Raw genomic sequence first — 230,686 nt, forward strand, 5'->3', positions numbered from 1 at the left:
ACCGTGGATATCGGGGGGTCCCCGGGCCTCCCGGCTTCGTGCTGCCCCCACGCCGCCCCGGCGGTGATCCGGGGCGCAACGCCGAGGGCCCGCCCCGGAACTGTTCCGGAACGGGCCCCGGGTCACGACCGCCCAGCGGCGGTGGGAGGGGTGTTAGCCCTCCAGGTCCTGGCTGCCCGCGGCCTTGCGCTTGCGGCTCAGGTAGATGGCGCCGCCACCGGCGCCGAGGGCGGCCACACCGGCGGCCACCAGGCCGGCGAGCGCGCCGCCGGTCACCGGCAGGGTCGGCTCGTTCTGGTCGTCGGCGGGCTCGGACGGCTTGTCCGTGGGCTCGGAGGGCTTGTCGCTCGGGGTCGGCTCCGGGTTCTCGGGCTCACTCGGCTCGGGGGACTCCGGCTCGCTGGGCTCGGGGGACTCCGGCGGGGTCTCGCCGCCGCCGGTCCAGGAGACCGAGGCCGAGGCGGAGACGGTGACGTCGCTGTCCTCGGCGGTGATCAGGGTCTGGGTCGGCTGGTAATCCTCCTCGCCCTTGAACAGGCGGCCCGACCGCACGGTGGCCGTGGTCTCCAGGGAGAAGGAGGCGGTGCCCTCCGCCGCGCCCTCCGGAACGGCCAGACCGACGGTGTCGCCGTTGTTGACCGTGGTGACGGGCTCGCCGCTCTCCAGGTTGATCAGCTCGACCTCGACGCCCTCGGGGGCCTCGACGCTGACCTCGATGCCGTCCTCGTCGCTGGTCTCGACGAGGAACTCACCGATCGTCTCGCCCGGGCTGCCGGTGGCCTCGCCCGGGGTGATGCTGAGCGTGGGTTCCGGCTCCTGCTCCAGCTCCACTGCCTCGTCCACGAGGTAGCGGTAGGTCGTGATCACCGCGCCACTGTCGACCCTGCCGCCGACCTGGGGGTTCGCGGTGACCCGGGACAGCTCCGTGCCGTTGCTGAAGTGCCAGATCGCGGCCTGCGTCGCGGTCAGGGCCTCGGCGTCGGTCAGCCCCCTGACCTGGGCCGCGTCGGCCAGGTCGGCCGCGCTGATGCTCGGGTAGCTGTTCTGGAGGATCCAGTGGACCTTGCCGGGTGAGGCGAAGTCGCCCTTGCCCGGGTAGTTGGCCCACTCGTCTTCGAGGTACCAGGCCTGGTCGACGATCTCGGTGCTGAAGTCGATGCAGTAGGTCGTGAGAACGCCGCCGTTCTCCAGGCGCAGGTCGAACAGACTGGCGCTGGTCGGCTCGGCGCCCTGCATGGTCACGATGTGACCGCTCTGCGCGGTGGCGGGGTACTGGGCGCGGACGGAGCCCTCGTAGGTCTCCACGGGGTCGGCGGAGGCCGGGGCGGCGAGCCCGAAGGCGAGGAGCGCGGTGGCGGATGCGGCGAGAGTCGCGCGCCCGACGGAATGGGGGAGGGACACGTACGTCACGTCTTTTCCTGTGGGGATGTCACGGTGCCAACCCAGCCGTTCGCCATGGCCGGTCGCCGTGCGGCGGTCGGTGGCGGTCGGCTGCTGGGGGTGGCCAGGTCAACAGCGATGTGCGGAGTGCGGAGTGCCACGGAAGGGGCGGGGGCCGCCCGGCCGAGAGGGCCTCTCCGGTGCGGTCGGTTGCGGGGACGGGCCCGGACCCGAGCCCGGGCCACAGCGGGAAGCTGTTAGCGCCCGTCCGATATTAGCGATATGTCCTGTCCCCTCCAACCCCGTGCTTCCGGGGTCGCGTGCCGCGTCCGAAGGAGGGGCGAGGGGCGTGCACAGAGAAGACGCCGAGTTCCCGTTCCGGGTTGTCCACAGGCGGGAACCGGATCTGGTGCGGGCTGTTCTCGCAGGTCTAACGTGGAAAGCGGGGGGTCCCCAGGGGCCCCGGCTTCGCGCTGCCCAGGACACGCCCGCCCCCTCCGGCCTCCGTTTTACCCCCTTCGGAAGCCCGTCGCGCGGCCAGCCGAGTCCCTTTCGGCGCAACATGAATTCCCGGGGAACACGTGGCTTTACCCAGGTCAGCCGGATGGCTGTCCGTCCCCGCGCAGCACGCGTCCCGGCCCTACGGACCCTGACGGCACGCGTCCCGGCGGCGCACGTCCCATCAACGGGCCCCGGTAGCACGCGCCCCGGCAGCGGGGCCCGGCCCACGCCCGCCCGATCCGCGCCCGCCCGACCCCGCGCCCGCCGGGGCCTGCTACGACGCGGCGGCCTGGGCGATGGTCTGGGCGTGCCCCCGGAGGTTCTGCCAGGCGATCCACCGGACCACGCGGCTGGCGATGCCCCGGGGCTTCAGGGCGTTGCGCCAGGCCCGGCGCAGGTGCAGCCTGGAGCGGTCTCCCAGTGGTTCGATGACGATGCGCAGTGTGCGACCGCTGTCGTCCTGCGTCCAGGTGACCTCGCAACCGGGGACGCTGTGCGTGATCGACTCCCTGACCGCCTCTTCCGTGAGACGGTTGGTCAGCTCCACGACACCGTCGCCGAGCTGCCGCGACGAGACGGAGGCCGGGTCCCACTCGCCCCGGCGCTCCGGGTCGCTGACCAGTTCCCACACCCGGTCGGCCGCCACGGGCACCTCAAGGTCGTAGTTCGTGTACTCCCACCCCTCGGGCGGCTGTTCGGCGGTGTCGTCGCCGTCCGCCGAGGACGGCTCCGGGCCCTGCGGTCTCTCCGCCAGCTCGCCGAGGTCGCGGCGGATCCTGTCGGTGTCCGCACCCAGCCGGTCCAGCACCCGTCGTACCCGGCCGCCCTCGTCGTCGATCAACGCCGCGAGCAGGGAGGCGTCGCCCCCGGCCGCCGGGATGTCGTACTCAAGCTCCTCCAGACGGGGAGTGGACCGAAGCCAACCCTTCGAATCCTCGACGGACGGAGCCGGTACGGGTACGTCGACCCCCAGCATGGCGAGGTCCTCGCGGAGGATCTCGTCGATCGCCGAGCGCGCTTCGGCCAGACCCACCCCGGAGTCCATGAGCAGACGGGCCCCCGGACCGCCGGCGACCAGCACACCCAACAGCAGGTGCTCGAAGTCGACTTCGGCGTGGCCCGCGCGGGCGGCCTCGTGGCTCGCGGCCCCGAAGGTCGCGATCCGGTCGAAGTGCCTGTTGATCAGGCCCTGCTTCGCCGACGGGTTCGTCATCGTTGTCCCCTCTTGGCTGCTTCGATGTGGCTCAACCGTTTTCCGTACTTCTTGTGGACGGCCTGACGGGTCACCCCGAGCGCGGCGGCGATGGAGCTCCATGACTCGCCCGACCGCAGCGCCTGTTCGACCTGCCGTAGCTCCAGAGAGTCGACCACCGCGCGCAGGGAGGCGACGGCGCGCAGCCCCTGCACGGGGGTCGATGTGTCCGAGGCGGTGGCCGCCAGCTGTACCGCATCCATGGTGTCAACCTAGGTTGCGCGACTGCGGTTGTCAACCTAGGTTGCGCACCCTCGTGTTGTCAACCCGGGTTGCGCGCGTGCCGGAGTGCGCCCACTCGGCGGGCTGACGCGGCGCCCCGGCCGTTCCCGGCCCTCCGGGGCAGGGCCGTCCGCCTTCCGGACAACGCGAAGGGCCCGCTTCCGTGGTCTCCCACGGAAACGGGCCCTCAGGCTCCACCGTCCTCGGACGGTGGGAGGGGTGTTAGCCCTCCAGGTCCTGGCTGCCAGCGGCCTTGCGCTTGCGGCTCAGGTAGATGGCGCCGCCACCGGCGCCGAGGGCGGCCACACCGGCGGCCACCAGGCCGGCGAGCGCGCCGCCGGTCACCGGCAGGGTCGGCTCGTTCTGGTCGTCGGCGGGCTCGGACGGCTTGTCCGTGGGCTCGGAGGGCTCGTCGCTCGGGGTCGGCTCCGGGTTCTCGGGCTCACTCGGCTCGGGGGACTCCGGCTCGCTGGGCTCGGGGGACTCCGGCGGGGTCTCGCCGCCGCCCACGGTCCAGTCGGCCGAGGCGGACGCGGACACGGTGGTCTGGCCGCCCTCGGCGGTGATCAGGGTCTGGGTCGGCTCCTCGGCCTCACCCTTGAACAGGCGGCCGGTCGCGACCGTCGCGCTGGCCTCCAGGGAGAAGCTGGCCTGGCCCGCCTCGGCGTCGGCCGGGACGGCGAAGCCGACGGTGTCACCGCTGCTGACCTCGGTGACGGCCTCGCCGGTCTCCAGGTCGACCAGCGTGACGCCCTCGGGGGCCTGGAGGTCCACCGGGATGGCGCTGGCGTTGGTCTCGATGAGGAACTCACCGACGGTCTCGCCGGCGGTGCCGGAGGCCGTGCCGGGGGTGATGCTCAGGGCCGGGGCGGGCTCGGCGGTCTGCGGCAGCTCCTCGGCGTTCTCGATCAGGTAGGTGTAGACCGCCCTGACAGCCTCGGAGTTGCCCTCGTCCTTGAGGTTCACGCCGTTGCTGAAGTGCCAGATCGCGGCCTGGGTGGCGCCCAGGGCGTCCCGCTGGCTCAGGCCCTCGACACCGGCCTCAGCGCCCAGCTCCTCGGCGCTCAGAGCCGGGTAGGCGTTCTGCAGGATCCAGTGGACCTTGGCGGGGGCGGCGAACTCGCCCTTGCCGGGGTAGTTGGCCCAGTCGTCCTCGCGGTACCAGGCACCGCCGCGGATGTTGGTCTCGAAGTCGATGCAGTAGGTCGTCAGGACCGTGCCGTCTTCGAGCTCGAGGTTGAAGAGGCTGGTGCCGATGGTGCCGCCGCTGGTCGCGACGTTGACGCCTTCCTGGGCGTTGCCGGTGTACTTCGCGCGGGCGGAGCCCTCGTAGGTCTCCACGGGGTCCGCGGCCGCGGGGGCTGCCAGGCCGAAGGCCAGGAACGCGGCTGCGGTGGCCGCCAGGCCGGTGCGGCCGACGGTGCGGGGGAGGGAGGAGATACTCAAATTGTGTCCCGGTGTGTTCTAGGGGTAACCGGATGGAAAAATGTCTGCCCAAAGGACGACGGGAACCGATGGGACGGACAGCGGTGGCCACGGCGCGACGGTCGCCGGGAAAAATCCGGTGCCGCCTGCTGCGTTCACCCGTTCCGGGGGGTCACCACGTCGGGGGTCGGATCGTGGCGCCGTGTGGGGTGGGCGCGATCTTCCGGTGGGGCTCGCCGTGACGCGGGAGCCGGTCGCGCTCGCCGTGGGGGCCAACGCTCGCCTGATACTAGCGATCCCCTTCGCTACTTCCAAGCTGGTTCACGGAAAATGTGACCGGATACGGCCAGGAAAAAATTCCTCGCAGGTAGATCCGCATTATGTCGAAAAGCTATGCAACGAAAGCGGGAGTTCCGCGTCCCCCAACGCGTTCAGTCGCGTCGTTTGCGTCCCACAACCAGGATGATCAGGCCGGATACCACCAGGGCCCCCGCGATGACCAACAGTCCGGACAGCCAGGTTCCGGTGACGGCCAGATCGTCCTCGGGGATTCGGTCCTCCGCTGTGGGAGATACCTCCTCGGCGGGAACCTCCTCCTCGACGGCCTCCTCCGGGGCGGGGGGCTCCTCCTCCGGCACGGGCTCCGGGCTCGCCGCGGCCACCGGCTCCTCGGTCTGCTCCGGATGCCACGTGAACGTCGCGATGGCCGAACTCGTCGCCGAACCCGCCTCCGCGGTCACCAGGGAGCGGGTGCGCACGCCGTCCCTGCCGGTGAACAGGCGCCCCTGCGGCAGCGGGAAGTCCCGGCCGTGCAGGTGCAGGGTCGCCACGCCAGCCGGAACCGACGGGTCCACGTCCAGGAAGACCCGCTCGCCGTCACCCGTCTGCGTGACCGGCTCCCCGTCCGCGTCGACCAGCCACGACGCCGGGGCCCCGCGCACCGACACCGACACCGGCTCCGCTCCGGAGCTGTGCACGGTCAACGGCCCCAGCGGCTCCTCGGGGGCGACCGCCTCCACGTGGGACGGCGACACCGCCAGGGACCGGGAGACGGTGTCGTCCGGCGCGGACGCGCTGCCCTCCACCAGGTGGTCGTACAGCGCCATGACGCCCGGGTCGTTGGCGTCGGGGTCCGGCCGCACCCCCTCCAGCACGTGCCACAGAGCGGCCTGGGTGCCCGCGATCGCCCGTGCCTCGTCCAACCGGGGCAGGTCGCTCCCCTCCAGCAGGGACACCAGACCGACCGTCGGATAGGAATGGGAGACGATCCAGTTCGCCCGGTCGGCGGGATCCGTTTCCTGCGGGGTTTCGGACCACTCCGGAACGTCCGACCACGCTGACTCCACGTAGGCCGCGTACGGGTGGACCTCCTCGTCCGCGGTCACCGTGTAGGCCCGGACCGAGGCGTGCTCGGCCACGCGCAGGCTGAACAGCGCCGTGTCGGCCTCCCGGCCGTCGGCGAGCACGAGCGGCGCGCCCTCGACGGGGTCGCGGTCCACGCGTGAGAAGTCGTCGGCGCCGGCCGCCGGGGCACCCAGCAGGGTGCCGATCAGGGCCGAGGCGGAAAGCAGCGCGGCGTACCGACGCAGGATGCCGGACATGCTCGTGCGCTCCCATGAGAAGGCGGCGGCCGCAGTCCGGGGCCACCGGCGAAATCGTCTTCCTGGGCCACTCAGACTAACGGTCCGGCACCCGGCGGCAGCGGACATTCCCCTGACAGCGTCCCAATCGTGTACTGGCCGTGATGTCCGGTGACCTGGCCGTGACTCCGCTGCCGGGCACCCCACCCCCGCACGCTCGGTAGGCTGAGCTGGAAGGTATGTCGTCTACGGAAGCGGGTTTGCGGCGATGGCCCACGCGGTACGTCCCAGCTCTGCCACGAACAGCGGTCCTGCGCCGGTGGCCTACGAGCAGGCACTGGCCAGGTACGAGCCCGTCCTCGGCCTGGAGACCCACATCGAGCTGGGCACCGCCTCCAAGATGTTCTGCTCCTGCCCCACCGCGTTCGGCGCCGACCCCAACACGCAGGTGTGCCCGGTCTGCCTGGCGCTGCCCGGCTCCCTGCCGGTCGTCAACGAGAAGGCGGTCGAGGGCGCCATCCGGCTGGGCCTGGCGCTGAACTGCTCCATCGCCCCCTGGGGCAGGTTCGCCCGGAAGAACTACTTCTATCCGGACATGCCGAAGAACTACCAGATCTCCCAGTACGACGAGCCGATCTGCGTCGACGGCCACCTCGACGTCACCGTCGACACCCCCGACGGCCCCCGCGTGTTCCGCGTGGACATCGAGCGGGTCCACATGGAGGAGGACACCGGCAAGACCTCCCACGTGGGCGGGGCCACCGGCCGCATCCACGGCGCCGACTACTCCATCGTCGACTACAACCGCGCGGGCATCCCGCTGCTGGAGATCGTCACCAAGCCCGTCACCGGCACCGGCGACCTGGCGCCCCTGGTCGCCCGCGCCTACGCCGCCGAGCTGCGCGACCTGGTCCGCTCCCTGGGCATCTCCGACGTGCGCATGGAGGAGGGCTCCATGCGCTGCGACGTCAACGTCTCCATCAACCCGCTCGGAGCCTCGGAGTGGGGCACCCGCAGCGAGACCAAGAACGTCAACTCGCTGCGTTCGGTCGAGCGGGCCGTGCGCTCGGAGATCGAGCGCCAGGCGGGCGTGCTCGACGCCGGGCAGAAGGTCGTGCAGGAGACCCGCCACTTCCAGGAGAACACCGGCCGCAGCATCTCCGGCCGCTCCAAGGAGGAGGCGCAGGACTACCGCTACTTCCCCGACCCCGACCTGGTGCCCGTCGCGCCCTCGGCGGAGTGGGTGGAGGAGCTGCGCGCCACCCTGCCGGAGCTGCCCGCCGCCAAGCGCGCCCGGATCCGCGCCGAGTGGGACCTCACCGACACCGAACTGCGCGACCTGGTCAACGCGGACGCCATCGACCTGGTCGCGGCGACCGTGGCCGAGGGCGCCCCGTCGGCCGAGGCCCGCAAGCTGTGGCTCAACGAGCTGTCACGCCGCGCCACCGAGCAGGAGGTGGAGCTGGCCGCCCTGCCCATCACCCCGGCGCAGGTCGCGCGCGTCATCGCCCTGGTCGCCGAGGGCACGCTCACCAACAAGCTCGCCCGCCAGGTGGTGGAGGGCGTGCTGGCCGGTGAGGGCGAGCCCGACGCGGTGGTCGAGGCCCGCGGCCTCAAGGTGGTCAGCGACGACGGCGCCCTCGGCGCGGCCGTGGACGAGGCCATCGCGGCCAACCCCGACGCGGCCGACAAGGTGCGCGGCGGCAAGGTCGCCGCGGCCGGCGCCCTGGTGGGCGCCGTGATGAAGGCGACCCGCGGTCAGGCCGACGCGGGACGCGCCCGCGAGCTCATCCTGGCCAAACTCGGCGCGAGCTGATCCGTCACGGCGGCCTCCGTGCGGCGCCGGGCCCCTGTGCCCGGCGCCCCCGGTCCGTCCCCCGTGGCGGACCCACCCCGCGGACGGCCGTTCCGGGGAGGCCGCGCCGTCCGCCACCCGGTTCGTCCCGTTCTGTCGGTGCCGGGTGGCACCCTGCATGGGCCGTGGGCCGCCGGGGGCGGGAGGAACCCGGAACCCGCTTCCGGGGACCGCGCCGCGCCCGAGAACCGGGGGCGGGCGCCCCGCGGAGCCGCGACGCGCCGGGGCGGACACCGGATGGGCGGGAGTCGGAGATCACTGTGGGTGATGGTTCCGTCGTCATCTCTCATCCGGTCCTCAATCGCTGTGTGACCTTGGTTGCGTAGGGTTGCGACGCACGGGGACGTGTACGGTCCCCCGGGCCGTTCCGTCACAGGGCCCGTCCCAGTCCCGCGAGATCCTGGGCGGCAGACGCGGTGCCGGGTGCTGTGCCGCGCCCGGACTCGAACGACGCGAGGTGGGTGCTCCATGTCCGAGGAGAGAGCGTGACCGCGGCAGGACGCCGCGTCGACCGTGACGTGCCCGCTGGGAGGTCGGTGATGGGAACCCGGGCGCGCCGCCTGTGGACCGTGGCCCTGGTGGCGCTGTTCCTGCTCTACCTGGTGGGGACCCTGGTCCCCTCGGCGCAGACCAGCGTGACCGCCGCGCTCGCCGAGTGGCCCACGTCCGTCGCGGCCGGGGCCGCGGGGCTGTCGCTGCTCTACGCCTCGCGCCGCTGGGCGGCCACCGGCGCCGACCGGGACGCCCACGCCGACGGCGCGGACGGGCCCTCCGCCCTGCGCCACCTCGGCTTCGCCGCGCTCGCCTGGTGCGCGGGTGGCGTCACTCACGGTCTGATCCGTCTGTTCAGCTCCGCCACGGCCCTGTCGCTCACTCTGGGTGACCTCTTCTCCCTCGCGGCCCTGCCACTCTTCGTGATCGGTTTCACCAAGTTCGCGCCGTGGCCGGGCGGCCTGCGGACCGCAGTGCGCCACGTCACCGACAGCTACGTGTGCGCCGCGGCGGTCTTCTCCGTGGTCTGGCTGCTGCTGTTCTCCCCGCTCTACCAGGAACTCGGGGAGGGCGCCGGGTTCCTCGGCTTCGCCCTGGTCTACCCGGTCGCCGACATCGTCGTGCTGTGCCTGCTGGTGCCGTTGGTCTTCATGTCGCCGCACAGCACGCGGCGCGCGGTGCTGGTGGCCATCGGTGCCCTCATCGTCATCGCCGGGGCGGACATCCTCGGCGCGCTCACCCGCCTGACCGGCCCGCCCGTCCTCGGCGGGGTCGAACACCCGGTCAGGTTCCTGGGCTTCGCCCTGCTGGGGGCCCTGCCGTGGCTCGTGGAGCACCGGCCCGGCACCGACCCGCGCCGGATCACCGGCCGGGGGCTCTACCGGTTCGCGCCCGAACTCGCCGCGATCGGCGCCGTGTTCGTGGCGGCCGTGGTGCTGACCGTGGCGGGGGTCCGCCTGGCCGGGGTGGCGCCGGTGCTGCCGCTGGCCGCGGGCACCGCCGTGGTGGTGCTCCTGGTGCGCATGGTGGGCATGCTGGAGGAGAACGCCACGCTCTCCCGGATGGTGCGCAACCGCGAGGTCCACTTCCACGAGCTGGCGCGCAACAGCGGCGACGTCATCCTCGTGCTGGACCGCGACGGCGGCGTGAACTACGTCAGCCCGGGCACGGCCGAGGCCTTCGGCTACCGGCTCGACGACGTGCTCGCCGCTCCCGTCACCGAGCTCATCCACCCCGAGGACCTGGGGCGCACCAAGGCCGTCACCGATCTGTTCGCCGAGCGCGGCGCGCAGGGGGTGCACATGCGGCTGCGGGTGCGGGCGGCCGACGGGACCTGGCGGCACACCGAGTCCACCATGTCCCTGTACGAGCAGCCCGGTGAGCCCGACCGGCTGCTGGTGACCACCCGCGACATCAGCGCGCAGGTGGCGCTCCAGGACGAGGTGGAGCACCTGACGTTCCACGACGGTGTGACCGGCCTGCCCAACCGCGCCTACCTGGAGGAGCGGGCCAGCGACGTCCTGGCGCACCGGGTGATCAACGAGGAGCCCGCGGGCGAGGTCGCGGTGATCTTCCTGGACCTGGACGGGTTCACGGCGGTCAACGACTCCGCCGGGCACGTGCGCGGCGACCACCTGCTCGGCCAGGCGGCCCGCAGGCTGCGCGGCGAGGTGGACTCCGACGCGACCCTGGCGCGCTGGGGCGGAGACGAGTTCGCGGTGCTGGTGGAGAACGTGTCCCGGGTCCAGCGGGTGGTGGACTTGGCCGAGCGCCTGGGGAGGGTGATCGCCTCGGAGCCGTTCCCGGTCGCCGACCGGGACATCATGTTGACCGCCAGCATCGGCGTGGCCTTCGCAGAGCCGGTCACCGACAGCGGCGAGCTGCTGCGCAACGCCGACGTGGCCATGACCCGCGCCAAGGAGCGCGGGGCGGGCCACGTGGAGGTCTACGCCGCGCACATGCACGACACGGTGGTCTCGCGTCTGGAACTCCAGATCCGCCTGCGCGAGGCGCTGGCCAAGGACGAGTTCTTCCTGGAGTACCAGCCCGTCGTGGACCTGGGCAGCTCCCAGGTGACCTCGGTGGAGGCGCTGGTGCGCTGGGACCGCGACGGCGAGACGGTCGGCCCCGAGGACTTCATCGGCGCGGCCGAGGAGTCGGGCCTGATCGTGCCGCTGGGCGAGCGGATCCTGCGCGAGGCCTGCGGGAAGGTCTCGGTGTGGCGGCTCTCGGACTGGGACATCGGCCTGTCGGTGAACCTGTCGGTCAAGCAGGTGCTGTCGCCGCGCTTCGTGGAGTCGGTGGCGGGGATCCTCGCCGAGTCGGGGCTTCCGGCCGAGGTGCTGACCCTGGAGGTCGACGAGGAGGTCCTGCTCGACGACGGCGGGGAGGCGGTGCAGCGCCTGGGCGAGCTGCGCGAGCTGGGCGTGCGGCTGGCCATCGACGACTACGGGATGGGTTACGCGTCCCTGGCGCACCTGCGCAGGCTGAGCGTGGACGCGATCAAGATCGACCCGTCGTTCGTGGCGGACCTGGGCCGCGACGACACGGTCACGCTGCTCACGCACACGATCATCCAGCTGGGTCGCGACCTGGGCGTGCAGGTGGTGGCCGAGGGCATCGAGCGCTCCGAGCAGCTGGAGCAGCTGCGCGCCATGGGCTGCGACCACGGCCAGGGGTTCCTGGTGGCCCGGCCCATGCCCGCGAGCGGTGTGGAGTCGCTCGTCGGCGGCGAGGCCGGGGTCAGCCTCTGACCGGACGGAACGCCGACCGCGGTCCCGCCCGCGACCGCCCTAAGCTCCCTGGAAGAGATCATGGCCGTGCGTGACTACGAGTTCCGGACCGAGCTGATCGGCCGCCCCTTCCGAGAGGGTCGGATCGAAGGCCGGGCCGAGGCGATCCTGGGTGTGCTGGACGCCCGGGGGATCGCGGTGTCGAACGAGGCGCGCGAGCGGGTCAACGCGTCCTCGGACCTCGACGAGCTGGACCGGTGGGTCCGCCGTGCGGCGAAGGTCGACAGTGCCGAGGACCTCTTCCTCTGAACGGGCGGACGACGGTGCGCTGACCGCGAGCCCCGTTCCGCTCCGTGGACTCCGCCCTCCGCCCGTGCGGTGTGCGTCACACGAAACCGGGGTGACTTGTCAGCATTCGCCCAGTTCGCAGGGGTTGTCGTGTCATCGAGGGGTGCCGCATGCTGACATTTCCGTCTCATTAATTGAGACAATATGTCGTTCTGGTTGACGGGCGCCCTCTCCGTCGGCCAATGTGGTCAGCATGCAGAGCAACTCCCTGATTCTCGTACTTGGTCGGCGCGCAGCCCGCTGAGTTTCCTCTGCTGCGCGCCACCCCTCAACCGCCGTCGGCGGTGGGGGTTTTTTTATTGCCAGGCCCAGAGTCAGACCCACCAGGCCAGAGCCCCCGTGCCGCTCTGACCCTCGCTGAAGGATCTTGAGATGACCGAGCAGATGACCGGCGCCCAATCGCTGATCAGGTCGCTGGAACAGGTCGGCGTTGACACTGTCTTCGGGATTCCCGGCGGCGCCATCCTCCCGGCCTACGACCCGCTCTACGACTCGGCCAAGGTGCGCCACATCCTCATGCGCCACGAGCAGGGGGCCGGTCACGCCGCCGAGGGCTACGCCTACGCCACCGGCCGCCCGGGGGTGTGCATGGCCACCAGCGGGCCCGGCGCCACCAACCTGGTCACCCCGCTCGCCGACGCGCACATGGACTCGGTCCCGATGGTCGCCATCACCGGCCAGGTCGCCTCCCCGATGATCGGCACCGACGCCTTCCAGGAAGCCGACATCTGCGGCATCACCATGCCGATCACCAAGCACAACTTCCTGGTCAAGGACGTGCGCGAGATCCCGCGGATCGTCGCCGAGGCCTTCCACATCGCCTCCAGCGGTCGCCCCGGCCCCGTCCTGGTCGACATCTCCAAGGACGCCCTGCAGAACTCCGCCGAGTTCGTCTGGCCCGAGCGCCTCGAACTGCCCGGCTACCGCCCGGTCACCAAGCCGCACGGCAAGCAGGTCCGCGAGGCCGCCCGCATGATCGCCGAGGCCCGGCGCCCGGTGTTCTACGTCGGCGGCGGCGTCCTGCGCGCCGGCGCCTCCGCCGAGCTGCGCGTCCTGGCCGAGCTCACCGGCGCCCCCGTCGTCTCCACCCTGATGGCCCGCGGCGTCTTCCCCGACAGCCACCCGCAGTCGGTGGGCATGCCCGGCATGCACGGCGACGTCGCCGCCGTCGGCGCCCTCCAGAAGGCCGACCTCATCGTCGCCCTGGGAGCGCGCTTCGACGACCGCGTCACTGGACGCCTGGACAGCTTCGCCCCCGACGCCAAGATCGTCCACGCCGACATCGACCCGGCCGAGATCTCCAAGAACCGCCACGCCGACGTGCCCATCGTCGGCGACTGCCGCGAGGTCCTCGCCGACCTGGTCGTGGCCGTGCGCGCCGACCAGGAGAAGGGCCGTCAGGGCGACTACGCGGCCTGGTGGCAGCAGCTCAACCGCCTGCGCAACACCTACCCCAAGGGTTACGAGGCGCCCGAGGACGGCAGCCTGTCCCCGCAGGCCGTCATCGAGCGCCTGGGCAAGATCGTCGGCCCGGAGGCCACCTACGTCGCGGGCGTGGGCCAGCACCAGATGTGGGCCGCCCAGTTCATCGACTACGAGCGCCCCGGCTCCTTCGTCAACTCCGGCGGCCTGGGCACCATGGGCTTCTCCGTCCCCGCCGCGCTCGGCGCCAAGGTCGGCGACCCCGACCGGACCGTGTGGTCGGTCGACGGCGACGGCTGCTTCCAGATGACCAACCAGGAACTGGCCACCTGCGCGATCGAGGGCATCCCGGTCAAGGTCGCCGTGGTCAACAACGGCAACCTGGGCATGGTCCGCCAGTGGCAGACCCTGTTCTACGAGGGCCGCTACTCCAACACCGACCTCCAGACCGCCCCGCGCGACGAGAAGGTCCGCATCCCCGACTTCGTCCGCCTCGCGGAGGCGTACGGTTGTGTCGGCCTGCGCTGCGAGCGAGCCGAGGACATCGACGCCACCATCGAGAAGGCCATGGCGATCGACGACGCCCCCGTCGTCGTGGACTTCACCGTCAACCACGACGCCATGGTCTGGCCGATGGTCGGCCCCGGCGTCAGCAACGACAACATCCAGTACGCGCGCGACATGGCGCCGAACTGGGAACACGAGGACTAAGAGGAACAGGCGGAACCACCATGAGCAGTCACACGCTTTCCGTTCTGGTGGAGGACACCCCGGGTATCCTCGCCCGCGCCTCCGCCCTCTTCTCCCGTCGAGGCTTCAACATCGACTCGCTCAGTGTGAGCAACACCGAGTACCCAGGACTGTCCCGGATGACAATCGTGGTCAACTGCGACCTCCACCCCTTGGAGCAGGTGACCAAACAGCTCAACAAGCTGGTCAACGTCGTCAAGATCGTGGAGATGGACACCACCGCGTCGGTCCGGCGCGAGCTCCTGCTCGTCAAGGTCAAGGCCGACGCGTCCAGCCGCACCCACGTGCTACAGACGGCCGAGCTGTTCCGCGCGCACGTCGTGGACGTCAGCCCGGACGTCGTCGTCATCGAGGCCACCGGCGACCCCGAGAAGCTCGATGCCCTGGTCAGGAACCTGGAGCCGTTCGGCATCCGGGAACTCGTCAAATCAGGGCTGGTCGCCCTGGGACGCGGACCCCGGTCGATCACCGACCGATCCCTCCGCACGGTCGAGCGCAGCGCATAGCGGTGTTTCCTGACTCGCTCCGCTCGCTGGTCCGGGTGCCTGGAGAACGGGAACCTTCGGCGCCTACGGCGTGTCGGCTCGTGCCCACCCGTCACCCGCCACCGCCCTCAACGGACGCCTACGGCTCGGTTTTCCCGCGAAAACACGCCTCCGCCGGCTCCAGAACCCCGTAGGCGCCCGAACCCCGACCCGGGGCCCGTGCACGGACGGACCCCACCGCGTCCCCCACGAAACTGAGAAACAAGGAGCAACCCCAAGTGGCAGCACAGATGTACTACGACGACGCCGCGGACCTCTCGCTCATCCAGAGCAAGAAGGTCGCCGTGATCGGCTACGGCAGCCAGGGCCACGCGCACGCGCTGTCGCTGCGCGACTCGGGCGTGGACGTGCGGATCGGCCTCGCCGAGGGGTCCAAGAGCCGGGCCAAGGCCGAGGAGGAGGGCCTGCGCGTCCTCACCCCCGCGGAGGCCACCCGCGAGGCCGACGTCATCATGATCCTGGTCCCCGACCACATCCACCGGGACCTGTACGCGGCCGAGATCGCGCCGAACCTGGAGGCGGGCAACGCCCTCTTCTTCGGCCACGGCTTCAGCATCCGCTACGGCCTCATCACCCCGCCCGAGGGCGTGGACGTGGCCATGGTCGCCCCCAAGGGCCCGGGCCACCTGGTCCGCCGCCAGTACGAGGCCGGGCGCGGCGTGCCCTGCCTGGTCGCGGTCGAGAAGGACGCCAGCGGGCAGGCCTGGGACCTGGCGCTGTCCTGGGCCAAGGGCATCGGCGGCACCAAGGCCGGCGTCATCAAGACCACGTTCACCGAGGAGACCGAGACCGACCTGTTCGGTGAGCAGGCCGTGCTCTGCGGCGGCACCGAGGAGCTGGTCAAGGCCGGTTTCGCCACCCTGGTCGAGGCGGGCTACCAGCCGGAGATCGCCTACTTCGAGTGCCTGCACGAGCTCAAGCTCATCGTGGACCTCATGTACGAGGGCGGCATCTCCAAGATGAACTGGTCGGTCTCGGACAACGCCGAGTACGGCGGCTACACCCGCGGCCCGCGCCTGATCACCGAGCAGACCCGCCAGGAGATGCGCAAGATCCTCGGCGAGATCCAGGACGGCTCCTACGCCAAGGAGCTGATGGAGGAGTTCGACGCCGGGCAGCCGACCTTCACCAAGCGCCGCGAGGCCGAGCAGAACGAGCAGATCGAGAAGGTGGGCGCGGAGCTGCGCCCGCTGATGAGCTGGCTCAAGGCCTAGTTCCTTTCGGCCTCCGCTTCGCTTCGGCCCGCCCGTCGCCCGCCATCGCCCGCGGGGGCGCTACGCGGCGGGGCGGGCTACCGCCCTCAACGGACGCGAAGCGCAGTACTTTCGTTGTTCGGGCGCCTGGAGAACGGGAACCTTCGGTGTCTTCGGTGAGACGGCTCGTTCCCCGCAGTCTCACCTCCGCCACCTCCGGAACCCCGTGGGCGCCCGAACAACCCCCTGAGCTGAGGCCCGTTCGAAGGACGTGCCACGGGGACGGGCGGCCCTTGGCCACCCGTCCCCGTCGGGCTTCCCTACCCCGCCGGTAGACTTTCGACCAGCCGTCACCCCGATCCGGGCAGCGCCCACCACCTGCGCGGTCGGGCCGCACCACCCGAAAAGGAACCGTTGTGCCCAAACCCGCCGTACTCGTAGCGGAAAAGCTCTCGCCCGCCGGAATCGCGCTGCTCGAGGAGGACTTCGAGGTACGCCACGTCGACGGCGCCGACCGGTCCCAGCTCCTGCCCGCCCTCGCCGACGTCGACGCCCTCATCGTGCGCAGCGCGACGCAGGTGGACGCCGAGGCGATCGCCGCCGCCTCCCGCCTGCAGGTGGTGGCCCGGGCCGGTGTCGGTCTGGACAACGTGGACGTGGAGGCCGCCACCAAGGCCGGCGTCCTGGTGGTCAACGCGCCCACCTCCAACATCGTCAGCGCCGCCGAGCAGGCCATCAACCTGCTGCTGGCCAGCGCGCGCAACACCGCACCGGCGCACAACGCCCTGGTCAACGGCGAGTGGAAGCGCTCCAAGTACACCGGCGTCGAGCTCTACGAGAAGACCGTCGGCATCGTCGGCCTCGGCCGCATCGGCGCCCTGGTCGCGCAGCGCCTGTCGGCCTTCGGCACCCAGGTCATCGCCTACGACCCCTTCGTGCAGCCCGCCCGCGCGGCCCAGATCGGCGTGGAGATGGCCACGCTCGACGAGCTGCTGGAGCGCTCGGACTTCATCACCATCCACCTGCCCAAGAACAAGGACACGCTGGGCCTGATCGGTGACGAGGCCCTGAGCAAGGTCAAGCCCACCGTGCGCGTCATCAACGCCGCGCGCGGCGGCATCCTGGACGAGGACGCGCTCTACCGGGCCCTGAAGGACGGCCGCGTGGCGGGCGCGGGCATCGACGTGTTCGCCAAGGAGCCGTGCACCGACAGCCCCCTCTTCGAGTTCGAGAACGTGGTCGTGGCCCCCCACCTGGGCGCCAGCACCGTCGAGGCCCAGGAGAAGGCGGGTACCCAGGTCGCCCGCTCGGTCAAGCTGGCCCTCTCCGGCGAGTTCGTCCCCGACGCCGTGAACGTGCAGGGCACCGGCGTGGCCGAGGACGTCAAGCCGGGCCTGCCGCTGACGGAGAAGCTCGGCCGCGTGTTCACCTCCCTCGCGGGCACCATCGCCAGCCGCATCGACGTCGAGGTGCGCGGCGAGATCGCCTCGCACGACGTCAAGGTGCTGGAGCTGGCCGCCCTCAAGGGCGTGTTCGCCGACGTGGTCGAGGACACCGTGACCTTCGTCAACGCCCCGCTGCTCGCCAAGGAGCGCGGCGTCGAGGTCAACCTCGTCACCAGCGACGACAACACCGACTGGCGCAACCTCATCACGGTCCGCGGCGTGCTCGCCGACGGCACCCGCGTGTCGGTCTCGGGCACCCTGACCGGTCCCCGCCAGGTCGAGAAGCTGGTGGAGATCAACAACTACACCATGGAGATCGGCCTGGCCGAGCACATGGTGTTCCTGTCCTACGAGGACCGCCCCGGCGTGGTCGGCACGGTCGGCGCCCTGCTGGGCGACGCCGGTGTCAACATCGCGGGCATGCAGGTCATCCGGGACCAGGAGGGCGGCAAGGCGCTGATCGCGCTCACCGTGGACTCCGCGGTGCCCGACGACACCCTCGCCTCGATCTCCGCCGAGATCGACGCCGAGGTCAGCCGCCAGGTCGACCTGGAGGACTAGGAAGTCCGGGGGTTCCTCCCGGGTGGTCGCGGCGGGGGCCGCACCGCGTTCGGCGCTCACGGGCGCCGCGCGCGGTGCGGCCCCTCGTGCTGTCCGGGGACCGCGCTGCGCGGTGAGTCCTGCGCCCTTCGCGGCTTTTCTTCATGTCCGTGTGGTTGTGGTGCAGGAGCGAGGCCCGACGCGTCCGGGCCCTGACCAGCGGAGACAACTCGGCGTCTCGTATGGTGAGAAACCCTGGCCATATAGTTGGACATCCGATATTCTGAGGTCCTAGGAGTCAGCGGCACCGGTTCCACAGCCGGAGGCCGCCGCCCGGCGCCGCGAGCGCCCCCACCGGGGCCCGTGCGGGCGTTCCACGGCGGTCGATCCCGCCCGGAGGGCTCCTCGTCCCCGTGGACACCGTCGCCCACGTTCCGCGCTCCGCCGCCGTTCGGCGCGATCCGCCCCGAACCCCGGTCCCGTAGTGCACCTCGCCGCAGAGCATTCCCTGGCCGAGCCGTTCCCGGCTCCGGTCACGCAACGCATCCGGAGGATCGCATGTACGACATGATCGAGTACCCGTCCGCGCCCGACTCCCAGGACGAGATCAACCGCGCCCTGCAGGACGCCCTCAACCGGCGGGCCTGAGGCCCGGCCGGGAAGACGGCCGCGCGAACCCCCGGCCGGAGGCGCCCGCACTCCGCCGGGGCGGTAGGGTTGTCTCATTCAGTGTTCATCCTGGTCTCACCATATGAGAAGCGGCCGGTGGGGCCGTGTCGAAGCAGAGGCAGTCCGTATGGCAGCGCGCACCGTGAAACTGGCGGTCATTCCCGGCGACGGGATCGGTCCCGAGGTCATCGCCGAAGGGCTCAAGGTGCTGGAGGTCGCGGCCTCCCAGCACGACCTCGCCGTGGAGACCACCGAGTACGAGCTGGGCGCCAGGCTCTGGCACCGCACCGGTGAGACCCTGCCCGACTCGGTCGAGACCGAGCTGGCCGGGCACGAGGCCATCTACCTCGGCGCCGTCGGCGACCCGTCGGTCCCCAGCGGCGTCCTGGAGCGCGGTCTGCTCCTGCGCCTGCGCTTCGACTTCGACCACTACGTCAACCTGCGCCCCGTCCGCCTCTACCCGGGGGTGGACAGCCCGCTCGCGGGCGTGGGCCCCGAGGACATCGACATGCTGGTGGTCCGCGAGGGCACCGAGGGCCCCTACGCGGGCGCCGGGGGCGTCCTGCGCAAGGGCACCCCGCACGAGATCGCCACCCAGGACAGCGTCAACACCCGCTTCGGGGTGGAGCGCGTCGTGCGCTACGCCTTCGACAAGGCCGCCGCCCGCCCCCGCCGCAAGCTCACCCTGGTCCACAAGGACAACGTCCTGACCTTCGCGGGTGAGCTGTGGCAGCGCGTGGTCCGGGAGGTCGGCGCCGAGTACCCGCAGGTCGCCGTGGACTACTGCCACGTCGACGCCGCGTCGATGTTCTTCGTCAACCAGCCCGCCCGCTTCGACGTGGTGGTCACCGACAACCTCTTCGGCGACATCATCACCGACATCGGCGCCGCCATCACCGGCGGCATCGGGCTGGCCGCCAGCGGCAACATCAACCCGGACAACACCTTCCCCAGCATGTTCGAGCCCGTCCACGGCTCCGCGCCCGACATCGCGGGCCAGGGCAAGGCCGACCCCACCGCGACGGTGCTCTCGGCCGCGACCATGCTGGAGCACCTCGGAGTGCCCGAGGCCGCCCGCCGGATCGAGGCCGCGGTCGCCACGGACCTCAAGACCCGCGCCCAGAACGGCGCGGTCCGCTCCACCTCCCAGATCGGCGACGACCTCGCCGCGCGAGTAGCCGAGCAGGGCTGACGCACACGCCGGAAGCCCTGCCCTCCCTCCCTGCGGCGCGGCTGACGGCACGATCCACCTCCACCGTCGACGGGCGCGCCCGGGTCACCGAGCGCGCCCTTCGCCGTGCCCGCGCGCGGCTCCGCTCCCCGAGCGGTGCCGCCCTCGCGTGCGTCACTCCTGCTCTGGCACCGGGTGCGCTCTTCAGACAGACTAGATTCCAGGCCGGCGATGCTGCCGGCCTGATGCACCCGAGAGGACCACCGACAACATGAACAACGACACCACCACAAGCGGGTTGACGTTCGACATCCAGCTCTCCGACAGGCGGAAGACCCCGCAGGAACGAGAGGCACTGCTGGAGAGTCCCGGGTTCGGCCAGGTGTTCACCGACCACATGGTGAGCATCCACTACACCGAGGGGAAGGGGTGGCACGACGCGAAGCTGGAGCCGTACGGTCCGCTGAGCCTGGACCCGGCCACCGCCGCCCTCCACTACGCCCAGGAGATCTTCGAGGGACTCAAGGCCTACCGGCACCCCGACGGCTCGCTCGCCTCCTTCCGCCCCGAGTCCAACGCGGCCCGCTTCAACCGCAGCGCGGCGCGCATGGCGATGCCCGAGCTCCCCGAGGAGCTCTTCCTCAGGTCGATCGAACTCCTCCTGGAGCACGACGGCGACTGGGTGCCGACCAGGGAGGGCTTCAGCCTGTACCTGCGCCCGTTCATGGTCGCCACGGACGTCGGCCTGGGCGTCAACCACCCGTCCCGCTCCTACGTCTACCTGCTGATCGCCTCGCCGGTCGGCTCCTACTTCTCGGGCGGCGTCCAGCCGGTGACGGTGTGGCTGTCCAGGGACTACACGCGCGCCGCTCCGGGCGGCACGGGCGCGGCCAAGTTCGCGGGCAACTACGCGGCGAGCTTCCTCGCCCAGGCGCAGGCGGTGGAGCAGGGCTGCGACCAGGTGGTCTGGCTCGACGCCCGCGAGCACCGCTGGGTCGAGGAGATGGGCGGCATGAACCTGTGGTTCGTGTTCGGCTCCGGTGAGAACGCGCGGCTGCGCACGCCCCCGCTGACCGGGACCCTGCTGCCGGGCATCACCCGCGAGTCGCTGCTGACCCTGGCCCCCGACCTCGGCATCCCGGCCGAGGAGGCGCCCATCTCCACCGACGAGTGGCGCGAGGCGGCCGAGTCCGGCGAGCTCACCGAGGTGTTCGCCTGCGGCACCGCGGCCGTCATCACCCCCGTCGGCCGGGTCAAGGGCGACGACGGCGAGTTCACCGTCGGAGACGGGACCCCGGGCCCGGTCACCATGCGTCTGCGCGAGGAGCTGGTGGGCATCCAGACGGGTCTGCGCGCCGACGAGCACGGCTGGATCACCCGGTTCTGACGCGCCCCCGGCGGGCCGTCCTCTCCCCGGGCGGCCCGCCCCGGCCCTCCTTCCCCGGTGGCGTCGGTCACCGCGCCGCGTCGGTCCGCACGTGCCGGGACGGGGCGCTCCCGGGCGGTCCACGCGGGACGACGGTGCTCGGGGAAGCCTGCGGCGGGGTGTCGGGTATGTCCGGTGTGAGAAACCAGCGTCTCGCATGGTGGGACAATCTGCCGGTGAGCACCGAGAACTCCGCCACCGTGTGGCACACTGACCTCATGCCGTCTCAGGTGCTCATTATCGTGAGGCGCGCTGGCTGACCATCGGACGCCGCCAGCGCGCTGACCTCTCGTGTCCACGAGGGGTCTTTTTTGTTGGCGGGGCCCGGTCGGCCACACCACAGCATCCACCTTCGGGAGTTCCACCCATGAGGGACGACAGTTTCCACGTCTTCGACACCACGCTGCGCGACGGGGCCCAGCGCGAGGGGATCAACCTGCGGGTCTCCGACAAGCTGGCCATCGCGAAGCTGCTGGACGACTTCGGGGTGGCGTTCATCGAGGGAGGGTGGCCGGGGGCCAACCCCAAGGACACCGAGTTCTTCCAGCGGGCTTCACGAGAGCTGACGCTGGAGCACGCGCAACTCACCGCGTTCGGCGCGACCCGCCGTGCCGGTGTGCGGGCCGCCGACGACCCACAGGTGGCCGCACTGCGCGACAGCGGCGCACCGGTCGTCACCCTTGTCGCCAAGAGTGACGACCGGCACGTCGAGCGCGCGCTGCGCACGACCCTCGACGAGAACCTCGCCATGATCGCCGACACGGTGTCCCACCTGCGCGAACACGGCCAACGCGTGTTCGTGGACTGCGAGCACTTCTTCGACGGATACCTCCACAACCCCGACCACGCGCTCGACGTGGTCCGCGCCGCCGCCGGTGCCGGCGCCGACGTCGTCGTCCTGTGCGACACCAACGGCGGCATGCTCCCCACCGACGTCACCCGCATCGTCACCGAGGTCCGCGAGGCCACCGGCGCACGCCTGGGCATCCACGCCCAGGACGACACCGGCTGCGCCGTCGCCAACACCCTCGCCGCCGTGGACGCGGGCGCCACCCACGTGCAGTGCACCGCCAACGGCTACGGCGAGCGGGTCGGCAACGCCAACCTCTTCTCCGTGGTCGGCGCGCTCACGCTCAAGCGCGGCCAGGAGGTCCTGCCCGAGGGCTGCCTGGCCGAGATGACCCGTGTGGCCACCGCCGTCGCCGAGATCGTCAACCTCACCCCCGACACGCACCAGCCCTACGTGGGGGTGTCGGCCTTCGCCCACAAGGCGGGGCTGCACGCCTCCGCGATCAAGGTCGACCCCGACCTGTACCAGCACACGGACCCCGCGCTGGTCGGCAACACCATGCGCATGCTCGTCTCCGACATGGCCGGGCGCGCCTCCATCGAACTCAAGGCCAAGGAACTGGGGCTGGACCTGTCCGGAGACCGCGCCCTGTCGGGGCGGGCCGTGGAGCGGGTCAAGGGGCTGGAGCTGTCGGGTTACAGCTTCGAGGCCGCCGACGCCTCCCTGGACCTGCTGCTGCGCGAGGAACTGGGGCAGCCGGTCCGCTACTTCGACACCGAGTCCTGGCGCGTCATCACCGAACGCCGCCCCCGGGCCGGTTCCAGCCCCCTGTCCAGCGACTACGAGAGCCTCACCGAGGCCACCGTCAAGCTGCGGGTCAAGGGCGAACGCGTGATCGCCACCGCGGAGGGCAACGGCCCCGTCAACGCCCTGGACCGGGCGCTGCGCAGCGCCATGGAGAGCGTGTACACCGCGCTGGCCGGGCTGGAGCTGACCGATTACAAGGTCCGCATCCTGGAGGGCAGCTCCGGCACCAACGCCATCACCCGCATCCTCGTCACCTTCAGCGACGGGGCGGGGGAGTGGACCACGGTGGGCGTGGGGCCCAACGTCGTCGACGCGTCCTGGGTCGCCCTCGAACAGGCCGTCACCTACGGGCTCCTCCGCCAGGGCTACCCGCAGGACTGACCGGCGGTACCCGGGAACCGGGGCCTCGCGGATGCCGGGGAGCGGACGAGGGGGCGGGGCGATCATCGCCCCGCCCCCTCGCGTCGGCCGCGGCCGCCCTTCACGACGGCCCGGACGTCGCTTTTCGTTTCCGAATAGATACACAGAGTCACCGATCGGGTGTGCGCGGTCGGCCCGAAAAGCACGGACGGCCTCCGGACGGGCCCCTCAGTCCTCGGAGTCGTTGTCGGGGTGGACCCAGCCGTTGGGCTCGCACCCCTGGAGGCCCAGGGTCTGCTGCTGCATCACCGGGGCCGGCTCCCCCTCGCCGGGGCAGTCCACGTGGCCGTGGCCCAGGGTGTGGCCCACCTCGTGGTTGATCAGGTAGATCCGGTAGGTCTCCAGGTCGTCCTCGAAGTGGGGGACGCCCGACACCCAGCGGTTCTGGTTGATGATCGCCCGGTTCCCGTTCGCGCAGGACACGTACCCGTCGGTGTTCAGCGGGGCGCACAGCCGGTCCACGGTGTCCGGGGCGGCCAGGAGCACGCGGACGTCGGCGTCGTCGCCGTCCACCCGCTGCATCGCGCGCTCGCCGTCGTCGCCCCAGCTGCGCGGGTCGCCCAGGATCTCCTCCACGGCGGCCGCGAAGTCCTCGGAGTCCCCGGGCAGCCCCTTCTCGACCTCCACGGCGAAGGTGGTCACCGGGCCGTCGCCCATGACGTCGCTCTCGCCCTCCAGCACGGAGAACTCGCCGTCGGCGCTCTCGACCTCCTCCTCGACGGAGCGGAGCAGCAGCGGGGTCTCCTCCTCCTCGGTCCGCTCGGCGGGGTCGGCGGAGGGCTCCGTTCCGGGCGCGGCGGCCCCGCCCGCCGAGTCCCGGCCCTCCGCGGAGGTGCTCCGGTCGCCGCCCTCCTCGGGAACCCCGTCGCCGACCGGTCCGGACGCGGAGGTCTCGGCGGGGTCGCCGAGGTCGGGCCCGTATCCGGGCACGCTCACCATGAGCACGGTGGATGCCCCGGAGACCAGGCACAGACCCAGCGCCAGACCCATCGGGTACCGGCGGCGCTTGCGGTGCCGGGCACGGGGGCGACCCCCGGGCGAAGCGGACGTGGGCACGGGAACCAGCCTCTCGACGGCGGACGACGGACCCAGCATGCCAGAGTCCGGCCCAAGGAAAGGCCAAGGCAGTGTCCGGGAAGAGCAGGTACGAGAGGGCTTGAACGTCCTGCGGTCCTTCGCGGCTTCCGTGTGCTTTGGTGCCGTCCGCGGCGCGGTCCGGATGTGTCCTTCGACTCCCCCCGGACGGGCCCCGTCCGCTTCCGGCCGCCCGCCGCGCCGATACCCTTCAACCGCAAGCGAGACAACAGGGCTGCTGGGAGGCATCAGGTGCGCATCGCGCGGTTCGCGTCCGGTGACGAGGTCGGATTCGGCCTGGTAGAGAAGGATTCCGACACCGGGGAGGAGTTCGTCGCCCGGCTGAGCGGCCACCCCCTCATCGGCGACATCCAGCTGACCGGCGAGCGGGCCAAGCTCTCCGACGTCCGGCTGCTGTCACCGGTGCTGCCGACCAAGGTGGTCTGCATCGGCAAGAACTACGCGGACCACGTCGCGGAGATGAAGGACGTCACGGGGGAGTCCACCGACGAGCCCGTCGTCTTCCTCAAGCCCTCCACCGCCGTGACCGGGCCCCGCGACCCGATCTTCCGCCCCGCCGTCTCCGAGCGGGTGGACTACGAGGGCGAGCTGGCCATCGTCATCTCCCGCCCCTGCCGCGAGGTGCCGCGCGAGCGCGCCAAGGACGTCATCTTCGGCTACACCGTCGCCAACGACGTCACCGCCCGCGACCTGCAGAAGAAGGACAAGCAGTGGACGCGGGCCAAGGGCTTCGACTCCTTCTGCCCCATCGGCCCCTGGATCACCACCGGGATGAGCATCGAGGAGGCACAGGACCTGGCCGTCACCACCACCGTGGACGGCCAGACGCGCCAGGACGGGCGCACGTCGCAGTTCATCCACGACATCCCGGACGTCATCGCCTACGTCACCTCCTTCATGACGCTGCTCCCCGGTGACGTGGTCCTCACCGGAACCCCCGCCGGGGTGGGCCCGGTCGAGGTCGGCCAGGAGGTCTCGGTCACGGTGGAGCGGTTGGGCACCATCACCAACCGCGTGGTGGCCCGCGACTGAGGGCCCGGCTCCGCGCGCCGGTCCCGCGCGGCCCAAGGGGTCGGCGGCGCCCGCGCCGCCGACCCGCGCACGAGTGGAAGGCAGTCCGTTGACCGTCCCCCGACGCCGCCGCACCGGTGCCCTCGTCCTCGCCGGCGCGCTCGCCCTCGTGCTGCTGGCCGCGGGGACCGCCTACTGGGCGGTCACGCGCACCGACGGCGGCGAGGACGGCACCGGCACACCGACAGGGGGACCCGTGAGCGAACCGCACCGCATCATGCTGGCGGGAGACTCGATGACCCAGGGCGCCAACGGCGACCGGACCTGGCGCTACCACCTGTGGAACCACCTCTCCCCGCACGTGGAGGAGCTGGACTTCGTCGGCCCCTACAGCGACCCCGCGAGCCGCGACATGATCCTGCCGGTCCCCACCACCGAGGACGAGGCGACGCCGAGCCCGGACGGCGACCCGGCCGAGGACTACCAGGAGGACGGCGACGGCGGGCCGACCCCCGGGGCGGGCCCCTCCGCCCCCGACGAGCGGCTCCCCGAGGACGGCACCGTCTGGCCGGGCGCGGACGGCGACCCGGACACCGCCGAGTACCGGGACCCCGACTTCGACCAGGACCACAACGCCCTGTGGGGCCGCACCCTGCGCGACGCCTCCTCCTCCATCCGGGAGGACGTCCGCGTCCACCGCCCGGACGTGCTGTGCGTCATGCTCGGCGTGAACGACCTGCTGTGGCCGGTCACGATGGAGGAGATGGAGTACCGGCTGCGCGGCTACGTCGAGGCGGCGCGCGAGGCCAACCCGCACCTGCGCGTCGTGCTCGCCGAGACCCCGCCCATCGCCCTGGCCGAGTCCGACGAGGGCTTCGCCCTGCGCGTGTACGCCTACAACGTCCTGATCCGAGAGGTCGCCGCCGACACGTCCACGGAGCGCTCGCCGGTGATCAGCCTGGACGTGGCGGGCGGCGAGGACTGGGACGCGGCCGCCGACACCTACGACGGCACCCACCCCAACGCGCGCGGGGAGGTCAAGATCGCCGCGGCCTTCGCCGACGCCCTCGCGGAGGGCTACGGGATCGGCCGCCCCTACCCGCGCCCGCTGCCCACCGCCTCCGCGGGGGAGTGAGGCGGGGGCGCCGCCCACAGCCCCGCCCCGGCCCGGCCCCGGCCGGGGGAGCGGCCCCGTGCGCGCGGCGGGGACCAGCGGGTTTCCCCGGGCCCCTGCCCGGCGCGGATACCCTGGGCGCGTGACTGAGACTTCGATTCGTACCCGCTTCGCCCCGTCCCCCACGGGCATGTTCCACGTCGGCGGCGCGCGCTCCGCGCTGTTCAACTGGGCGCTGGCACAGCAGCGGCCCGAGGGCCGCATGGTGCTGCGCGTCGAGGACACCGACGCCGCCCGCAACCGCCCGGAGTGGACCGAGGGCATCATCCGCGCGCTGGCCTGGCTCGGCATCGGCGAGGACGACCCGCACTTCGAGGGCCCCTACTTCCAGTCGGAGTACGCGGACAAGCACCGCGAGACCGCGCAGGAGCTGTACAAGAACGGCCGTGCCTACTACTGCGACTGCACCCGCGAGGAGGTGCAGGAGCGGCGCGACAACCCCAACCTGGGCTACGACGGCTTCTGCCGCGACCGGAACCTGGCGCCCGGCCCGGGCCGGGCCCTGCGCTTCCGCGTGCCCGAGGGCGGCCCCACCGTCGTGGACGACCGGATCCGCGGCCGTGTGGAGTTCGAGCACTCCGCCATCGAGGACTTCGTGATCGCCCGCGCCGACGGCTCGCCCCTGTTCGTGCTGGCCAACGTCGTCGACGACGTCGAGATGCGCATCACCCACGTCGTCCGCGGCGAGGAGCACCTGTCCAACACCCCCAAGCAGCAGCTCCTGTGGGAGGCGCTGGGGCTGACCCCGCCGGTGTGGGCGCACCTGCCGGTCATCGTCAACGAGCAGCGCAAGAAGCTCTCCAAGCGCCGCGACAAGGTCGCCCTGGAGTCCTACCAGGAGGAGGGCTACCTGCCGGAGGCGATGGTCAACTACCTCATGCTGCTGGGCTGGGCGCCGGGCGACGACCGCGAGATCATGCCCTGGTCGCAGATGCAGCCGCTGTTCCGGGTGGAGGACGTCAACAGCTCCAGCGCCTTCTTCGACGAGAAGAAGCTGCGCGCCTTCAACGGCGAGTACATCCGCGAGCTCTCCGCCGAGGAGTTCGTCGAGCGCTGCCAGCCGTGGCTGACCGGCGACGCGGCCCCGTGGGACCCGGCCGACTACGACCCGGCGGTCTTCGCCGCCGTCGCCCCGCTCGCGCAGAGCCGCGTGGCGGTGCTCAGCGAGATCGTGCCGAACGTGGACTTCCTCTTCCTGCGCGAGCCCGTGGAGGACGAGAAGAGCTGGGCCAAGGCCATGAAGCCGGGCGTGGGGCGGGAGATGCTCCAGGCCGCCCTGGCGCGCTTCGCCGACCCGGAGCTGCCGTGGGCCGCCGAGGACCTCAAGGCCGCCACCGAGGAGGTCGGCGCCTCGCTGGGCCTGAAGCTGGGCAAGGCGCAGGCCCCCGTGCGCGTCGCGGTCACCGGCCGCACCGTCGGCCTGCCGCTGTTCGAGTCGCTGGAACTGCTCGGCCGCGAGCGCGTCCAGGAGCGGCTGACCGCGGCCCTGGCGAAGCTGGACGCACAGGACGGCCCCGCCGGGTCCTGAGGCGGACGGGGGTGGTCGGAGCCACAGCCCGGCCGCCCCGATTCCGGTTCGCGACCACTCCGAATGTCCGCTAGAGTTGTCCACGTCGCCGAGGGGGACGGGAAAGCGAAAGCGGACCGGGTCCTCCCAGAGCACTGGGGTATGGTGTAATCGGCAGCACGACTGATTCTGGTTCAGTTAGTCTAGGTTCGAGTCCTGGTACCCCAGCGCAGGTCAGCGTTGAGTCGCTGATCGCGCGGGTCGCAGACCCGAAAGCGCGCCCCCGTCGTCTAGTGGCCTAGGACGCCGCCCTCTCAAGGCGGTAACGGCGGTTCGAATCCGCTCGGGGGTACACAGAGGGAGAAGCTCTCACCAGGTGGGGGCTTTCTTTCTGGCCGGTGCATGCCACCGGTGTCCGGTTGGGGCGGGTATCGTAGTAGAGGTCCGCCCGGACCAGTCCGGCCCCCGTCGTCTAGTGGCCTAGGACGCCGCCCTCTCAAGGCGGTAACGGCGGTTCGAATCCGCTCGGGGGTACCAGCAGGTGAGGCTCCATCCACCAGGATGGGGCCTTTCGTGTTCTCCGGCCCCGCGAGCCCTCCGGAGCCGCGCCGGCCCGTCCCGGGCCGCGGAAGGCGGGTCCGCGGTGCCGCGACGCCCCTGGGATACTGGGCGGGCGCGGTTCCCCGGCCCCCAACCCCTGTCGGAGCGTATGAAGAGCCACCCCCTCCCCCCAGCCGTCCGGACCGGACCGGCGCCCCCGGGCGCGCCGTGACCGGCCGTGAGCTCGGTCCGGGCAACCACCAGGACAAGGAGCTGCGCGAGGTCCTCAAGGACCTGTGCGAACAGGGGTGGGTGCTGAGGCAGGAGGGACACTGGGGGCGTCTGTACTGCGACTGCGGCTGCACCCGCATCCAGGTCCCCGGGACGCCGCGCAACTCCGGTCGGGCCGCGCGCCGCATCCGGCAGGAGGCGCGGCGCTGCCCGATGCCCCCGGACGACCCCCGGCGGGGCGCGGGCGGACCCCGCGAGTGAGGCCTGTCCGTCCGGTCGCGGGCGGTTCGGGTGAACCCCGGCCGTGGTGGGGTCCGGCCGTTCCGGGTATCCTCGTGTTGACGTTTGCCAACGGATGGGCGGCGCCCGGCGGGTTCGGGGAAGCCGCGGCCGTTGACCGCGGCCGGTAGACCGGCGCACACCGGAGGACGCTCCGGAGGAAGGCGAGGCCGATGGCCGAGTACGAGTTCGTCTTCGTCGTGGATGGGTTCGACCTGGACGACCACGACACCGTCCAGGCCCTCAGTGAGAGCTTCGACGCCCTCGTCTCCTCCTGGCACGGATCCCTCCGCCTGTCCGTGGCCGCGCTCGGTCCGGACGCGGTCACGGCGGCCAGGTCGCTGGTGGAGCGCGTCCACGTGACCGTGCCCGGCGTGCGGATCGTCCGCCTCGACCGGGAGCTGGTCGGGGTCTCCGACATCGCCGAGATCACCGGCCGGAGCAGGCAGAACGTCGACCAGTGGGTCCGTGGGCAGCGCCACGACGGTGTCCCCTTCCCCGCGCCCGAGGCGGCCGTGGGCCGCTCCCTGGTGTGGCTGTGGTCCGAGGTCAACGCGTGGCTGCGCGGGATCGGCCTGGACGACGGTCAGCTGCGACCCACGCGGACCGAGATGTCCGAGATCGACTGGCTGCTCCAGACCTCGCGCAAGGTCGAGCTCGCCCTGGTCCGCCACGCCAACAGCCCCGACGCGCGCCGGGTGGCCAAGCTGCTGGCCGCGCACGCCCGCACCACGCGCGAGTTCATCCACTACCTGGTGAAGAACCCGCGGGTGCGCGACGCCCGCGGCCGCTACACGGTGCTGGTCTGCTCGCCCCGGGACGAGGCGGTGGACGTCTTCCGCAGGCTGGAGGCGTTCGAGCACCCGGTCGTGCTCGCCACGGTGACCAACCGCATCCACGCCCTGGTCATGGTCGACGGGGAGGGCGAACGCGGTGACGCGACCGAGCTGGTGCCCGGGATGACCGTGCGCGACTGGCTGGGGATGATCGCCCTGTCGCCCGAGAGCGAGTTCACCGTGGCGTCGGAGGGCGCGTCCACCAAGACCGCGCCCATCACCGCGCGGTCGCCGATGGACCTCGTCGGCGCCTGAGCACGGGACCGGTCCCCGGCGGCGGGCCGCCGCGGAAGAGCCCCCCTCGCCCCCGCTCCCGGGCGGAGGACCGTCACCGGGCGCTTCACCCCGACACCCGCCCGGCGGACCGTCTCCCCGACGGCCCGACAGGCGGTGCCGCCCGGCTAGTGCGCGCCCTCGTAGCTGTGCAGGGACTCGCTGATCTTCTCCGCCGCCGACAGGACCGCCTGGGAGTGGATGCGGCCGGGGGAGCGGGTCAGGCGCTCTATGGGGCCCGACACCGACACGGCGGCGATCACGCGCCCGCCGGGACCCGACACCGGCGCGGACACCGACGCCACGCCCTGCTCGCGCTCGGCCACGCTCTGGGCCCAGCGGCGGCGGCGCACCTGGGCCAGGCTGGCCGCCGTGAACCGCGCCCCCAGCAGGGAGCGGCGGATCCGGTCGGAGTCCTCCCAGGCCAGCAGCACCTGGGCGGCCGAGCCGGCGTTCATGGGCAACTCGCTGCCGACCGGGACCGTGTCGCGCAGTCCGCTGCTGCGCTCGGAGGCGGCCACGCACACCCGCAGGTCGCCCTGGCGGCGGTAGAGCTGCGCGCTCTCCCCGGTCAGGTCGCGCAGCTGCACCAGGACGGGGGAGGCCACGGCCAGCAGCCGGTCCTCGCCGGTCGCTATCGACAGCTCACCCAGGCGCGGGCCCAGCACGAAGCGCCCCTGGCTGTCGCGGGTGACCATGCGGTGGCGCTCCAGCGCCACCGCCAGCCGGTGGGCCGTCGGCCGGGCCAGACCGGTGATCTGTACCAACTGGGCCAGGGACGCCGGTCCCGACTCCAGGGCGTCGAGGACGGACATGGTCTTGTCCAGGACACCGACGCCGCTGGATGAGCTAGAGTTGTCCATGGCTTGATATTGCCGTCTCGAAATATGGAATGCAAGTCAGGCCGCAGTCCGCGCAGGGCTCCACACGAGACGCGCCCGAGACGATTACGAGAGAGGCGATCGCCCATGGCACGCACGATGGCCGAGAAGGTCTGGGAGGAGCACGTCGTCCGACGTGCCGACGGCGAGCCGGACCTGCTCTACATCGACCTCCACCTCGTCCACGAGGTGACCAGCCCGCAGGCCTTCGAGGGTCTGCGCCTGGCGGGCCGGTCCGTGCGCCGCCCGGACCTGACCATCGCCACCGAGGACCACAACGTCCCCACCCAGGACCTGCTGGCCCCCATCGCCGACCCGGTCTCCCGCAAGCAGGTCGAGACGCTGCGCAAGAACTGCTCCGACTTCGGCGTGCGGCTGCACCCGATGGGCGACATCGAGCAGGGCGTGGTGCACGTGGTCGGCCCCCAGTTGGGCCTGACCCAGCCGGGCATGACCATCGTCTGCGGCGACAGCCACACCAGCACCCACGGCGCGTTCGGCGCCCTGGCGTTCGGTATCGGCACCAGCCAGGTCGAGCACGTCCTGGCCACCCAGACCCTGCCGATGGCACCCTTCAAGACGATGGCCGTCACCGTGAACGGCACGCTGCGTCCGGGGGTGTCCGCCAAGGACGTCATCCTCGCGGTCATCGCCAAGATCGGCACCGGCGGCGGCCAGGGCTACGTCATCGAGTACCGGGGCGAGGCCATCGAGGCCCTGTCCATGGAAGCCCGCATGACCGTGTGCAACATGTCCATCGAGGCGGGCGCCCGCGCCGGGATGATCGCCCCGGACCAGACCACGTTCGACTACATCCGCGGCCGGGCGCACGCGCCGCGGGACGAGGACTTCGACGCCGCGGTCGAGCACTGGAAGAGCCTGCGCACCGACGAGGGCGCGGTCTTCGACGCCGAGGTCGTGCTGGACGCCGACGAGCTCAGCCCGTTCGTCACCTGGGGCACCAACCCCGGCCAGGGCGTGCCGCTGGACGCCTCCGTGCCCGACCCCGCCTCGTTCGAGGACCCCTCCGCCCGCGCCGCCGCCGAGAAGGCCCTGGCCTACATGGACCTCGCGGCCGGAACGCCCATGCGCGAGGTGAGGGTGGACACCGTCTTCCTGGGCTCGTGCACCAACGGCCGCATCGAGGACCTGCGCTCCGCCGCCGAGATCATCCGCGGCCGCAGGGTGGCCGAGGGCGTGCGCATGCTCGTCGTCCCCGGCTCCATGCGGGTCAAGGAGCAGGCCAACGAGGAGGGCCTGGGCCGGGTCTTCGAGGAGGCCGGCGCCGAGTGGCGCGAGGCGGGCTGCTCGATGTGCCTGGGCATGAACCCCGACCAGCTCAAGCCCGGCGAGCGCAGCGCCTCCACCTCCAACCGCAACTTCGAGGGCCGCCAGGGCCGCGGCGGACGCACCCACCTGGTGTCGCCGCAGGTCGCCGCCGCCACCGCGGTGCGCGGCACCCTGTCCTCGCCCGCCGACCTGGCCGCCCTCTAGCGCGCCCCGTTAGGAGAGACCTCTCATGGAGAAGTTCGACGTCCACACCGGTCGGGCCGTGCCGCTGCGCGCGAGCAACGTCGACACCGACCAGATCATCCCGGCCGTCTACCTCAAGCGGGTCAGCCGGACCGGCTTCGAGGACGGCCTGTTCGCCGAGTGGCGCAAGTCCGACCCCGACTTCGTCCTCAACCGCCCCGAGTACCAGGGTGCGTCCGTGCTGGTGGCCGGGCCGGACTTCGGTACGGGCTCCTCGCGCGAGCACGCCGTGTGGGCGCTCCAGGACTACGGCTTCAAGACCGTGCTGTCCTCGCGCTTCGCCGACATCTTCCGCGGCAACTCGCTCAAGGGCGGCCTGCTGACGGTCCTGCTGGCCCAGGAGGTCATCGACCGCGTCTGGGCGGCCGTCGAGGCCGACCCCGCCACCGAGGTGACCGTGGACCTGGTCGAGCGCGAGGTGCGGGTTCCGGCCGCGGACGTGCGGGAGTCCTTCGAGCTGGACGACTACACCCGCTGGCGGCTCCTGGAGGGCCTGGACGACATCGCGCTGACCCTGCGCCACACGGACGAGATCGGGGAGTTCGAGGGCACCCGCAAGCCCTGGCTGCCGGTGACCCTCTAGACACTGATCGGCTTCTGGGCCGGGGATCCGTGGCCTGTGTGACGCAGGACACCCCCGGTCCAGAAATATTTTACCTTTACATGCTGTGAGCGCCTGCTTACGGGTCTTCCGTCCTTAAGCTCAGCGTGTCTCGTGCCCGGAATCCGGTTATACGTAGGCATTTGAGGCTCGCAGAAGGGGTCAAAAGGGACTGAAGTCAGGGGCGGCTCCGGTCTGGACCGGAGCCCCCCGGAAGCTGCCCCGCAGGTGGGGATGGCCCCGACACGCCCTGCCCGTAGGCGTTTGTATTTGTGTAAGGGCCTCTGCTTCCCCTAATTTCGTGCGAGCAAGGGGGAACCGGAGGAACCTTATGAACAAGCGTGACCTGATCGACGCGATCTCCGATCGGCTCGGAGACAAGAAGACCGCGACCGAAGCGGTCAACGCTGTGCTTGACACCATTCAGGCCACCGTGGCGTCGGGCGACAAGGTCGCCATCACCGGCTTCGGCGTTTTCGAGAAGTCCGAGCGCGCGGCCCGTACGGCCCGCAACCCCGCCACCGGCGCCACCATCAACGTCCCCGCGAGCTTCGTGCCGAAGTTCCGCGCTGGCGCTGACTTCAAGGCTCTGGTCAACGGCGACAAGAAGTAACCCGCCACCGCACGGCGACGGGTCCGTCCGCCCGGGTCCCCTTCGAGGGGGCCCGGGCGGAACGTGTTTGTGGCCCCGTGAGGCTCATGGGACGCAGGGGGAGCCGAGAGGGTGCCGGGGTTCATGTGGCTCAGGAGAAGCCCCAGGAGGGTGCTTGAGGGCCTTGTGGGGTTCATGGGGCGCACGCGCGGCGCACGAGGTCCCTGCGGCGCACGAGGGACGGGGAAGGCCGCACCGGGAAGGCCGCACCGGGGTCTCAGGAGGGCTCAGGGCGCGCTCTGCGGACTCAGGCCGCCTCCCACGAGCGCCCACAGCCCGCGCGTCCTGGGGCCCACGCCCAGCGCCACCGCGGCGCGCAGGTCCTCGAACGTGTCCACGTCGCGCCGCACCGACGCCACGTCCGGCACCACCAGCTCCCTGGCGCCCCCGGCCAGGTGGCGGGCCCGCGAGGGCCCCTCGAAGGCCGGGGTGAACGGGTGCCCGGGCGCGGCGGCGAGCAGCGTCGTGCCCACGCCGGGAGCGTCCGGCAGGAAGGAGCGGCCGTGCCCGGCCGCCGCGGCCAGGACCCGCTCCAACTCCTCGGGGCGCAGCGCGGGCAGGTCGGCGGACAGGGCGCACACCCCGAGCCCGGGCAGGCGCCGCCGCGCGACGGCGGCCCCGTGCTCCAGCGCCGGGTTCAGCCCCGTGCCGGGCTCGCCGCCCACCACCACCGCGCCCGACCGGGCCAGTTCGGCGCCCGCGCGCGCGTCCTCGGTCACCACGAACACCGCCGCCACCCCGGGGCAGGCCCGCGCCGCGGCCACCGTGTCGCAGGCGATGGCCAGCGCCAGGTCCTCGCGGCGCCCCTTCGCGGCCGGGGCCAGCCGCGTCTTGGCGCGGCCGAGGCGCTTCACCGGGACGACCAGGGACCAGCGCGCCCCGGGGCACGGCGCCCCGCCCTGTTCTCCACAGCCGGTCACGGTCCCTCCGGAACGTCGGTACGGCACGACAGTGACGAGGGTAGGCGTTCGGGGAGGAGCCGTCGGCTGCGCCGCCCGCGACGGGTCGCGTCCGCCGAACACGCCCTACACTGAATCGGTTGTGCTGTGCGGCCTCGACGGGCCCGGAGTGATGGAGTGAGGAGTCCCGTGGCCAAGCAACGAGAATCCCGGTGGGTGAAAGCGGTCGTCTCCCGGATCGTCCGGTTCGTCCTGTGGTTCGTGACCAAGCCGGACTGGAAGGGCACCGAGCACGTCCCGGACAAGGGCGGCGCGATCATCGCCCTCAACCACCTGTCCCTGGCGGACCCGCTCACGGTCGCCCACTTCCTCTACATCGGTGCCCGGCGCTGGCCGACCTTCACCATGAAGGAGGGGGTCATGCGCATCCCCGTGGTGAGCGCGGTGGCCAGGAGCACCGGCCAGATCCCGGTCAAGCGCGGCAGCACCGACGCCGTCAAGGCGCTCCACGAGGCCGAGCTGGCGCTCACCCGGGACGAGGCCTCGGTGATCTTCTACCCCGAGGGCACCTGCACCCGGGACCCGAACCTGTGGCCGATGGCCGCCAAGACCGGCGTGGCGCGCCTGGCCCTCACCACGGGCGTGCCCGTGGTCCCGGTGGCGCACTGGGGCGAACAGCACATCATGCCCTACGGCACCAAGAAGGTCAGGCTGTTCCCGCGCAAGCGCGTGGAGTTCCTGGCCGGACCGCCCGTGGACCTGTCCCGGTTCCGGGACCAGCCGCTGACCGGGACGGTCCTGCGGGAGGCCACCGAGGCGATCATGGCCGACATCACCGCCCTCCAGGCGCGGATCCGCGGAGAGGAGCCGCCCGCGGTCCCCTACGACCCCAGGAGGACGCGGGCCGCGGCCGCCGGTAGCGAGGAGCGGCCCTCCGTGGACGGCGGCACGCCCGCCGCGGCGGACAGCACGGCGCCGGCCGACGACCAGGCCGGGGCGAAGAGCGACAACAGCGGGAACAGCGCGGGGGCATGAGGGAGCCGATGGGTACCGACGACGTGAGGATCGCCGTTCTCGGCGCGGGGTCGTGGGGCACCGTGTTCGCGAACATCATCGCGGACGCGGCCGACCTGGCCGGGCAACGCCGCCCGGACGGCCCCGCCGCCGAGGTCGTCCTGTGGGGGCGGCGCTCCTCGGTGGTCGACGCGATCAACGAGACCTCGCAGAACCCCGACTACTTCCCCGGGATCGCCCTCAACCCGCGCCTGCGCGCCACCGCCGACGCCCCCAAGGCGCTGGCGGAGGCCGACGTGGTGGTGCTGGCGGTGCCGTCGCAGACGCTGCGGGCCAACCTCGTGGACTGGCGCCCCCACCTGCGCGAGGACGCGGTGGTCGTCAGCCTCATGAAGGGTGTGGAACTGGGCACCCGCATGCGGGTGAGCCAGATCATCGCCGAGGTCCTGGAGTACTCCGAGGAGCGCATCGCGGTCGTGTCGGGCCCCAACCTGGCACGCGAGATCGCCGAGCGCCAGCCCGCCACCGCGGTGGTCGCCTGCCCGCACGAGCCGACGGCCGTGCGGCTCCAGAGCCTGTTCAAGTCGGCCTACTTCCGCCCCTACACCAGCACCGACCTGGTCGGGGTGGAGATCGGCGGCGCGATGAAGAACGTGATCGGCCTGGCCGTCGGCGTGGCCGAGGGCATGGGCTTCGGGGACAACACCAAGGCGTCCCTCATCACCCGCGGCCTGGCCGAGACCACCCGCCTGGCCGTGGCCCTGGGCGCGGACGAGCACACCCTGTCCGGCCTGGCCGGAATGGGCGACCTGGTCGCGACATGCTCGTCGCCGCTGTCGCGAAACCGGACCTTCGGTGAGAAACTGGGCGCTGGCAAAACCCTCGAACAGGTCGTCGCGGAGACCAGGCAGACGGCCGAGGGGGTCAAGTCCTCCGAATCCGTCCTGGAACTCGGATGGGCCCACGGGGTCGACATGCCGATCACCGAGGCCGTCGTCAAGATGATGCACCACGACCTGAGCCCGGCCGAGGCGCTGGCCGCCTTCATGGCGCGCAGCGCCAAGCCCGAGCGCTACGGGGTCTGAGAGCGAGCACGATGTCACACACACCAGGGTCCGCGGCGGGAGCCGGGGCCGAGGGCGAGTACACGCGGGCGGTCTCCCTCCCGCAGGCGCCGGTTCCCGCCGAGCGCCCGATGCGCATGCCCGTCCACCGGGCCACCACCTACGCGTTCGACACCTCCCAGGAGTACGCGGACGTGCTGGCGGGCACCCGACAGGGCTACTCCTACGCGCGCATCGACAGTCCCACCGTGGACGCGTTCGCCGACGCGGTCGCGGCCCTGGAGGGCGCCGGGGTGCCGGGCCCGGTGCGCGGACAGGCCTTCTCCTCGGGCATGGGCGCGCTCAGCACGGTGTTCATGGCGCTGACCGAGGCCGGATCCCACGTGGTGGCCTCGCAGTCCATCTACGGCAACACCCACTCGCTGCTGGACCGACTGCTGCGCCGGTTCGGCGTGCGCACCGACTTCGTGGACATCACCGACCCCGACGCCGTGCGCGCCGCCGTGGGACCCGACACCCGGATGGTGTTCACCGAGACGCTGTCCAACCCCACCATGACCGTCTCCGACCTGCCCGAGCTGGCACGGATCTCCCACGAGTCCGGCGCCGTCCTGGTGGTGGACTCCACCTTCGCCTCCCCGGCCGTGTGCCGTCCCCTGGAGCACGGCGCCGACGTGGTCGTGCACTCGGCCACCAAGTACATCGGAGGCCACAGCGACACCACCGGCGGCGTGGCCGTGGCCTCCCCCGACCTGATCGCGCGCATCCGCTCCGCGCGCGTGGACCTGGGCCCCTGCCTGGCCCCCGACGAGGCCTACCTGCTGCACCGCGGGCTGGAGACGCTGCCGCTGCGGGTGCAGCGCCAGTGCGAGAGCGCGGCGGCCCTCGCCGCGGCACTGGAGGGTCACCCTCTGGTGGAGCGGGTCGACCACCCCTCGCTGGCCTCCCACCCCCAGTCGGCGCTCGCCGACAAGCTGTTCGACCAGGGCCGCTACGGCGCGGTCGTGACCGTGCACCCGCGCGGCGGACGCGAGGCCGGGATGGCCTTCGCCGACCGGCTGCGCGTGGCCACCATCGCCGCCTCGCTGGGCGGCACGCACACGCTCGCCGGACACGTCGCCTCCACGTCGCACCGCAGCATGAGCGAGCCGGAACTGGCCGCCGCGGGCATCTCACCGGGGGCGGTACGGTTCTCCGTCGGCCTGGAGGACCCCCGTGACCTCGTCGAGGACGCCCTGTCGGCCCTCGGCGGGGACAGCTGACACACCGCGGGGTTCCACCCGCTCCGGTTCCAACCAACGGCGAGATAGGGTCAGGCAGCATGTCGTCCGAACAGCGCAAGATTCGGGTGGCCGTCGTCTTCGGCGGGCGTAGCTCCGAACACGAGATCTCCTGCGTCACCGCGGGCAGCGTGCTGTCCGTCGTCGACCACGACCGCTACGAGATCGTGCCGGTCGGTATCACCCGCACGGGCAACTGGGTGCTGACCTCGGGCGACCCCGAGAGTCTGCGCATCGACGCGGGCACCAGCGCGCTGCCGTCGGTGTCCGAGGACGGCGTCGACCTCGCGCTGCCCTTCGACTCGGCGGGCCAGCTGATGGTCGTGGACCCGGTCAAGGGCCCCGAGCGCCTGGCCGGGGTGGACGTGGTGCTGCCGCTGCTGCACGGCCCCTTCGGCGAGGACGGCACCATCCAGGGGCTGTTCGAGATGATGGGCGTGCGCTACGCCGGGGCCGGGGTGTTCTCCAGCTCCGCCTCCATGGACAAGGTCTTCATGAAGGCCATGCTGCGCGGCAACGGCATCCCCACCAGCGACTTCGTGGCCATCACCGACCGCCAGTGGCGCACCGAGCGCAAGAGGGTGCTGGACGACGTGGCCGAGTTGGGCGCCACCGTGTTCGTCAAGCCCGCCCGCGCGGGCAGCAGCGTGGGCATCAGCAAGGTGGAGGACTCCTCCGACGCCGACGCGGTGGCCGCCGCGGTCGAGGCCGCCCGCGAGCACGACCCCAAGGTGCTGGTGGAGGCCCAGGTCGTGGGCCGCGAGGTGGAGTGCGGCGTGCTGGAGTCCGAGGACGGCGGCACGCCCGACGTGTCCGTCCCGGCCGAGGTGCACGTCGCCGACGGCTTCGACTTCTACGACTTCGAGGCCAAGTACCTGTCCACGAGCAGCCTGACCATCCCGGCCGAGCTCCCGGAGGAGGCCACGGCGCGCCTGCGCGCGCTGGCCGCCGAGGTGTTCGAGGCGATGGGGTGCGAGGGCCTGGCCCGCGTGGACTTCTTCTACACCGAGGACGGCGACATCCTCGTCAACGAGCTCAACACCATGCCCGGCTTCACCCCGGCATCGGCCTTCCCGCAGATGTGGGCCGCCACCGGCGTGGACTACGCGGCCCTGGTGGAGCGGATGATCTCCACGGCGCTGCGCCGCGCCCCCGGCCTGCGGTAGAGGGGCCCTCCGCGCGGGCGAAGGCCCGGGCCGGGATCTCCACAGGCGGGCGACCGGGCGGTTGCCCGCCTTCCGCGTTCGCGAGGATACTGGTACACGGGGGTGGGCCCGCCCGGGTAGACGGGCCCACGGAGGTCCCTTCGCGAGCCTACGCCCACCGCGACCGAGCCACCGGCCCTTCCCGCCAGCCTGTGGACGACCCCGGCTCCGGCTGGCGGAACGCTGATCGCCGCCGGTGGCGCCGGGAGGGTTCGGTTCCGGTCAGCCCTGACCGTGTCCGCCGGGGAGCGGTCCGTCCGGAGCGCCCGGCCCCGGCAGGGGTCCGGCGGGGTCCGGCCGGGTCGGCGCGGCGGGCACCAGCTCGCGGGTGAGGAGCACCGCGCCCGCGGTGGCGGCGGGGAAGACCACGACCGCCAGGAACGGGATCGCCAGCAGGAAGTACGTCGGCACCGCGTAGCCCAGCACCCGCGCCCGCCGCGTGCCCATGTACCGGCGCCGCTCGCGGATGGTCGTTAGCCCCCGCCGGTCGAACGCGCTCGCCAGCAGTTCGACCGCCAGCAGCCACCCGCCCAGCACGGCGGCCAGCACCGAACCGACCACCGGTCCCACCACCGGGATGAAACCGATCGCGAACACGAGCACCGTCACCAGCAGGGACACCGCCACGACCGCCAGCGACTGCCGGACGGCCCGCCACATCGACGCCATCAGCGGCTCGTCGAGCTCGCCGGGGTCGTTGCCCAGCTCCTTCTCGACCAGTTCGGTGACCTTGTCGTAGATCGGCCCGCCCAGGGTCAGCGTGACCGTCGTGAACGCGACCACCATCAGCAGGAGCGACCCGGCCAGGACCGCCACGGACACGGCGCCGCGCAGCAGTCCCTGCCACAGGGGGTCCCAGCCGTCGGCGAAGGGCGTCGCCCAGTCGGCCAGGTCGGTCAGATTCACCACCAGGAGCACGAACAACGCCAGGAACACCAGTGACGTGATCAGGGCGGGAAGGGCGCCGAGCAGGAACAGGCGCGGTTTACGCAACAGCAGGGTGAAGCCGCGCAGGAGGGCGCCGACGCCACCGAGGAACTCACGAACAGGATTGGCCACGGGGGAACCCTAGAGGAGACCGCTCCCGCTGTCAGATCCGGGGCTGAGGCTCTCAAGTCGAGTCATGCACGAGGAGGCCGTTGGCGAAGAGATTGTGTGTACCCGTGGTGATCGCATAGCGGCTTGACGTACGCCAAGCAGACCTCTTGCTCTGGACGTTGCTCTCAACCTGTTCCACCAACTGGGGTACAAGCTGTGGCCTGAACTGCCTCTCCCCAGTTGGCGGCAGCCAGCCGTTGTGGCCGCGATAGCGTCCCGGAAGCTTTCGTTGCATCACAGGAGGGACATAAGGAGCGACGAGCAGGAACAGGCATTCCGCGGCGGCACTGTTGAGACGGATCGTGAGGTATCCCCGACCGTCTCGCATGAGTGTCCCCGCGATGCCGAGTCTGCGTAGCCCCTTCAGGAGTACGCGGCAGTCATCCTCGTCGAAACCGCAGGTGGAAAGCGTTGCCCGATCCTCCTGCCCTTCTGTATGGCAGAGCGATCCGTCATCCATGTACCAGAACGCCAGAGCGAGCGGATCGAGGTAGTCAGCGATCCAGGGAGTGACCCTTTTCTTTCCACTTGCGGTCATTTCCCCGAAGCATTCCGCAACGCTCGGGTGGAAGGTTGAGCGTGCGGTGATAATGGTTGATCCGTAGCCGCTGGTCAACGTTCGTGTGGTGGTGCTGGCGAGATCTCCGAGAGCCCGAAGGGTCCATCGGACGTATTCCTCGTCGGCCTGCCGATGTCCCCACACGACGGACGCGCTCCCGGACCGGGCCTTGTGGAGGTGTCCGTCGCCGAGGAGTTTCCCCAGCAGTACGGAGCGTTGGCAGGGGGTCAGGTCGTGTTCGCTGCGCAGCAGTGTGACTCGCTGGCTGGGTGAGTACTCTCCAACCGGTGTGTAGGTGTCCGGACCTGGGGACCAGACGCGGTGCTCGGGACTGGATATCAGGGAGAAGAAGGAACTTCCGCGTCCCGCCCGCAACCGCCTTCCCGAGAGTTTTGTCCAGGAAGCTCCTGGTCCTGCGCAGTGCACTTCGGACACCTGGGTCGAGACGACGCGAATGCCACGGTCGGTGCCGAGTACTTCGTCACCATTTTCTACTTGGGCAAGGCGCTTTCTTGTGCCGTCCGCCATGGATATCCGTGTTTCGCTGTGTAAACCGCCGTGCTTCTCCGTCATGCCTCTCCTGGCGCTGTTGGCTCCTTGGGGAGAAGGTAGCGAATATGTGTTCGATGGGAGGCGGTTTCACGAGACTCAGTCCGCGCTGACGTCGCGGTACCAGCCCTCCCGCCGGGACAGCTCCTCGTGCGTGCCCTGCTGGATCACCCGGCCGTCGCGCACCACGTAGATCCGGTCCACGCGGTCCAGGCCCGTCATGTCGTGCGTGACCAACAGGGTGGAGTACCCCTCGGCCGCGGCCAGCAGGTCCTCCACCACCGCGTCGCGCGTGTCCGGGTCCAGGTGGGCGGTCGGCTCGTCCAGCACCAGCACCCGGGGCGCCGCCAGCAGGGCGCGGGCCAGCGCCAGCCGCTGCACCATCCCGCCGCTCAGGCCCAGGCCGTGCGTGCCCACCACCGTGTCCAGCCCCCGGGGAGTCGCCGCCACCTCGTCGGCCAGCCGCGCGCGCCGCAGCGCCTCCCACAGCTCGTCGTCCTCCGCGCCCGGCCGGGCCAGCCGCAGGTTCTCCCGCAGCGTCGAGGCGAACACGTGCGGGTCCTGCGGCACCCCCGACACCACCCCGCGCACCTCGTCGGCCGGGTAGGACGTGACGTCCTCCCCGCCGATCTCCACCAGGCCGCCGTCCGGGTCGCGGAACCGCAGCAGCACCGACGCCAGGGTGCTCTTGCCCGCGCCGCTGGGGCCGATCACCGCCACCGTCCACCCGGCGGGGATCTCCAGGTCCACCCCGTCCAGCGCCCACGGTTCCCCGGGGCCGTAGCGCACCCGCAGGTCCCGTACCCGCACCGTGGCGTCCCCGTCCGGGTCCAAGCCCGTGCGGGTGGGCGCGGCCACCGCGGGCGGGGTGTCCAGGACCCCGAACAGCCTGACGCCGCTCGCCCGGATCGCCCCCAGCCTGGCCGCCACGGCGGGCAACGGTGCCACGATCTCGAACGCCGCCAGCGTCACCAGCACCAGCACCGCCAGCGACACCGCGTCCAGTGTTCCGCCCGCCACGGCGGCCACACCCAGGAACAGCGCGCCCCACACGGTCAGCCCGGTGATCAGCGCGCTCGCCCCGGCGCCCAGCCCCAGGATCGCGGAGTCCCTGCGCGCCAGCCGGGTCAGCTCCTCGTCGGCCGCGTACACCCGGGCCACCTGCTGGTCCATGGCGCCGTAGGCGACCAGGTCGGGGGCCCCGTGCAGGGTGTCCACCAGGGCCGTCGACAGCTCCCCGCGCGCTCTGGCCTGGCGCCTGCCCGGTTCCCGGCCCAGCGCGGCCGCGGCCAGCGGCACCGCCAGCCCCGCCAACAGCAGACCCGCCGCCAGCAGCAGCCCGCCCGGGACGTACAGCGCGGTCAGGACCAGCACCGTGGCGCCGCCCGTCACCACCGAGACCAGCGGCGGCGTCAGGCCGCGCACCAGCAGGTCCAGGGTGGCCTCGGTGTCGTTGACCAGCCGGGACACCAGGTCGCCGGACCGGAAGCGGCCGAACGGCTCGGTCCTGGCGAGCCGCTCGTACACCCGCACCCTGACCTCGGCCAGCGTGCGGAACGCGGCGTCGTGGGTGACCAGCCGCTCCAGGTAGCGGGCCACCCCGCGGCCCACGCCCAGCGCGCGGGTGGCGACCACGGCCACGCCCAGAGCGGTGATGGGCGGGTGGTCGGCGGCGGTGGCCAGCATCCACGCGGCCACGCCCAGCAGGGCCACGGCCGCGCCGGTCGCGGCGGCGCCCAGCAGCACGCCGAGCGCGAAGCGGCCCCCGCGGGGCCGGGCCAGGGCCGTCATCCGCAGCAGCGGGTCGCGGCGGCGTTCGCGCTCGGGTACCCGGAGCGTGTCGGGGGCGGTGGTGTCGGAGCTCATCGCGACACGCTCCCTTCCTGGGTCGGCAGCGGCAGCGGCAGCGACGCGGTCCGCAGGGTGTCCCCGAGGACGCCGCGCGCCCAGCCGGTGTCGTGGGCGACGATGACGGCGGTCCGGCCCTCCAGGAGCCGGGCGACGGCCGTGCGCACCGCCGCGGCGCTCTCCGGGTCCAGGTGGGCGGTGGGCTCGTCCAGCAGGACGAGCGGGGCGTCCCGGCACAGCGCCCGCGCCAGTGCGATCCGCTGCCTCTGCCCGGCCGACAGGCGGGCGCCGCGCTCGCCGAGCCGGGTGTCGTAGCCGTCGGGGAGGGCGCGGACGAACGCGTCGGCCTCGGCCAGCCGGGCCGCCTCGCGGACCCGCTCCATGGAGGCGGCCGGTGCGCCCAGGCGGATGTTGTCGGCCACGGACACGTCGAACAGGTAGGGGTTCTGGGGGACCCAGGCGGTGCCGAGGCGCCAGTCGTCGGCGTCGATCCCGTCCAGGGGCTCCCACCGCCCGCCGGGCGCGCGCACGCTGACGCGCCCGCGGGTGGGATCGTTCAGCCGCAGCAGCAGCGACAGCAGGGTGGACTTGCCCGCCCCGCTGGGGCCGGTGAGCAGCAGGTGCTCCCCGGCCGCCACCTCCAGGTCCAGTCCGGACAGGGCGGGCACGTCCCGTCCGGGGTAGAGCAGTTCCACGTCCTCGAAGCGGATGTCGCCCCCGGCGGCGGGCGCGGGTCGGCCGGTCGCCGGGGGAGGGGCGCAGGAGCCGCCGGCCCCCGTCGCCGGGGCCTTCGCGGTGTCGCCGGAGGCGGCGGTCCCGATCCGCGCCGCTTCGCGTCCGCGCTCCAGCTCGGTGAACACCTGCTCGGCGGCGGACACGCCCTCCATGCTCGCGTGGAACCGGGCGCCCACCTCCCGCAGCGGCAGGTAGGCCTCCGGCGCCAGGATCAGCACCAGCAGCGCCGTCTGGTAGTCCATGTGGCCGCCCAGCAGGCGCAGGCCCACCTCCACCGCGACCAGCGCCACCGCCAGGGTGGACAGCAGCTCCAGCGCGAACGCCGACAGGAAGGCGATCCGCAGCGTTCCCATCGTCGCCCGCCGGTGGTCCTCGCCCACCCGGCGCAGGATCTCGGCCTGCGCCTTGGCCCGGCGGAACACGGCCAGGGTCGGCAGCCCCTCCACCACGTCCAGGAAGTGTCCGCCCAGTCGGCTCAGCAGCTTCCACTGCCGGTCGGTGCGCTGCTGGGTGTGCATGCCGATCAGCGCCATGAACACCGGGATCAGCGGCACCGTCACCAGGATGACGATCCCCGAGATCCAGTCGGCCCAGAACACCACCGCCAGCACGGCGAGCGGCACGATCGCGGCCAGGACCAGCTGGGGCAGGTAGCGGGCGAAGTAGTCGTCGAGCGCGTCAAGGCCCCGGGTGGCCAGGGTGACCAGCTCGCCCGCCTTGGGCGAGCCTCGCTCGCTGCCCGGTTCCGCGGCCCACACCCTGCCCGACCCGGTCACGTGCGCCACCAGGCGGCGGCGCAGCTGCGACTTGGTGCGCGCTGCGCTGTGCAGCGCGGAGGTCTCGGCCACGTAGGACAGCAGGGCCCGGACCACGGCGACGGCCGCGACCGCGCCGACCACCCAGCCCAGGGTGTCCAGCCCCTCGCCCCGCCAGGCGCCGGTGACGGCGCGGGCCAGCAGCCAGGCCTGGACCAGGATCAGGCCGGTGATGAGCACTCCGCTGGCCACGGAGACGGCCAGGTGCGCGCGTACCGCGCTTGCGGTGCGCACCAGGCGCGGGTCAAGGGGTTTCATGGGCGCGGGACCTCACGACGTCGTTCGGGTCGGGTGCACGGCTGGCCCGGAGTGGCTGGGGCCTTCACGGTGGCACGGTGGCGCCCCGGTCGGCCGGAGCGGGCGCGACGGCCCCAGTATCCACCCGGTGCGCCTCGCGGACCGGCCGACCCCGCGGGCCATCCCCCGCGGGCGGGGCGGCCGGAAGCCCCCCGGGCGGGTGTGCGCCCGGGAGGCTGCGCGGCGCGGTCAGGCGGCGGGTTCGGGGTTCCTGCCCCCGTGGTCGGTGCGGGTGACGGTCGCCCCCGTCACGGTCTCGCCGGTCACCCTCCTGCGGAACACCCAGTAGCTCCACCCCTGGTAGAGGAGCACGAGCGGCAGGAACACCACCGCCACCCACGACATCACGGTCAGCGTGTACTCGGCGGAGGAGGCGTTCGCGACGGTCAGGCTGAACGCGGGGTCGGTGGTGGAGGGCAGCACGTTCGGGAACAGCGCGGTGAACAGGGCGGCGAACGCGGTCAGGATGGTCACCGCCGTGCAGGCGAACGACCACCCCTCGCGGCGCCGCCAGGCCGCCGCGACCCCGCCGGCCAGGGCGGCGGCGGAGAGGGCGACGAGCGGCAGGGTCGCGGTCCCGTCGCCGTGGGCGAGCTGGGTCCAGGCCAGGAAGAGCGAGACCAGCGGGACCGCGGCGCACGCGGACCACAGGGCGGCCCGGCGCGCACGGGTCCGCACCGGCCCGTCGGTCTTCAGGGTCAGGAAGATCGCCCCGTGCAGGGTGAACAGCGACAGCGTGGTCAGCCCGCCGAGCAGGGCGTAGGGGTTGAGCAGGTCGGCCACCGAGGAGGTGACCACCTGGTCGGAGCCCATGGCCACGCCCCGGACGACGTTGGCGAAGACCACGCCCCACAGGAAGGCGGGCGCGGTGCTGCCCGCGAAGATCGCCCGGTCCCACCAGGCGCGCCACACAGAGCTGTCGCGCTTGCCCCGGTACTCGAACGCCACACCGCGCAGGATCAGCGCGACGAGGATGAGGAACACCGGTGCGTAGAACCCGCTGAGCAGGGAGGCGTACCAGGCGGGGAAGGCGGCGAAGGTCGCGCCGACCGCGGTGATCAGCCACACCTCGTTGGCGTCCCAGACCGGCCCGATCGCGTTGATGGCGACCCGGCGGTCGACGGAGTCGCGCCTGCCCATGAAGGGCATGAGCGTGCCCACCCCGAAGTCGAACCCCTCCAGGACGAAGTACCCGATCCACAGGACCGAGATGGCGATGAACCAGATGACGGCCAGTTCCATGGTCCTTGGCTCCTAGTAGCTGAAGTGCGGGATCTTGGACTCGTCCTCGTCGTCCTCCAGGTCGGGGACGAGGTGGGAGGGTCCGGCCTTGACGTACTTCAGGAGCAGGCCGACCTCGACGACGAAGAGCACCCCGTACACCGCGGTGAACCCGGCCAGGCTCGCCGCGACGGCCCCCAGGCTCACCCCGGGGGAGACGCTGGCCGCGGTGAGCAGCTCGCCGTGCACGGTCCAGGGCTGGCGGCCCATCTCGGTGAGCACCCAGCCGAAGATGTTGGCGGCCAGCGCCGCGGGCAGCGCGAGCATGGCCGCGTAGTAGAACCACTTGCTGGTCGGGGTGCGCTCCCTGCCCCAGGTGAGCAGGAGGCCGAGCGCGGCCACCGCCACCCCGAACATGCCCAGGCCCATCATCAGGCGGAAGGACCAGTACACGACGAACACGTTGGGGGTGTAGTCCCCGGGGCCGTAGTACTCGTCGTAGGCCTCCTCCAGGTTGTTCATCCCGTGCACCTCGCCGTCGAACTGACCGGTGGCGAGGAAGCTGAGCACGTTGGGGATGGTGATGTCGATGGGGTTGTAGCGCTCCTCGGTGTCGCCGACGGCCAGGGCGGAGAAGGCCGCGCCCTCCTCGGTCTCCCACAGGGCCTCGGCGGCGGCGAGCTTCATCGGCTCGTACTCGGCGGCGAGCTTGGCCTGGTGGTCGCCGGAGAAGACCACCAGGGCGCCGGCGACCAGGGTGAAGACCAGGCCGACCTTGAGCGTGCCGCGGAACAGGGCGAAGTCCTTCCGGGGCGGGACCACCCCGGGGGTGCCGGTGTCGTTGTGGTGGCTGTTGCGCCAGAGCTTGTAGGCGCTGACCGCCACGACGAACAGCCCGGCGGTGATGAAGGCGGCCGAGACGGTGTGCAGGTAGGTGGACCAGGCCTGGTCGTTGCTGAGCACGGCCCAGATGTCGGTGAGCTCGGCGCGCCCGTTCTCCTCGTTGACCGTGTAGCCCACGGGGTGCCGCATCCAGGCGTTGGCGGCGAGGATGAAGTACGCCGAGAGGTTGGTGCCGATGGCGACCGCCCAGATGCAGGCCAGGTGGACGCCCCGGGGCAGCCGGTGCCAGCCGAAGATCCACAGCCCGATGAAGGTGGACTCCAGGAAGAAGGCGAGCAGGGCCTCCATGGCCAGCGGGGCGCCGAAGACGTCGCCGACGAAGCGGGAGTACTCGCTCCAGTTCATGCCGAACTGGAACTCCTGCACGATGCCGGTGACCACGCCCATGGCGAAGTTGATGAGGAAGAGCTTGCCGAAGAACTGGGTGGCCTGTAGGTACTCGTGCCTGCCGGTGCGGTACCAGAGGGTCTGGAGCACGGCCACGATGAACGACAGACCGATGGTCAGGGGTACGAACAGGAAGTGGTAGATCGTGGTGACACCGAACTGCCACCTCGCGAGTTCAAGGGCTTCCATACCCGCCTCTCCAAGTACCGACCGCCGGTAGTACTACAGATCGTAGTTCTACAGCGCGTCGTAGATCCAGCGGGTCCCGCCGAAAACGGTGTTCCGTGCGTCTCCCCGGTGGGTGTGCGGGCTCTCCGGGGTGCGTCGGGGAAGGCCGCCGACGGGCCTCCACCGCTGTCACCTGCGGAAAAGCCGCCGGGGAGGGAGGGGAGCGGCCGCGCGGGGAGCCGCCGTGTGCGTTCGGACACACGAGGGCCAGGGCGCGGACGGCCCCGGGCGGAGACGGTCCCGGGCGGGGGCGGCCCGGAACACGCGACACCCCGGCGTGAAAGGGCGCCGGACACGGCGACGGCGGCCCACCCGCGGGCGGGCCGCCGTCGCCGTGTGCGCGAACGCGGGGTCAGTCGCCGGAGGCGCCGTCCCGGCGCTGGTCGATCATGCCCTCCATCAGGTCGATCTCCTTGAGCTGGGAGTCGGCCATCCCCTGGGCGAAGTTGGTGACCAGGTCCTCCTGACCCAGCTCCACCTCCGCCTCGGCCATCTCGACGCCGCCCTGGTGGTGGGCGACCATCAGCTCCAGGAAGAGGAGTTCGGCCTCCTCACCCGTGGCCTCCTCCAGGGAGACCATCTCCTCCGAGGAGGCCAGCCCCGGCATCGTGTCGGGGACCTCGCCGCCCTCGCCGCCGTGGTCGTGGCCCTCCATCCAGGCCATCGGCTCCTGCACGCCGCGCGCGTTGAGGTCCCAGGCCATCAGCCACCCCTGCATGATCCCGATCTGGGCCTGCTGGGTGCGGGCGATGTCGGTGGCCACCGTGCGCAGCTCGGGGTCCTCGGTCCTCTCCAGGATGAGCATCGACATGTCCACGGCCTGGGCGTGGTGCGCGCTCATGTCGCGCAGGAACCCGGCGTCGGCGCCGGTGTCCAGCGGGTAGGACGGGCGTCCCAGCAGGTAGCCCCCGCCCAGGGCCAGTACGACGAGGATCACAGCGATCCACGTCGGTACCGAGCGCCAGGAGGCCCGTGAGGGGGTCTCCTCGTCCGCCGCCCCGTCCTCCCACGGGGGTCCGTCGTCGTCCGGGACATCGCCGACGTGGTCGGCGGTCCCGGCCGCGGGACCGTTTTTCTGTTCCATAGGAACCATCCTGGTCGAATCGCCCAACTCTGGTGCCAAAGTAGAGGATAGGTAAGTCCCTAATGTCACCATCCATCCCAGGAGACCCAGTGGCCAAGAAGAAGACGGCGGAGGAGCGTCGCCGCCGCGCCGCCGAGCTGAAGGCGCAACGCCTCAAAGAGGAACGCCGCCGCAAAATCCTTACCACCACCGGTATCACGACCGCTGTGGTCCTGGTCGTGGGTCTGATCGGTTTCCTCGTCTTCATGGAGTTCCGCAGCCGCACGATCTCGGGGGTGGAGGAGTACGAGGTCGGCTCCTACGTCCACGTGGACACCGGACAGCGCGTCAACTACGAGCAGAACCCGCCCGTGGGCGGCGACCACTGGAACGCCTGGCAGAACTGCGGCGTCTACACCGAGCCGGTGACCCACGAGTTCGCGGTGCACTCCCTGGAGCACGGCGCGGTGTGGATCAACTACCGGCCCGACCTGCCCGAGGACCAGGTTCAGGCGCTGACCGACATGTACAGTTCCGGCGACTACCTGGTGATCAGCCCCTACGCGGGTGAGCTGGACGCGCCGATCGTCGCCTCCAGCTGGGGGCGCCAGATCACCGCCGAGAGCGCCGACGACGAGAACCTCCAGCGCTTCGTGCGGCTCTACGAGCGCGGCACCGACGTTCCCGAGCCGGGCGCCGCCTGCTCCGGTGGCGTGGCCGAGAACGCCGAGGAGGTCGACGCCATGCTCGGCAGCGGCGCCGGCGTGGACGCCGAGACCATGGAGGGCCCCGAGGGCGGAGACGCCGGAGCCGAGGAGGGCACTGAGGAGGGCGCCGGGGACGAGGCGTCCGACGCCCCCTCCGAGGCCGCCGGGGACGAGCCGTCCGCGGAGGAGTCGGCCGGGGCGGAGAACTGACGGGACTTTCCACCGTCACCGTGACCCCGTGACGACCGACGTGGGGCCGTCAGCGTCCGCTGGCGGCCCCACGCGCGTGTCGTCCACGGGTCACACAGGCTGTCCACAGACTGCAAGAGCCTCTGGTGGGCGCGAGCCGCGCGGGCTTAGCGTGGTAAAGGGGGAGGCCGCGCCTCCGCCCGCTTCGGCATGCTCGCCGAACCCCAGCACAGGGACGGCACCCGGTCACCGGAGTGCCCCCTCAGCGCGGGCGCGGTCTTCGCCAGCACGGGTGTGGTCCCCGTCAGTGCGGGCGCCGTGTCACAGCTCCCCCTCGGGAAGCGCGGGGACGTGTTCGACGATCAGGTCGCTGACCGTGGACAGCGCGGCGGCGGGGGCGCCGTGGGCGGCCGGGACCGACAGCTCCACGTAGGCCTCGTGGCCGATCGCCGTGTACATGGTGGGGGCGTCCTCCGGCTGCGGCAACCACGGGACACCGTTGACCTCCTGAAGGTAGGAGGTGCTGGTCAGCGTCACCGGGCGCTCCACCCCGCAGCGCAGTCCGATGGGCGGGTCGCCCCAGGCGGCCGTCAGCTCCGAGTCGGGCCGCACCTGTGCCCGCTCCGCTCCCAGCAGGGTGTCGGGGAGCGCCGCGACGAGGTCGGCGCAGATCCCGGCGGTCGCCGCGTCCGGCTCGGGCGGCTGCATCCGCACGGTCTGCGCGCCGCATCCCGTCGCCACCAGGGCCAGGGCCGCGACCACACCGGCGTACGCGAACCGACTCAGCACAGCAGACCCCGCTCCGGACGACGCGATGCGTCAGATGTTGACGATGGGACAGGTGAGAGTCCGGGCGATGCCGTCCAACCGCTGGATCCTGGCCACCACGAGGGTGCCCAGCGAATCGATGTCTTCGGCGCTGGCCTGGACGATGACATCGTAGGGCCCGGTCACGTCGTGGGCCTTCTCGACCCCCTCGATGCCCCGGATGCGCCCCGCCACCTCGGCTGCCTGACCGACCTCGGTCTGGATCAGGATGTATGCCTGCACCATGAGTACTCCTTCGTGTCGCCGGTCGGAGCGGCGAGCGGTTCACGGCCGAGCCAGGGTGCGGCCGATGACGGACGGATGACAAGCGTGGGTCCGGACCACCGCGCCGGAGCGTCACCGTACCCTGATCCCTGTGCGGAACACCATTGGGGGTCTTGGTGAGTTCGCTCTGATCGCACGCGTGACGAGCCAATTCCCCACCACGGACGATGTAATCCTCGGACCCGGGGACGACGCGGCCGTCGTCGCGTCCCCCGACGGCCGGACGGTCGCGACCACCGACCTGCTGGTCGAGGGCCGCCACTTCCGACGCGAGTGGTCCACCGCCCGTGACGTGGGGCACCGGGCCGTCGCGCAGAACTTCGCCGACGTCGCCGCCATGGGCGCCCGCCCCACCGGCCTGCTCATCGGCTTCGCCGCGCCCGCCGACCTCCCGGTGTCCTGGGCGGAGGAGTTCACCGCCGGGGTCCGCGACGAGTGCGCGGTCGCGGGCGGCGCCGTCGTGGGCGGGGACATGGTCGGCTCGGACACCCTCACCATCGCGGTCACCGCGCTCGGCGACCTCCAGGGACGGGCGCCGGTCCGCCGCGACGGCGCCCGCCCCGGCGACGTGGTCGCCTACACCGGCCACCTGGGGCTGTCGGCCGCGGGGCTCGCCCTGCTGGAGAAGGGGATCGACGGCCCGGCCGAGTGCCTGTCCGAGCACCGCAGGCCCAGCCCGCCCTACGCCCTCGGGGCGGAGGCGGCCCGGCTCGGTGCCACGGCCATGCTCGACGTCAGCGACGGCCTCGCCCAGGACCTCGGACACGTCTGCCGGGCCAGCGGGGTGCGCATCGACCTGGAGGGGGAGGCGCTGCGCCCCGAGCCCGCGCTCGTCGAGGCGGTCCGCGTCCTGGGAGCCGGAGCCGACACGGCCGAGCGGGCCGCGCGCGACCTGATGGTCGCCGGGGGAGAGGACCACGCCCTCGCCGCCGTGTTCCCGCCGCACACCGTTCTGCCCGCTCACTGGACCAGAGTGGGAACCGTTGCGCGAACAACAGGTGAAACCGCGGCGGAAAACACAATTCCGGTCACTGTCGACGGGCGGGTTCCACCTCGCGGAGGATGGGATCATTTCCGGCGCTGAGGCGCCCGATGGGATTTGTCCTGTTTAACTCTCGCGCTAGGCTTTGCCAACGCGGCCTTTCCGGGCGCGGCACCCGCCCCGTGGGACGCCGCGGCCCCAGGAGGTCCCCGGGAGCGACCGGCGGTCGGAGCAGGAAGCCACGGCTTCGCCGCTGTCCCCGCGCCGGACGGGGCGAACACGGCGGAGGGCGACGAGGGAGGGACCGGGAACCGGAGCTCTCGGTGGAGGGCGCTGGCAACGTCGAGGGGCGGTTTATGGGGCGGCATGGCTGGCGGAACGGCAACCGCCGGGGTGTGCACCGCAGCGAGCCGGAGGACGTCGGCGTGCTGCGGCGGCTCGGCGGCCTCATCGAGAGCACGGTCCCCAAACGCGTCGAACCCCCGCGGCTGCTCAACGTGCTCGTCGTCTCCGGCGTGATCCTCGGCCTGCTCCTGTTCGGGTACAGCACCACCCAGATCTACCTCCAGTTCGGCGGTACCCCCGGCGCGACCGAGGCCCCCGGAACCCAGGACGGGGTCCAGCCCACGCACGACGCCTCGCCCGGGACCGACACCGAGGAGCCCGCGGCCGAGGGCGGGGGAACGCAGGGGCCGCAGACCCAGGCGGGTTCGGAGCCGACCACGGTCGTCTACCGAATCACGGACTCCACGGCGGCCGGTTTCAGCGGCCACGTCACCGTCACCAACACCTCGCGGTCCAGCCTGGACGGCTGGGAGCTGGCCCTGGCCTTCGACTCCGCCGAGGTCACGCACGTCAACGGCGCGGACTGGGCGAGGATCGAGGACGGCATCCTGGCCCGCCGGCCCGCCGACCAGGGCAGCCTGGAGCCCGGCGACTCGGTGGCGCTCACCTTCGAGGCGACCGGCGTGCCGCAGAGCCCGATCCGCTGCTCCCTCAACGGGCACGTCTGCGAACTGTGAACCGGGGGCGCGGGACGTCTCCGGGTCCGCCGGGGCGGGCCCCGGCCGCCGAAAGGCCCCCTACAAAGGGCGAAGGCCTCCGACCGAGAGGGTCAGAGGCCTTCATGGAAGGTCCGGAGGGCTGGGAACCCTAGCGGGTCACCTTGCCGGCCTTGATGCACGAGGTGCAGGCGTTCACGCGCTTGGGCGTGCCGCCCACACGGGTGCGGACGGTCTGGATGTTGGGGTTCCAGCGGCGGCGGGTGCGACGGTGCGAGTGGGAAACACTGTTACCGAACCCTGGTCCCTTGCCGCAGACGTCGCAGACAGAAGCCACGGTAACTCCATTCAAGCGCTCGGGATCGCGCACGTCGCCGCACGCGAAGGTTCATCCGACCGGGAGAGGTCGGGCGGACTGGTCGGCGGTGACGCCAACCGTGGAAGGTTACACGAAGGACATGGCCAGGCGCGCGGCGCGGGCCGACGACCGGTGTCCGTACGCGTGATGGCGGGCCGCACCGTGGTCGAGAACGACCCGGGCGAGCGCCGGGAGCATCGAATACGCCACGCGGGCATGGCGGGAACGCGATGAACTTCCACGAGTATATCCCGGTTGGGAGGGGCGGGAACCGCGCGCGAGGAACCGCCGCCGGAATCCGGGGCGCCCGCCCTCCCGGGAGGTGCCCGCCCAGCATTGGGGCGCCCGCCGGAACCGGGGCGCCCGCCCTCCCGGGGGACGCCCTCCAGGACCGATGATCCCGCTGGAACCCGGGGACCCCCGGGCCGGAGGCACAGGCCGCCCCGAGCCCGAGGGCCGGCCGCGGCGGCGGGAAGGCGCGCGAGCGTCGCACCGGAGGACTACCGTGGCGGTGACCGGCGATCCGAGACGGGAAGCACACGTGAGCACCTGGGACGAACCGCTGAGCAGGGGGCCCCTCAGGGGCAAGACGGCCAAGGCCCTCGCCGAGAAGCTCGACCTGCACACCCTCGGCGACCTGCTGCGCTACTACCCGCGCCGGTACGACCGGCGCGGCGACCTGACCGACCTCGCGGCACTGCGCGAGGGCGAGGAGGTCACCGTGCAGGCCCGCGTCCTGGACGCCAAGCGGCGCACCGTGCCCGCGCGGCAGGGGCGGCGCCGCATGGACATGATGGAGGCCACCGTCACCGACGGCACCGGGCGCCTGCACCTGACCTTCTTCAACCGGGGCTCCTACCACCAGGGAGCCCTCGTGCCCGGACGCCTGGCGATGTTCTCCGGCCGGGTCTCCACCTTCAAGGGCCGCCGCCAGCTCGACCACCCCCAGTACGAACTCCTCGACGAGGACGGCCACGAGGGCGAGCGGGCCCGGGCCTACGCCGAGGAGCTGATCCCCGTCTACCCGGCGGTCAAGGGCCTGGACTCCACCACCATCGCCCGCACCGTCGACATCGTCCTCGCCGACGTGGACAGCCTGCCCGACCCGCTGCCCCCCGAACTGCGCGAACGGCGCGGACTCCTCGGCGTCGCCGACGCCCTGCGCCGCATCCACCGGCCCGCGGAGTGGTCCGACGTCGGCGCCGCCCGCCGCCGGTTGAAGTGGGACGAGGCCTTCGTCCTGCAACTCGCGCTCGCCCAGCGGCGCCACCGAGCGGAGGACCTGCCCGCCAAGCCCCGGCCCGGCGCGGTCGGCGGCCTCCTGGACGCCTTCGACGCCCAGCTGCCGTTCACGCTCACCGAGGGTCAGCGGGAGGTGGGCGAACGCCTCGCCGAGCGGCTCGACGCCGCCCACCCCATGCACTGCCTGCTCCAGGGCGACGTCGGCGCGGGCAAGACCCTGGTGGCGCTGCGGGCCATGCTCCGTGTCGTGGACTCCGGCGGCCAGGCCGTCATGCTCGCGCCCACCGAGGTCCTGGCCCAGCAGCACCACCGGTCCATCAGCGCCATGCTCGGCGCGCTCGGCCGCGCGGGGCAGATCGACGGCGCGGAGAACGCCACGCGGGTGGCGCTGCTCACCGGCTCCATGAACGCCGCCTCCCGCCGGGAGGCCCTGCTCGACGCGGCGTCCGGCGCCGCGGGGATCGTCGTGGGCACCCACGCCCTGCTCCAGGAGCACGTGTCCTTCGCCGACCTGGGGCTGGTGGTGGTCGACGAACAGCACCGGTTCGGCGTGGAGCAGCGCGACGCCCTGCGGGAGAAGGCCGTGGACGGGCGCCCCCACGTGCTGGTCATGACGGCCACGCCCATCCCGCGCACCGTCGCGATGACCGTCTACGGCGACCTCGACGTGGTCGCCCTCACCCAGCTGCCCACCGGCCGCGCGCCCGTGTCCACGCACGTGGTGCCCGCGAGCGAGAAGCCGCACTTCCTGGCCAGGGCCTGGGAGCGCATCCGGGAGGAGGCGGGCGGCGGGCACCAGGCCTTCGTGGTCTGCCCGCGGATCGGCGACGACGCCAAGGAGGAGGCGGAGGAGGAGGTCGGCGCGGGCGACGGCGAGGAGGCCGCGGGCGCCCGGCCGCCCCTGGCCGTGCTCGACGTGGCGGCGCGGCTGCGGGAGGGGCCGCTCTCCGAACTGCGCGTGGAGGTCCTGCACGGCCGGATGGCGCCCGACGACAAGGACGCGGTGATGCGCCGGTTCTCGGCCGGGGACACCGACGCCGTCGTCTCCACCACCGTCATCGAGGTGGGCGTGGACGTGCCCAACGCCACAGTGATGGTCATCATGGACGCGGACCGCTTCGGCGTCTCGCAGCTGCACCAGCTGCGCGGCCGGGTCGGCCGGGGTCAGTTGCCGGGGCTGTGCCTGCTGGTCACCGACACCGAGGAGGGCTCCCCGGCGCGTGAGCGGCTGGCCGCGGTGGCCGCGACCACCGACGGCTTCGAACTTTCCCGGGTGGACCTGGAGATGCGCCGCGAGGGCGACGTGCTGGGCGACTCGCAGTCCGGCGCCCGGTCCAGCCTGCGCATGCTCACCCTGCTCAAGGACGAGGAGCTCATCGGGGACGCGCGCGAGGAGGCGACGGCCTACGTGGCGGCCGATCCCGGACTGACCGGGCACCCGCCGCTGGCCCAGGCGCTGGAGACGCTGCTGCCCGAGGAGCGGGCGGAGTACCTGGACAAGGCCTGAACGGCCGGGGCGCCCGGTGGCGCGCCCGGTCGTCCACGGGCCGCGGCGTCGTCCACAGACCGTGGTTGGACCTGGTGCGGCCCGCGCGCCGGGGCCTAACGTGGAAAGCGGGGGGTCCCCGGGCCGCCAGCCTCGTGCTGCCCGCGTACCGGGGCGCCCGCGCACCCCGGCCGCTACCGTGGGGGCATGACCCGCATCATCGCCGGTACGGCCGGTGGACGGCGCATCTCCGTCCCCGAGGGCCGTAACACCCGCCCCACCAGCGACCGGGCCCGCGAGGCGCTGTTCTCCTCCGTCCAGTCCGACCTCGGCTCCCTCGACGGTGTCCGGGTGATGGACCTGTACGCGGGCTCGGGGGCCATCGGCCTGGAGGCGCTGTCCCGGGGCGCCGCGCACGCGCTGCTGGTGGAGGCCGACCGCCGGGCGGCCCAGGTGCTGCGGGGCAACATCCAGACGCTCGGGCTCCCCGGGGCGCGACTGGTCGCCGACCGCGTGGAGCGGGTGGTCGGCGCGGACAACACCGGCGACCCCTACGACCTCGTCGTCGCCGACCCGCCCTACGCCGTCACCGACGCCGAGGTCGCCGGGGTGCTGGCCGACCTGGTCGGCCGCGGCTGGCTGGCCGAGGACGCCGTGGTCGTCGTCGAACGCTCCAAGCGCGGTGCCGAACCCTCCTGGCCCGAGGGCCTGGAGCGCGACCGCAGCCGGGGGTACGGGGAGGCGGTCCTCTGGTACGCCCACCCGTCGCCCACCACCCTCACCTGACGCCTGCGGCGCGGTACTTCCGTGCCTGTCGCCCACCCCCCAAACCTCGTCCCAGGCCCCGGCGCGCCTCCCGGGCGACGGCGGGAAGCGGGGTTAGAACACGGCCAGGAGGAGGTCGCCGGTTCGGGAGGGGAAGCCCGCTTCGGCCGTCATGGCAGGTGGTGCGCCCAAAGCGCGCACACGTCCCGACCACGGACGGAGACGACCGCTAAACGGGTGTTGCCCGAATCCGCGCGGGGGCCAAGCCCTACCATCGCGGTACCCGAACGTCGTTCGTTGCTGAAAGGGGCGATCCACCGTGCGCCGTGTCGTCTGCCCGGGTTCCTTCGACCCGGTGACCTACGGTCATATCGACATCATCGGCCGGGCGGCCAAACAGTACGACGAGGTCGTCGCCGCCGTGCTCAACAACGTCAACAAGCGCGGCCTGTTCACGGTCCCGGAGAAGCTCGACATGCTCCGGGAGGGCACCGCCGGGTTCGACAACGTCCGGGTCAGCGAGTTCGACGGCCTCCTCGTCGACTTCTGCCGGGAGAACGGCATCGAGACCATCGTCCGCAGCCTGCGCTCGGTCAGCGACTTCGACTACGAGCTCCAGATCGCCCAGATGAACTACCAGCTCTCCGGCGTGGAGACCGTGTTCATGACGGCGAACCCGCAGTACTCCTTCCTGTCCTCCAGCCTCGTGCGCGAGATCGCCCAGCACCGCGGGGACGTCTCCAGCCTGGTCACTCCCTACGTCCAGGAGCGCCTGCGCGAGAAGTACGCGCAGAGGAGGTCCGAGGGCCTCTGATCCGGGCCCCGGGAGTTCGGCTCCGCCGCCCGTCCCGCCCACCGGGCCGGGGCTGATTTGGGCGGCAGGGTACATGCTGGGTACAATCTCGGTTTGACCATGGGTACCGTCGGTTCTCGGCGTGCCCCGACACCGGCCGCGCCCGTCGCACGCGATGCCTCCCGCGCGTGCCGGTGCTGCGCCCGCAATCCTCGTGAAAGCCCGATGACCCTGTCTCGCCTAGATCCTCGTGACCCGTTCGTGGTCGACACCCGCCAGCTGGGCCGCCAGCCGGGGTCGATGCGGACCGTCAACCGCATCGTCACCGTCCCCGAGGCGTTCGCCACGGCGATGGCGGCCGTGCCCGAGGGCAGCGAGGTCGAGTTGGACCTGCGCCTGGAGGCGGTGATGGAGGGAGTCCTCGTCACCGGCACCGTCCGCGGCCAGCTCACCGCGGAGTGCTCGCGCTGTCTGGACCCGATCTCGGACGGCGTCGAGGCCGGATTCCAGGAGCTGTACCGCTACTCCGCCGACGACGACGTGGTGGCGGGGGCGGACGAGGACGCGGACGACGAGGATGAGGACTACTATCTGGAGGGCGATCTCCTCGACCTCGGACCCGTGGTCCGAGACGCCGTCGTGCTCGCGCTCCCGCTCACACCGTTGTGCGGTCCGGACTGCCCCGGCCTGTGCTCCGAGTGCGGTGCCAAACTCGCCGAGGCCGGGCCCGACCACGGCCACGGCGACAACATCGACCCGCGCTGGGAGGCGCTCCGCGACATCGCGGACGACCCCGGCGAACGATGAGCTCGTGCACCGATCGCGGACGGCCGCCCCCGGGCGAGCCCCCGCCGACCGGGGCACACCTTCCCCGCCACAGTGCGCGGGGTGACCGAGAGAAGCGACCTCCCGCGACCGCGCGGGGGTGACCCAGGAGGATTGAAGTGGCCGTCCCGAAGCGGAAGATGTCGCGGAGCAACACCCGGACCCGCCGTTCCCAGTGGAAGGCGTCGCGCCCGGTGCTGGTCAACTGCCCGCGCTGCCGCGACCCCAAGCAGCCCCACATCGCGTGCCCGACCTGCGGCACCTACAACAACCGCCAGGTCACCAACCCGGCCTAGGCGCGCCGTGGATCACATCGTTGGTCCTGCGCACCGCAGCCGAACGCGTCCGGCGGATGACGGGTCCCGGGTCCTCGCACCCGGTTCCCCAGCCATCTCGGGGCGGATCCCGCACAGGGGTCCGCCCCGAAGTGCTGTCACCGGTCGACGGGCGGCCGGAGCGTCCGTGCCCGCGCACGTGCTGAGTCGCGTGCCCGTGCCCGTGCCGCTCCGCGTGCGCGGCGGGTGCCCGCGCCGGTGCGGGCGGTGTCCGCGCGGATTCGGCCCCCCGTCCTCGTACTCCTTGAGCGCCGCCGTACGCGGGTTTGTAGAGTGATCCCAAGGAACAAAGCGTGATACACGACGAGCACCGGCGCGCGGGAGCGTGCGCGCGCCGCACGGCGGTCCGGGCTCTCCCGGGTTCCCGAGTTCGTGGTGGTTGCCGGGGGAGCGGAGCCTCCCGCGACGGTCACCTCGTTTTCGAGCACCCTGACGGAGCCGCGGGGGCCGCACCCGACTCCAGCAGTCCGCGCGCCGCAGCCCGGCGCGTACGAACAGGGAAGTGAACGAGTGGCCAACCAACTCCCCGTCTCCGAAGCCAAGGCGTTCCACCAGGCCATCGGGGTCGAAGTCGATCCGAAGATCCTGCTCAGGGCGCTGACCCACCGCTCCTACGCCTACGAGAAGGGCGGCCTGCCCACCAACGAGCGCCTGGAGTTCCTCGGGGACTCCGTGCTCGGCCTGGTGGTCACCGACACCCTCTTCCGCAAGCACCCCGACCTGCCCGAGGGGCAGCTGGCCAAGCTGCGCGCCGCCGTGGTCAACATGCGCGCCCTGGCCGACGTCGCACGGGGGCTGGGCGTCGGCGCCTACATCCGGCTCGGCCGCGGTGAGGAGGGGACCGGGGGCCGCGACAAGTCCTCGATCCTCGCCGACACCCTGGAGGCCGTCATCGGCGCCGTCTACCTGGACCGCGGCCTGGACGTGGCCTCGGAGTTCGTGCACCGCCTCTTCGACCCGCTCATCGCCACCGCCTCCGGGCTGGGCGCGGGCCTGGACTGGAAGACCTCCCTTCAGGAGCTGACCGCGGCCGAGATGCTGGGCGTCCCCGAGTACCACGTGGACGAGAGCGGGCCCGACCACCAGAAGACCTTCCGCGCGACGGTCCGCGTCGCGGGGGAGAGCTACGGTCTGGGTGAGGGGCGCAGCAAGAAGGAGGCCGAGCAGCAGGCCGCCGAGTCCGCGTGGAAGGCCATCAAGGCCCGCTCCGAGGCCGCCGCCAGCGCGGCGGGCGGCGCGGGCGCGGCCGGTGCCGTCCCCGGCGACGGGCAGGGGTGAGGCGGCCGTGCCCGAACTCCCCGAGGTCGAGGTCGTCCGTCGAGGCCTGGCCGAACACGCCCTGGGCCGCACCGTCGGCGCCGTCGAGGTCCTGCACCCCCGCGCGGTGCGCCGCTACCTGCCCGGACCCGCCGACTTCGCCGCCCGCCTGTCGGGCCGCGTGCCCACCGCCGCGCGGCGCCGCGGCAAGTACCTGTGGCTCGTCCTGGACAGCGGCGAGATGCTCCTCACCCACCTGGGCATGAGCGGGCAGATGCTGGTCCAGCCCGAGGGCAAGCCCGACGAGAGGCACCTGCGGGTGCGCCTGCCCCTGTCGGACGGCACCGAGCTGCGCTTCGTCGACCAGCGCACCTTCGGCCACCTGATGGTGGACGTGCCCGGGGCGCGCGAGGACGTGCCCTCGTCGGTGGACCACATCGCCCTGGACCCGCTGGACCCCGACTTCGTCGCCGAGGACTTCGTGCGGGCGCTGCGGGCCCGGCGCACCGAGGTCAAGCGGGCTCTGCTGGACCAGTCGCTGATCAGCGGGGTGGGCAACATCTACGCCGACGAGGCGCTGTGGCGGTCCAGGCTGCACTGGGCGCGCTCCACGCGGGGGCTGTCCGACGCCGAGGCGGTGGAGCTGCTGGGTCACGTGGGCCAGGTGATGAACGAGGCCCTGGAAGTGGGCGGCACCACCTTCGACGGCCTCTACGTCAACGTCAACGGCGAGAGCGGCTACTTCGAGCGCGGGCTCAACGCCTACGGCCGCCGCGACCGCCCGTGCGGGCGGTGCGGCGCCCTGATCGTGCGCGAGGCGTTCATGAACCGCTCCTCCTACAGCTGTCCGACCTGCCAGAGGGCGCCCCGCGGCCGGAAATAAGGCCCCTTTGGCGTGTCGGCAAGCAAAGTATGTCTGCCAGGTAAGTAAGGAGTCCGTCCGTGGGGGACGAGGTCGAGGCCGTCCGGATGACCGCGTGGGTGCGCGGGCACGTGCAGGGCGTGGGTTTCCGCTGGTGGACGCGGTCCAAGGCGCTGGAACTGGGCCTGGTCGGGGCGGCGACTAACCTCCGGGACGGCCGCGTCGAGGTGGTCGCCGAGGGTTCCAGGAACGCGTGCGAGCGGCTTCTTGGCCATCTCCGGGGCGGTGCAACACCCGGTCGTGTGGACTCCGTGGTCGAACGTTGGTCCTCGTCTGGGGGGACGTTCACCGGATTCGACGAACGGTGAGTATGCTTGTGGGGTAACGCGATTCGAGCACACCGCGCGACCGCGGCGGTCCCCAGGGGCTCGCGGCAGGGTCTCGCGGGGTGTGAGGCGACCATCGTGCGGCCGGTCCGCGTGTTCCGGCCGGACCGGGGTAGCCGTGTTCGGATCGTGCGCTGCCACCTGCCCAGGATACCTGTCCGGGGCGTGGCCGTTACGGACTGTCGTAATCCAATCTTGACCAGCGGCGCGCACAGTGAGACTCTGGAAGACACATCGCGCAGATCTTCCACCCGGGCCGGACCACCATCGGTCGGCTTTCCACGGGACATCACGTGCGCGGATCATCACTGGTCACTCAGTGTGGAGGACCCACATCATGGCGAAGGCTCTGTTTGGCCACGTCGGCGTCTCCGACCCTCGGATAGTCTCGGAGGTGCGGCGGCTCCAGAACCGGGTACGCGACCTCGAGGACGAGATCAGCCGTCTCCAGGCACAGAACGACCAGCTCAGCATGGCCGTCACCGATGCCGCCTCCGGCGCGACCGACCGCGAGCCGGCGCTCGCCTGACCTGACGCCGTCGACGTTTCGGGCGCAGCCAGAGCTGCTCTTTCCGATGTGGTCGACCCACTGACGGGGACGCCGAACACACGAGTCAGGCGTCCCTGGCCGGGACCGTCGACGGGCCGGGTCCGCTGTCCTCAGTCCGCCTCGCCGCAGACTTTCCTTTCCCTTGCGGCTCTTTTTACCGTTGTACCCGGCGGGCCCTTCCACAACCCTCCGTGTCCGCCGGACATCCCCCTCCTTTCCCGCCCGGGCGCGGGTCCCAAGGCCGTCCGCTCGGGGACACCAGGCAGAACCCCACCCTCCGGTCACCGCTTCGTGGCACCCTTAGGTGGTCGCGCTGTGTATCAACGGTGACCGTCGTGGGAGGTGTGGGTGTACCTGAAGAATCTGACGCTGCGCGGCTTCAAGTCGTTCGCGTCGGCCACCACCTTGCGTTTCGAGCCCGGGATCACCTGTGTGGTCGGTCCCAACGGCTCTGGCAAGTCCAACGTGGTGGACGCCCTGTCCTGGGTGATGGGGGAGCAGGGGGCCAAGTCCCTGCGCGGCGGCAAGATGGAGGACGTCATCTTCGCGGGCACCTCCACCCGCCAGGCGCTGGGCCGCGCCGAGGTCAGCCTCACCATCGACAACACCGACGGTGCGCTGCCCATCGACTACACCGAGGTCACCATCCGGCGGACCATGTTCCGCAACGGCGGCTCGGAGTACGCCATCAACGGCGACACCTGCCGCCTCCTGGACATCCAGGACCTGCTCAGCGACTCCGGCATCGGCCGTGAGATGCACGTCATCGTCGGCCAGGGGCAGCTGGACACCGTCCTGCACGCCGGTCCCGAGGAGCGCCGCGCCCTCATCGAGGAGGCCGCGGGCATCCTCAAGCACCGCAAGCGCAAAGAGAAGGCGATCCGCAAGCTCAACGCGATGCAGGGCAACCTGGACCGGGTCACCGACCTCACCGCGGAGCTGCGCCGCCAGCTCAAGCCCCTGGGCCGCCAGGCGGAGCTGGCCCGCAGGGCCGCCGTCATCCAGGCCGACCTGCGCGACTCCCGCCTGCGCCTGCTCGCCGACGACATCGTCACGCTCACCGGTCAGCTGGCCAAGGAGGAGGCGGACGAGAAGGAGGTCCTCGCCCGTCGCGGGGCCGCCGAGGCCGCCCTCGCCCAGACCCAGGAGCGCGAGACCGAGCTGGAGGCGCAGGCCGCCGAGGCCGCGCCCGCCCTGGCCCGCGCCCTGGAGACCTACCACGCGCTGTCGCGCCTGACCGAGCGCCTGGACGCCGTGCGCGGCCTGGCCAACGAGCGCCACCGCAACCTGGCCTCCGTCTCCGACGAGCCCGTCCACCGCCGCGACCCCGAGGAACTGGAGATGGAGGCCGAGGAGGCCGCCGCCCAGGAGGAGGAGCTGCTCACCCGGCTGGAGGAGGCACGCGAGGCCCTGGAGGCCACCGTCACCGAGCGCTCCGCGGCCGAGGACGCCCTGCACCGCGAGGAGAAGCGGCTGGAGGCCGCCAACCGCGCTTCCGCCGAGCGCAGGGAGGGCCTCGTGCGGCTGTCCGCGCGGGTGGAGAGCCTGCGCGGCCGACTCGCCTCGAACGGGGACGAGATCACCCGGCTTGAGGAGTCCGCCCGCCAGGCCGCCGAACGCGCGGAGCGGGCCCAGGCCGAGTACGAGATGGCCGCCGAGGAGGCCGCCGGTCTCGACGAGGGCGACGCCGAGCTCGACGCCGCCCAGGAGGAGGCGGCCCGCCGCCTGTCCGAGGCCGACGCCGGGATCAACCGGCTGCGCGACGCCGAGCGCACCGCCGAAGGGGAGCGGGCCGCGCTCGCCGCGCGCAAGGAGGCCCTGGAGCTGGGGCTGGCGCACAAGGACGGCGCCGACACCCTCCTGGGCGCCGACCTGCCGGGGATGCTCGGCAGCCTCGCCGCCCTCGTCCAGGTCGAGTCCGGCCAGGAGACCGCCGTGGCCGCGGCCTTCGGCACGGCCGCCGGAGCGGTCGCGGTCAGCGACCCCGACACCGCCGTGGCCGCGCTCGACCTGCTCCGGTCCGAGGACGCGGGCCGCGCCGGGATCGTCATCGCCCAGGCCGTCCCCTCGGTGCCCCGGGGGGAGTGGCCCGCGCTGCCCTCCGGGGTCCGCTACGCCCTCGACGCCGTAGTCGCCCCCGAACACCTGGCCGGAGCGGTCACCGCCCTACTGGACCGCACCGCGCTGGCGGCCGACGCCCGCGCCGCCCGCGACCTGGTCCGCAAGGTCCCCGGCGTGCGCGCCGTCACCCCCGAGGGGGACGTGTTCTCCGCCGCGCTGGTGCACGGCGGTTCGGCCGCCGCGCCGAGCCTGCTGGAGGTCCAGGCGGCCGTGGACGAGGCGGCCGGGAGGCTGGAGACGGCCACCGAGGCCGCCGGGCGGATCGCCGCCGAACTGGAGGAGCGCAGGCGCGAGCGCGCCGACCTGGCCGCCGAGGTCGAGGAGCTGACCGCGCGCCGCCGCCAGGGCGACCGCAGGCGCAACGAGTCCGCGCAGCGGCTGGGCAAGCTGGGCGGGCAGGCCCGTTCCGCCGAGGCCGAGTCCGAGCGGTACGCGGCCGCCGCCGCCAAGGCCGCCGCCGCGCGCGGCGAGGAGGCCGCCAAGCTGGAGCGGCTGGAGGAGGAGCTGGCCGAGGCCGAGGAGGTGGCCGCCTCCATCGAGGAGGACGCGCCGGACCCCGAGACCCGCGACGAGCTCGCCGCCCAGGCCTCGCGGGCCCGCGCCACGGAGATGGAGCGCCGCCTGTCGGTGCGCACCGCCGAGGAGCGCGCCCGCTCGATCGAGGGCCGCGCCGAGCAGCTGCGCGCCCAGGCCTTCGAGGAGCGCCGCGCCATGGAGCGCGCCGCCGAGCGCCGTCGCACCCGCGCCGCGCAGGCCACCATCGCCGAGGCCGCCGCCGAGGGCGCCCGCCTGGCCCTGGAGCGGATCGCGGTGTCCCTGGCCGCGGCCGAGGCCGAGCGCACCGCCGCCGAGGCGGACAAGGAGGCGCGCGACGCCGAGCTGCGGACCGTGCGCGCCCGCGTCCGCGAGCTGTCCGTCGACCTGGAGAAGCTGACCAGCTCGGCGCACAGCGGCGAGGTGGCCCGGGCAGAGCGCCGCCTGCGCCTGGAGCAGCTGGAGGTCAGGGCGAGTGAGGAGATGGGCGTGGACGTGCCCACCCTCGTCGCCGAGTACGGGCCGAACGTGCCCGTGCCCCCTCCGGGCGACGCCGAGGAGGACGCGGTCCCGCTGCCGTACGTGCGCGAGGTGCAGGCCAAGCGGGCCAAGGCCGCCGAGCGCCAGCTCAACCAGCTGGGCAAGATCAACCCGCTCGCGCTGGAGGAGTTCGCGGCGCTGGAGGAGCGGCACGCCTTCCTCAACGCCCAGCTGGAGGACCTCAAGAAGACCCGCCGGGACCTGATGGACATCGTCCAGGAGGTCGACGCCCGGGTGCAGGAGGTGTTCTCCTCCGCCTACCTGGACGTGGAGCGGGAGTTCGCGGCGATCTTCGGGCGGCTCTTCCCCGGGGGCGAGGGGCGGCTGCTGCTCACCTCGCCCGAGGACATGCTGACCACCGGTGTGGAGGTGGAGGCCCGTCCGCCCGGCAAGAAGGTCAAGCGCCTGTCGCTGCTCTCCGGCGGCGAGCGCTCCCTGACCGCGGTGGCCTTCCTGGCCGCGATCTTCAAGGCCCGGCCGTCCCCGTTCTACGTGATGGACGAGGTCGAGGCGGCCCTGGACGACACCAACCTCCAGCGCCTGCTGGTGATCTTCGAGGAGCTGCGGGCCGCCTCGCAGCTGATCGTGATCACCCACCAGAAGCGCACCATGGAGGCGGCCGACGCGCTGTACGGCGTGACGATGCAGGGTGACGGCATCTCCCAGGTGATCAGCCAGAAGCTGGAGCGCCCCGCCTGACGCACGGCCGGGGCCGCCCTCCCGGAGGGGAGGGCGGCCCCGGCCGCGAACCCCGGCCCGCGGCCGGAGTCCGGCCCCGGCCGTCGGGGGTTTGGTTCGGGCGCCCGCGGGGTTCTGGAGGTGCTGGAGGTGAGGCTGCGAGGAACGAGCCGTCTCACCGGAAGCGCCGAAGGTTCCCGCTCTCCGGGCGCCCGAACACGGGGCGAAGCGAAGCGGAGCCCCAAAGGGGCACGGCTAGCCGCGGTCGATGGTGATGACCGGGGAGGTCCAGGTCTCCCAGTGGTCGGGGTTGTCCGGGTCGCCGAGCGCCTTGAGCGCGCGGGCCTCCAGGCGGTACCGGCCGTCCCGGACCGGGGTGATCCGGTCGTGGCGGTCCAGGACCGTGCCGTCCCACGCGTAGCTGAAGAACGACGTCCCGGTCGCGCTGCGGTTCACGTGGTCCACCGACACCCCGACGTTGCGGTCCGGGTGCACGGGGCGCCCGGTGCGCTCGTCGACGACGGTCATCTCCAGCAGCGTGACGTGGTGGTCGAAGTGCGCGATGACGTACGGGACGTCGGGCAGGCCGTCGGTCCACTCCAGGGTGTAGGTGGCGCCGTCGGGCTGGTTCTCGAACGTGCCGCCGCCCTCGCCCACGCACTCCAGGCCGGAGAACGCGCCGCACTCGGTGATCTTGGTCAGCCACGGCAGTTCGAGCACGTTGCCGCTGCCGTCGGTGATCGGGGTCATCGCCTCGATCTGCTGGTAGTCGCCGTTGTAGGCGGCGTAGGGGACGCGGTAGGTCTCGCCGCCGGTCTCGGCCACGGAGACGTAGCCGCCGTAGATCATCTGCGCGAAGTCCTGGGCGGGCGGGGTGAAGGTCACCTGCACCTCGGCCGTGCCGCCCGGGGCGACGGTCACCTCGTCCCGGTCGAAGGCCACCTGGGCGGAGGCGTCGTTGTAACCGGGGGTGAAGGTGTTGCCGTGGGTGCCCAGGGCGCTCTGGTGGTCCAGGGTGTAGGTGGCCTCCTCGTCACCGTCGTTGGCGATGGTGATCGTCTCGGTCACCTCGCCCTCGGTGGCGCCCAGGGACAGCTTGCCCGGGGTCACGGCGGTGGTGGCCAGCACGGCGCCGGGCACGTCCATCATGCCCGCGCCCTGTCGGTGGACGTTGTCGGTGTAGCCCGCGTCGGGGTCGCCCCACCAGGCCTTGGGGTCGGCGCTGTTCTGGAGGACGTCGCGCACCTCGTGCGCGCCGAGGTCGGGGCGGGCCTCCAGCAGCAGCGCGACGCCGCCCGCCACGTGCGGCGAGGACATCGAGGTGCCGCTGATGGTGGCGTAGCCGCCCTTGGCCATGGGGTAGGTGGAGTTGATCAGGCCGCCGGGCGCGCCGATGTCCGGCTTCAGGGCCAGGTCGGGGGACAGGCCGAAGGAGCTGAAGGAGCTGATCAGCCCGCCGGTCGGGTTGGGGATGGTGGTGCTCTCACCGGTCCAGGACAGGGTGACGGGCTCGTCGCCCTCCAGGAGTTCCAGCAGGTGGGCACCGGAGGTGTCGGAGATCCCGATGGAGAACGCGCCCTGGTCGACGATGCCGCTGCCCGCGAACATGCCGGGGACGTTGTTGTACATCACCACGCCGGTGGCGCCCGCGGACACGGCCGCGTCGTACTTCTCGGCGAAGGTGCACGCGCCGCGCACCATGAGGGCTGTTCTGCCCTCGGGGTCGGCCTCCAGCTCGTCGCCCAGGGACGGGCAGCCCCGTCCGACGTGGACGAGTTCGTCGGTCTCGCCCGAGGTGGGCGGCGGGGAGGCCTCGCCCATCTCCATGTAGGCCAGGGTCTCGCCGCTGGGGTTGGCGGTCGCCGACGCGGACCGGATGTGGGTGTTGTCGTAGGAGGCGACGCCGATCACGTCCTCGCCCAGGCCGGGGGCGCCAGCGGAGTACAGGCCGGTGTCGCCCTCGTTGCCGATGGAGGCGACCACGACCATGCCCTCGGCGACGAGGTTGTCGGAGGCGACCGCGGTGGGGTACTGCGGCCAGGAGTGCGCCGAGCCGATGCTCATGTTGAGCACGTCCATGTCGTCGGCCAGGGCCCGCTCCATGGCGGCGATCATGATGTCGGAGGTGGTGGAGCCCTCGCAGCCGAACACCTTGTAGGCGCCGAAGTCCACGCCGGGCGCCACACCGGTGACCTCGCCCCGGGCGCCGACGATCCCGGCCACGTGGGTGCCGTGGCCGTGGCAGTCCTGGGGGTCGTCGTCGGGGGCGGGCACGGTGGTGGGGTCGCCCGCGTTGAAGTCGTCGCCGACGAAGTCGTACCCGGTGACCACCCGGTCGTTCGGGAAGCCGCCGCCGCCCAGGTCGGGGTGGGTGTAGTCGACTCCGGTGTCCATGACGGCCACGCGCAGTCCCTCGCCGGTGAGGCCGAGTTCGTTCTGGGCGATGTCGGCCCCGGTCATCGGCAGCGCGGTGTCCAGGTCGGGGACGCCGGCGTCGCCCTCGGGGACCTCGTAGGTGACGACGGGGTAGATGGCGCTGACACCGGGGATCTCCCGTGCCGTGCCCACCTGTGCGTCGTCCATCTCCACGGAGAAGCCGTTCCAGAGGTCGCCGAACGAGTGCCGTTCGGTGTACTCCAGGCCCGTCTCCTCGGCCTCGGCGCGGAACGCCTCGTGCTCGTTCTCGACCTGTGCCGAGGAGGTGCCGGCGGTGGTCGGGGGGCTCTCCAGTTCGATGAACCACAGGCCGTCCGCCTGGTGGGTCAGTTCGCCGTTCTCGGCGGAGGGAGCGGGGTGCAGGGGGGCGAGCTCGGAGGCGTCGTCGGCGCTGGCCGGTGCGGCCGCGACCAGGCCCGCGACGAGTGTCAACCCGGCGAGCGACGCCAGGCGCGTGCGGTGGGGTACCACCTTGTCAACACATCCCTTCTCGGTGCGCGCCTCAGGACACCGGGGGAGCGGGAGTACCCCACTGGGTACGACTGTGGTGCTCAGGGGGATACGCCGCTTAATGTCCGTCATCGGTTAATCGGCGCGCATAGCAACGAGATCATTGCCGTGCGCCATGAAAGTGTCAATGCTCACCAAGGCTCAATCTGGACACACGGGGGCCTGAACCATCCCTCTGCTTTACAGACATAATCAAAACGGTCATTCTTCTCTTTTTTCGCGAAAGCAATAAAAGATGCGAAAGGGGATGGCCCGTCCCCGCGCGGCGACCTCCCGGCCTCCCCGCCGCGAAGGAGCGCGGCCCCGCCGGGGAAAGCGCAGGCCAGAGTAGCCGCCGGGGCGTCCGCGGGGGTGCGCGGCGGGCCGAGTAGGCTGGAGGTTCCGGGCCGCCCACGGGCGGCCCGACCGGTGTCGACGGAGCGAAGTCCGGTAGCGCGGCCACAACCGGCCGTCCAACCCGGCGCTGTCCCGCAACTGTGAGGCCCCCTCGGGGGACGAGCCAGGTCGCCTCCCCGACACCGACGTCCCCGTCCTCGTGGGAAGGACAGGCCGCCTCCGTCGGGACCGCGCAGCTCCTTCCCCCCGCCCGACAAGGAGCACCGTGCGGACCGCACGCCACCTTTCCCCCGTCCTTCTCGGCGCCGTGCTCGCCCTGACCGCCTGCGGTGCACAGGACGGCGGCGAGCCCGAGGCCGAGCCCGCCACCGAGGCCGCCTCCGTCCCCTGCGGGCCCCCGGAGCCCGACCCCGAGCGCCTGTCCGTGGGCGACGGCACCTTCCCCGTCACCGTCACCGACGCCACCGGCGAGGTCACCGTCGAGGAGGCCCCCGAGCGGATCGTCTCCCTGTCGGCCAGCCACACCGAGATGCTCTTCGCCATCGGCGCGGGCGACCGGGTCGAGGCCGCCGACGAGTACTCCGACTACCCGGAGGAGGCCCCCACCACCTCGCTGAGCGGCTTCGAGCCCAGCGTGGAGGCCATCACCGAGTACGACCCCGACCTGGTCCTGCTCGCCCGCAGCGCCGAGGCGACCGCCGACCAGCTGGAGGACGTCGGCGTCCCGTCGCTGGTCCTGGACGCCGCCCAGGACCTGGAGGGCACCTACGCCCAGATCCGCATGCTCGGCGACGTCACCGGCCACACCGAGGAGGCCGACGCCGAGGCCACCCGGGTCGAGGACGAGTTCAACGCGATCGTCGAGGGCGTGTGCGAGGAGACCGGCGACGCCGGCCTGTCCTTCTACCAGGAGCTCGACGAGACCTCCTACTCCGCCACCTCCGACACCTTCGTCGGCCAGATCTACGCGTCCTTCGGCCTGGTCAACATCGCCGACGCGGCCGACGCCGACGGGGCCGCGGGCGGCTACCCGCAGCTGTCCCAGGAGTACGTCGTGGAGCAGAACCCGGACCTGATCTTCCTGTCCTACGGGGACGAGTCGACGGTCGCCGACGTGGCCGGGCGCCCGGCCTTCGGCACCGTCGCCGCGGTGGAGAACGACGCCGTCTACCTGCTCGACGCCGACATCGCCTCCCGCTGGGGGCCGCGCGTGGTCGAGTTCGCCGAGCTGGTCGGCCGGGCCGTCACCGAGAACGCGGCGGACTGACGTGCGGGGCGGTGTCGGCCTCCCGCTGGGGTGGGTCGCGGGCGGGCTGGCCGTGCTGCTCGCGGCGGCCCTGCTCGGCGTCTCCGCCGGAGCGGCCTCCCTCTCCTCGGCCGACATCGCCCGGCACCTGCTCAGCCTCCTGCCGTTCGGTACGCGGTCCCCCCTCACCGAACGGGAGGCGGCCGTCCTGGTGGAGCTGCGCCTGCCGCGCGTGGTGATGGGCGCGCTCGTCGGCGCCCTCCTGGCCACCGCGGGCGGCGCCTACCAGGGCGTGTTCCGCAACCCGCTGGCCGACCCCTACCTCCTCGGCGCCGCCGCCGGGGCCGGGCTCGGCGCGACGACGGTCATCGTCTTCGGCGCGCAGTTCAGCGACTCCCCGCGCGCCCTGGTCCCGGTCGCCGCGTTCGCGGGCGCCCTGCTCGGCGTGGCCGCCGCCTACCTGCTCGGGTCCACCGCGGGCGGGGGCGGCACCGCCGCGCTCGTCCTGGCGGGCGTGGCCGTCTCCTCGTTCCTGTCCGCCGCCCAGACCCTCGTCCAGCAGATGGGCGTGGACGAACTCCAGCGCATCTTCGCCTGGCTGCTCGGCGGACTCGGCAGGGGCGGCTGGGACGACGTGCGGCTGGTCGCCCCGTACGCGGTGGTCGGGCTGGTCGTCCTGCTGGCCAGCGGCTACCTGCTGGACATGCTCGCCCTGGGCGACGACAAGGCGGTCAGCCTGGGACTGAACCCGGCCGCCGTGCGCATCGTGGTGATCAGCGCCGCGTCCCTGGCCACGGCCGCCGCGGTGTCGGTGAGCGGCCTGATCGGCTTCGTGGGGATCGTCGTCCCGCACGTCGTGCGCCGCCTGGTGGGCTCCAACTACCGGGCGATCCTGCCGGTCACCGTGCTCCTCGGCGGCGCCTTCCTGGTCCTGGTGGACATCGTCGCCCGGACCCTCATCGCCCCCGCGGAACTGCCCATCGGCGTGGTCACCGCCTTCCTCGGCGCGCCCTTCTTCGTGCTCATCCTGCGCACCACGCGCCACCGCGGCACCTGAGACCCCGCTGTCACCGGTGGTTCCGGGGTGTCCGGGAAGGGGAGGGGTCCACCGGTACTCGCTTCGTTCCCGGCGCGCCACCCGGCCGTGACGCGAACGCGTCGCACACTCTGGAACACTGGAAGGTGCTATGGACATCACCTTGCTCGTCGCCATCATCATCACCGTCGTGCTCCTGGCCGCCGGTGGGTTCTTCCTGGTCACGACCCGGCGCTCGGTCGAACCGGGCAAGGACGAGACCGAACCCGAACCCACCGGCGGCTCCGCCGGGGCCACCGCCGTGGAGGACCGGGAACGGGACTCGGGGACCGTCAGCACGCCCCCCGCCCAGGCGCCCCCGCCCGTGCGGGAGACCGTCGAACCCGCCCCGCCGGAGCTGGAGACCCCGCCGCCCTCGGCCGGGCGCATGGTCCGCCTGCGCGCGCGCCTGGCCCGCTCGCAGAACGCCTTCGGCAAGGGCCTGCTCAACCTCCTGTCCTCCGACTCCCTGGACGAGGACACCTGGGAGGAGATCGAGGACACCCTCATCACCGCCGACATCGGCGTGGCCTCCGCCGCGCAGATCGTGGAGAACCTGCGTACCCGCGTCAAGGTCCTGGGCACCCGCGGCACGGAGGAGGTGCGGGCGCTGCTGCGCGAGGAGCTGCTCGCCCAGATCACCACCGAGGCCGACCGCGCCGTGCACACCGGCCCGCACGGCGGACGCCCGGGCGTGGTCATGGTCGTCGGGGTCAACGGCACCGGCAAGACCACCACCACCGGCAAGCTGGCCCGCGTCCTGGTCGGCGACGGCCGCAGCGTCGTGCTCGGCGCCGCCGACACCTTCCGCGCCGCCGCCACCGAGCAGCTGGAGACCTGGGGCAGCCGCGTGGGCGCCCCGGTCGTGCGCAAGGAGGAGGGCGCCGACCCCGCCAGCGTGGCCTTCGACGCCGTGGCGCGGGGCGTCGAGGAGGGCGCCGACACCGTCATCATCGACACCGCCGGACGCCTGCACACCAAGACCGGGCTCATGGACGAGCTGGGCAAGGTCAAGCGGGTCGTGGAGAAGAAGTCCCAGGTGGACGAGGTCCTGCTCGTCCTGGACGCCACCACCGGGCAGAACGGCCTGCGCCAGGCCCGGGTGTTCGGCGAGGTCGTCAACGTCACCGGCATCGCCCTGACCAAGCTCGACGGCACCGCCAAGGGCGGCATCATCGTGCAGGTCCAGCGCGAACTGGGCGTGCCGGTCAAGCTCGTCGGGCTCGGCGAGGGCCCCGACGACCTGGCCCCCTTCGACCCCGAGGTCTTCGTGGACGCGATCCTGTCCACGGAGTGACGGGGGACCCGACGACGCACGGCCGGACATCCGCAAGGGTGTCCGGCCTTTTCGTACCCGGCCTCCCGGTGTCCGCGCCTCTCGCGACCGGCCCTCCGCCGACCGGAACACGGATGTGACGCACGACACGCGGCGGAAACTCCGGTGCAACACGGGGGCGCCGGTACCTGACCGCGCCCGCGCCGATCCCGTGAGATGTCACCTTTCGTGACCACGGAATCGCTCTCCGGTGGTGTGACGGGGGTCGCTCTGTGTCGGTGCACGTGCGTTCGCGCGGACTGCGGCTTCGGTTCATGACGCCTTAACACTGCCGTCTGTCCTTTTACCGGCGCGCAACACACCGGGTCCTGGCGAGAAACACCCCGGTCCGACAGTTGCCTGCGTGGTGTTCTGCATCGGGCCCGATGATGCGCTCGCTGACCGCCGCCCTCACAGACACAATCCCCCGTCCGTCCTATGGAGGCGACGCAATGATTGACTCCGGCAACACGGCGTGGCTGCTGATCAGCGCAGCCCTCGTGATGCTCATGACCCCGGGCCTGGCCTTCTTCTACGGAGGCATGTCACGGGCCAAGAGCGTCCTCAACATGATGCTGATGAGCTTCGCGAGCATCGCGGTCGTGAGCGTGCTCTGGGTCGTCATCGGCCACTCGCTCACCTACTCCGACGGGCCCGGGGCGCTCGACACCTTCATCGGCGGCCTGGACTACGTCGGCCTGTCCAACCTGATCGGTGAGATCGAGCCCGCGGCCGAGGACGGCACCGGCGGCTACCCGCTGCTGGTCGACGCCGGATTCCAGATGATGTTCGCGGTCATCACCGTGGCCCTCATCAGCGGTGCCATCGCCGACCGCGCCAAGTTCGGCGCCTGGCTGCTGTTCGTCCCGGTCTGGGCGCTCCTGGTCTACTTCCCCGTCGCCCACTGGGTCTGGGGCGAGGGCTGGATCGAGCAGCTGGAGATCGGCGGCTACACGGTCATCGACTTCGCGGGCGGCACCGCGGTGCACATCAACGCCGGCGCCGCCGCGCTGGCCCTGACCTTCGTCCTGGGCCGCCGCAAGGGCTTCGGCTCGGAGTCGATGCGCCCCCACAACCTGCCGTTCGTCCTGCTGGGCACCGCGCTCCTGTGGTTCGGCTGGTTCGGCTTCAACGCGGGCTCGGCCTACGCCGCCGACGGCACCGCCGCCCTGGCCCTGGTCAACACCCAGGTCGCCACCGCCGCCGCCACCGGCGCCTGGATGCTCGTCGAGCGCTTCCGCTACGGCAAGGTCAGCGCACTGGGCTTCGCCTCCGGCGCAGTCGCGGGCCTGGTCGCCATCACCCCGGCCGCCGCCAACGTCACGCCGCTCGGCGCCATCGCCGTCGGCCTGCTCTCCGGTGCGGTCTGCGCCTACGCCATCAGCTGGAAGTTCAAGTTCAAGTACGACGACGCGCTCGACGTGGTGGGCATCCACATGGTCGGCGGCATCGTCGGCTCCCTGGTCCTCGGCCTCGTCGCCGCGGGTGTGGCGGGCGGCTCCGACGGCCTGCTCTACGGCGGCGGCATCGGCCTGCTGGCCGTCCAGACCATCGCCGTGATCGGCGTCATGCTCTACTCCTTCGCCGTCACCTGGGTCATCGCCAAGGTCATCCACCTCGTCATCGGGTTCCGCATCCCCGAGGAGGTGGAGACCAACGGGCTCGACCACGAGCTGCACGCCGAGTCCGCCTACGCCTTCGACGAACTCGACGAGCTCGAGGACGCGACGGAAGCGGTCTCCCTGCCGACGCCTCCGGGCGGGGAGACGGCCTCGCCGAAGGCCAAGGCCTAGACCTCAGCGTCGAGGCCGCGGGCCTTGCGCCACTGACCCGGCGAGGTGTCCAGGGGCTGACGGAGAGAGATCTCCGTCAGCCCCGTTCGTGTGCTCAGCCACTTTTCATGGCATATATGGGCATTTCTGGCACCGTATTGGCTGTGGCCTGTGTATCCGTTCGGTACCCTCTGAGCGGTACGGCGGTAGAGCCCGGGCGCACGGCGCCCGACCGACGGCTCCGCCACGCGGGCGGCCCCGTTCCCGGCTCCCCCGAACAAGGGGCACGCGGCACAACCGGGAGCCGCGCATTCGCATCCCACACCAGGAACGGGTCGGGGACCGGCGCGTCCACCCCGCCGTCCACCCGGAAACCATGCTGATTCGTACAGTGCCCCACATGTCGGGGTCAGGAGGCAAGATGGCGCCGGTTAGTCACATCACGGGTCGCAGAGGCGGCCGCGTGGCCCTCGCCGCCGCGGGCGCGGTCGTCGCCCTCGGCTTGTCCGGCTGCTCCATCGACCTCAGCCACCTGCGCCCCGGGGGCGGCGGCGAGGAGGAGCCCAGCCCGGAGGCCGCCGAGCCGGTGGCCGCGGCGCCGCTGATGGAGCAGGCCCTGGCCGACCTGGCCGCCTACCCGGCGCTCACCGCCACCGGGCAGGTGGCCGAGAGCGTCGGCTCCGCCGACGTGCGCGACGCCTCGCTGACCGTCGCCGACAGCGGCACGGCCAGCGGCACCGTCCGCGCCAACGGCATCGAGGCCGAGCTGATCAGCGCGGACGGCAGGATGTTCCTGCGCGCAGCGGAGGACTTCTGGCTCGACCAGGGCGTCTTCAGCCCCGACTTCGACGACTTCGACGGGAACTGGGTGCGGGCCTCCTCGGCCCAGGCCGGGTTCAACCCGAGCGCCGCCCTGGCCCCGCCGGAGCTCTCCGCCATCCTGGGCGGCATCGAGCTGGACTCGGAGGAGGCCGTCGAGGAGAACCTGGACGGCACGCTCACCTACCGGATCGACCTGGCGGGCGAGCGCAACCAGGTCTGGATCAACGCCGAGACCAGCCAGATCCAGCGCATCGCCATCGAGGAGCTCGTCCCCGAGGAGGCCGAGACCGGACCCCAGGTCCGCCTTGACCTGGCCGAGGCCGAGACCGCCGCCGTCGAGGAGCTCTACGACGGCGTCACCACCGCCACCGAGGAGGAGCTGACCTCCTCCCGGGACGCCCGCATCGAGGTCGGTTGGGAGGGCAGCCCCTCCATGACGTGCGAGGACGGTCCCAACTGCACCTGGACCGGGACCGTGCGGGACGCGGGCGGCGACGGCAGCGGCGAGGTGGCAGTGAGCATGGACGTCACCTTCAGCAACGCCGACATCGGCGAGCAGAACTGCGAGGACAGCGGCACCCTGGAGGCGGGCGGCACGCTGGAGCTCTCGTGCAGCGCCGACTACAACATCGTCAGCTCCGTCCAGCAGACCTACCCCATCGACGGTGAGGCCCAGCTGTCCACGCGCGGCCTGACCGGCGGCCAGCAGGAGGAGATGCTGGCCGCCCTCGCCGAGCAGCGCGAGGCCACCCTGTCGGGCGGGGCCTCCCCCTCCGAGGAGGCGTCGGAGACGGCCGAGGAAGAGGGCGACTAGAGGTACCCGCGGGGCGCGGCTTCGAGCGCACGGCGGCCGAGGGCGGGGACGGTGTCCCCGCCCTCGGCCGTGTTCCGGCCCCGCCCGCCTCGTGATACTGCGAGGTGATCCCGGCCCGGTAGGCTGGGAGACCAACTCCGAGACGAAGGACTGGCCACACTCGTGTTCGAGACGCTTTCCGACCGGCTGACATCGGTCTTCTCCTCGCTGCGCGGTAAAGGGCGCCTGTCCGAGGAGGACATCAACGCGACCGCGCGGGAGATCCGTCTCGCGCTGCTGGAGGCGGACGTCGCGCTGCCGGTGGTCCGCGAGTTCATCGCGCGGATCAAGGAGCGCGCCCGGGGCGAGGAGGTCTCCAAGGCCCTCAACCCGGCTCAGCAGGTCATCAAGATCGTCAACGAGGAACTGGTCGGGATCCTCGGCGGCGAGACCCGGCAGATCCGCTTCGCCAAGAACCCGCCGACCGTGATCATGCTCGCGGGCCTCCAGGGCGCCGGTAAGACCACCCTGGCGGGCAAGCTCGCCCGGTGGCTGGCCGCCGACCGCAACACGCCGCTGCTGGTCGCCGCCGACCTCCAGCGCCCCAACGCCGTCACGCAGCTCCAGGTGGTCGGTGAGCGCGCCGGGACCCCCGTGTTCGCGCCCGAGCCCGGCAACGGCGTCGGCGACCCCGTCCAGGTCGCCCGCGAGTCCGTCGAGCACGCCCGCCGCAACAACCACAACGTGGTGATCATCGACACCGCCGGCCGTCTCGGCGTGGACAGCGAGATGATGCAGCAGGCCGCGGACATCCGCGACGCGGTCGACCCGGACGAGATCCTCTTCGTCGTCGACGCGATGATCGGCCAGGACGCGGTCAACACCGCGCAGGCCTTCCTCGACGGGGTCGGCTACGACGCGGTCGCGCTCACCAAGCTCGACGGCGACGCGCGCGGCGGCGCGGCCCTGTCCATCCGCCACATCACCGGCCGTCCCATCATGTTCGCGTCCACCGGCGAGAAGCTGGAGGACTTCGACCTCTTCCACCCGGACCGGATGGCCTCGCGCATCCTGGACATGGGTGACGTCCTCACCCTCATCGAACAGGCCCAGCGCACGTTCGACGAGGCCGAGGTCGAGAAGATGGCCTCGACCATGGCGTCGGACGAGGACTTCACGCTCGACGACTTCCTCCAGCAGATGCAGATGGTCCGCAAGCTCGGCCCGATCGGCAACCTGCTCGGCATGATGCCCGGCATGGGCCAGATGCGCGAGCAGATCGACAGCATCGACGACAAGGACCTGGACCGCATCCAGGCCGTCATCCAGTCGATGACCCCGGGCGAGCGCGCCAACCCCAAGATGATCAACGGCTCGCGCCGCCTGCGCATCGCCAACGGTTCGGGCACCCAGGTCAGCGATGTCAACGGCCTGGTCACCCGCTTCTTCGAGGCGCAGAAGATGATGCGCAAGATGAAGAGCGGCGGCGGCATGCCGGGTATGCCCGGGATGCCGGGCATGGGCGGCGCCAACCGCAAGAAGGCCAAGGCCCAGGCGAAGAAGGCCAAGAAGGGCAAGCAGCGCAGCGGCAACCCGATGAAGGCCCGCCAGCAGGAGGTCGACCGCGCGGCCGAGCGCCAGCGACGCCAGGAGGAGGGCGGCCAGCAGCCGCCGCAGCTGCCCCCGGGTCTGGGGGGCGGCGGCCAGCCCACGCTCCCGCCCGGCTTCGGCGGCCCCAACATGCCCGACCTGTCCAACTTCAAGCTGCCCAAGAAGTAGGCGCGGCCGGTACCGGCCCTCGCGCCCGTCGGCCGAGGGGCCGAGCGCTACCATGCGTGTGGCGCAGCCCACCGCACCGCGGACGCGGGCGGGCCTTGGCCCGCCCGCGTGCCCGTCTCCTCGGAGGCGGGCGGTTGGCGCCGCCCGGGAGACCGGGCGGGGCGGCCCGTCCACGTTCCGGGGACGGGCCGCCTCCGTGTCCGCCACCGATCCGTACGCGGGTGTCGCCGGTGTCGTGTCCGGGGAACACGTCCGCGTCTGGCACAATGAGTAGTCGACTAACGGTGCCGGGCCAGCCCTCTAACTAGCCCGCCACCCACGTCTGTCCCGTCGGGTGCCGCAACCCCACGTGGTTTCGCCGCCGGGCGCCTTACACCGTTAATCGGGAGAAGACCACTCCAGTGGCTGTCAAACTGAAGCTCAAGCGTATGGGCAAGATCCGTACGCCCCAGTACCGCATCATCGTCGCCGACGCCCGCACCAAGCGGGACGGCAAGGCGATCGAGGAGATCGGCAAGTACCACCCCAAGGAGCACCCGAGCCTCATCGAGGTCGACTCCGAGCGGGTCCAGTACTGGCTGTCCGTGGGCGCCCAGCCCTCCGACGCGGTCAAGGTCCTCCTGCGCAAGAGCGGTGACTGGCAGAAGTTCAAGGGCCTGCCCGCCCCGGCTCCGCTCCAGGTCGCCGAGGCCAAGGACCCCGAGGCCAAGGAAGCCGCCTTCCAGGCCGCTCTGAAGGAGCTCGTGCTCCCCGGTGCCGAGGGCAAGGGCAAGGGCCGCAAGTCCGAGAAGAAGGCGGACAAGGCGGACAAGCCCGCCGAGACCGCTGAGACCACCGAGACTGAGAAGTCCGAGGGCGAGGCCTGACGTGCTGGAAGAGGCGCTTGAGCACCTCGTGAAGGGGATCGTTGCGAACTCCGACGACGTCCAGGTGAGAGCCAAGAGGCTCCGCAAGGGCAAAGTCCTGGAGGTCCGGGTCCATCCCGACGACCTCGGCAAGGTGATCGGCCGCAACGGCCGCACCGCCAAGTCCCTGCGGACCGTCATCGGCGCCCTGGCCGGGGGCCGCTACGTCCGCGTGGACCTGCTGGACCTGCACGAAGTGCGCTGACGCGCCTCTCGGGGCGCCGACCGCCAGCGGTCGGCGCCCCGCACCCGTGCCCGGGACCCCGGGGCCCGTGCCCACCGCACGCGCCCGGTCCCGGGCACAGTTTTCTCACCCCCCGAGGGGCGGAAGGAAGAATCCCCATGCGACTCGTTGTCGGCCGGATCGGCCGCGCGCACGGAGTCCGCGGCGACGTCGCCGTGGACGTGCGCACGGACGACCCCGCGGCCCGGTTCGCCGACGGCTCCGTGCTGGACACCGACCCGGCCGGGGCCGGTCCTCTCACCGTCGTCTCCACGCGCCGCCACAGCGGCCGCCTGCTCGTGCGCTTCGAGGGCGTGGCCGACCGCGACGCCGCGGAGGGACTCCGCGGCACCGCCCTGCTCGTGGACTCCGAGGACATCCCGCCGCTGGACGACCCGGACGAGTTCCACGACCACGAACTCATCGGCCTGGCCGCGGTGACCACCGGCGCGGAGCCGGTCGGCACGGTCGCGGACGTGCTCCACCACGCGCAGGACCTCCTGGTGGTGACCACCCCGGACGGCGCGGAGGTGTTCGTGCCCTTCGTGGCGGCCCTGGTCCCCGAGGTGGACGTGGCCGGTGGCCGGATCGTCATCGACCCGCCGCCCGGCCTGCTCGACCTCGCCGACTGAAGGGGCGCGCCGTGCGCATCGACATCATCAGCATCTTCCCCGAGTACTTCGGCCCCCTGGACCTGTCCCTGATCGGCAGGGCCCGCGTGTCCGGGCTGCTCGACGTGCGCGTGCACGACCTGCGCTCCTGGACCCACGACCGCCACAACACCGTGGACGACACCCCCTACGGCGGCGGCCCCGGCATGGTGATGAAGCCCGAGCCGTGGGGCGAGGCGCTGGACGAGGTCGTGGGGGAGGGCCCCGCGCGGCTGATCCTGCCCACTCCCAGCGGCCGCCCCTTCCGGCAGGCCGACGCCGAGCGCCTGGCCAAGGAGGAGCGGCTGGTCTTCGGCTGCGGCCGCTACGAGGGCATCGACTCGCGGGTCGCGGCGGACGCCGCGGAGCGCATGCCCGTCGAGGAGGTCAGCATCGGCGACTACGTGCTCAACGGCGGCGAGTCCGCGACGCTGGTGATGGTCGAGGCGATCACCCGGCTGCTGCCGGGCGTCCTCGGCAACACCGAGTCCGCGGTGCAGGACTCCTTCGCCTCCGGCGGCATGGAGAACCTCGTGGAGGGGGCGGTCTACACCAAGCCCGCCACCTGGCGCGGCCGGGAGGTGCCGCCGGTGCTGCTGTCGGGCAACCACGGCGCCGTGGACCGCTGGCGCCGCGACCAGGCCCTGCGCAAGACCGCGCGCAACCGCCCCGACCTGGTGGAGACCCTGCCCGAGGAGGCGCTGGACCGGCGCGACCGGGAGGTCCTGGCCGAGGAGGCCGTTCGAGACGCCACCTGAGATGTGGCAAACTGGGTGGGTTCCCCTCGGTGACCGGCGGCATCCGCATGCCGGCGGTACGACGTCGGCCTCTGTGACGGTCACCCGGGCGGTTCGACAGTACAGACCCATTCGGGCCCTCGCCCGCGTACCCCCTCCCCCGCAGGGGAGCAGGACGCGGAGCGCTATCGATGAGGATTCGCGAGATGCACACCGCCATTCAGGAGCTGGAGAAGGCCCAGCTTCGTTCCGACGTCCCGGAGTTCCGTCCGGGTGACACCCTCAACGTCCACGTCCGTGTGACCGAGGGCAACCGTACCCGTGTCCAGGTCTTCAAGGGCGTCGTCATCCGCCGCCAGGGCTCGGGCAACCGCGAGACCTTCACCATCCGCAAGGTGAGCTACGGCGTGGGCGTGGAGCGCACCTTCCCGATCCACACCCCGGCCATCGAGAAGTACGAGGTCGCCGCCCGCGGCCGCGTGCGTCGCGCCAAGCTGTACTACCTGCGCGACCTGCGCGGCAAGGCCGCCCGCATCCGCGAGCGCCGCTAGTCCGCGACCGGGCGGCCCGGGGCTTCCTCCCGGCGTTTTTCCGTGTCGAATCTCTCCGCTCCCGCCAGGGAGGCAGGATAGGCTTCGGCTCGATGAGCAAAGACGAGAAGGACCTCGGCTCGGACGGGGTCCAGGACGAGGAATCCGCCCAGCCCGGTCCGGAGGAGCACGACTCCGCCACTGGCTCCCGAGCTCATGAGAGCTCGGGAGCCAGTGCTGTCTCCGGTACCGACGGCGAGGAGTCGGAGGAGGGGGCGGACGAAGAGATGGGCAAGTCCCAGAGCACCGAGAAGAAGGGGTCGTTCTGGAAGGAACTCCCCGTCCTGATCGTGATCGCCGTGGTCCTGGCGTTCGTGATCAGGACCTGGCTGGTGCAGGCCTTCTACATTCCCTCCACCTCGATGGAGAACACGCTCCTCGTCGGTGACCGGGTACTCGTCAACAAGGTCGTCTACGAGCTCCGCGACATCGAGCGCGGCGAGGTGGTCGTCTTCGACGGCAACGGGTCCTGGGACGATCCGAACACCGTGTCGGTCCCGGAGCCCACCAACCCGGTCTCGGCCGCGTTCACGTGGGTGCAGCAGCAGCTGGGCGCGGCGCCCACGGGCAAGGAGTACATCAAGCGGGTCATCGGCCTGCCCGGTGACACCGTGGAGTGCTGCGACGAGCAGAACCGCGTCCTGGTCAACGGGGTCCCCCTCGAAGAAGAGGCCTACCTGTACCCGGGCAGCGTGGCCACGCACACCGAGTTCGGCCCGATCGAGGTGCCTGAGGGACACCTGTGGCTGATGGGGGACCACCGGGCGATCTCCTCCGACTCGCGGCTCAACCAGAACAACCCCGGCGGCGGCGCGGTCCCGATCGACCACGTCGTGGGACGGGCCTTCGTGATCATCTGGCCGGTCGGGCAGATCGGCCCGCTCAGCGTCCCCGAGTCCTTCGAGGAGCTCAACGCCGCGGACGAGTGACGCACCGCGCGGGCGGTCCGGCGAGAAAATCCGCACGGCGGAGTACACGGGGCCCTTCCGTGACGCATGATGGAGGCTGGACGGTATCGGCGTCCCCCGACGCGCGGGGCCGCCGTCGACCGGGAACATCCCGGCCGTCGGCGGTGTCCGGGTGGGAGGGGACCGGCACACCACGACCGGAGAGTGCGACGAAAGCGAGCGCGTGGATGAGTTCTGAGGACCTGGAGAAGTACGAGGCCGAGATGGAGCTCCAGCTCTATCGCGAGTACCGCGACGTCGTCGGTCTGTTCAGCTACGTGGTGGAGACCGAGCGGCGGTTCTACCTCACCAACCACGTCGACCTCCAGCCGCGTTCGACCGAGAACGGGGAGATGTACTTCGAGGTCGTGATGGAGGACGCCTGGGTCTGGGACATGTACCGTCCGGCCAGGTTCGTCCGCAACGTCCGCGTGGTGACGTTCAAGGACGTCAACGTCGAGGAGATCACCAAGGCCGACCTGGAGATGCCGCCCGCCGAGGGGGGCGCGCAGAGCTGATCCGGACGCCGGGCGGCCGGGGAGACCCCCGGGTTCCGGCCCCCGGGTCCGGCCTCCCCCGGGACGGGCCCCCGGACGCCGCCGGGGTTTTCCACAGGAGGGAACAGGCCCTGGCGCCGTGAACGGCGATCACCGACCGTGGTTACGGGAGGTGGTCGACCTTGGACCGGTGGGCCGAGTACCGAAGGACGCTGGGCGGCCGTGGCGAGGACCTCGCCGTGGCCTTCCTCCGACGCGCCGGGATGCGGGTGGTCGCCCGCAACTGGCGCATCCCCGACGGGGAGATCGACATCGTGGCCCGGGACGGCCCCGTCCTGGTCGTCGCGGAGGTCAAGACCCGTACCTCCGTCCGGCACGGGCATCCGGTGGAGGCCATCACCCCCGACAAGCGGCGCCGCCTGCGCCGCCTCGGACACGCCTGGGCGGTCCGGCACCGGGTGCCCGCCCACCCCCTGCGCGTGGACGGCGTCTGCGTCCTGATCAGCGGCGGGCGCGTGTTCGTCTCCCATGAGCGGGGGATGGCATGATGACGCTCGCCCGCACCCGCTGCATCGCCCTGCTGGGCGTCCAGGGGCACATCGTCGAGGTGGAGGTGCACCTGGGCGGCGGCGACTTCGGGGTGACCCTGGTGGGACTGCCCGACGCCGCGCTCCGCGAGGCCAGGGACCGCATCCGCGCCGCCGTCGTCAACAGCGGCGAGGAGTGGCCCAGCGGCCAGATCGTCATCAGCCTGTCCCCGGCCAGCCTGCCCAAGTCCGGGAGCCTGTTCGACCTGGCCATCGCCGCCGCCGTCCTGGCCGCGGCGGGCTCGGTGCCGGTGGAGCGGCTGGAGGACAGCGTCCTCATCGCCGAACTGGGCCTGGACGGCCGGGCACGGCCGGTGCTGGGGGTCCTCCCGGCGGTCGTGTCGGCCGCCGAACAGGGCTACCGCAGGTTCGTCGTCGCGCGGGGGAACGCCGCCGAGGCCCGGCTGGTGCCCGGCGCCGAGGTGACGGCGGTGGACAGCCTGATGGACCTGTGCCAGTGGCTGCGCGGGGAGTACTTCCCCGAGGCGCACGAGGAGGAGGCCGTGCCCCGTCCCCGGGAGCCGCACGGCCAGGGGCCCGACCTGTCCGACGTCCTGGGCCAGCCGGTGGCCCGCCGCGCGGTCGAGATCGCCGCGGCCGGAGGCCACAACCTCATGATGCTGGGGCCTCCCGGCACCGGCAAGAGCCTGCTCGCCGAACGCCTGCCCACCGTGCTGCCCCCGCTCAGCCCCGCCGAGGCGCTGGAGGCCACCGCGATCCACTCCGTGGCGGGCATGCTGCCGCCCGGCGCGCCCCTGGTCACCGCGCCCCCCTTCGCGGCGCCGCACCACACCTCCACCCGGGCCTCGATCATCGGCGGCGGCAGCGGCTACCCCACGCCCGGCTGGGTGTCCAAGGCCCATCGCGGCGTGCTCTTCGTCGACGAGGCCCCGCAGTTCGGGCGCGGGGTGCTGGACTCCCTGCGCGAACCCCTGGAGCGCGGCGAGGTGGTCCTGGCCCGCGCCTCCTCGACGGTGACCTTCCCGGCCCGCTTCCAGCTGGTGATGGCCGCCAACCCCTGCCCCTGCGCCAAACCCGGCGCCCTGTGCACCTGCCCCGCCGGTGAGCGGCGCCGCTACTTCTCCCGCCTGTCCGGGCCCCTGCTGGACCGGATCGACCTCAAGGTGGAGCTGCAACCGGTGTCGAGGGCCGAGCTGCTCGCCGACCGCGTCTTCGCCGAGTCCTCCGAGGTGGTGGCCGCCCGGGTGGAGAAGGCCCGCGCCCGCGCCGCCGAGCGGCTGGCGCACACGCCCTGGACCACCAACGCGGCCATCCCCGGGGCGCGGCTGCGCAGGGAGTTCCCGGTGGAGTCCGCCGCGCTGCGGGTGCTGGGCAGAGCGATGGACCTCGGACAGATCAGCGCCCGGGGGGTGGACCGCGCCCTGCGGGTCGCCTGGACCCTGGCCGACCTCGCCGACCGGGACCGCCCCGGCGAGGAGGAGGCGGCCTACGCCTTCGCGCTCTGGGCGGGGCGCGCGTGGTGAGCACGGACACGACGGAGGGGAGCGGGGGAACGGTGCGGGACGTGGAGGACGAGGCGGACGCGCGGGCGCGGGCCTGCCTGACGGCGGTGGCCCCGCCGGGGGACCTGTGGCTGGGGGCGATGCTCGCAGAGCACGGCGCGGAACGGGTGTGGGCGCTGCTGGTGGCGGGGACGCACCCGCCGCCGGTGCCCGTCGGAGCCGGGGAGGACGGCCCGGGGCCGGAGGCGCAGACCCTGCTGGAACGCAGGTGGGCGCGGTGGGGCATCGCGGCACGGGCGGTGGACCCCGACGGACTGCTCGGCGACTCGGCGGCGTCCGGCATCCGCTTCGTGGCGCCGCGGGACCCCGAGTGGCCCGGCCGCCTCGACGAACTGGACCTGCCCGGCGGGCGGCGCTCGCACGGACTGTGGGTGCGCGGCGCGGGGGACCTGCGTCACCTGTGCCTGCGCTCGGTGGCCGTGGTGGGCGCGCGCTCGGCCACACCCTACGGGGAGCACGTGGCGGCGGAGATGGCCTACGAGCTGGCCGAGCGCGCGGTCGTGGTGGTCTCCGGCGGGGCCTACGGGATCGACGGGGCCGCGCACCGGGCGGCCCAGGCCCACGGCGGCACGGTCGTGGTGCTGGCCTGCGGGCTGGACGTGGACTACCCGCGCGGGCACGCGGGCCTGTTCGCCGACGTCGCCCGCACCGGGGTGCTGGTGAGCGAGCGGCCGGTGGGCGCCACCCCGCGCGCACCGGACTTCCTGGTCCGCAACCGGCTGATCGCCGCGCTCACCCCGGGCACGGTGGTGGTGGAGGCCGGACGGCGCAGCGGGGCGCTCAACACCGCCTCGCACGCCGCCGAGCTCAACCGGGTGCTGATGGCGGTCCCCGGCCCGGTCACCTCGGCGATGTCGGTGGGCTGCCACCTGCTGCTCCGCGACTGGAACGCGGGCTGCGTCACCTGCGCGGACGACGTCGTCGCCCAGGTGAGCGCGCTGGGGGAGCTGCCGCCGGAGTCCGGGCCGCTGCGGGTGTCGGCCGAGCTCGACCAGGACAGCGCCCGGGTCCTGGCGGCGGTGCCCCGGTCCGGCGCCGGTCCGGCGGTGATCGCCGTGGCCAGCGGGACCCGTCTGGAGAGGACCCTGCGCTCCCTGGGGATGCTGGCCGCGGCCGGGCTGGTGGAGCGCTGCCCCGCGGGCTGGCGGCTGCCGCAGTGAGCGGGCGGAGGCGGTCGGGGCCGGTGACCGGTTCACAGGGTTCTCCGCCGGGCCGGAGCGGTCAGTGGTCGGAGACCGCCGGACAACTGCCCGGTCGAGGTCGTGGGGCGCCGTGGACGGTCGCGGTCTGTCCGGTCCGGTGGGGCCGGGTTCCACTTCACGCCGTCGTGGACGGTTACGGCCCGCCCGGTCCGGCGCGGACGCGTCCCACGCGCCGCGTACGCTCCGTGGCCCGCTCCCGCCCGTCGGGCTCTCCGGCGCGCGGGGGCGAAGCCGGTACACGGGGCCCCGGCCGGGAGCGGCACGCGGACCGGCGTGCGGCGACGGTAACGCACCCCGCGGGACGGGTACGGTGACGCCATGACCAAACCCTACAGTGACGCCCTGGTGGCGGACGGGCCGCTGCTGTTCGTCTCCGGACAGACCCCCGAGGGGCCCGGGGGAGAGGTCGCCGGGGACGTCGGTGGGCAGACGCGCCAGATCTTCCGCAACCTGGAGGCCGTCCTGTCCCGCCACGGCGCGGACCTGGGCCACCTGGTCAAGCTCACCTATTACCTGCGCCACATCTCCGACCTGGAGGAGTTCCGTTCGGCCCTGGTCGAGTGCCTGCCTGACGGACACCTGCCCGCCGCTTCCCTGGTGGAGGTGAGCGGCCTGGTCGATCCCACCTACCTCGTGGAGGTCGAGGGGGTCGCCTGCCTGCCCTCCGGGAGGTAGGCGTGCTGGAGCGCTTCGCCGCGCACCTGTCGGGCGAGCTGGGGCGCTCGCCCCACACCGTGCGCGGTTACCTGGCCGACCTGCGCTCCCTCCTGGCCTACCTGGAGGAGCGGGGACGGGGCGTGCGGGACCTGGACGTGGACCTGGTGCGCGGGTGGCTGTCCCGTGCCCGCGACGCGGGCGCCGGCCGCGCCACCGTGGCCCGCCGCGTGGCCGCGGTCCGCGCGTTCACCCGGTTCCTGCACCGCGAGGGCGTGCTGGCGGCAGACCCCGGTCCGCGCCTGGCCAGCCCGGCGCAGCAGCGCTCCCTGCCCACGGTGCTCGACGAGCGCCAAGCCGCCGCGGCGCTCGTGGGGGAGACCGACGGGACCCCGACCGGCCTGCGCCGCCGCGCGGTGGTGGAGACGCTCTACGCCACCGGCGTGCGCGTCGCCGAGCTGTGTGCCTTGGACCTCGCCGACGTGGACCGCGAACGCGACACCGTGCGCGTCCTGGGCAAGGGGGCCAAGGAGCGCACGGTCCCCGTGGGCGGTCCGGCCCTGGACGCCCTCGACGCCTGGCTGAGCGGCGGCCGCCCGGAGATGGCGGGCGCAGCCAGCGGCTCCGCGCTGTTCCTGGGGGCGCGGGGCGGCCGCCTCGGCGTCCGCCAGGCCCGCGAGGACGTGCACGCCCACCTGCGCGCCTTCGGCGCGGACAGCGCGCCGCACGGTCTGCGGCACAGCGCGGCCACCCACCTGCTCAACGGCGGCGCCGACCTGCGCAGCGTGCAGGAGTTCCTGGGCCACGCCAGCCCGCGCAGCACGCAGATCTACACCCACGTGTCCGTGGAGCGCCTGCGCGACACCTACCGCCGGGCCCACCCCCGCGCCTGACCGCTCCCCGCGCCGCCTCGGGTTCGTCCCGGCGCGCCCGGTCGGCGTACCGTGCGCCCGCGTCCCCCCGCCGGGTGCGCGGCCGGAGCGGTGCAGAGACCCGTGTCCGGTCTGCGTACCGTGCGCCCGCGGCCCTCCCCGCGGTGGTGGTCGGGAGGGCGCGGACGCGACACCGCCCGCACGGGGCGGTCCGGCGCCCGGGAGCCGTCCGCTCCGCAGCCGGTGCGGCGTCGGCGGGGCCGTTCGCGCCCGTGCGGCGACGCGGGCGGCGGGACCGGCAGCAGACGGAACTCGCCCAGGCCGAGCAGGGAGAGCGGGTCGAGGTAGTCGTCGCCGCGGAGCAGGCCCCAGTGCAGGCAGGGCCGGTCCGGGCAGTGCGGCGGCGCGGCGGCGAGCGTGCCCAGGACGTCCCCGGCGGCGACCGGGTCGCCGCGGACCAGGTCGGACTCCACCGGCAGGTAGGTGGTGCGCAGGTCGCCGTGCGCCACGCTCACCAGCGGTGCGCCCGCCACCCGGCCCGCGAAGTGCACCCGCCCGGCCCCGGCCGCGCGGACCTCCCGGCCGGGTTCCGCGGCCAGGTCCACGCCCAGGTGCCCGGCCAGCCAGCGCTGTTCGGGCGGGTCGAAGGGGCGCAGCACCTCGACCGGCGGGTCCACCGGCCAGCGCCAGTCGGTCGCGGCAAGGTGGTACGGGGACAGGAGCGAGAGCGCCAGGGACAGGGTCAGGAGCAGCGAGGGGGCCATACCTCCAGGGTCCGGGCGCGGGGGCCGCGACGCCAGGGGGAGTCGGTGCCTGTGGACGACCCCGCCGCGGAAGGGGCGCGACGCGGCGCAGGTCCCGACGTATTCCCGATGGAGATAGAATCATCTGTGGCCCGTCGGGCCGATCACAATACGCACGTCCACGAGCCTCCTCAGCGAGGGGCCGCACCCGCGGTCCGTGCCGCCTCCGGGCGGTGCGGCGGTACGGCCGGGGCGTCAGGAACAACCGAGGGCGGGGTCCCTCCCCGCCACCTCAAGGAGGACCAGGTCATGGCCACAGTCGTGACGATCCGCCAGCTCCTGGAGAGCGGCGTCCACTTCGGGCACCAGACCCGTCGCTGGAACCCCAAGATGAAGCGCTTCATCTTCACCGAGCGCAACGGCATCTACATCATCGACCTCCAGAAGTCGCTGGCCTACATCGACCGCGCCTACGAGTTCGTCAAGCAGACGGTCGCCCACGGCGGCACCGTCCTGTTCGTCGGCACCAAGAAGCAGGCGCAGGAGGCCATCGACGAGCAGGCCCGCCGCGTCGGCATGCCCTACGTCAACCAGCGCTGGCTGGGCGGCATGCTCACCAACTTCTCCACCGTGCACAAGCGGCTCCAGCGTCTCAAGGAGCTGGAGGAGATCGACTTCGACGACGTCGCCGGCTCCTCGCTCACCAAGAAGGAACTCCTCAACCTTCGCCGTGAGAAGGAGAAGCTGGAGCGCACCCTCGGCGGTATCCGCGACATGTCCCGCGTGCCCAGCGCGGTCTGGATCGTGGACACCAAGAAGGAGCACATCGCGATCAGCGAGGCTCGCAAGCTGAACATCCCGGTGGTGGCCATCCTGGACACCAACTGCGACCCGGACGAGGTCGACTACCCGATCCCGGGTAACGACGACGCCATCCGCAGCGTCAGCCTGCTCACCCGCGTGGTCGCCGACGCCGTCGCCGACGGTCTCATGGCCCGCTCCGGCGCCTCCGAGGCCTCCGGCGAGCGCAAGTCCGCCGAGGAGCCCCTGGCCGAGTGGGAGCGCGAGCTCCTGGAGGGCAAGGCCGACTCGGCCGAGGCCCCCGCCGAGCAGGCTCCCGTCGAGGCCGCCGAGGCCGCCGCCGAGCAGGCTCCGGCCGAGACCGCCGCCGTCGCCCCGGCCGACGAGGTCGCCGCCGAGGCCCCGGCCGAGGCCACCTCCGAGGACTCCCCGGTCGACGCGCCCGCGAAGGCCCCCGACGCCGAGTAGTCCCGTGCCTCCGAGCACCGTCGCCGCCCCGCCGCTCCCGGCGGGGCGGCCGCTCGGTGCCCGGGACCGGATCAGCTCCACTTTCCGTACAGACTCTCCACTCCAAGGGAATCCGAGAACAGTCATGGCGAACTTCACCGCCGCGGACGTCAAGAAGCTGCGCGACATGACCGGCGCCGGCATGATGGCCTGCAAGAAGGCCCTGACCGAGGCCGACGGCGACTTCGACAAGGCCGTCGAGGCCCTGCGCGTCAAGGGTGCCAAGGACGTCGGCAAGCGCGCCGAGCGCACCGCCGCCCAGGGCATGGTCGTCCTCAAGCAGGAGTCCGAAGGCAAGGCCACCCTCGTCGAGATCAACTGCGAGACCGACTTCGTCGCCAAGAACGACCAGTTCATCGCGCTGGTCGACCAGGTCGCCGACTTCGTCGCCGCCCAGGACAGCGACGACCTCGCCACCGTCGCCGCCGCCGAGATCGAGCCGGGCAAGACCCTCCAGGCCTTCATCGAGGCCAAGAGCGCGGTCATCGGCGAGAAGCTGGAGTTCCGCCGCTTCGCCAAGTTCGAGGGCGCCTACGTCGCCAGCTACCTCCACAAGTCCGACCCGGACCTGCCCCCCACCATGGGCGTCCTGGTCGAGCTGGACAAGGCTGACGAGGAGGTCGGCAAGGACCTCGCCCAGCAGATCGCCGCGCTGGCCCCGCAGTACATCGGCCGGGACGACGTCCCCGCCGAGGTCGTGGAGAACGAGCGCCGCATCGCCGAGCAGACCACCCGCGAGGAGGGCAAGCCCGAGCAGGCGATCCCCAAGATCGTGGAGGGCCGCCTCAACGGTTACTTCAAGGACGTGACGCTGCTCGGCCAGCCGTTCGTCAAGGAGAACAAGAAGACGGTCCAGAAGGTCGTCGACGAGGCCGGCGTGAGCGTCAAGCGCTTCGTCCGCTTCAAGGTCGGCCAGGCCTGAGGGTTTTGAGATGATGGAGGTGCCGGGGAGACTGCTCCCCGGCACCTTCGGTGGATATGGGCGGGTGGCGGGGCGCGTGAGCCCGGCCGGCCGCAGCGAGGATCACTCGGGGGACCCTGTGCCGCTCGGGGACGACAAGGGAGGCCACAGGCTGTGAACGAAGCGACGAGCACCGAACCGGCTATGCACGGTTCCGGGTGGAAGCGCGTGATGCTCAAACTCTCCGGCGAGGCGTTCGCGGGCGGCGGCGGCCTGGGCATCGACCCCGAGGTCGTCCAGTACGTGGCCGAGTCCATCGCCGAGGCGGTCTCCGAGGGCATCCAGGTCGCCGTGGTCGTCGGCGGCGGCAACATGTTCCGCGGCGCCCAGCTCACCGAGGGCGGCATCGAGCGCGGACGCGCCGACTACATGGGCATGCTCGGCACCGTCATCAACTGCCTCGCCCTCCAGGACTTCCTGGAGCGGCTCGGTGTGGACACCCGCGTGCAGACCGCGATCCACATGAGCCAGGTCGCCGAGGCCTACATCCCCCGCCGCGCCGTTCGCCACCTGGAGAAGGGCCGCGTGGTCATCTTCGGCGCCGGTCTGGGCGCACCGTTCTTCTCGACCGACACCACCGCCGCCCAGCGCGCGCTGGAGATCGGCGCGCAGGCGGTCCTCAAGGGCACCCAGGTCGACGGGGTCTACGACTCCGACCCCCAGCGCAACCCCGACGCGGTCAAGTTCGACAAGCTCAACTACAACGAGGTCCTCACCCGCGGCCTCAAGGTCATGGACGCCACCGCGGTCAGCCTGTGCATGGACAACGGGCTGCCCATCGTCGTGTTCGACCTGATGAGCCAGGGCAACATCCTGCGCGCGGTACGCGGTGAGAAGATCGGCACCATCGTCGGGCCGACCCCGGTCTAGACAGCCTCCGCGACCACAGCAAGCCACGACACCAGGGAGCGCCCACATGATCGAAGAGACCCTCCTCGAGGCCGAGGAGAAGATGGAGAAGGCCGTGACCGTGGCGAAGGAGGACTTCGCCACGATCCGCACCGGACGCCCCACCCCGGCGACCTTCAACAAGATCACCGTCGACTACTACGGTGCCCGGACGCCGATCAACCAGCTGGCCTCCTTCTCGGTCCCCGAGCCGCGCATGGTGGTCATCTCGCCGTTCGACGTCAACTCGCGCACCGACATCATCAACGCCATCCGCAACAGCGACCTGGGCGTGAACCCCTCCGACGACGGCCAGGTCATCCGCGTGGTCTTCCCCGAGCTGTCCGAGGAGCGCCGCAAGGAGTACGTCAAGGTCGCGCGGACCAAGGCCGAGGACAGCAAGGTCTCGATCCGCAACGTCCGCCGCCGCGCCAAGGACACCTTCGAGAAGGCCGTCAAGTCCGGCGACATCGGCGAGGACGAGGCGCACCGCGCCCAGGCCGAGCTGGACGAGCTGTCTTCGAAGTACGTCGCGTCCGTCGACGAGCTGCTGAAGCACAAGGAATCGGAACTGCTCGAGGTTTAGCCGGTGACCCTTCCTTCCTCCAGCGACTCGGGAGGCGATGACCGCTCGCCCGAGCACAGACCCGGCGGCGGGCCGCAGGGCGGTCCCGATCCGGACGGGCAGCGCTTCGTGCTGCACAAACCGGGGGGTGAGCCGGTCCGGACGGGCCGCAACCTCCCGGTGGCCATCGCCAGCGGGTGCGCCCTGGGCGCCCTCGTGTTCTTCTCCATCTTCCCCCTCCCCCAGCTGTTCACGATCATCACCTCCCTGGGGGTGCTGATCGGCCTGCGCGAGGTCAACCGGGCGTTCGCGGGCAAGGGCATGGGCCTGGCACTGGCGCCGCTGGCCGTCGGCGGCGTGGCCATGCAGGTCGCCGCCTACTTCGGGGGAACCGACTGGCTGGTGGGCACGACCGCGCTGACCGCGATCGTCGCTCTGGTGTGGCGGTTGCGCGGAGGTACGGAAGGGTTCGTGGCCGACGTCGCGGCCAACCTGTTCACCCTGGTGTACCTGCCGTTCCTCTTCGGCACGTGGCTGCTGCTCATCTCCCATCCCGAGGACGGCCAGTACCGCCTGGTCACGTTCATCGTGGTGACGATCTCCAGCGACATCGGCGGGTACTTCGCCGGAATCCTGCTGGGTCGGCACAAGATGGCGCCGGTGATCAGCCCCAACAAGACCTGGGAGGGCTTCGGCGGATCGGTCGTGGGCTGCGCCGTGGCAGGCGCGCTGTGCGTGACGCTCATGCTGGACGGGCCGTGGTGGGTCGGTGTGGTCCTGGGCCTGGCCGTCGTGCTGGCCGCCACCGTCGGAGACCTCATCGAGTCGCTGTTCAAGCGCGACCTCGGGGTCAAGGACATGGGCAGGTTCATGCCCGGGCACGGCGGCCTCATGGACCGCCTGGACTCGCTGCTGATCGCCGGTCCCGTGACGTGGATGGTGCTGAGCCTGCTGCTGTAGGCGGGCGGCGGACGGGGCGGGTCCTCCCGGGGACCCGCCCCGTCGGCGTCCCCGCTCCTGGCACCCCGACCGGGCGGGTGGATACGCTCGTCGGGTGGAAGAACCGCTGATCGAACGAATGCGCGTGTACGGCGAGACGGTCTTCGCCGAGATGACGCGGCTGGCCGTGGAGACCGGATCGGTCAACCTGGGGCAGGGGTTCCCCGACACCGACGGTCCCCGCTCCCTGCTGGAGGCCGCCTCCGGGCACATCCTGGAGGGGGTGAACCAGTACCCGCCCGGGCCGGGCCGCCCCGAGCTGCGGCGGGCGGTGAGCCGCTACCGGGCCCGCCACTACGGCATCGAGCTGGACCCGGACACCGAGGTCTACGTGACCGTTGGCGCCACCGCCGGGATCGCGGCCGCGATGCTCGCCCTGGTGGAGCGCGGAGACGAGGTGATCGTCTTCGAGCCGATGTACGACTCCTACGCCGCCATGATCACGCTGGCGGGCGGGGTGCGCAGGCCGGTGACGCTGCGGCCGGACCCCGCGACCGGCCGGTTCACCTTCGACCCCGCCGAGCTGCGCGCGGCCGTGGGCCCCCGCACCCGGATGGTGCTGGTGAACACGCCGCACAACCCCACGGGGACCGTGTTCACCGCCGAGGAGCTGGAAGAGGTCGCGCGGGTGTGCCGCGAGCACGACCTGATCGCGTTCACCGACGAGGTGTACGAGTTCCTCACCTTCGACGGGCGGCCGCACGTGCCGCTGGCCACCCTGCCGGGCATGCGCGAGCGGACGCTGTCGGTGTCCTCGGTCGGCAAGATGTTCGCCGTGACCGGGTGGAAGACCGGCTGGGTGATGGGGCCCGAATCGCTGGTCACAGCGGTGCGCACGGTGAACCAGTTCCTCACCTTCTCCGCGAACGGCGCGCTCCAGCTGGCCACGGCCGAGGCCATCGACCGGGAGGAGGAGTGGGTCGCCGCCCAGCGCACCGCCCTCCAGGGCAAGCGCGACCGCCTGGTGGAGGGGCTGACCGGGGCCGGTTTCGAGGTGGACGCGTGCGAGGGCACCTACTTCGTCATGGCCGACATCCGCCCGCTCGGGTACACCGACGGGGTGGAGGTGGCCCGCGCGCTGCCCCGGGAGGCCGGGGTGGCGGCGGTGCCCGCCCAGGTGTTCTACGACCATCAGGAGGAGGGCGCGCACCTGCTCCGGTTCGCGTTCTGCAAGAGGGACGAGGTGCTGGACGAGGCGGTCGCCCGCCTCTCCGGCTGGCACGCGCGCGGGCGGTAGGAACCCGCCGCCGTGCGCACCGGCGGAGCGCACGGCGGCGTCCGTCAGGCCCGCGGGGCCCGGTGGGAGCGCGCGTCCATCACCTCGACCAGGCGTCGTTCGGCGTCGGGCCCCGCGGTGATCCGGGGTAGGCGCCACATCAGGGCGGCCCCGGCCACCCACCACACGAGCACCATCAGCCACTCGTTGGGCCAGCTCAGCGCCGCGGGCATGCCGGGCAGGTAGAGCAGGAGCAGTCCCACGGACAGCACCAGGGCCACCGTTCCGACGGGGACGCCCGCCGGGACGGTGAAGGGCCGCTCCATGGCGGGTTCGCGGCGGCGCAGCACGAGGAAGCTGACCACCACGGTGACGAAGCCGACCACGATGTTCAGGCCGCCGGCGTTGACCAGCCAGCCCAGCATCGGCTCGCCGAAGAACGGGGACACCAGGGAGAGCGCGCCGACGAACAGCACGGCGTTGGACGGGGTGCGAAAGCGCGGGTGCAGGCGGCCGAACCAGGCCGGGAGCATCCGCGAGGCGGCCATGGCGTAGATGAGGCGGCTGCCGCCGATGAGGAAGGCGTTCCAGCTGGTGAGCAGGCCCGCGACGCCGCCGAGGACGAGCAGGTTGCCCATGGCCGCGCTGTCCCACATGGCGGCGACGGCGTCGGCGGAGGCCAGTTCCGAGTCCGCCAGCCCGGCCGGGCCCAGGCCCGAGCCCGCCGTCAGCACGACCATCACGTACCAGGCGGTCGCACAGAACACCGACAGCACCAGCAGGGCGCCGACCATGAGGTACGGGAGTCTGATCTCGGAGGCCGACTGCGGGATGACGTCGAAGCCGACGAAGAGGAACGGGACCGCCACCAGGACCACGAACATGCCCGGGACGCCGCCGGTGAACAGCGGCCGCATGTTGTCCACGGACCCGCCGACGAACGCGCCGGTGACCATGGCGGCCCCGATGACCAGCAGGAACAGCACCGCGATGGTCTGGAAGACGCTCGCGGGCCTGATGCCGACGTAGTTGACGGCGGTCATCAGCACGGCCGCGGCCACGCCGACGGCGACCAAGCTGGCGTGGACGTCGTACCCGGCGACGGTCCACAGGCGGCCGACCGCCATGTCGGGGAAGAGGTAGACGAGGGTCTGGGGGACGGCCACGGCCTCGAAGGCGACGACGGAGACGTAGCCCAGGATCATGGCCCAGGAGGCGGTGAAGGCCCCCTTGGGGCCGATGGCGCGCATGGCGTAGTGGTGCTCCCCGCCCGCGTGCGGCATCGCGGCGACGAGTTCGGCGTAGGTGAGGCCGACGAAGGCCATGATGACTCCGCCGACCACGAAGGCCAGCGCCGCGCCCGCGCTGCCCGCCGCGCCGACGAAGTCGCCCACCAGCACGATCCAGCCGAAGCCGATCATCGCGCCGAAGCCGAGGGCGAGGACGTCACCCCTTCCCAGCACCCGGACGAAACTCTGGCTGTTGTCGGACACGTGGTCTCCCAACGGTCGTGCCTGTGGTGCAGGACACACAAGCACGCGGCGGCGACGAGGGGAAGGGCCCGTCGCGGGGGTTTTCGCTCCTGTTTCGCTTGCGCCACTCACACCGCTCGCGCCCCGGCGCGGCGCCCGGGCCCCGACCGCCGGTCGGTGCGGACGCCCCGCCCGCGGACGTCCCACCCGCGAACGCGCGGTCCAGCGGTCGGCCGCGGTGGGTGTTCCCGACGGCCGGTCAGGTGTTCGTCCGTGAGCCCGTTCCCTGCGGGGCCGAGGAGCTCACGGGTTCCACACCATGGTCCGCTGGTGCACGTGCTTCCCCCTGAAGCGCACGCCCGGCACCACCGGGGCCGGACCGTGGGGCTCGAACCCGGCCCGTGCGAAGAAGCGCACGGCGCCGGTGTTCTCCACGAGGGTCTGCAGGTGGCAGCCGCGGGATCCCCGCGCGCGCAGCCGCTCCTGCCACTCGCGCACCAGAGCGGCGCCCACGCCGGTGCCGCGTGCCCGGGACTCGACGTTGACGTGCAGGTGGGCGGGCCAGCGCGGATCCGAGAGCTCGCCCGCGGTGGGCCTGCGCCTGAGGGCGGACACCCCCGTGTCCAGCATGGCCCGGGCGAAGAAGGCCGCCGGTCCGCGACGCAGCGCGAGCCGGTGCTCCCGGATCGCGCGGTCCATGAGTTCGCTCTCCCCGGGCATCGCGGAGGGTTCGGGGCAGCCGGTCAGGTAGCCCGCCATCCGTCCGTCGACGAGGGCGACCAGCAGCGAGTCGGGCACGTGGTCCATGTAGGGGTCCAGATAGATCGCGGCCTCGGACGGAAGGTGCCCCCAGAGCTCCCCGGACGGCGACCCCTCGCCCGCACGGGCGAACAGCGCCCGCAGTTCGGCGCGGTCGTCCTCGCGGAAGGTCCGGATCTCGGTACTGGCCACGGCGCCGCCCCTTAACTGTGTATCAAATACAGTGTAGATAATACACAGTTCGGCGCCCGGGCCGACGGGCCCGGGCGCCGCAACGTGGGCCCTGCTAGGCCTCGGGCTCGAACCAGACCGCGCCGAGCGGGGGCAGGGCGACCTCCGCCGAGAACGGCTGCCCGTCCCAGGGCACGGGCTCGGCGTCCACGCGGGCGGGCGCCGGGTGGTCCGACCCGCCGAAGCGCGCCTCGTCGGTGTTGAGCACCGCCTTCCACCGGCCCCCGGAGGGCAGTCCCATCCGCCGCCCGGTACGGGGCACCGGCGAGAAGTTCACCGCGCAGGCGAGCACCGAGCCGTCGTCGCCGTGGCGCAGGTACGACAGCGTGTTCCCCTCGCGGTCACCGCCGTCCAGCCAGGTGAAGCCCGCCGGTTCGGTGTCCCGCGACCACAGCGCGGTCCGCGGCCGGTAGGCCTCGTTGAGCGCCCGCACCAGGCGCTGCACCCCCGCGTGGTGCTCGAACTGGAGCAGCCACCACGGCACGCCCTCCCGGTGCGACCACTCGTCGCCCTGGGCGATCTCCCCACCCATGAACAGCAGCTGCTTGCCCGGGTGGGACCACATGAACGCCAGGAGCGCGCGCAGGGTCGCCGACCGCTGCCACTCGTCGCCGGGCGGCTTGTTGAACAGCGACTGCTTGCCGTGCACCACCTCGTCGTGCGACAGCGGCAGCACGTAGTTCTCGCTGTAGGCGTAGACCATCGAGAACGTGACGTCGTCGTGGTGGTACTGGCGGTGGACCGGCTCCTTCTTGACGTACTCCAGGGTGTCGTGCATCCACCCCATGTTCCACTTGAACCCGAAGCCGAGCCCGCCGTGGTCCACGGGCGTGGTCACGCCCGTGTAGGCGGTGGACTCCTCCGCGATCATCGCCACGTGCGGGTTGCGCCGGTAGACGGTGGTGTTGAGCTCCTTGAGGAAGTCGATCGCCTCCAGGTTCTCCCTGCCGCCGAACACGTTCGGCTCCCAGGCCCCGGAGTCGCGCGAGTAGTCCAGGTAGATCATCGAGGCCACCGCGTCCACCCGCAGGCCGTCAACGTGGAACTCCTCCAACCAGTACAGGGCGTTGGCCACGAGGAAGTTGCGCACCTCGGTCCGCCCGTAGTTGAAGATCAGCGTCCCCCAGTCCGGGTGCTCGCCCCGGCGGGGGTCGGGGTGTTCGTACAGCGCGCTCCCGTCGAAGCGGGCCAGCGCCCACTCGTCCTTCGGGAAGTGCGCGGGCACCCAGTCCAGCAGCACGCCGACGCCCGCGCGGTGCAGGGCGTCCACCAGGTGGCGGAACTCGTCCGGCGTGCCGAACCGGGGCGTGGGCGCGTAGTACGAGGTCACCTGGTATCCCCAGGAGCCGTCGTAGGGGTGGCCCGCCACGGGCAGGAACTCCACGTGCGTGAACCCCATGTCGGTCACGTACGCGACGAGCTCCTCGGCCAGTTCGGCGTAGCCCAGTCCCGGCCGCCAGGAGCCCAGGTGCACCTCGTACACGCTCATCGGCGCCCGGTGCTGCTCCACGCCCTTGCGTTCGGCCATCCACTCCTGGTCGGACCACACGTGCGTGGAGGAGGTGACCACGGAGGCGGTCGCGGGCGGCATCTGCGTGCACCGCGCCATGGGGTCGGCCTTGTCGCGCCAGTGCCCGTCGGCGCCCAGGACCTGGAACTTGTACAGGCCGCCCTCGCCGATCCCGGGCACGAACAGCTCCCACACGCCGCTGGAGCCCAGGCTCCGCATCGGATGCCCGACGCCGCTCCAGTGGTTGAAGTCGCCGATCATCCGCACGCCCCTCGCGTCCGGCGCCCACACCGCGAACCGGGTCCCGGCCACCTCGCCCATCGCGGTGTCCTCGACCCGCACGTGCGCCCCGAGGGCGTTCCACAGCTCCTCGTGGCGGCCCTCGCCGATCAGGTGCAGGTCCAGCTCTCCCAGGGTCGGCGCGAACCGGTACGGGTCGGCGGCCACGTGCTCGGCGCCGTCCTCGTAGCGGGCGCTGATCCGGTAGTCGGGCACGGAGCCGAGCCTGCTCCGGGACACCTTCGCGGAGAACACGCCCCGGTGCAGGTGGTCCAGGCGCAGCCGCGAGCCGTCGGCCAGGACGGCGTGCACCTCCACCGCGCCCGGCCGCAGGGCCCGCACGACGGTGCCCCGGCCCTCGGCGTGCACGCCCAGCAGCGCGTGCGGGTCGTGGTGGTGGCCGTCCACCAGCCGGTCCAGGGCGGCGACCAGCTCGGGGTCGGGCCCCTTGCGCCGGGAAGCGGCCGGGGCCTTGGTCGCCGCGGCCTTCCCGTTCGCCGCGGCCTTCCCGTTCGCCGCGGCCTTCCCGTCGGCGGAGGTCCGGCCCTTCGAGGAGGCCGGGGCCCGCTTCGCGGCCGGGGCCCTCTCAGCCGTCTTCGCCTTCGCGGCCTTCTCGCCCGCCTTGGCCGCCCCGGCCCCTGCGGGCTTCACGGCGGCGGGTTCCACCACGGCCGCCGTCTCGGCGACCGACACCTCCTCCACGACCGGGATGCTCTCCACGGCCTTCTTCTTCGGGTTCTTCCCGTTCGTCGCAGTCTTGGCTGCGCTGGCACGCGGACGTTGTTCGCTGCGCGGCGAGGTCAATGCGGGCTCCGTGGTACTCGTGCGGACGGATCGGGGGGCGTGGTGGTCGAAGCGGCGGCCGCCCCGCTCGGGGGAGGCCGTGCTCTTCGGGTCTCCGCTTCGCTTCGCCCCGTGCTCGGGCGCCTCAAGGGCGAGAACCTTCGGCGCCTTCGGCGGGTTGGCTCGTTCCTCGCGAACCCGCCTCCGGCACCTCCAGAACCCCGCCGACGCCCGAGCCCCACCCCCAGGGGCCAAGCGAACTTTCACCGGACACCGCCTATCCGGGCACGGGAGGCGCGGCGGCGGTGGCGATGGACTCCAGCGGGACCCGCAGCCAGTTCGGCCGGTTCCGGGCCTCGTACAGCACCTCGTACACGGCCTTGTCGAACTCGAAGGCCCGCAGGACCGCCAGGTGCTTCTCCGGGTCGGCCCCGCCGCCGTCGGCGTAGCCCCGGCAGAAGGCCTCCCGGTTGTGCCGGGCCCAGGAGCGGGCCGCCCACTCCAGACCGGGGTCGCCCGGGTGCCCGATCAGCAGGTACCCGGCCGCGTAGTCGAAGGAGCGGAGCATCCCCGCCACGTCCCGCAGCGGGCTGGACAGGCGCTGGCGGTCGCGCACCGGCACGGTGGGCTCGCCCTCGAAGTCCAGCAGCACCCATCCGGACCCGGTCCGGATCGCCTGCCCCAGGTGGTAGTCGCCGTGGATGCGCTGTATCGGCAGCGGCTCGTCCACCTCGGAGAAGTCGGCGTAGGCCTCCATCACCCGGGGCGCGTGCTCGGCCAGTTCCGGCACCTCTGCGCTGGCCATCGCCAGGCGCTCGACCATGGCGTCGGCCATCTCGGCCGCGCCCGTCGGGGTGAGCACGTCCGTGGGCAGGGTCCGGGCCAGCGACCGGTGCACCTCGGCGGTGGTGCGGCCCAGCCGGGCCGCCTCGCCGGTGAACGCGGACTCGCGCCCGTCCCCCGACCCCTCCAGCAGGGCGCGCACGTTGGCGGTGGCGAGCACCCACCCGTCCGTGGCGTGCGGGATGTAGGTCTGGAGCATGGCCAGCGTCGTGGGCGTGGAGTGCCCGACCAGGTCGGCCTCGATCCAACCGCACGGCCGGGCCACGTACGGGGTTCCCGACAGGGCCATGTTCAGCTCCAGGTCCGGGTTGGGCCCGGGCCAGAGCCTGCGGAAGGTCTTGAGGATGTAGTCCTCGCCGAAGACCAGCGACGTGTTGGACTGCTCGCCGGTGAGCAGCCGCCCGGCCGAACCGGTGCGGATGCTGTCGCCCGGCAGGCTGCGGAAGCGCACCTTTCCGGAGGGCTCGGCCCCGGTGGGGGAGGCGAACCGCTCCAGGAGCATCCGGGTCAGCTCCTCGTCGTGGGCGGCGTCGTAGACCACCCTGGGTCTGCCGCCCGCCACCTGGCACACGCCGATGGCCACGCGCGCCAGGTCCGGCGGCAGGGAGCGCGGCGGCCGCGAGCCCAGCAGCACCTGGTAGCGGGAGCTGCGGCCCCGCTGCCCGGCCTGGAGGACCAGGACGCTCAGGTCCGGGCCGTCGGGGCCCGACGTCACCAGCGTGTGCCTGCTCTCGACCCGGATCTGGCGGATGGGGATCCCCTTGCCGGAGAACCAGCGCTGTCTCGGTAGCCAGACGGCCAGGAGTTCTTCGAGTTGGGACATGTCAGAGCGACCCGTTTCCCTTCTCGCCCCCACCCCGGCCCGTGCGCTCCGCGGCCGGGCCTGAGGGGCCCGAGGCGCGCACCGCGCTCCCGTGGGAGGGGGTGCGTGCGCCGTCGCCGAACGCGGGGGAGAACCCGGCCGGGATGCTGGACGTCGTGCTCACTGGGTGGTCCGGTGCGTGCGGCCGGGCCGCGGCCGCCGACACCGGCGAGGTCTCGAAGGTGGCGTGCACCCGGGCCCCGGCCTCGGGCAGTCCGTAGGACGGCATGCCGTCCCGGCTCGTGCCCGCGGACTCCCGGTCGGCGGTGGCGGGCAGCTGGAACCAGTAGAAGCCGTGCCCGGGCAGGGTGAGCAGGTAGGGCAGCTCCCCGATCTCGGGGAAGCGCACACCGCCCACGCACTCCACCGGGGCGACCCCGGCATAGCGCCCCAGGTCCAGCTCCACGGGCTGCGGGTACCGCGACAGGTTGTTGACGCAGAGCATCCGGTCGTCGCCGTGCTCGCGGATGAAGGCCAGCACGCTCGGGTTGGTGGCGTTGAGTTCGGTGAAGGCGCCGGTGCCGAACACGGGGTGGCGCTTGCGGATCTGGATCATGCGCCGCGTCCAGTGCAGCAGCGAGCCGGGGTTGTCGCGCTGGGACTCCACGTTGAGCGCCTGGTACCCGTAGACCGGGTCCATGATCAGCGGCAGGTACAGGCGGGCCGGGTCGCCCTTGGAGAACCCGGCGTTGCGGTCCGAGCTCCACTGCATGGGCGTGCGCACGGCGTCGCGGTCGCCCAGCCAGATGTTGTCGCCCATGCCGATCTCGTCGCCGTAGTACAGGACGGGCGAGCCCGGCAGGGACAGCAGCAGGGCCGTGAACAGCTCGATCTGGTTGCGGTCGTTGTCCAGCAGGGGCGCGAGCCGCCTGCGGATCCCCACGTTGGCGCGCATGCGGGGTTCCTTGGCGTACTCGGAGTACATGTAGTCGCGCTCCTCGTCGGTGACCATCTCCAGGGTCAGCTCGTCGTGGTTGCGCAGGAAGATCGCCCACTGGCAGTTGCGGGGGATCGGCGGCGTCTGGGCGAGGATCTCCGAGATCGGGAAGCGCTGCTCCTGCCGGACCGCCATGAACATGCGCGGCATCAGCGGGAAGTGGAAGTTCATGTGGCACTCGTCGCCGCCGGACTCGAAGTCGCCGAAGTAGTCGACGACGTCGGACGGCCACTGGTTGGCCTCGCTCAGCAGCACGCGGTCGGGGTAGAGCCGGTCCACCTCGGCGCGCACGCGCTTGAGGAACTCGTGCGTCTCCTTGAGGTTCTCGCAGTTGGTGCCCTCGCGCTCGTACAGGTAGGGCACGGCGTCCAGGCGGAACCCGTCGATGCCCAGGTCCAGCCAGTAGCGCAGGACCTCCAGGATCGCCTCCTGGACGGCCGGGTTCTCGAAGTTGAGGTCGGGCTGGTGGGAGAAGAACCGGTGCCAGTAGTACTGGCCGCGGACCTCGTCGTAGGTCCAGTTGGACGTCTCGGTGTCGACGAAGATGATGCGGGCCTCGTCGTAGCGGTCGTCGGTGTCCGACCACACGTAGAAGTCCCCGTAGGGCCCGTCCGGGTCCTCGCGGGAGGCCTTGAACCACGGGTGCTGGTCGCTGGTGTGGTTCATGACCAGGTCGGTGATGACCCGGATCCCGCGCCGGTGCGCCTCGTCCAGGAGTTCCACGAAGTCGGCGGTGCGGCCGAACTCCGGGAGGATCTTGAAGTAGTCGGAGATGTCGTAGCCGCCGTCGCGCAGGGGCGACTCGTACATCGGCAGCAGCCACACGCAGTCGATGCCCAGCCACTGGAGGTAGTCCAGCTTCTGCACCAGACCGGCGAGGTCGCCGGTGCCGTCGCCGTTGGAGTCGAAGAAGCCCCGGGCGAGCACCTCGTAGAAGACGGCGTGTTTGTACCAGTGGGGATCACTGGTGCCGCCGGAGGACATCAGCGGGCCGGTGGCGGCCCCGGTGGCCGGGGCGAGCGGACCGTGTTCGGCGTGACCGCGTCCGCCGGGGCCGGGCTCGTCTTTGCTCATCTAATGCTCCCCACCAAGAATGTTCGACGTCGGTTCAACAGGCGTTTCGGACACGGCGGGGCTCCGGCGGAGCAGCGGCTCCGCCGGGCCCCGTGCGCCGGTTCCGGGGCCGCTATCTGCCGCTGACGGTGAACACGTGCGCGGGACCGGCCGCGGGGTCGAGACGGACGTAGTTGTCCGCACCCCAGGTGTAGGAACGGCCGGTCAGCTCGTCGGTCACCCTGAGCTCCTCCTCCCTTGTGAGGCCGATGGACGGCAGATCCAGGTGCACCGTCGCCTCGCGTGCGTGGTGCGGGTCGAGGTTGACGACGGCGATCACGGCGTCGTCGGGGTCCTTGGGGCCGGTGCCGGGCCGGTGCTTGGAGAAGCAGACGATCTCGGGCCGGTCCACGTGGTGGAAGCGCAGGTTGCGCAGCTCCCGCAGGGCCGGGTGCTCCCGGCGCAGCCGGTTGAGCATCGTGAGGAGGCCGGCGAGGGTCTCGCCGGAGGCCTCGGCCGCGGCCCAGTCGCGGGGGCGGTACTGGTACTTCTCCGAGTCGAGGTACTCCTCGCTGCCCGGTCCGGCGGGGGTGTTCTCGCACAGCTCGAAGCCGGAGTAGACGCCCCAGGTGGGGGAGAGCAGGGCCGCCAGCACGGCGCGGACGGCGAACGCGGGCCGACCGCCGTGCTGGAGGTAGGCGTGCAGGATGTCCGGGGTGTTGGCGAAGAAGTTGGGCCGCAGGTAGTGGGCGCTCTCCCGGCTCAGCTCGGTGAGGTAGTCGGTCAGCTCGTCCTTGCCGTTGCGCCAGGTGAAGTAGGTGTAGGACTGGTGGAAGCCGACCTTGGCCAGGGTGCGCATCATGGCGGGGCGGGTGAAGGCCTCGGCGAGGAAGAGCACGTCGGGGTGCCTGTCGGCGACGTCGGCGAGCAGCTTCTGCCAGAACGCGACCGGCTTGGTGTGCGGGTTGTCGACGCGGAAGATCCGCACGCCGTGCGCGATCCAGTGCTCGACCACCCGCAGGACCTCCGCGTACAGGCCCTTGAAGTCGCGGTCGAAGTTGAGCGGGTAGATGTCCTGGTACTTCTTGGGCGGGTTCTCGGCGTAGGCGATGGAGCCGTCGGCACGGGCGGTGAACCACTCGGGGTGCTCGGTGACCCAGGGGTGGTCGGGGGAGCACTGCAGGGCCAGGTCCAGGGCGATCTCCATACCGTGCTCGCGGGCCTCGGCGACGAAGGCGTCGAAGTCGGCGAGGGTGCCCAGGTCGGGGTGGACCGCGTCGTGGCCGCCGTCGGCCGACCCGATGGCCCACACCGAACCGGGGTCGCCGGGACCGGCGACCAGGGCGTTGTTGGCGCCCTTGCGGTGGGTGGTGCCGACCGGGTGGATCGGCGGGAGGTAGACCACGTCGAAGCCCATGTCGGCGATGGCGGGCAGGCGCTTGGCCGCGGTGGCGAGGGTGCCCGAGAGCTCCTGGCCGGGCGCGGTGTCGACCTGGGCGCCCTCCGAGCGCGGGAAGAACTCGTACCAGGAGCCGAACAGCGCGCGCTCGCGGTGGACGACGACGCTGGTGCGCCTGGACCTGGTGACCAGCTCGCGCAGGGGCGCGCGCTCCATCTCGTCCAGGACCTCGGGGGTGAGCGCCGCCTCGAAGCGCTCCACCGGGGTCATCGAGGTGTCGCGCAGCGCCTTGGCGGCGGCGTTCAGGAAGGGGCGGCGCGGGACCCGTCGCCCGGCGCGGGCGAGCAGGCGGGCGCCCTCCTCCAGGACGAGTTCGGTGTCCTGGCCCAGCGGGAGCTTGACGCCCGCGACGTGGTGCCAGGTGGCGAAGGGGTCGGTCCACGACTCGACGGCGAAGGACCACGTCCCCTCCGTGGGGAGGCTGACGCAGGCCTCGTAGCGGTCGGTGCCGGGGGCGTGCTCGCGCATGGGGACGAGCTGTTCGCGGCGTCCCTCGGGGGAGTAGACGACGACGCCCGCGGCGAGGGAGTCGTGGCCCTCGCGGATCACCGTCGCTCCCACGGTGAAGCGTTCGCCCGGAACGGCTTTCACCGGTCCGAGGTCGTTCTCTGGAGAGATATCGAGGATGGGCAGGCGTCCGATCACTGGCTACACCGTAATTGTCGTGGTTCGGCGTTGCGGAACCGTGCTGTTTTTCGGCAGGCGGAAATAACCGGGAGTTAATCCAGGGCAAGACGGAGTTCACGGAACATCCGGAACAGAAACTGTCCGGATTAAGGCTTCGGTGCCCTCCGCTGTCTATCGTCTGCCCTCTTGTGGTGTTTGGCGGAGTGCCAGGGCCGGATAATTTCTGTGATCCTCATCACACTGGGTGCGTGTACTAAGAGCCGGTGTTTGTCGGGTTTCTGCTGAGTAAACCGCGCAAAGCGGTCATAAGGACGCAGCAGATTCAGGTGTCTCTGTGGTTGTTTTCCGATGCATTCTGCGGAAATGACGGAAAACTGATCGGTCATGTTGGACGGTGTGCTGCGGTGGGTAGGGATGACCGAATGCACGCGCGAGCTGTATGGCCGTATTCCGGACATCCGTGCGTGACCGAATAGTCGCCTAAGGAACTTTTGTCCCAGATTCGGGCACCCGTGGCCCGCGCGCTCTTCTCCGTGTCCGCGCCCCTCCCGGTGTCGGGTGCGTGACGCGCCTGTTTCATGGTGATTGACGAAATATGTTCGCTATGCGGTGCTTTGCTTGTCATTGAGGAAGTTTTTCGCTGACGCGCCCGTCAACCCGGTCCGCCCTTTACGTCCGCCCTGAGAGCGTGGTCGACGGAGTTGCCTGCCCGCGCGTCCCGCGGGCGGGGCGGCACACGGCCGTAGGGGGCGACGTGACGGATTCCAACCAGCGTCCGCCGCGCGGGCGGCGGCACGAGGCCCCGCGCCGGAACTGGCGCGGGGCCCTCTCCCGCGCGGTACCGGCCGCCGCGGGTCCGCGTGTCCGGCGGTGGGCCGAGGCCCTGCGCCGAAAGGTGTCGGAGCCGACCCCGGCGGGGGACCGCCGGGAGACGGTACAGCGCCTGGCCGGAACCAGCGCGGTCGCCGGGCTGCTCACGGCGGCGCTGGTCATGCCCTGGGTCGGCGGTCTCGGACTGGCGGCCAAGGACTCTGCCGCGGCCTTCATGGCCCTGCCCAGCGACCTGGCCGTGCCGCACCCCGCCGAGCGCGTGCTGCTGACCGACGTCGACGGGGAACCGATCGCCGAGGTCGCCGAGCGCGAGCGCGACGTGGTGCCGCTGGACGAGATCAGCCCCTGGGTGCCCGCCGCCCTCATGGCGATCGAGGACGACCGCTTCTACGAGCACGCCGGGCTGGACCTGCGCGGCACGCTGCGCGCCGCCGTCCGCACCGCACTGGGCAACACCCAGGGCGGGTCCACCATCACCCAGCAGTACGTGAAGAACCTCCTCATGGAACAGGCCGACACCGAGGAGGAGCTGGCGAGCGCCAACGCGCGCACCCTGACCCGCAAGGTGCTGGAGCTGCGCTACGCCATCGAGCTGGAGGAGAAGCTCACCAAGGACGAGATCATGGAGGGCTACCTCAACCTCGCCTACTTCGGCCAGAACGCGTACGGCATCGAGGTCGCCGCCGAGCGCTACTTCTCCGTCCCGGCCTCCGAGCTCGACCCCGCGCAGGCCGCCACGATCGTGGCGCTGGTGCGCGCGCCCTCGTACTACGACCCGCTCACCAACCCCGAGGCCTCCGTCGAGCGCCGCAACCTGGTGCTGGACCGGATGGTCGCCACCGGACACCTGGAGAGCGCGGAGGCGGAGGAGTACAAGAGCCGGGGCCTGGAGGTGGACGAGACCCCGCGCGCGGGCAGCTGCTTCAGCAGCGAGCAGCCCTTCTTCTGCGACTACGTCATGCGGTGGCTGGGCGGCTCCGACGCCCTCGCCGAGACCCAGGAGGAGCGCGACCGGATACTGGAGCGGGGCGGCATCACCGTGCGCACCACCCTGGACCTGGACATGCAGAAGGCCGCCGAGCAGGCGATCGAGCGCTACGTCCCCGCGGGCGACTCCCACAAGTTCGCCGCCGAGGTCCTCGTGGAGCCCGGTACCGGCCGAGTGCGGGTCATGGCCCAGAACATGCGCTACGGCTTCGACGACGAGCCGGGCACCACCTCGATCAACCTGTCCGTGGACCACGACGACGGCGGGTCGCTGGGCTACCAGGCGGGTTCGACGTTCAAGCCGTTCACCCTGGCCGCCGCCCTGGACGCCGGGCTCAAGTACGACACCAGCTTCTCCTCGCCCAAGTCCACGACGGTGAGCGGCCTGGAGAACTGCGAGGGCGGCAGGATGGCGCCCTGGGACGTGGGCAACGCCGGGGAGAGCGACGGCGGCGAGCACAACATGATCAGCGGGACGAAGGGGTCGGTGAACACCTACTTCGCCCAGCTCCAGGAACGCGTCGGCCTGTGCGAGACGGCGGAGATGGCCCAGAGCCTGGGCGTCCACCGCGCGGACGGCGAGGACCTGCAGGTGTGGAGCTCCTTCACCCTGGGCGACCAGGAGGTCTCCCCGCTCACCATGGCCAGCGCCTACGCCGTCTTCGCCTCCCGGGGCACCTACTGCGAGCCGGTCCCCGTGGCCTCGGTCCTCTTCGAGGGCGAGGAAGGCGAGGAGATCGAGATGGGCACCGAGTGCGAGGAGGGAGCGCTGGACACCGAGGTCGCCGACGGCGTCAACCACCTGCTCCAGCAGACCTTCGAGGGCGGTACCGCCAACGGCCTGGAGATCGGGCGCCCGGTGGCGGGCAAGACCGGCACCACCGACAGCGCGGCCTACGCGTGGTTCGCGGGCTACACCCCGAACCTGGCCGGGACCGTGGTTGTCGGCGACATCCGGGGCGGGGAGCAGCACACTCTCCAGGGCGTGACCATCGGGGACCGCTACTACGGCATCGTCTACGGGGCCACGCTGCCCGGTCCGATCTGGCAGGCCACCATGCGCGAGGCCGTGGCGGGCCTGCCGGAGGAGGAGTTCGCCCCCTCGCCGAAGGTCTACGGCAAGGCCTCGGACAAGCCGTCGGGCGGCGGTGGCGACAGCGACGACGGCGACACCGGTGGAGGCGGCGGTACCGGTGACGGCGGCGTCGCGGCCGGTGGCGGTGACGGCGGGGGCGACGGCGGCTCGACCGGCGGTGGCGGCACCGGTGACGGCGGTGAGGAGGCCACCGGCGGTGGCGGTGGGGGCTCGACCGGTGGTGGTGGCGGTACCGGTGGTGGCGAGGGCTCGAACGGCGGCGGAGGCGGCGGCACCGGTGGCGGAGGAGGTTCCACCGGCGGCGGTGGCGGCGGAACCGGCGGTGGCGGAGGTTCGACCGGCGGTGGTGGTGGCGGTACCGGCGGTGGAGGCGGGAACACCGGCGGCGGTGGCGGTGGAGACGGCGGCGGTGGAGGTGGCGGTACCGGTGGCGGCGAGTCCCCGGGCGGGGACGGCGGCGCGCCCTGGAACGGCACGCCCCCGCAGCCGCAGGTGCCCGAGGGCGGCGCCGGTCCCGGGGACTGAGATCCCGCCTTTCTGTAGCTTTCTGTTGGATTCGGCTCACGCGATCGCAGGGCGGTCGCTACGGTGTGTGCCATGACCAGCAAGAGCGTGAAGCGGGCGTTTCGGTACCGCTTCTATCCCACCGATGCGCAGGCGGCTGAGCTGTCGCGCACGTTCGGGTGCGTGCGCCTGGTCTACAACCGCGCTCTGGCCGAACGCACCACCGCCTGGCAGCAGCGCCGGGAGCGGGTGGGCTACTCCCAGACCTCGGCGATGCTCACCGCATGGAAGAGGACCGAGGAGCTGTCCTTCCTCACCGAGGTCTCCTGTGTTCCGCTCCAGCAGACGCTGCGCCATCTGCACACGGCGTTCGGCAACTTCTTCGACCGGCGTGCGCGGTATCCGCGGTTCAAGTCCAAGAAGACGTCCCGGGCCTCGGCGGAGTACACCGCGAGCGCGTTTCGCTACTGCGACGGCCGTCTGACATTGGCCAAGATGACCGAACCCCTGGACATCGTGTGGTCGCGGCCCCTGCCCGAAGGTGCCTGTCCTTCGACGGTGACGGTCTCGCGGGACGCGGCCGGGCGCTGGTTCGTCTCGCTGCTGTGCGAGGACACCATCACGTCGGTCCCGGCCGTCAACAACGCGGTCGGTGTCGACGCCGGAATCACCTCCGTGGTGACCTTGTCCACAGGGGAGAAGGTGGCCAACCCCCGCCACGAGCGACGCGATCGCGCCAGGCTGGCCAAGGCGCAGCGGGCGCTGGCCCGTAAGGCCAGGGGCAGTGCCAACCGGGACAAGGCGCGTCGCAGGGTGGCGCGGGTGTGCGCCCGTATCACCGACCGGCGTCGGGACTTCCTGCACAAGCTCTCCACTCGACTCGTCCGCGAGAACCAAGCGGTCGTGATCGAGGACCTGACGGTGCGCAACCTGGTCAAGAACCGGAGGCTGTCTCGGGCGATCTCGGATGCGGCCTGGCGTGAGCTGCGCACGATGCTGGAGTACAAGTGCGCCTGGTACGGGCGGGACCTGGTGGTCGTGGACCGGTGCTTCCCTTCCTCCAAGGCGTGTTCGACGCCCGGATGCGCCTACGTGCACATGTCGTTGCCGCTGAACGTCCGGATGTGGATGTGCCCCCGGTGTGGGGTAGCCCATGATCGGGATGTGAACGCGGCGCTCAATCTCGAAGCCGCCGGGCTGGCGGTTGTTGCCTGTGGAGCTGGTGTGAGACCTCAACGGGAGTCCTCCCGGACGGGGCGACCGGCGGTGAAACAGGAAGGCCACGGGGCGACCCGTGACGAGGCCCTGGCCTCGAACCACCGGTAGGTGGTTCCGCGATCTCTTGCCTTCAGGCAGGAGAGGAAGTCAAAATGGGTGAAACCGACAGGGGAGCGCGCGAGCGCTGAGAGTGCGGCACCAGGCCGCAGACCCTTACACACCTGATCTGGGTCATGCCAGCGAAGGAAGTCGTAGGAACCGTCACCGGTGGCGTGCTCCCGCGCACCGGGGACGTCCCGGCGCGCGCGGAACGCGTTCCGGCGCCGCTCTCGGCCGCACGGGCCCCTCGCATCCCCCGGCGAAGGGACACCGCATGAAGAGGAACACCACCACCCCCCAGGGCACCGGCTTCCGGCGCGACGTCCTCGGCCGGCTGCGGAGCTGGCGCACCGTCGACATCGTCGTGGCCGCCGTCATCGGCGTCGCGGTCGGCGTGGTCTTCTGGCTCTGGAACATCGTCTGGTCGGTCACGACCCCGCTGTTCGTCGGCTTCCCGCCCGCGCAGGCCGTCGTCTACGGCATGTGGCTGATCTCCGGCGTGCTGGGCGGCCTGATCATCCGCAAGCCCGGCGCGGCCCTGCTCACCGCCATCGCCGCCGCCTCGGTGTCGGCGCTCCTGGGCACCCAGTGGGGGATCATGGTCATCCTCGACGGCGCCCTCCAGGGCATCCTGCCCGAACTCGTCTTCCTCGCCTTCGGCTACCGCCGCTGGGGCATGGGCGTGGCCGTCCTCGCGGCGGCGGTCGCGGGCGTCTCCCCGGCCATCCGCGACAACCTCGCCTACAACGTGACCTGGCCGCTGTCCTACCAGATCACCTACGGCGTCATCGTGGTGGTCAGCGCCGCCCTCATCGCGGGCGTGGGCGCCCGCCTGCTCACCACCGCCCTGGCCCGCTCCGGGGCGCTGGCCCCCTTCCCGTCCGCGAGGGGCTGACCGTGGCCTCCGCGAACGGGCGCCGGACGGCGGCCGGGGGCCCCGGCGCGCGCGTGGAGCTCTCCGGCTGGGGCTGGCGGCACTCGGGCCGCGAGTCCCACGCGCTGCGCGGCGTGGATCTGGTGATCGAGCCGGGTGAGCGCGTGCTGCTGCTGGGCGCCTCCGGCGCGGGCAAGTCCACCCTGCTGCACTCGCTGGCCGGTCTGACCGGCGAGGACGCCGCCATCAGCGGCGACCACGAGGGCACCCTGCTCCTGGACGGCGAGCCCGCCGACCGGAGCCGGGGCTCGGTCGGCCTGGTCAGCCAGGACCCCGAGACGCAGCTGGTGATGGCGCGCGCGGGCGACGACGTCGCCTTCGGCCCGGAGAACCTGGGCGTGACCCCCGACCTCATCTGGCCCCGGGTCCACGAGGCACTGGAGGCCGTGGGCTTCCCGTACGGACCGCGCCATCCCACCGGCGCGCTGTCGGGCGGTGAGAAGCAGCGCCTGGTGATCGCCGGGGCCCTGGCGATGCGCCCCCGCCTGCTGCTGCTGGACGAGCCCACCGCCAACCTCGACCCGGCCGGGGCCGCGCTGGTGCGCGGCGTGCTGGCCCGCCTGCTCGCCGAGACCGAGGCGACCCTGGTGCTGGTCGAGCACCGGGTGGCCGACGTCGTGGACCTGGTGGACCGGGTCGTGGTCGTGGCGCCCGGCGGCGGGGTCGTCGCCGACGGGCCGCCGGGGACCGTGTTCGCCGAACACGGGCGCTCGCTGGCCGCGCAGGGCGTGTGGGTGCCCGGGCACGAGCCCGCGCCCGCCCTTGAGCCCGCGCCGGGCGGTGAGCCCCTGCTGGAGGCCGTGGGCGTCACGGCGCGCACCCCGAGCCAGCTCGGCGTGCGCGCGGCGCCGCGGCGCACGGTGTTCGAGGGGGTGGACGCCACCGTCCGGGCCGGAACCGCGACCGCACTGACCGGCCCCAACGGCGCGGGCAAGTCCACGCTGCTGACCCTGCTCGCCGGGCTGTCCAGGCCCCACCGGGGAGCGGTGCTGCCGCGCGGGCCGCTGGCCGGGGCCGACCCGCGCCCGCTCGTTCGCTGGCCCGCCCGCAGGCTGGCCCGGCACGTGGGCACGGTCTTCCAGCACGCCGAGGACCAGTTCGTCACCGCCACCGTGCGCGACGAGCTGCGCTTCGCCCCGCTGCGCGCCGGGATGGGCGAGGCCGAGACCGAGGCCTGGGTAGGCGAGCTGATGGAGCGCCTGCGCCTGTCGGCGCTGGCCGACGTGCACCCCTACACGCTCTCGGGCGGTGAGAAGCGGCGGCTGTCGGTGGCCACGGCGCTCAGCTCGGGCCCCGCGCACGCGCCCGACGCGCTCGTCCTGGACGAGCCCACCTTCGGCCAGGACACCCGGACCTGGACCGAACTCGTGGAGCTGCTCGCCACCCTGCGATCCGCGGGCCGCGCGGTGGTCATGGCCACCCACGACGACCTGTTGCTGCGGAGTCTGGCCGACGCGCGGGTGCGCGTGGCCGGGGGGCGCGCCGTACACGAGGCCGCCGCACCTGACGCGGGCGCCGGGGCGGAGCCGCCCGGGCCCGAGGGGCACGCGGCGGCGGGAAGGGGGAGCCGTGGCTGACCGGAGGCTTCCGAACACACCCGCGGACGGGGAACGTGTCCCGGGCGGAGACGCGCTCACCCTGGAGGCCCCCGCGGACGGCGGGGCGCGCTTCTGGCTGGTCGGGCTCAACCCGGCGGCCAAACTGCTCGCCGCCCTGCTGCTGGGCGTGGGCCTGGTCCCGGCCGTGGACGCCGTCACCGGCGGCGTGGTGCTGGCGGGCGTCCTGCTGCTCCTGCCGTTCAGCGGGATCGACCGGCGCACCCTGCTCGTGCTGGGCGGGCCCTTCCTGCTCATGGGGCTCTCCAGCGGGCTGGTCAACTACCTGTACGGGGAGCACGGCGCGGAGGGCGCGCTGGGCGCCGCGGTGCGCCTGCTGGCCATCGCCCTGCCCGGGCTGCTCGCCGCCGTGAGCAGCGACCCCACGGAGACCGCCGACGGCCTGGTGCAGCGGCTGCGGGTCCCCGAGCGGCCCGCCATGGGCGTGCTGGCGGCGCTGCGGCTCGTCCCGCTGCTCGCCGACCAGTGGCGCACGATCACGCTGGCGCGGAGGGCGCGCGGGCTGGAGGCCGGGCGCGACCCGGTCAGGGCGGTCGCGCTGTTCTTCGGCCGCCTGTTCGCCCTGCTGGTGCGCTCCATCCGCACCGGGACGCTGCTGGCCGCGGCGATGGACGCGCGCGCCTTCGGGACCGGGCCGCGCACCCGCGCCCGGGAGAGCCGCTGGCGGACCGCGGACACGCTGCTGCTGGCGGGGGCCGCCCTGCTCCTGGCGGCGGCCTACACCCTGTCCGCCCGGCTGGGCACCCTGGTGCTGCTCTTCTCCTGAACCGGGTGGTAAGCAGTTCGGAGACAGTGACGTCCGAGTAGTGAGGGGCAGCAGACCGTGGGCGAGTTCGTGCGTGTGGAGACCGATCCGGACCATCCGGCCGTGGCCGTGATCCGGCTGGACAGGCCGAAGGTGAACGCGCTCAACGCCGCGCTCACCGCGGAGATCGCCGAGGCCGCGACCCGGGTCGCCAAGGACCCGGACGTGCGCGCCGTGGTCGTCTACGGCGGCGAGCGGGTGTTCGTCGCGGGCGCCGACATCAAGGAGATGGCCGACCTCACCGCCGCGCAGATGCTGGGCTACGCGCGCGACCTCCAGAGCGCCCTGAACCTGGTGGCCCGCATCCCCAAGCCGGTCGTGGCGGCGGTCACCGGGTACGCGCTCGGCGGCGGCCTGGAACTGGCACTGGCCGCGGACTTCCGGGTGGCGGGAGCCGGGGCCAGGCTGGGCGTGCCCGAGATCCAGCTCGGCGTCATCCCCGGCGCGGGCGGGACCCAGCGCCTGCCCCGCCTGATCGGCTCCTCCAGGGCCAAGGAGATGATCTTCAGCGGTCGCCACGTGAAGGCGGACGAGGCCCGGGAGATCGGCCTGGTGGACCAGGTCGTCCCGGACGAGGAGGTCTACCGGGCCGCCGTGGCGCTGGTCGCCCGGTACGCCCAGGGTCCGGCCGTCGCGCTGGCCGCGGCCAAGGAGGCGGTGGACCGGGGCCTGGAGACGGACCTGGACACCGGTCTGGAGATCGAGCGCCTGCACTTCGCGGGCCTGTTCTCGACCGAGGACCAGAAGGACGGCATGCGCAGTTTCGTCGAGCAGGGCCCCGGCAAGGCCGCCTTCAAGGGGCGCTGACGGGGCGCTGAAGCGGCGCCGGAGGGACGCCGGACCGGGCTGGTCCGGGCCGACCGGGCGCCGGAACAGCAGGTCGGGGCGGCGGCACACGGTGCCGTGCCGTCCGCCCCGCCGCCGTTTCGGTGGATTCGAGAACTTTTCACCCCGCTCGTTGGATCGAACGGTGTCACGGGGGTTCGGCCGAACGTCCGGATCCGGCCAGTCCGGACGGGAGGGAGGGAACCGCCCACGCCAGTTTTCCGTCATACTCGTGAGGGTCGCCCCCGGACGGACGCGCCGCCTGAACCCCGGACGCCCGGCGGTGCGGAAGCGACCACACGGGCCCGAGACCGGGACGAACAAGCCAATGGTGACCCATCCCCCGGCCGCTAAGCTGGACGCGGTGGTATGTGGTCTTTTGAGGGGATGAATTCTCGATGGCAATGTCGGCAGGTTTCCCCATGGGTGAGGAGCTGCCGGAGCGCATCGGCCACTACGTCATCCGCCGCCGCATCGGGCAGGGCGGCATGGGCGTGGTGTACCAGGCCGAGGACCCCCGGACCGAGCAGTTCGTCGCGGTGAAGGTCCTCAAGCCGGAGGTCGCGGGCGACCACATCGCCCGGGCCCGCCTCGCCCGCGAGGTCGAGACCATGCGCCGCGTGCACAGCCCCAACGTGGCCGAGGTCATCGAAGCCGACACCCAGGCCGAGCTGCCGTGGGTGGTCACCGAGCACATCCCCGGCCCGACCCTGGACGCCACGGTCACCAACCACGGCCCGCTGCGCGGCCGCGCGCTCACCCGCTTCGTCACCGGCATGGCCCGCGCGATCCGGGACATCCACGCGGTGGACGTGATCCACCGCGACCTCAAGCCCGGCAACGTGATCATCTCCAACGGCGAGCCGATCGTCATCGACTTCGGCATCGCGCACGCGGTGGACGGCGCCAAGCTGACCCAGACCGGCACGTTCGTGGGCACGCCCAGCTACCTGTCCCCGGAGGTCATCGAGGGCACCGACCTGGGCCCGGCCACCGACATCCACGCCTGGGGCGGCACCGTCGCCTTCGCCTCCACCGGCCGCCCGCCCTACGGCGCGGGCACCTTCGAGGTCATCTTCTTCCGCATCCTCAACGGCGAGATCGACATGGACGGGATGCACGAGGCGCTGCGGCCGCTGGTCAACCGCGCAGTCTCCCGTGACATGCGCAGCCGCCCCACGGCGGAGGAACTGCTGGAGGAGGCCAGCCGCCTCAACCTCGACCTGCCCTGGACCGAGGACGCGGGGGGCCGTCCCAGCGGGCTCACCGGCAGCCACACCGTGTATCACCCGACCACGGCCGGGGGCACCGGCGAGGAGCCGGGCAGCGGCGGCCCGGGCGGCGCCGCCGCGGCGGGCGCGGCCGGTGCCGCGCTCGGCGGCGCGGCGGGCTACCTGGCCGGACGCGCGGCCCAGAACGACCAGGGCTGGGGCCCCTCGCACACCGGCGGCCCCGCCTCCAGCGCCTGGTCCCCGTCCGGGGACCCCGCGCGCCCGGCCTCCGCGGCGCACTCCGGCGGCCTGGTCGACGACCCCGTGTCCACCAACGACCTCTCGGGCGCGGCGAACGGCCGCCGCGCCGACGACCCGGAGTCCACCGACGACCTCTCCGGCGCGCGGCGCGGCTGGGACTACGAGGACGACGGGCTCCCGGGCACCGAGCGCATCGCCCCGCGCGACGCCGACGACCCCGACGACCCCCAGGGGACGATGCGGATCAGCCCGGTCCGCGACGAACCGGACGACGTGCTGGGCACGCGGCGCATCCAGCCCGACGAGTTCTCCCGCGAGGACCCGCAGGGCACGATGATGATGGACCCGGTGGACCGGGACGGATACGCCCGGCGCCCCGTCGACGAGCACGAGGACGAGGGCCACCAGGCGCCGCACACGCAGTTCTTCAACACCCCGCTGCACAAGGGCGACTTCGCCGACATCCTCACCCCGGTGGACGACGGCCGGGGCAGCAACCAGACGCAGGAGTTCGACGGGGACGAGTACGAGGAGCGGCGCGGCGGCCTGCTGGGCCGGTTCCGTCGCGGCGGCGGCGACCGGGTGAGCGACTACTTCCAGGACGACTCCGACGAGGAGGGCGAGGAGTACGAGGAGCGGTCGTGGCGGATGCACCCGCTGACGATCCTGCCCATGCTGGTCTCCGTGGCCGGTGTGTCCCTGCTCTTCCCCTGGTTCGGGCTGATCCTGGGCGTCGTGATCATCGCCGCGCTGGGCGCCCTGGACGTGGTCAAGGCCGAGCACGCCCGCCGCCTCCAGACGCGCGGCCCGCGCAGCTCCGACAACATGGTGGTGGCGCTCAGCTTCCCGTGGGCCTTCGGGCGCATGGCGCTGCGCACGCTCGGCTTCGGGCTGGTCTACCTGCTGGCGGGCATCCTGGTCGGCATGATCTACGCGCGGATCGCGGACGTGCCGGGTCAGGGCGCCAACTACACCGGCGCCTTCGCGATCTTCGTGATGCTCCTGCTCAGCTACGTCATGCCGAGCGGGCGCGAGGCGCGGCACCAGGCGGTGTGGCTGGTTCGCCGGGTCCACTACCGCAACCTGTACGTCTACGTCGGCGTGTGCATCGGCCTCGTGCTGCTGACCATGCTCATCCTGTCCTTCGGCCTGTCGGCGGCTCCGGACTGGGTGCCGATCGGCGGTCCCTCGGACTGGTTCGACGGACAGTGATCCCCGCCCGGCGGGCCGTACGGCTCACCGGGCACCGCGAAGGCCCCGGGCTCCGGCCCGGGGCCTTCGGCGTTCCCGCCGGGCGGGAGGACTCCGACCTGTTACCGGTGGTGTGACCGGTTCCGGCGGGATCGGCGGCGACTAGGGTGGGGAGCGGGAGGCGGGCACCCGCGACCGGTGTCCGGCGCAGGCGGTCCGACCGGGGTCGGAGCACCTGCGGCACAGCGGTGGTTAGGGTTGCCTCAGTCACACCGGGGGCCAGGGGTTGGCCTCCAAGCTACTAGCCAGTAACATCTGGGCTATGAGCACATCGCGGGACCTGTCTGAACGTGAAGGCGGCCCCGCCGTCGGATGACCGAACGGCATTCGGCATTGTTGGCAGTAGGGGGCGCGCCAGCGTCCGGCCGCCGCACGGCGGATCATGGAGTGCAGGGAGGTCGGCCACCGGCCATGAATATTGTCGTTTTGGTCAAGCAGGTCCCGGACACGGCGACCGAGCGGAAGCTCAACCCCGAGGACAACACGCTCGATCGCGCTGCGTCCGACGGTGTCATCAACGAGCTGTGCGAGTACGCCATCGAGGAGGCGCTCCAGCTCAGGGAGAAGCACGGCGGCGAGGTCACCGTCCTGACGATGGGACCGGACCAGGCCACGGACTCCATCCGCAAGGCCCTGTCGATGGGCGCGGACAAGGCCGTCTTCGTCAACGACGACGCCCTCCACGGCTCGGACTCGCTCCAGACCGCCTACGCCCTCGCGCAGGCCCTGGGCACCATGGAGTTCGACGTGGTCGTCCTGGGCTCGGAGTCCACCGACGCGCGCACCGGCGTGGTCGGGGCCGCGCTCGCCGAGTACCTCGGCCTGCCGCAGCTCACGTTCGCCCGCAAGGTCGACATCGACGGCAGCACCATCAGGATCCAGCGCCAGACCGACTACGGCTACGACCTCGTCGAGGCCCAGCTCCCGGCGGTCGTCTCCGTGGTCGAGAAGATCAACGAGCCGCGCTACCCGTCCTTCAAGCTCATCATGCAGGCGAAGAAGAAGCCGGTGGACAAGAAGTCCGCCGCCGACGCGGGCATCGACACGGCCAGGGTGGGCCTGGCCAACGCCACCACCGAGACCGTCGACTTCGACGCCGCGCCGCCGCGCGCCGCGGGCACGGTGGTCAAGGACGAGGGCGACGGCGCCGCGAAGATCGCCGAGTTCCTCGTCGAGAAGAAGTTCGTCTAGGTCGAACGAGAGACTCAGGGAAGGTTAGGGATATGGCTGAGGTCCTCGTCCTCGTCGACCACGTCGACGGACAGGTCAAGAAGGTCACCACCGAGCTGCTGACCGCCGCCCGCCGCATCGGCGAGCCCGCGGCCGTGTGGATCGGTGACGGCGCCGAGTCGGGCAGGGCTGTCCTGGCCGAGTACGGCGCCGAGAAGGTCTACGTGGCTTCGGCCGAGCTGAACGACCACGTCGTGGCCCCCAAGGCCGAGCTGCTCGCCAAGCTCGCCCAGGACAAGGGCGCCGCCGCCATCCTGGTCTCGGCCACCGCCGAGAACAAGGAGATCGCGGGCCGCGCCGCGGTCAAGCTGGGCTCGGGTGTGCTCACCGACGTCGTGGACGTCAACGCCGAGGTCGTCGCCGAGCACAGTATCTTCGGCGGCACCACCGTCACCCACGCCCGCGTGCGCACCGGCGTGCCGGTCGTCGCGGTCCGCCCGAACTCCGTCCCGGCCGAGGCCGCCTCCGGCGCCGCCGCCGAGGAGCAGGTGTCGGTGGAGGTCTCCGACGCGGCCAGGAAGGCCAAGGTCGTCGAGCGCGTCCACGAGGAGCAGGGCGAGCGCCCCGAGCTCACCGAGGCCGCCATCGTGGTCTCCGGCGGTCGCGGCGTGGGCTCCGAGGACTTCTCGGTCGTGGAGAACCTCGCCGACTCGCTGGGCGCGGCCGTGGGCGCCTCCCGCGCCGCCGTCGACTCCGGCTGGTACCCGAACCAGTTCCAGGTCGGCCAGACCGGTAAGACGGTCAGCCCGAACCTGTACGTGGCCCTGGGCATCTCCGGCGCGATCCAGCACCGCGCGGGCATGCAGACCGCCAAGAACATCGTGGCGATCAACAAGGACCCCGAGGCCCCGATCTTCGAGCTGGCCGACTTCGGCGTCGTGGGCGACCTGCACGCGGTCACCCCGCAGCTGACCGAGGAGATCAACAAGCGCAAGTAGTACCGCGCTTCGACGCACGAACGCCCGGCCAGGGACCTCCCCAGCCGGGCGTTCGCGCGTTCGGGCACCGTTTTCCGGGGCCACCGCCCGGGTAGGCGGGCCGCACGGCGGCGAACGGGGGAGGACATGGCGGCGGAGACCGCGGGGGTGCGCGCGGGACGGCGGGTGGTGCGGGTGAGCAGGCCCGGCAAACCGCTGTTCGGCGAGGGCGGGGCCACCAAGGAGGACCTGGCGCGGTACCACGCCCGGATCGCCCCCCTGATGCTGCCGCACGTGCGCGACCGGCCGGTGGCCCTGGCGCGCTTCCCCGACGGGATCGACGCGCAGGGGTTCTTCGTCAAGCACCCGTCGGTCCCGGACTGGGTGGCCACTGTGGAGACCAGCGGCGGCCGGATGATGCTGTGCCAGGACGCGGCCGCGCTGGTCTGGTGCGCCGACCAGGCGGCGATCACCCTGCACGCCTGGCAGTCCCGGCAGCCGAACCTGGGCCTGCCCGACCGGATGGTGATCGACCTCGACCCCGCCGGGGACGGCCCCGAGGCCTTCGCTGCCTGCCGCGCCGCGGCGCGGGACGTGCGGGAGGTGCTCGACGACCTCGGCCTGGCCGCCTACGTGATGACCAGCGGCTCCCGGGGGCTGCACGTGCGCTCGCCGCTGCGGCCCGAGGCCGACGACCAGGAGGTCCGCGTGCTGGCGGAGGCGGTCGCGGACCGGGTGGCGGCCCGGCGGCCGGACGAGCTGACCACCGAGGTTCGCAAGGCCGCGCGCGGGGACCGGTTGTTCGTGGACTACCTGCGCAACGGCCGCGAACAGCTCGCGGTGGTGCCGTACTCGGTGCGGGCCAGGTCGGACGCGCCGATCGCGGCGCCCCTGACCTGGGAGGACCTGGAGAAGGTGGAGACGGCCCGGGATCTCACGATCGACCTGGAGCGCGAGGAGTGCCCGTTCGCGGGGATGGGCAGGCACGCCCGCTCCCCGCGCAGGGCCCTGGAGCGGCTGGGCTGAGGCTCGCCGGGGGCGTCAGGAGTCCGGGGCGCCTTCGGGCTGGACACAGGGCGAGGAGGCGGAGAGTGCCAGGCTGCCGTCTCCCGCCACCTGCACGGTCATCCCGAAAGCGTCCTCCGCGTGTTCGACGGACAGGAACATGTCCTCGGGTCGCAGATCCTCGAACACCTGGTAACCGTTGGCACTCCAGTGCTCGTGGAGCAGTTCGAAGGTGGCTTCGTTGTCCTCGACGGGCAGACCCCGCACCCAGAACGTCTCGCTGACGGTGACCCGGTCCCTGGACCCGCCGTCCGTGGGGTCGTCGCAGGCGGCGACGATGGTTCCGCGCCGTTCCTCCAGTTCCGCCTCCTCCGGGAGCGCGGTCATCGTGTTGTCGATGTGCTCCCGGACCTTCTCCGCGGCCTCGTCCTCGGTCATAGTCGCCTCCGTTCCCGATTCCCCGGACTCACCGGGGCCACAGCCGGTCGCCACCAGGGCGAGGGCGATGACCCACGCCCACGGTCTGAATCTGATCACGTGCCGCTTCCTATCCCTTATTCCGCCTGCCCCGCGATGACCCTGCCCATGTGGAGCAAGGATTTCGTCCTGGGGTCGAAGTACTCCGAGTGAGCGGGGCCGAGCGGCCAGGAGCCTCCCACACTGCCGGGGTTGGACTCGAACACGTTCGCTCCGAATTCCGGATCGGTCGGGTCCATGCCGTGCGTGAGGCCCGTCAGGTTGGTGATGCCGTCATTCTCCGCCGTTGAGACGTGCACGTTCTCGGCGGGAAGATTCAGGTCGGTCACGTGGTCGGCGTTGGTTCCGGGGCTGCCCACGAGTATCACTTCGTCCGTGTCGAGTCCGGCGTCGCTCTGCGCGGTGTGCCCGACCACCGTGGAACCGTAACTGTGGCCTATGACGGTGTTGTGGGACGGTGGCCCCTGGTGGGTGGAGCGCAGTCCGTCCTGGAAACTGCTCAGCTCGCTGACCGCGTCCTCCGCCCGTCCTTCGAAGGCCGCTTCGGGAACGTTGGGGGCGTCGTACCCGATCCAGCTGATCACGGAGTGGCTGCCGTTCGGGTCCGCGTTCGACGCGGACTCCAGGAGGTTGTCTCCTCGGCCGACCTGGTCGTTGATGCTCTCCCAGGTCGTCGTGGTGCCCGGCACCAGGGTCGCCACGTTGTCGGCTGTGTCGGGGTTGCCGTTGGCCACGATCGCCCGTCCGTCGCCCTCGGTGTCCAGAGCCAGCAGGTACCTGTCAGCGCTTTCGTCCTCCAGGCTCTCCCGCAGCTCCTTCAGCTCCTGGAGCTGGTTGTCGAGCGTGTCGTCGTTCGCCATGGCCAACGCGATCGCGTCGGACCCGTTGCTGCCCCGGGCGGCCGCCTCCCCGATCTCCTCGTCCCGTTCGGCGATCTCCTCCTCGAACCGCTCGATCTCGTCGTCGAGATGGTCGCGGTTCAGTTGGTCGCGCACGGCCGCCGGGATGCCGTCGAGCTCGCGCAGCAGCTCGGGATGGTCCCGCACGGCCTGTTCCTGCTCCTCCTCGGTCATCGAGGTCCACCACAGGTTGACGACGGACGGATGCTCGTCACCGCTCAGCTCGTCCGGAACCATGCTGGGGACCGCGTCACCGAAGTAGGTCAACTGGCTGCCGGTCAGCAGAGACGACTCGATGAGGCGTTCCAGGGACTCCTGGCTCGGGCCGTTGCGCAGGTCCTTCTCGGTCTGCTCGGCCTGCTCCATCAGGGTTTCCCAGTGTCCGGAGTGCTCGGAGAGCAGTTCCTCGCGCAACGTCTCCAACTGGCCTTCGGTGATCCCCGCTCCCTCCCGGCCCAGGCTGCCGAGAATGGAACCATTGGCCTCCTCGTCGATGCGGACCTTGCCCTCCTCCCAGCGGGTCTCCAACTTGGCGCGCTCGGCACGGTAGGCCTCGATGTCGAGCCCCCACTGGCGCAGGACCGCCGCTCCGTAGGTCAGTGAGGCGGCGGCCTCCTGCCAGGAGGACAGTTCCCGGGAGGAGCTGGAGACGATGTTCCAGGCGACGAGGTCGGTGAACTCTCCGGCGGAGGACCGGAACTGGCTGTGGGTGCCCTCGGACTGGCCGAGCATGTTCTGGCGAACGGTGTCGAGCTGGTCGGCGCCCGACTCGATGGCGCCGACGTCGGCGTCGATGTCCTCGGGCAGGCCGAGGGACATGGAGGAGAGGTCGCTCACGGCAGGGGTCTCCGCGGTTGGTGGGGGCGGGGGACAGGGATCAGAAGTTGATCTGGATGTCGAGGGACTCCAGGCCCTCCTGGTACTCCTCGGCGTTCTCGTGGTCGGTGTCGGTGATGGCCAGGTCAGCGCCCTGCACGTTCTGCGCGAGGTTGATGCCGTTCTGGGCGACCCTCCGGATGTGCTCCATGGTGTCGAGGTCGTAGTCGTCCAGACCGCCCGCCACGTGCTCGGACACGGCTCCCGTCAGGCCTTCGACGGCGGCCTCGAAGTCGGTGCCGAGGAAGACCATCGCCTCGGCCAGGGCTTCGGCCTCCTGGGCCTCGGACATGGCGTCGACGGGGTTGACGCCGGTCGAACCGGACACGGGAACTCCAGAGGGTGAAAGAGGGGTATCGGAGAGGAAGGTTACAACAGGTGCGTAAGAGCCTCCCGGAGGGGGCGGTCGCCCTCCGCGGTGGCCCCTGTGCGTTCCCACCTGCGGTAACAGCGCTGAAGTGAACGAGAGGCCATTCGGACTCGTTTTTGTCCGCATGTGGTCAGGCCGTGCCGCGGGCGGGGACCGCGCGGTGCGCGGACGACGGCCCCGGATGGTGTGGCCCGCGGGTTTCGGGGGAAGGAATCCCAGCTCCGGACACCGACAGTCGACCGCGGGGGAGTCCCATGGAGGGCATCGGGGCCCAGATCGGCCTCGTACTGGTCCTGGTCGTGGTGAACGCCGTGTTCGCGGGCAGCGAGATCGCCCTGATCACGCTGCGGGAGGGGCAGATCAGGCGGCTGGAGGAGCGCGGCCCGGGCGGGCGCGCGGTGGCCCGGCTGGCCCGCGACCCCAACCGGTTCCTGGCCACCATCCAGATCGGCATCACCCTCGCGGGCTTCCTCGCCTCCGCCACCGCCGCCGTCTCCCTCGCCCGCCCGCTGGTCGAGCCGCTGGGCTTCCTCGGCTCCTACGCGGCCCCGGTGTCGGTCGTGCTGGTCACCGTCGTGCTCACCTTCGTCACCCTGGTCCTGGGCGAACTCGCCCCCAAGCGCATCGCCATGCAGCGCGCCGAGCCCTGGGCACTGCTCGTGGCCCGCCCGCTCAACGCGCTGGCCCTGCTCTCGCGCCCCGCGATCTGGCTGCTCAGCGCCTCAACCGACCTGGTCGTCCGGCTCGGCGGGGTCGACCCGCGAGGCGCCAGGGAGGAGGCCACCGAGGAGGAGCTGCGCGACATGATCGAGGCCCAGGGCCATATGACCCCCGAACAGCGCACCATCCTCTCCGGGGCCTTCGACATCACCGGGCGGACGCTGCGCCAGGTCCTGGTGCCGCGCCCCGACGTGGACACCGTCCCGGCCGACCTGCCCGCGCGCGAGGCGGCCCTGCTCCTGGCCGAGCACGGCCACTCGCGCGCCCCGGTGGTCGGCCGGGACGACGTGGACGACATCGTCGGCGTGGTGCACTGGTCCGACCTCCTGCGGGGCGAGGGCACGGCCCGGGAGCTGGCCCGCGAACCGCTGCTGCTGCCCGACTCGCTGACGGTCTCCGCCGCGCTGCACCGGCTCACCGTCGAACGCCAGCAACTGGCCGTCGTGATCGGTGAGAGCGGCGAGGTCAGCGGCATCGTCAGCCTGGAGGACCTGTTGGAGGAGGTCGTCGGCGAGATCTACGACGAGACCGACACCGACGAGCGCGCCCCCGCCCGGCTGGACGGCGGCGCCCTGCGCCTGCCCGGCGCCTACCCCGTCCACGAGCTGGAGGACCTCGGCGTCGTCCTCACCGACCGGCCCCGGGGCAGTTACGTGACCGTCGCCGGGATGGTCCTGGTCCTGCTCGGCCACATCCCCGAGGAGCCCGGGGAGAGCGTGGACCTGGGCGGCTGGACGGCCACGGTCACCGAGGCCGACGGCCGCGTCGTCAGCGAACTCCTGCTCACCCCCGCCCGCTGAGGGCGCCGGGCGACAAGGGCGGTCGCGGAGTCGCTGAACAGTTTGCCAAGAGGCGGCAAGTCCCGTTGCCCGGGCCCCGGACAGGGGTGACCGTGGCACCAGTGACGCCGAAGCAGGGGAGGGCCGATGCACGCGGACCGCAGGCCGGACGCCTACACGGGGTTGGACCGGATGCCCATCGGGGACCAGTGGCGGCACGGGTCGTCCGGGAGCGTCGTCCAGGACGTGGACCCCTACGACGACACGGTCCTGACCGAGATCCGGCTGGCCGACGAGGGCGACGTGGACCTGGCCTACCGCGAGGCCCAGCGGGCGTGGCCGGGCTGGGCAGCGACCCCCGCCGCCGAGCGCGCCGAGGTCTTCGTACGGGCACTGCGCGTCCTGGACGCGCGCCGCGAGGAGATCGTCGACTGGCTGGTCCACGAGGCCGGGGCGATCCGCGAGCGCGCCGAGTTCGAGTGGGGGCTGGTGCGCAGCGGCGTGGTCGAGGTGACCTCATACCCCACGCGGGTCCAGGGCCGGATCCTGCCCGGCGTCACCCCGGGCAAGGAGAACCGCGTCTACCGCGAACCCCTCGGCGTGGTCACGGTGATCAGCCCGTGGAACTTCCCGTTCCAGCTCTCCCACCGCTCCGTCGCGCCCGCCGTCGCCCTCGGCAACACCGTGGTCCTCAAACCCGCCGAGAACACCCCGGTCACGGGCGGACTGCTGCTCGCCCGGATCTACGAGGAGGCCGGGCTGCCGCCCGGGGTGCTCAACGTGGTCGTCGGCAGGGGCGGCGAGATCGGCGACGCCCTGGCCACCCACGAGCTCTCCCGGATGATCTCGTTCACCGGCTCCACCGAGGTCGGCCGCCACATCGCCCGGCAGACCCCGCTCAAGAGGCGCGCGCTCGAACTCGGCGGCAACGGGCCGCTGGTGGTGCTGGAGGACGCCGACCTCGACCTGGCCGCGGACGCCGCCGTGTTCGGCTCCTACTACCACCAGGGCCAGATCTGCATGGCCACGAACCGGGTCGTGGCCGACGCCGCCGTCCACGACGAGCTGGTCGAGCGGATGCTCGTGCGCGCCCGGGTGCTGCGGGTGGGCGACCCCGCCGACCCCGCCACCCAGATCGGCCCCATCATCGACGACGAGCAGTGCGCGGGCGTGCGGGACGTGGTGGAGCGCTCCGTCGAGCAGGGCGCACGGCTCCTTCTGTCCGGCGAACCGACCGGCCCGGCGGGCAGGGTCCTGCCGCCCCACCTGCTGCTGGCCGACAACGGCATGCCGAGCGCGGCCGAGGAGGTGTTCGGCCCGGTGGCCACGGTCATCCGCGCGGAGGGGGAGGAGGACGCGCTGCGCATCGCCAACGACACCGAGTACGGGCTGTCCAGCGCGGTGCACACCCGCGACGCCGAGCGGGGGGTGCGCTTCGCCCGCCGCCTGACGGCGGGCATGACGCACGTCAACGACTCCACGCTCAACGACGAGGCCAACACCGCCTTCGGCGGCGAGAACCACTCCGGGCTCGGCCGGTTCGGCGGAGAGTGGGCGATGGAGGAGTTCACCGCCGACCACTGGGTCAGCCTCCAGCACACGCGCCGCAGGATGCCGTTCGGCCCGGAGTGACCAGCGCGGCGGCCGGTCCTGTGCAGGAAGAGGTCCGCCGTGGTGCGCCCGCCGGGGATGATCTCGCTCTGAGCGGCGATGTCGACGGACCGCGGTGCCGCCAGGGGCGAGATCACCGAGGGTCGGGCCCCTCGCGTCACACCGGCAACGTTTGCGGCCTGTCTCTAGCGCCTGCGCAGGACCAGCAGCAAATTCCAGGTGACGACCTCGCGCAGCAGCGGCACCCGCACGACCGGCCCGGCCCATCCGGGCAGGTAGCGGGGGCGCACGTCCACCACGTCCACGTCGGTGCGCCCGCGCGTCCAGCGCAGCATCTCCCCGGCGTGCGCGGCGTACATGGTGCGGCCGAAGTCGTTCTTGGGCCGCCGGCCGTGGCGCCGCGCGAACCGCTCCGCCGCGTACGCGCCGCCGAGGTAGTGCCACGGCGAGGTCTCGTGCCCGCCCCACGGGGACAGCCACAGCGTGTACGACAGGTACACCAGCCCTCCCGGCCGGGTCACCCGCACCATCTCGTCGGCCATCCGGGTCCGGTCCGGTACGTGCTCCAGCACGTTGGAGGAGAAGCACACGTCCACCGAACCGCTGCGCAGCGGCAGGTCCAGGGCGCTGCCCTGGACGCCGTACGCGTCGGCGTCGCGCCCGTGCAGCGTCATCTCGTGGGCGTCGGCGTCCACGCACAGGCAGCGGGCCCCCGCCGACCTCAGCTCGTCGGCGAAGTAGCCCGGGCCGCCGCCCACGTCCACCACGAGCCTGCCCTCCAGGGGCGTGTAGGAGCGCAGCTGCGCGACGGTGTCGCGGGCGAGTGTGCCGTAGAAGAACGCCGGGTCGGTCTGCTCCCTGCGGAAGGCGGCGAACAGCCGCACCGACCGGCCCAGGGTGGCGCGGAAGGGGACGGTGCCCCCGCCCGCGGCGTTCGCGGTCACGTGCCCGCCTCCAGCACCACGAAGTGGCGCAGGTGGCGCCAGTGGTCGCCGCCCCAGTACTCGTCGGAGGCGGCGATCCGGCCGTTCGGGACCAGCTCGGCGATCCGCTCGGTGCGCAGGGTGTGCATCCGCATCGGCGCCGGGTAGCGCAGCAGCACCCGCTGGGCGAGCGCCACCAGCGGCCACGGCGCGTACCGGAACACCAGTCCCTTGAAGGTGCGCCGTTCGGACTCGGGCACGCCCAGCACCATGGCGCCGCCGGGGCGCAGCACCCGCGCGAACTCGCGCACGTAGCCCTCGGCCAGGGCGGGCGGCAGGTGCTGGAGGACCAGATCGGTGTAGACCAGGTCGAAGGAGTCGTCCCCGAACACCGACAGGTCCGGACGCTCGTTCAGCACGAACTCGATCCGCCCCCCGGAGCGGTCCAGGCGGCGGGCCTCCTCCAGCATCGGCGCGGAGATGTCCACCCCCACGACCTCGGGGAAGTGCGCGGCCAGGGCGTTGGACAGCCGTCCCGCGCCGCACCCGAAGTCCAGCACCCGGCCCCCCTCGGGGCGGACGCCCAGCTCCTCCAGGCGGGCGACGGACGGGTCGACGTCGGCCCGCCCGGAGGCGAGGAACTCGTCGTCGTCCCAGCCGCCGCCCCTCTTGCCGGGGTCCACGCACACCGCCCACAGGGGTTCGGCCGAACCCAGCCGAGTCCAGTCGCGGCGGACCTGTTCGAGCCCCACCCGCATCACCTCCACGGTGCTCGCGACCCCGCCGGAACACGGCACCTGAATCGTGTTCCTGTTCCGGGCATCCAGGCCGGGATGGCCTGCGACAAGGGTCGAGGGAAAAAGTGGAACGTGTTGTATTCTGGCACCCCTTCTCCGGATCGGCCAACTACGGCGGGAGAGATGCCGATGCCGCCTGTTCCCCCCACCGCGCGCGGGCACGACGGTCCGGGCGCCGAAGCAGCGCGGCCCGGCCCGGTCGGGGCACCCAGGGTACGCCGCCCCGTCCGGGAACCCCGCGGGAAGGGCCCCGGCCCGGACGGGACGCTCCGCGCCGCGTGGGCCGCCGCCCGCCGCCTGGCCCGCGACCGGCTGGTCCTGGTGGGACTGCTGGTGGTGCTGGGGGCAGTGGGACTGCGGGTCTATGTGCTGGGCGAGTCCTACTTCGTGGAGGACGACTACCTCTTCTTCGCCAACGCCCACGCCAGCGATCTGGGGCCGGACTACCTGCTCACCCTGCACAAGGGCCACCTGATGCCCGGGGCGCTGTTCCTGGTCTACCTCCAGACCGCCCTGTGGCCCTACGAGTGGTGGGTCAGCGCGGGCACCATGCTCGCCCTCCAGGCCGCCGCGCTGGTGGGGTTCCTGCGCCTGGTGTGGGAGCTGTTCGGCCGCCGCTGGGCGCTGCTGGTCCCGCTGACCGTGTACGCGCTGGCCCCGCTGACCGTGCCCGTGCTGGGCTGGTGGTCGGCGGCGCTCAACGCGGTCCCCCTCCAGCTGGCCCTGGTGCTCGCCGTGCTGTGGACCGTGCGCTACCTGCGCACGGACGACCACCGGCTGGCCTGGCGGGCGGGCGGCGCCGTCGTGTTCGGCATGCTGTTCACGGTCAAGGCGATGTTCCTGCCGCCGGTGCTGTTCGCCGTGGCCGTCGCCCACCTCTACCCCGGCGGACTCGTCGCCGGGGCCCGGCGGGCGTGGGCCCTGCACCGGCCGTTCTGGACGGCGATGGGTGCGCTGTTCGCCGCCTACGCGGCGTTCTACCTGGTGCGGATGCGCGCGGCCGGTGGCGGGGAGGGCGCGGGCGTGCCCCAGAGCGAGCCCGCCCTGACGATGCTGCGCGGGCTGCTCACCGAGGTGTTCCCGGTCGGCGCCCTGGGCGGACCCCTGGAGTGGGGCCCGGTCACCCCGACCGGCGGCCTGGTCGACGTGCCGGGCGTGACCGTGCTGGCCGCCTGGGCGGTCTTCGCCGTGATCGTGCTGGTCAGCCTGCGGATGCGGCGCGGGGCGTGGCGGGCCTGGGCGCTGCTGCTGGCCTACCTGGTGGTCGTGGACGTCATCCCGACGATCATCGCGCGCGGCCGGTTCCAGGACGTGGCCGCCGCCGACCCCCGGTACGTGGCGGACGCGGCTCTGGTGTTCGCCCTGTGCCTGGCCCTGGCCTACCTGCCCACCAGGGAGGAGCGGGCGCGCGCCCTGGTCGGCGGGGCCTCGGCGGCCCCGGCCGACGGGGAGCCCTACCGCGTGCGACCCCGGCGCGCCGCCCGGGTCGCGGCCGCGCTGGCGACGGCGGTGTACGCGGTGGCCGCCGGGTACTCCACCCACGCCTACGCCCAGACCCTGAGCGGCGACCGCCTCCAGTGGTACCTGGACACGGTGCGCACGGCGCTGGCGGACGTCCCGGAGGAGGGCGGCCTGTACGCGCGCCCGGTTCCCGAGGACGTGGTCCTGGAGTGGAACGGCCAGCGCCGCCTGAGCTCCTGGGTGCTGCCGCCGCTGGCGTCGGACGGCGTGGCCGAGCGGATGGCCGTGCCCGAGGAGGCCGCCACCGCGTACGTGTTCAACGACGCCGGGTTCCTGGTCCCGGCGCGGCCCTCCGACGACAGCGACATGTTCGCCCCCGGGCCCGCGGACGAGTGCCTGGAGCCCTGGGAGGGGCTGGTGTCCTGGCCGGTGGAGGCGCACGGCGGCGTCGCCCAGGTCGTCACGCTCGGCTACACGGCAGAGGAGGACGTCGGCGTGGTGGTGGCGCTGGGCGACGACTGGATCGAGGTCGAGCTGCCCGCCGCGGAGGAGAACGGCACCTGGTACGTGCCCGCGGGCGCACCCGGCGAGCAACTGTCGGTGTTCGTGCCCGAGGACCCCGAGGACCGGGGCGGGCTGTGCCTGAACTGGGTGTCGGTGGGCGGCATGGCGCCGACGGTGGAGGGCAACCCGTGGGCGCCCGAGGAGGACGACCGGGCTGGGAGCTAGGCGGAGGACCGCCCGCGGGAGAGGCGGTGGGACCAGCGGCGGCTGGGCTCCTCCACCCACCGGTGACTCGCGGCGGCCAGCAGCACGGTCCCGATCGTCACCGGCACCGCGTCCAGCCAGAACGACCCGGTGAAGATCTCCTGGCCGGTGAAGTCGCGCCAGAGGTAGAGCACCATGAACTGCCACAGGAACACGCCGTAGGAGATCCGCCCCAGGAACTGGCACACCCGGTGCCGCAGCAGCGAGTCCAGCCACCGGCCCCCGCGCCAGGCCCGCGCCTCCCGCAGCGGCAGGGGAGGCCCCGCCGGGCGCGGCGCCAGCGCGCACGGGGCGATCAGGAAGAACGCGAACCCGATCCCGGCCAGCGAGTCCACGGCCGAGGTCCAGATGTCGCCGGAGCCGATGAAGCGCCCGCCGGAGGCCTCGGTGGCCTTCAGGGCGAAGAAACCGCCCGCGACCAGCCAGCACACTCCGGGGGAGGAGCCCAGGGTCCGGCACAGGCGGCGCACCGGGCCGTCGGCGCCGGGTTCGCGCCAGGCCCACTCCGAGAGCACGGCCAATGCCATACCGGCGGCGAACAGGCCCGCGGCCCGGGGCAGCCAGGCGTGCATGTACTCGCGGGGCTCGGGATAGAACTGCGGGACCAGCGCGGCCAGACCCAGCAGCGCCATGACCCCCAGCCCCGCGAGCAGCCGCCGGCCTCGCGCGTCCACGCTCCGGCCGCCGCGCGCCCACAGGGCCAGGACCAGACCGAACAGCGGGAGCAGCAGGTAGAAGCTGACCTCCACCGAAAGGCTCCACATCTGGCCGAGGCCGTAGGGGCCGGTGCCCACCCACGGCGGGTCGGTGTTGAAGGGGAAGGTGAGGGTCAGGACCTCCCACCAGTACCGGAGCGAGCCGAGTTCGTCCCGGGAGTAGACGAGCAGCGCCGCCACGGCCACCAGCCAGTAGGCGGGCAGGACCCGCACGGCGCGGCGCCACAGGTAGGGGCGGGCGCGCGGCCCGCGCGTCCCGTCCAGGGCCGCGCGGGCCCAGGGCCGGTACAGCAGCACGCCCGAGAGCGCGAAGAACAGCGGCACGGCCACGTCGAAGGCGGACAGCAGGCCGCCCAGCACCCCCGGCGCCAGGGAGTCGCCGGTCTCGGTGGCCACGTGGAACACCAGGACCATCAGGGCGGCCAGGGCGCGGACGCCGTCGAGGGCCTCGTGGCGGCCGTCGACCTGCGGCAGCAGCAGCGAGGGGTCGGGGGTGCGCGCGTCGGCGGAGTGGGCACCGGCGGCGGAGTCCCCGGGCGCGGAGGAGGAGGTGGGCGCCATGGGCCTTCCAGGACGGGGAAAGGGCAGAACGTGTAGCACTAGAACGCGTTATAAAAATTTCGACACGCCCTGGTGACGTCGTTCGCTACTGGGCAGTACTCTACCCGGAACTGAACCTAGTTCCACTAGACCCAGTTCCAGATCTGGACTCTCATACGCCCAGGAGGGCACATGCGCCGTACCGTTGCGGTCGTTCTCGTCGCGTTTGGGGTCTTCTTCCTCGCCTTTGCCCCCATGATGCGCACGTGGCTGTCGAGTTCCCTGATGAAGACTCCTCTGGACTACTACAGTGAAACGGTCCTCGAGGCCGACGGGGCCACCTACTTCAACATCGAGGACGTCGAGCTCGTCGAGGACGCCACCCTGGAGGCGCGTTCGACCATCCGTGCGGACGTGGCCTCCAGCACCGACGAGACGGTGGTGTGGGACCAGTTCACCTGGGTCAGGGACGCCGAGACCGACTTCGGCATCACCTCCAGCAGCCGCCGCGCCGGGCACGACCGCGTCACCGGGGAGGCGGTCGACTGCTGCGACTCCATGGTCAACGACGAGTCCGTCGCCCAGAGCGGCCAGGCCTGGAAGTTCCCCTTCTTCACCGAGCAGCGCGACTACGACTTCTACGAGACCACCGCGCGGGAGGTCGTCCCCATGGAGTTCCAGGGGACCGAGGAGGTCGGGGGCGTCGAGGCCTACAAGTTCGTCCAGGAGGTCGAGGACGAGGTCATCGGCGAGCGCACCCTGCCCCGCTCGGTGGCCGGGATGGAGGGCGAGGGCGACGTCACCGGCGACGAGGTCTTCTCCATCACCCGCACCTACTGGATCGAGCCCGTCACCGGCTCCCCCCTCAAGATCGGCGAGGACCAGAACCGCGTCGTCGTCGTGGACGGCGAGGAGGTCCTGACGCTGTTCGACGCCGAACTCGTCTCCAACGACGAGTCCGTCCAGAACGCGGTCGCCAACTCCGAGCAGGGACGCACCGTGCTGCCCCTCCTCCAGACCACCCTGCCCGTCGTCTGCCTCGTCGCCGGTGTCGGGTTCATCGGCGTCGCGGTCGTCCTGTTCGTCACGGGCCGCCGTCGTGACCACCACCACTGACCCCCGCACCCGTCCCTCGCCGACGCTCCCGACCGGGCGCGTCGGCGTGCGGCCCGGCACCCCCCGGCCGCGGTGACGGAGAGGACGCGGGCCACGGGACCGGCGGCGGCCGGGGCTGCGCGCGGCGACGGGGGGACGCTCGGCGCGCTGGTCCGCGCGTGCCGCCCCCGGCAGTGGCTCAAGAACCTCCTCGTCCTGGCCGCGCCCGCCGCGGCCGGGGCCCTGACGCAGACCGGGGCGCTGCTGACCAGCGCCGCGGTGTTCGCCCTGTTCTGCGCGGCCGCCAGCGGCACCTACCTGCTCAACGACGTCCACGACGCCCGACGCGACCGCGCGCACCCGCGCAAGCGCCACCGCCCGGTGGCCTCCGGCGCGCTCCCCGTCCCCGTGGCCGTCGCGGTCGGGACCGCGCTCAGCGCCGCCGCGCCGCTGGTCTCCCTGGCGCTGGGCGATCCCGCGCTGTCCGCGCTGGTCGCCGGGTACGTGCTGCTCACGCTCGTCTACACCCGCTACCTGCGGGACCTGGTGGTGTGCGACCTGGTCGCGGTCGCGGCCTGCCACGTGCTGCGCGCGGTGGCGGGCGGGGTGGCCGTCGGCGTGCCGCTGACCTCGTGGTTCGTGATCGTGGTGTCGCTGGCCGCGCTGTTGGTGGTGGTCGGCAAGCGCGAGGCGGAACTGCGTGCGACCGGCGTGTCCGGCGCCGGGGCCGCCGCGCCCGGCGACGCCCCCGGGGAACCTGCCGCCGAGGCGGCCGCGGTCCGGCCCGTCCTGCGCGGCTACAGCACCGCCTACCTCTCCCAGACCCGCACCATGGCCTCGGGCGCCATGATCGTCACCTACTGCCTGTGGGCGCTGGAACCGGGCGACGGACCCAGGACGCTCTTCCACGCGCTGAGTATCGTGCCGTTCATCATGTTCGTCCTGCGCTACAACCTGCTCGTGGACCGGGGCGTGGGGGAGGAGCCCGAGGAGATCGCCCTGCGCGACCGGCCCCTCCAGCTCATCCTCTGCGGGCTCGCGGTCCTGGTCGCGGCGGGGATCCACCTGTGAACCGGCAGCCGGATCGGCCGACCCTCCTGCACGGGTGGGGGCGCACCGCGCCCACGGCCGCCCGCGTCGTGCGCCCCCGCACGCCCGCCCAGGTCGCCGAGGCGCTCGCCCGGGCGGGGGAGCGCGGGGCGCTGCCGCGCGGGCTCGGCCGCTCCTACGGCGACGCCGCCCAGGACGCCGGGGGCCTGGTGCTGGACTGCACCGGGCTCACCGGCCCCGTGCGCGTGGACGCCGAGCGCGGCGAGGTCACCGCCCCCGCGGGCACCAGCGTGGACGCCCTGCTCGCCCGCCTGCTGCCCCGCGGCCTCTTCGTCCCCGTCACCCCCGGGACCCGCCGCGTGACCCTGGGCGGGGCGGTCGCCGCCGACGTCCACGGCAAGAACCACCACACCGACTCCTCCCTGGGCGCGCACCTGCGCTCCCTCACCCTGGTCACCCCGGACGGGCTCACGCGCCGCCTGGGACCGGAACCCGGCGGCGACCCCGACCTGTTCTGGGCGACCGTCGGCGGCATGGGCCTGACCGGGGTGGTCACCGAGGCCACCCTGGGCGTGATCCCGGTCCGGACCGCGTACATGCGGGTGGACGCCGACCGGACGCCGGACCTGGAGGCCACCCTGGAGCTGATGGCGCGCCCCGGCCACCGGTACTCGGTGGCCTGGCTGGACCTGTTCGCCCGCGGGCGCGGCCTGGGCCGGGGCGTGGTCACCCGCGCCCACCACGCCGAGCCCGGCGACCTCCCGAGACCGCTGCGCCGCGACCCGCTGCGGTACCGGAGCACGAGCCTGCCCGTGCCGCCCCTGACCCCGCCGACGGCCACCCTGAACCGGTGGACCGTCGGCGCGTTCAACGCGCTCGAACACGGCCGCGCGCCCGGGAGGCGGCGCGGCCGGATCCAGGCGGTGGGCGGCTACTTCCACCCGCTGGACGCGCTCGACGGGTGGAACCGGCTGTACGGCAGGCACGGCGCCGTGCAGTACCAGTTCGTGGTGCCCTTCGGCGCGGAGGACGTCCTGGCGTGGATCGCCGGGGAGCTGTCGCGCAGGCGCGCGCCCTCCTTCCTGGCGGTCCTCAAGAGGATGGGGCGGCCCACGCCGGGACCGCTCTCCTTCCCCCGGCCGGGGTGGTCGCTGGCCGTGGACCTGCCCGCCGACCTGCCCGGACTCGGCCCCCTGCTGCACCGCTTCGACGAGCGCGTGGTCGGCGCGGGGGGCCGCCTGTACCTGGCCAAGGACAGCCGTGCCAGCCCCGAGGCCGTGCACGCCATGTACCCCGGTCTGCCCGCGTGGCGCCGGGTGCGCGAGCGGGCCGACCCGGACGGGGTCCTGGTCTCGGACCTGGCCCGCCGACTGCGGCTGTTGTGACAGCGCGGCCCCTCGGTGGCACGATGACGGCCGTCCAGGACCTCTTCTTCGAACGAGCCTCAGCGCGAGAGGGGTCGTTCGGGCGCCCACGGGGTTCTGGAGGTGGCGGAGGTGAGACTGCGAGGGACGAGCCGTCTCACCGGAGGCACCACTGCGCTCCTTCAACCCGATTCCCGTTCTCCGGGCGCTCGAACACAAGAAGGACCGCGCCGTAGGCGTCCGTTGAGGGTGGTGGCGGGCGACGGGGGGACGAAGCGAAGCGGAGGCCCAAAAGAAACACGAACTTCCGGAAAGGCAGGGACAGCCGTGCGCGACTCGGTGGGAGCGGTGCGGAGCGTGCTGCTGCTCGGCGGCCGCAGCGAGATCGGCCTGGCCATCGTCGAACGGCTGGTCCGCGAGGGCGCCCGCGAGGTGGTGCTGGCCGCCCGGGGCGGGGTGCCCTCCCCGCCGGGCGCACTCACCGCGCTCGGGGCGCGGACGCACTCGGTGGACTTCGACGCCGGTCTGCCCGACACCCACACCGGCACCGTCGCGGCCGCGGTGGAGCTGGTGGGCGATCTGGACGTGGTGGTGGACGCGTTCGGTGTGCTGGGTGAGCAGTCCGAGTACGAGGCCGACCCGGCCGCCGCCGCCCGCGCCGCCGCCGTCAACTACACCGGGCACGTGTCCGCCGACCTGGCCGTGGCCGCCCGTCTGCGCGAGCAGGGCCACGGGACGCTCGTGGTGCTCTCCTCCGTGGCGGGGGTGCGGGTGCGCAGGTTCAACTTCGTGTACGGGTCGGCGAAGGCGGGCCTGGACGGCTTCGCGCAGGGCCTGGCCGACTCCCTGCACGGGACCGGCGCGCGGGTGCTGGTGGTGCGGCCGGGCTACGTGCCGACGCGGATGTCGGCGCACGTGGCGCCCGCCCCCTTCCCGGCCACGCCGGGCCAGGTCGCGGACGCGGTGTCGGCCGGGCTGCGCTCGGGGGCCACCACGGTGTGGGCGCCGCGCGTGCTCCAGCCTCTCTTCGCGGGGATGCGGCTGCTCCCGCGCCCGCTGTGGCGCCGCCTGAATCGCTGAGGCCGGGCGGGTGCCGGGAGCGGACCGGCGGCGGGCCCCGCGCCGGTCGCCGCTCGGGGAGCGGGCGCGGCAAACTCGTTCTGCTTCCCTGAGGCGGCTGGCGGGGCGCTCGTGCCCCGCCACCGAGGCCGGGGACCAGCTGCCACACCGGCCACGCCTCCGGTCAGCGGGGCCCGTAGATCCGTAGGAACGCGCGGACTGTCGAGTACACGACCTCACGCCTCTCGACGCGGGCCCGCCTCCTCGGCGGTCAGCCGGTAGAACGCCAGCGGCACCAGGCAGCACAGCATCACCGCGGCGGGCACCAGCGTGCTGCCGACCAGCATGCCGCGCAGCGCCTCGTCGCTCTGCCGGACCGCCTCCCCGGCCCCGGACTCCACGTAGCCGCTCACCGCCAGGGCCAGTGACAGCAGCCCGGTTCCCACCGACTGCGCCATGGCCTCCCCGGCGGTCCACACGCCCGAGAGCACGCCGCCCTGCCGCCGCCCGGAGGCGTCGGCGGTGGCCAGGCAGTCGGCCAGCATCGACCACGGCAGCAGCGTCGTCCCGGACAGGCCCACGCCCACCAGCACGGAGGACAGCACGGCGCCGGGCAGGCCCCAGAGCGGGATGAGCAGCAGGCCCAGACCGCCCAGGGCGAACACCGCCGCCGCGTACCCGGCGGCGCGGCGCTTGTCCACCCGCAGGGACAACCGCCGCCACAGCGGGGCCGACGCGATCAGCGGCACCAGCACGCACACCATGAGCAGGCTCGTGTAGCCCGGCTCGCCCATGACGTTGGCCGTCACGTACGGCACGCCCGCGACCATGGTGCCGCCCGCCGTGGCCATCAGGAGGTTGGCGGGGAAGAGCACCCGGAAGTGCCGGTGGGCGAAGGCCACCCGCAGCTGGGCCGCCAGTCCCTCCGTGCGGTGCGCGAACACCGGGCGCGGCGCCCGGCGCGTGCCCACCACCGAGCCCAGCATCGACACCAGCACCACACAGCCCATGAGCAGGCCCATCAGCCGGTACCCGGCCACGGGGTCCGCGGGGATCGACTGGACGACCGGCGCCAGGGCCCCGCCCAGCATCAGGGCGAGCCCGACGAACGCGGTCCGCCACGTGTTGAACGTGGACCGCTCGTGGTAGTCGGAGGTGATCTCCCCGGGCATGGCCGTGTGCGGCACCTGGAACACCGACGAGGCCAGCGCGGCGGCCACGAACACGCCCGCCACGTACAGCGCGGCGGGGCCGCCCTCCAGCGGCGGCCCGGCGAACATCGCGGCGAACAGCACCGGCAGGGTCAGCGCCCCCGCCAGCATCCACGGGCGCCGCGGCCCCCACGGCGAACGCGTCCTATCCGACCAGATCCCGATATACGGACTGACCAGAAGGTCGACCACCTTGGGCAGGAGCACCACCGCCCCGGCCAGGGCGGGGCTCACCGCGAGCGTGTCGGTCAGGTAGATGAGGAGCAGCAGCCCGGGCACCGTGTTGAAGATCCCCGTGGCCACCGCGCCGCTGCCGTACCAGGCGTGCACGGAACGGGGCAGCGGAGCGCCCGGCCCGCCGACCGTGCCGCGGGCGGCGCCCTCCGGCGCGGCCGTCCCGGACGAGGCCCCTCCCACCGCGGCGCCCCCGGACGCCGCGGAGTCGGCCGCGGCGGTCACACGCGCCCGTCCGCGGAGGCCTCGGCGGCGGCCGCCGGAGCCTCCCGGGTCCGCGCGGCCGGGGAGGGCTCCGCGGTTTCCGGCGCCGCGGAGGGCCGTGCCGCCTCCGGGGCCTCCCGGCCCTCGGGAGCAGCGCCGCCCGTCCCGCCGCCCTCGCCGTACAGCTCCTCGTGCGCCACCGGGTCCACGTCGTGCGCCACGGGGCAGCCCGCCGGGAAGGTGCCGATCCGGTTGACGTCGTACCCCTCGGGGTAGCTGCGGATGTTCGGGTTGTCCTCCGCCCACAGCGGCACCTCGCGCGGCTTCATCCGGCGCACCACCAGGGCCCGCAGCCTCAGCGCCAGGTGCGCCGCCAGCCGCCACGCCCTGCTGGGCGGCTCGTAGCGGAAGGTCTCGATGAGCGACTCGTCCAGGATCGCCATGGAGAACTTCCGGGCCGGCCCGGACACGCGCCGCGGGTAGAAGGACACCATCAGGTCGAGGGTGGCGTCGGAGACGGCCCGGCCGCCCTCGGTGTAGGCGAAGTGCTCGCGCTCGTAGGAGTCGAGGAGCTCCCGGAACTGTGCGTAGCTCTCGGGGATGTCCTTGATCCCCATGTACCGGCCGAGCCTGCGGTAGTAGTGCGTGATCGCCGAGATCTCGTGCTCGCTCAGCCTGCGCCAGCCGTAGCCGTGGTCGTTGATCCAGCGCACCGGCATGACCACGAACGTGCTGAGCACGTAGCGGTAGTCGTCGTTGCTGATGTCGTAGGAGCGGTGCATCTGGTTCATCCGGCGCAGCGCGTCGCGGCCCCGACCGGGCTCGAACCCGTACCGCATCATGTTGTTGAGGATCAGCGCGGTGTCGTCGTAGCGCTTCTGGGTGCTGCCGGTGAACTCGTCGGTCCGGCCCAGGAGTCCGCCGATGCTGGGCACGGCGTAGGTGCGGTACAGGGCGATGCCCAGCGCCCGCCCCATGTCCCAGGGGAACTCCTGGGAGTTGAGGATCTGCATGATCCGTACGCAGTCGGCCTCGTGGTCCAGGTGGTGGATCTCGTCTCTGAGGTCGAAACGCTTCATCTGCGGTTTCCTTCGGGGAGAGGGGGTCGGTCGGGCAGGGGAGAGGGGATCGGGGCCGGGGGCCGCTACCTCTGCGCGTCCTCCTCGGAGGCCGGCGCGGACGCCTCCCCGGCGGGCCCCTCGGACGCCTCCCCGCCCGCGGGTGCGACCGCCTGGTCCGGCGCGGGCACGCGGGCGCCCGTGGCGGCGACCTCGCGGGTCACCATGCCGTGCGGGACCGGGCAGCCCTGGGGGAAGGTGCCGATCCGGGACGGTTCGTAGCCCCGGGGGTAACTGCGGATGTTGGGGCTCATCCTGGCCCAGCGCGGCTCCCGGCGCGGCGGCATCAGGCGCACCACCCGGGCTCGCAGCCTCAGCGCGCCCGCGCTCAGCCGCCGCCAGGCGGCCGAGGGCTCGGGGTAGTCGAAGGCCTGGATGAGCCGGTCGTCGAGCAGGGCCTTGGTGAAGGGGCGCACCAGGGGCCGCTGCCAGGCCGGGTAGAGGTCCACCATGAGCCCCAGGGTGGCGTCGGAGACGGCCCGGCCGCCCTCGGTGTAGGCGAAGTGCTCGCGCTCGTAGGAGTCGAAGAGTTCGAGGAACCCGGCGTAGTCCTCGGGGATGTCCTTGATCCCCATGTGCCTGCCGAGCTTGCGGTAGTAGTTGGTGTTGGCGGCGATCTCGTGGTCGCTCAGCCTGCGCCAGCCGTAGCCGTGGTCGTTGATCCAGCGCACCGGCATGACTACGAAGGTGCTCAGGACGTAGCGGTAGTCGTCGTTGCTGATGTCGTAGGAGCGGTGCATCTGGTTCATGCGGCGCAGCGCGTCGCGGCCGCGGCCCGGACCGAATCCGTGCTCCATGATGTCGTTGAGGATCAGCGCCGTGTCGTCGTAGCGGTGCTGCGTGCGCTCGGTGAACTCGCGCGTGTGCGCCAGCAGCTCGCCGACGCTGGGCACGGCGTAGGTGCGGTACAGGGCCAGGCCCAGGGCTTGTTCGATGTCCCATGGGAACTCGTGGCTGCCGAGGATGCGCACGATCTGCTCACAGTCGTCCTCGGCGTCCAGGGCATGGATCCGGTCGCGCCACTCGAACCGCTTCATTGGCAACTCCAGTCACCTTCGTGCGGGCCCGCTCGGACGGGGCCATGGTCTGCGGGTGTGGCACGCCCGCGGCGCTCCACGGGGCGCACTTTACCTGGAAGCCCCTTGTGTACACCGGCTCCGGGTCTCCGAGCGTGTCCGCAACCCGGCGGGGCGTCCGAAACCCCGGGTTCGTCCCCGGCTGACGACACGAGAGGGGCGGGGGACCGGCCCCCGCCCCTCTCCCGGAACGGACTCAGGCGGCCATCCGCTCGGCCACCCGGTTCACCAGCGTCACCAGCACCGCCTTGGCCGACTCGCGCTCACGCGCGTCGCACAGCACGACGGGGATCGCGGGGTCCAGGCTCAGCGCGGCGCGGACCTCCTCGGGCTCGTACCGGTGGGCGCCCTCGAAGCAGTTCACCGCCACCACGAACGGCACGCCGCGCCGCTCGAAGAAGTCCACAGCGGCGAAGCACGTCTCCAGGCGGCGGGTGTCGGCGATGACCACCGCGCCCAGCGCCCCCTCGGACAGCTCCTCCCACATGAACCAGAACCGCTCCTGGCCCGGCGTCCCGAACAGGTACAGCACCAGGTGTTCGTTGATGGTGATGCGGCCGAAGTCCAGCGCCACGGTCGTGGTCGTCTTGGCCTCCACGCCCGACAAGTCGTCGATCCCGTAGCTGGCCTCGGTCATCACCTCCTCGGTGCTCAGCGGAGCGATCTCGCTGACCGATCCGACCATCGTGGTCTTACCGGCCCCGAAACCCCCCGCCACGAGGATCTTGAGCGCCGCCGGAACGGGCGCCTGCGTGTCGTCAGAGTCGCTGGATGCCATCGAGAACCGCCTGGAGTACGTCCCGGCTGACCGGGCTCTTCGCTGTGTAGGGGGCGCGGGCCAAGGCGAGGCCGCGGTTGAGCAGGTCGCTGAGCAGGACCTTGACGACGGCCACCGGGATGTCCAGGTGCGCGGACACCTCGGCGACTGACAGGGGCCGCCGGCACAGCTCCAGGATGCGTATCTGCTCCGGCTCCAGCGCCATCTCGTCGACCTCGGCCCGCTTGGCCGCGATCACGACGCTGATCATGTCCAGCTGCACGGTGTCGGCGTGGTCGCGCCCCTGCGCGATCACGTACGGCCGTACCAGCGGCCCGGCGTCCTGCTGTCCGACCGCGGCGCCCTCGTCGTACCCGCCGACCGCGTCCCTCTGGGGCAGGCCGTGCGGATCCTCCTCGGGCGGCAACTCGTTGTGCGCTTGCATGGCGTCCCCTATCGCGTGGCTTCCCCGGAAGCGCCCTCGCGTCTGGGCGCGGCGTCCAGATAACGGCCCACCTGCTCAACCAGCACGTTCATCTCGTAGGCGATGAGGCCGACGTCGGCGCTCTCCTCGGCCAGGACCGCCAGGCACGCCCCCCGGCCGGCGCCGGTGACGAACAGGTACGCGCTCTCCATCTCCACGACGGTCTGGAGCACCTCGCCCCCGCCGAAGTGGCGGCCGGTGCCCCGGGCCAGGCTCTGGAACGCGGACGCCACCGCGGACAGGTGCTCGGCGTCCTCCTTGACCAGCTCACGGGAGCGGCCGATCAGCAGCCCGTCGGCGGAGAGCACGATCGCGTGGCGGGAGCCCACCGCGCGGTCGAGCAGCTCGTCCAGCAGCCAGTCGATGTCCTTCTTGCCCGCGCCGCTTCCACTGTCACGCTGGGCGCTTTCGGGAGTACTCGTCACGGTTACGCGTCCTTGTCGGTGTCGTTGGTCTGCTGCTTGCCTTCGCGCCGTCCGCGGTCCGTACCCTTCTGGAACGCGGACATGTTCCGGCGCAGGCGCGCCAGACGCTCCTGGCCGTCCTGGGCCCCGTTCGGGGAGGACGCGCCCACCGTCGCGGGGCCGCTCCGGGTGTCGGCCGCGGGGTCGGCGGCCAGCTGCGGAGCCAGGTTCTCCTGGGGCCGCCGCTTGGGCAGCGGCGGTCGTCCCCCGCCCGCCTCGACCATGGCGGGCGGTTCGGCGTCGGCGGAGGGTTCGGGGTCGGGGACCGCGCTGACGGACGGGGTCCGGGTGGGCAGCGGCGTCCGGGTGGGCAGCGCGGGGCGGTCGCCGTCCGCGTCGAGGAGGTCCGCGCCGCCAGCCGGGGCCTCAGCGGCCTCGGCGGTCCCGGAGCCCTCCCCCTCGCTCCCGGCGGGGTCCGCGGAGTCCTCGTCCTCCCGGGCGGGGGCCTCCTCCTTCGGTGCGGACACCGAGGTCAGCACGGGCTTGACGCGCCTGCCGGACGACAGCTCGCCGCCGGGCGTGCGGTCCAGGATCTCGCGCACGTCCCATACCTGCTCGCCGCTCTCGTCGGAGGGCAGCGGGGAGCGGTCGCCGGAGATCAGCTCGTGCGGCAGCAGGACGATGGCCTGCACGCCCCCGTACGGCGACGGGCGCAGGTGCACGCGGATGCCGTGGCGGTGGGCCAGGTGCGAGACCACGAACAGGCCGAGGCGCATCTTCTCGTTGAGGCGCATCACGTCGAACTCGGGCGGGCTGGACAGCAGCGCGTTCGCCGAGGCGAACTCGCTCTCGGTCATGCCCAGGCCCCGGTCCTCGATCTCGACCGTCACGCCGTTGGGCACGTCCTCGCTGCTCAGGCGCACGTGGGTGTGCGGCGGGGAGAACATCGCCGCGTTGTCGACCAGCTCGGCGACCAGGTGGATGACGTCGGCCACGGCCGGGCCGTTGAGGTGCACGCGGGCGATCCGCTCGCGCTTGACGCGGGTGTAGTCGCCCGACTCGGAGATGGCGCCGCGCAGCACGTCGATCAGCGGCATGGGGCGGTGCCAGGTGCGGCCCGGCGCCTCGCCGCCCAGGATGAGCAGGTTCTCGGCGTTGCGCCGGGAGCGGGTCGCCAGGTGGTCGAGCTTGAACAGCTGGGCCAGCTGCTCGGGGTCCTCCTGCTCGCGCTCCATCCGGTCCAGCAGGCGCAGCTGGCGGTGGACCAGCGTCTGGCTGCGGTGCGCGATGTTCAGGAACACGCGGTTGACGCCCTGGCGCAGCTCGGTCTGCTGCACCGCCGCGTTGACGGCCGCGCGCTGGGCGGTGTTGAACGCCCTGGCCACGTCGCCGAGTTCGTCGTCGCTGGCGGCCAGCGCGGGCAGGGCCGCCTCGGTGTCCACGCGCTCGCCCTCGTGCAGGCGGCGCATGAGGTCGGGCAGACGGTTCTCCGACAGGTCGTTGGAGTCGTCGCGCAGGCGCAGCAGGCGCTCGGTGAGCACGTTGGAGGAGCGGCGGGCCAGCACGAAGGCGAACCCGATGACGGCGGCGACGCCGAGGCTGCCCGCCACGGCGACGAACAGGGCCCGGTTGGCCTCGGCGCGGGTGACGTCCGCGGCGTACAGGGCCTCGTCGGCGCCGATCGCGGTGAGCTCGGACAGGACGTGGTCGTAGGCGTCGTCCCACGCGGCGTAGTCCACCGGCATGGACAGGTCCTGGACCTCGCTGGGCACCAGGGTCACCGGGTCGGTGACCGTCTCGGTGGTCACCTGGCGGTCGACGATCTCGTCCTGCATGCGCTGGAGGTCGGCGTACTCCTGGCTCGCCAGCAGGTTCTCCAGCCGGGCCTCCTGGCCCTCGCCCTCCAGGTAGTGGCCGTTGGCGGCGAGCATGCTCTCGTAGGAGCCGACCAGCTCCGTGAACCGGCGCTGGTCCTCCAGAGTCAGCTCGTCGGTGGCGAAGGCGCGGGCGATCTGGGCGTCGGACTGCGCGAACAGGTCGACCGTGCGGAACATGTAGGTCGCGGTGAAGCTCGGGTTGACCGCGCTGTTCCCGTCGCTGCCCGCGCGGGTCTGGCTGTCGAAGCTGTCGGCGCCGTGCAGGATCAGCTCGTTGTAGTAGTCCAGGACGTCGGTGCGGGAGGCCTCTCCCGCGTCCACCGCCGCGCGGATCGCGTCGATCTCGCCGTACTGCGCGTGCAGCATCTCGATGTGGTGGCCGCTCTCGCCGGGGGCGATGTCGGCGAAGCCGACGAGCTCGCCCACGATCGCGCCCAGGGAGTCGTCGGTGCTCTCGCGGGCCTCGGCCAGCTGGCCCTCGATCTCCGCGTCCCCCGGGTTCTCGATGCGGGCGATCGTCTGCGTCCGCTCCCGCATCACGTCCACGAGGCCGATCGCCGCCGGGGCGACCAGGTCGTCGGTGGCGCTGGCGCGGAGGCGCTGGACGACCGCGTCCCCGGCCAGGGCCACGGTCAGGGCCAGCCAGAGCACCACCAGGGCGGTGGTGGGAATCATGACCATTGCGCGGATGCGGGAGGTGATGCTCCGACCGCGTCGCTCGGGTACTGCCTGCACGGTTCTCCTGTCGATCCGCGTCCGGGGGTCTTGTGGGGGTGGGGGCCGCTGGGGGAGTCGGCGCGTCCCGGTCCGCCTGTGCGCGGTCCCGTGTCCTGCGGGCTGTGTCCGTGGGGGGTTCTCGACACGGGACGTACCGCAGGGTAACCACAAACGCGGCATTTCGGCGTGGGGGATCGTACCTCGCCGGTGAAACGCTGAAATATCCGGGTGGTGGGGGCAGTCTGCCATGGGAGACGAGAATGTCCACCTCTCGGGTGGGCGGTAGGGGTGTTTCCTCCTGTGAAGCCTTGTGACAATAGGGCAAAGGTCACATATGGCGGAGAGTATGGCAAGTCCTGCTCCGGGTGACCGGATCCGCCCTCCCCGGACCCGGCCGCCGCCGCGAATGTCCGCGTTCGACCCGCGCTCCGGCGTCGCGCGTACTAGCGTTGCGTGCCGAAGACGGGACACCGCGTGACGGGAGGATGCGCATGGGCCAGCCGCTGGGCGGGGGACCGCTCGCCGTGGAGGCCGCGGTCGCGGGGGTTCCGCTGCTGGTGGTCTGCGCGGCGGCGCTCTACCTGCGCCTGCAGTACCGCCGCTACGGCCGTCCGCACGGCTGGCCGGGCCTGTGCACCGCGGCCGCCCTGGCCACGGGCGTCGGCCTGGCGGCGTACGCGGTCTGGCCACTGCCCGCCTCCGCCGACGGCCTGTGCGCGGACCCCCTCGGCGGCGGCCGGTCCGGCCGGGAACTCCTGCCCGGGCCCGGGGAGTCCGGGGTCCTCGCCCTGTTCCTGGCGGTCGGGCTGCTGGCCCGGCACCGCTTCCGCCGAGGCGCCGCGCTCACCGTGCTGCTGGGCGCGGCCCTGGCCGCGGCCGTGGTCACCGTCCGCGCCACCGGACTCCTTGGCCTGTACCCGTGCGCCTACGCCGGTTCCCCGGCGGGGCTCGTGGCCTGGGGTGCGGCCGCGACCCTGCTCGGCTGGCTGCTCGCACGGTGGGCGCTCCCGCCCGGGTACGCCCGCGGCTGGCCCGCGGCCGTCGCGGACCGCGCCGTGCCCGGCCCGGTGCGCAGGCTCACCGGGGCTATGCTCGACCTGGGCCTGTGGTGGTTCGGCGCGGCCGCCCTCGCCCTCTGCGCGCAGGCGCTCGGCGCCTCGGGGCCGGGAACCGGGGCGCGCACGGCCGCCCTGCTGTGCCTGGGCGGGGCCCTGGCCCTGGTCCCCGCTCTGACGCGCCGCGACCGCGCCACCCCCGGCGCCGCCTCGGTGCGGTTGGCGCTGTGCGAACGCGGGTACCCGGCCCCGGCGGCCCGCCGGCGGGTCCTGGCGCGCACCTGCCTGCTCCAGGGCCCCGTCGTCGTCCTCGTGGCCCTGGACCTGCCCTGGTACGCGCTCGCGGTGGCCGCGGCGCACGCCGGCAGCGCCCTGGTCCGGCCCGACGGCGCGGGCGTGGCCGACCTGCTGTGCGGGGTGCGCGTGCGCACCCGCGCCACCCTGGACGGCGCCCTGCCCTCGCGCCTGGTCCGCTACTCCGCCCCGCGCGAGGAGTCCGTCAGCGCCAGGCCAGGTAGCCCAGCAGCAGCCCCGTGAACACCAGGATCGCGCCCAGGCCGCCGAACAGCACCCGCACGTAGTGCGACAGCCAGGGCGCGGACACGATCCGGGCCCGCTCGGGCGTGTCGGGGTCGTAGGCGACGGTCACGATCTCCCCGGCGCGGGAGGCCGTCCACCCGGTGTTCTCGTGCTCGGCGTGCACCTCGTGCCCGTCCTCGGTACGGAACTGCACGATCATCCGGGAGGCCGTGGAGGTCTCGTGGTAGCCGATCACGCGTGCCTTGGCGCGCATCCCGTGGCGGCGCAGCCGCAGTTCCAGGCGCGTGTCACGTGTGACCGCCCAGAGCATGACCACCCCGGCCAGGAGCGGGATCAGGGGGTAGAGGGTGGCCATCGCGCGGTACGTCCTCTCAGGTGTCCGTGGTGCTCGTACGGTCGGGGGAGGCGGCGGGGCCGACCAGGCCGCCGACCATGCGGGCCAGCGCCGTGTGGACCTCCTCGACGGGACGCCCGGGCTGGAGCGTGCGCCAGTCCAGTGCCACCGTCACCACCATGCCGAACAGGGCGGACCCGGCCAGGCCGGTGTCCAGGTCCGGTCGCAGCGACCCTTCCGAGGCCAGGTCGTCCAGCAGGCCGGTGATGACCCCGATCGCCTCGGTGCGGATCTGGAGGACCGTGGCGTACCAGGCCCGGTTGGTCCGCCAGGCCTCCGCCATGAGCAGGCGGGCCAGGGACTCGTGCTCGCCGATGAACTCCACCCCGGCGCGCAGCACGGCGGCGAGCGCCTCGCGGGGGGCGGCGCCGGCCCCGGGAGGGGGCACCGCGCCCTTGAGCGTGTCGGCCAGCCGGGTCACGCCCCACTCCATCAGCGCCGCGTACAGTTCGCCCTTGCCGCCGAAGTTGTAGTAGACGGTGCCCTTGGCCACCCCGGCGCGCTCGGCGATCTCGTCCACGGTCGTCGCGCCGTACCCCTGCTCGGAGATCAGCGTGACCGCGGCCTCGAACAGGCGCCGCCGGGTGGCCTCGCGGCGGCCGCTCACGGGGTGGTCGGACGTGCTCGCACTCATCCGTTCCATTCTCGCCCATACTCGTACAGGACGCGCCATGTCCGTCACCCCGGCCCGCGTCACAGCTTCAGCGCCGGGTGGAGCGCGCCCATCGTCCACACGCGCTTGCGTTCCACCGTCCACCAGGTGAGCAGCAAAGGCACCACCAGCCACAGCGCCATCACCCCGAACGCCGTCCGGACCAGGTCCGGGTCACCGCCGCCGATCATGTGGCGCAGCGCGGTCACGCCCCAGTGCAGCGGCAGGAACGGCCCCACGGCCTGGAAGAAGGCCGGGCTGGTCTCGATCGGGTACGTTCCGCCCGCCGAGGTCAGCTGGAGCACCAGCAGCGCCAGCGCCACCACCCGCCCCGCCGCGCCGAAGGCCACGTTCAGGTACTGCACCGTCGCGGCGAACGCGGCGGCGGTCAGCACCAGGAAGGCGATCAGCAGCGGCCAGTTCCCCGCCTCCAGGCCCAGCAGCAGGTGCAGGGCGGCCATCATGACCAGCACCTGGCCGACGCCGAGCAGGAGCGGGGCGACCCGCCCGGCCAGCGCCACCCGCCAGGAGGGGGCCGAGGAGGCCAGGGCCCGCGAGGACAGCGCGGGCAGCACCATGAACACCACCATCGCGCCCACCCACAGCGACAGCGGCACGAAGAACGGCGTGAACCCCGTCCCGTAGTCGGGCGCCTCGTTGGAGACGGCGCTGTCCAGCCGCACCGGACGGCTCATCGTCGAGGAGGCGTCGTCGCGCCCCTGCTCGGAGTAGGTGGGAACCTGGTCCGCGCCCTCGTCGAGCCCCCGGGCGAGCTCGTCGGAGCCCGAGGCCAGCTCCTCCAGGCCCGAGTGCAGCTCGTCGGCGCCGCCGCTGAGCTCGCCCAGCCCCTCGTCGAGGTCACCGGCGCCGTCGGCGGACTCCGCCAGCCCGTCGCGCAGCAGCGCGGACCCCTCGGCCAGCTCGGCCAGGCCCTCGTCCAGCTCGTCGGCCCGCTCCCGGGCGTCCTCCGCCTTCTCCACCATCGAGGGAAGGTCCTCCGAGAGCGCGGCGGCCTCCGCGCTCAGCGCGGCCGCGTCCTCGGCGGTCGCGGTGATCGCGTCGCGGTTGTCCTCGACGAACCCGGCCGCCGACTCAGCGGTGTCCACGGCCGCCTGGAGGTCGCACAGCAGGGTGTACAGGTCGGGGTCCTCGGTCTCCAGCCCGGGGTGTTCTCCCAGGTAGGACGCCAGACGCTCGTCCACCTCCTCCAGGGCCCCGGTGTCGACCTCCGGCAGCTCCTCCAGGGCCGCGGACAGGGCCGCGGTGACCTCGGCGGCGTTCCCGGCGTGCTCCTGGAGGGAGGGGATGTCCTCCTCCAGCCGGGGCAGCCACTCGTCGGCCAGTGCGTCGAGCTTGTCCACCTGGGCCGAGACCTCCTCGGAGGCGGTCGCGGCTCCGTCGGCCAGATCCTGCGAACCGGAGTACAGCTGGTCGAGGCCGCCGCTGAGCTCCCCGGCGCCCGTGTGCGCCTCGCCCACGCCCCCGGACAGTTCCGAGGACCCCTCCTCGGCCTCGTCCGCGCCGCCGGACAGCTCGTCGGCCCCCTCGGCGGCCTCCTCGGTCCTGCCGTGGATCTCGTTGAACCCGAGGAAGATCTGGTCCAGGTAGCCGTTGATCGCCGACGCCGCGGCGGCCTCCTGGATCTCGCGGAACGCGCTTCCGGCCAGCTGGCGGACGATGAAGCTGTTGGAGTCGTTGTAGTGCGCCTCCAGGGTCGCCGGGGTGGGGGACTCCCGGTCGCGGGAGGGGGAGGTCAGGTCGGCGCTGAAGTCGGAGGGGATGGTCAGGGAGACGTAGTAGGTGCCGTCGGCGACACCGCGCGCGGCCTCCCGGGCGCTCACCGGGTGCCAGTCCAGGTCCCCCCGCTCCAGGAGGGTGTCGGTGAGCTCACCCCCGGCGTCGACCTCGCGGCCTCCGGCCTCGACCGGTTCGTCCTCGTTGACGAGGGCGACCGGCAGGCGCTCCATCCGGCCGAAGGGGTCCCAGAACGACCACAGGTACATCCCCGAGTAGAGCAGGGGGATGAGCAGGAGGGCGGCCAGCGCGGCGGCGGGCAGCGGCGAGCGCAGGAAGGAGCGCACGGTCAGCAGCCCGAGCCGGGGCACCGCCAGGGGGCGCGCGATCGGGCGCGAACGCCTACGCCGGGCCACGGTCCCCGCCCTCCTTCCGGCCGCCGCGCAGGATGTCCAGGCCGACGTGGCGGCGGTGCCGCCCGCGGAGCCCGGCGGCGCCCGGCCCCACGGCGGACGCGCCGCCCGCGGAGCCCGCGCCTGCGGTTGCGGAGGCGGACGGCTCCCCGGCGGCGGAGCCGGACGGGTCGCCCGCGTCCTGGCGCAGCGGGATCGGCCCCTGGGTGTCCGGCCCGGCCACCCCGGCCAGCTCGCCGGAGTCGGCGCAGGTGGCGACCACCGTCAGCCCGTCGTCCGCCAGCGCCTTGAGGGTGCGCCACAGGTCGGCCTGATGCCCGGGTTCCAGGCCGCCGTCGACGTCGTCGACGGCCAGCAGCCGGGGTTCGGCCAGCAGGGCCAGGGCCAGCCCGAGACGGCGCCGTTCGACCATGGACAGCTCCCGCACCAGTGACCGGCGGTCCAGCCCGCCCAGCCCCGCGGCCTCCATGGCCTCATCGGCCAGGCTCCGCGCGGCGGGGCGCATGCGCAGCAGCAGCCCCTCGGACAGGTGCTCGCGGACCCGGAGCCGCTCGTCCAGGGGGTTGACCTCGTCCATCAGCCCGAGCGAGCTGATCCGGCGGACCCGGCGCGCGTGCCGGGGCAGGGCGTGGCCGTCCACGTACAGCGTTCCCTCCGAGGGGCGCATCCGGCCGGTCAGGGTGAGCAGCAGGGCGCTGCGCCCGCCCCCGGAGTCGGCCCGGAAGACGGTGAGCGTGCCCGGCCGGGCCGTGAACCCCACGCCCGTGTACACGGGGCCCTCCCGGGTGGCGAGCCCGACGCCCTCGGCCTGTACACGAGCTCCGGTCGCCCGTCTCATCCCTCGGCCCCCTTCCGTTTTTGAACTGACCAGTCAGTGCAAAACTGCGGAAACCACCGTACAGCGCGCATACGCCTCCTCCGGGCACCGGGAGCTGTGGAGTGTCGCACAGCGCCGCCGCCCTCCCCCGTGCACCGCGCGCGACCGGGTAGTGGGATTGGATGGGAGGACGCGTACCACCGAACGAACGGGAGGATCGGGATGTCGGAGATCTCCGAGCGGGTCGCGAGGGTCCTGGACGACCCGGAGAACTGGCCCAGCGACCCCAAGGAGGCCGTCGCGCTCCAGCGCGGGCTCGCCGACCGGGTCCGCGTGGAGCCGTTGGACGTGGACGCGGTGCGGCTGGTGGCCGGGCTGGACGTCAGCTACGCCACGGACAACACGGCGCTCTCCGCGGCGGCCGTGGTCATGGACGTGCGGACCCTGGAGGTGGTCGAGTCCGTCGCCATCTCCTCGGAGCCGTCCTTCCCCTACATCTCGGGGCTGTTCGGGTTCCGCGAGTCCCCGCCGGTCCTGGAGGCGCTGGGGCAGCTCAAGGTGACCCCGGACGTGTACCTGTGCGACGGCTTCGGCCTGGCGCACCCCCGCCGCTTCGGGGTCGCCTGCCACCTGGGGGTGCTCCTGGACCTGCCGGTGGTGGGGTCGGCCAAGTCGGTGCTGTTCGGCAGGCACAGCGTGCCCGGTGAGGAACGGGGGTCGTGGACGCCCATGGTGGCCGGGCGCTCGGAGGTGGTCCCCGACTCCTTCGCGCTGGCCGACCAGGGCAAGGAGGTGATCGGACGCGTGCTGCGCACCCGCAGGGGGGTCAAGCCCGTCTACGTGTCCGTCGGCCACCGGGTGGACCTGGAGGGCGCGGCCGAGCTGGTGCTGCGGCTCTCGCCCAAGTACCGCGTGCCCGAGCCGGTCCGGCACGCCGACAAGCTCTGCGGCGAGCACCGCAAGGCGGTACTCGCCGCGAAGGAGGGCCGGACCGACTGACCCGGGCGGGGACACCGGACCCCTGGTTTCCCGCGCCCGGAGCCCCGGCCGAGCCCGCGAGGGCGCGGAAACACAGCCCTACCAGCTGGTGGGAACCGGGCGCCCCTCGTTGTACCCGGCGGCGCTCTGCACGCCCACCACGGCGCGCTCGTGGAACTCCGCCAGCGAGGAGGCGCCCGCGTAGGTCATCGAGCTGCGCACACCGGCGACGATCTGGTCGATCAGGTCCTCCACGCCGGGGCGCTCCGGGTCCAGGTACATCCGGCCCGTGGAGATGCCCTCCTCGAACAGCGCCTTGCGGGCCCGCTCGAACGGGGAGTCCTCGGCGGTGCGCAGCCGGACCGCGCGGGCCGACGCCATGCCGAAGCTCTCCTTGTACTGCCTGCCCTCGGCGTCGCGCATGACGTCGCCCGGCGACTCGTAGGTGCCCGCGAACCACGAGCCCACCATCACGTTGGACGCGCCCGCGGCCAGGGCGAGGGCCACGTCGCGCGGGTGGCGCACGCCGCCGTCCGCCCACACGTGCCCGCCCAGCTCGCGCGCCGCCTCGGCGCACTCCAGCACGGCGGAGAACTGGGGGCGGCCCACGGCGGTCATCATGCGGGTCGTGCACATCGCGCCCGGGCCCACACCGACCTTGACGATGTCGGCGCCCGCCTCGATCAGCTCGCGCGTGCCCTTGGCGGTGACGATGTTGCCCGCCACGATCGGCACCCGCGGCGACAGCGCGCGCACCTTGGAGACCGCGCTCAGCATCTTCTCCTGGTGGCCGTGCGCGGTGTCGATGACCAGGGTGTCCACCCCGGCCTCCAGCAGCTCGGCGGCCTTGCCCGCCACGTCGCCGTTGATGCCGACGGCCGCGGCCACGCGCAGGCGGTCGTCCGCGTCCACGGCGGGCGTGTACAGGGTGGAGCGCAGCGCGCCCGTGCGGGTCAGCACGCCCACCAGGGCGCCGTTCCCGTCCACGACCGGGGCCAGCCGGTGGCGGAAGTCGTGCAGCATCCCGAACGCCTCGCGCGGCTCGGTGCCCGCCGGGATGGTCATCAGCTCGGTGGACATCACGTCGCGCAGCTGAGCGAAGCGGTCCGTTCCGGCGCAGTCGGCCTCGGTGACCACGCCGACGGGCCTGCGCTCCCCGTCCACCACGATCACGGCGTTGTGCGCGCGCTTGGGCAGCAGGTTGAGCGCCTCGCCGACCGTGCTGGACGGGTTGAGCGTGATGGCGGTGTCGTACACCAGGTGCCGCTGCTTGGTCCAGGAGACGACGTCGGAGACCACGTCGAGGGGGATGTCCTGCGGGATGACCGCGACACCGCCGCGCCTGGCGACGGTCTCGGCCATCCTGCGCCCGGCGACCGCGGTCATGTTCGCCACGACCAGCGGGATCGTGGTGCCGGTGCCGTCCGGCGACGACAGGTCCACGCTGAGCCGGGAGCCCACGGAGCTCCGGTTGGGGACCATGAACACGTCGCTGTAGGTCAGGTCCTGCTGGGGTGCCTGGTCGTTGAGAAAACGCAATGCCTCTACCTCGGTCGAGACCGAAGGGGGTGGACCATCCGCCGCATGCCGCGCGCGGCCGCCTGTTGATCCCCCTCTTACCGGTCAAGTATGCCGTCACGAATTAGGTCGGTCGACCTCCGATCTGGCATGATGACCCGGATCCCCGCCGACACAGCCTTTCCCCGCCCCTGCCAGCGCTTCGTCGGGCGCCGGGGCCCGGATGGGCGTTCCTGGAGAGCCCGCATGCCGCGTTTCACTTTCGCGCAAGTCAAGGAAGAGACCTACAAGGCGAAGGACGCCTGGTGGACGGTCTTCCTGGTGGACCCCCTGGCCGGACGCCTCGTCGTCTGGACCGCGAACCGCACTAACATCACGCCCAACCAGCTGACGCTGGGGGCGGGGGTCTTCGGCCTGCTCTCCATGCTGTGCTTCGTCGCGCCGGTCCTCGTGCCGGGCGCCGAGAGCTGGAACTGGGCCTGGCTGCTGGCGGGCGGACTGCTCTTCCACCTCAGCTTCGTGCTGGACTGCATGGACGGCAAGATCGCCCGGCTCAAGGGCACCGGCACGGTCTTCGGCAGCTGGGTAGACTTCGTCTTCGACCGCATCCGCTTCTTCGGCTGCGTGATGGCGCTGCTGATCGGCCAGTGGCTGCTCACCGGCCATGAGGTCTACCTGATCGCGGCGCCGGTGGTGGTCTTCTTCGACCTGCTGCGCTACCTCAACGGCCCCCAGGTCGCCAAGACCCGCCGGACCATGAACCAGACCCTCGCCGAGCTGACCGGGGACACCGAACGGCTCGCCGCAGCCCAGCGCGAGGCCGACCCCGAGGACGAGGACATGGGGGAGACCCCGGCCCGCCCGGGCACCCCCGCCCCGACCGGCCTCTACCCGCGCGTGCGCGACCGGCTCCTGCGCCACCGGGTGCGCCCGCACCTGTTCAGCGGCATCGAGTTCGAGATGTTCCTGTGCGTGGTGGCCCCGGTGACCGCGCTGGTCTCCCTCTTCACCCCGCTCAACAGCCTGATCATCCCCGTCGCGGTGTTCTCCGTCCTGGCGCTGGCCTTCTTCGAGGTGGTCCTGGTGCTGCGGCTGTGGAAGGACACGAACAGGTTCGAGGCGCGCCGCCGCCAGCTGCTGGCCTCGGGCGCCGTCCCCGGCGCCCCCGCGGCCCCGCATCCGACCAGCGGGAGCTGAGCCGGCCCTCCCCGCCGCGGGAGGGAACGACACGGGAGGGGCGGGTCCGCGCCGAAGCGGACCCGCCCCTCCCGTGTACACCGCGCCCCTCGCGCGGAAGCCGGATCAGACTCCGGCCTTCTCCTTCTCGCGTCCGCCGCCGTCGCCGTTCTCGCCGCCGGTCCTCCCGGCGCCGTCTGCCTTCCCGGCGCCGCTCGGCGCGCGCAGCGCGGAGTCCTGGCGAAGGAACCACGTCAGCTGCGGTTCCACGGCCCAGCGCATGCCCGCGCGCACCCACGGGGTGCACAGCAGCAGGGTCACACCCAGGGCCACGAGGATCACGGCGGTCATCTCCATGACACCGGACAGGTGCCCGTACCAGGGCGCCGCCTGCAGGAGGACGATGATGACCGAGTGCCCCAGGTACACGTACAGGGTGTAGGAGCCGAGGGACGTGAACCAGGTGTGCTGCTTCGGGGTCAGCGCGAGCACGGCGAAGGTCATCACCAATGCGAGGACCATGAAGCCCACCCGCAGACCCAGGCTGGGCAGAATCGGGTCGATGTCCCGGTCGGTGAGGCTGCTGTTCCAGAAGAGCCAGGAGCGGCTCATGTGTTCGGAGATGGGCACGGCCAGTACCGCCGTCGCCCCCAGCACCAGCACGGACCCGATCCGCACCCACAGCCTGTCCAGGTACGCGAAGTGCTCACGCCGCAGGCAGAGACCGAGGACGAAGAACGGCAGGAAGCTCACGACGCGGCCCAGGGAGAGCGTACCGCCGAGACTGGCCGTGGCGCCGAACACCGAGATGGCCACGGCGATGAGCACGGGCCAGCGCAGCCGCTTCCATATGGGCACGCTCAGGCGCCACAGGAACAGGGCGACCAGGAACCACAGGGCGTAGGTCGGCTGGAGCACCGACATGGACTCGGGCAGGCCGCCGCGCTCCACGGCGTAGATGCTCTGGTGAATGGTCCAGAAGACCAGGTAAGGGACCAGCAGTGAAAGGACCAGCTTCTCCACGCGCTTCGACGAGGCGTCGAAGGAGCGCGAGAGGTAACCGCTGATCATGATGAACGCGGGCATGTGGAAGAAGTAGATCCAGTAGTACAGCGTGCTGGCTGGCCCGTAGTCGAGTGAGCCGATCGCGTGGCCGACGACGACCAGGGCGATCAGGACGAACTTGGCATTGTCCAGACGGGCGTCACGGCCTGGACCCGGGGCCGACGTGGTGGGGGCGACCGCGCCGTGCCCCGGTTCCTGACGCTGGGATGCCGGACTGGTCATGGATGAGGCCACGAGTGGACTCCGAGATCATCTGCTTCTGGGACGTGTGTGCTCTCTTCCGGCCGTGCACACGGCCCGCGGGCCGACCGTGGGGCCGGAACGCGGGTGGCGCGGTGCCGCGTGGGGCGCGAGGGGGACACCGTAAGGTCGGATGAATGAACATGTGCTGCGTTACCTTACTGTGATGTAGCAAAGTATGCCAGCGGTTCTCCGGAGATCGCTGGAAAGATGCCGGAGTCCTGCCTCGATTGAGGTGAGGGTGGGGCTCGTGAAACGTCTGTGACACGAGCGGTTCGGCCGGGGGTAGCTTTCCGTGTGCAGACACTAACCCATCCGCGCCACCGTCTTCTACAGAGGGTGACGGGCCGGGTCTGCTCCGGACCCGGCCCGCGGAGGTCACGCGGCTGACTGTGTGGCCGCGGCGGACGCGCCGCTAGGCTGCTCTCGTCAGACGGGCGGTTCCGACCCGGTCGATAATACGGAAGAAGGCGGTGGAAGCCGTGCCGCACGCGGTGGACCCCAACCGTGCCGCTCAGCACGGGAACGTGGTCATGCGACTCCTCGACGAGCTCTTCCCGCTCGTGGAGGGGTTCTACGTCGACCTGCACAAGAACCCCGAGCTCTCCCACGCCGAGCACCGCACCGCCAGCGGTGTCGCCGAGTGGCTCACCCGGACCGGTTACGAGGTCCACAAGGGCGTCGGGGGAACCGGCGTGGTCGGCATCCTGCGCAACGGACCGGGGCCCACGGTGATGCTGCGCGCCGACATGGACGCGCTCCCGCTGGAGGAGAGGACCGGGCTGCCCTACGCCAGCACCGCCCGCGCCGCCAACGACGAGGGCGCCGAGGTCCCCGTCATGCACGCCTGCGGGCACGACGCCCACACCGCGTGCCTGGTGGGCGCCGCCGACCTGCTCTCGGAGACCCGCGACGAGTGGGCCGGGACCGTGATGGTCGTCGCCCAGCCGGGCGAGGAGACCCTCGACGGGGCGCAGGCCATGCTGGAGGACGGGCTGTTCGACCGCTTCGGCCGCCCCGACGTCATCCTCGGCCAGCACCTGGGCCCGCAGCCCGCCGGACTGATCTCCCATCGCGCCGGGGTCATCCTCGGCGCCTCCAACTCCTACCGCGTGCGCGTGTACGGCGAGGGGGGCCACGCCTCCCAGCCGAACACGACCGTGGACCCGGTCCTCATCGCGGCGAGCATCGTCACCCGCCTCCAGGGCGTGGTCTCCCGCGAGGTCAGCCCGAGCGAGATGGCGGTGCTCACCGTCGGTAGGATCCAGGCGGGGACCAAGGCTAACATCATCCCCGACGAGGCCTACCTGGAGATCAACACCCGGGCCCTCAACGACAACGTGTCCGCCCAGCTCGAAGCGGCCATCGAGCGGATCGTGCGCGCCGAGGCCGCCGCCTCCGGAGCCGCCCGCGAGCCCGAGATCGAGCGCTTCCAGGGCGCGGGCGTCACCCGCAACGACCCCCAGAGCACCGCCGACGTGGCCGCCGCGCACCACGCCTACTTCGGCGACGAGTACGTCATCCACCTGCCCGACCCGTTCCCGGCGACCGAGGACTTCGGCTACTTCGGCCTGCCCGGTGACCCGCAGCCGATCCCGTACGTGTTCTGGTTCGTCGGCGCCACCCCCCACGACGTGTGGGAGGCCGCCCCCGGCGACACCCCGTACGAGAAGATGGGCAACGTCCCCAGCACCCACTCGCCGTTCTTCGCGCCCGCCCGGGAGCCCACCCTGCGCGCCGGGCTGGCCGCGATCACCGTGGCCGCGCTGTCCTACCTGGGCGACGACAGCCCGAAGGCGGCGGCCGGGGACGCGCCCAACGACGCCTACGACAGCGCCTACCTCGCCTCGTCCTGGCCCGCCCCGGACGAGGAGCGGGCGCAGTCCCCCTGGCCCGCGCCGGACGAGGACCGGGCCCAGACCGCCTGGCCCGCGCCGGACGAGGACAGGGCGCAGACCGCCTGGCCCGCCCCCGAGGAGGACCGGCCCCGGTCCCCGTGGCCCGCGCCGGACGAGGACCGGGCCAAGTCCACCCACGAGGCCGACATGGAGTCCGTGATGGAGGCCCAGGACGAGGAGCACCGCCAGGAGTGGCGCGACGGCAAGACCGAGGAGTCCACGCTGTCCGCGGACATGGCCGCGCTGCTGGAGGAGGACGACCGGCCGCGCCCGCCGTCCGGCCCCTCCTACGGGGGTCCGCCCCCGCCCCCCGACGACGACCGTCCCGGCTCCGAGTACCGCCTCTGACCACGGATGGGGGAACGCCGGCTGCGCCATCCCCGGGAGATCCCCCTTCTGGTCGTGTGCGTGGGGGTGACCCTGCTCGCCGTGGTGGGCGCGGTCAGTCGCGCCTACTCGGGTGAGCCCAACCAGCCGCTGCTCCTGCTGAGCATCCCCGCGCTCGTGTACTTCGTGCGCGGGCAGCAGTACGCGCGCCAGCGGGTCAACGGGGTGCGCATCACCGAGAAGCAGTTCCCCGAGGCGCACCGGATGGTCGCCGAGGCCGCCGCCGCGTTCCGCATGAAGCGGGTGCCCGAGGCCTACGTCGTGCTGGGCAACGGCGAGCTCAACGCGTTCGCCTCCGGGCACGGCTTCCGGCGCTACGTGGCCGTCACCAGCGACCTGTTCGAGGTGGGCGACCGCCTGGCCGACAACGACACGCTGCGGTTCGTGATCGGCCACGAGGTCGGCCACATCGCGGCGGGCCACACGTCGTTCTGGCGCCAGTTCGGGATCTCGGTGGCCAACGTGATCCCCGGCGTGGGCACCAGCCTGAGCCGCGCGCAGGAGTACACCGCGGACAACCACGCCCACGCGTTCTGCCCCGAGGGCATGCAGGGGCTGCGGGTGCTCGCCGCGGGCAAGTACCTGTACCCGGCCGTGGACTTCCACGACATCGCCGCCCGCGCCCGCACCGACACGGACTTCTTCGTGCTGCTGGTCAACCTCCTGTCCAGCCACCCCGTGAACACGTTCCGCTTCGCCGCCCTGGCCGACCGCACCAGGCCGGGAAGGGTCTTCTAGGGGCGGTCCGCCCTAGGGTCTGTTTTTTGAACCGGTCTCAGCTTGTGGGGGGTTGGTTCGGGCGCCCACGGGGTTCTGGAGGCGGCGGAGGTGAGACTGCGAGGAACGAGCCGTCTCACCGGAGGCGCCGAAGGTTCCCGTTCTCCGGGCGCCCGAACACGGACCGAAGCGGAGCGGAGGTCCAAAAAACACTGCCTAGCCCCGACCGGCCAGCCGTGCCGCCGCCTGCGCGGGCAGCGGCTCGTGCCGCGCGTACTCCCGGCTGAACACGCCCGTACCGTGCGAGATCGACCGCAGCTCCACCGCGTACCGGACGATCTCCAGCTCCGGCACCTCCGCGCGCACCACCGCCCGGCCGCCCCGCACCGACTCGGTCCCCACCACCCGGCCGCGCCGGGCCGACAGGTCGCTCAGCACCGCGCCCAGGTAGGTGTCGTCCACCTCCACGGACACCTCGTCCACCGGTTCGAGCACCGCCAGCCGCGCCGCGGCCGCCGCGTCCCTGAGCGCCAGCCGCCCCGCCTTCTGGAAGGCCATGTCCGAGGAGTCCACCGAGTGCGCCTTGCCGTCGTAGAGCGTCACCCGGATGTCCACCAGGGGGTACCCCGCCCCGGGGTCCGCTCCGTCCCCCGACCCCGCGCCGCCCCTCGCACCGGCCACCGTCCCGACGCCGTCCGCCATCTGCGCGCGCACGCCCTTCTCCACGGACAGGACGAACTGGCGGGGCACCACCCCGCCCACGATCTCGTCGACGAACTCCAGGCCCGCGCCCGACTCCAGCGGCTCCACGCGGATCCGGCAGACACCGAACTCCCCGTGCCCGCCGCTCTGCTTCACGTTCCTCCCGGTGCCCTGCGCCGGAACCGCGAAGGTCTCCCGCAGCGGCACGCGCACCTCCCCGGTTCGGACCCGCACCCCGTGGCGGTGCTCCAACCGGTCCAGCGCGGCGTCCAGGTGCGCCTCGCCCAGGCTCCACAGCACCATCTGGTGGGTCTCGGCGTTCACCTCCACCCGCAGGGACGGGTCCTCCGCCACCAGCCGGGCCACCGCGTGCGACAGCTTGTCCTCGTCCCCCGAGGACGCCGCGCTCACCGCCACCGGCAGCAGCGGACGCGGGAAGCGCCACGGCGCCACGCGCACCGGCCGCTCCGGCTCGGAGAGGGTGTCGCCGGTGCGGGCGTCGGGCAGCTTCGCCACCAGGCACAGGTCTCCGGCGACCGCCTGGCCCACCGGCCGGTTCTCGCGGCCCAGCGGCACGGACAGCGGTCCCGTGCGCTCGTCGTTGCCGGTCCGGTCCAGCTCATCATGGCCGGTCAGCCCGCACGGGACCCCGTGACCGTGCAGGTGGACCCGGGTGTCGGGGCGCAGGGTCCCCGAGAGGACGCGCACCAGGCTCACCCGGCCCACGTACGGGTCCACGGCGGTGCTCAGGACCTGCGCGACGAGAGGGCCGTCCGGATCGCAGGACAGCCCCGCCACCGGTCCGCCCTCCGGCGTGAAGGTCTCGGGAAACGGGCGCCGGGTCGGGTCCGGGCACGAGAGCGGCAGCTCGCGCAGCAGTTCGCGCACACCCACCCCGGTCGTGGTGCTGATCGCCAGGACGGGATGGAAGCCGCCCGCGGCGACCGCCTTCTGGAGGTCGTCGATGAGCAGGTCGGGGTCGAGTTCGCCGCCCTCCATGTAGCGCTCCATGAGGACCTCGTCCTCGCTCTCGGTGATGACCTCCTCGACGAGGGTCTCCCGGAGCGGTCCCGCCGCCTCGCGCAGCCAGTCCGGCACCGGACGCGCCGAGGGGGCCGACCCGGGTCCGCCCCCTCCGGAGCGGCCGGAACGCTTCGCGCGCTCGGCGCCGTCGGAACCGCCGGAGTAGTCGTAGTACCGCTCGGAGACCAGCCCCCACACGCCGACCACGCGGCGCTCGTCCCCCGTGCCCTCCACGGCCGGGACGTAGGCGGGGTGCACGCCCGGACCGAACGCCTCCCGGCACTGGGCGACCACCTCGTCGTAGTCCGCGCGCGGGTGGTCGATCCTGGTGACGGCCACCGCCCGGGGCATGCCGACGGCGGCGCACTCCTCCCACAGCACTCGGGTGCGGCCGTCCACGCCCTCCAGGGCGGACACGACGAACAGTGCGGCGTCGGCCCCGCGCAGTCCGGCGCGCATCGCGCCGATGAAGTCCGCGTACCCGGGGGTGTCCAGCAGGTTGACCTTGACGTCGCCGACCATGACCGGGTTGACGGTGAGGTCGATCGACCGCCCCTGCCGGATCTCGACCTCGTCGTGGTCGCTGACGGTCGTGCCCTCCTCGACGCTGCCGGGGCGACCGATCTCCCCGGCGGCGGCGAGCAGCGCCTCGACCAGGCTCGTCTTCCCGGCGCCGGACGGTCCGACCAGCGCGATGTTGCGGATGTCGCGGGGCCCGTCGGCCCTCGGTACGGCTCCGGCTGAGGCTCCGGTTCCGTTGACGTTGCGATCTGCCATCCCTGCTACCCAGCCCTTCGTGGTCCGAGCGGTGGCCGCACGGGAACGGGCGGCCCGTCCACACTGTGACCTGTGTCACTTCTACGGTCGCCCTTCTCGGGCCGCACGGCAAGAGGTGGTCAGGAGCGGGAGCAGCCGTGGGTGAGATACGGCATGTGCACTATGACTTGTTTCGGACCCCTACTATTGCCCCGTGCCATGGTCGGAGTCTCTCCCTCAGTTCAGCCTCGCCGGGACCGTTCTGACGGTCCTGCTGCTCCTCTTCGCGGCCCTCGGCGAACCCCTCCTCGGCAGGAGGGCGTTCACGTGGCTGTCCCGTAGGCGCGACGGCGACGCGCGCGCCCTCACACTCCTGCACGCCGTCACCATGGGCGTCCACGTGCTGTGGGGCCTGGTGGTCTTCGGGGTGCTGCTGCTCTCGCCGGACCTGGTCGCCGCGGACCTGGGCCTGCGCCTGCCCGACGAGTGGGGGCCGATCGCGGGCGGCGCAGTCGGCGGCCTGCTCGCCCTCACGGTGTTCTGGCTGCTGGTCAACGGGCTTCCGAAGGGGCCCGGGCGCTCCGGCCGTGGTCGCGGCCGCGGCGGGAGGTCGGCGCGCGGCAGGCGCGACCAGGGCGGGAGCGCCCGCGGACGGCGCTCCTCCGCGCCGCTCAGCCTTCCCGAACCCGAGCGCGACCGGGGGCTGCTCGCACCGCGCACCACCGCCGAACGGGCGATGGCCGCCGGAGTGGCCGTCACCGGGGGCGTGTTCGGGGAACTGCTCTACCGGGGCCTGTTCATCCTCCTGGTCGCCAGCATGGGCGTGCCGCTGTGGGTCGCCGCCGTGCTGTCGGTGCTGCTGTTCTCCGTCGCGCACCTCTACCAGGGCTGGTGGGGCCTGATCAGCGCCGGTGCGTCCGGCGCCCTCTTCACCGTCCTGTACCTGGGGACCGGAAGCGTCTGGGTGCCGGTCCTGGTCCACGTGGCGCTCAACCTGCGCTCCCTGGTCTTCCCGCCCGCCGACGTCCGCGAGGCGGGGGAGCGGGACCGGTACGAGGAGGAGGGGGACCCCGAGGCCTACGACGGGTACGACGAGTACGAGGACCACGGCCACGGGTACGAGGACGGACCCGCCACCGGGGAGCTGTTGTTGACCGCAGAGGAGGAGGACGGGGGCGCGGCCACGGCGGTGCCGCCGGGCACGGGGACTCCCGCCCACGGGACCCCGTCCCACGGAGCCGTGTCGGGCTACGGCGACACCCCTGGTCACGGTGGCCCCCCGGTCTACGGGGGCCTTCCGGACCAGGGAGGGAACCCCGGCCACAGCGGGCACTCTGCTTACGGGGACCTCCCGGCCCAGAGCAGGGACTTCGGCTCCAGCGACCCCTACAGCAACAGCGGTCCCCACAGCCACGGCGGCACCTCCCAGCAGGACCAGCAGGACCAGCAGGACCTGTACAGCGCTCTGTCCACCGCGGGACCCTCCTCCGGCTACGGCGACCGCTTCGGCGGTGGCGACCCGGTCGGCTACGGCGGCCACCGCCCGGACAGCCCGTTCCCCGACGCCCCGCTGTACCCCGGCGCCTCCCGCCCCGAACCCCTCCCCTCCCACCGGGCGCCGGGAGACCCCTCCCGCGACGACCTCCCGGGCGGTGACCGCCGCGGGGAGGACCCCGCGCAACGCCGCCTGTACCCCGACGAGTGGATCGACCGCCGTTACGGTGACGGAAACACCACACCGGGGTCCGACCCCGACCGCTGGAGCTGATCGGGCACGATAGTGGGGTGTCCGACGCCATTGACCACCCGCGCGCCCAACCCCGTGAACACCGCTACCGGCTGACCACCTCCGACGGGGTCGGTATCGACGCCGTGCTCCTGCGCGGCGCCGGGTCCCGCACCACCGCCGTGATCCTCGCCAACGGGTTCACCGGAACCCACCGCAACCCGAGCACGCGTGCCGTCGCCGAAGCGCTGCTCCCGTTCGGCGACGTGATGACCTTCGACTTCCGCGGTCACCACGGCTCCGGCGGGCTCAGCACCGTCGGCAACGCGGAGATCCACGACCTGGAGGCGGTCGCCGTCCGCATGCGCGAACTCGGCTACACCTCCCTCTCGACCGTGGGGTTCTCGATGGGCGCGGCCGTCGCGATCCGGCACGCCGCCATCTACGGCGGAATGGACGCGGTGGTCTCGGTCAGCGGTCCCAGCCGCTGGTACTACAGGGGGACGCGCGCCATGCGGCTGCTCCACCTGGGCATCGGCCGCAGAGCGGGGCGCCTGTTCCTGCGCGGCTTCCGCAAGGTCAGGGTCGTCGACAAGGAGTGGGACCCCGTACCCGCCGAACCCCGTGAGATCGCCGGGAAGGTCTCCCCGACGCCCCTGCTGGTCGTGCACGGCGACTCCGACGCCTACTTCCCCGTCTCCCACGCCACCGCCATCCACGACGCCGCCCGGGAGCCGCGCGACCTGTGGATCATCCCGGGGATGGGGCATGCCGAACGCGCCGTGACCCCCGAGCTGACCGCGCGCGTCCGCGACTGGCTCGCGGAGAAGGTCGGCGGCGGGAACGCCCGGACGGACGGCTGAGCAGGGCGGATCGGCACCGCGTCGACAGGTGTGCGCGTGTCGGCTACAAAGGACGGATGATCCGATCTCGTTCGTCCTCACCCGGGAACGGAACACCCTCGGAGGCGGCCCCGACCGGGGCGGCCGACGACAGCGGCACCACCGGCACCACCCCGCCCACCCTCCCCGGTCTGCGCGGACGGGGCTTCGCCCTGCTCATCGCGGCGACCGCGGTCGGCCTCTGCGGCTTCGCCGCCGTCCTGCCCCTGGTCCCCCTGTGGGCCACCCGGGGCGGCGCGGGCGAGTTCGGCGCCGGGAGCACCACCGCCGTCTTCATGCTCACCACCGTGCTCACCCAGCTCGCCATGCCCTGGCTGCTGGAGAGGGGCGGTTACCGCTGGGCGTTCCCGGTGGGCGCCCTGGTGATGGGACTGCCCACCCCGCTGTTCGCCCTCACCGCCGACCTGGGCCCGCTGGTGGCCGTCTCGGCGGTGCGCGGCGTCGGCTTCGGCATGGTCAGCGTCGCCGGAACCGTGCTCGCCGCCCGCCTGGTCCCGCACCACCAGGTCGGCCGGGCCACCGGCTACTACGGGCTGGCGGTCGGCCTGCCGCAGGTGCTCATCCTGCCCGGCGGCGTGGCGCTGGCCCTCAACATCGGCTTCGACACCGCGTTCTGGCTCACCGGTCTGTGCTCGGTCCTGGGCGGGGCCCTGGCCTGGGGCATCTGGTACGCCGACGGCGGCCGCAACCGGGCGGCGCTGCGGAGCACGGTCCGGACCGCCGCCCCCGGCCCGGACCCCGCCCCGGCCGGTGATCCCGCCGCGGACGCGTCCGCGGGCCGCCCGCTGCTGCGGGCACTGGCGGCGCCGCTGGTGCTCATGCTGCTGACCGCCTCGTCGGCCAGCGCGATCATCACCTTCCTGGCCATCCCCCTGGAGCGGGCGGCGTGGCTGGTGGGCGGCGCCCTGGCCGCCTACGCGCTCGCGGTGGTGGCGGGCCGGTGGACCGCCGGGATGCTGCACGACCGCCACCGGCGCACCCTCCTGCTGCTGCCGGGCATGGTCGGCGCGGTCGCGGGGATGGCCCTGGTCACCGCCGCGCTGTGGTCGGTCGGGGACGCGCCGGGCGCCGGGACGGCGCTGCTGGTGCTCCTGGGATCGGCCGTGTTCGGCCTCGGCTTCGGCGCGGTCCAGAACGAGACCGTCACCCTCATGCTGAACCGCGCCGGTCCGGCCGGGTACGGCCGGGCCAGCGCGGTGTGGAACATCGGCTACGACGCGGGTTCGGGAGCCGGGGCGGTGGTCCTGGGACTGCTGATCCAGCTGACCGGGTACGGGCCGGCGTTCGCGGTCACGGCCGTGGCGCTGCTGGCCTCGGTGCCGCTCGCCCTCGGCGGGCGCGTGGGGCGCGGGGGCCGCGCGCGCGGCTGAGCCCGCCGCTCCGGCGGGGCGCGTCCGGGGCGGCCCGCCCCGGACGGCTAGTACGACGAGATGTGCACGTGGTCGTAGTGGTTCTGGGTGTTGTCGCCCCGGTCCTCCATCCACTTCCACTGACGGGACGCGGAGTGCCAGATCTGCTGCTCCCAGATGATGTACTTGATGCCCAGCCGGTCGGCGTTGTCGATCCCGTACTGGGAGATCTGCGAGCCCAGGGACTGGTTGGCGGCCGAGGGCAGCGCGCCGCCCGCGCTCATCATGAAGTCGCAGGCCCGTCCCACGCCGTGGTCGTCGGCGCTGGAGCGCAGGCAGCCGACCGGGTAGGGGGCGCCGAAGTTCTGCACGATCTCGTCGCGGATGGCCGCCATGCGCGGCGTGGCCCCGTCCCAGCCCCAGCCCTGCGCGCTGGCCGGGATGCTTCCGTTGCCCGGGGTCTCGGGGATCTGCTCCGCCTCGTACTCCTCGATCTTGGCCTCGACCTCTTCGCGCTCCTCCTCCAGCGTCTCGACGAGCTCCTCGGCCTCGGCCAGCTCGGTCTGGAGCTCCTCGTTGACCAGGGCGGCCTCGTCCCGCGTCTGGATGAGGTCGTAGATCTGCTCGGACTGGCTCTGCCCGAGGTAGTTCAGCGTCGCGGCGTCGGCGAACATGCTCTCGGGGTCGCTGGAGAAGATCACCTGGAACGCCGGGTCGAGGCCGCCGCCGCTCTTGTACTGGGTGGAGGCGATGGTGGACACACCGCTCCGGGAGGCCTCCAGGCGCCCCTCGACCTCCTCCAGGTCATCCTCGGCCTTCTCCACTCGGTCCTTGATCTCGTTGAACTGGAGGAGCTCGCCGTCGTAGCTCTCCTCCAGCTCCTCGGCCCGCCGGTTCAGTTCGTCGATGTCCACGTCGTCGTTGTCCGGCTCCGCCAGCGCCGTTCCGGGCAGGGCGACCAGCAGGGCCGCCGCCAGGGCGGCGAGGGACAGGGCGGCGCGGCTGCCGCGCGCGGATGAGGGAGGAGTGGGTGTCATGTCTGCTCCGAGGATGGTCCGAGCGCATCCGGTTGGCCTGCGGTGTGTGAAGGGGGGAGCCGCGGCGACGGGAGATGCTCAGCAGACCATACGAGATCTTGGCGTTACATGCCTAGTGCGTTACTCACGTGACTTGGGAGACTGCGCGGGGATGTGTCCGAAGATACCCGCAGCCGGGGACCGGACCGACCCCCGGCCGACCGTTCCGGCTCCGGGCCCACCGGAGGCGGCGCCGGGAGCCGCTCAGCTCGCGCCGCCGAAGGCGCTGGGCAGCTGGACGCCCGCGGGCTCGGGGGGCTCGGCGGGCATGAACCAGTCCGAGCGGCGGATGTCGCGCAGGGCCTGTTTGCGCGTCTGCGGGGCCAGGCGCTCGATGTAGACCATGCCGTCGAGGTGGTCGGTCTCGTGCTGGAGGCAGCGGGCCATCAACCCCGTGCCCTCCACGGTGACCGGCTCGTTGCGCAGGTCCACCCCCGTGACGACGGCGCGCTCGGCCCGGGCGGCGGGGTACCACAGCCGGGGGACCGACAGGCAGCCCTCGTCGCCCTCCTGGACCTCCTCCGACAGCTCGGCGATCCTCGGGTTGATCACGTAGCCGATCCGGCCCTCGACGTTGTAGCTGAACACGCGCAGGCCCACGCCGATCTGGTTGGCGGCCAGGCCCGCCCGCCCGGGGGCCTCGACCGTCTCCAGGAGGTCGTCCACCAGCGCCCGGGTGTGCTTGTCGAAGCGGGTGACGGGTGTGGTGGGCGTGACGAGGACGGGGTCGCCGAAACGGACGATGGGGCGCATGGTCATGTGCCCCAGGGTAGTCGGGAGCGTGCTCCCGGCGGTACGGAAGCGGAGAATCCGGACCCCGCGGGCTGCTCCGGGCGGCTCAGGCCGCGGCCAGGCCCGGGCGCAGGGAGTCGTCCAGCACCATCTCGATGTAGTCCAGGGCGGCCCTGCGCCGGGCCAGAGCGCTCTCGTACAGGGAGGGCGCGCTGGTGTTGCGCCGCACGCGCAGGCACTCGTTGACGATGCGCTGCCACCGGTCGGGGAAGGCGTGCAGGGCGTAGGCGCCCGCGCCGGTCTTGGAGGTGATCTCCCCGGTCTTGAGGGTGAAGTGCAGGCGGCTGACGCTCAGCACGCTCCAGGAGGGCGCCAGGGAGCCCAGGGCGGCCAGGCCGCGCGGCGTGACCAGACGGCCCGCCTTCTCGCGCCAGCGGCGCCACTGCTCGTCCAGGGAGCCCAGCGACCAGGCGCGCAGGCTCTCGGGCTCGTCCCACACGTCCAGTTCGAGCGGGTGCGGGCCGCGCACGGTCACGCCGTGCTCGGCGAGGATGTGCCACGTGACGGGGTTGACGTCGGCGCTGGCCCGGTTGCGGAACCGGCCGCCGATCACCGAGGCGACCGGGCCGCAGGCCGCGGGGTCGCGGGTGAGGTCGTCCCAGGTGACGTGGATGCCGTTGAACTGGGGTCCGGTGGCTGCGGCGCGGGTGCGCGCGTGGACGCGTCGCAGCAGCTCCAGTTCGCGCCTGCCGGGCGTGTGGCCGGTGACGATCACGAAGTCGACGTCGCTGGCGTGCGGGCGGAAGTCGCCGAGGGCGACCGAACCGGTCAGGTAGAGGCCTTCGACCAGGCCGGGGGCCTCCTGGTCGGCGTGCGCGAGAAAGGTCTGGGCCAGCGTCTGCACCCGAGGGTGGACGGCCATGCTCACTCCAGTCTGGATGGTTCGGTGCGGATCTTGGGGCGCGCTCCGTCCGGAGGTGGGGAGTCCGGTCGGGCGGCGGCCCGGAGGGTTCCCGCGGCGTGCGCCGCCTGCGAGTACGCGCTCCATCGGTACCAAGTGTGAGCGGGCCGAGGGGGTCATGGCAAGTGATCGCGCCGGACCCGCATCCTGTCCCCCCACGTCAGGTGGTGTGCGGCTATGGGGGTTTGGGGGAGCGCGCACCCTTGACAACGAGCGGTGCGATGTGCAAGGGGGCCTCGCGCGCGTGCGGGGCGGTCCGGACCCGCCGGAGCGGGGCGCGGCGTCGTGGCGCGACGGCCGGGGCGCCGGGGCGGCCGGGCGGGGGCGGGCGCCGGCGGAAAACGGCGCGCTCCGAAGGCGGGGGAAAATCCGCGTCCCCTCAGGCAGGAAGGCCGCCGCACATTCCGCCGCACGTGCATCCGCACCTGACGAATGCATGAGAAAAGCTTTGCTGGGTATTTCTCTAGAGAGGTCGGGGCGAAAACGGTTATTCGTCCGCCGGGGAATGGGTGTGGTGTCCGCCATGCCCCGCCGGGGGCCGGTTCCGGGGCGGGAAGGGAGGAGCGGTTCGTCGGGGCAGGTGGGAGTGGTCTCCTCTCTCGGTTCCAAGGATAGCCCCCTTCGTCCTCCCGAACCCGTGAGTCCTACACCACTCTCCGCGGAAGTGGACACGCCCCGTTTTTTCGGCGATTGTTATGGTTCACGCAGACCCCCGGTGGTCATAACCACCACAGCCATTGTTCGCTTTTTTCCTCCGCGTAACACCGCACAACCCCCGTGAAACTGAGCCGCTTTACGCTCGGCGGGCAAGGGCAGTTCCCCCCGCAGATGTACCGAAGGAGACGCGCATGGTCCCGACGATGGTCCTCGTAGCCGACGACTCACGTGACACCCACCGCCGGGACGCCCTGTGGGGCCTGGCCGAAGCGGTGGCGAGCAGGGGAGAGGTGCCGGTGACTCCGGCCTTCGGCAACCCCGACGACGTCGCCGCCACCGTCCACTCCGTCCGGGGGCCCAAGGTGGTCGTCCCCGCCTTCGTCGCGGGCGGCGACGTCGCCAGCTCCCACCTGCTCACCCGGCTCGGCCTCGGCCGTACGAGCGACGCCTGCCAGACCCCGCCCCTGGGAGCGGTCCCGTCGATCGTGGCCGACCTGGCCGGGCGGCTGGCCGACTCCGGCTGGGGCTCGTCCGACGGCGTGGTCCTGGCCGCCGACGGCACCACCGGTACCGAGGAGCGCCAGGTCGTCATGGACGTGGCGCGCATGCTCAGCCGCCGCCTCGACTCCCCGGTCCAGGTGGGCTACCTGCGCACCTGGGCGCCCTCGGTGGTCGACGCCGTCGACCGGCTGCGCCGCCACGGCCAGGACAACGTCGCCGTCGCCGCGTGGAGACTCGTGGACGGACCCGACTTCGACCTGCTGCGCGGCCTGGACGTCACCGCGATCACCGAGCCCCTGTGGCCCTCCGAGCTGGTCGTGGACACCCTCCTCGCCCAGCACCGGGCGGTCAGGGGGCGCCTGGCCTGAGACCGCGGTTCCCGACGAGCCGACACCGGGGGTGACACCGTCCACCACGCGGGTGATCGGAGGGGTTCGGGGCGCCGCGGCGCCGTTACCGGGAGCGCGCGGATGGGTAGGGGGCAAACAGGCGGGAACTCCCCGCACCCACAAACACGGCATCCGTACCGCGCCGCCTCCCGTACGGCGCGGCAGCGACCGGACGCGACTCCTCCGGCGGCCCCCTTCTCCACCCGTCGGCGCGGAGGTTCCCCCGCGACCGGTCCGGGACCCGAACAGAGCCGACGCGCCGCGGACCGTGCGCTCCGCGGTTCCGCCGACCCGTGAGGGGCCCGCCCCGAACCGTCATCGACGCGAGCGAACCTAAGGTGGATGTATGAACGACGTCACAGCGCAGTTCGTCGATGACCGGCAGCGTCGGCGTCTGGAACGGCGCTTCGGCAGCCACGTCGGCGAATGGCTGACCGAACTCCCGGGGATCGTCTCCGGGCTCGCCTCCGAGTGGGGGCTGACCGTCGAGGGTCCGGCCCCCCACGGCCGGACCTCCGTCGTGGTCTGCGTCGTGCGCCCGGACGGCGACCGCGCGGTCCTCAAGCTCTCCCCGGACAGCGGCCTGGCCGCGTCCGAGGCACGGGTGCTGCGGATGTGGGAGACCTCCGGGCGCGTGCCCCGGGTGTGGGAGGTCGACAACGCCCGCGGGGCCATCCTCATGGAGTGGATCGACGGCGACACCGTCGTGGAGGGCGGGAGGGTGCCGCCGATGGAGACCGTCGGCGCGCTCGTCTCCCAGCTGCACTCCGTCGAGGTGCCCCGGCGCGAACTGCTCGAACTGCGCCCGCTGACCTCGCGGGTGCAGTTCATCTTCGACCTGTGGAACCGCGAGCGCGCCGAGGGGCCCGCCGCCGAGGTGGTGTCCGCGTCCGCCATGCACCAGGGCTTCTGCCGGGCCCGCGACCTGGCCAACGGCACGGTGGACGTCGTGCCCGTCCACGGCGACCTGCACCCGGGCAACGTCATCGACGGCGGCCGGCGCGGCCTGGTGGCCGTCGACCCGCGCGCCTGCCTGGGCGACGCCGCGGTCGACGCCGTGGACTGGGCCCTGTGGAAGGCCACCAGCCTGCCGGAGGTGGTGCAGCGCGTGGACGTGCTCTCCGGTGTCCTGGGCGTGGACGGCGACCGGATGATGGCGTGGGCGCGCGCGTTCGCACCCTGCCTGGCGGTGGCCAAGGCCAACCGCGGCCACGGCGGCACCGACGAGTTCGACATGCTCATCGAGCTCTCGGAGGGGGAGGCCTTCGTCCTGTAACCCGTGCCGGACGGCCCCTGCGGCCGACCGTCCCGGCACGCGCCGACGGGTTCAGCCCCCCGGCTGGGCCGAGCCGGCCCTCTCGAAGCGGTAGCCCCGGCCCGCCTCCGTGATCAGGTAACGCGGGCACGCCGGGTCGGGCTCCAGCTTGCGGCGCAACTGCGCCATGTACACCCGCAGGTAGTTGGTCTCGCTCTGGTAGGCCGGGCCCCACACGTCGTGCAGGAGCTGGCGCTGGCTGACCAGCTGGCCCGCGTGCCGGGCCAGGATCTCCAGGATGTGCCACTCCGTCGGGGTGAGCCGGACCTCCTCGCCCTCCCGCAGCACCCGCTTGGCGCCCAGGTCCACGGTGAAGGAGGGCGTGCGCACCACCGGGGCCTCGTCCACGCGCAACGACCGCCGCTCCGCCGCGCGCATGCGGGCGAGCAGCTCGTCCATCCCGAACGGCTTGGTGACGTAGTCGTCGGCGCCCGAGTCCAGGCAGCGCACCTTCTCCCCGGCCGAGTGCCGCGCCGACAGCACGATGATCGGTACCTGCGACCACCCGCGCAGCCGCTGTATGACCTCCATGCCCTCCATGTCGGGCAGCCCCAGGTCGAGCAGGACCACGTCGGGGTGGTTGTCCGCGGCCAGCCGCAGCGCGGACGCCCCGTCGGCCGCGGTGTCCACGTCGTGCCCGCGCGCCCGCAGGTTGATCCGCATGGCCCGGATGATCTGCATGTCGTCGTCAACGACCAGGACCCGCATCGGTCCCCTCCCCGTCTCCGGTGTCCGTCTCGCTCTTCTCCACAGCACGGAGCGTGAACACCATGGTCAGGCCGCCACCGGGCGTGTCCTCGGGGTCGAGCCTGCCGTGCATCGCCTCAACGAAACCACGCGCGACCGCCAGGCCCAGACCCACCCCCGTGCCCTGGGGGGCGTCGCCCAGGCGCTGGAAGGCCTCGAACATGCGCTGTTTGCCCTCGTCGGAGACCCCGGGTCCGCGGTCCACCACGCGCAGCTGGACACTGTCACCGTGCGCGCTCGCTGAGACCAGCACCGGCAGGCGCGGGTCCGGGTTGTACCGGACCGCGTTGGAGATCACGTTGGCCACCGCCCGCTCCAGCAGCCCGGCGTCGGCGCGGACGCGGGGCAGGCGGTCGGGCACGTCCACCACGACCGCCTCGTGCGGCAGGCCCAGCAGGGTGACGGGCACGACCTCCTCCAGACCCACCGCGCGGAGTTTGGGGCGCACGTTGTCGGTGTGCACCCGGCTCATGTCCAGCAGGTTGTCGATCAGCCGGTTGAGCCGGTCGGTGGACTCCTCCACCGTCTCCAGCAGGTCCTCGCGGTCCTCCTCGGTGAGGGTGATGTCGGTGGCGCGCAGGCTCGACAGGCTCGCCTTGATCGAGGTCAGCGGGGTGCGCAGGTCGTGCGAGACCGCGGCCAGCAGCGCCGTGCGGATGCGGTTGCCCGCCACCTGGCCGCGCGCCTCGGCCGCGTCCCACTCCAGCCTCTGGTGCTCCAGGGCGATGCCGATGTGCGCGGCGAAGGCCCGCAGCACGCCCCGGTCGGCGGCGGGCAGCACCCGGCCGCGCAGCGCCAGCGCCAGGTTGTCGGAGATCGAGACCAGGACGTCGGACTCCTCGGGGGACTCGCACGCCGGGGCGCCGACGCTGTGCGCCGCCCGCCAGCGCTCGTCGTCCAGCCGCTCCAACAGGGTCGCCGACCGCTGCCCGAAGGTCTCCCGGATCCGCCGCAGCAGGGCCTGGAGGGGCTCCTTGCCCGCCAGGACGCTGCTGGCCAGCAGCGTCACCGCGTCGGCCTCGGCCCGGGCGCGCGCGGCCTGCGCCGACCGGCGCGCCGCCATCTCCACCACGATCGCCACCAGTGCCCCCACCAGGGCGAACGCGGTCAGCGCCAGTATGTTGTCCAGCGACACCGGAGGGCGCCCGTGCAGCGGGGACAGCAGCACGGTGAGCAGCACCGCGCTCCACAGCGCCGACACCAGGGCGGGGCGCAGGCCGCCCACCGCCGCGGTGGCCACGGTGGCCAGCAGCAGGAGCATCGCGTCCGAGGCCGCGCCCACGTCCTCGAACAGGGGCAGCGCCATCACCAGCGACAGCAGGGTGGGCGCCAGTAGCGCCAATGACCAGCCGGTCACCCGGCGGTGCTCGCCCAGCCCCCGGCCGGGCGGCGGCAGCGGCCACCGGCCGCTGCCCACCCGCTCGTGGGTGACGATGTGCACGTCGATGTCCCCGGAGTCGCGCGCCACGATCGCCCCGACCCCGGGGCCGAACACGTACTGCCAGGTGCGGCGGCGCGAGGAGCCCAGCACGATCTGGGTGGCCTGCACGCCCCGCGCGAACTCCAGCAGCCCGGTAGGAACGTCGTTGCCGACCACCTGGTGGTAGGTGCCGCCCAGCTCCACGAGCAGTCTGCGCTGCCGCAGCAGGTCGTCGGTGGGCGCCTGCGCCATGCCGTTGGGCGGCACCACGTGCACCGCCAGCAGGTGGCTGGGCTGGGGGTGCCCGCCCCGCGAACGGTCGGCCACGCGGGCGGCCCGCCGGATCAGCGTCTCGCCCTCGGGGCCGCCGGTGAGCGCCACCACGACCCGCTCCCGTGCCTCCCAGGTCCGCCGGATCTCGTGCTCGCCGCGGTAGCGGGCCAGGCTCTCCTCCACCCGGTCCGCGGTCCACAGCAGCGCCAGCTCGCGCAGCGCCGCCAGGTTGCCCTCCCGGTAGTAGTCGGCCAGGGCCGCGTCCACGCTCTCGGCCGGGTGGATGTCGCCGCGCGCCATCCTGCGGCGCAGCTCCTGGGGGGTGACGTCCACGAGTTCGACCTCCGCGGCGCGGCGCACCACGTGGTCGGGGACGGTCTGCCGGGGGCGCACGCCGGTGATCTGGTGGACCACGTCGTTGAGGGACTCCAGGTGGTGGATGCCCACGGTGGACAGCACGTCGACGCCCGCCTCCAGCAGCTCCTCCACGTCCTGCCAGCGGGTGGGGTTGGGCGAGCCGGGCGGGTTGGCGCGGGCGAGGTCGTCGACCAGCGCCGTCCGCGGAGCACGCGCGATCACGGCCGCGGTGTCCACCGAACCGGACGGCAGCGGTGGAACCCGCTCCAGGCCCTCCAGGAGCGCGGAGGTCCGGGCCCGGCGGTGGGTGTGGGCGGCGGCGACCACGACGTCGGTGCCGCGCTCGGCCCGGCGGCGGGCCTCGGTCAGGGCGTTGTGCGTGGTGCCGACGCCGGGGGCCGATCCCAGGTAGATGCGGAGCTTTCCTCGTGCCACGGCATCCATTGTCGGGGCAGGGGAGGGCCGCCTCGGTCGGTTCGGGCCACGGGGCGGGCCGGTTGCGGCCTCGGGCATGACGCGGCGGCCCCGGTTGGCGATACTGGGGGTGACATCCCGACGCACCCGCCCGGGCGCCCCCCGCGGGCGGGGCGGTGCCCGGCCGCCGCGCGCGGCCGACGAGCATTGGTGAGGAGGCGCGGCGTCCGTCCGCCGGACGGGCCGACGCCGCGGAGCCGATGACCTATCCCCCCGACGACGGTTCGTTCCCCGGTCCCCCCGGCGGGGAGCCCTTCCCCGGACAGCCGGGACAGCCCCCTCCGGGACCGCGGCCCCGGCCGGGCCCTCCCGGGCAGCCGCAGCCGGATCCGGGGCCCACGGGGGGCTTCCCGGGGCCCACGGGGGGCTTCCCGGGGCCGCCGGGCGGTCGGCCGCCCCACGCGCCCGGCCACTCCCACGCCCCGCCCGCCCGGCCCGGGTACGGCGTACCCGGGGGCGCGCCGCCGCTGCCGCCGGTTCCCGGCCACCCGGGGCGGCCCGGTCCGCCCCGGCGCCCCCGCAGGGGCCTGATCGTCGGCGGCGCCGCCGCGGCGGTCCTGCTGGCGGTCTCCCTCGGCGTCGTGGTGTGGAACATCGCCGACGGCCGCCCCTACGCGGAACTGCCCGGCTGCGGACGCCTGCTGCCCGCCGAGCTGGTGGACTCCGTGCCCGGCACCGAGAGCCCCCGGGCCGAGGGCGAGTACACCGCCGTCGAGGAGGACGGACTGGAGTACCTGGACGAGGAGGGCCTCCTCGGCTACCTCAGCTGCAGCGTCGGGAACGTCGACGGCTACCCCGTACACGTCATCGTCTCCCTCTACGACTACGAGGACGGAGGGGAGACCGCCGAGAGGCTCCACGGGGACCTGGAGGACGAACTCCGGGACCGCGAGGCGGGACACCACGCGGAGGAGGCGGCGGTCCTGGACTGGCGTCCCGTGTCCGCGGGCGACACCGGGTACGCGGTCCTCGTCGAGGGCGACGAGCACAGCGACGCGGACGCCTACGGCGCGGTGTTCTTCGCCACCGTCAACGTGACGGTCTCGGTCTCCTACACCGTCGGCGGCGGCGACGGCGTCGGCGAGGCCGGGGCGCTGGACTTCCTCGCCGACTTCGCCGGACGGGTGGAGCGCCAGCTCTCCCGCGAGGGAGAACGGGCCTGACGCCCGCCCGGGGGCGGGCGACCGCCCCCGGGTCCCGGCCGCAGGGCGCCCTAGGGGGCGGGGATGAGCTTGCCCGGGTTCAGGATCCCCTTCGGGTCCAGCGCGGCCTTGACCGCGCGCAGCACCTCCCCGCCCAGGGGGCCGATCTCCGCGGCCATCCACGGCAGATGGTCGGTCCCCACCGCGTGGTGGTGGGTGATCGTCCCGCCGTTGGCGGCGATCGCCTCCGAGGCGGCCCGCTTGGCCCGTCCCCAGCGCTCCAGCGGCGCGGACCCGGCCGCCGTCACCACCGTGAAGTACAGCGAGGCGCCCGTGGGGTAGGTGTGCGACACGTGGCACATCACCACGGCGCCGCCCTCCCCGCCCTCCAGCGCCCCGGTGAGCGCGCCGGAGACCGCCGCGTACAGCGGGAGCAGGCCGCTCCACGGGGCGGCGGTCTCCAGGGTCTCGGCCAGCACCCCGGCCGACAGCAGGGAGTCGCGCAGGTAGGGCGCGGAGAACCTGTTGTCCCGCCAGTGCGCCACCGGCCCGGGGCCCAGCGGGGTGCCGCCCGCCCCGGCCATGGCCTCCCGCGCCGCGGCCGCGCGGACCTCCACCTCGGCGCCGGTGCCCTCGAAGCCCAGGACCGCCTGGCAGCCGGGCGCGGCCTCGCGCCCTCCCATCGCCGCTCCCACGAAGGTCTCCGCCTCGTCCAGGACCCGCGCCATGGTCGGCCGGATCCCGGACTGGGCCAGGGTCCGCAGCGCGTCCACGCCCGTCGCGAAGTCGGGGAAGGACCACGCCTCGTCCAGCACGCGCTCGGGGCGGCGGCGGATCCGCAGCCCCACCTCGGTGATCACGCCCAGCGTCCCCTCCGAACCCAGCAGCAGGCGGCCCAGGTCCGGCCCGGCCGCCGAGGCGGGTGGGCCGCCCGTGTCCAGGGTGCCGCGCGGGGTGGCCGCGCGCAGCGAGACCACCATGTCCTCGAAGCGGCCGTACCCGGAGGAGGCCTGCCCGCTGGAACGGGTGGCCGCGTACCCGCCGACGCTCGCGTACTCGTAGCTCTGCGGCAGGTGCCCGAGCGTGCACCCGTGCTCGGCCAGCAGCGCCTCGGCGCGCGGGGTGCGCACGCCCGCGCCCAGGACGGCGGTCATGGACTCGGTGTCCACCGACACCAGCCGGTCCAGGCGGCGCAGGTCCAGGCTGACCACGGCGCGCAGGCCGCCGCGCAGGGGCGCGACCCCGCCCACCACGCTGGTGCCGCCGCCGAAGGGCACCACGGCCACGCGCTCGGCCGAGCACACCTCCAGGACGCGTCGGACCTGGTCGTGGTCGGCGGGGTACAGGACGGCGTCCGGCGCGGGGTCGGCCCTGCCCGCGCGGCGCAGCAGCAGGTCGGGGGTGCTCTTGCCGCCGCTGTGGCGCAGCCGGGCGGCGTCCCCGTCGTCCAGGTGGTCGGGCCCGACCACACCGGCGAGCAGTCCGCGCGGCCGCTCGTCCAGCCGCGAGGGGGGCAGCTCCACCCGCTCCTCGGGGACGGGGGACAGGTCCGCCAGAGGGGCCCGCAGCACCTGGGAGACCAGGTCGCGCAGGCCGGGGTCCAGAGCGCGCGCCCGGGCGGGGTCGCCCCACGCGAACCAGCTCATCTCGGGTGCCGCCCCGGGGGAGATGTCGTCAGTCATGCTCTACAGTTTTACATATGGCGTCAATACGTAACGTTGAAGACCGCATCCTGGACGCGGCCCGCGCCTGCGTCGAGGCCTTCGGGGTGCGCCGCACCACCCTGACCGACGTGGCGCGCCGCGCCGGGGTGAGCCGCCCCACCGTGTACCGGCGCTGGCCCGACGCGACCGCGCTCGTGGCCGACCTGCTCACCCGGGAGCTGCGGCGCATCCTCGCGGACCAGGGGGAGGGTCCCGGCGGGCCCGCCGGGGAGGACGTGCGCGCCCGGCTGGTCCGGCATGCTGCCGGGGTCGCCCGCGCGCTGCTCGCCCACCCGCTCTTCGTCCGGATCGTGGACACCGAGCCCGAACTCCTGGCCACCTACACGTTCCAGCGGCTGGGCACCAGCCACCGCGCGGCCCTCGAACTGGTCGAGCCGGTCGTGGCCGAGGGCCAGCGCGACGGGTCGGTGCGCGCGGGAGACCCCGCGGTGCTGGCCCGCCTCGTGCTGGTCACGGTCCAGGGCACGGTCACCTCCCGCCGCCTGTTCGCCGACGTCACCGACGAGTCCGGCCTCGTCGACGAGCTCGCCGCCCTCCTGGACGGCTACCTCCGCCCGCCGAACCAGGAGAGCCCATGAACCCCGCCGTTCCCGCCTCCTCCTCCCTCAACGCCGCCCGGCGCGCGGCCGACCTCGCCGCGCTGGAGCACGACCCCCGGATCGACCTCCTCGTCGTCGGCGGGGGAGTGACGGGCGCCGGAGTCGCGCTCGACGCCGCCGCGCGCGGCCTGTCCACCGTCCTGGTCGAACGCCACGACCTGGCCTTCGGCACCAGCCGCTGGAGCTCCAAGCTGGTCCACGGCGGCCTGCGCTACCTGGCCAGGGGACAGGTCGCCATCGCCTACGAGAGCGCCCGCGAGCGCGACGTCCTCATGCGGGTCACCGCTCCCCACCTCGTGCGGCCCCTGCCCATGGTCGTCCCCGTCCACCGGGGGACCGGGCTCGCGCGCGCCCTGTTCGTCCGCGCCGGGGCGGGCGCCGGCGACCTGCTGCGGATCATGGCCGGGACCCCCGGCGGCGTGCTGCCCCGGCCCCGCGTGGTCGGCCCGCGCCAGACCCTGCGCCTGCTCCCGGGCGTCGCGCGGCGGGGGCTCCTCGGCGGCGTCGTGTCCTTCGACGGCCAGCTCGTGGACGACGCCCGCCTCGTGGTGGCCCTGGCCCGCACCGCCGCCCGCGAGGGCGCCCGGGTCCTCACCCGCTGCTCGGCCGAGAGCCTGGCCGCCGACGGCGCCGTCCTGCGCGACGGGGTGACGGGCCGGATCGTTCCCGTGCGCCCGCGCGCGATCGTCAACGCCACCGGGGTCCACGCCGACCGGCTCGACCCCCACGTGCGGCTGAGTCCCAGCCGGGGCAGCCACCTGGTGCTCGACGGCGCCGCCCTGGGCCGCCCCCGGGCCGCGCTCACCGTGCCGATCGACGGCAGCGCCAGCCGCTTCGTGTTCGCCCTGCCCCAGCCGGACGGACGGGTCCTGGCCGGGCTCACCGACGAGCCCCTGGACGGCCCCGTGCCGGACGTGCCCGAGGTGCCCGACAGCGACGTGGACTTCCTGCTGGGCCAGTTCAACCGGGCCCTGGAGACCCGACTGGAGCGCGCCGACGTCCTGAGCGCCTTCGCCGGGCTGCGCCCGCTGGTGCACGGGGTCGGGGAAAGCGCCGACCTGTCCCGCGAGCACGCCGTCACGGTCGCCCCGAACGGCACCGTCACCGTGGTCGGCGGCAAGCTCACCACCTACCGCGCCATGGCCGAGCAGGCCGTCGACACCGCCGTGCGCTCCCGCGGGCTGTCCGCGGGCCCCTGCCGGACCCGCGCGCTGCCCCTGGTCGGCGCCGCCCCGAGCGAGGAACTGGACGCCGTGGCCGCCCCGCGCCGCCTGGTGGCCAGGTACGGCACCGAGGCGGTCGCCGTGCTGGCCGAGGCCGACGCCGCACCGGAGCTGCTCACCCCCCTCGTCCGCGGCGTCACCGGGGCAGAACTCCGCTTCGGGGTGCGCCACGAGGGGGCCATGGACGCCGCTGACCTGCTGGACCGCCGCACTCGGGTCGGGCTCGTCCCCGCCGAGCGCTCCGCGGCCGAGGCCGCCGCGCAGGAGGCGCTCGGGGCCGTGGGCTGAACGGCGGGCCGGACCGGGGGGAGACGGGCCGGAGAACGCGCGGGATTTCGGGGACTCACCACACCCGCATCCCCTGTCCCACAGGGTTCTGATCGCGTAAGGTCGTAGCCGTTCCCGCCGCCCCTCCCCCGAAGGCGGTTCCAGAACGCTCCCGCAGCCGCCCCCTTCCCCCGGTTCGCCTGCCCACTGAACCGCCCCGCCGAAGGAGTCCTCCCATGCCCACGCTCGTCTCCGTGCCGGCTCTGGCCAAGGCCGAGGACACCGTCCTCACGGGTGTGCCCGACGAGTACCGGCACTACTTCAGCGGACGGCCGCCGGTCCCCTTCACCAAACGCCACTGGGAGTTCCCCGGGGAGCCCGCCAGCGTGCCGCTGGCCCGCGCCTTCCTGGACACCTGCGCGGCCGCCCGGGACAGCGACTACCGGTACGTCTTCTCGCTGCTGGGCACCGAGCTGGCCACCAACGCCATCCGGCACAGCCGCTCCGGCGAGGAGGGCCAGACCTTCGTGCTGCGGGTGACCCGGGCGCCCAACGGGCTCACGCTGGTCTGCCGGGACAACGGCAGGCCCACGCGCTCCGAGCCGGGAGAGGACCGCCCGCTGAGCGCCGGACCGCTGGAGGGCGACCGGCTCACCGCGGAGAACGGCCGGGGCCTGGCCCTGGTCGACAGCTTCGCCACCGCCTGGGGCGACAACGGCCACCCCAGCATTCGCAAGGTGTGGTTCCACCTGGCCTACGACCTCACCGGCAGCTCCTGGCCCGCGGCCTGAGCCCCCCGGGACGGGGGGAGAGGGGCGGGGGAGAGCCGGACGGGGCGTCCGCTCTTGCCACCCGGGCGCGGGCGTGTCAGCATACTGGCCAGTAGCCGCATGTGGCGCGGATCACGGGACGGCGCGATCCCCGGTCCGCACGGGCCCGCGGGCCCCGTGACACCGCACGCGGCGCCTCAGGCCGACCCCCTCACCTCCGCGGTCCGCGACGGCCGGCCACTCCCCCCGACCGCCCGATCGCGCCCCCCGCGCGGCCCGCCCCGAGGTGTCCGCCCATGGATTCCACCATCGCCACGATCGCGCTCCCGGCGGCACTCGCCGTCATCATGCTCGGCCTCGGCCTGAGCCTGACCGTCGGGGACTTCGTCCGTCTGACCAGGATGCCCGGCACGGTCGCGCTCGTCCTGGGCTGCCAGATCCTCGTCCTGCCCCTGGTCTGCCTCGCCCTCGTCCTGCTCTTCGACCCGCCGCCCGCCCTGGCGGTGGGCATGATGCTGCTCGCCGCCTCGCCCGGCGGCACCACCGCCAGCCTGTACAGCCACCTGTTCCGCGGCAACGTCGCGCTCAACATCTCCCTGACGGCGCTCAACTCCCTCACCGCCATGGTGACCCTGCCGCTGATCACCAACCTGGCCATCGCCCGCTTCATGGGCGACGGCGACACCCTCGGCCTCCAGGTCGGCAAGGTCCTCCAGGTGTTCGCGGTCATCCTGGTCCCCGTCGCGGTCGGCATGCTCGTCAGGGCGCGGGCGCAGTCCTTCGCCCGGCGCATGGAGAGACCGGTCAAGATCGCCTCCGTCGCGGTGCTGTTCGGCGTTATCGCCGTCGCGCTCTACCAGGAACTCGACAACATCGGCGACTACATCGTGTCCGTGGGGCTGATGGTGCTGCTGTTCAACATCGCCAGCCTCACCATCGGCTACTGGGCGCCGCGCGTCCTGGGCACCGGCCGCCCCGAGGCGATCGCCTCCTGCATGGAGATCGGCCTGCACAACACCACGCTGTCCCTGGCCATCGCGCTCAGCCCGGCCCTGCTCGGCAGCACCGAGATCGCCGTCCCGTCCGCGGTGTACGGCGTGCTGATGTTCTTCACCGCGGCCGCCACCGGCCTGCTGGTCACCCGCGGGGGAACCCGTGAGGAGGCCCCGGCGCCCGGCCGCTGACCCGCTCCCCGCCGGGTGCCGACCACAGGACCGGGCCGGGGCCGCTCACCTGCTGTCTAGGTAGGCGAGCACCGCGCGCACCCGGCGGTGCCCGCTGTCGGAGGGCGAGAGCCCCAGCTTCGCGAAGATGTTGCCGACGTGCTTGTGCACCGCGTTCTCGGTGACCACGATCCGCTCGGCGATCTCCCCGTTGTCGAGCCCCTCCGCCATCAGCGCCAGGACCTCGTTCTCGCGCCGGGTGAGCGACTCCAGGGGGTCGCGGACCCGGCGGGCCAGCAGCTGCTGCACCACCGCCGGGTCCATCACCGTGCCGCCCCCGGCCACCCGCCGCAGTGCGTCCACGAACTCGCTGACCCGGCCCACCCGGTCCTTGAGCAGGTAACCCACCCCGCCGCGGCCGTCGGCCAGCAGCTCCCCGGCGTAGTCCCTCTCCACGTACTGCGAGAGCACCAGCACCGGCAGCGCCTCGTGCCTGCGGCGGGCCCCGATCGCCGCGTGGATGCCCTCGTCGCGGAAGTTCGGCGGCAGCCGCACGTCCACGATGGCCAGGTCGGGCCGGTGGCGGTCCACGGCGTCGGCGAAGGCCGCCGCGTCCGCCGCCACCTCGGCCACCTCGAAGCCCCTGGTGGAGAGCAGCAGCTCCAGACCCGCCGACAGCAGCACGTTGTCCTCGGCGATCACGATCCGCACGGCATCTCCACGTCGATCACGGTCGGCCCGCCCGCCGGGCTGTCCACGCGTACCGTACCGTCCAGGGCGGCCACCCGGCGGCGCAGTCCCCGCACCCCGCTGCCGCGCTCCTCGTCCACCCCGCCCGAGCCGTCGTCGCGCACCGTCACCCGCAGCACGCCGCCCGCCCGCTCCAGGCGCACGGAGACCTCCCCGGCACCGCTGTGCTTGACCGCGTTGGTGACCGACTCGGTGACCACGAAGTAGGCCGCGGTCTCCACCGCCACCGGGAGCGCGCCCAGCTCGCCCACGTCCAGGCGGGTGGGGACGGTGGTGCGGGCGGCCAGCGCGGTCAGCGCCCCGGACAGGCCCCGGTCGGCCAGGATCGGCGGGTAGATGCCCTGGATCACCTCGCGCAGCTCGGCCATAGCCTCCTCGGCGCCCTCGTGGGCGTTCCGGAGCAGCGCGGCCACGGCCGGGTTCTCCACCGCCTCCCGCGCCACGCCCAGCTGCATCGCGATCGCCACCAGCCGCGCCTGGGTGCCGTCGTGCAGGTCGCGCTCGATCCGGCGCAGCTCCGCGCCGTGCGCGTCCACCACGTCGGCGCGCGTGCGGCTCAGCTCGTCCACCCTGGCCGCCAGCAGCTCCGCCTCCGTGGGGGCCAGCAGCGCCAGGGTCATGCGGGCGTGGGCCCGGGCCGCCGGGACGGCCGCGCCCAGGCCCAGCGCGCACCCGATCACCGCGTAGGCGACCCCGGTGACCAGCGCGGTGCCCCAGTCCAGCACGGGGAGCCACAGGAGCTGCAACGGCTCCCCTCGCGGGACCGCCCACCAGAACAGGTACTGCGGCGCGCTCAGCGGCATCGCGAGGGCCAGCAGCCCCACGAGCCCCAGCACGGTGCTGGCGGGCGCGAACGCGGGCAGCCACCGCAGGACGCGGCGGGTGGACGGACGCCCCCACAGCTCCCGGAAGCCGGACGCCTCACGCCCGCCCACGCGCGGGACCGGCACGCCCAGGAAGCGGGAGGCCCACCGCTGGTGCCAGGAGGCCCACCGGCCCAGGAGCCCCACCCAGCGCGGGAGCAGCACGAACCCCAGCCCCCCGAGAGGGATGGTCAGCGCCACGGCCAGGGTCAGCGGCAGCATCGCCAGCGTCACCAGTCCCGAACCCAGGACCACCAGCAGGTACGTGCTGGCCCTCAGCGCCCGCCTCCAGACCGCGCCCATGCCCGCCGTCCCTTCGTCTCGCCCGTCGACCAACGACAGTCTGGTCCATCGCGGACACCCCGGGCACTACAGCCAGCCACCCTCTCCGTCCTCGGCGACGTGGTGGGCGACCCGGCCGATGCGTTCGCGGTCTGGCACGAGGAGGTCGCCCGAGGGCGGGAGATCGCCGCCGCCTCCCCCTTGGACGCGATCGGCGGACCGGATCACGGGGACCCCGTCCAGCTGCGGACCATGCTGGTGAGGCTGATCGCTGAGTACGCGCGCCACAACGGCCACGCCGACCTGCTGCGCGAGCGCGTCGACGGATCCACCGGACACTGAGACCGTGGACGGGGGCACTCCCCGCCCGCCTCCGGAACGGAGCACCACCGGTGACCGCCGCGACCGAACCCGCGGCCCGCCCGCCCTCCATGGCGGTGCTGGTGTGGGCGGCGGCGCTGTGGCTGTTCCGCCGGCGCGACGCCTGACCCGGGGGAGGGCCGGGGCGCCGCCGCGCGCCCCGGTTCAGTCCCCCGGCCCCTCCTCGTCGTCCTCGTCACGGGTGAGGGCGTCCACGGCCACCGCCACGCTGATCACCAGGGCGGGGTCCCCGGCGATGTCGGCGCGGTGGGTGTTCACGTCCACCGCGTAGGTGTCCAGGACGCGGAACCACTTGCGGGACACGTGCGCGACGGTGCCGTGCTCGTCGCTGATCACGTACTCCTTGTCGAGGAAGTCCCCGGTCACCTCCCAGTCCGGCGCGCCCTCCACCTCCACCACGAGCTTGTCGCGCAGCGGGTTGACCAGGCGCTTGCGGACGGTGGCGGTGGTGCCGCCCTCCCGCTCGACCCTCATCTGGTCGCGCAGTCTGAACAGCTTCTTGCGGATGACGGCGAGGACGGTGCCGCCGGTGTCCTTGAGCTCGAAGGTCGTGCGCAGCCGCAGCGCCTTGCCGTCCACGAGGAAGACCTTCTCACCCGCCTCGTCGGTCACCCAGTAGTCGTCACCGATGTCGAAAACGCGTTCGCGTACCAGGAACTTCATGCTCCGAAGTTAGGGCACGCGCGCCCGCCGCACCAGAGGCCGTCCGCGCCTGTGGACAACGCCTTCCGGACGGCGCCGCACCGGGCGGGCACCGGCCGTCGGACCGCGCGGCGGGCCCCGCGCCGACACCGTCCACGGGAGGGACCGCACCCGCGAAAGTCCGCCCGCTCCGGCACAACACGCGCCGGAGCGGGTACCTATGGGCACATCCCGACCCGGAAAGGTCCCCATGACCTGGCACACCCGGCCCATGGCCGCGTTCGACACCGAGTCCACCGGCCTGGACACCGGCAACGACCGGATCGTCACCGCCGCCCTGTGGCGCATCGACCCCGCCGCACGCACCAAGGACGTCACCACCTGGCTCATCGACCCCGGGATCGAGATCCCCCGGGAGGCCACCGACATCCACCACATCACCACCGAGCACGCCCGTGAGCACGGCCGCCCCGCCGCCGAGGCGGTGCCCGAGATCGGCGCCGCCCTGGAGAAGGCCGCCGTGGACGGGCTGCCGGTGGTGGTCTACAACGCCCCCTACGACCTGGGCCTGCTCTCCGCCGAACTCCGGCGCCACGACGCAGGGGCGCGCTTCGACGGGATGCTGCGCGTCCTGGACCCGCTGGTGATCGACAAGCGCTTCGACACCTTCCGGCGCGGCTCGCGCAAGCTGGTCGACGTGTGCGCCCACCACGGCGTGCGCCTGGACGCCGACCAGGCGCACGGGGCCGCCGCGGACGCGCTCGCCGCCGCCCGGCTGGCCTGGAAGCTCGCCGCCGCCCACCCCGAACTGGCGGCCATGGACATCGACGACCTGCACGCCGCGCAGGCCGACTGGAAGGCCGAACAGGCCGCGAGCTTCCAGGAGTACCTGCGGCGCAGGGACCCCGAGGCGGTCGTGGACGGTTCCTGGCCGCTGCCCGGCCCCGCCTGACCGGGCGCCGCCCGCCGCACCGCGGCGGCCGGACGGCCACCGGCGGCCCGGACCGCGGACGGCACGAAAACGAGGGGCGGGGCGCCGGGAGCCCCCGGCGCCCCGCCCCTCACGGCGTCGCGCGTCCTGTCCGCCGTGCGCCCTGCCCGGGGCAGAACCCGGCGGACGCGATCGCAGGTGGCGGAAAACGAAGAACGCCGACCGTGGCGGTCGGCGTCGTTCCGGTCGGCCAGCCGGGAGATCCCGCTGGTCCGCTGTGATGTGCCCCCTGCAGGATTCGAACCTGCGCACCCGGCTCCGGAGGCCGATGCTCTATCCCCTGAGCTAAGGGGGCTGGCTTGCGTGAACAACTCTAGCAGGATCGCGCCGTCCTTCGTCCACCCGTCGCCGCCGCGCCCGGCCCGGCCCGGCGATGAACGCGTTCCGGTGGTGCCGTGTCGCCCGGCGGCGGTAGTGTCGCGCCCGTGAACGCCCTACCCACACGGGTTCTCGTCGTCGAGGACGACGACGTCATCCGCGAGCTCATCCGCCTCAACCTCGAACTGGAGGGGTTCGAGGTGTTCACCGCCGTGGACGGCCAGGACTGCCTCGACCGCGCCGCGCACATCGACCCGCACGTGGTCACCATGGACGTCATGATGCCCCGTGTGGACGGCTGGACGGCCGTCGAGCGCCTGCGCGCCGACGCCCGCACCCGCGACCGCCCCATCATCATGGTCACCGCGCGCACCCAGGAGACGGACCACCAGCGCGGCAGGCGCGTCGGTATGGACGCCTACCTCACCAAGCCCTTCGACCCCGACGTGCTCATCGACATCATCCGGAGCCTGGTCGACAGGGGCCCGGAGTGACCCCCGGACAACTGGAGGCCGCCGTCCGCACGGCCGCCGCGCGGGCCCTGGACCTGGCCCCGGACGCGATCCCCTTCGTGTGGCCCCGCAACGACCACGCGGACGGGGGCGCCGACGCCGCCACCGCCCTGCCGCCCCGCCTGGCGGGCGGCTCCGGAGGCCGGGAGCCCGACCGCCGGGGGGACCGCCGCGCCGAGGTCCGCGACCGCGTCGCCGCCGAGCTCTCGGCCATGCGCGACGAGGGCCTGGTGGACTTCGACCGCGTCACCGGCGACGGACGCGGCTTCCTCAACGTCACCTTCACCGGGCGCCAGCGCGACGCCCTGCTCACCGCGGCGGCCGACGGGCCCCGCTTCCTCACCGGCCGGGACTGGGACGGCGAAGGGGAGTGGCCGGCCTCCGCCCTGCACGAGGCCGGGCCGGTCGCCCAGGCCCGCAGGCTCGCCCGCACCGACGCCCGCGCCCGCATCGCCCTGGCCGTCGGCCCCCAGACCCCTCCGCCCGCCCCCGGCGGGGCCACCTGGCGCGACCCCTACCTCGACGGCGGGCACCGGGAACTGCTCACCCCCGCCGCGCGCGCCCTCGGCGCGGTCGGCGAGGACAGCGCGCGCGTCGCCTTCTGCCGCTCGGTGCCCGAACGCCCGCGCGGGACCGAGACCACCGGGCGCGACCTGCCGGTGCTGCCCTCCGCCGAGTACCCCGGGGCCTGGGCGCGCCTGACCGACGCCAACCCCGCCTTCCGGATGCGCTACGCCCACGCCCACGCGACCAGCCTCGTGCGCTGGACCGCCGAGGGCGCGCCGCCCCCCGCGGCCGACCCCGACCGCACCGCCGCCGTGCGCGGCCTCCTCTTCGACGGCCCCAGCGTCCTGGACACGGCCGCCCGCCGAGAGGAACCCCATATCCTGGTCCGATACCTGGAGGCGCTGACCAGTGCCTACGATGAGTGGCGGACGTGTTCCGCCGCGGTCCCCGAAGCCTCTGAGCGGACCGCCGCGGACCCGGCCCTGCCAGCGGCCGTCGCCGGGATCCTCGGCGCCGGACTCCTCCTGCTCGGGGTGTCAGCGCCCACAAGGCTGTAGACGCTCCGCGCCCCCCGGTGGGCCGTACCCGTCCCTGGTGTTCCGATCGGTTCGGTGGACAATGGGGGGTGCCGCCGACCCGCACAGCCGTACAGTCCCAGCCGAAAGCCGATCATGAGCCGCTACGCCCACCCCGCCGGTTCCCGCCACGCGGAGATCCTGCCGGAGGACAACCCGCCGCTGCCGCCCGAGGACCTCAACGCCCTCGACCCGCGCGTGTGGCCCGCCACCGCGCGCCGAGCGGACGGTGAACTCACCGTCGGCGGCGTCGGCGTGCGCGAACTCGCCGCCGCCCACGGCACACCGCTCTTCGTCATGGACGAGGAGGACTTCCGGGGCCGCGCCCGCGACTACCGCACCGCCTTCTCCGACGCCGACGTCTACTACGCGGGCAAGGCCCTGCTGACCAAGGCCGTCGCGCGCTGGGTCAACGAGGAGGGGCTCAAGCTCGACGTGTGCTCGGGCGGCGAACTCACCGTCGCCCTGGCCGCAGGGGTCCCCGCCGAGCGCATCGGCATGCACGGCAACAACAAGTCCGCCGCCGAGCTGCGCCGCGCCGTCGAGGCCGGGGTGGGCCGCGTCATCATCGACTCCCTCGACGAGATCGGGCGCCTCGGCGCGATCGCCGCCGAACTCGGAGCCCGGCCCAAGGTCCTCATCCGCGTCACCACCGGCGTGGAGGCGCACACCCACGAGTTCGTCGCCACCGCCCACGACGACCAGAAGTTCGGCTTCGCGATGAGCACCGGCGCCGCCGCCGAGGCCGTCCGCCGCGTCCTGGCCGACCGGCACCTGGAACTCGTCGGCCTGCACTCGCACATCGGCTCGCAGATCTTCGACACCTCCGGCTTCGAGGTCGCCGCCCGCCGCGTGACCCGGTTCCTCACCGGGGTCCACGAGGAGCTGGGCGTCACCCTGGCCGAGCTCGACCTCGGCGGCGGCCTGGGCATCGCCTACACCTCCGGCGACGACCCCCTGGACCCCAAGACCATCGCGGGGAGCCTCACCTCCATCGTGCGCCGCGAGTGCGAGGAGGCCGGACTGCCGGTGCCCCGCATCGCGGTCGAGCCCGGCCGCGCCATCGCGGGCCCGGCGGGGATCACCGTCTACGAGGTCGGTACCGTCAAGGACGTCGAGGGCATCCGCACCTACGTCAGCGTCGACGGCGGCATGAGCGACAACATCCGCACCGCCCTGTACGGCTCGGAGTACACCAGCCAGCTCGTCTCCCGCGAGAGCGACGCCGAACCCATGCTGTCCCGCCTGGTCGGCAAGCACTGCGAGAGCGGCGACATCATCGTCCACGACCTCTACCTGCCCGCCGACCTGCGCCCGGGCGACCTGGTGGCCGTCGCCGCCACCGGGGCCTACTGCTACTCCATGGCGAGCAACTACAACCACCTGCCCCGGCCGGCCATGGTCGCGGTCCGCGGCGGGAGCTCCCGCGTCATCGTGCGCAGGGAGAACGAGGAGGACCTCCTCCGCCTCGACGTCGGCTGAACGGTCCCGACGGCGGCCGGGGCCGCCCCGAGACGAGGATTCACGAGAGAAGTGGGAGTCACGCCCAAATGGCGATGAAGGTGGCGCTGCTCGGATGCGGCGTGGTGGGCTCGGAAGTCGTCCGCCTGGTCAACGAGCAGTCCGAGGAACTGGCCGCGCGGGTGGGCACGCCCATCGAGATCGGGGGCATCGCGGTGCGCCGCCTGGGCCGCGACCGCGGTGTCGACCCGGCGCTGCTGACCACCGACGCCACGGCCCTGGCCACGCGTCCCGACATCGACCTCGTGGTGGAGGTCATCGGCGGCATCGAACCGGCCCGCTCGCTGATCCTCGCCGCGATCAAGGCGGGCAAGTCCGTGGTCACGGCCAACAAGGCCCTGCTCGCCGAGGACGGCCAGACCCTGCACGCCGCCGCCCGCGACGCCGGGGTGGACCTGTACTACGAGGCCTCCGTGGCGGGCGCGATCCCGCTGCTGCGGCCCCTGCGCGACTCGCTCGCGGGGGACAGGGTCAACCGCGTGCTGGGCATCGTCAACGGCACCACCAACTACATCCTCGACCGGATGGACTCCCTGGGCGCCGGGTTCACCGAGTCCCTGGAGCAGGCGCAGGCCCTCGGGTACGCCGAGGCCGACCCCACCGCCGACGTGGAGGGCTTCGACGCGGCGGCCAAGGCCGCCATCCTGGCCCGGCTGGCCTTCCACACCCAGCGGGTGACCGCCGCCGACGTGCACCGCGAGGGCATCACCGGCGTGTCCGCGGGCGACATCGCCAGCGCCCGCGCGATGGGCTGCGTGGTCAAACTCCTGGCCATCTGCCAGCGCTCGCAGGACGGCGAGTCGGTGGGTGTGCGCGTCCACCCGGTGATGCTCCCGGTCGAGCACCCCCTGGCCAGTGTCAAGGAGGCCTACAACGCGGTGTTCGTGGAGGCCGAGTCCGCGGGCCGCCTGATGTTCTACGGGGCCGGGGCGGGGGGCACCCCCACCGCCAGCGCGGTCCTGGGCGACCTGGTCGCGGTGGCGCGCAACCGCCTCGCCGACACCTCGGTGGCCGAGGGCGGGCACGACACCGGGCTGCCGGTGCACGACATGGGCGAGACCATCACCAGCTACCACGTGGCGCTGGACGTGGCGGACCGCCCCGGCGTGCTGTCCAAGGTCGCGGAGATCTTCGCCGACCACGGCGTGTCCATCAAGAACGTGCGCCAGGAGGGCAGCGGGGACGACGCCCAGCTGGTGCTGGTGAGCCACCCCGCCCCCGACGCCGCGCTCAGCGCCACGGTCGAGGACCTGCGCGTCCACGACATGGTCCGCGAGGTGGCCAGCGTGATGCGCGTGGAGACCTTCGCCGACTGAGGGGACCGCGCACCGCGGACGGCCGCGACCCCGGGGCGGGCCGCACGGAACCCGTGCGGCCCGCCCTGCCGACCCCTGTGTCCGTATCATGAGACACCCGACCGCGATTCGAGATAGTGCGGGCGGGGTCATAGACTCGTAGCTGGTGGGGACGACGGACGCGCCGCCGGGCCGTCCGGGAGCCCCGCCGCTTCCACCGCGCGTCAAGCGAAGCCGCATCCACCCGAAAGGGACAAGTCGTGAGCATGGCACGGGCGTGGCGAGGCATCGTCGAGGAGTACCGCGACCGCCTCCCCGTCAACGAGAGCACCCCCGTTGTCACCCTCCAGGAGGGCGGCACGCCCCTGCTGCCCGCCACGCGCGTGTCCGAGCTCACGGGCTGCGAGGTCTTCCTCAAGGTCGAGGGGCTCAACCCCACCGGGTCCTTCAAGGACCGCGGCATGACCATGGCCATCACCAAGGCCGCCGAGGACGGCGCCAAGGCCGTCATCTGCGCCTCCACCGGCAACACCAGCGCCAGCGCCGCCGCCTACGCCATCCGCGCGGGCATGACCTGCGCCGTGCTGGTGCCCCAGGGCAAGATCGCCATGGGCAAGCTGGCCCAGGCCCTCGTCCACGGCGCCCGCCTGCTCCAGGTCGACGGCAACTTCGACGACTGCCTCGAACTGGCCCGCAAGCTCAGCGTGGACTACCCGGTCGCCCTGGTGAACTCGGTCAACCCCTACCGCCTCCAGGGGCAGAAGACCGCCGCCTTCGAGATCGTCGACGCCCTCGGCGACGCCCCCGACGTCCACTGCATCCCCGTGGGCAACGCGGGCAACATCACCGCCTACTGGATGGGCTACACCGAGTACTCCAGGGACGGGATCTCCACCCGCAACCCGCGCATGCTCGGCTTCCAGGCCAGCGGCTCCGCACCCATCGTCAACGGCGCGCCCGTCACCAGCCCGAGCACCATCGCCACCGCCATCCGCATCGGCAACCCCGCCTCCTGGAAGCTGGCCGAGCAGGCCCGCGACGAGTCCGGCGGCCTCATCGACAAGGTCACCGACCGCCAGATCATGGCCGCCTACAAGCTCCTCGCCGCCGAGGAGGGCGTGTTCGTGGAGCTGGCCTCCGCCGCCAGCGTCGCCGGCCTGCTCCAGTCCGTCCAGGCGGGGCTGGTCGAGCCCGGCAGCCGCGTGGTGTGCACCGTGACCGGCAACGGCCTCAAGGACCCCGACTGGGCGCTGGCCGGAGCCTCCTCCGCCACCACCGTCCCGGTCGACGCCCTCGCCGCGGCCCAGGCCCTCGACCTGGCCTGACCCGCCCGCTCCGCCCCCCGGCGCCCGGCCCCCGGCCGGGCCCGCGAGAGCGCGAGAACACCGAAGGAACCCACCGTGAGCCCATCACGTTCCACCCGGGTGTCCGTCCAGGCCCCCGCCACCAGCGCCAACCTGGGACCGGGCTTCGACGCCCTGGGCCTGGCACTGCGCCTGTACAACACGTTCGAGGCGTCCCTCCGAGAGGACGGCGAGCTGCGCGTGCGCGTCGAGGGGGAGGGCGCCGACGAGGTCCCCCTCGACGAGCGCCACCTCGTGGTGCGCGCCATGCGCGAGACCTTCGAGCGGGCCGGGGAACAACTGCCCGGACTCGACCTGACCTGCGTCAACGGAGTCCCGCACGCGCGCGGTCTGGGCTCCTCCTCCTCGGCGATCGTCGGCGGCGTGGCCGCCGCCAGCGCCCTGCTGGGGCGCACCGGCCCCGACGGCGGACCGGACCGCGACGGCGTCTACCAGATCGCCGCGGACATCGAGGGCCACCCCGACAACGTGGCCCCCTGCGTCTACGGCGGCTACACGGTCGCCTACCGCGACGGCGACCGCTGGGGCGCGGTGTCCCTGGCCCCGGACCCCCGCGTCCTACCGGTGCTGTGCGTGCCCGAGTGGCGGCTGTCCACCGAACGGGCCCGCGGGTTGCTGCCCGAGCGGGTGCCCCACGGCGACGCCGCGTTCAACGCCGGGCGCGCCGCGCTGATGACCGCGGCCGTTTGTGGCCATCCCGAGGCCCTGTACGCGGCCACGCGGGATCGGCTACACGAGTCCTACCGCGCCCCGGCCATGCCGGACACCCTCGACCTCATCCGTGACCTGCGGCAACACGAGAAACTGCCCGCGGTGGTCTCCGGGGCGGGGCCGACGGTCCTGGTCCTGTGCTCCACGGGGGCGGGGGAGGCGTCCGCGGATTCGCCGGAAATCGCGGACCAGGTTGATTCGATCCGCCGGAGGGCGGGTAAGAATTGGGACATACGCCCCCTGCTCGTGGAGCTGGCGGGGGTGCGGTCCCCATCTCCCCATCCGTAGCACCTGTGTCGAGGAATAGCCGTGGCCTGTGGTGGTGTTAGGCTAGGTGAAGCACCAGATGCCCCGTTGCGGGGCGAGTGCTCATCCGCCACAACGGCCTTCGCGTCCCATACTCCGGTGGTCCGGTCCCACGACCAACCGGAAGCGGCGGCCGACGTGTCGAGTCCGCGGTTCTCCCGCGACTGTCGCCAACGTCATCGCAGCCCGCTCCTCCTCGGATGAGCGTGTCTCCACGATGGACGGGCAACACCACCGAGCCATCCGCCCCGACGTCTGGCTGTACCCAGAGCCCGTCGCGATTGGGTACGGGACCGCCTTCACGCCGGTTTCCGAACATCCACGTGGGGCACGCCCTACCCGGCCCTGCCGGTTCGCACCACCGGGCCGGCCGCTCCAGCACCCGCTGACGGCCGACGCCCGCTCCTTGGGAAGGACCCTTAGTGAGCGACACCACCGAACTCCGAACGGACGCGGCGGTCGAAGACAAAGCCACCACCGGCGTTTCCGTGACGGAGGCTGGCGATGGCGCGCCGACAGCCACGCCCTCGCGGTCCCGCACGGCGTCGCGCGGCACCGGTCTCGCGGCCCTGAAGCTCCCCGAGCTCCAGAAGCTCGCGTCCAGCCTGGGTATCACCGGTACGGGGCGCATGCGCAAGAGCGACGTCATCGCCGCGATCGAGGCCAAGCAGGGCGGCCCGGTCGGCGGCCCCACGAAGGCCAAAACAGCAAAGAGCGCAGAGACGGCGTCCAAGGCCGGTAAGGTCGAGGCAACCGACGGCCGGGCCGAGGCTCCCGAGACGCCGGGCTCGGACGAGGCCCCGCGCAAGCGCGCGGACAAGCAGCCGTCGGACCAGGCCGTGACCGACCCCCAGGGCGGACGGGGCGACAAGCCCTCCCGCGGTCGTCGTTCGTCCCGCCGACGCGGTGACGAGCCCGGCGACCAGCCCCGGGCGGTGGACGGCGCCGAATCCTCTACCTCCGCGAGCAGCGTGACCAAGACATCCAGCACCCCCCAGAAGAACGGCCCCGACTCCGCCGAGGACCGTGACAACAGGTCCGGGCAGGGTCGCGAGCGCCAGCGCAACCGCCGCAACCGCAACCGCGGCGGTGACGACCAGAACGCGAACAGCAACGCCCAGCAGGGTGGTGGCGGCCAGAACCAGGGCCGCGGCTCCGGTGGTGGCGGTGGCGGCGACGACGACGACTTCGGCGGACGCCGCCGCGGGCGCCGCCGGGACCGCCGTGACCGCCGCGGACGCGGCGGGGGCCAGGAGCCGGAGCCGGTGATCGGCGAGGACGACGTCCTGCTGCCGGTCGCGGGCATCCTCGACATCCTGGACAACTACGCCTTCGTGCGCACCACCGGCTACCTCCCCGGCCAGAGCGACGTCTACGTCTCCCTGGCCCAGGTCCGCAAGCACGGCCTGCGCAAGGGCGACCACATCATCGGCGCGGTCCGCCAGCCCAAGGACGGCGAGCGCAGGGAGAAGTTCAACGCCCTGGTGCGCCTGGACTCGGTCAACGGCATGTCGCCCGACCAGGCCCGGGGCCGCCAGGAGTTCTCCAAGCTGGTTCCCCTGTACCCCCAGGAGCGCCTGCGCCTGGAGACCGAGCCGCAGATCCTCACCACGCGCATCATCGACCTCGTGGCGCCCATCGGCAAGGGGCAGCGCGGGCTGATCGTCTCCCCGCCCAAGGCGGGCAAGACGATGGTGGTGCAGGCGATCGCCAACGCCATCACCGAGAACAACCCCGAGTGCTACCTGATGGTGATCCTGGTCGACGAGCGGCCCGAGGAAGTCACCGACATGCAGCGCACGGTCAAGGGCGAGGTCATCCACTCGACCTTCGACCGGCCCGCCGAGGACCACACGGTCGTCGCCGACCTGGCCATCGAGCGCGCCAAGCGGCTCGTGGAGATGGGCATGGACGTCGTCGTCCTGCTGGACTCCATCACCCGCCTGGGTCGCGCCTACAACCTGGCCGCCCCGGCCAGCGGGCGCATCATGTCCGGCGGTGTGGACTCCACGGCGCTCTACCCGCCCAAGCGCTTCTTCGGCGCGGCCCGCAACATCGAGGGCGGCGGCTCGCTGACCATCCTGGCCACGGCGCTGGTCGAGACCGGCTCGCGCGCCGACGAGGTGATCTTCGAGGAGTTCAAGGGCACCGGCAACATGGAGCTCAAGCTCAACCGGAGCCTGGCCGACAAGCGGATCTTCCCGGCGGTGGACGTGGACGCGTCCAGCACCCGCAAGGAGGAGATCCTCATGTCGTCCGAGGAGCTCAACGTGGTCTGGAAGCTGCGCCGGGTGCTGCACGCGCTCGACACCCAGCAGGCCATCGAGCTGCTCCTGGACAAGATGAAGGAGTCCAAGAGCAACGCCGAGTTCCTGCTCCAGATCCAGAAGACCACCGTGGGCCCCGAGCGCTGACCCGCGACCCCCGGTCGAAGCAGGCCCCTCTCCCGTTCCGGGAGGGGGGCTTCGTCGTGTCCGCGCGGAACGCGTCCGCTCCGGGCGGAGTCCCGCGCGGGACCGGCCGCTTCCGCAACCGCTCTCCTTTCGAATCGCGGAAGGAGCAGCCCGTGAGACGAAAAAGATCACTACTGTGTTGCGGATCACAGAAGGGTGTATCCCGCGACAGGAAAACGATTTAGGGTCGCGCCGTCGAGTAGTCCCCGCACCAGGGAGCCGCCCGGATGGACAACCTCGCCCTACTCAGCCTCCTCGCGCTCGCCCCGATCGTCCTCGTCGGCGTCCTGCTCGTCGGGTTCCGCCTCCCGGCCATGTACGCGATGCCCGCCGGATACGTCGTCGTGGTCGCCGTCGCCGTCCTCTTCTGGCGGACCGACTGGGTCGCGATCGCGGCCTCCACCGTCCAGGGACTCATCCTCGCGATCGGTCTGCTCTACATCATCTTCGGCGCGCTCCTGCTGCTGTCCACCCTCACCAAGAGCGGCGCCATCGCCACCATCCGCGCCACCTTCACCGACATCAGCCCCGACCGCCGCGTCCAGGCGATCATCATCGGCTGGCTGTTCGGCAGCTTCATCGAGGGCGCCTCCGGCTTCGGCACCCCCGCCGCCGTGGCCGCGCCGCTCCTGCTCGCCCTGGGCTTCCCCGCGATGGCCGCCGTCATGGTCGGCCTGGTCATCCAGAGCACACCGGTCAGCTTCGGTGCGGTGGGCACGCCCATCCTCGTCGGCGTCTCCGGAGGGCTGGAGGGCTCGTCCGCGGTCGCCGCGCGCGCCGCCGAACTCGGCCTGGACGTGCCCGGGTTCGTCAGCCTCATCGGGTTCCAGACCGTCCTGCTGCACGCCGTCGCCGGAACCCTCGTCCCGCTCTTCATCTGCTGCATGCTCTGCGGCTTCTACGGCGGGAACCGGCGCTTCTCCGACGGCCTCGGGGTGTGGAGGTTCGCGCTGTTCGCCGCCTTCGCCATGACCGTCCCCTCGGTCCTGTACAACCACTTCCTCGGCGTGGAGTTCACCAGCCTCCTCGGCGGCCTCACCGGCCTGGTCATCGTCGTCCTCGCCGCGCGCAAGGGCTTCCTCATGCCCAAGCGGACCTGGGACTTCCCGCCCCGCGAGGACTGGCTGGCCCGCTGGAGCGGCACGCTCTCCCCGGGGGACGACGAGACCGCGCCCGCCGACGGCAGGCGTGTCGGCTTCCTGGCCGCCTGGGCGCCCTACCTCATGGTCGCCGCGCTGCTGGTGGCCACCCGCACCGTCACGCCCCTGGAGAACTGGCTGACCGGCGTCACGGTCGGAGCCACCGACATCTTCGGCACCCCCGTCTCCCAGCTCGTCGAACCCCTCTACTCTCCCGGCGCGACCTTCATCCTCGTCTGCCTGCTCACCTACGGCCTGCACCGCATGACGCGCCGCCAGATCCTCGACTCCTGGCGGATGGCCGGATCGCAGCTGGCCGGGGCGGCCGTCGCCCTGCTCTTCGCCGTCCCGCTCGTCCGCGTCTTCATCAACACCGGAGGCGACTTCGGCGACACCGCCATGGAGAGCATGCCGCTCACCCTCGCCGCCGGAGCAGCCGAACTGGGCGGGACCACCTGGCCGCTCTACGCCCCCTGGATCGGCGCCCTGGGCGCCTTCGTCGCGGGCTCCAACACCGTGTCCAACCTGATGTTCTCCCTCTTCCAGTTCTCCACCGCCGAACGCATCGGCATCCCGCCCGAGACCGTCGTGGCCACCCAGGCCGTGGGCGGCGCCGCGGGCAACATGATCACCGTGCACAACGTGGTCGCCGCCTCCGCGGTGGTCGGCCTGGCCGGACGCGAGGGCGACCTCATCCGCCAGAGCCTCCTGCCCATGACCTACTACGTGCTGCTGGCGGGGTCGGTGAGCTACGTCCTCGTCTACGGGTTCGGCCCCAACACCGGCACCGTCATGCTCCTCCTGATCCTCGCCGTGCTCGCCGCCCTCGTCCTCCTCATGCGCAGGGCCGACGCGAACAAGCCCCCCTCCCGCACCGCCGGAACCGCCCCGGAAGGAGGCCGCCGGAAGGGGGAGGAATAGGTACTGGTCCCGGCAACGTTGTGGGTCTGGCAAACTGGTAGCGGGGAGTGGCCCGCCCCTGCTTCGGCGGGGCCCGCCGCCCCGTTACCCGGATCGCCGCGACACCGGTTCGCGCATGGCCCACGACGACCGACCCGCCCCCTGGCGGCCCGGCCAGTCATGCGTCCGGCGGTCGCGCCCCTGATGAGGAGACACACATGAAGGCCGACATCCACCCCGAGTACGTCGCTACCGAGGTGACCTGCACCTGCGGTGCCCACTTCACCACCCGCAGCACCGTCACCGAGGGCAAGATCCGCGCCGAGGTGTGCTCCGAGTGCCACCCGTTCTACACGGGCAAGCAGAAGATCCTGGACACCGGCGGCCGCGTCGCCCGCTTCGAGAAGCGCTTCGGCAAGCGCAAGTAGCGCCGCCCGCCGTCCCGCGGGGCCCTCACCCGGCCCCGCGGGACCAGGCTGACCCCCGAGGGGGAGACGGACAGGCGAGGCAGGCACAACACGACGGGGACGGGCGAACGTGAAGCTGGACGACCTACTGGGGGAGTACTACGAGCTGGAACAGCAGCTCGCCGACCCCGAGGTGCACGCAGACCAGGCCAGGGCGCGCACGCTGGGCAAACGCTACGCGCAGCTCACCCCCATCATCGAGACCTACCGCGCACTCAAGGAGGTCGAGAGCGACATCGACGCCGCGCGCGAGCTCGCCGCCGAGGACTCCTCCTTCGCCGAGGAGGCCGACCGCCTGACCGAGGAGGCCGAGCGCCTCACCGAGCGCCTGCGCGTCCTGCTCGTCCCCCGCGACCCCGCCGACGACAAGAACCTCATCATGGAGGTCAAGGCGGGCGAGGGCGGTGAGGAGTCCGCCCTCTTCGCCGGTGACCTGGTGCGCATGTACCTGCGCTACGCCGAGCGCCAGGGCTGGAAGACCGAGGTCATCGACTCCACCCACTCCGACCTCGGCGGGTACAAGGACATCACGATCGCCTTCAAGAACAAGGGCACCCCCGAGCCCGGTTCGGGCGTGTGGCCGATGCTCAAGTTCGAGGGCGGCGTGCACCGCGTGCAGCGCGTCCCCGTCACCGAGTCCCAGGGCCGCATCCACACCTCCGCGGCCGGTGTGCTGGTCGTCCCCGAGGCCGAGGACATCGAGGTCGAGATCCACGAGAAGGACCTTCGTGTGGATGTCTACCGCTCCTCCGGGCCCGGCGGCCAGAGCGTCAACACCACCGACTCCGCGGTGCGCATCACCCACCTGCCGACCGGCATCGTCGCCTCGTGCCAGAACGAGAAGAGCCAGCTCCAGAACAAGGAGCAGGCCATGCGCATCCTGCGCGCCCGCATCTACGCCGAGGCCCAGGCCAGCGCGGACGCCGAGGCCGCTGCCGAGCGCAAGAGCCAGGTCCGCACGGTGGACCGGTCCGAGCGCGTGCGCACCTACAATTTCCCCGAGAACCGCATCTCCGACCACCGGGTCGGATACAAGGCCTACAACCTGGACCAGGTCCTCGACGGGGAACTCGGAGGGGTCGTCAAGGCCCTGGTGGACGCGGACACCAAGGAAAGGCTCGAAGCGGCTCAGTCGTCATGAACGTCCTGCTCGACGAGGTCGCCCGCGCGACGCGCAGACTCGCGGAGGCGGGCGTGGCCTCACCTCGCGCCGACGCCGAGGAACTCGCGGCGTTCGTGCACGGTGTCCGTCGAGGGGAGCTGCACACGGTCGCCGACTCCGACTTCGACGCCCGCTACTGGGAGTGCGTCTCCCGGCGCGAGGCCCGCGAACCCCTCCAGCACATCACCGGCCGCGCCTACTTCCGCTACCTCGAACTCCGCGTCGGACCCGGGGTCTTCGTGCCCCGCCCCGAGACCGAGATCATGGTGGACTGGGCCATCCAGACCCTACGCGCCATGGACGTCGCCGACCCCCTGGTGGTCGACCTCGGCACCGGCTCGGGAGCCATCGCCATCTCCATCGCGCAGGAGGTGCCGCGCTCGCGCGTGCACACGGTGGAGGTCGACCCCGACGCCCTGGCCTGGGCCCGGCGCAACATCGACGCCAGCGGCCACGCCGACCGGGTCACCTCCCACCACGGCGACATGCGCACCGCCCTGCCCCAGTTCAACGGGCGCGTGGACCTGCTCATCAGCAACCCCCCCTACGTCCCCACCCGCGAGGCCGGAGCCATTCCGCCCGAGGTGCGCGACTACGACCCCGCCCCCGCGCTGTGGTCCGGTGAGGACGGCCTGGACATGATCCGCGCGCTGGAGGCGGTCGGCCGCAGGCTGCTGCGCCCCGGCGGCGCGATGGCCGTGGAGCACCACGACGGCCAGGGCATCGACATCCCCTGGCTCTTCCCCGAGGACAGGGGCTGGCGCGACGTCCTCAACCGCAAGGACCTGGCCCGGCGCGACCGCTTCGTGGTCATGCGCCGCGCCGACGAGGACGGCTGATCGCGTTGTCCGGTTCGCTTCGCTCACGCGCTCGGGCGCCCGAAGGGCGGGAATGGGTTGCAGGAAACACAGCGGCGTCTCCCGTGCCCGGCTCCTTCGTCGCTGGCGGCACGTCCGACGCCTCCAGAACCCCGCCGGCGCCCGAGCGTCGCTGGTGCCCCCCGTATCCCGGGTCCGACCGCGAACCCGGTGGACTCCGTCAAAGATTGAGGTGAACGCAGGTGAGCCGCATCTACGACTGCGCGGACGAGACCGCCCGCAAGGACGGCATCGCCGACGCCGCGTCCGCGGTACGCCGAGGCGACCTTGTGGTGCTGCCCACGGACACCGTGTACGGCATCGGTACCGACGCCTTCAGCCCGACCGCCGTGGCCAGGCTGCTCGCCACCAAGGGCCGGGGCCGCGAGATGCCCCCGCCGGTGCTGGTCGGCTCGATGCGCGCCGCCAACGCCCTCGTCGACGACCTGGGCAACCACGGCCGCGACCTCATGGAGGAGTTCTGGCCCGGCCCGCTCACCCTGGTCTGCACCGCCACCCCCAGCCTGTCCTGGGACCTGGGCGACACCAAGGGCACCGTGGGCGTGCGCATGCCGATGGACCCGGTCGCCCTGGACCTGCTCAAGGAGGTCGGGCCGATGGCGGTGAGCAGCGCCAACAAGTCCGGCCAGCCCTCCGCGACCCGCGTGGAGGAGGCCATCGAGCAGCTCGGTGACGAGGACATCGCCGTCTACCTGGACGGCGGCGAGACCGAGTCCCGCGTCTCCTCCACCATCGTCGACCTGACCTACGCCGTCCCGCGCGTGCTGCGCGCGGGCGCCATCTCCATCGAACAGCTGCGCGCGGTGTGCGGCACCGTGATCGGCGAGCTGCGCAGGGGGCCCCGCAAGCCCGCGCGGCCGGAGGGCGCCGAGGCCGAGGACGCGGGGGAGGCCCCGGCTCCGGAGCCGCAGGCCCCGCGCGAGGAGGACCGGAGCGCTCACGGGACCGCCCCCGACGGCGACAAGAACTAGAGGGGCCAGGACGTGCGTGAGTACGCGCTCACCTTCGTCATCGCCGCCGCGGTGACCTACCTGCTCGTTCCGCTGGTGCGCCGGTTCGCCATCGCCTTCGGCGCCACGCCGCCGGTGCGCGACCGCGACGTGCACACCGAGCCCATCCCGCGACTGGGCGGGCTGGCCATCTACGGGGGCTTCGCCGCCGCCCTGCTGATCTCGGCCCAGCTGCCCCACCTCCAGGACGTCTTCCTCGCCGACACCTGGATGGGCCTGCTGCTCGCGGGCGGGCTCATCACCATCGTCGGCGTCATCGACGACCGCTGGGGCATGGACGCGCTGAGCAAGCTCGCCGGGCAGACCGCCGCCGCGGGCATCCTGGTCTGGCAGGGGGTGCAGCTGCTGTGGCTGCCGCTGCCCGGCACCCAGCTCTCCCTCGGGCCGTGGCTGGGCGCGATGATCTCGATCCTGCTGATCGTGGTGACCATCAACGCGGTCAACTTCGCCGACGGCCTCGACGGCCTGGCGGCGGGCATCGTCGCCATCTCCTCCCTGGCCTTCTTCGCCTACTACTACGTCGTCGCGGTGGAGCAGGGCTTCGTGCGCCAGTCCTATCCGGCGATGATCGCGATCATCCTCGCGGGCACGTGCGCCGGGTTCCTCTGCCACAACTTCCACCCGGCCAAGGTGTTCATGGGCGACACCGGTGCCATGCTGCTGGGCCTGCTGCTGACCTCGATCACCATCACGGTGACCGGGCAGTTCGACGCCAACACCGCGCGCGAGGGGTTCAACTCCGGCCTGGTGGTGTTCCTGCCGATCGCGTTGCCGCTGCTGGTGATCGCCCTTCCGCTGGCCGACCTGGTGCTGGCCGTCGTGCGCAGGACCCTGGCGGGCAAGTCCCCGTTCGCGCCGGACCGGGGCCACCTGCACCACCGCCTGCTGGACATGGGCCACAGCCACGTGCGCGCGGTCCTGCTGATGTACCTGTGGGCGGGGATCGTCGCCTTCGCCGCGGTCGCCCTGTCGGTGTTCGACTCCTGGGTCATCGTGCTGGCGGTGACCGCGCTGGTGGCCACGTGTGCGGTTGGCCTCATCGCCCTGCCCCGCCTGCGGCGGCGCGGACTGCTGTTCCCGCGGCGCAAGGAAAGCGTCAAGACGGCCCCAGGTCACGATTCGCCAACTGATGGCTGACCGGGTCCTCGCGTGCCTTACTTTGGGGACGAAAGAAGGCACTTCTGACCTGCGGATACGGTGGTCGGACAGGTGTGGCGAAGGCGACACGGGCGCGGAAGACCGCCTGGATCGGGCACTTCGTGGACCGTTAAGGTCGCGTTAAGGAACCCCCGGATTCAGCACCAAAAACCTTGTGATAGCTTTCACGAGCAGGCAACCACGACCCCAGACGGAGCTTCGCCATGCAGGAAAACGACGCCTGGAGGGCCTTCCGCGGTGCCGCGCTTCCGGGTGTGGCGTGCGCCCTTCTGGCCTTGGCGGTATCGGCGCTTCTCGCCGGCACGCCGGGCCTGGCCGGCTCCGCGCTGGCCTCGGTGGTCGTTCTCGGCTGCTTCGGTCTGGGACAGGCGGGCGTCATCCTCGTCACCCGCCGGAACAAGGACCTCTTCCTCGCGGCGAACCTCGTGGGCTTCGTCCTCAAGATGGCGGTGCTCGGCGTTGTCCTGGTCACCCTGGGCAACAGCTCGTTCGTGGCCAGCCTGAACAGCTCGGCCTTCGTGTACAGCGCGTTGGCCGTCGTCCTGGCCTGGCTGGGCGGCCAGACCTGGACGATCTCCAGGACGAAGACGCTCCACGTCGACCCGGTCGAGAGCGCGGAGAACGGGTGATGGAGTCCCCCGGCCGTGCCCCTCGAAGCGGGCGTAATACGATGCTTCCCGACGGCTGGGACTCAGAGTCCCCGTCCGAGCTCACATGCTATATTCCGGAGCGAGATGAGCAGCGAACCGACCAGGAAGACAGACGCGCACGAGGATTCGGTGCCGCGTCAGTCCGACGGGTGGGCCCTCTTCTCCACTCTGCTCTCGGGCGTGCTCGTCTGGAGCGCGATCGGCTGGGCCGCGGACGAGCTGTTGGGTTTCCAGGCACTGTTCCTGCCCATCGGGGCGGTTCTGGGAATGGCGGGCGCGATCTACCTGATCGTCGCCAAGTCCCGTCGCTCCTGAGTCCCCCAACCAGTCCGGCGTCGCGGTTCGCGCGACAACGCTCCGCAACAACCATCAACGAGGCTTTCTTGCGTCACGACGAAAGGATTCGCCGTGAGTGCTGACGTGCGCATTCTCGCGGCCGAACCGAATTGCCACTTGTTCGGTGACAACGGGTGCGGTTTCACGCCGCCCACTATCGGGATGTTCTTCCCCGAACCGTGGTACACCAACGTTCCCGGCAGCGCGGGTATCGACCTCTACCTGGTCCTGCTGCTCGTCGCGGTCGGTGCCGTCCTGCTTCTGTGGTCGTGGTTCAGCCGCAAGCTGAGCCTCGTCCCCGGGCGCAGGCAGAGCGTCGGAGAGATGCTGGTCCTCTTCGTGCGCGACCAGATCACCCGTCCCACGATGGGCGCCAAGGGCGACCGGTTCCTGCCGTTCATGACGGCGGTGTTCACGCTCATCCTGGCCATGAACTTCACCGGCCTGATCCCCGGTATGTTGCCGGTCAACAGCAACCTGGCCTTCACGGCCATGCTGGCGGCGGTCATCTACGTCATGACCATCGTGATCGGCGTCCGCAACCAGGGCGGCTGGGGCTACTTCCGCAACCAGATCTTCCCCCCGGGGATGCCCAAGGTGATCTACATCCTGGTCACCCCCATCGAAATCCTCTCGGTGTTCCTCATCCGGCCGGTGACGCACGCCCTCCGTCTCTTCGCGACCATGTTCGCGGGCAGCCTGCTGCTCGCCGTGTTCGCCTACGGCGGCTGGTACATGCTGAACCTGACGGCCGGACCGGTCCTGAGTACGGTTTCGGTGCTCTTCTCCGGTGCCGCTCTGCTCGGCTACCTGGCCTTCTTCCTCTTCGAGATCCTGATCATGGCCGTCCAGGCGTTCATCTTCACGCTCCTGGCCAGCCTGTACATCAACCAGTCCCTCGAAGCGGCCCACTGATCCCCGCACACCCCCCGGTCCCCCCGGGCCGGGCAGGGGTGCGGGAAGCCACAGATCCGTCCACACCGGCGAACTGACCCACTTGCGAAGCGCAACGCCGGACGTCGAGTAAAAGGAAACATCAATGGACATCGCTGCGATCACCGGCAACATCAACACCATCGGTTACGGCATCAGCGTCATCGGCGCCGGTATCGGTGTCGGTATCGTCTTCGGTCTCGGCATGCAGGCCATCGCCCGCCAGCCCGAGGCGCGCGGTCCGCTCCAGACCAACATCTACCTGGGCTTCGCCCTGATCGAGGCCCTGGCCATCCTGGGCTTCGTTCTCGCCTTCGCCGCCCCCACCGGTTCCTGACCCAGGTTCGCCGGCGGAATCTGATGGCAACTGACGCGAAGGAGGGCTGACCATGTTGGTGGAGTTGGCAGCCGATTACAACATTCTGCGGATCGACTGGGTGAAGTTCACCTTCGGTGCGATCGCGCTCGCCGTGGTCTACTTCTTTGTCGCCCGCAAGGCGGTGCCGAAGGTCATGGCGGTCCTCGACGAGCGTCACGACGCCATCGAGGGCGGCATCGAGCGCGCCAAGAAGGCCGAGGCCGAGGCCGAGGGGATCCGCCAGCAGTACCGGGAGAAGCTCGAGGAGGCGCACCGCGAGTACGCCCAAGAGCTGGAGAAGGCCAAGGAGCAGCGGGCCGCGATCGTCGCCGAGGCGCGCGAGGAGGCCCAGGCCGAGGCGCGTCGCATCGTCGAGGCGGCCCACGTCCAGATCGAGGCCGACCGCCAGCAGGCCCTGGTGCAGCTGCGCAACGAGGTCGGTGCGCTCTCCACCGAGCTGGCGAGCCGCATCGTCGGTGAGACCCTCAGCGACAGCGCCGCCCAGAACCGCGTCATCGACCGGTTCCTGGACGAGCTGGAGCAGAGCGACAGCACGCAGCAGGCAGAGGTGCGCTGATGCGTGGTATCAGCCGCACGTCGCTGGCCGAGGTGACCCGGCGCCTGGACGAGAACGTCCTGGCGTCGGCGGGCACCCCGCAGAGCGGCGTCTCCCTGGGCAGCGAGCTCTTCGAGGTCGTCGCCCTGCTGGGAGGCGAGCACTCGCTGCGCCGCTGGCTCGCCGACCAGGCGAACCCGGCCGAGGCCAAGACCGGCCTCATTGGGCAGCTCCTGGAGACCAGGGTGTCGCCGTCCGCGGTCCTCGTGGCCGGTGACGTGGTCTCGGCCAGGTGGTCGGGCCCGCGCGACCTGATGGACGCGATGGAGCGGATGGCGGTCTACGCGACCGCCGCCCAGCTCCAGAGCGCCTCGGGGCTCGGCGAGCTGGAGGACGAGCTCTTCCGCTTCCAGCGGATCGTCATCGCCCAGCCCGAGCTCCGCGAGGCCCTCACCCGCGACGGGGCCGCCCCCGAGCTGCGCCTCTCCCTCGTGGAGAACCTGCTCTCGGGCAAGGTGCACCCCGCGACTCTGGTGCTGGTCGGCGAAGCGGTCGCCCGCCCCAGGGGCCGTACCCTGGAGCAGGCGCTGGATAACTACGGACAGCTCGTCGCCGAGCGCGCCAAGCGCTACGTCGCCGTCGTCCGCAGCGCCGTCGCCCTGAGCGAGCAACAGCAGTCCCGGCTCGGAGCCGCGCTCTCGCGCGTCTACGGCCGCGACATCCACCTCAACATCGAGGTCGCCCCCGAGATCGTGGGTGGCCTGTCCATCCAGGTGGGTGACGAGGTCATCGACGGGACCATCGCCGGGCGTATCGCCGAGGCCCAGCGCCGCCTCGCCGGCTGACAGAACGCAAGGCAAGCACGCACGGCGCCAGCCCGGCGCCATTTGAGAGCAAGGACAACGTAGAGATGGCGGAGCTGACGATCCGGCCGGACGAGATCCGGGACGCGCTACAGCGCTTCGTCCAGTCGTACGAGCCTGAAGCCACCCGCGCGGAAGAGGTCGGTACCGTCACCTACTCCGGTGACGGCATCGCCCGCGTCGGTGGCCTTCCCTCGGCGATGGCGAACGAGCTGCTCCAGTTCGAGGACGGCACCCTGGGCCTGGCCCAGAACCTCGAGATCGGTGAGATCGGTGTCGTCGTGCTGGGTGACTTCACCAGCATCGAGGAGGGCCAGAAGGTGCGCCGCACCGGCCAGCTCCTCTCGGTGCCGGTGGGTGACAACTTCCTCGGCCGCGTGGTGGACCCCCTGGGCGCCCCCATCGACGGCAAGGGCGAGATCGAGTCCACCGAACGCCGTGAGCTGGAGCTCCAGGCGGCGACCGTGATGGAGCGCAAGCCCGTCCACGAGCCGCTCCAGACCGGCATCAAGGCGATCGACTCGATGACCCCGGTCGGCCGCGGCCAGCGCCAGCTGGTCATCGGCGACCGCCAGACCGGCAAGACCGCGGTCTGCATCGACGCGATCATCAACCAGAAGGCCAACTGGGAGACGGGCGACCCCGACAAGCAGGTGCGCTGCATCTACGTCGCGATCGGCCAGAAGGGCTCGACCATCGCCGGTGTGCGTGGCGCCCTCGAAGAGGCCGGCGCGATGGAGTACACCACCATCGTCGCCGCCCCGGCGTCCGAGGCGGCCGGCTTCAAGTACCTGGCCCCCTACACCGGTTCGGCCCTGGGCCAGCACTGGATGTACGAGGGCAAGCACGTCCTCATCGTCTTCGACGACCTCACCAAGCAGGCCGAGGCCTACCGCGCGGTGTCGCTGCTGCTGCGCCGCCCGCCGGGCCGCGAGGCCTACCCCGGTGACGTCTTCTACCTGCACTCCCGGCTGCTGGAGCGCTGCGCCAAGCTCTCCGACGAGATGGGCAAGGGGTCGATGACCGCCCTGCCGATCATCGAGACCAAGGCGGGCGACGTCTCGGCGTACATCCCCACCAACGTCATCTCCATCACCGACGGACAGGTCTTCCTGGAGGCCGACCTGTTCAACCAGGGGCAGCGCCCGGCGATCAACGTCGGCGTGTCGGTCTCCCGTGTCGGTGGCGCCGCGCAGACCAAGGCGATGAAGAAGGTCTCGGGCACCCTGCGGCTGGGCCTGGCCCAGTACCGTGAGCTGGAGGCGTTCTCCGCCTTCGGTTCGGACCTGGACGCCGTCTCCAAGCAGCAGCTGGAGCGCGGTGCCCGTCTGATGGAGCTCCTCAAGCAGGGCCAGTACTCGCCGTTCTCCATGGAGAAGCAGGTCGTCTCGATCTGGGCCGGCACCACCGGCCGCGTCGACGACGTCCCGGTCGAGGACGTGCGCCGCTTCGAGGAGGACTTCCTGGACCACCTGAGCCGCGAGCACTCGGGCATCCTCGACACCATCCGCGAGAGCGGCAAGTTCGAGGAGGAGACCGAGAAGTCCCTCGACTCGGCGCTGGAGAAGTTCAAGCAGGGCTTCCAGACCTCCGCCGGAACCCTCCTGGGCACCGAGGCAGAGGCCGAGGCGCTGGACGAGGAGAAGGTCGGCCAGGAGACCATCAAGGTCGCCAAGGGCGGGAAGTAACCCATGGGTGCACAGCTTCGCGTCTATCGCCGGAGGATCCGCTCGACGAAGTCGATGGCGAAGATCACCCGCGCGATGGAGCTCATCGCCACGACGCGCATCACCAAGGCGCAGCGTGCGGCGGAGGCTGCTGGGCCCTACGCGCGGGAGATCACCCGGGCGGTCTCGGCCCTGGCCAGCCGGGTGACCGATCACCCGCTGCTGACCGAGGCCGAGAACCCCACCCGCGCCGCCGTCCTGGTCATCACCAGCGACAAGGGCCTGGCGGGCGCCTTCTCGACCAACGTGCTCAAGGAGGCGGACTCCCTCACCCAGCTCCTGCGTGAGCAGGGCAAGGAGGTCCTCACCTACATGGTGGGCCGCAAGGGCGTGGGCTTCTACAAGTTCCGCGACCGCCCCCTGGAGGCGCAGTGGGAGGGCTTCACCGAGCGCCCCACCTACGCGCACGCCCAGGAGATCGGCTCCGCCCTCATGGAGAAGTTCTCCACCGACTCCGCCGAGGGCGGTGTCGACGAGATCCACGTGGTCTCCACGGAGTTCGTCTCGATGCTGACCCAGCGCGCCGGGACCGTCCGGGCCCTGCCGCTGGAGGTGGAGGAGGTCGACAGCTCCGAGCTGGAGGCCGTGCACGGGGGCGAGCCGCTGCCGCTGTACGAGTTCGAGCCCTCGGCGGAGGAGGTCCTGGACCAGCTGCTGCCGCAGTACGTCGTCAACAGGATCTACTTCTCGCTCCTGGAGTCGTCCGCCTCCCAGCAGGCCTCCCGCCGCGCCGCCATGAAGGCGGCCACGGACAACGCCGAGGAACTCGCCAAGAACCTGACCCGTCTGGCCAACCAGGCACGTCAGGCTGAGATCACCAATGAGCTCAGTGAGATTGTCGGCGGTGCCGACGCGCTCGCTGCTGCCAGCGCGGGAAGTGAGTAACAAAAGTGACTGCGACAGTTGAAGGGACGGCTGGGGCTGGCACCGCCACCGGCCGGATCTCCCGGGTCACCGGCCCGGTCGTCGACGTGGAGTTCCCCGTCGGCTCCCTGCCTGCCATCTACAACGCCCTGCACACCGACGTGACCATCGGCGGCAAGGTCAAGACCATCACGATGGAGGTCGCCCAGCACCTGGGTGACAACCTCGTGCGCACGGTCTCCCTGGCCCCCCAGGACGGCCTCGTCCGCGGCGCCGAGGTGCGCGACACCGGCGCGCCCATCAGCGTGCCCGTCGGCGACGTCGTCAAGGGCCACGTGTTCAACACCCTGGGCGAGTCCCTGGACGTGCCGACCGCGGAGCTGGGCGTCACCGAGCGCTGGCCGATCCACCGCAAGGCCCCGGCCTTCGACCAGCTCGAGTCCAAGACCGAGATGATGGTCACGGGCATCAAGGTCATCGACCTGCTCACCCCGTACGTGCGCGGTGGCAAGATCGGCCTGTTCGGCGGCGCCGGTGTGGGCAAGACCGTGCTCATCCAGGAGATGATCACGCGTATCGCCCGCAACTTCGGTGGTGTGTCCGTGTTCGCCGGTGTCGGCGAGCGCACCCGTGAGGGTACGGACCTCTTCCTGGAGATGGACGAGATGGAGGTCCTCCAGGACACCGCCCTCGTCTTCGGCCAGATGGACGAGCCCCCGGGCACCCGTCTGCGGGTGGCCCTGTCCGCTCTGACGATGGCGGAGTACTTCCGCGACGTCCAGAAGCAGGACGTGCTGCTGTTCATCGACAACATCTTCCGTTTCACCCAGGCGGGTTCGGAGGTCTCCACGCTGCTGGGCCGTATGCCCTCGGCCGTGGGCTACCAGCCCAACCTGGCGGACGAGATGGGTCAGCTCCAGGAGCGGATCACCTCGACCCGCGGTCACTCGATCACCTCGATGCAGGCGATCTACGTGCCCGCGGACGACTACACCGACCCGGCTCCGGCGACCACCTTCGCCCACCTGGACGCGACGACCGAGCTCTCCCGCCCGATCTCGCAGAAGGGTATCTACCCGGCGGTCGACCCGCTGACCTCCACCTCCCGCATCCTCGACCCGCAGTACGTGGGCGAGGAGCACTACCAGGTGGCCCAGCGCGTCAAGGAGATCCTCCAGCGCAACAACGACCTCCAGGACCAGATCGCCATCCTCGGTATGGACGAGCTGTCCGAGGAGGACAAGATCGTCGTCAACCGTGCGCGCCGGATCGAGCGCTTCCTGTCGCAGAACATGTTCGTGGCGGAGAAGTTCACCAACAACCCGGGCGTGTTCGTGCCCCTGGAGGAGACCATCTCCTCCTTCAAGGCGCTGTGCGACGGTGAGTACGACCACCTGCCCGAGCAGGCGTTCCTCGACGTCGGCAACATCGACATGGCCGTCGAGAAGGCCAAGAAGCTGCAGGGTTAGTTCTCCGGCCGGGCCGGTCCCCGACAGCGGTCGGGGACCGGCCCGGCCGAATCACCCGCTAGCCGAGGAGTTTGTGGCAGTGTCGAAGAAGCTTTTCGTCGAGATCGTCTCGCCCGAACGTGAGATTTGGGCGGGCGAGGGCGACATGGTCATCGCGAAGACCGTCGAGGGTGAGATGGGCGTCCAGCCCGGGCACGTCCCGGTGCTGTCGCTGCTCGCCCACGACGCGGTCGTCCGCGTGCTGGGCGCGCGGGAGACCGGCGAGGTCCGGGCCGCCGCGCACGGCGGGTTCGTCTCGGTCTCGGGTGAGGGACGCGTCTCCATCCTCGCCGAGACCGCCGAGCTCGCCGAGGACATCGATGTGGACCGCGCGCGCACGGCGCTGAAGAGCGCGGCCGAGTCCGGCGACAACGTCGCCCTGGGCCGTGCCCGCAGCCGTCTGCGGGCCGCGGGCGAGGAAGTCGCCTAGCGTAGGACGGCGGGACGAGTGGTGGGCATGCAAAGGCTCCGGCCCGGAGCACCCTGGTGGGAGTCCGCGCTGTGGGTGTTCCTCGCCCTGCTCGTCGTCCTCCTGGCGCTGGTGCTCGCCGTCACCCTGCGCCGCTGGATCCTGGTACGGCGCGGCGGCGCGGTGGAGTGCTACCTGCGTGCCGTCGGGGCGAAGGGCCGCCGGGGCTCCTGGCGCATCGGCTTCGGCCGGTACGGCACGGAGAACCTGGGCTGGTTCCCGATCTTCTCCCTCAGACCGCGGCCGACAGCGAGGCTGTCGCGCCGCGGTCTCGTCGTCGTCGGGCGGCGCGCCCCCGCCGGGGGCGAGGACCTGCCCGCCGACCTCACCGTGCTCCAGGTGGGCTGGCTGCTCGCCGACGGCTCCGACCCCCGCGAGGCGGCCTACGAGATCGCCATGGGCGAGGGCGCCCAGACCGGCTTCCTGTCGTGGCTGGAGTCGATGCCCCCCGGAACGCACTGGGAGAGCTGAGATTCCGCGTGGGTGGTTCCCCCGCGCGCCCCTGTGTGCTTAGCATGGCCGACATGAGTACGATCGTCGCTTTCTCCGTCTCCCCTCTCGGAACCGGTGAGTCCGTCGCCCCCGCCGTCGCCCGCGCGGTGCGGGTGGTCCGGGAGAGCGGACTGCCCAACGAGACCTCCGCCATGTTCACCAGCGTCGAGGGTGAGTGGGACGAGGTCATGGACGTCGTCAAGCGCGCCGTGCAGGCCGCGGGGGAGGGCGCCGCGCGCGTCAGCCTCACCCTCAAGGCCGATGTCCGCGAGGGCGTCACCGACGGCCTGCGCAGCAAGGTCGAGGCCGTCGAACGCGAACTCGGCGACGCCTGAGACCCGGTTCTCCACGGGGTGCGGCGCGGTCGTGCCCCGTGTCCTCTTCCCCTGGGCGGCCGGACACGGCAGGATGCGGTTCCATGCTCGCCTCGCGACTTCCCCGGCTCCTGGGCCCCGCCCTCCTCATCCCCCTGCTCGCCGCCTGCCAGCTCTCGGGTGGCCACGTCGGCGCCGTGGCCACGGGCCACTTCACCGCCGCGCACGAGTTCCCCGTGCTGGTCGTGGCCTGGTGCGGTGACGCCTCCCCACGCCAGATCGACCTGAGCGGCGGCGGACAGCGGATCCACCTGATCGCCACCCGCGACTTCGACGGCAACCGGACCGAGGTGGACCTGGCCGCCCCCGGCGACGCCTGGCGGATCACCGACGGCGACGGACGGCAGGTCTACCGCCTGGTCCCCGAGTCCGAGCGCGAGGAGTACACCGTCGGGATCGGCTCGCGGGAGGCCCCGCCGGGGGAGGAGACCGAGCACGACATCGGCACGGTCGCGTTCACGACCGGGGTGCTGGCCGAGGAGGAGGGCGTGTACGCCGCCTCCGGGGGGTCTGCCGAGGCCGAGTTCGTCCCGCAGGAGGAGTTCCCGCCCGAGTGCTGAGGGGCCGGGGCCCCCGGCCCGGGGGCCCGCGCTGTCGCCCTCCCGTCTCTCGGCCGGGAGCGCGCCGCGTGTGCGCCTCCCTTGTCCGCGTGTCTGCCGCCGTGCCGTGCCGACCGCGCGTAGTGTGCCCACGGCCGGAGCGGCGCCGCTCCGCGGATCGAGGGGGACATGGAAGGCGACGTCGCGCAGACACTGGGCATGCTGCTGCTGATCCTCGTGGCGGCCTTCCTCGCCCCGCTGGTCACCGACCGGCTGGCCGCGTTCGTGGTCATCCCCTCGGTGGTGCTGGAGATCGTCTTCGGCATCGTCCTGGGCCCCTCCCTCCTGGGACTGGTCCGCGAGACCGAGACGGTGGCGATGCTGGCCGACCTCGGACTCGCGCTGCTCATGTTCATGGCCGGGTACGAGGTCGACTTCGCGCGGATCAGGGGCAGGCCGCTGCGGCGGGCGGCTCTGGCCTGGCTGTGCTCGGTCGCCCTCGGGCTGGGGGCGGGGTGGGCCCTGTTCGGCGCCTCCCAGACGGCCCTGGTCGTCGGCCTGGCCCTGATCACGACCGCGTTGGGCACGGTGCTGCCCATCCTGCGGGACTCCGGAGGGCTGGAGGGGGCCTTCGGGGCCCGCTTCATGGCGTCCGGGACGATGGGGGAGTTCGGACCGATCGTGCTGATCACCCTGCTGCTCAGCGGTTACCGCCCGTTGGAGGCGACGCTGCTGCTGGTCGGGTTCCTCGCCCTCGCGGGCCTCGCGGCCTGGCGCGCGACCCGTCCGCCCTCGGAGCGGCTGACACGGCTCATCCGGGCCACCCTCGGCTCCAGCACCCAGGTGGCCGTGCGCCTGTGCATCCTGGTGATCGTGCTGTTCGTGTGGCTGGCGGCGAGTCTGCGGCTGGACGCGCTGCTGGGCGCCTTCGCGGCGGGGATCATCGTGCGGCTCATGTTCACCACCAACCATCCGGGCGCGGTCGAACGGGTGGAGTCGAAGATGGACGCCGTCGGTTTCGGCTTCCTGATACCGGTGTTCTTCGTGGTGACGGGGGTGCGCTTCGACCTGTCGGCCCTGCTGGCCGACCCGGTGGCGCTGCTGCTGGTCCCCCTGCTGCTGGCGGCCTTCCTGGTCGTGCGGGGCGGCCCCGAGTACCTGCTGTCGCGGGGCGACGTCCCCGAGCGCCAGCGGCTCCCCCTGGTGCTGTTCTCGGCGACCGCGCTGCCCCTGATCGCGGTCCTGTCGGAGATCGGGACCGAGACGGGCGCCCTCGACGGCGCCTCCGCCGCCGCGCTCCTGGGCGCGGGCATGCTGAGCGTGCTCGTCCTACCCCAGGTGGGCGGCGCCCTGCTGCGCCGCTCCCGGACCGCCGCGGCGGGGGAGGCGCGGCGTTAGCCCGTTCCTCCGGGCCGTCGCTGACCCGCGGCGGTCCGCAGGGCCCTCCGCGCCGGCCGAGCGGTGCGGACAGGGGCGCGCCCGGCCCGTGGGAGGGTGCCGGGCCGGGCGCGGTCAGGGGGGCGGTCAGCCGACCTGCGGGTGGGCGTGTCCGGACGGGACCGCGGCGCCGGAGAAGTACTCCCTGGCGGTCGCGGTGTTGGCCAGGGCCGCCACGGTGACGGCGAAGAGCGCCGCGACGATCTCGGGGACCCCGCTGACCGGGGTGAGCAGCAGGGCCAGGATCACGACGGCGTAGATCACGTTGACCGCGGTCACCGAGGTGCGGACGCCGCCGCGGTTCCGGTTGACCATGACGGCGAGGACGGCCGACAGCGCGCCGTAGACCAGGCCGACGGCCGCGCCGGTCAGCACGGCCCAGGCGGGCACCCGCGCGCTCTCGGCGACCATCGGGACGGTGGCCATGGCGGTGGCGCCGACGAGGGCCAGCAGGCTCATGACGATCTGGTAGACCGCGATCAGGACCAGCAGCACGAAGACCGCCTTGACGGTCGCCGGTCTGGTTCCGGTGGTCATCTGCGTTCCTTCCTTCGTCCGTTCCCGTGTCCAGAACCCATAACCCCAGCGCCGCGGAAGACACGCGTCCCACCGGACGATTTCCGTCCGCGCAGGTCGCGAACGCCCGCTGGGACGGGGTTCCGGGGTGCGGGCGGTCCCGGGGAGGCGCGGGGAGCGCGGAGGGGTCCCGCTCACGCGGAGCGGGACCCCTCGAAGGTGCGCACGGGCGGCCGGGCGCGGCCCGGGGACCGCGGCGGGCGGCGGGGCGCTAGCGTTCGCCGCCGGGCTTCCACAGGACCTCGTCGCCCTCCCGGGCGACGTACCGGCCGAGGATGAACAGCAGGTCGGAGAGCCGGTTGAGGTACTGGGCGGTGAGCGGGTTGACGGTCTGGCCGTGTTCCTCGACGGCCGCCCACACGCTGCGCTCGGCCCGCCGGACCACGATCCGGGCGGTGTGCATGAGCGCCACGGTGGGGGAGCCCCCGGGCAGGATGAAGCTGCGCAGGGTGGGCAGGTCGGCGTTGTAGGTGTCGCAGGCCTCCTCCAACCGCGTGACGTACTCGGGCAGGACCCGCAGCGGCGGGTACTCCGGGTCGGGCACGATCGGCGTGGACAGGTCGGCGCCCAGGTCGAACAGCTCGTTCTGGATCCGTCCGAGCAGGTCCCGGACGTCGTCGGGGAGTTCGCCCAGCGCCAGGGCGGTGCCGATCGCGGCGTTGGCCTCCTCGGTGTCGGCGTAGCCCACCAGGCGCGTGTCGTTCTTGCCGGTCCGGCTCATGTCGCCGAGCGCCGTCGTCCCGGCGTCGCCGGTGCGCGTGTAGATCTTCGACAGCACGACCGGCTTGTCGGTGTCCCGTTTGGTCATGCCCTCCACCCTAGGGTTCGGCCGCGCTCCGGCGGGTGCGGTGGTGGCCCGGAGCACCAGTCGTGACGGAGGATAACTGTTCCGTATCAGCGTGTGAAGGTGATGCAACTCACTGATACATTGGGAAGCCAGGGGGCTACTTAAAGTAGTTTCCCGCGGTGTCCATGTGCGGTACCCGGATGCGAGAGGGGGTCATCCGGGAACCGCGGAGGGGGAGACGCCGCGGCGGGCGGCGTGGAACCGGGGGGTTCACGCCGCCCGCCCTGTCGTGCGGGGCCCTCACACGGATCGTGCGCGGACTACCTCAGCCAGCCGTCGCCCAGGCGCGGGAAGTCGGGCGCGGCCGTCGTGCGCAGCACCCCGTTCACCGGCAGAGTGCTCTCGGCGAAGAACTCCACGCCGTGCGCACCGGCCGCCGACAGCTCGGCCACCGAGTCCCAGTTGATGTTCTCCATGGTGTCGTCGGCGGTGTGGTAGTACGGGTCGAACTGCTCGCCCGCCGTACCGCCGTACCACTCGACCTGCTCCTCGGTCTTGACGCCGTCGGCGCCGCTGAACAGGCCGCCCGACGGGATGCCCGCGGTCATGAAGGCCTGGTAGTCGCTGCGCCCGCTCAGCACGCCGGGCTCGCTGACCTGGTCCCGGGCGGCGAAGTAGTCCTCGAAGACCTTCGCGATCGCGCCGGAGCCCGACGGGGCGGCCACGGACCCGGGCAGCTCCATCCGGCCGTCCAGCACGAACCGGCCGTAGTTGTGCGAGCCGATCATGTCGAAGTTGAGGTAGAGGGCGATGTCCTCGACCTCCTGCGCGGTCAGGTCCTCCACGTACCGGGTGGAGCCGACCAGGCCCTCCTCCTCGGTGCCCCAGAAGGCGAACCGCACCTTGTTGTTGGGCTCCTCCTGCTCGGCCAGCTGGATCGCGGTCTCCAGCAGGAAGGCCGTGCCGCTGCCGTTGTCGTTGATGCCGGGGCCGTCCTCGACGCTGTCGAGGTGGCCGCCCACGACCACCACGTTGTCGTCCCGGCCGCCCGGCGTCTCGGCCAGCACGCTGTAGGAGGTCTCGTTGCTGACCTCGGCGTCCACGCTCACCCGCAGCTCCAGGCCCTCGGCGGCCAGCAGCTCGGCGCCCAGCGTCCCGGACACGCCCAGGGCGGGGATGGCCGAGTGCTCGCCCACGGTGCCCAGGAAGACCTCGTCCTCGTTGTTGACCACCAGGGCGGCCGCGGCCCCCGCGGCGGCGGCGTTGTCCACCTTGTCCGAGAACGGGCAGGTGCCGCGCACGGTGATCGCGATCGCGCCCTCGGGGAAGCCGGCGAAGTCGTCGGGGGAGCAGCCGCTCGCGGCGCTGTCGGCGTTGACGGCCACCGCCGGTGCGGTGACGTCGCCCGATCCGGAGTAGCTCATGGTCGCGTAGTCGGTCTCGGCCTCGTAGGCGACCTGCTCCGGGGCGGTCTGGGCGAGGACGGCCGGGGAGTTCTCCCGCCACAGCTCGTACTCGTACTCGTGCCGGTAGGGCTCGTACCCGGCGCGCTCCAGCTGGTCCTCGACGTAGAGGGCGGCGACGTCGTAGCCGGGGGTGTTCGTGGCCCGGTTGCCGCCGTTGTACTCGGCGATGGTGTCGAGGTTCTCCAAGTGCTCGCGGATGGCCTCCGCGTCCACCCGCTCCGACAGCGGCGGGTCCTCGCTCGGCCTGCCCGCGTGCGCGGGCGGACCCGCGTGCTCGGGGGCCCCGGAGTGGTCCGGGGGCCCGGCGTGTCCGGGCGGCCCGGGCTCGGCGTGGGCGGGGGAGGACGCCAGGGCGGCGACGGTCATCAGCACGGCCGCGGCGCCGGCCGTGGCGGCGCGGCGCCGGGAGGCGGGGACGGCCGCTCCGAGCGGCGGCTTCCCTTCGGAACTGGTGCGCAAGGATCTTCCTCCGGAGTGCGGGGGTCCACCGCTCCTGGGAGTCGGGGGATGGACACCTTGGGTAGGCGAAGTACCGATGCAGCCTGACACCGCGGAGGTGCTCCCGGCAAGGACCGATGACCACAATTGCCACAATCAGCCACAGACCTTACGCATGGGGTGGCAGTGTGGTTCCATGGACGACCCCGTGTGAGCAGAACGTCTCGTCAGGGGCCCGCGTCCGACCGGGGCGGCGGGCCTACTCCTCGTCCTGGTGCTTGCGCGGCTTGTACTCGACGCCCACCCCGCCCATCACGGCGATGCCCCGCACGTGCACGATCGGCGCGTCCGGGTCCACCACGCTGGGGGTGTTCTCGGAGATGCCGAAACCGCCCATGAGCGGCAGGCCGTGCACCCGCACCTGCACGTCATCGGGCACGGTGATGCCCACCCCGCCCATGACGGCGCAGACCCAGACGGTGGTCTCGCGCTGGGTGAACCGGGCCTCGCGCAGGTCCAGGTCGATCCCACCCAGCACCGCGAAGGCGGTGAAGACGCCCGGCACGACCCAGTTGCCCGACCGGGCGGCGCCGCCCAGGACGACGACCGCGGCCCGACTGGTGGGCTCCTGGTCCACGATCCGGCCGCCGCCGTAGAGCGGACGGGGCGAACGGAAGTCGGTGGGGGCCACGGAGGCGCCGGGACCGTTCGGCGCCGGGAGGTCCTCGGTGAGGGGGACCAGCTCGCCGACGGTCTTGGCCCGGTACACCGCGTCGAGCCGCTCGCTGTGCTCGTCCGGGTCCAGGCGCCCCTCGGCGAGGGCTTCACGCAGGCGGTGCGCGACGGAGTCACGGTCGGCGTCGGAGGCGCGCATCCGACCGTGCTCGGGGGGAGTGATCTCGCTCATTGCTTCCACCATAGAACCATTCTTCCGGCGCAACGAGGTGTGCCGCATCGGGGAGAACCCCCGAGGGGCCCCTGAGACCCGGCCCCGCGGCCCGGGGTCAGTCCTCGGGGAGCAGCCCGCGGCGGATCGCCTGGCTCACCGCCGACGTCCGGTCGCCCACGCCGAGCTTGTCGTAGACCCGCATCAGGTGGGTCTTGACCGTGGTCGCACTGATGTGCAGGGCGCGCCCGATCGCCGCGTTGGTGCGCCCCTCGGAGGCCAGACGCAGCACCTCCACCTCGCGGGGCGACAGCACGGCGGCGGGCTCTCCGCGCCGACGCATGCCGGTGAACAGCCTGCCCGCCAGCCGTCCGGTCAGGACGGTCTCCCCGCGCGCCGCGGCGCGCACGGCCTCGGCCAGCTCCGCGCGCGGGGTGTCCTTGAGCAGGTACCCGGTGGCGCCCGCCTCCACCGCGCGCAGGATGTCGTCGTCGGTGTCGTAGGTGGTGAGCACCAGCACGTGCGTGCCGGGCCGTCCGGCGCTGATGCGCCCGGTGGCCTCCACACCGTCGCCGCCGGGCATGCGCAGGTCCATCAGCACCACGTCCGGCTCCAGTTCGGCCGTCCGCACGACCGCCTCGGGGCCCGAGGCGGCCTCGCCCACGACGGTGAGGTCGGCCTCGGCGGCGAGCATGCCGCGGATGCCCTCGCGGACCACCGGGTGGTCGTCGACCAGCAGGACACGGATCACGGTGCGCACTCCTCGTCGCCTCGCGGGGTCTGCGGGGGCAGGGGCAGCGACATCCGGACGCGGGTGCCGCGCCCGGGGGCGCTGACCACCTCCACCGCGCCTCCGGCGTCGTCGGCCCGGCGCCGCATGTTCGCCAGCCCGTTCCCGGGCGCGGTCCGCCCGGGGTCGAAGCCGACGCCGTCGTCGGCGACGGTCAGCTCCACCGGACCGGGGCTCCCGTCGGGGGCCCGCGTGTACTCCAGGGCCACCCGCACGTGCCCGGCCCGGGCGTGCCTGCGGACGTTGGCCAGGGCCTCCTGCGCGGTGCGCAGCAGGCAGATCTGCAGGTCGTTGGACAGGGCGGCCGGGGCGCCGAGCACCGCGGTGTCCACGGGGACGCCGAGCTCGTCGCCCAGCCGGGAGGCGATCCTGTCCAGGGCGGCCTCCAGGGTCTGGCTGTCCAGGCCCACCGGCTGGCGGGCGGCCACCATGGCCCGCGCCTCGGCGAGGTTCTCGGCGGCGGTCTCGCGCATCAGGGCGAGGTGGCGCCGGGCCAGCTCCGGGTCGGAGTCCATCTCCGACTCCACCGCCTGGGTCAGCGCGACGATGCTGGTGAAGCCCTGGGCCAGGGTGTCGTGCATCTCGCGGGCCAGGCGTTCGCGCTCGGCCATGGCCCCGGTCTCCTCCGACAGCCACACGACCTCCAGGCGGCTCTCGCGCAGTTCCCTGATCAGGTTGGCCCGCTCGTAGCTCTGCTCGATGATCCGTCCCAGCCAGCCGCCGAACCACAGCGTGTAGCCCACCATCACGCCGTTGATCAGGATGTTGACGGCGATGTCGTCCCACTCGCTCAGCCCGAGCAGGCCGCGCAGCGGCATCGGGACCAGCAGGATCGCGCCCACCGTCGAGACCGCGGCCGGGACCGGGGAGGTGATGAAGCACAGCGGGGCCACCGCCACGACCAGGAAGGTCAGGGTGGGGTTGACCGTCACCGCGGGCAGGCACAGCACGAGCAGGACGGCCATGAGGACCGCCGGGCGGATCCGCTCCTCGCGCAGTACCAACCGCCTGGCGAACAGGTAGTACACGGCCGTCACCGCGGCCATGAGGCCCACGAGCGGCCACCGCCAGAAGGGGTCGCTGGTGACCAGCGCGATGGCCGCCATGGCGGCCATCACGGAGGTGAAGTACACGTCCCACCACACGCCCAGGTCCCAGGCGTGCCGTTCGTCGCGCTCCTCCTCCCCGGCTGGGGCGCCTTCCCCGGGCGGGGCGCCGCCGGGCCCGGGGAACGGTGCGGGCGGGGCGTGGCCGCCCCCCGGAGCCCGTGCGGCCACGGCGATCACCCGTCCTTCCGCGTCTTCCACCGGAACGTCAGCACTACCAGCGCCAAGCCCACCACACACCACACGCCCAGCGCGAGGGCGACCCCGGACAGGTCCCACGAACCGCCGGGTTCGAGGGCGGCCATCTCGGCGGGGAAGAACGCCGCGCGCAGGCCCTGCGCCATCCACATCAGAGGGAAGAGCGCGGCGGCGTCGAGCACCCAGTCGGGCAGGGCGATGACCGGCACGAAGATGCCCGAGATGAACTGCAGGATCAGGAAGGGCACGACCACGATGCCGGAGGCGGAGCGGACGTTGCGGGCCAGGGAGCTGATCGCGATGCCCAGCAGCGAGCAGGAGACGGTACCCAGCACGAACACCCAGGCCAGCGTCGCCCAGGCGGCGGGGTCGTCGGGCATGCGCGCGCCGAAGGCCAGGGCGCCCACGCCCAGCAGCAGGACCAGCTGGCCCAAGGCCAGGAACAGCACCACCACGGTCTTGCCCACGAAGTAGGCGGTCGGCGGCATCGGGGTGCCGCGCAGGCGGCGCAGACCGCCCCGCTCGCGCTCGTTGGCGATGTTCAGGCCCAGTTGCTGGAAGCTGACCGACATCAGGCCCATCGCCACCAGGCCCGGCAGGTAGTAGTCCACGGCGGGCATGCCCATGTCGAACATGCCGTCGAAGATCGACGAGAACATGACCAGGATCAGCGCGGGCAGGGAGAAGGTGAAGATCACGCTCTCCCACTCGTTCGCGAACTCGCGGATCTCCAGCCAGCCCCGGGACAGCCCGACGCGCAGCGCGCCGGGCAGGCGTCCGCTGGAGGCCGGTGCGGCGGGGGCGTCGGGGGTGCGTTCGGTCGCGGTGCTCACGCGGACACCTTCCTCTCGGCGGGACGGCCGTCCCTGTCTTCGCCTTCCCCGGCCTCCTCGTCCTCCCCGCCGATCAGGCCCAGGTAGACGTCCTCCAGCGTGGGGCGGTGCACGCTCAGCCCCGGTACCTCACCGGAGAACAGGGCGGACAGCTCGCCCACCACCCGGGCGGGCTCGTCGGTGCGGGTCTCGCGGCGCCGCCCGTCGACCGTCCAGCCGACGGTGGCCCGGGCCGAGGCGCGTCCGCCCAGGGTGGCGGGGGAGCCCAGCGCGCGCACCCTGCCGCGCGCGACCACGCACACCCGGTCGGCGAGCGCCTCGGCCTCCTCCAGGTAGTGCGTGGTCAGGACGATGGTGGTGCCGCCCCGGGCCAGGTCGCCGACCAGCGTCCAGAAGTCGCGCCGGGCCCCGGGGTCGAAGCCGGTGGTGGGCTCGTCCAGGAACAGCAGCTCCGGCCTGCCGATGATGCCCAGGGCCACGTCCAGGCGGCGGCGCTGACCGCCGGACAGGGACGTGATCCGCGCCCGGGACTTCTCGCCCAGGCCGACCAGGTCGACCACCGCGTCGGGGTCGCGCGGGTCGGGGTAGTAGCCCGCGAAGTGGCGGACCACATCGCGCACGGACAACTGGGGGATCAGCGTCTCCCCCTGCCACACCACCCCGATGCGCGAGCGCCACCGGCGGCCGGCGGCGCCGGGGTCCTCGCCCAGCACGCGGACGGTGCCCCCGTCGCGGTGGCGGAAGCCCTCCAGGATCTCGACCGTGGTGGACTTGCCCGCGCCGTTGGGGCCGAGGAGGGAGAAGACCTCGCCGCGCCGGACGCTCAGGTCGACTCCGGCGACGGCCTCGTTGTCGCCGTACTTCTTGCGGAGGCCGTGGACCTCGATCGCTGTCTCGCTCATGCCACCGACTCTCCCGCGAGCGGGGCCCCCGGGGTATCGGCCGCCGGGCCGCACCCGTGTCCTCCGGACGGAGGACGCCACCCCGACCAAGGGAGGGGGCGCCCCAGGGCGCGGGAGCCCCCGGCGCGGACGCGGACGGGCCCCGGGCGCGAACTCGCGCCCGGAGCCCGTCGGGAGGGGGTCGTTCAGAACAGGCGGAGCACGTCCGGCTCGATCCCGCGCAGCTCGTCGTAGTCCAGCACCACACAGGCGATGCCGCGGTCCTCGGCGAGCACACGGGCCTGCGGCTTGATCTCCTGGGCGGCGAACACGCCGCGCACCGGCGCGAGCTGCGGGTCCCGGTTGAGCAGCTCCAGGTAGCGGGTGAGCTGTTCGACGCCGTCGATGTCGCCGCGGCGCTTGAGCTCCACCGCGACGGTGGCGTTGGCGCCGTCCCGGCACAGGATGTCCACCGGGCCGATCGCCGTGGGGTACTCGCGGCGGATGAGGGTGTAGCCGTCGCCGAGGGTGGTGATGTGCTCGGCCAGCAGCTCCTGGAGGTGGGCCTCCACGCCGTCCTTCTGCAGGCCGGGGTCCTTGCCCAGCTCGTGCGAGGAGTCGTGCAGGACCTCCTCGACGGTCAGCACCAGCTTCTCACCGGACTTGCCGTGGGTGACCGTCCACACGTCGGGCCCGTCGGCGACGGTCTCCTCGCGCAGTTTGCAGGGCGGGTTCATCCAGTTCAGCGGTTTGAACGCCCGGTCGTCGGCGTGGATGGACACACTCCCGTCGGCCTTGAAAAGGATCAGGCGGGGAGCCATGGGCAGGTGGGCGGTGAGACGGCCGACGTAGTCGACACTGCACCGAGCGATGACGAGACGCACGAAACGTCACGTTACCGCCTCCGCCGGACGCGCGGGGCGCAACCGCGTATCGTCCGCCCGCCCCGTTCGGCGTTGACGACCGCGTCCACAGGGATGTGCCTCCGGGGGAAGACAGGTGTGTCCCCCCGGCGCCATGACGGGGCGCGGCCCGGCCCCTAACGTCGCCAGGGGCGCGCGGATGCGCGCGCCCGCGACGACGAAGGGACTTCCATGTCGCTGACGGTCTCTCCCGACCTGCTGGAGAAGGCGAAGCACGGCCCGGTCGAGGACGCCGACTTCATCGCCTGCATCAAGGACTCCCTGCCCTACGCCTGGGAGGTGGTCAGCGGGCTGGCCGAGGGCGCCCGGACCGCCGAGTCCGGCTTCGAGGCGAACGAGGTGCCCCCGCCCGGCGAGCAGGAGAGGGGACAGCTGCTGCGCCTGCTCGCCAGCGACGCCATGCGCGGCGCGGTGGAGCGGCACTTCGGCCTGCGCCTGGCCTTCCAGAACTGCCACCGCGTCGCCCTCTTCGCGCCCGGGGCCGAGGCGGCCCACGCCGAGTTCACCTCCCCACGCGCCCAGCTGCTCAACCAGTCGCCCGAGCTCGTCGACTGCTAGGGACGGCCCCGACACGCGTGGTCGCGCCCCCCGGGAGGGAGCGGTGCCGCCCCGCCGCGGCCGGGGCACGGCGGCACCGCCACCGCCGCCACCGCCGCACCGGATGGCACCGAGTGCCCGACTCGGGCATCCCGTGCGCGGGACGGCTCGGCCGGGCCCGTAGTCTGGGCGTATGGTGCAGGAATTTGACAAGGTCGGTGTCGTCGGACTCGGCGCGATGGGCGCGGGTATCGCCGAGGTGTTCGCCCGCGCGGGGTTCAACGTCACCGGGGTCGAGATCGACCAGGCCGCCGTCGACCGCGGCCGCGCCCACGTGGACCGGTCCCTCTCGAAGGCGGTGGACAAGGGCAAGCTCACCGAGGACGAACGCACCGGGATCGACGCCCGGCTGACGTTCACCACCTCGCGCGAGGACCTCGCCGACGCGGACTTCGTCGTCGAGGCCGTCCCCGAACGGATGGACATCAAGAAGGACGTCTTCGCGGACCTGGACCGGATCTGCCCGCCCGGCACGATCCTGGCCACCAACACGTCCTCGCTGTCGGTCACCGAGATCGCCGCGCTCACCGGCCGCTCGGACAAGGTCGTGGGGCTCCACTTCTTCAACCCCGCCCCGGTCATGAAGCTGGTCGAGGTCATCACCACGGTCTCCACCAGCGCCGAGACCGTCGACGTGGTCACCGAGGTGGCCAAGCGCATCGGCAAGACCCCCGTGGCGGTCGGCGACCGCGCCGGGTTCGTGGCCAACGCCCTGCTCGTGCCCTACATCAACGACGCGATCCGCCTGTACGAGCGCAAGGTGGCCACCCGCGAGGAGATCGACGCCTCGGTGCAGAAGGCCGCGGGACTGCCCATGGGCCCGCTGACCCTCGCCGACCTGGTCGGCCTCGACGTCTGCCTGGCCGTCATGGACGTCCTGTGGGAGGAGTACCGCGACCGGCGCTACGCCGCCTCGCCGCTGCTGCGCCGCATGGTGGCCGCGGGCCGCCTGGGCCGCAAGTCCGGCCAGGGCTTCTACGCCGGCACCGACGAGGCCCCCGAACCCCGCCCCACCGGCCGCTACGCGCAGATGATCCAGGAGGAGGAGACCCTGGACCTGGGCGAGGTCCTCCTCGCGCCGCAGATCGACGACGCGCTGCGCATGATCGGCGACGGCTACGCCTCCGCCAGGGACGTCGACACCGCCATGCGCTTCGGCTGCGGCTACCCCAAGGGCCCCACCGAACTGCTGGAGGAGCGCGGCGCCGAGTCCGTGGTCACCACCCTGGTCGCGATGGGCGAGTACGGCCTCACCGACATCCCGGTGCCCGCCCCGCTGCTGATGGACCAGCTGCCCGACGCCCCGGAGAGCGAGGGCCACGGCGGCTGCGCCTGCCACGCCTGACACGCCGACCGGAGGCGTCGCCGCCGCGGGGCACGGTTCCCCGATCCGCGGCGGCGCCTCCGTACCGGCCCCGAGCCCGGCACGGGAGCGCCACGGCGCACGAGACGGCTCCGGCCACCGCGCCGGGCCTCCCGTCGCGCGGGGAGGCGGAGCGCGCCGCCGCCGAGCGTGTGGCGGCAGCCACTGCCGGTCCTCTTCTACCCTGGACGGTGTGAGCCCGCGCCGTAACTCTCCCCGCCGCACATCCGCCCGGGGCCGCAAGGCCCCCGGCGGCGCCCCCGACGACGAGGACGCCCTCATGCTGCGCGTCACCGGCGGACAGCGCCGCGAGACCGGCCCCGACGGCGAGTGGGTCACGCGCCGCATCCCCGGCGCCGCCGCCACCAAGGTCTACCGCTGCCCCGGCTGCGCCCAGGAGATCCCGACCGGCATGGCGCACGTCGTGGCCTGGCGCCCCTACGGCGACGGCGACGACCGGCGCCACTGGCACTCCTCCTGCTGGGACCGGCGCTCCCAACGCGCGCCGCGCTCCCCCCGCCGCTGAGCCCCGGCCACCTACCCCGGACACGAGGAGCCATGGAGATCCGAGCCACCACGGTGCTGCCCGCCGTGAGACGACCCGTCACCCTGCACACCGCCGACGGCCTGGAGCTGGTCGGCGAGCTGGCCCTGCCCGAGGGCCGCGACCCCAAGGCCACCCTGGTGTGCCTGCACCCCCTGCCGACCGCCGAGGGCATGATGGACAGCCACGTCCTGCGCAAGGCGTCGTTCCGGCTGCCCGCGCTGGCCGACATCGCGGTGCTGCGGTTCAACACCCGCGGCACCGGTTCACGGCACGGCACCAGCCAGGGCGAGTTCGGCGAGGGTGAGACCGAGAAGCACGACGTGCTCGCCGCCATCGAGTTCACCGAGTTCGAGGGCCTGCCCGAACCCTGGCTGCTGGGCTGGTCCTTCGGCACCGAGCTGGCCCTCAAGTGGGGCGCGGACCCGCAGGTCAAGGGCGCGATCCTGCTGTCGCCGCCGCTGCACCGCGCCGACGAGGCCGACATGGCGGTGTGGGCGCGCACCGGCAAGCCGGTGGTCGCCCTGGTCCCCGAGCACGACGACTACCTGCGCCCCGACGAGGCCAGGGAGCGCTTCGAACCGCTCTCCCAGTGCGAGGTCGTCGGAGTCGAGGGCGCCAAGCACCTGTGGGTGGGCGAGCCCTACGTGCGCCGCGTGCTGGACGAGATCGTCAAGCGGGTCAACCCCGAGGCCTACCCCCTCCCCGTGGAGTGGGACGGTCCGTACGAGAAGGACGTCCAGACCCTCGGTTAGACCCGCCCGGGCCTGAACATCGCGCCGCCGCTGCCCCCTGCCGTCCCCGCTGACGGTCCGCCGTCGCCGCGCCCGGCCCCGGGCCCGCCGAGGGAGGCGCCGGACCGTGTCCGACACGACGAAGGACCCGCCCTCCCCGGCGTCAGCCGGGGAGGGCGGGTCCTCGCACGTGGGGGGAGGGTGTCAGCCCCGAACGGGCCGGGACCCTACTCCTGCCACCAGTCCTCGTCGTCGGCGCCCTTGCCGGAGTGCACCGGCTGCCGGGTCTCCTCGGCGGCCGGAGCGGGCTCCTGCGGGATCGCGGCCGGGGCCGGAGCGGCGGCGACCGGCGCGGCCGGAGCCGGGGCCGGGGCGGCCGGTCCGCCACCGCCGAGCAGCTGGCGCAGCTGCTGGAGGTGCGACTGGATGCTGTCGCGCTGGCGGTTGAGCTCGTCGACCTCCTTCTTGGCGGCCGTCATGATCCGGTTGGCCTCGGACTTGGCGTCCCCGAGCTGGTGCTCGGCCTTGGACTTGGCCTCGGCCTCGATCTGGGCGGCGTTCTTCTTGGCGTTGCCGACCAGCTGCTTGGCGTGGTTCTCGGCGTCGCGGCGGGTCTGCTCGGCCTGCTGGCTCGCCTTGGTGGCGCGCTGCTCGGCGCTGGCGGCCCGCTCCTCGGCCTCGTTGACCATCTTCTGCGTGGCGGCCTGGGCGGCGGCGAGGCGCTCGGCGTCCTGGCGCTCGGCCTCGGCGCGGCGGTCGGCCAGCTGGAGCTCGAACTGGTCCTCGGCCTCGGTGCGCCGGGCCTCGGACTCGGCGTAGGCGCGCTCGGCGTTCTTGCGCAGCTCCTCGGCCTGGCTCTTGGCCGACTGGATGGTCTCGTCGCGCTCGCGCTTGGCCGCGGCGCGGGCCTGGGCGCACTCGCGCTCGGTGGTGGTGCGCAGCTTGGCGATCTCGCCCTCGAAGGTCGCCCGCTTCTCGGCGATCTCGTGGTCGACCGCGGAACGCTTCTTCTGCACCTCGCGCTCGGTGGTGGAGGCGAGCTCGTCGGCCTCGCGGCGGGCGGTGGTGGAGATCTCCTCCGCCTCGGACTCGGCGGTCTGGCGGGCCTCGTCGGCCTCGCGCTGGGCGAGGGTGCGCACCTCGGTGGCCTCGGACTCGGCGGCCGCGCGCATGTCGGCGGCCTCGATCTTGGCGGCCGAGCGGATGTCGTTGGCGTCGATCTGCGCGCTCTGGACCAGCTCGTTGGCCTGCTCCTCGGCCAGGCGCAGCAGCTCCTCGATGCGCGAGCCCAGACCGGAGTAGGAGGGGCGCTCGCGCTCCTGGAGCTGGCGGTTCTTGGCGTTGAGCTCGGCCTTGAGCTTCTCGGTCTGCTTCGAGTACTGCTTGAGGTCGTTGCGCAGGCTGGCCGCGTAGTCATCCACCTGGGTGCGGTCATACCCACGCAGCACCACGTCGAATTCGTGCGGGGTGTTGTCCTCGTCGAAGATGTTGTTGAGCTGGGTGTCGATGTTGTTTGACGGCATGTGGCGGAATCCTGAACGGGTGCGAGACGGCTACTTGCAAGGGGCCGGGGACGGCGGGGAGGGCGGCAGCGCTGTCCCCGGGGACGGGTCCGGTCGCGAGCCGGGGGATGGGGCGGGCGACGACGGGCTGGTGAGCCCTGACCGCCTCCGAGGTCGTCCGTGTGCGCCACGTCATCCGACACGGCGGTACGGCCGACCCGACTCGGCTACCGGACTGCAAGACATGGACCAACGCCGGAATAGCGCATCCGGCAGCTAGCCGACTTTATCAAGCGCGGAACACCTGGGAAGGGGGTTTGGGGTAACTTCCGGTGGGCTCCGAGGCTAACCACGCCACTGGCGTTCAACCTGTGACTTGTCCGGAACGCCCCCGTGACGCTATCCGGAAATTCCGGGACGGTCGTCGTCCCTTTCCCCGTGCGCCCCATCCGGGCTCTGGACCAGCTCGGTGAGCACGCCGCCGCAGTCCTTGGGGTGCAGGAAGACGATCCTCGACCCCGCCGTCCCCCGCCGCGGCTCGGCGTCCAGCACGCGCACGCCGCTTCCGCCGACGCCCGCCGCGGTGGCGGCCACGTCCGCGGTACCGAAGGCGACGTGGTGGACGCCCTCGCCGTTGCGCTCCAGGAACTTGGCCACCGGGGAGTCCGCGCGGGTGGGTTCGAGCAGCTGGAGGTAGGTGGCGCCGCCGTCGTCGGTGCCGTTGACCCGGAGCATGGCCTCGCGCACGCCCTGCTCCTCGTTCACCTCCTCGTGCTCCACCTCGAACCCGTACGTGGACCGGTAGAAGGCCACCGAGGCGTCCAGGTCGCGGCAGGCGATGCCCACGTGGTCGAGCCGGGTCAGGCCGGAGAACGGGACGGCGGGTGCGGACGGGGCCGGAGGAACGGAGGGGGAGGAGGGGGCGGAGGAGGAGGGCGGGGTGATGAACTCGCTGGCCGAGTGCGGTGCGTCACTCATGGGGTGAACCTCCCGGGGATCGCTGACGGCGGTGTGGGTATCGTTGCAGACCAGGTGCGTCACCCATGCATTTGGAGGCCAGTTACGATGCCCGGTTCCGTCATCGTCGGTGGGGCACGGACCCCCACCGGCAGACTCCTCGGCTCCCTCGCCGGGTTCTCCGCCGCCGATCTCGGGGGCTTCGCGATCAAGGCCGCCCTGGAACGCGCCGGCGTCACCGGCGAACAGGTCGGATACGTGGTCATGGGACAGGTGCTCCAGGCGGGCGCCGGCCAGATCCCGTCCCGCCAGGCCGCCGTCAAGGCCGGCATCCCCATGAACGTGCCGTCGGTGACGATCAACAAGGTCTGCCTGTCCGGCCTGGACGCGATCGCCCTCGCCGACCAGCTCATCACCGCGGGCGAGTTCGACGTGGTCGTGGCCGGGGGCATGGAGTCCATGACCAACGCGCCGCACCTGCTGCCCAAGTCGCGCAAGGGCTACAAGTACGGGTCGGTCGAGGTCTTGGACGCGACCGCGCACGACGGCCTGACCGACGCCTTCGAGGGCGACTCCATGGGCGCCTCCACCGAGCGCCACAACGGCAAGCTCGGCATCGGGCGCCAGGAGCAGGACGCCTTCGCGGCCCGCTCTCACCAGCGCGCGGCCGCCGCGGCCGCCGCCGGGTACTTCGACGCCGAGATCGTCCCCGTCCAGATCCCGCAGCGCAAGGGCGACCCCGTCGTCTTCTCCGCGGACGAGGGCGTGCGGGCCGACACCACCGCCGAGAGCCTGGCCCGGCTGCGCCCCGCCTTCGACAGCGAGGGCACCATCACCGCGGGCTCCTCCTCGCAGATCTCCGACGGCGCCGCCGCGGTGGTCGTGATGAGCCGCGCCAAGGCGGAGGAACTGGGCGCCACGGTCCTGGCCGAGATCGGCGCGCACGGCAACGTCGCCGGTCCGGACAACTCGCTGCACTCCCAGCCCTCCAACGCCATCCGGCACGCGCTGGGCAAGGCGGGCCGCTCGGTCGAGGACCTGGACCTGATCGAGATCAACGAGGCCTTCGCCGCGGTGGGCCTGCAGTCCACCCGCGACCTGGGCGTCTCGGAGGACATCGTCAACGTCAACGGCGGCGCCATCGCGCTCGGCCACCCGATCGGCGCCTCCGGGGCCCGCATCGCCCTGCACCTGGTCCACGAGCTGCGCCGCCGCGGCGGCGGGTTCGGTGCGGCCGCCCTGTGCGGTGGCGGCGGCCAGGGCGACGCCCTGCTGTTCACGGTCCCCGCCGAGTAGCGCCGCCGGCGGTCCCTGCCCAGCGGTGCCGTTGACGGCGACCGCCGAGTAGCGCCGCTCAGGGTGCCCGTCGAGCGGCGTCGCTGACGGGCCCTGTCCGGCGGGCCGCTCAGGGTGCCCCCGGCGGCACCGCCCGCGGACACCGGGAGATCCCCGGACGCCCGCGTGGCGGACCGCGCGGGGGACCCGATCCGAAGACACTGTGACTCGAAGACACCGTGTACCCGGGAGAGCCCCGGGGACACGACGCACCTGACAGCCGCGGGGCGGGGGCCACGAGCCCTCGCCCCGTCCTGCTCCGCCCACACCGAGGAGTTCCATGGACGCCCCCCAACTGGTCGAACGGGTCCGCGAGGGCGACCGCCGGGCACTGGCCCGCGCGATCACCCTGGTCGAGAACGGTTCCGCGGCCCTGCGCGAGATCATGGCGGGCCTGGCCCCGCACACCGGACGTGCCCGGGTGGTGGGTTTCACCGGCTCCCCGGGGGTGGGCAAGTCCACCACCACCAACGCCGTCGTGCGCGCCGCCCGGGCGAAGGGGCTGACCGTCGCCGTGCTGGCCGTGGACCCGTCCTCGCCGTTCACCGGCGGCGCCCTGCTCGGCGACCGCGTGCGGATGCAGGAGCACGCCACCGACCCGGGGGTGTTCATCCGCTCCATGGCCAACCGCGGGCACCTGGGCGGACTGTCCTGGGCCACGCCGCACGCCCTGCGGGTGCTCGACGCGGCCGGGTTCGACGTGATCCTGGTGGAGACGGTGGGCGTGGGCCAGGCCGAGGTGGAGATCGCCGGACAGGCCGACACCACCGTGGTGCTGTGCGCCCCGGGCATGGGCGACTCGGTGCAGGCCGCCAAGGCGGGCGTGCTGGAGGTCGCCGACGTCTTCGCGATCAACAAGGCCGACCGGGAGGGCGCCAAGTCCACCCTGCGCGAACTGCGCCAGATGATCGCCATGAAGGACCGCACCGACCAGGAGTGGAAGCCGCCGATCGTGATGACCGTCGCCTCCAGGGACGAGGGCGTCGAGGAGCTGTGGGAGCGGGTGGACCAGCACTTCGCCCACCTGGAGGCGAGTGGCGACCTGACCCGCCGCCGCCGGACCCGCGCCCGGGACGAGGTGCAGGCGATCGTGCTGGACCTGCTGCGCTCGCGGATGGGCGGGGCGGGCGACGACACCGGCCTGGACGCACTGGCCGAGGATGTGGCGGAGGGGCGGAGGGACCCCTACGCCGCCGCTGACGTGGTGCTGAAGGAACTGGGCGCCGACCTGGGGTGAGGGTGGTGTCGGTAGCTGTTGGCGGTACTGGTGGTGCTGGCAGTGCTTGGGGTGCTGGTGGGTCTGGCGGTGGTGTCGGTGTCAGTGGCAGCCGTGTTTTTCGCGGGTGGCTGGGTTTTCCACAGGTGGGGGTTGGGGCTGGTCGTGGGTGGTGTGGCGATGGTTTGCTGGAAATAGGGGGGATCCCACCCACGGATGTTTTGGCATGCCCTAAACCGCCTCGCCGGGAATAAAGAACTGAGGGGCAGGGAGGGGCCGCCATCAGGTCTCTCCCCTACGCCATTCCTGTTGGGGGTTGTTGGCGGCAACGAAAGCGCGCCAGCTGCCGCGAAAAGGTGCGGACGGCGGGAAGCGGTGGGCGCCGGGTGGGGGTGCGGGTGGCTAACGAAAAGCGGCACCAAAGGCAGGAGCAACCACCGGAGGGCGACCAACGCCCGGGGTGTGAGGGTGGTCGGACTCTGCTGCGTCGGCACCAACGGCAAGCAGGCCCTCCGGCCTCGGGCAACGATCCTGGCCCCTGTGGTCGGCGCGGGCGACGATCGCGCCAACAGCAAGAGGTCATTCTGGGTGCACCTTTTCGGACACCTTTCCAGTCCACCTTGATTGTGGGTCGCAAAGGAGGGGTAACCTTCAGAAAGAAAGGCGTCATATTCGCGCTGTGAATAGTGGAGAAAAGGCGGGCGCTCGCCTATAATAAGAAGTATGGAGATGATGATCGCAGCGCCCGATGCGGCCCCCGGGGAATGTTCCCCGGCCGTGGCCGCGCTGGCCGGTGCGCGCGAAATCATCGACCAGGCGCTGAACGCCGAAGTGCCGCCGGGGGCGGACGAGGCCGCCGCTGAGGAGATCGCGGCGCTGTGGGCCCAGCTGGACCAGATCCGGTACCAGGCTCTGGCGAGGATGGCGCGTTTGTACGCGCGCGGTGCGGTGGCCCGCTACAGCGGCTACTCCACCCTGGACAAGTGGCTGGTACACCACGGCAAGCTGCCCACCGCCCAAGCGAAGGACCTGGCGCGGCTGGCCCAGCACGTGCACGAGGAGACCCTGCCCGCCACGGTGGAAGCGGTGGAGAAGGGCACGGTGGGGTTGGGTGAGGCGGTGGTGATAGCCAAGGTCACCGACAAAGCCGTCCAGACCCGCGATGAGGACCATTTCCCCGACCAGGCGCAGTACCGGCAGGGGTTCGAAGCGGCGTTGGTAGCCGCGAAGACGGAGCGGCCTGCGTTGTCGGTCAACCAGCTCCAGGCGGTGGCCCGCCAGGTCGCGCATCGTTTGGACCCCCACCGCCTGGACCGTGACCATGAGGCGGCTCACGCCGCCCGTGGGCTGGTCGTCCATGACACGTTCCAGGGCAGCTACCAGCTCCAAGCCTGGGGCGGGTCTGGGGATGCGTTGGTCGTGCGCGCGGCGATCGAGACCTTCACCACCCCACCCGGGGAGGGCGACACCCGGTCCCGGGCCCAGCGGGAGCATGATGCGCTGATCGCGGCGTTGCGTTTTGCCACCACCCACACCGGGTGCGATAACACTCCCGCTCCGCTGGCGCAGATCCGCATCGTCGTACCGGTGCAGACCTACCTGAACGCTCAGGGTCAGGAGGTTCCAGCGCTGGACGAGCACGGCCGGGTCATTCCGGCCGGTGTGGTGCACGAACTCGCTGCTGATGCCGAGGTGGTGCGGATGCTCACCGCAGCCCCCACCGGACAGGTCCTGGACGTGAGCCACAGCCGACGGTTGGCCTCAGCCCGCCAGCGCACCGCCGCCTTCCACGGACACACCACCTGCGCCCACCCGGGCGGATGCGAAGTGCCGGTGGCGTTCTGTCAAGCCGACCACGTCACCTCCTTCTCCCGAGGCGGGCGCACGGTGGTCGCGAACCTGCAACCGCTGTGCGGGCCGCATAACCGGGCCAAGTACCAACGCGAACTCCGCACACACCAACAGCAGGGACGGGGACGAGATCATCCGCCCGACAGGGTTGCGGTTCCACCGCCCCGGGAGTGACCTCGGCCGGGCCGGTCCCCGGTATGCCCGCGCCCGACAGGCGGTCCGGGCCCCGTGCCGCCGTCGTCGTCGCTGCCACCGTCGCCCGCCTGCGCCATGGGGGCCGGTAGCGCTGCCCAAGGCCGGAGGGCCCGCTCGCCTTTGGTGCCGACGCAGCAGAGCTCAGCCACCCGGCTTCAGCCAGCGTTGATCGCCGCCTGCGCTACTTCGCGGCAGCAGGCGACGCTGCCCCGGCCACCATCAGCGGGCGGAGCGTTGGACGGAGCCCCCAGACACCCGCCGCCTTTGGTGCCGACGCAGCAGAGGCCAACCACCCCCGAACGTCAACCGTTGGACGCCTTCCCGTACCACTACGCGGCAGCTGGCGCCACCGCCGGAGCGAGCAACCATCCCCGAACCCCGACCGTTGACCGCCCCCCGCACCACTTCGCAGCAGCTTGTGCGCGCTCACCATCGCCAGTGCCAGCCCCTTCCTCCTGGTGTTCGTCCGGAGCAACGGTCCCCCTGGGAGAACCCGACGCAGAAGCGGCCGGTGCGGACCACGACGGTCCACACCGGCCTACTCCCGGACAGGCCCACTTCCAACCGGGCCCATTCCCAGCCGGGCCTACTTCCAGCCAGACCCACCTTCGGTCCGGCCGGCCTGCTACCAACCCGGCCTGCCACCAGCCCGGCCTGCCACCAGCCCGGCCTGCCTCCGACCCGGCGCACGCCGGGCCAGAGATCGGGCTACCCGGCCAACGCCGTGTCGATGGCGTTCATGAGGCTGCCGTTGGCGTCGTCGCCGTCAACGGACCAGATCATGACGCCGCCCAGGCCTTGGGCCTGAGCCCAGTCGGTCTTCTGGGCCATGGAGATCTCGTCGTCGTAGGTCCAGAAGGTGCTGCCGTTGTACAGCCAGGCGGTGCCCAGCGCGTCGTCGCGGTACAGCTCGTAGCCGCCGGTGCCCACCAGGTTCTTCAGGACCTTCCAGTCGTCGATCCCCGCCTCGTAGCTACCGGGGGCGGGCCCGGTAGCGCTCTGGAAGAGACCGTCGCCGTTCGGGCCGGGCTCCACGCCGGTCCAGCCGCGGCCGTAGAACGGCACGCCGAGCACCATGTCGGCGGGGGCGACGCCGCGGTCGAGGTAGGCCTGGACCGTGGTCTCGGTGGAGTACAGGTCCGGGCCGGGGTCGGCCGGGTCCGGGAGTAGGTTGGACTGGTGGTTGGCGGTGGTCTCCCAGCCGCCGTGGTAGTCGTAGCCCTGCACCGTGATGAAGTCGAAGTCGGTCATGAGCTGCGGCATCTCGAAGCCGAGCTCGATCTTCTCCGGGTCGGCGGGCAGGAACGCGGTCAGCTCGTACTGGCGGCTCGTCTCGGCCTCCAGGGCGTTCAGCTGGTCACGGAACTCCTGTACCAGGGCGGTGAAGTTCTCCTTGTCCTCGGGGCGGATGGTGTTGTGCTCGTGGCCCGCCGATCCCGGCCACTCCCAGTCCAGGTCGATGCCGTCGAAGACCCCGTAGGCGGAGCCGGGGCCGCCCGCGCCGTCGAACACGGGCAGGTTGCCGCGCAGGAACTGGTCGATGCACGAGGAGACCATGCGCTCGCGGGACTCGGCGGTCAGCGCCGCGTCGGAGAA

At 72.4% G+C, this 230,686-nt stretch carries 194 protein-coding genes, 4 tRNA genes and 1 riboswitch (1 of these 199 running past the window's edge); of the genes, 130 read left to right on the forward strand and 68 right to left on the reverse strand.

The window, feature by feature from the left end; genetic code table 11:
- Positions 1-153: 153 nt before the first annotated feature.
- The 5 genes from ACSTA4_RS04665 to ACSTA4_RS04685 form a co-directional block, all read right to left on the reverse strand.
- On the reverse strand, positions 154-1,410 hold the full coding sequence (locus ACSTA4_RS04665; protein ID WP_444962537.1) for a thioester domain-containing protein: 1,257 nt from the start codon (positions 1,408-1,410) through the stop codon (positions 154-156).
- A gap of 745 nt (positions 1,411-2,155) precedes the next feature.
- Entirely contained in the window at positions 2,156-3,094 is a 939-nt protein-coding gene (locus ACSTA4_RS04670) for a Clp protease N-terminal domain-containing protein (protein WP_444962538.1), read from the reverse strand.
- Positions 3,091-3,336, reverse strand: a complete 246-nt coding sequence (locus ACSTA4_RS04675) for a hypothetical protein (RefSeq protein ID WP_013151223.1) — start codon at positions 3,334-3,336, stop codon at positions 3,091-3,093. The genes ACSTA4_RS04670 and ACSTA4_RS04675 overlap by 4 nt, the downstream gene beginning before the upstream one ends.
- 241 nt (positions 3,337-3,577) lie before the next feature.
- Positions 3,578-4,801: a thioester domain-containing protein gene (locus ACSTA4_RS04680; RefSeq protein WP_444962539.1), complete on the reverse strand. Its 1,224-nt coding sequence runs from the start codon at positions 4,799-4,801 to the stop codon at positions 3,578-3,580.
- A gap of 410 nt (positions 4,802-5,211) precedes the next feature.
- Positions 5,212-6,381, reverse strand: coding sequence for a thioester domain-containing protein (locus tag ACSTA4_RS04685; RefSeq protein WP_444962540.1), 1,170 nt, complete (start codon positions 6,379-6,381; stop codon positions 5,212-5,214).
- A 298-nt stretch (positions 6,382-6,679) separates the two neighbouring features.
- Between ACSTA4_RS04685 and gatB the strand changes: the two genes are divergently transcribed.
- The 10 genes from gatB to cimA all read left to right on the forward strand — a co-directional run bounded on the left by gatB (position 6,680) and on the right by cimA (position 22,926).
- A complete protein-coding gene (gene gatB / locus ACSTA4_RS04690) occupies positions 6,680-8,176 on the forward strand; it encodes an Asp-tRNA(Asn)/Glu-tRNA(Gln) amidotransferase subunit GatB (RefSeq protein WP_274976311.1) in 1,497 nt (498 codons plus the stop codon).
- Positions 8,177-8,754: 578 nt separating this feature from the next.
- Positions 8,755-11,460 carry a putative bifunctional diguanylate cyclase/phosphodiesterase gene (locus ACSTA4_RS04695; protein WP_444964097.1) on the forward strand — a complete coding sequence of 902 codons (2,706 nt, stop codon included), beginning with the start codon at positions 8,755-8,757 and terminating at the stop codon, positions 11,458-11,460.
- A 60-nt stretch (positions 11,461-11,520) separates the two neighbouring features.
- Positions 11,521-11,748 (forward strand): hypothetical protein, encoded by a 228-nt coding sequence (locus tag ACSTA4_RS04700; RefSeq protein ID WP_444962541.1) that lies wholly within the window; start codon positions 11,521-11,523, stop codon positions 11,746-11,748.
- Between the two features lie 411 nt (positions 11,749-12,159).
- On the forward strand, positions 12,160-13,920 hold the full coding sequence (locus tag ACSTA4_RS04705; protein ID WP_248773598.1) for an acetolactate synthase large subunit: 1,761 nt from the start codon (positions 12,160-12,162) through the stop codon (positions 13,918-13,920).
- A 20-nt stretch (positions 13,921-13,940) separates the two neighbouring features.
- A complete protein-coding gene (gene ilvN, locus ACSTA4_RS04710; protein WP_013151229.1) occupies positions 13,941-14,465 on the forward strand; it encodes an acetolactate synthase small subunit in 525 nt (174 codons plus the stop codon).
- Positions 14,466-14,722: 257 nt separating this feature from the next.
- Positions 14,723-15,718, forward strand: coding sequence for a ketol-acid reductoisomerase (ilvC, locus tag ACSTA4_RS04715; protein WP_013151230.1), 996 nt, complete (start codon positions 14,723-14,725; stop codon positions 15,716-15,718).
- 395 nt (positions 15,719-16,113) lie between these two features.
- Entirely contained in the window at positions 16,114-17,703 is a 1,590-nt protein-coding gene (serA, locus tag ACSTA4_RS04720; protein WP_444962542.1) for a phosphoglycerate dehydrogenase, read from the forward strand.
- A 775-nt stretch (positions 17,704-18,478) separates the two neighbouring features.
- Entirely contained in the window at positions 18,479-19,543 is a 1,065-nt protein-coding gene (locus ACSTA4_RS04725; protein ID WP_444962543.1) for a 3-isopropylmalate dehydrogenase, read from the forward strand.
- A 250-nt stretch (positions 19,544-19,793) separates the two neighbouring features.
- Positions 19,794-20,909 carry a branched-chain amino acid aminotransferase gene (locus ACSTA4_RS04730; RefSeq protein WP_444962544.1) on the forward strand — a complete coding sequence of 372 codons (1,116 nt, stop codon included), beginning with the start codon at positions 19,794-19,796 and terminating at the stop codon, positions 20,907-20,909.
- A 406-nt stretch (positions 20,910-21,315) separates the two neighbouring features.
- On the forward strand, positions 21,316-22,926 hold the full coding sequence (cimA, locus tag ACSTA4_RS04735; RefSeq protein WP_416025609.1) for a citramalate synthase: 1,611 nt from the start codon (positions 21,316-21,318) through the stop codon (positions 22,924-22,926).
- Positions 22,927-23,133: 207 nt separating this feature from the next.
- On the opposite strand, the gene ACSTA4_RS04740 is transcribed toward cimA, so the two are convergent.
- Positions 23,134-23,955 carry a DUF3152 domain-containing protein gene (locus ACSTA4_RS04740; protein ID WP_444964098.1) on the reverse strand — a complete coding sequence of 274 codons (822 nt, stop codon included), beginning with the start codon at positions 23,953-23,955 and terminating at the stop codon, positions 23,134-23,136.
- 336 nt (positions 23,956-24,291) lie between these two features.
- Between ACSTA4_RS04740 and ACSTA4_RS04745 the strand changes: the two genes are divergently transcribed.
- From ACSTA4_RS04745 to ACSTA4_RS04780, 8 genes are all read left to right on the forward strand, one after another.
- Positions 24,292-25,092 (forward strand): fumarylacetoacetate hydrolase family protein, encoded by an 801-nt coding sequence (locus tag ACSTA4_RS04745; protein ID WP_444962545.1) that lies wholly within the window; start codon positions 24,292-24,294, stop codon positions 25,090-25,092.
- A gap of 88 nt (positions 25,093-25,180) precedes the next feature.
- Positions 25,181-26,206: a GDSL-type esterase/lipase family protein gene (locus ACSTA4_RS04750; RefSeq protein WP_444962546.1), complete on the forward strand. Its 1,026-nt coding sequence runs from the start codon at positions 25,181-25,183 to the stop codon at positions 26,204-26,206.
- Between the two features lie 121 nt (positions 26,207-26,327).
- A complete protein-coding gene (gene gltX / locus ACSTA4_RS04755) occupies positions 26,328-27,773 on the forward strand; it encodes a glutamate--tRNA ligase (RefSeq protein ID WP_444962547.1) in 1,446 nt (481 codons plus the stop codon).
- 135 nt (positions 27,774-27,908) lie between these two features.
- Positions 27,909-27,980, forward strand: a tRNA-Gln gene (locus tag ACSTA4_RS04760).
- A 51-nt stretch (positions 27,981-28,031) separates the two neighbouring features.
- Positions 28,032-28,104 (forward strand) — tRNA-Glu (locus tag ACSTA4_RS04765).
- A gap of 109 nt (positions 28,105-28,213) precedes the next feature.
- Positions 28,214-28,289, forward strand: a tRNA-Glu gene (locus ACSTA4_RS04770).
- A 231-nt stretch (positions 28,290-28,520) separates the two neighbouring features.
- A complete protein-coding gene (locus ACSTA4_RS04775) occupies positions 28,521-28,784 on the forward strand; it encodes a hypothetical protein (protein WP_013151239.1) in 264 nt (87 codons plus the stop codon).
- Between the two features lie 191 nt (positions 28,785-28,975).
- Positions 28,976-29,893 carry a helix-turn-helix transcriptional regulator gene (locus tag ACSTA4_RS04780; RefSeq protein WP_444962548.1) on the forward strand — a complete coding sequence of 306 codons (918 nt, stop codon included), beginning with the start codon at positions 28,976-28,978 and terminating at the stop codon, positions 29,891-29,893.
- Between the two features lie 146 nt (positions 29,894-30,039).
- Here ACSTA4_RS04780 and ACSTA4_RS04785 read toward each other — a convergent pair whose 3' ends face one another.
- Positions 30,040-30,726, reverse strand: a complete 687-nt coding sequence (locus tag ACSTA4_RS04785) for an IclR family transcriptional regulator (RefSeq protein WP_019608647.1) — start codon at positions 30,724-30,726, stop codon at positions 30,040-30,042.
- Between the two features lie 153 nt (positions 30,727-30,879).
- Between ACSTA4_RS04785 and leuC the strand changes: the two genes are divergently transcribed.
- The 3 genes from leuC (at position 30,880) to ACSTA4_RS04800 (ending at position 33,539) form a co-directional block, all read left to right on the forward strand.
- On the forward strand, positions 30,880-32,286 hold the full coding sequence (gene leuC, locus ACSTA4_RS04790) for a 3-isopropylmalate dehydratase large subunit (RefSeq protein WP_248773606.1): 1,407 nt from the start codon (positions 30,880-30,882) through the stop codon (positions 32,284-32,286).
- Between the two features lie 25 nt (positions 32,287-32,311).
- Positions 32,312-32,908 carry a 3-isopropylmalate dehydratase small subunit gene (leuD, locus tag ACSTA4_RS04795; protein ID WP_212641423.1) on the forward strand — a complete coding sequence of 199 codons (597 nt, stop codon included), beginning with the start codon at positions 32,312-32,314 and terminating at the stop codon, positions 32,906-32,908.
- 349 nt (positions 32,909-33,257) lie between these two features.
- Positions 33,258-33,539, forward strand: a complete 282-nt coding sequence (locus ACSTA4_RS04800) for an HU family DNA-binding protein (protein ID WP_013151244.1) — start codon at positions 33,258-33,260, stop codon at positions 33,537-33,539.
- 266 nt (positions 33,540-33,805) lie between these two features.
- Here ACSTA4_RS04800 and cofC read toward each other — a convergent pair whose 3' ends face one another.
- Entirely contained in the window at positions 33,806-34,498 is a 693-nt protein-coding gene (cofC, locus tag ACSTA4_RS04805) for a 2-phospho-L-lactate guanylyltransferase (protein WP_444962549.1), read from the reverse strand.
- 168 nt (positions 34,499-34,666) lie between these two features.
- On the opposite strand from cofC, the gene ACSTA4_RS04810 reads away from it, so the two are divergent.
- From ACSTA4_RS04810 to ACSTA4_RS04825, 4 genes are read left to right on the forward strand one after another with little or no spacing between them, the layout of a single operon-like run.
- Entirely contained in the window at positions 34,667-35,512 is an 846-nt protein-coding gene (locus ACSTA4_RS04810) for a lysophospholipid acyltransferase family protein (protein ID WP_444962550.1), read from the forward strand.
- A gap of 8 nt (positions 35,513-35,520) precedes the next feature.
- Complete coding sequence (locus ACSTA4_RS04815) at positions 35,521-36,576, forward strand: NAD(P)H-dependent glycerol-3-phosphate dehydrogenase (protein WP_444962551.1); 1,056 nt, start codon at positions 35,521-35,523, stop codon at positions 36,574-36,576.
- Between the two features lie 11 nt (positions 36,577-36,587).
- Complete coding sequence (locus ACSTA4_RS04820; RefSeq protein ID WP_444962552.1) at positions 36,588-37,817, forward strand: trans-sulfuration enzyme family protein; 1,230 nt, start codon at positions 36,588-36,590, stop codon at positions 37,815-37,817.
- 59 nt (positions 37,818-37,876) lie between these two features.
- The gene (locus tag ACSTA4_RS04825; RefSeq protein ID WP_212641418.1) at positions 37,877-39,001 is read left to right on the forward strand and encodes a D-alanine--D-alanine ligase family protein; all 1,125 of its coding nucleotides are present in this window, start codon (positions 37,877-37,879) and stop codon (positions 38,999-39,001) included.
- A gap of 261 nt (positions 39,002-39,262) precedes the next feature.
- Here ACSTA4_RS04825 and ACSTA4_RS04830 read toward each other — a convergent pair whose 3' ends face one another.
- From ACSTA4_RS04830 to ACSTA4_RS04860, 7 genes are all read right to left on the reverse strand, one after another.
- Complete coding sequence (locus ACSTA4_RS04830; protein ID WP_444962553.1) at positions 39,263-40,099, reverse strand: EI24 domain-containing protein; 837 nt, start codon at positions 40,097-40,099, stop codon at positions 39,263-39,265.
- A 52-nt stretch (positions 40,100-40,151) separates the two neighbouring features.
- On the reverse strand, positions 40,152-41,270 hold the full coding sequence (locus tag ACSTA4_RS04835; RefSeq protein WP_444962554.1) for a hypothetical protein: 1,119 nt from the start codon (positions 41,268-41,270) through the stop codon (positions 40,152-40,154).
- A 75-nt stretch (positions 41,271-41,345) separates the two neighbouring features.
- The gene (gene cydC / locus ACSTA4_RS04840) at positions 41,346-43,112 is read right to left on the reverse strand and encodes a thiol reductant ABC exporter subunit CydC (protein WP_444962555.1); all 1,767 of its coding nucleotides are present in this window, start codon (positions 43,110-43,112) and stop codon (positions 41,346-41,348) included.
- Complete coding sequence (cydD, locus tag ACSTA4_RS04845; protein ID WP_444962556.1) at positions 43,109-44,902, reverse strand: thiol reductant ABC exporter subunit CydD; 1,794 nt, start codon at positions 44,900-44,902, stop codon at positions 43,109-43,111. The genes cydC and cydD overlap by 4 nt, the downstream gene beginning before the upstream one ends.
- Before the next feature lie 228 nt (positions 44,903-45,130).
- Positions 45,131-46,183, reverse strand: coding sequence for a cytochrome d ubiquinol oxidase subunit II (cydB, locus tag ACSTA4_RS04850; RefSeq protein WP_444962557.1), 1,053 nt, complete (start codon positions 46,181-46,183; stop codon positions 45,131-45,133).
- Between the two features lie 12 nt (positions 46,184-46,195).
- Complete coding sequence (locus ACSTA4_RS04855; protein WP_248773617.1) at positions 46,196-47,641, reverse strand: cytochrome ubiquinol oxidase subunit I; 1,446 nt, start codon at positions 47,639-47,641, stop codon at positions 46,196-46,198.
- 391 nt (positions 47,642-48,032) lie between these two features.
- Positions 48,033-48,764, reverse strand: coding sequence for a DUF305 domain-containing protein (locus tag ACSTA4_RS04860; protein WP_444962558.1), 732 nt, complete (start codon positions 48,762-48,764; stop codon positions 48,033-48,035).
- Positions 48,765-48,853: 89 nt separating this feature from the next.
- On the opposite strand from ACSTA4_RS04860, the gene ACSTA4_RS04865 reads away from it, so the two are divergent.
- Positions 48,854-49,660: a DUF3105 domain-containing protein gene (locus ACSTA4_RS04865; protein ID WP_444962559.1), complete on the forward strand. Its 807-nt coding sequence runs from the start codon at positions 48,854-48,856 to the stop codon at positions 49,658-49,660.
- Positions 49,661-49,960: 300 nt separating this feature from the next.
- On the opposite strand, the gene ACSTA4_RS04870 is transcribed toward ACSTA4_RS04865, so the two are convergent.
- Positions 49,961-50,428 carry a DUF3515 domain-containing protein gene (locus ACSTA4_RS04870; protein WP_444962560.1) on the reverse strand — a complete coding sequence of 156 codons (468 nt, stop codon included), beginning with the start codon at positions 50,426-50,428 and terminating at the stop codon, positions 49,961-49,963.
- A gap of 30 nt (positions 50,429-50,458) precedes the next feature.
- Positions 50,459-50,692, reverse strand: coding sequence for an Lrp/AsnC family transcriptional regulator (locus ACSTA4_RS04875; protein ID WP_013151260.1), 234 nt, complete (start codon positions 50,690-50,692; stop codon positions 50,459-50,461).
- 130 nt (positions 50,693-50,822) lie between these two features.
- Between ACSTA4_RS04875 and ACSTA4_RS04880 the strand changes: the two genes are divergently transcribed.
- Positions 50,823-51,815: a thiamine-phosphate kinase gene (locus ACSTA4_RS04880; RefSeq protein ID WP_444962561.1), complete on the forward strand. Its 993-nt coding sequence runs from the start codon at positions 50,823-50,825 to the stop codon at positions 51,813-51,815.
- 254 nt (positions 51,816-52,069) lie between these two features.
- A complete protein-coding gene (locus tag ACSTA4_RS04885) occupies positions 52,070-52,735 on the forward strand; it encodes a cellulose binding domain-containing protein (protein WP_444962562.1) in 666 nt (221 codons plus the stop codon).
- A gap of 130 nt (positions 52,736-52,865) precedes the next feature.
- Here the strand turns inward: ACSTA4_RS04885 and rpmB are convergent, their stop codons facing one another.
- On the reverse strand, positions 52,866-53,051 hold the full coding sequence (rpmB, locus tag ACSTA4_RS04890) for a 50S ribosomal protein L28 (RefSeq protein ID WP_013151263.1): 186 nt from the start codon (positions 53,049-53,051) through the stop codon (positions 52,866-52,868).
- Between the two features lie 562 nt (positions 53,052-53,613).
- On the opposite strand from rpmB, the gene recG reads away from it, so the two are divergent.
- The 10 genes from recG to smc all read left to right on the forward strand — a co-directional run bounded on the left by recG (position 53,614) and on the right by smc (position 65,467).
- Entirely contained in the window at positions 53,614-55,821 is a 2,208-nt protein-coding gene (gene recG / locus ACSTA4_RS04895; protein ID WP_444962563.1) for an ATP-dependent DNA helicase RecG, read from the forward strand.
- Between the two features lie 186 nt (positions 55,822-56,007).
- A complete protein-coding gene (rsmD, locus tag ACSTA4_RS04900) occupies positions 56,008-56,586 on the forward strand; it encodes a 16S rRNA (guanine(966)-N(2))-methyltransferase RsmD (RefSeq protein WP_444962564.1) in 579 nt (192 codons plus the stop codon).
- Positions 56,587-56,884: 298 nt separating this feature from the next.
- Entirely contained in the window at positions 56,885-57,379 is a 495-nt protein-coding gene (gene coaD, locus ACSTA4_RS04905; protein ID WP_444962565.1) for a pantetheine-phosphate adenylyltransferase, read from the forward strand.
- 204 nt (positions 57,380-57,583) lie between these two features.
- Positions 57,584-58,165, forward strand: coding sequence for a YceD family protein (locus tag ACSTA4_RS04910; protein ID WP_444962566.1), 582 nt, complete (start codon positions 57,584-57,586; stop codon positions 58,163-58,165).
- Positions 58,166-58,302: 137 nt separating this feature from the next.
- Positions 58,303-58,479, forward strand: coding sequence for a 50S ribosomal protein L32 (gene rpmF / locus ACSTA4_RS04915; protein ID WP_013151268.1), 177 nt, complete (start codon positions 58,303-58,305; stop codon positions 58,477-58,479).
- A gap of 549 nt (positions 58,480-59,028) precedes the next feature.
- On the forward strand, positions 59,029-59,796 hold the full coding sequence (rnc, locus tag ACSTA4_RS04920) for a ribonuclease III (RefSeq protein WP_416025650.1): 768 nt from the start codon (positions 59,029-59,031) through the stop codon (positions 59,794-59,796).
- Between the two features lie 7 nt (positions 59,797-59,803).
- Positions 59,804-60,658 carry a bifunctional DNA-formamidopyrimidine glycosylase/DNA-(apurinic or apyrimidinic site) lyase gene (gene mutM, locus ACSTA4_RS04925; RefSeq protein ID WP_444962567.1) on the forward strand — a complete coding sequence of 285 codons (855 nt, stop codon included), beginning with the start codon at positions 59,804-59,806 and terminating at the stop codon, positions 60,656-60,658.
- 86 nt (positions 60,659-60,744) lie between these two features.
- Positions 60,745-61,005, forward strand: a complete 261-nt coding sequence (locus ACSTA4_RS04930; protein ID WP_444964099.1) for an acylphosphatase — start codon at positions 60,745-60,747, stop codon at positions 61,003-61,005.
- A 355-nt stretch (positions 61,006-61,360) separates the two neighbouring features.
- A complete protein-coding gene (locus tag ACSTA4_RS04935; protein WP_444962568.1) occupies positions 61,361-61,552 on the forward strand; it encodes a hypothetical protein in 192 nt (63 codons plus the stop codon).
- 369 nt (positions 61,553-61,921) lie between these two features.
- Positions 61,922-65,467: a chromosome segregation protein SMC gene (smc, locus tag ACSTA4_RS04940; protein ID WP_444962569.1), complete on the forward strand. Its 3,546-nt coding sequence runs from the start codon at positions 61,922-61,924 to the stop codon at positions 65,465-65,467.
- Positions 65,468-65,701: 234 nt separating this feature from the next.
- Here smc and ACSTA4_RS04945 read toward each other — a convergent pair whose 3' ends face one another.
- Positions 65,702-68,353 (reverse strand): S8 family serine peptidase, encoded by a 2,652-nt coding sequence (locus ACSTA4_RS04945; RefSeq protein WP_444962570.1) that lies wholly within the window; start codon positions 68,351-68,353, stop codon positions 65,702-65,704.
- Between the two features lie 640 nt (positions 68,354-68,993).
- Here ACSTA4_RS04945 and ACSTA4_RS04950 point away from each other — a divergent pair.
- From ACSTA4_RS04950 to ACSTA4_RS05035, 18 genes are all read left to right on the forward strand, one after another.
- Positions 68,994-69,995 carry an ABC transporter substrate-binding protein gene (locus ACSTA4_RS04950; RefSeq protein ID WP_444962571.1) on the forward strand — a complete coding sequence of 334 codons (1,002 nt, stop codon included), beginning with the start codon at positions 68,994-68,996 and terminating at the stop codon, positions 69,993-69,995.
- Between the two features lies 1 nt (position 69,996).
- The gene (locus ACSTA4_RS04955) at positions 69,997-71,031 is read left to right on the forward strand and encodes a FecCD family ABC transporter permease (protein WP_444962572.1); all 1,035 of its coding nucleotides are present in this window, start codon (positions 69,997-69,999) and stop codon (positions 71,029-71,031) included.
- Between the two features lie 130 nt (positions 71,032-71,161).
- Positions 71,162-72,346, forward strand: coding sequence for a signal recognition particle-docking protein FtsY (gene ftsY / locus ACSTA4_RS04960; RefSeq protein ID WP_444962573.1), 1,185 nt, complete (start codon positions 71,162-71,164; stop codon positions 72,344-72,346).
- Between the two features lie 470 nt (positions 72,347-72,816).
- On the forward strand, positions 72,817-74,157 hold the full coding sequence (locus tag ACSTA4_RS04965; protein ID WP_248773629.1) for an ammonium transporter: 1,341 nt from the start codon (positions 72,817-72,819) through the stop codon (positions 74,155-74,157).
- A gap of 400 nt (positions 74,158-74,557) precedes the next feature.
- Entirely contained in the window at positions 74,558-75,772 is a 1,215-nt protein-coding gene (locus tag ACSTA4_RS04970; protein ID WP_444964100.1) for a hypothetical protein, read from the forward strand.
- 162 nt (positions 75,773-75,934) lie between these two features.
- On the forward strand, positions 75,935-77,530 hold the full coding sequence (ffh, locus tag ACSTA4_RS04975) for a signal recognition particle protein (RefSeq protein ID WP_444962574.1): 1,596 nt from the start codon (positions 75,935-75,937) through the stop codon (positions 77,528-77,530).
- 401 nt (positions 77,531-77,931) lie between these two features.
- Complete coding sequence (gene rpsP, locus ACSTA4_RS04980; protein ID WP_013151281.1) at positions 77,932-78,396, forward strand: 30S ribosomal protein S16; 465 nt, start codon at positions 77,932-77,934, stop codon at positions 78,394-78,396.
- A gap of 1 nt (position 78,397) precedes the next feature.
- Positions 78,398-78,640, forward strand: coding sequence for an RNA-binding protein (locus ACSTA4_RS04985; RefSeq protein WP_013151282.1), 243 nt, complete (start codon positions 78,398-78,400; stop codon positions 78,638-78,640).
- Positions 78,641-78,777: 137 nt separating this feature from the next.
- On the forward strand, positions 78,778-79,290 hold the full coding sequence (gene rimM / locus ACSTA4_RS04990) for a ribosome maturation factor RimM (protein WP_212641390.1): 513 nt from the start codon (positions 78,778-78,780) through the stop codon (positions 79,288-79,290).
- Positions 79,291-79,301: 11 nt separating this feature from the next.
- Positions 79,302-80,066, forward strand: a complete 765-nt coding sequence (trmD, locus tag ACSTA4_RS04995) for a tRNA (guanosine(37)-N1)-methyltransferase TrmD (RefSeq protein WP_444962575.1) — start codon at positions 79,302-79,304, stop codon at positions 80,064-80,066.
- A 185-nt stretch (positions 80,067-80,251) separates the two neighbouring features.
- Positions 80,252-80,596 (forward strand): 50S ribosomal protein L19, encoded by a 345-nt coding sequence (rplS, locus tag ACSTA4_RS05000; RefSeq protein ID WP_019608682.1) that lies wholly within the window; start codon positions 80,252-80,254, stop codon positions 80,594-80,596.
- Between the two features lie 92 nt (positions 80,597-80,688).
- The gene (gene lepB / locus ACSTA4_RS05005; protein WP_444962576.1) at positions 80,689-81,564 is read left to right on the forward strand and encodes a signal peptidase I; all 876 of its coding nucleotides are present in this window, start codon (positions 80,689-80,691) and stop codon (positions 81,562-81,564) included.
- Between the two features lie 206 nt (positions 81,565-81,770).
- Positions 81,771-82,100: a DUF2469 domain-containing protein gene (locus ACSTA4_RS05010; protein ID WP_047867741.1), complete on the forward strand. Its 330-nt coding sequence runs from the start codon at positions 81,771-81,773 to the stop codon at positions 82,098-82,100.
- A gap of 161 nt (positions 82,101-82,261) precedes the next feature.
- Entirely contained in the window at positions 82,262-82,627 is a 366-nt protein-coding gene (locus ACSTA4_RS05015) for a YraN family protein (RefSeq protein WP_212641388.1), read from the forward strand.
- Positions 82,627-84,150: a YifB family Mg chelatase-like AAA ATPase gene (locus tag ACSTA4_RS05020; protein ID WP_444964101.1), complete on the forward strand. Its 1,524-nt coding sequence runs from the start codon at positions 82,627-82,629 to the stop codon at positions 84,148-84,150. Before ACSTA4_RS05015 ends, ACSTA4_RS05020 begins: the two co-directional genes overlap by 1 nt.
- Positions 84,147-85,349, forward strand: a complete 1,203-nt coding sequence (locus ACSTA4_RS05025) for a DNA-processing protein DprA (RefSeq protein ID WP_444962577.1) — start codon at positions 84,147-84,149, stop codon at positions 85,347-85,349. The genes ACSTA4_RS05020 and ACSTA4_RS05025 overlap by 4 nt, the downstream gene beginning before the upstream one ends.
- A gap of 360 nt (positions 85,350-85,709) precedes the next feature.
- On the forward strand, positions 85,710-86,066 hold the full coding sequence (locus ACSTA4_RS05030) for a RidA family protein (RefSeq protein WP_274976361.1): 357 nt from the start codon (positions 85,710-85,712) through the stop codon (positions 86,064-86,066).
- Positions 86,067-86,068: 2 nt separating this feature from the next.
- A complete protein-coding gene (locus ACSTA4_RS05035) occupies positions 86,069-86,938 on the forward strand; it encodes a tyrosine recombinase XerC (protein ID WP_444962578.1) in 870 nt (289 codons plus the stop codon).
- Here the strand turns inward: ACSTA4_RS05035 and ACSTA4_RS05040 are convergent.
- Positions 86,911-87,681, reverse strand: coding sequence for a M23 family metallopeptidase (locus ACSTA4_RS05040; RefSeq protein ID WP_444962579.1), 771 nt, complete (start codon positions 87,679-87,681; stop codon positions 86,911-86,913). The two genes, ACSTA4_RS05035 and ACSTA4_RS05040, sit on opposite strands and share 28 nt — an antisense overlap.
- A 288-nt stretch (positions 87,682-87,969) precedes the next feature.
- On the opposite strand from ACSTA4_RS05040, the gene rpsB reads away from it, so the two are divergent.
- The 6 genes from rpsB to ACSTA4_RS05070 all read left to right on the forward strand — a co-directional run bounded on the left by rpsB (position 87,970) and on the right by ACSTA4_RS05070 (position 93,618).
- Positions 87,970-88,929, forward strand: coding sequence for a 30S ribosomal protein S2 (rpsB, locus tag ACSTA4_RS05045; RefSeq protein ID WP_248773632.1), 960 nt, complete (start codon positions 87,970-87,972; stop codon positions 88,927-88,929).
- Positions 88,930-89,053: 124 nt separating this feature from the next.
- Entirely contained in the window at positions 89,054-89,890 is an 837-nt protein-coding gene (tsf, locus tag ACSTA4_RS05050; protein ID WP_444962580.1) for a translation elongation factor Ts, read from the forward strand.
- A gap of 183 nt (positions 89,891-90,073) precedes the next feature.
- Complete coding sequence (gene pyrH, locus ACSTA4_RS05055; protein ID WP_036552624.1) at positions 90,074-90,799, forward strand: UMP kinase; 726 nt, start codon at positions 90,074-90,076, stop codon at positions 90,797-90,799.
- A gap of 46 nt (positions 90,800-90,845) precedes the next feature.
- Positions 90,846-91,403, forward strand: coding sequence for a ribosome recycling factor (gene frr / locus ACSTA4_RS05060; RefSeq protein ID WP_013151297.1), 558 nt, complete (start codon positions 90,846-90,848; stop codon positions 91,401-91,403).
- Positions 91,404-91,406: 3 nt separating this feature from the next.
- Positions 91,407-92,342, forward strand: coding sequence for a phosphatidate cytidylyltransferase (locus ACSTA4_RS05065; protein ID WP_248773634.1), 936 nt, complete (start codon positions 91,407-91,409; stop codon positions 92,340-92,342).
- 94 nt (positions 92,343-92,436) lie between these two features.
- Positions 92,437-93,618 carry a pyridoxal phosphate-dependent aminotransferase gene (locus ACSTA4_RS05070; protein WP_444962581.1) on the forward strand — a complete coding sequence of 394 codons (1,182 nt, stop codon included), beginning with the start codon at positions 92,437-92,439 and terminating at the stop codon, positions 93,616-93,618.
- 44 nt (positions 93,619-93,662) lie between these two features.
- On the opposite strand, the gene ACSTA4_RS05075 is transcribed toward ACSTA4_RS05070, so the two are convergent.
- The 6 genes from ACSTA4_RS05075 to ACSTA4_RS05100 form a co-directional block, all read right to left on the reverse strand.
- Positions 93,663-95,090, reverse strand: coding sequence for an APC family permease (locus ACSTA4_RS05075; protein WP_444962582.1), 1,428 nt, complete (start codon positions 95,088-95,090; stop codon positions 93,663-93,665).
- 282 nt (positions 95,091-95,372) lie between these two features.
- Positions 95,373-96,020 (reverse strand): GNAT family N-acetyltransferase, encoded by a 648-nt coding sequence (locus tag ACSTA4_RS05080; RefSeq protein ID WP_444962583.1) that lies wholly within the window; start codon positions 96,018-96,020, stop codon positions 95,373-95,375.
- 94 nt (positions 96,021-96,114) lie between these two features.
- Entirely contained in the window at positions 96,115-98,280 is a 2,166-nt protein-coding gene (glgB, locus tag ACSTA4_RS05085; RefSeq protein ID WP_444964102.1) for a 1,4-alpha-glucan branching protein GlgB, read from the reverse strand.
- Between the two features lie 628 nt (positions 98,281-98,908).
- Positions 98,909-100,297: a maltokinase N-terminal cap-like domain-containing protein gene (locus tag ACSTA4_RS05090; protein WP_444962584.1), complete on the reverse strand. Its 1,389-nt coding sequence runs from the start codon at positions 100,295-100,297 to the stop codon at positions 98,909-98,911.
- Between the two features lies 1 nt (position 100,298).
- Complete coding sequence (gene treS, locus ACSTA4_RS05095) at positions 100,299-102,347, reverse strand: maltose alpha-D-glucosyltransferase (RefSeq protein ID WP_444962585.1); 2,049 nt, start codon at positions 102,345-102,347, stop codon at positions 100,299-100,301.
- A gap of 112 nt (positions 102,348-102,459) precedes the next feature.
- Positions 102,460-104,430 (reverse strand): maltotransferase domain-containing protein, encoded by a 1,971-nt coding sequence (locus ACSTA4_RS05100; protein ID WP_444962586.1) that lies wholly within the window; start codon positions 104,428-104,430, stop codon positions 102,460-102,462.
- Positions 104,431-105,166: 736 nt separating this feature from the next.
- On the opposite strand from ACSTA4_RS05100, the gene ACSTA4_RS05105 reads away from it, so the two are divergent.
- The 10 genes from ACSTA4_RS05105 to ligD all read left to right on the forward strand — a co-directional run bounded on the left by ACSTA4_RS05105 (position 105,167) and on the right by ligD (position 119,223).
- Positions 105,167-107,851 (forward strand): transglycosylase domain-containing protein, encoded by a 2,685-nt coding sequence (locus tag ACSTA4_RS05105; protein ID WP_444962587.1) that lies wholly within the window; start codon positions 105,167-105,169, stop codon positions 107,849-107,851.
- A 72-nt stretch (positions 107,852-107,923) separates the two neighbouring features.
- Positions 107,924-109,156: an RNA-guided endonuclease InsQ/TnpB family protein gene (locus ACSTA4_RS05110; protein WP_444962588.1), complete on the forward strand. Its 1,233-nt coding sequence runs from the start codon at positions 107,924-107,926 to the stop codon at positions 109,154-109,156.
- Positions 109,157-109,205: 49 nt separating this feature from the next.
- A riboswitch (TPP riboswitch) is annotated at positions 109,206-109,313 on the forward strand.
- A 108-nt stretch (positions 109,314-109,421) separates the two neighbouring features.
- Positions 109,422-110,042: an ECF transporter S component gene (locus tag ACSTA4_RS05115; RefSeq protein WP_248773642.1), complete on the forward strand. Its 621-nt coding sequence runs from the start codon at positions 109,422-109,424 to the stop codon at positions 110,040-110,042.
- Between the two features lie 2 nt (positions 110,043-110,044).
- Positions 110,045-111,658, forward strand: a complete 1,614-nt coding sequence (locus ACSTA4_RS05120; RefSeq protein WP_444962589.1) for an ABC transporter ATP-binding protein — start codon at positions 110,045-110,047, stop codon at positions 111,656-111,658.
- Positions 111,651-112,463 carry an energy-coupling factor transporter transmembrane component T family protein gene (locus ACSTA4_RS05125; protein WP_444962590.1) on the forward strand — a complete coding sequence of 271 codons (813 nt, stop codon included), beginning with the start codon at positions 111,651-111,653 and terminating at the stop codon, positions 112,461-112,463. The genes ACSTA4_RS05120 and ACSTA4_RS05125 overlap by 8 nt, the downstream gene beginning before the upstream one ends.
- A 57-nt stretch (positions 112,464-112,520) precedes the next feature.
- Positions 112,521-113,309, forward strand: a complete 789-nt coding sequence (locus ACSTA4_RS05130) for an enoyl-CoA hydratase/isomerase family protein (RefSeq protein WP_274976376.1) — start codon at positions 112,521-112,523, stop codon at positions 113,307-113,309.
- Between the two features lie 440 nt (positions 113,310-113,749).
- Positions 113,750-116,011, forward strand: coding sequence for a protein kinase domain-containing protein (locus ACSTA4_RS05135; RefSeq protein WP_444962591.1), 2,262 nt, complete (start codon positions 113,750-113,752; stop codon positions 116,009-116,011).
- A 450-nt stretch (positions 116,012-116,461) separates the two neighbouring features.
- On the forward strand, positions 116,462-117,241 hold the full coding sequence (locus ACSTA4_RS05140; RefSeq protein WP_444962592.1) for an electron transfer flavoprotein subunit beta/FixA family protein: 780 nt from the start codon (positions 116,462-116,464) through the stop codon (positions 117,239-117,241).
- 32 nt (positions 117,242-117,273) lie between these two features.
- Positions 117,274-118,218 carry an electron transfer flavoprotein subunit alpha/FixB family protein gene (locus ACSTA4_RS05145; protein WP_444962593.1) on the forward strand — a complete coding sequence of 315 codons (945 nt, stop codon included), beginning with the start codon at positions 117,274-117,276 and terminating at the stop codon, positions 118,216-118,218.
- A 126-nt stretch (positions 118,219-118,344) separates the two neighbouring features.
- Entirely contained in the window at positions 118,345-119,223 is an 879-nt protein-coding gene (gene ligD / locus ACSTA4_RS05150) for a non-homologous end-joining DNA ligase (protein WP_444962594.1), read from the forward strand.
- A 15-nt stretch (positions 119,224-119,238) separates the two neighbouring features.
- Here the strand turns inward: ligD and ACSTA4_RS05155 are convergent, their stop codons facing one another.
- The 3 genes from ACSTA4_RS05155 to ACSTA4_RS05165 are packed head-to-tail and all read right to left on the reverse strand — an operon-like array spanning position 119,239 to position 121,782.
- On the reverse strand, positions 119,239-119,739 hold the full coding sequence (locus ACSTA4_RS05155) for a hypothetical protein (protein WP_444962595.1): 501 nt from the start codon (positions 119,737-119,739) through the stop codon (positions 119,239-119,241).
- A 17-nt stretch (positions 119,740-119,756) separates the two neighbouring features.
- Positions 119,757-121,415 (reverse strand): alpha/beta hydrolase, encoded by a 1,659-nt coding sequence (locus tag ACSTA4_RS05160; protein WP_444962596.1) that lies wholly within the window; start codon positions 121,413-121,415, stop codon positions 119,757-119,759.
- Between the two features lie 40 nt (positions 121,416-121,455).
- Positions 121,456-121,782, reverse strand: coding sequence for a hypothetical protein (locus ACSTA4_RS05165; RefSeq protein ID WP_248773652.1), 327 nt, complete (start codon positions 121,780-121,782; stop codon positions 121,456-121,458).
- 296 nt (positions 121,783-122,078) lie between these two features.
- Here ACSTA4_RS05165 and ACSTA4_RS05170 point away from each other — a divergent pair, with 296 nt between their 5' ends.
- Positions 122,079-123,344 (forward strand): hemolysin family protein, encoded by a 1,266-nt coding sequence (locus ACSTA4_RS05170; RefSeq protein WP_444962597.1) that lies wholly within the window; start codon positions 122,079-122,081, stop codon positions 123,342-123,344.
- Positions 123,345-123,470: 126 nt separating this feature from the next.
- A complete protein-coding gene (locus ACSTA4_RS05175) occupies positions 123,471-124,955 on the forward strand; it encodes an aldehyde dehydrogenase family protein (protein WP_444962598.1) in 1,485 nt (494 codons plus the stop codon).
- Positions 124,956-125,119: 164 nt separating this feature from the next.
- Here the strand turns inward: ACSTA4_RS05175 and ACSTA4_RS05180 are convergent, their stop codons facing one another.
- A complete protein-coding gene (locus ACSTA4_RS05180; protein ID WP_444962599.1) occupies positions 125,120-125,878 on the reverse strand; it encodes a methyltransferase domain-containing protein in 759 nt (252 codons plus the stop codon).
- Positions 125,875-126,654, reverse strand: coding sequence for a class I SAM-dependent methyltransferase (locus ACSTA4_RS05185; protein ID WP_444962600.1), 780 nt, complete (start codon positions 126,652-126,654; stop codon positions 125,875-125,877). Before ACSTA4_RS05185 ends, ACSTA4_RS05180 begins: the two co-directional genes overlap by 4 nt.
- 129 nt (positions 126,655-126,783) lie before the next feature.
- Between ACSTA4_RS05185 and ACSTA4_RS05190 the strand changes: the two genes are divergently transcribed.
- Positions 126,784-128,844: a hypothetical protein gene (locus ACSTA4_RS05190; protein WP_444962601.1), complete on the forward strand. Its 2,061-nt coding sequence runs from the start codon at positions 126,784-126,786 to the stop codon at positions 128,842-128,844.
- Here the strand turns inward: ACSTA4_RS05190 and ACSTA4_RS05195 are convergent.
- On the reverse strand, positions 128,841-130,160 hold the full coding sequence (locus ACSTA4_RS05195) for an acyltransferase family protein (protein WP_444962602.1): 1,320 nt from the start codon (positions 130,158-130,160) through the stop codon (positions 128,841-128,843). The genes ACSTA4_RS05190 and ACSTA4_RS05195 overlap by 4 nt on opposite strands.
- A gap of 171 nt (positions 130,161-130,331) precedes the next feature.
- Between ACSTA4_RS05195 and ACSTA4_RS05200 the strand changes: the two genes are divergently transcribed.
- From ACSTA4_RS05200 to ACSTA4_RS05215, 4 genes are all read left to right on the forward strand, one after another.
- The gene (locus ACSTA4_RS05200; RefSeq protein ID WP_444962603.1) at positions 130,332-131,255 is read left to right on the forward strand and encodes a DUF3068 domain-containing protein; all 924 of its coding nucleotides are present in this window, start codon (positions 130,332-130,334) and stop codon (positions 131,253-131,255) included.
- A gap of 72 nt (positions 131,256-131,327) precedes the next feature.
- Positions 131,328-132,305, forward strand: coding sequence for a decaprenyl-phosphate phosphoribosyltransferase (locus ACSTA4_RS05205; RefSeq protein ID WP_444962604.1), 978 nt, complete (start codon positions 131,328-131,330; stop codon positions 132,303-132,305).
- A complete protein-coding gene (locus ACSTA4_RS05210; RefSeq protein WP_444962605.1) occupies positions 132,302-133,669 on the forward strand; it encodes an FAD-binding protein in 1,368 nt (455 codons plus the stop codon). Before ACSTA4_RS05205 ends, ACSTA4_RS05210 begins: the two co-directional genes overlap by 4 nt.
- Positions 133,670-133,975: 306 nt before the next feature.
- Positions 133,976-134,728 carry an SDR family NAD(P)-dependent oxidoreductase gene (locus tag ACSTA4_RS05215; protein ID WP_248773661.1) on the forward strand — a complete coding sequence of 251 codons (753 nt, stop codon included), beginning with the start codon at positions 133,976-133,978 and terminating at the stop codon, positions 134,726-134,728.
- Positions 134,729-134,943: 215 nt separating this feature from the next.
- Here the strand turns inward: ACSTA4_RS05215 and ACSTA4_RS05220 are convergent, their stop codons facing one another.
- The 7 genes from ACSTA4_RS05220 to ACSTA4_RS05250 all read right to left on the reverse strand — a co-directional run bounded on the left by ACSTA4_RS05220 (position 134,944) and on the right by ACSTA4_RS05250 (position 142,807).
- Positions 134,944-136,377, reverse strand: coding sequence for an MFS transporter (locus tag ACSTA4_RS05220; protein WP_444962606.1), 1,434 nt, complete (start codon positions 136,375-136,377; stop codon positions 134,944-134,946).
- On the reverse strand, positions 136,374-137,435 hold the full coding sequence (locus ACSTA4_RS05225) for an oxygenase MpaB family protein (RefSeq protein WP_444962607.1): 1,062 nt from the start codon (positions 137,433-137,435) through the stop codon (positions 136,374-136,376). The genes ACSTA4_RS05220 and ACSTA4_RS05225 overlap by 4 nt, the downstream gene beginning before the upstream one ends.
- 65 nt (positions 137,436-137,500) lie before the next feature.
- A complete protein-coding gene (locus ACSTA4_RS05230) occupies positions 137,501-138,511 on the reverse strand; it encodes an oxygenase MpaB family protein (protein WP_444962608.1) in 1,011 nt (336 codons plus the stop codon).
- A gap of 235 nt (positions 138,512-138,746) precedes the next feature.
- Positions 138,747-139,328 (reverse strand): GTP-binding protein, encoded by a 582-nt coding sequence (locus ACSTA4_RS05235; protein ID WP_212641355.1) that lies wholly within the window; start codon positions 139,326-139,328, stop codon positions 138,747-138,749.
- Positions 139,309-139,752, reverse strand: a complete 444-nt coding sequence (locus ACSTA4_RS05240) for a DUF742 domain-containing protein (RefSeq protein WP_212641354.1) — start codon at positions 139,750-139,752, stop codon at positions 139,309-139,311. The genes ACSTA4_RS05235 and ACSTA4_RS05240 overlap by 20 nt, the downstream gene beginning before the upstream one ends.
- 8 nt (positions 139,753-139,760) lie before the next feature.
- Positions 139,761-140,216 (reverse strand): roadblock/LC7 domain-containing protein, encoded by a 456-nt coding sequence (locus ACSTA4_RS05245; protein ID WP_013151333.1) that lies wholly within the window; start codon positions 140,214-140,216, stop codon positions 139,761-139,763.
- A 2-nt stretch (positions 140,217-140,218) separates the two neighbouring features.
- Positions 140,219-142,807 carry a nitrate- and nitrite sensing domain-containing protein gene (locus ACSTA4_RS05250; protein ID WP_444962609.1) on the reverse strand — a complete coding sequence of 863 codons (2,589 nt, stop codon included), beginning with the start codon at positions 142,805-142,807 and terminating at the stop codon, positions 140,219-140,221.
- A gap of 473 nt (positions 142,808-143,280) precedes the next feature.
- Here ACSTA4_RS05250 and ACSTA4_RS05255 point away from each other — a divergent pair, with 473 nt between their 5' ends.
- A complete protein-coding gene (locus ACSTA4_RS05255; protein WP_444962610.1) occupies positions 143,281-144,381 on the forward strand; it encodes an antibiotic resistance protein VanZ in 1,101 nt (366 codons plus the stop codon).
- On the opposite strand, the gene ACSTA4_RS05260 is transcribed toward ACSTA4_RS05255, so the two are convergent.
- Genes ACSTA4_RS05260 through ACSTA4_RS05275 form a run of 4 tightly spaced genes read right to left on the reverse strand, consistent with a single transcriptional unit; the run spans position 144,344 to position 148,415 of the window.
- Positions 144,344-144,739: a DUF3592 domain-containing protein gene (locus ACSTA4_RS05260; protein ID WP_013151336.1), complete on the reverse strand. Its 396-nt coding sequence runs from the start codon at positions 144,737-144,739 to the stop codon at positions 144,344-144,346. The genes ACSTA4_RS05255 and ACSTA4_RS05260 overlap by 38 nt on opposite strands.
- Before the next feature lie 16 nt (positions 144,740-144,755).
- A complete protein-coding gene (locus ACSTA4_RS05265; protein ID WP_444962611.1) occupies positions 144,756-145,421 on the reverse strand; it encodes a TetR/AcrR family transcriptional regulator in 666 nt (221 codons plus the stop codon).
- A 50-nt stretch (positions 145,422-145,471) separates the two neighbouring features.
- Positions 145,472-147,580, reverse strand: a complete 2,109-nt coding sequence (locus ACSTA4_RS05270; RefSeq protein WP_444962612.1) for a YhgE/Pip family protein — start codon at positions 147,578-147,580, stop codon at positions 145,472-145,474.
- The gene (locus tag ACSTA4_RS05275; protein ID WP_444962613.1) at positions 147,567-148,415 is read right to left on the reverse strand and encodes an ATP-binding cassette domain-containing protein; all 849 of its coding nucleotides are present in this window, start codon (positions 148,413-148,415) and stop codon (positions 147,567-147,569) included. The genes ACSTA4_RS05270 and ACSTA4_RS05275 overlap by 14 nt, the downstream gene beginning before the upstream one ends.
- A 201-nt stretch (positions 148,416-148,616) precedes the next feature.
- Between ACSTA4_RS05275 and ACSTA4_RS05280 the strand changes: the two genes are divergently transcribed.
- Complete coding sequence (locus ACSTA4_RS05280; protein ID WP_444962614.1) at positions 148,617-149,393, forward strand: endonuclease V; 777 nt, start codon at positions 148,617-148,619, stop codon at positions 149,391-149,393.
- Between the two features lie 78 nt (positions 149,394-149,471).
- Here the strand turns inward: ACSTA4_RS05280 and ACSTA4_RS05285 are convergent, their stop codons facing one another.
- Positions 149,472-150,911, reverse strand: coding sequence for a GuaB1 family IMP dehydrogenase-related protein (locus ACSTA4_RS05285; protein ID WP_444962615.1), 1,440 nt, complete (start codon positions 150,909-150,911; stop codon positions 149,472-149,474).
- A gap of 225 nt (positions 150,912-151,136) precedes the next feature.
- Here ACSTA4_RS05285 and ACSTA4_RS05290 point away from each other — a divergent pair, with 225 nt between their 5' ends.
- Positions 151,137-152,087 carry a CDP-alcohol phosphatidyltransferase family protein gene (locus ACSTA4_RS05290; RefSeq protein WP_444962616.1) on the forward strand — a complete coding sequence of 317 codons (951 nt, stop codon included), beginning with the start codon at positions 151,137-151,139 and terminating at the stop codon, positions 152,085-152,087.
- 105 nt (positions 152,088-152,192) lie between these two features.
- Here ACSTA4_RS05290 and ACSTA4_RS05295 read toward each other — a convergent pair whose 3' ends face one another.
- Positions 152,193-153,353, reverse strand: a complete 1,161-nt coding sequence (locus ACSTA4_RS05295; RefSeq protein WP_444962617.1) for an acyltransferase family protein — start codon at positions 153,351-153,353, stop codon at positions 152,193-152,195.
- 491 nt (positions 153,354-153,844) lie between these two features.
- On the opposite strand from ACSTA4_RS05295, the gene ACSTA4_RS05300 reads away from it, so the two are divergent.
- A complete protein-coding gene (locus tag ACSTA4_RS05300; RefSeq protein ID WP_444962618.1) occupies positions 153,845-155,617 on the forward strand; it encodes an amidohydrolase in 1,773 nt (590 codons plus the stop codon).
- Positions 155,618-155,623: 6 nt separating this feature from the next.
- The gene (locus tag ACSTA4_RS05305) at positions 155,624-156,394 is read left to right on the forward strand and encodes a M48 family metallopeptidase (RefSeq protein WP_248773687.1); all 771 of its coding nucleotides are present in this window, start codon (positions 155,624-155,626) and stop codon (positions 156,392-156,394) included.
- A gap of 195 nt (positions 156,395-156,589) precedes the next feature.
- On the opposite strand, the gene ACSTA4_RS05310 is transcribed toward ACSTA4_RS05305, so the two are convergent.
- Positions 156,590-158,875, reverse strand: a complete 2,286-nt coding sequence (locus ACSTA4_RS05310; RefSeq protein WP_444962619.1) for an elongation factor G-like protein EF-G2 — start codon at positions 158,873-158,875, stop codon at positions 156,590-156,592.
- 193 nt (positions 158,876-159,068) lie between these two features.
- On the opposite strand from ACSTA4_RS05310, the gene ACSTA4_RS05315 reads away from it, so the two are divergent.
- Genes ACSTA4_RS05315 through ACSTA4_RS05325 form a run of 3 tightly spaced genes read left to right on the forward strand, consistent with a single transcriptional unit; the run spans position 159,069 to position 162,852 of the window.
- Positions 159,069-160,622 (forward strand): CPBP family intramembrane glutamic endopeptidase, encoded by a 1,554-nt coding sequence (locus ACSTA4_RS05315; RefSeq protein WP_444962620.1) that lies wholly within the window; start codon positions 159,069-159,071, stop codon positions 160,620-160,622.
- A gap of 17 nt (positions 160,623-160,639) precedes the next feature.
- Positions 160,640-161,443, forward strand: coding sequence for an alpha/beta hydrolase (locus ACSTA4_RS05320; protein ID WP_444962621.1), 804 nt, complete (start codon positions 160,640-160,642; stop codon positions 161,441-161,443).
- 56 nt (positions 161,444-161,499) lie between these two features.
- On the forward strand, positions 161,500-162,852 hold the full coding sequence (locus ACSTA4_RS05325) for an MFS transporter (protein WP_444962622.1): 1,353 nt from the start codon (positions 161,500-161,502) through the stop codon (positions 162,850-162,852).
- A gap of 47 nt (positions 162,853-162,899) precedes the next feature.
- On the opposite strand, the gene ACSTA4_RS05330 is transcribed toward ACSTA4_RS05325, so the two are convergent.
- The 3 genes from ACSTA4_RS05330 to ACSTA4_RS05340 form a co-directional block, all read right to left on the reverse strand.
- Positions 162,900-163,868 (reverse strand): coiled-coil domain-containing protein, encoded by a 969-nt coding sequence (locus tag ACSTA4_RS05330; RefSeq protein WP_444962623.1) that lies wholly within the window; start codon positions 163,866-163,868, stop codon positions 162,900-162,902.
- A 243-nt stretch (positions 163,869-164,111) separates the two neighbouring features.
- Complete coding sequence (gene def / locus ACSTA4_RS05335; RefSeq protein WP_444962624.1) at positions 164,112-164,666, reverse strand: peptide deformylase; 555 nt, start codon at positions 164,664-164,666, stop codon at positions 164,112-164,114.
- A 79-nt stretch (positions 164,667-164,745) separates the two neighbouring features.
- Positions 164,746-165,561, reverse strand: a complete 816-nt coding sequence (locus tag ACSTA4_RS05340) for an aminoglycoside adenylyltransferase domain-containing protein (RefSeq protein WP_444962625.1) — start codon at positions 165,559-165,561, stop codon at positions 164,746-164,748.
- 887 nt (positions 165,562-166,448) lie between these two features.
- On the opposite strand from ACSTA4_RS05340, the gene ACSTA4_RS05345 reads away from it, so the two are divergent.
- Both ACSTA4_RS05345 and ACSTA4_RS05350 read left to right on the forward strand, forming a co-directional pair.
- Positions 166,449-167,126, forward strand: coding sequence for a sirohydrochlorin chelatase (locus ACSTA4_RS05345; protein ID WP_444962626.1), 678 nt, complete (start codon positions 166,449-166,451; stop codon positions 167,124-167,126).
- A gap of 367 nt (positions 167,127-167,493) precedes the next feature.
- Entirely contained in the window at positions 167,494-168,423 is a 930-nt protein-coding gene (locus ACSTA4_RS05350; protein WP_444962627.1) for an aminoglycoside phosphotransferase family protein, read from the forward strand.
- A 51-nt stretch (positions 168,424-168,474) separates the two neighbouring features.
- Here ACSTA4_RS05350 and ACSTA4_RS05355 read toward each other — a convergent pair whose 3' ends face one another.
- Complete coding sequence (locus ACSTA4_RS05355; RefSeq protein ID WP_274976413.1) at positions 168,475-169,170, reverse strand: response regulator; 696 nt, start codon at positions 169,168-169,170, stop codon at positions 168,475-168,477.
- Positions 169,151-171,703, reverse strand: coding sequence for an ATP-binding protein (locus ACSTA4_RS05360; protein WP_444962628.1), 2,553 nt, complete (start codon positions 171,701-171,703; stop codon positions 169,151-169,153). The genes ACSTA4_RS05355 and ACSTA4_RS05360 overlap by 20 nt, the downstream gene beginning before the upstream one ends.
- A 611-nt stretch (positions 171,704-172,314) precedes the next feature.
- On the opposite strand from ACSTA4_RS05360, the gene ACSTA4_RS05365 reads away from it, so the two are divergent.
- A complete protein-coding gene (locus tag ACSTA4_RS05365; protein ID WP_444962629.1) occupies positions 172,315-172,896 on the forward strand; it encodes a hypothetical protein in 582 nt (193 codons plus the stop codon).
- Positions 172,897-172,946: 50 nt separating this feature from the next.
- Here ACSTA4_RS05365 and ACSTA4_RS05370 read toward each other — a convergent pair whose 3' ends face one another.
- Positions 172,947-174,557, reverse strand: a complete 1,611-nt coding sequence (locus tag ACSTA4_RS05370) for an FAD-binding oxidoreductase (protein ID WP_444962630.1) — start codon at positions 174,555-174,557, stop codon at positions 172,947-172,949.
- A gap of 17 nt (positions 174,558-174,574) precedes the next feature.
- Here ACSTA4_RS05370 and ACSTA4_RS05375 point away from each other — a divergent pair, with 17 nt between their 5' ends.
- The 4 genes from ACSTA4_RS05375 to ACSTA4_RS05390 all read left to right on the forward strand — a co-directional run bounded on the left by ACSTA4_RS05375 (position 174,575) and on the right by ACSTA4_RS05390 (position 178,642).
- Positions 174,575-175,177, forward strand: coding sequence for a TetR/AcrR family transcriptional regulator (locus ACSTA4_RS05375; protein ID WP_444962631.1), 603 nt, complete (start codon positions 174,575-174,577; stop codon positions 175,175-175,177).
- Entirely contained in the window at positions 175,174-176,709 is a 1,536-nt protein-coding gene (locus tag ACSTA4_RS05380) for a glycerol-3-phosphate dehydrogenase/oxidase (RefSeq protein WP_444962632.1), read from the forward strand. Before ACSTA4_RS05375 ends, ACSTA4_RS05380 begins: the two co-directional genes overlap by 4 nt.
- A gap of 215 nt (positions 176,710-176,924) precedes the next feature.
- On the forward strand, positions 176,925-177,479 hold the full coding sequence (locus ACSTA4_RS05385) for an ATP-binding protein (RefSeq protein WP_212641328.1): 555 nt from the start codon (positions 176,925-176,927) through the stop codon (positions 177,477-177,479).
- Positions 177,480-177,754: 275 nt separating this feature from the next.
- Entirely contained in the window at positions 177,755-178,642 is an 888-nt protein-coding gene (locus ACSTA4_RS05390; protein ID WP_444962633.1) for a bile acid:sodium symporter family protein, read from the forward strand.
- 45 nt (positions 178,643-178,687) lie between these two features.
- Here the strand turns inward: ACSTA4_RS05390 and ACSTA4_RS05395 are convergent, their stop codons facing one another.
- Both ACSTA4_RS05395 and ACSTA4_RS05400 read right to left on the reverse strand, forming a co-directional pair.
- Positions 178,688-179,332, reverse strand: coding sequence for a LuxR C-terminal-related transcriptional regulator (locus tag ACSTA4_RS05395; RefSeq protein WP_013151363.1), 645 nt, complete (start codon positions 179,330-179,332; stop codon positions 178,688-178,690).
- Positions 179,320-180,537, reverse strand: coding sequence for a histidine kinase (locus ACSTA4_RS05400; RefSeq protein ID WP_444962634.1), 1,218 nt, complete (start codon positions 180,535-180,537; stop codon positions 179,320-179,322). The genes ACSTA4_RS05395 and ACSTA4_RS05400 overlap by 13 nt, the downstream gene beginning before the upstream one ends.
- A 99-nt stretch (positions 180,538-180,636) precedes the next feature.
- On the opposite strand from ACSTA4_RS05400, the gene ACSTA4_RS05405 reads away from it, so the two are divergent.
- Complete coding sequence (locus ACSTA4_RS05405) at positions 180,637-180,858, forward strand: mycothiol transferase (RefSeq protein ID WP_444962635.1); 222 nt, start codon at positions 180,637-180,639, stop codon at positions 180,856-180,858.
- Positions 180,859-181,041: 183 nt separating this feature from the next.
- Here the strand turns inward: ACSTA4_RS05405 and ACSTA4_RS05410 are convergent, their stop codons facing one another.
- Positions 181,042-181,560: an LURP-one-related/scramblase family protein gene (locus tag ACSTA4_RS05410; RefSeq protein WP_444962636.1), complete on the reverse strand. Its 519-nt coding sequence runs from the start codon at positions 181,558-181,560 to the stop codon at positions 181,042-181,044.
- Between the two features lie 229 nt (positions 181,561-181,789).
- On the opposite strand from ACSTA4_RS05410, the gene ACSTA4_RS05415 reads away from it, so the two are divergent.
- Positions 181,790-182,491 carry an exonuclease domain-containing protein gene (locus ACSTA4_RS05415; RefSeq protein WP_444962637.1) on the forward strand — a complete coding sequence of 234 codons (702 nt, stop codon included), beginning with the start codon at positions 181,790-181,792 and terminating at the stop codon, positions 182,489-182,491.
- Positions 182,492-182,753: 262 nt separating this feature from the next.
- Here the strand turns inward: ACSTA4_RS05415 and ACSTA4_RS05420 are convergent.
- Positions 182,754-182,825, reverse strand: a tRNA-Arg gene (locus tag ACSTA4_RS05420).
- A gap of 130 nt (positions 182,826-182,955) precedes the next feature.
- On the opposite strand from ACSTA4_RS05420, the gene ACSTA4_RS05425 reads away from it, so the two are divergent.
- The 27 genes from ACSTA4_RS05425 (at position 182,956) to ACSTA4_RS05555 (ending at position 209,873) form a co-directional block, all read left to right on the forward strand.
- Positions 182,956-183,342 carry a response regulator gene (locus ACSTA4_RS05425; protein ID WP_248773715.1) on the forward strand — a complete coding sequence of 129 codons (387 nt, stop codon included), beginning with the start codon at positions 182,956-182,958 and terminating at the stop codon, positions 183,340-183,342.
- Entirely contained in the window at positions 183,339-184,424 is a 1,086-nt protein-coding gene (locus tag ACSTA4_RS05430) for a DALR anticodon-binding domain-containing protein (RefSeq protein ID WP_444962638.1), read from the forward strand. Before ACSTA4_RS05425 ends, ACSTA4_RS05430 begins: the two co-directional genes overlap by 4 nt.
- 114 nt (positions 184,425-184,538) lie before the next feature.
- Positions 184,539-185,924, forward strand: a complete 1,386-nt coding sequence (lysA, locus tag ACSTA4_RS05435; protein WP_444962639.1) for a diaminopimelate decarboxylase — start codon at positions 184,539-184,541, stop codon at positions 185,922-185,924.
- Positions 185,925-185,992: 68 nt separating this feature from the next.
- Entirely contained in the window at positions 185,993-187,279 is a 1,287-nt protein-coding gene (locus ACSTA4_RS05440; protein WP_444962640.1) for a homoserine dehydrogenase, read from the forward strand.
- Positions 187,280-187,524: 245 nt separating this feature from the next.
- Positions 187,525-188,583, forward strand: coding sequence for a threonine synthase (thrC, locus tag ACSTA4_RS05445; protein ID WP_013151374.1), 1,059 nt, complete (start codon positions 187,525-187,527; stop codon positions 188,581-188,583).
- Positions 188,584-188,682: 99 nt separating this feature from the next.
- Entirely contained in the window at positions 188,683-189,621 is a 939-nt protein-coding gene (gene thrB / locus ACSTA4_RS05450) for a homoserine kinase (protein WP_444964103.1), read from the forward strand.
- A gap of 440 nt (positions 189,622-190,061) precedes the next feature.
- Positions 190,062-192,053 (forward strand): transcription termination factor Rho, encoded by a 1,992-nt coding sequence (gene rho / locus ACSTA4_RS05455; protein ID WP_274976428.1) that lies wholly within the window; start codon positions 190,062-190,064, stop codon positions 192,051-192,053.
- 266 nt (positions 192,054-192,319) lie between these two features.
- Complete coding sequence (locus tag ACSTA4_RS05460; RefSeq protein ID WP_444962641.1) at positions 192,320-194,152, forward strand: L-lactate permease; 1,833 nt, start codon at positions 192,320-192,322, stop codon at positions 194,150-194,152.
- Positions 194,153-194,349: 197 nt separating this feature from the next.
- On the forward strand, positions 194,350-194,559 hold the full coding sequence (gene rpmE, locus ACSTA4_RS05465) for a 50S ribosomal protein L31 (RefSeq protein WP_013151378.1): 210 nt from the start codon (positions 194,350-194,352) through the stop codon (positions 194,557-194,559).
- Positions 194,560-194,668: 109 nt separating this feature from the next.
- Positions 194,669-195,739, forward strand: a complete 1,071-nt coding sequence (gene prfA, locus ACSTA4_RS05470) for a peptide chain release factor 1 (RefSeq protein ID WP_444962642.1) — start codon at positions 194,669-194,671, stop codon at positions 195,737-195,739.
- Positions 195,736-196,599 (forward strand): peptide chain release factor N(5)-glutamine methyltransferase, encoded by an 864-nt coding sequence (prmC, locus tag ACSTA4_RS05475; RefSeq protein WP_444962643.1) that lies wholly within the window; start codon positions 195,736-195,738, stop codon positions 196,597-196,599. Before prfA ends, prmC begins: the two co-directional genes overlap by 4 nt.
- A gap of 221 nt (positions 196,600-196,820) precedes the next feature.
- Positions 196,821-197,609 carry an L-threonylcarbamoyladenylate synthase gene (locus tag ACSTA4_RS05480; protein WP_444962644.1) on the forward strand — a complete coding sequence of 263 codons (789 nt, stop codon included), beginning with the start codon at positions 196,821-196,823 and terminating at the stop codon, positions 197,607-197,609.
- 12 nt (positions 197,610-197,621) lie between these two features.
- Positions 197,622-198,785, forward strand: coding sequence for an MraY family glycosyltransferase (locus tag ACSTA4_RS05485; RefSeq protein ID WP_248773721.1), 1,164 nt, complete (start codon positions 197,622-197,624; stop codon positions 198,783-198,785).
- A 224-nt stretch (positions 198,786-199,009) separates the two neighbouring features.
- Positions 199,010-199,435 carry a hypothetical protein gene (locus ACSTA4_RS05490; RefSeq protein ID WP_274976433.1) on the forward strand — a complete coding sequence of 142 codons (426 nt, stop codon included), beginning with the start codon at positions 199,010-199,012 and terminating at the stop codon, positions 199,433-199,435.
- 105 nt (positions 199,436-199,540) lie between these two features.
- Positions 199,541-199,771, forward strand: a complete 231-nt coding sequence (locus tag ACSTA4_RS05495; RefSeq protein WP_019608761.1) for an AtpZ/AtpI family protein — start codon at positions 199,541-199,543, stop codon at positions 199,769-199,771.
- A 105-nt stretch (positions 199,772-199,876) separates the two neighbouring features.
- The gene (gene atpB, locus ACSTA4_RS05500; protein ID WP_047868486.1) at positions 199,877-200,707 is read left to right on the forward strand and encodes a F0F1 ATP synthase subunit A; all 831 of its coding nucleotides are present in this window, start codon (positions 199,877-199,879) and stop codon (positions 200,705-200,707) included.
- Positions 200,708-200,831: 124 nt separating this feature from the next.
- Entirely contained in the window at positions 200,832-201,062 is a 231-nt protein-coding gene (gene atpE, locus ACSTA4_RS05505) for an ATP synthase F0 subunit C (protein WP_013151386.1), read from the forward strand.
- Between the two features lie 55 nt (positions 201,063-201,117).
- Entirely contained in the window at positions 201,118-201,660 is a 543-nt protein-coding gene (gene atpF, locus ACSTA4_RS05510) for a F0F1 ATP synthase subunit B (RefSeq protein ID WP_248774807.1), read from the forward strand.
- Entirely contained in the window at positions 201,660-202,484 is an 825-nt protein-coding gene (locus ACSTA4_RS05515; RefSeq protein ID WP_444962645.1) for a F0F1 ATP synthase subunit delta, read from the forward strand. The genes atpF and ACSTA4_RS05515 overlap by 1 nt, the downstream gene beginning before the upstream one ends.
- Positions 202,485-202,549: 65 nt before the next feature.
- On the forward strand, positions 202,550-204,190 hold the full coding sequence (atpA, locus tag ACSTA4_RS05520; RefSeq protein WP_444962646.1) for a F0F1 ATP synthase subunit alpha: 1,641 nt from the start codon (positions 202,550-202,552) through the stop codon (positions 204,188-204,190).
- A gap of 3 nt (positions 204,191-204,193) precedes the next feature.
- Positions 204,194-205,114: a F0F1 ATP synthase subunit gamma gene (locus ACSTA4_RS05525; RefSeq protein WP_444962647.1), complete on the forward strand. Its 921-nt coding sequence runs from the start codon at positions 204,194-204,196 to the stop codon at positions 205,112-205,114.
- Positions 205,115-205,119: 5 nt separating this feature from the next.
- Complete coding sequence (gene atpD / locus ACSTA4_RS05530; RefSeq protein WP_212641306.1) at positions 205,120-206,562, forward strand: F0F1 ATP synthase subunit beta; 1,443 nt, start codon at positions 205,120-205,122, stop codon at positions 206,560-206,562.
- 79 nt (positions 206,563-206,641) lie between these two features.
- On the forward strand, positions 206,642-207,031 hold the full coding sequence (locus ACSTA4_RS05535; protein WP_212641305.1) for a F0F1 ATP synthase subunit epsilon: 390 nt from the start codon (positions 206,642-206,644) through the stop codon (positions 207,029-207,031).
- A gap of 27 nt (positions 207,032-207,058) precedes the next feature.
- Positions 207,059-207,541: a DUF2550 domain-containing protein gene (locus ACSTA4_RS05540; protein WP_444962648.1), complete on the forward strand. Its 483-nt coding sequence runs from the start codon at positions 207,059-207,061 to the stop codon at positions 207,539-207,541.
- Between the two features lie 44 nt (positions 207,542-207,585).
- Entirely contained in the window at positions 207,586-207,897 is a 312-nt protein-coding gene (locus ACSTA4_RS05545; protein ID WP_047868494.1) for an MTH1187 family thiamine-binding protein, read from the forward strand.
- Between the two features lie 83 nt (positions 207,898-207,980).
- Entirely contained in the window at positions 207,981-208,496 is a 516-nt protein-coding gene (locus tag ACSTA4_RS05550) for a hypothetical protein (RefSeq protein ID WP_416025862.1), read from the forward strand.
- Positions 208,497-208,664: 168 nt separating this feature from the next.
- A complete protein-coding gene (locus tag ACSTA4_RS05555) occupies positions 208,665-209,873 on the forward strand; it encodes a cation:proton antiporter (RefSeq protein ID WP_444962649.1) in 1,209 nt (402 codons plus the stop codon).
- A gap of 126 nt (positions 209,874-209,999) precedes the next feature.
- Here the strand turns inward: ACSTA4_RS05555 and ACSTA4_RS05560 are convergent, their stop codons facing one another.
- From ACSTA4_RS05560 to nucS, 9 genes are all read right to left on the reverse strand, one after another.
- Positions 210,000-210,449 (reverse strand): hypothetical protein, encoded by a 450-nt coding sequence (locus ACSTA4_RS05560; RefSeq protein WP_444962650.1) that lies wholly within the window; start codon positions 210,447-210,449, stop codon positions 210,000-210,002.
- Positions 210,450-210,699: 250 nt separating this feature from the next.
- Entirely contained in the window at positions 210,700-211,296 is a 597-nt protein-coding gene (locus ACSTA4_RS05565; RefSeq protein ID WP_248773731.1) for a cob(I)yrinic acid a,c-diamide adenosyltransferase, read from the reverse strand.
- A 299-nt stretch (positions 211,297-211,595) separates the two neighbouring features.
- Positions 211,596-213,200 (reverse strand): M28 family peptidase, encoded by a 1,605-nt coding sequence (locus ACSTA4_RS05570; RefSeq protein WP_444962651.1) that lies wholly within the window; start codon positions 213,198-213,200, stop codon positions 211,596-211,598.
- A 238-nt stretch (positions 213,201-213,438) separates the two neighbouring features.
- Positions 213,439-214,098, reverse strand: coding sequence for a DUF1707 SHOCT-like domain-containing protein (locus ACSTA4_RS05575; protein ID WP_444962652.1), 660 nt, complete (start codon positions 214,096-214,098; stop codon positions 213,439-213,441).
- Between the two features lie 85 nt (positions 214,099-214,183).
- Positions 214,184-214,816: a response regulator gene (locus ACSTA4_RS05580; protein WP_444962653.1), complete on the reverse strand. Its 633-nt coding sequence runs from the start codon at positions 214,814-214,816 to the stop codon at positions 214,184-214,186.
- Positions 214,813-216,162 (reverse strand): sensor histidine kinase, encoded by a 1,350-nt coding sequence (locus tag ACSTA4_RS05585; RefSeq protein ID WP_444962654.1) that lies wholly within the window; start codon positions 216,160-216,162, stop codon positions 214,813-214,815. The genes ACSTA4_RS05580 and ACSTA4_RS05585 overlap by 4 nt, the downstream gene beginning before the upstream one ends.
- Positions 216,138-216,992: an ABC transporter permease gene (locus ACSTA4_RS05590; RefSeq protein WP_444962655.1), complete on the reverse strand. Its 855-nt coding sequence runs from the start codon at positions 216,990-216,992 to the stop codon at positions 216,138-216,140. The genes ACSTA4_RS05585 and ACSTA4_RS05590 overlap by 25 nt, the downstream gene beginning before the upstream one ends.
- Complete coding sequence (locus tag ACSTA4_RS05595) at positions 216,989-217,894, reverse strand: ABC transporter ATP-binding protein (RefSeq protein WP_444962656.1); 906 nt, start codon at positions 217,892-217,894, stop codon at positions 216,989-216,991. The genes ACSTA4_RS05590 and ACSTA4_RS05595 overlap by 4 nt, the downstream gene beginning before the upstream one ends.
- A gap of 185 nt (positions 217,895-218,079) precedes the next feature.
- Entirely contained in the window at positions 218,080-218,757 is a 678-nt protein-coding gene (gene nucS / locus ACSTA4_RS05600) for an endonuclease NucS (protein WP_444962657.1), read from the reverse strand.
- 210 nt (positions 218,758-218,967) lie between these two features.
- On the opposite strand from nucS, the gene ACSTA4_RS05605 reads away from it, so the two are divergent.
- The 4 genes from ACSTA4_RS05605 (at position 218,968) to ACSTA4_RS05620 (ending at position 222,055) form a co-directional block, all read left to right on the forward strand.
- The gene (locus tag ACSTA4_RS05605) at positions 218,968-219,354 is read left to right on the forward strand and encodes an SCO5389 family protein (protein WP_274976449.1); all 387 of its coding nucleotides are present in this window, start codon (positions 218,968-218,970) and stop codon (positions 219,352-219,354) included.
- A gap of 172 nt (positions 219,355-219,526) precedes the next feature.
- On the forward strand, positions 219,527-220,738 hold the full coding sequence (locus ACSTA4_RS05610) for a 3-hydroxybutyryl-CoA dehydrogenase (RefSeq protein ID WP_444962658.1): 1,212 nt from the start codon (positions 219,527-219,529) through the stop codon (positions 220,736-220,738).
- A 211-nt stretch (positions 220,739-220,949) separates the two neighbouring features.
- Positions 220,950-221,282 (forward strand): ATP/GTP-binding protein, encoded by a 333-nt coding sequence (locus tag ACSTA4_RS05615; RefSeq protein WP_444962659.1) that lies wholly within the window; start codon positions 220,950-220,952, stop codon positions 221,280-221,282.
- 32 nt (positions 221,283-221,314) lie between these two features.
- Positions 221,315-222,055 (forward strand): alpha/beta hydrolase, encoded by a 741-nt coding sequence (locus ACSTA4_RS05620; RefSeq protein ID WP_248773738.1) that lies wholly within the window; start codon positions 221,315-221,317, stop codon positions 222,053-222,055.
- 206 nt (positions 222,056-222,261) lie between these two features.
- Here the strand turns inward: ACSTA4_RS05620 and ACSTA4_RS05625 are convergent, their stop codons facing one another.
- Together ACSTA4_RS05625 and mce are read right to left on the reverse strand one after the other, a co-directional pair.
- On the reverse strand, positions 222,262-223,557 hold the full coding sequence (locus ACSTA4_RS05625) for a DivIVA domain-containing protein (RefSeq protein ID WP_047868503.1): 1,296 nt from the start codon (positions 223,555-223,557) through the stop codon (positions 222,262-222,264).
- A 378-nt stretch (positions 223,558-223,935) separates the two neighbouring features.
- Positions 223,936-224,514 carry a methylmalonyl-CoA epimerase gene (gene mce / locus ACSTA4_RS05630; RefSeq protein ID WP_274976452.1) on the reverse strand — a complete coding sequence of 193 codons (579 nt, stop codon included), beginning with the start codon at positions 224,512-224,514 and terminating at the stop codon, positions 223,936-223,938.
- Positions 224,515-224,601: 87 nt separating this feature from the next.
- Here mce and ACSTA4_RS05635 point away from each other — a divergent pair, with 87 nt between their 5' ends.
- The 3 genes from ACSTA4_RS05635 to ACSTA4_RS05645 all read left to right on the forward strand — a co-directional run bounded on the left by ACSTA4_RS05635 (position 224,602) and on the right by ACSTA4_RS05645 (position 229,069).
- Positions 224,602-225,789, forward strand: a complete 1,188-nt coding sequence (locus ACSTA4_RS05635; RefSeq protein ID WP_248773741.1) for an acetyl-CoA C-acetyltransferase — start codon at positions 224,602-224,604, stop codon at positions 225,787-225,789.
- A 319-nt stretch (positions 225,790-226,108) separates the two neighbouring features.
- Complete coding sequence (gene meaB, locus ACSTA4_RS05640) at positions 226,109-227,065, forward strand: methylmalonyl Co-A mutase-associated GTPase MeaB (RefSeq protein ID WP_444962660.1); 957 nt, start codon at positions 226,109-226,111, stop codon at positions 227,063-227,065.
- A gap of 711 nt (positions 227,066-227,776) precedes the next feature.
- Positions 227,777-229,069, forward strand: a complete 1,293-nt coding sequence (locus ACSTA4_RS05645) for a DUF222 domain-containing protein (protein WP_444964104.1) — start codon at positions 227,777-227,779, stop codon at positions 229,067-229,069.
- A 729-nt stretch (positions 229,070-229,798) separates the two neighbouring features.
- Here the strand turns inward: ACSTA4_RS05645 and ACSTA4_RS05650 are convergent.
- Positions 229,799-230,686, reverse strand: the end of a protein-coding gene (locus ACSTA4_RS05650; protein WP_444962661.1) for a glycosyl hydrolase family 18 protein. The gene runs 1,071 nt beyond the window's last position; only the last 888 of its 1,959 coding nucleotides appear in the window; its start codon lies off the right edge, out of view; its stop codon occupies positions 229,799-229,801.

This window comes from Nocardiopsis sp. M1B1 (assembly GCF_052466615.1).

Coding starts and splice junctions, on each gene's coding strand:
- ACSTA4_RS05040 (WP_444962579.1), bottom strand. CDS start 87,681: ATGGCCCCCTCGCTGCTCCTGACCCTGTCCCTGGCGCTCTCGCTCCTG.
- ACSTA4_RS05540 (WP_444962648.1), top strand. CDS start 207,059: ATGCAAAGGCTCCGGCCCGGAGCACCCTGGTGGGAGTCCGCGCTGTGG.
- leuD (WP_212641423.1), top strand. CDS start 32,312: ATGGAGAAGTTCGACGTCCACACCGGTCGGGCCGTGCCGCTGCGCGCG.
- ACSTA4_RS05605 (WP_274976449.1), top strand. CDS start 218,968: ATGTCGCTGACGGTCTCTCCCGACCTGCTGGAGAAGGCGAAGCACGGC.
- ACSTA4_RS04965 (WP_248773629.1), top strand. CDS start 72,817: ATGATTGACTCCGGCAACACGGCGTGGCTGCTGATCAGCGCAGCCCTC.
- ACSTA4_RS05265 (WP_444962611.1), bottom strand. CDS start 145,421: ATGGAACGGATGAGTGCGAGCACGTCCGACCACCCCGTGAGCGGCCGC.
- ACSTA4_RS05560 (WP_444962650.1), bottom strand. CDS start 210,449: ATGACCACCGGAACCAGACCGGCGACCGTCAAGGCGGTCTTCGTGCTG.
- lepB (WP_444962576.1), top strand. CDS start 80,689: ATGAGCAAAGACGAGAAGGACCTCGGCTCGGACGGGGTCCAGGACGAG.
- lysA (WP_444962639.1), top strand. CDS start 184,539: ATGAGCCGCTACGCCCACCCCGCCGGTTCCCGCCACGCGGAGATCCTG.
- ACSTA4_RS05545 (WP_047868494.1), top strand. CDS start 207,586: ATGGCCGACATGAGTACGATCGTCGCTTTCTCCGTCTCCCCTCTCGGA.
- ACSTA4_RS04685 (WP_444962540.1), bottom strand. CDS start 6,381: ATGTCCGGCATCCTGCGTCGGTACGCCGCGCTGCTTTCCGCCTCGGCC.
- ACSTA4_RS05350 (WP_444962627.1), top strand. CDS start 167,494: ATGAACGACGTCACAGCGCAGTTCGTCGATGACCGGCAGCGTCGGCGT.
- ACSTA4_RS05290 (WP_444962616.1), top strand. CDS start 151,137: ATGCCGCGTTTCACTTTCGCGCAAGTCAAGGAAGAGACCTACAAGGCG.
- ACSTA4_RS04885 (WP_444962562.1), top strand. CDS start 52,070: ATGGGGCGGCATGGCTGGCGGAACGGCAACCGCCGGGGTGTGCACCGC.
- ACSTA4_RS05235 (WP_212641355.1), bottom strand. CDS start 139,328: ATGGCATCCAGCGACTCTGACGACACGCAGGCGCCCGTTCCGGCGGCG.
- ACSTA4_RS05170 (WP_444962597.1), top strand. CDS start 122,079: ATGGAGGGCATCGGGGCCCAGATCGGCCTCGTACTGGTCCTGGTCGTG.
- cydD (WP_444962556.1), bottom strand. CDS start 44,902: ATGAAACCCCTTGACCCGCGCCTGGTGCGCACCGCAAGCGCGGTACGC.
- ACSTA4_RS04820 (WP_444962552.1), top strand. CDS start 36,588: ATGTCACACACACCAGGGTCCGCGGCGGGAGCCGGGGCCGAGGGCGAG.
- ACSTA4_RS04855 (WP_248773617.1), bottom strand. CDS start 47,641: ATGGAAGCCCTTGAACTCGCGAGGTGGCAGTTCGGTGTCACCACGATC.
- ACSTA4_RS04740 (WP_444964098.1), bottom strand. CDS start 23,955: ATGGGTCTGGCGCTGGGTCTGTGCCTGGTCTCCGGGGCATCCACCGTG.
- ACSTA4_RS05355 (WP_274976413.1), bottom strand. CDS start 169,170: ATGCGGGTCCTGGTCGTTGACGACGACATGCAGATCATCCGGGCCATG.
- ACSTA4_RS04935 (WP_444962568.1), top strand. CDS start 61,361: ATGGCGAAGGCTCTGTTTGGCCACGTCGGCGTCTCCGACCCTCGGATA.
- ACSTA4_RS04970 (WP_444964100.1), top strand. CDS start 74,558: ATGGCGCCGGTTAGTCACATCACGGGTCGCAGAGGCGGCCGCGTGGCC.
- ACSTA4_RS05330 (WP_444962623.1), bottom strand. CDS start 163,868: ATGACACCCACTCCTCCCTCATCCGCGCGCGGCAGCCGCGCCGCCCTG.
- ACSTA4_RS05295 (WP_444962617.1), bottom strand. CDS start 153,353: ATGACCAGTCCGGCATCCCAGCGTCAGGAACCGGGGCACGGCGCGGTC.
- ACSTA4_RS05110 (WP_444962588.1), top strand. CDS start 107,924: ATGACCAGCAAGAGCGTGAAGCGGGCGTTTCGGTACCGCTTCTATCCC.
- rsmD (WP_444962564.1), top strand. CDS start 56,008: ATGACCCGCATCATCGCCGGTACGGCCGGTGGACGGCGCATCTCCGTC.
- thrC (WP_013151374.1), top strand. CDS start 187,525: ATGGCACGGGCGTGGCGAGGCATCGTCGAGGAGTACCGCGACCGCCTC.
- treS (WP_444962585.1), bottom strand. CDS start 102,347: ATGAGCAAAGACGAGCCCGGCCCCGGCGGACGCGGTCACGCCGAACAC.
- tsf (WP_444962580.1), top strand. CDS start 89,054: ATGGCGAACTTCACCGCCGCGGACGTCAAGAAGCTGCGCGACATGACC.
- ACSTA4_RS05195 (WP_444962602.1), bottom strand. CDS start 130,160: ATGGCGCCCACCTCCTCCTCCGCGCCCGGGGACTCCGCCGCCGGTGCC.
- ACSTA4_RS05010 (WP_047867741.1), top strand. CDS start 81,771: ATGAGTTCTGAGGACCTGGAGAAGTACGAGGCCGAGATGGAGCTCCAG.
- ACSTA4_RS05575 (WP_444962652.1), bottom strand. CDS start 214,098: ATGGTGGAAGCAATGAGCGAGATCACTCCCCCCGAGCACGGTCGGATG.
- ACSTA4_RS05515 (WP_444962645.1), top strand. CDS start 201,660: ATGCGTGGTATCAGCCGCACGTCGCTGGCCGAGGTGACCCGGCGCCTG.
- ACSTA4_RS05625 (WP_047868503.1), bottom strand. CDS start 223,557: ATGCCGTCAAACAACATCGACACCCAGCTCAACAACATCTTCGACGAG.
- ACSTA4_RS05635 (WP_248773741.1), top strand. CDS start 224,602: ATGCCCGGTTCCGTCATCGTCGGTGGGGCACGGACCCCCACCGGCAGA.
- ACSTA4_RS04815 (WP_444962551.1), top strand. CDS start 35,521: ATGGGTACCGACGACGTGAGGATCGCCGTTCTCGGCGCGGGGTCGTGG.
- ACSTA4_RS05495 (WP_019608761.1), top strand. CDS start 199,541: ATGAGCAGCGAACCGACCAGGAAGACAGACGCGCACGAGGATTCGGTG.
- ACSTA4_RS05275 (WP_444962613.1), bottom strand. CDS start 148,415: ATGAGACGGGCGACCGGAGCTCGTGTACAGGCCGAGGGCGTCGGGCTC.
- ACSTA4_RS04725 (WP_444962543.1), top strand. CDS start 18,479: ATGGCAGCGCGCACCGTGAAACTGGCGGTCATTCCCGGCGACGGGATC.
- ACSTA4_RS05595 (WP_444962656.1), bottom strand. CDS start 217,894: ATGAGCGAGACAGCGATCGAGGTCCACGGCCTCCGCAAGAAGTACGGC.
- ACSTA4_RS05440 (WP_444962640.1), top strand. CDS start 185,993: ATGGCGATGAAGGTGGCGCTGCTCGGATGCGGCGTGGTGGGCTCGGAA.
- ACSTA4_RS05370 (WP_444962630.1), bottom strand. CDS start 174,557: ATGACTGACGACATCTCCCCCGGGGCGGCACCCGAGATGAGCTGGTTC.
- ACSTA4_RS05610 (WP_444962658.1), top strand. CDS start 219,527: ATGGTGCAGGAATTTGACAAGGTCGGTGTCGTCGGACTCGGCGCGATG.
- ACSTA4_RS05135 (WP_444962591.1), top strand. CDS start 113,750: ATGGGTGAGGAGCTGCCGGAGCGCATCGGCCACTACGTCATCCGCCGC.
- ACSTA4_RS04930 (WP_444964099.1), top strand. CDS start 60,745: ATGACCGCGTGGGTGCGCGGGCACGTGCAGGGCGTGGGTTTCCGCTGG.
- ACSTA4_RS05230 (WP_444962608.1), bottom strand. CDS start 138,511: ATGAAGCGGTTCGAGTGGCGCGACCGGATCCATGCCCTGGACGCCGAG.
- leuC (WP_248773606.1), top strand. CDS start 30,880: ATGGCACGCACGATGGCCGAGAAGGTCTGGGAGGAGCACGTCGTCCGA.
- ACSTA4_RS05415 (WP_444962637.1), top strand. CDS start 181,790: ATGACCTGGCACACCCGGCCCATGGCCGCGTTCGACACCGAGTCCACC.
- ACSTA4_RS05260 (WP_013151336.1), bottom strand. CDS start 144,739: ATGGCCACCCTCTACCCCCTGATCCCGCTCCTGGCCGGGGTGGTCATG.
- ftsY (WP_444962573.1), top strand. CDS start 71,162: ATGGACATCACCTTGCTCGTCGCCATCATCATCACCGTCGTGCTCCTG.
- ACSTA4_RS04875 (WP_013151260.1), bottom strand. CDS start 50,692: ATGGTGCAGGCATACATCCTGATCCAGACCGAGGTCGGTCAGGCAGCC.
- ACSTA4_RS04835 (WP_444962554.1), bottom strand. CDS start 41,270: ATGACGGAGAAGCACGGCGGTTTACACAGCGAAACACGGATATCCATG.
- ACSTA4_RS05190 (WP_444962601.1), top strand. CDS start 126,784: ATGCCGCCTGTTCCCCCCACCGCGCGCGGGCACGACGGTCCGGGCGCC.
- meaB (WP_444962660.1), top strand. CDS start 226,109: ATGGACGCCCCCCAACTGGTCGAACGGGTCCGCGAGGGCGACCGCCGG.
- ilvN (WP_013151229.1), top strand. CDS start 13,941: ATGAGCAGTCACACGCTTTCCGTTCTGGTGGAGGACACCCCGGGTATC.
- ACSTA4_RS05115 (WP_248773642.1), top strand. CDS start 109,422: ATGAAGAGGAACACCACCACCCCCCAGGGCACCGGCTTCCGGCGCGAC.
- ACSTA4_RS04825 (WP_212641418.1), top strand. CDS start 37,877: ATGTCGTCCGAACAGCGCAAGATTCGGGTGGCCGTCGTCTTCGGCGGG.
- ACSTA4_RS05240 (WP_212641354.1), bottom strand. CDS start 139,752: ATGCAAGCGCACAACGAGTTGCCGCCCGAGGAGGATCCGCACGGCCTG.
- cimA (WP_416025609.1), top strand. CDS start 21,316: ATGAGGGACGACAGTTTCCACGTCTTCGACACCACGCTGCGCGACGGG.
- ACSTA4_RS04670 (WP_444962538.1), bottom strand. CDS start 3,094: ATGACGAACCCGTCGGCGAAGCAGGGCCTGATCAACAGGCACTTCGAC.
- ACSTA4_RS04780 (WP_444962548.1), top strand. CDS start 28,976: ATGGCCGAGTACGAGTTCGTCTTCGTCGTGGATGGGTTCGACCTGGAC.
- ACSTA4_RS05565 (WP_248773731.1), bottom strand. CDS start 211,296: ATGACCAAACGGGACACCGACAAGCCGGTCGTGCTGTCGAAGATCTAC.
- ACSTA4_RS05490 (WP_274976433.1), top strand. CDS start 199,010: ATGCAGGAAAACGACGCCTGGAGGGCCTTCCGCGGTGCCGCGCTTCCG.
- ACSTA4_RS04860 (WP_444962558.1), bottom strand. CDS start 48,764: ATGGAACAGAAAAACGGTCCCGCGGCCGGGACCGCCGACCACGTCGGC.
- ACSTA4_RS05410 (WP_444962636.1), bottom strand. CDS start 181,560: ATGAAGTTCCTGGTACGCGAACGCGTTTTCGACATCGGTGACGACTAC.
- ACSTA4_RS04800 (WP_013151244.1), top strand. CDS start 33,258: ATGAACAAGCGTGACCTGATCGACGCGATCTCCGATCGGCTCGGAGAC.
- ACSTA4_RS05340 (WP_444962625.1), bottom strand. CDS start 165,561: ATGGCCGTCCACCCTCGGGTGCAGACGCTGGCCCAGACCTTTCTCGCG.
- ACSTA4_RS05390 (WP_444962633.1), top strand. CDS start 177,755: ATGGATTCCACCATCGCCACGATCGCGCTCCCGGCGGCACTCGCCGTC.
- ACSTA4_RS05310 (WP_444962619.1), bottom strand. CDS start 158,875: ATGGCAGATCGCAACGTCAACGGAACCGGAGCCTCAGCCGGAGCCGTA.
- ACSTA4_RS05020 (WP_444964101.1), top strand. CDS start 82,627: ATGACGCTCGCCCGCACCCGCTGCATCGCCCTGCTGGGCGTCCAGGGG.
- ACSTA4_RS05030 (WP_274976361.1), top strand. CDS start 85,710: ATGACCAAACCCTACAGTGACGCCCTGGTGGCGGACGGGCCGCTGCTG.
- atpE (WP_013151386.1), top strand. CDS start 200,832: ATGGACATCGCTGCGATCACCGGCAACATCAACACCATCGGTTACGGC.
- cydB (WP_444962557.1), bottom strand. CDS start 46,183: ATGGAACTGGCCGTCATCTGGTTCATCGCCATCTCGGTCCTGTGGATC.
- mce (WP_274976452.1), bottom strand. CDS start 224,514: ATGAGTGACGCACCGCACTCGGCCAGCGAGTTCATCACCCCGCCCTCC.
- rpsB (WP_248773632.1), top strand. CDS start 87,970: ATGGCCACAGTCGTGACGATCCGCCAGCTCCTGGAGAGCGGCGTCCAC.
- ACSTA4_RS04705 (WP_248773598.1), top strand. CDS start 12,160: ATGACCGAGCAGATGACCGGCGCCCAATCGCTGATCAGGTCGCTGGAA.
- ACSTA4_RS05400 (WP_444962634.1), bottom strand. CDS start 180,537: ATGGGCGCGGTCTGGAGGCGGGCGCTGAGGGCCAGCACGTACCTGCTG.
- ACSTA4_RS05255 (WP_444962610.1), top strand. CDS start 143,281: ATGGGCCAGCCGCTGGGCGGGGGACCGCTCGCCGTGGAGGCCGCGGTC.
- ACSTA4_RS04675 (WP_013151223.1), bottom strand. CDS start 3,336: ATGGATGCGGTACAGCTGGCGGCCACCGCCTCGGACACATCGACCCCC.
- pyrH (WP_036552624.1), top strand. CDS start 90,074: ATGCACGGTTCCGGGTGGAAGCGCGTGATGCTCAAACTCTCCGGCGAG.
- ACSTA4_RS05550 (WP_416025862.1), top strand. CDS start 207,981: ATGCTCGCCTCGCGACTTCCCCGGCTCCTGGGCCCCGCCCTCCTCATC.
- ACSTA4_RS05200 (WP_444962603.1), top strand. CDS start 130,332: ATGCGCCGTACCGTTGCGGTCGTTCTCGTCGCGTTTGGGGTCTTCTTC.
- rimM (WP_212641390.1), top strand. CDS start 78,778: ATGCGACTCGTTGTCGGCCGGATCGGCCGCGCGCACGGAGTCCGCGGC.
- ACSTA4_RS05090 (WP_444962584.1), bottom strand. CDS start 100,297: ATGTCCCAACTCGAAGAACTCCTGGCCGTCTGGCTACCGAGACAGCGC.
- ACSTA4_RS05145 (WP_444962593.1), top strand. CDS start 117,274: ATGGCTGAGGTCCTCGTCCTCGTCGACCACGTCGACGGACAGGTCAAG.
- ACSTA4_RS05345 (WP_444962626.1), top strand. CDS start 166,449: ATGGTCCCGACGATGGTCCTCGTAGCCGACGACTCACGTGACACCCAC.
- ACSTA4_RS05225 (WP_444962607.1), bottom strand. CDS start 137,435: ATGAAGCGTTTCGACCTCAGAGACGAGATCCACCACCTGGACCACGAG.
- def (WP_444962624.1), bottom strand. CDS start 164,666: ATGACCATGCGCCCCATCGTCCGTTTCGGCGACCCCGTCCTCGTCACG.
- frr (WP_013151297.1), top strand. CDS start 90,846: ATGATCGAAGAGACCCTCCTCGAGGCCGAGGAGAAGATGGAGAAGGCC.
- atpA (WP_444962646.1), top strand. CDS start 202,550: ATGGCGGAGCTGACGATCCGGCCGGACGAGATCCGGGACGCGCTACAG.
- ACSTA4_RS05140 (WP_444962592.1), top strand. CDS start 116,462: ATGAATATTGTCGTTTTGGTCAAGCAGGTCCCGGACACGGCGACCGAG.
- ACSTA4_RS04700 (WP_444962541.1), top strand. CDS start 11,521: ATGGCCGTGCGTGACTACGAGTTCCGGACCGAGCTGATCGGCCGCCCC.
- ACSTA4_RS05305 (WP_248773687.1), top strand. CDS start 155,624: ATGGGGGAACGCCGGCTGCGCCATCCCCGGGAGATCCCCCTTCTGGTC.
- ACSTA4_RS04785 (WP_019608647.1), bottom strand. CDS start 30,726: ATGTCCGTCCTCGACGCCCTGGAGTCGGGACCGGCGTCCCTGGCCCAG.
- ACSTA4_RS05175 (WP_444962598.1), top strand. CDS start 123,471: ATGCACGCGGACCGCAGGCCGGACGCCTACACGGGGTTGGACCGGATG.
- prmC (WP_444962643.1), top strand. CDS start 195,736: ATGAACGTCCTGCTCGACGAGGTCGCCCGCGCGACGCGCAGACTCGCG.
- ACSTA4_RS05555 (WP_444962649.1), top strand. CDS start 208,665: ATGGAAGGCGACGTCGCGCAGACACTGGGCATGCTGCTGCTGATCCTC.
- ACSTA4_RS05360 (WP_444962628.1), bottom strand. CDS start 171,703: ATGGATGCCGTGGCACGAGGAAAGCTCCGCATCTACCTGGGATCGGCC.
- ACSTA4_RS05460 (WP_444962641.1), top strand. CDS start 192,320: ATGGACAACCTCGCCCTACTCAGCCTCCTCGCGCTCGCCCCGATCGTC.
- ACSTA4_RS05280 (WP_444962614.1), top strand. CDS start 148,617: ATGTCGGAGATCTCCGAGCGGGTCGCGAGGGTCCTGGACGACCCGGAG.
- ligD (WP_444962594.1), top strand. CDS start 118,345: ATGGCGGCGGAGACCGCGGGGGTGCGCGCGGGACGGCGGGTGGTGCGG.
- ACSTA4_RS05385 (WP_212641328.1), top strand. CDS start 176,925: ATGCCCACGCTCGTCTCCGTGCCGGCTCTGGCCAAGGCCGAGGACACC.
- cydC (WP_444962555.1), bottom strand. CDS start 43,112: ATGAGCTCCGACACCACCGCCCCCGACACGCTCCGGGTACCCGAGCGC.
- ACSTA4_RS04695 (WP_444964097.1), top strand. CDS start 8,755: ATGGGAACCCGGGCGCGCCGCCTGTGGACCGTGGCCCTGGTGGCGCTG.
- ACSTA4_RS05325 (WP_444962622.1), top strand. CDS start 161,500: ATGATCCGATCTCGTTCGTCCTCACCCGGGAACGGAACACCCTCGGAG.
- ACSTA4_RS05620 (WP_248773738.1), top strand. CDS start 221,315: ATGGAGATCCGAGCCACCACGGTGCTGCCCGCCGTGAGACGACCCGTC.
- ACSTA4_RS04910 (WP_444962566.1), top strand. CDS start 57,584: ATGACCCTGTCTCGCCTAGATCCTCGTGACCCGTTCGTGGTCGACACC.
- rplS (WP_019608682.1), top strand. CDS start 80,252: ATGCACACCGCCATTCAGGAGCTGGAGAAGGCCCAGCTTCGTTCCGAC.
- ACSTA4_RS05645 (WP_444964104.1), top strand. CDS start 227,777: ATGATCGCAGCGCCCGATGCGGCCCCCGGGGAATGTTCCCCGGCCGTG.
- ACSTA4_RS05525 (WP_444962647.1), top strand. CDS start 204,194: ATGGGTGCACAGCTTCGCGTCTATCGCCGGAGGATCCGCTCGACGAAG.
- ACSTA4_RS05380 (WP_444962632.1), top strand. CDS start 175,174: ATGAACCCCGCCGTTCCCGCCTCCTCCTCCCTCAACGCCGCCCGGCGC.
- rpmE (WP_013151378.1), top strand. CDS start 194,350: ATGAAGGCCGACATCCACCCCGAGTACGTCGCTACCGAGGTGACCTGC.
- ACSTA4_RS05375 (WP_444962631.1), top strand. CDS start 174,575: ATGGCGTCAATACGTAACGTTGAAGACCGCATCCTGGACGCGGCCCGC.
- ACSTA4_RS04730 (WP_444962544.1), top strand. CDS start 19,794: ATGAACAACGACACCACCACAAGCGGGTTGACGTTCGACATCCAGCTC.